This window comes from Lacticaseibacillus sp. YLM2-1, assembly GCF_056583465.1.
Map to the genome: position 1 here is coordinate 2,133,197 of NZ_CM152617.1, position 230,686 is coordinate 2,363,882.

Sequence of the window (230,686 nt, forward strand, 5' to 3'; positions counted from 1 at the left end):
TAGTTATGGCTGACTGCCGCTGACGACTAACAGTCGCAGGCGCGTGCTGCTCCGCCGATTGAGAATGTCGAATAAATGCTCCTATTAGCAAAAACATCAACACACCGAAACCAGCTAAGACCCATGCCTTACCGCGATGCACAGGTTAAGCCCCCACGATATACCAGCAACCAAGCACGCCTTGACTTTCCTTTATCTTTTTTCAAGTGCCTACCCCCAGGAACTGACGACAGTTGTGACCTACTTCTTAATCCTACAACACTGACGGCATTTACAGAACATCTTTTATTTTTTGATCGAAAACACCATCAGTCTCTCGGCAACAACCGGGCGGTGACGAACATAACCAACGCCGCGCCAATACCGACAGAAAACCCGATGCCGGGATTCAGCAAACCTTGAATTTGGTTGTTGGCACTGCTCATCAACGGCGCATAGGCAAAATATAAGGCCCCGTAGCCTAACAAACCTAACATGCCAGCAAACCGCATCATCCCGCGTGACCGAAAAAGTCCGAACAAAAGGCCTAACACTGGGCCTATCCCCGCTAAAATAAGTGCTAAGTATGGCAGATTGGTTTGAGGCGAAGCGACGCCAGTATTGGTTGCAGCAGTTTCCGCCAAGGTGACAGCACTGCGGACAAGATCATACAAACTGCCGCCAACATTGGCCGTGGCGACACTGCCAGCACCAAATGGCCAGGCATAGGCCGCTGTAAATGCCACTAGCGACGCGATTAAGTAAACCAGCCAAATGATGCCGCCTCTTCGTCTCGGTTGGCCTGCTGTGGTTCCAAGGTGCGACCACCAATGCGGCGAACGATTGCTCATTTTCTGTGCTTGCTGCGCCATCGGGCCATTGTCCGGCTGCGTCATATACGGATTAGGATACGGTGGCACCGATTGACCCGCTGCTGGCCGCGGCGCTGTCCAAATATCATCATCTGAGTCGCCTGAATCGTCATCGTTAAAGCGACTAGTATAAGACGCCACTGGTCGGCGATTTGCAACAACATAAATGGCGACAGCACAGCCAACTGCCAACACCCATCCAGCGATCGTTGAAAAACTAAAGACACAAAAAAGTACCATGACTCCGATCAGGGTATACACCATGTGAGTTGCCAACCAATCGATAAAATGATCGAAACTATCGTCAGTTAGGACCAGACTCTTTTTGATGCTGGTTGAACCACTTTGCCGCTGTCGGCGTGAGCGTTCTCCTCGTACCTGTTCACGAACCGGTTCAGATGCAGCTGGTTGTTGTGACTGCTCACGACCAAAGTCCGTCTCGCCAGCAACCCGAGCATTGAAGATTGTCAAATCTGCGCCGCAATTCGGACAGAATTTGGTCCCAGCCGGTATTTTGAAACCGCAATTTGGACAATAACGCATCGTCTCTGCCAAGCTAGTTCCCTCCATTTTCATGCTATTAGATTCATCTTGCATGGTTCGCGGCTAATAGTAAAGTTTCGGCGAAGTTTTTTAACGAAAACTCACTTAGTTGTCAGTATTGGCCAACTTTTTAGCAAAGATGCGCGATTGGATCATGGAAAAAGCTGCAGACTAAAAGTTCTTTGTCGTCCCAAATGTCACAACCTCTGGTCAGAGAGGGCTGACGACGCGGGGCTAGCGCGGTGCCGGTGCTTCGAGCCGCCTCATCTAGTCGTCGACTACTCTGCCTTGGCATTGTGATCTTTAAATCTCTCCAAAATATCCGCGAGAAAACAAAAGACGACTGATTTCCCTATGAATTGCGGAAAATCAGCCGTCCATATTGACAGCTGTCAATTAAATCGCAGCCTGTCCATTCAAGTCACTATTTAGAATCGATGGTCAAAGCCTCGTGGGCCGCCGCCGAAGCCACCTGGGTAGCCGCGACGTGGGCCATGCTCGTGATGACCGTGATGGAACCGTGCGGCCCATTCGCGCATGTCATCGAACTGTTTGCCTTCTGGCCAGCTAAGGTCATCCCTAGTTGCCAAATCGGCAGACAATTTTTCAATCAACGTCAGTAATTGCGCCTGCTCTTCTTCGGACAAACCACTGAAAATTTGATCAGGTAAATCCGTCTTCAGTTTACCCGTCGTTTCAATAAATTTTTTGCCGTCATCAGTGAGCGCAATTAGCTGAACGCGCTTATCGGTTTCGGACTCGCGGCGGCTGATCAACCCTAAATCCTCTAGTTTCTGAACTAAAGCGGAAACCGAACTTGGCCGAATGTCCAACGCCTCAACCAAATCTGAATTCGTCAGTTCACCTTTATTATCAAGCAGCCGCAAGAGTCTTAATTGATTGGGCTGGCGCTGTCGATCACCAAAACGCAAGCTGCTAGCCACGGCACCCATGAATGGACGCTTTTGAATTAAGCCGCCAAAGGCCTTCAATAAATCTTCTGATGTTTTTGTCATCGCTATTCTCCTTGTCTTTTAGTTAGTCTACTATCCCATGAACTAATAGCATGAGTATAATCCGTTAGTTAGTTTTTGCCAAGACTACCTACTTTTAACGTTTACGCGGCCTTTCCGAACTGATCTTTAACATACTCGCGATAAATTGGATGCGACTTGATCAGGTCCTCATGTGTGCCGCTTCCGCTCACCGTGCCATTTTCAATGAAGTAGATCCGATTAGCATTCATAATCGTGCTGAGTCGATGGGCAATCACAATCGTTGTACGACCATGCATTAATTTAGCTAATGCTTTTTGAACCATCATTTCTGATTCGGCATCAAGACTAGCAGTTGCTTCATCGAGCATTAAAATCTTGGGATCGCGAAGAAAGGCGCGGGCAATGGCGAGTCGCTGTCGCTGACCGCCGGAAACCTTGACACCACGTTCGCCGACTTCAGTATCGAGTCCCTGCGGCATGGCCTCAACAAAGGTTTTTGCGTACGCCATATCAAGCACATGCCATAACTCTTCATCTGTATAGTTGCGCGTTGCCCCATACGTCAAGTTATAACGAATGGTACCTGCCATAATTGTTGCATCTTGCCCAACCAGCCCAATCTGTTCACGCCAATCTTCAACATTCAGATTTGCGATGTCCTGATCCCCGATCAAAATGTGGCCGCTATCAGGCGAGTAGAAGCGTTCTAAAAGACTGATAATCGTTGACTTGCCACCACCAGACGGACCGGCAAAGGCAATGACCTGATTAGGTGCCGCTGTCACCGTGACATCTTTTAGCACCGGCGTTTCCTGATCATAACTAAAGCTGACATGCGACATTGTCAAAGCTTGACCACTGGCATCTTTTAGCGGGCGACCTGTACGACTTTCCTCAGGTTGTTGCAGTAACTCATCAATCCGCGCCGTTGACCCGCTCGCTTTTGCTGTCTCAGCAAAAAACTGTCCAAGCGTTGAAAAAGGCCCAATCAACTGGGTGAGATACATTAAGAAAGCAAACAAGGTCCCCATATTCATTGACCCACTTGCAACCCGACTGGCACCATATGCGAGCACGCCCACAATCATACCCATCATTAACGTCGTCATTACTGGCTGGGCAACCGCGTCATAAACTGCTTCCTTCAAGCCCAAGCGATACAAACGATCAATGCGGGCATCACCGGTTTTCTTTTCGACTGCTTCAGCATTGGAACTTTTGACCAAGCGCACAGCGCCCAACACATCCCCAGCCTCGCCACTAAAAGCTGCCAGATTCTCTTGTCGTGAAAAAGCAATCTTACGCGACTGAGTGGCAACTGGCAGGAAGATCAGAATAACAAGCGGCACAACGGCAAACATAATCGCCGTCATTTTCCAATCCATCATCAACATCAAAATCAGCGCACCGATCAGTTGCATCAAGGCTGTGACCATGCGCGGTACCGAGTTGGCGAGTAAATCCTTGACTTGAGTAGAATCATTCACCAGTCGCGACGTGATTTCGCCAGACTTGGTGGTGTCGAAATAACTGACTGGTAATACCAAAAGCTTGGCCCACAGCTTATTGCGTAATTTAGCAACGACATCTTCGCCAAAAAAGCCTAAAACGGCGCCTGAACCCGCGCTGATCAACGCTGAACCAATAAACAGCCCGACAACGCCAATCACCAAATTCATGTTGACCGCATGCCCCAACGCATTAATCAGCGACTTGGCAATGGTTGGCACAATTAATTGGCCGGCCGTCGCCACTAATCCCAAAAGCAGTCCAAGACCAAGCTGCCAATAATGTGGGTGAATGGTACTGATTAGTTTCATGAAACTACGGAAATCGAACTTTTTTGGTGTTGACTGCCTTTTTTCGGCTGCCAGCATCGTGGTTGAACGTTGCATATGCATGTGCCTCCAGTTATCAGCTATTTAAAATAGTTAGCTGCTTATATATCTAACTAACATTGTGCTAGCCTAATCCTTTTGTTAGTCTATGTCAACAACAACTAACAAAAAGAACTGAACAAATTTTGTCCAGTTCTTAAATCACCTTGAATTTCCATGTCCTCGGCTAGTGTGCTTGCTGCGTTTGCAGATATGCCTGAACGAAACTAATCATGTCGCGCGACTGTTGATTAAACAATGGCGGCAGTTGATCAAAGTCAAAGTATTGCAATGCCAACGTTTCTTTGGGATCCGCTTCAGCCAAACTGCCGCCGACTGGTTTGACGAGATAAAAACGGCAGATGATTTGGGCCTGATCACCATTGGGATAAGTTGTAAATCCTTGGTCGAAAGTATGCAGTGCCTTGACTGGTTCCACCAGTAAACCGGCATCCTCTTTCATCTCTCGTTGCAAGGTTTCGACAAAGGTCTCACCGTACTCCATCATCCCACCTGGCAAGCTCCAGTTACCGGCATCTGTCCGCTTTTGCAATAATATCTGCCCTTGCTCGTTCACCACCGCACCGGCAACGGCGTTTAAGAAAATCGGCATGTGTCCGACTTTGCTGCGAATCTCTTGAATATAATTTGCCACTTGACTACCTCTTTTCTCGAATCGGTTAATCTGATTATCAAGCAGTCAGTCAATTGGCGCAACTAGCTGCAAGACAATTCGAACACTTTGTCTAGACGCTGGTATGCTTAAAACAATAAGCTCACGGTAAATGGTCCAGTCAAACAACCCCAACCAAATTTGACCGCAAACAAATAGACGACCATCCTCGCAACTAAAAGTCGCAATGACAGCCGTCTTTTTCAATCACTTAAGCAATTGATTTTTGGATTAGTCCAGCTTGTTCTTGCTGTTGACGTTCAACTTTTCGTCGAAGTCATAAACAACAGGTTCGCCAGTCGCCATTTCCAAGTTCATGATGTCTGCATCGGAAATGTTTTCGATGTACTTGGTCAAGGCGCGCAGTGAGTTACCGTGGGCAGCGATGATAACATTCTTGCCAGCCAACAGATCCGGTGCAATATGATCTTCCCAGAATGGGATAACCCGTTCGAGGGTCACTTTCAGGTTTTCGCCGCCAGGAATGATCCGTGGGTCAAGATCAGCGTAACGACGATCCTTAGCAGCTGAACCTTCGTCAGTTGCCTTCAACAATGGTGGCAAAACGTCATACGAACGACGCCAGATGTGAACTTGATCGGCACCGTATTTATCAGCGGTTTCCTTCTTGTTCAAGCCTTGCAAAGCGCCATAGTGACGTTCGTTCAGGCGCCATGTCTTCATTTCTGGAATCCAAAGTTGATCGGATTCTTCCAAGACGTAATGCAGGGTCTTGATCGCGCGGGTCAAAACTGAGGTGTAAGCCTGATCGAATTCAAGACCAGCTTGCTTAACCAATTGGCCAGCATGCTTTGCTTCTTCGACACCCTTTTCACTCAGATCAACATCCACCCAGCCGGTAAATTGGTTGGACAAATTCCATTCACTTTGCCCGTGACGGATCAATACTAATTTCGCCATATCAGAGAATACCTCGCTTTTATGATTTGACAGTCTTCTGCCTGTTTACAGAATCTCATGTTACACCATTTTCAGTAAGTTCGCACCCGCTTTCTCTGGTATATTGGAAAGGGATTGTTGCCAAAAGAACATACGACGCAAATTAACTGCGGCTTGATTTGCTTTTGGCAACTTTTAGCACGCATCACAATCATAATTGTCACCTTTTACTGAAAATATTTCTGGAGGTTCATGTGAAAAAAATTTGGCTATCAATTGCTGGCGTTTGGCTCATCAGCGTCATTTACTTTATCGTCTATCTGACAGTTCCCGCCATGCAGGTTGCGGTTAATGCAAGCGGCCTGTTGTCATTGGTTCATGGTGTCATGGATCTAATCTTACTTGGCGGTGCGTTTGCCTTAATCGCAGGCGCGTTATATCGAATATTTCATCGTCGTTAATGATAAAGACAGTTTTTTGTTATACTCTTTTTGTACAACTTTAATTTCATTCTTTATATTCAGCACTCATACATATCTTTGGAGGGAACACTATGTTTAAGATTTGTCCAAATTGTGGTGCGCATAATACTGCCACCGCTAAATTTTGTACCCGATGCGGCACCAGTTTAGCCGGTGTCGTTGCAACAGCCGAAACGGCGGTTCAAAGTGCACAACCGACTTCTGAGAATGAAGCCTCAACCGCCAACACAGCAGCTGTTAGCGAACAATCTTCAGTGCCAAGCAGTCTAACTTCATCGTCAGCTCAGAATCAACCCGTAACGCCGCAACAAGCGCAAAGTCAGGTCACCCCGCCTGACAACAGTCAGCAGCAAGTGCCACCACAACCAGCTAGCACACAGACACAAAGTCAGCAAACGGCTCAAGGACCAGCACCGACAGCGCAGCCTTACCAGCAGGCTGATCAAACGCAGCAACAAGCACAAACACCGCCAGAGGAGCCGAATCCCACGGTGGAGGCTACCAAAAAGTATGCTGGCAGTTACTGGCGCTATCTGGTCGACAGCATTAAACATCCTGCGACTGTGACGCGACCATATCACCAGTATTTTGGACTAACCAGTTTAGCCATCACGATTGTTAGTTTGGCATTAACCATTGCCTTGATGACTGGTTCCGCAGTGTCGTCATTGCCAGGCGCAATTGCTAGTAATGTGTTGATAACCTTCCTAAAATTAGTCTTTCTAGTGGCGGTCCTGATGATTGCAGTGGTCGCCGTCTATTACTTAGTCGTCAACGGCATGCTTGGCGATCGGCGCCGATCTTTTCTGACATTTACCACCGAGTATGCCTTTCACTGCAACTGGATGGTCTTTTTCTCAGTGTTCACGCTGCTCATGCAAATGCTTGGTATGATTAACATCGGTTCAATCTTCCTGATTTGGTTGCTGCTATCGCTGGGCAGCGGGTTATTCGTCATCTCTGGCACGTATATGTTGTTCACCGCTCAGTCAACCAACCGTTTTGATAAAATCTACGCCTATCTAATCGTTGGTATTTTACTAGTCATCGTGTTCTTGATCATCATGACGTTCGGCCTTTCAAGTATTCTCGGCGGCATTGGTCAAGGTATCAATGATTTTGGCCGCAGCTTTAACTTTTAGACAAGTATCTACTGCTTAATCCAGCGGCTTTTTAGACAAAAATAGGCCTTAAGACCTGACACATGGGTAGTGTCGTGATCTTAAGGCCTATTTTTTTGGTCGTCACTCAATTGACCAATGCCTCTAGGTTCTGCGCAAGACTCACGGTATCAGTTGACATTGTATGATTGCCAAACAAGACCACACCGCTTTTCGCATCGGCTCGAAAATAGGCTAAGGTGCTGAAACTTTCCGGATTGTCGTTGTACATTCCCTGTAATAACCGCTGGTCGTCTAACCACATCACGCCACTGGCATATGGATTACCATCCCCATAATTGGCGTTAATCAGCTGATGATAGACTTTTAACGGCATGATTTTCCCAGTCTCTGCCGCAATGATGACTTTAGCCAAGTCCGTTGCGCTCATATACACACTGCCGCTGCCCAACAAAGTCGACAACAGGGCGTTGCTCAGCTCATCTGGTTGATAATCGTTATCACCGGCTGTTAAGTAGCCCTGCGCAACAGGCATCTGCGCCGTCAACGCCGTAAAGTTATGGGTGTGCGTCAGTTGTAGCGGGGTGATGATCGTTTGTTGTAAGACATTCGCAAAACTTTTACCCGTAACTTGACGCACAATCCCCGCTAGCACTGCATAGTTAGCATTAGCATAAATGAAGCTGTGGTCGCCAGTTGATCCCATCTGCTTGAATGTCCAGTCCAAAATAGCCTGCTCCGAGGTTAAGGTTTGATCAGGCGTTAGTTCGTCCATTTGAATACCAGAACGGTGATCTAATAACTGACGAATCGAGATGTCCTTACTATGATCAATTTTCGGGAAAAACTTGGCCAGTTTGGTATTAAATGACAGTTTGTGCTCGGCAATCAAATGACCGATCACCAGTGCCGTTAAGTATTTTTCAACCGACGCCAAAGGAAACATTGTCTCGCCGTTATTGGCTTCATGTTGACCATGATCCGCGTCACCGACGCCGCCAGTATAAACAATCTGACCGTTTTTAATCAAAGCCACACTACCCGTGAACGCCGTTTTCTTAATCAAGGCTTGGGCATGTTTGCCGACTTGCGCTTGCGGCACCGGACGCGCCACAATTTTACTAGCTTGGCGTTGATGATACACCCACGCCATCGTTAAGCCCGTTGCAGCCACCAACGCTACCGCCAATACAATCACAATCAGCCAACGGTGTTTATGCATCGTCATCGTGCTCCTTGGGCTGCGGCACACTCGCGTATGTTGATTGCTTGTGCGCCGTACCAGCAATTTTCTTGACGCCCAATACATCTAGGAAAAAGGTAAAGATCGGAATGCCGACAATCAATCCCCAAGTGCCAAATAACCGCTCTGCCACTAACAAAACGACAAAGGTAAAGAAAACTGGCAGCTGTGTCCGGCTGCTCATGAACTTCGGATTCAAGACATAAGCTTCTAGCACATGAATAGCTGCAATCATGATCAAAATGGTGAGAACATCTTGCCAACCGCCGACTGTATAACCAATAATCGTGAGCGGAATCAAGGAAATAATCGCTCCGGCAACTGGGATCAAGGAAAGTAAAAAGACCATAATCGCGAGACTAGGGGTGTTCGGCATTTTTAAGAATAGTAGCGTAATCGTTGTGATCACGGTATTCACAACTGCAATAAAAATTTGTGCTTCCATCACAACGCCAAAAGTATTGATAAACTTCATCGCGAAATATTGCAGATCTTTGAAATACCAGCCGAACGGTGAATCCAGAAACAGTTGGCCAAACGCAGGCAAGCTGTCAAGCTCAATCGTGAAAAAGAAACTAAGAATGAAAGAGACAAACAGCGTCAATCCCATGGCGCCGATATTGCCGGCGTATTGTAGCACCGTGGTCACGCCAGTCTTAAGTTGTTCCGTCAAGTTGAGACTCTTCGTGCTTTGCAGCACCCATTGCATGACCTGATTGTTGGCGAACGCCTCACTGTTATAAAAGTTTTGCACAGAATTAAACAAGCCAATCGTCTGATGAATAATCGCTGGCACGTAATGCACTGCAGCGTAGACTAGGCCTAGGATCACAAGTATGTAAACTGGCACCACAATCACAAATGGGCGAATATGAACATGCCGCTGAACAGCGTGGACTAAGCGGCTGACTAGGAACGCGAAAATGAAGGTCAACAAAATATCGCTCATAATGCTGCGAGCAAACCACAACAAGAGAAAGACTGAAAACAACACCACTGTGCGCCTAACCGGAAGATTATTGATGAACTTTTCGTAACCTGACATACTTTTCCCCACATTCTTAACGAGATACACTAAGCCTGCCGCAAAATCAAAAAAAGCGCAAGCATTCGCTCGCGCTTGCCGAAATTATAAGAAAACCTTCAAGTGTTGCTTCGTTGCCTTTTTAACTGACTGAAGCTGGCCTTGAATAATAATGCGATCCACTTCGCCTTCAGTTGGCGATGCACACGTCACCATTGTAATCAGTTTCTTACCGGCAACATCATCAATCCACTGAACTTGGGTTTCATTAACAACCTGTTTACTGGTCACTTTATACGAGTAAACTTTCTTCATATCGGTGATATAAATGATGTCGTCTTGCTTCACATTTTTGAGCGGTGAAAACAAAATACCTTGATTGGTCATGTAGTGACCAGCTAAAGCGTAATTACCTTCGCCCATTTTTTGATCGGCTTTCATCGTGCCTGCCCCTGCACTGAGATTCTCATTTGATAACCCTTTAAAAATAGGCAATTTCAAACCGACACTGCGAATGGCAACTTTGCCAATAGGATGCAGGTCACGGTTAAGCGCGGCATTGCCAACTGTATTGATATCAAGCGCTTTGACCCCTTTGAAATCAAAGGTTGCTTTGCGTTTTTCATTTTTGTTGACATTGTCACGGTCAACTTGTGCCATCGTCCACTGGCTAAGATGATCGACCACAAATAATTTAATGGGTTCATTGAAGATCAGCGCTAATCCCAGAAGGATACCGAGCGTAAAAATGGTTCGCCAAAGCCAACGATGTTTACGCGGTGGCTGTTTTTTATTAGATTGTGTCATCGTCATCCTCCTCGGGGAAATCATACCTTGAAACGTTGTGAGATTCAAGCAAGGGTGCTTGGGTGAACGGATCAATTGCGGTTTGTTGTTTTGATAAATAAGTTGTTTTTCTGTTCTGCTGTCGTTGGGATGTTCGCTGTAGTCCGAGCTGGCTACGCGGCGATTCGGGGTGGCGACCGCGAAGCTAGAGTGGTGGGCACGACTTCGAGCCCACGCGCAAAACCCGCGCGCAGTCTCGAAGCTCGGCCTCCTTGTAGGCGGTAAACCGCCAACAAGGATTTCACCACTGAGCCCATCGCCGCTCCGCCAGCTCTCCAGATTCTATTTTAATTTTAAAACGGTATTCTGATCTACTCATGCAAGAACGACCCACAATGGCCCCACAATTGAAGTTCTACATGCCCCACCTGCCATGGTATACTATTGAAAGTTTGCATAGGAGGCGCCTGTTTTGAAGAAGCTTTTTCAACTCTATAAGCGTTATGAAATGATCATCAATTACCTGTTTATCGGCGGTTTGACCACGTTGATTAACTTTGTCACGTTCTTCGCCATGCGGTATTTTGGTATTGGCTTAGTTTTGACCAATACAACGGCGAATATCGTCAGTGTCATTTTTGCTTTTTTTGCCAACAAAAGTGTCGTTTTCCACAGTGACTACTCAAGTAAGAAAAAGTTCTGGTTCGAGTTAATCAGCTTTCTTGTGTTGCGTGGGGTCTCCTTGTTGCTGGATAACTTGATCATGATCATCGGGGTCGATTGGCTGCATGGTAATGAGATTCTCGTCAAAATTTTAGATCAGGTCATCATCGTGATCGCCAATTATCTCTTCTCAAAATTGATTTTCTTACGCAAAAAATAACTTCATGAAGTGTGCTGACCCTTGTCTTTGTTGCAGGCGGCTAGCACGCTTTTTTAAGTTGGCAGCAAAAATAGTTGCTTGGTTTGATGCAGTGTCACCTGAATCGGGGTTGAATATTCTTCGCCGTCAATTTGAATCGGTACAGTCGCTGACGTGGCGAATTCAAATGTCTGACCTTGTGCGTGGTGCATGGCGCGGTGAACGGAACGGCCGCTGAGAATGGCGAACAGCACCTGAAGCAAAATGCCCAATTTTTCGCGATGCACCTGGACAAAAGACAAGGTGCTGCGATTATCTGCTTTATTTGGGAACAGTCGCAACCCGCCACCCAAGAATGGATGATTGGTAAAAACATTGAGATAAGCGTTGTCGATCGCCATGCCTTGACCGTCTACCTGCCAAGTCGCGGGAAATCTTTTCTGTTGCCGAAGTGCTTTCAGAATGCTGGCGGCATACGAAAGATGACCAAGCTTTAGGGCATTTAATGCCGCCTTGTGATCGGAATGGTTTGTTTGATACACGATTTGTGCATCCATGCCAATACCAAAGTTATTAATAAAATACTGAGTCCCGTACTTGGCCGAGTCTGCCACCCCGATTTTCAAGGCATGCGGCATTGCCGTTGTCAAAGCCGCCGCAGCTTTTTTCGGGTCCAGAGGAATATGGTTGGCGCGGGCAAAATCATCACCTGTTCCGGTTGGCACATAGCCAATGGCGACTTCTGGATGACCTTGTCGCTGCAACCCATTCACAACATCGTGTAGCGTCCCATCACCACCAATCACGATCAGTTGAAGATCGTCCATCTTGTGTTGATAAGCCTTGATGAGTCGTTCGGTCACCAACCTGGCATCACCAGCCTTGCGCGTCTGACTAATATGCAGTGGCGCAAAGTGGGACTCAATGATTGCAACTAACTCAGGTAATTGCTTTTTCCAGCGGGCATTCCCCGCACTGGGATTCATAATCACTTCAGCAAAAGGCATTTTTCTTACTCCGTCTCATTAGATAATTGGTCAAAAAGCGATGATATTCTTTATCGGCGATGACCACTTTTATCATATGATACCTTTTTCAAGGCGGCTAAACACGTATTGCGCTTGCCAAACTGACTCACTTAGCTTACTAGTAGCATGGTGATTAAAAACAGCACGGCCAGCGCCGTACTGTTGTTTAATCCATTTTTTAATCACTAGTTAAGCCACAGGCACCTTGTGTGTCTTCAAGAATTCACTCAGCGGTACCAATCTTTCCGCGTAGTAACGCTTCTTGAACGCAGCAATCGTGTCTGCGTCAAACTGGTTAGGATCCAATTGCAGATGCTCAACTGGAATTGGCCGTTCGTTGGTGATTTTGGCATCAATCAAGGTTGGTTTGCCGGCAGCCCGGTTGGCTTCAGCTGTTTCAAAAGCCGCTGGCAATTCGTCAACTTGGGTGACAGTAATGCCGGTCATACCCATGCCTTTCGCAACCGTCGCAAAATCAATCGCTGGCATGTCGATCCCGAACCACTCGTGACCATCGTCCTCCTGCTCATCTTCAATGTACCCTAGTGCATTATTTGAAAAGACCACATTGATGATTGGCAAATGATAACGGACTTCGGTATCCAAGTCCTGCATCACCATCGCCGCGGCACCATCCCCAGCCAGGTTAAAGACCTGTCGCTTTGGGAAGCTCAATTGACCGGCTAATGCGGCCGGCAATCCAGCGCCCATCGTGGCAAACAACCCACTGGTGGTCCACGCTTGGCGCCCATTGACTTTCAGTAACCGGACAGCATTTTGGGTAACATCCCCGACATCAATCGCAAAAATGGCATCATCAGTAGCAATGCGGTTAATTTGGCCGAAAACTGGTTCGAAGCGCATTTTCCCGGTTGTCCGGGTCATCATATCGTCATTATACTGATGCCAATTTTTCACGTTGTCGACATTGGCTTGATACCAGCCGCTGCGTGGTGCATCGTCACTACGATCAATCATTTTCTTCAAGGTTGCCGGAGCATCCGCCAAAATGGCAACATCTGTGTGATGGCGCTTGCCCAATGTCTTCGAATCTGCCTCGACCTGAATAAACTTGGCGTTCGGTGAGAACATGACTTCAGCAAACGGGTAATTTGAACCGACAAACATGATCAAGTCAGCAACTCGCAACGCTTCATTCGCTGGTTTTGAAGCCACCCGAGCTGCAGAACCAAGCAGTGATTCAAATTCGTAAGGGATAATCGGCTTGCCAAGTGCTGTCGTAATGACTGGCATCTGTAGCTTTCTGGCCAGCGTCATCACCGTATCAGCAGCCCCACGGACGCCTTGGCCAACGTACATCACGGGCCGTTGCGCTGCGCCAATTAAGCGCAACGCCGCATCTACTTGCTCGTCGCTGCCAGCTGGTAAAACTGGGGTGGCGTGGGTAGCTGCTGCACTGTAGTAGCCATCGGCTGGAATTTCTTCGGCTGCCAAATCATTGGGAATCACAACAATCGCAGCTCCACGGCCGGCATAAGCACGGCGAATAGCCTCGTCAATAATATGCGGCAGACTAGCCGCCGTGGTAACCGTCCGCGCATACAAAGCGGCATCTTGAAACATCGGATCTTCATCCAGCTCTTGGAAGAAATCGTAATTCATGAAGCGTTGTTCAACTTGACCCACAAGAAATAACGTCGGCACCTTATCCATTTTAGCGTCATACGCCCCTTGAAATAGATGGGTTGCACCGGGTCCCGCTGATCCAAATGCCACGCCAATATGCCCAGTCAATTTACCATCCGCCACTGCAGCTAGCGCACCGACCTCTTCATGTCGGACGTGAATATACTTTAAATTGTCTTTCTCTTCATCCAGCGCATACATCATATTGTTAAAAGTACCGCCGGGGATTCCGTAAACATGTGTCACACCCCAGCTCTCAAGTGTCTTCAACGCGGCGACACCAGCCTTAATGGTCTTTACCATAAGAATCCCTCCCAAAAAGTGATCGCGAACAGGCACGCTTAGAAGTCGGCACATATGTGGGCTTCTGCGACGACGAGCGCGTTATTCAGTATCTCTCGCGGTTATACTAGATTTGTTTTAGGCATAAAGCAATTATTTTGTTCAGAGCACGAGGTGAGGTTGGGACATCATTCACAGCCAACAACAAGGCGACAATTTCCATACAAAGCTGAAATAGTTGGCCTTATTCTCATGGATCATTTTTATTGAGATTTAAAGATACCAGTGCCAAGGCGGAGCAATCGTAGGCCAGATGGGGCTCAGCCGTGCAAACAACACAGCGACCGGGTTTCGTCACTGATGTTGTTAGGCGACTTCGAGACCGGGCTTTGGGCTCGAAGCGCCGTCACGCTCTAGCTCCGCGTCGCAAGCCACATCTGGCCGGAGATTGCGGAGTTTGGCACGGCAAAGAATGTTAGTCTTAAGCTTCCGCTCGATTAGCCGTCATCATCTAAACCGCCCAATCGCATAACAAAAAAACGGCGAACCCCCCATATCAAGGAAAGCATTCGCCGTCATCAAACTTATTTCAAATCTTCAATACTATTAATATTCTTCATATACTTCGGCACTGCCAAGCCGACCTTTGCACCATCTAAGTTCACGCCAAGATCAACAACTTGATTCTTATAATCAGAATAAAGTTTTGCTGACGTATTCGGTAACCAAGCAGAAACCTGAGCATCGGCAGCTTTAGTTGCAACTGAAGCCCAAACTGGTTGTGGTTCCATTGCCCGAATCGTCACGTTATACCCTATTTGCCGCAAAACAGTTGCAACAACATTGGTGGATGCGATTTCCGAATCCCACGCAATATAGGTCATCGTCAGTTTAGGCTTGCCGCTAACATGCGTCACACCCTTGGTCCACTGTGCGATTTGTTCTGGGTGCTTCTTAACGAAAGCTTTGGCTGCCTCGGCAGGATCTTTGCCGCCGTTGACCGCCAGCATCACACTGGACATTTCTTCAGGCGTCCAGTGGAACTGATCTAATACCTGATAAGCTTGCGGTGCATCCTGCTTAAGGCCCTTCCGCACGATTGTATGAATCTGTTCGGTTTTGCCGTAAACATTTTTAGGATCCTTGAGAAACTTTAGTGGAAACTTGGTGAACATCCAGTGCGGCGTCCAGCCAGTGACCACAATCGGACGTTTGTCGGCAATCGCCTTTTGCAACGTACTGGTCATAGCGGCGGTGGAACTTGGTTGCAACTGCCACTTTTTATCCACAAGACCATAAGCTTTCAGCGCTTTGTCTGTACTGGTCATGACCCCAGCGCCAGCATCAATCCCAGTAATGGTGTAATTGATTTGCGGTCCCAGCGGCTCTTTAGCGTCATACTTAGGCTGCGTGCTGCTGCAGGCGGCAAGTGCACCGACTGTGATCAACACCGCTAGCGCCGCGGCAATCTTTTTCAAAAAAGTCAAACGGCCACCTCCTAACGACTTCGATTGAGACTTTGCGTGATCCGGTCAAGAATGATGGCCAAAATCACGATGGCAAGCCCGGCGACAAAACCGCCGCCAGCATCATTACGGCCGACTGCAAAGTAAACCTTCGTACCTAAGCCCATCGCACCAATCATCGAAGCAATAACAACCATTGACAGGGCCAACATCATACTTTGGTTGATACCGGCCATAATGGTTCCGCGGGCAAACGGCAACTGCACCTTCAACAATTGTTGCCAACCAGTTGCCCCAAATGCGACCGCTGCTTCATTTAAATCCGCTGGTACTTGCGTAATGCCAAGCTGCGTCATACGAACTGTCGGTGGCATCGCGAAGATAACCGAGGCTACAACCCCGGGTACCATCCCGATACCAAAGAAAGCAACGGCTGGAATCAGGTAAACAAAGGCCGGCATCGTCTGCATGAAGTCCATCAATGGTTTCACCACTGCGGAAACTGACTTGCTTTCGGCCGCCCAAATTCCCAGCGGAACCCCGATGACAATCGCTAACAAACTTGCGGTCAACACTAAGGTTAACGTTTGGGTCATGTCACGCCAGAAACCAAGGTTCCAAATCAACAGTAAACCAAGTAATTCAAAAATCAGTAAGCTGCGATATTTCTGGTCGCGTTTCAGATACCAAGTTAACGCTAGTACCAGGATGATGAATAACCAGATGGGAATAAAATCAAAGACAGCTTGGAAAGCATTCACAATGCCGCCGATGAAGTTCGTTAAAACCCCGAAGAAGCCGGAAAACTGGGTTAACCACGCAACAAATGAATCGACCCAGTGGGCCAATGGTAATGTGGGAATGCTGATTAAAATGTTAGACATTGACATTGACCTCCTGTCCAGATAATGCACCTAAGACGGCACCGCGAATGATGATCCCGCGTAAGCGATCATGATCGTCTACCACTGCAAATGGTACCGGTGTGGTGGAAACGGCGTCTAGTAAGTCTGCCAACGGCGTATCCATTTTAGTCGTTGGCACATCGGACTTAACAATTGAGCGCAGATCCTTTTGACCGGCATCAATAGCTGACCGCACGTCGTCGGCGTCCAAAATGCCGACGAGTTTACGTTTAGTATCCACAACATACAAACTTGAAATTTCATTGTCCCGCATCCGCCGGGCAGCCAAACGAGGACCATCTCTATCAATATTGACTGTGTTGGCCCGAATCATCACATTGGCAGCCGTATAAACCTGGCTGCGATCAACACCTTCAATGAATTTCTCAACATAATCGTCAGCAGGCTGGCTCAAAATTTCTTCAGGCGTACCAATCTGAACGATTTCGCCATCTTTCATAATCATAATGTGATCGCCAATTCGGAGCGCTTCGTTGAGGTCATGCGAAATGAAGACAATGGTTTTTTGCATATCTTCTTGCAAGTCCAATAATTCATCTTGCATATCGCGACGATTCAGCGGATCAAGTGCTGAAAAAGCTTCGTCCATCAGCAGAATTTCGGCATCGCTAGCCAGCGCGCGGGCTAAACCAACACGTTGTTGCATGCCACCAGACAACTGATCTGGATATTGATCGGCAAAACCATTTAAGCCAACCAAATCGAGTGCTTTGTTGGCTTTCATCTCGCGTTCATCTTTCTCCATCCCTTGAATCTCAAGTCCAAAGGCAGCATTTTGCAGAACGGTCCGATTCGGCAGTAAGGCAAAGCCTTGGAAAACCATGCTGAGCTTTTGCCGTCTAACTTCACGCAATGCCTGCTTATCAAGTTTGGCAATGTCATCACCGTCAATCAGTACTTGCCCGTCTGTCGGTTCAATCAACCGGTTCAGCATCCGTAAGGTCGTTGATTTACCAGAACCGGAAAGTCCCATAATCACAAAAATCTCACCGGTTTTAATCGAAAAATCAGCACGATCAACACCAACCGTTGCGCCGGTTGCTTTTAAAATTTCAGGCTTGGTCTTGCCGGCCTTCAACATTTCTTTCGCGCGATTCACGCGCTTACCGAAAATCTTGGTTAGCCCGCGAACCTCAATTTTTGTCTCGGCATTACTTTCAACTTTGTGTTGCATCTACTCACTCCTTGTTTTGAAAAACGTTTGTCATCGAATTGAAACAATGCTATCCATTCTAGAGATAGTTTGTGTGTGATTCAAATCACGGAATTTCATTTTCATTTTCGCCGCCATTAAGCGTCACATGACGTTCTGCAATTGATGCGCACAAAAAAAGCCCGTATCCGCATGAGGTTATGGGCTAGGGACAATCAGCGACTCGAATTTTGAGAGCTTCTCTGAAAGTCAAGGATAGATGAAATTTAGATGGGATCTTTTTCATTATTCACAAGCTGTTAAGATTAATCTCTGAAAAAGGCAAGTGTTCGTCGAATGGTATTTCGTTGCCTAATGTGATTTGATCTGGGCCAGTCATGGTGTCATAAGCCAGCACGCGAACGCCATTTTGTTTAGCAGTCGTGATGGCAGTCACTAGTTCAGGAAAACGGTCCCGATAAATGGTCATTTGGCGAATATCCGGTAATTGCACGATGAACAATAAAAATGCCTGATACCCTTCTGCCTGCGCCATCGTCAGCGTATGAACATGCTTGACGGCGCGAGTTGTTGGCGCATCTGGGAAAGCTGCTAGGGTGCCATTAGCCAACGTGACGCCCTTCGTTTCAACAAACCACGACTGGCCATCAGCGGCTTTTCCAGCAAAGTCCAGTCGCGAATCGCGCCAAGTCGATTCTGGATGAACGGCGTATGGCAAAGCGAGTCCCGGCAATTTTAAGGTGCCAGCTTCTAAACATTCCTTGGCAACATGATTGGGTGCCAGACTGTCGATGTTGATCCAGCGATCTTGCCGTTGAACAGCCAGCAAGTCATAATGCGTTTTGCGATTTGGGTTATCAACATAGCGGACACTGGCTAATGATCCCGGAATCAAAATTTCTTTATTGCGTCCGGTATTATTCATGTGGACAGGTTCGACGGTGCCATTCAGGTCAATTTCAACGGTAAAGCGACTCACCCGTTTGATGAGCTGCCCGACGCTGACATTTTGGTAGTACATGCGTTACTTCCTCCCCTTGTTGGGTGTTGGCCGCCATGAAAATAGCAGTCGCAACGATCCATGAAGAATCGGTACGACTGCTCATTTTTGCTGCACTTGACCGAAATCAGCGAACGATAATCACCGAGACCGATGCATCGCGAGCAACTTCGCTCGCAACATGACCAAGACGTAACCGACCGCGGCGAACATGAGAACCCATAATCACCAAATCCGGTTTGAAGGCTGGGATCACTTCGTCAAGAATGGCAGCTGCTGGCCGCCCTTCTGCAACGATCGGTTGTGCGTTTTGAACGCCAAATGCCGTTGCTTTTTCGACGTAAGTGTTCAGATCCTTAGCCAGTGTTTCCCGGGCCGCATCAACATCATCAGGTGTCAATGATTGGAAAATATTGAGGTCGCCGGTTTCAAGTACCGACACGATCCCCAACGGAATGTCATAAATCTTGGCAACCGTGCAGGCGTAGTTCAATGCCTTGCGCGAGGAGTCGTCATCATCATCATCAACCGCCAATAACAACCGGTTATAATGCATGGATTCAATCGTCAAATCATCTTCAGTAACCAAAAGAAATGCCCCCTTGCAAGTTTAGGTATCCCTAACAATGCCATTTTATCACATGTCGCCCTTATTTTCCGCAAAATACTGCTTAAACCGACCAACATAATTATGGAACATATATTTCATCAATAACCAGCGCTTGAATGTCATGTCCGGTTTATAAAAGACCGTCGTACCATAGCGTTTCTCTTTAAGTAACTGCAAGGCTTCCTTTTTAGCTTCGTTATCTGCAGAATACTGCTTGAAAACACGCTCTGGAACCCCTAGCCACAATTTATACTTGCTGTGGTCATCATTACCATAAACCGTTGGCGCGTCCTTCAAATCTCCCACGATGTAATCGCGAACAGGCCAGCTGGCAAGATTATACCCATTTAAAGTGACGAAAAAGCTACTCCGGCCTTGACGAATATTAATTTCAAACAGCTTGAACGTCTTGTCACGATGATCATACTTCATATCAAAGTTAGCAAAACCGGTGAACTTAATTGCTTCGAGGAATGTTTTGATCTGATCGTACAAATCCTGATCGAAAGCTGGCATGATCGCGACATAGTTACCGATTGAAGAAGGCGTAGGATCCTCAAGTAGCGGATGACCTAAGCACATCATTTTAACGTGATGATATTGATCAACATAACAGTTCAAAGTCCGCATGTTACTGTCATCACCTGGTACAAAGTCCTGCAAGATGAGATCAGACGTATAGCCGTTATCATAGATTTTGGCAATCGTATTCGTCAGTTCAACTTGCGAGTGAATCGTAAACGCCTTTTTGCGGCCTTCAAAGCGAATGTTCAACCATTCAACGGAATCAGTCGGCTTGAGTGCTACTGGAAATTCAAACGGTGCCGTGATGGTTGCGTTGCTTTCATACATCGACTTGGTGACGATTTTGGTTGCCGGATATGGCAAATGATACTCTTCGCAAACTTGATAGAAGCTCTCCTTACTATTCAGGCGCTTCAACAATTCATAATCAACATATGGGCAGATGAACCACTGGCTCAACTCATCCTTATGCTTGGAAACAAGTTGGGCATAGGTGTCCCCGCAAGCGATTAACAACAGTTTGCCTGGAGCATCTGCATGTACCTTGGCTACCTGCCGCATATTTTCAATAAAAGTCGGATCGGAATCAAAATGCTCGATCAGATGGACATTCACGATCCGCGAAAAACGCGTTGGAGCAAGTTGTTCGCGCGCATAAACATCAATCGCCCCACCGATCATCTCGTGGAACGAACGCGCCATACCATACACATTCATGTCACTGCCAAGCAGGATGGGGGTAAAACTGGGTGCATCTTTCATCTGAATGATAATCTCCTCGTTCAATAAGACGCGAATTCGGTCAACTGTGCGTCTTGAAATTTTCATTTTAAAACCTTGTCTGCCGATTCAATTATTGACAGCAGTCATCGTTAGACTCGTTTTGTAAGACGCGAAGTTGATTTTATCAATCAGCTTCCGTCCTTTGCCCCCGAATTATACCATAATGCCCCACCACGTTCACTTGCGTCAGGATACCATAACACTTTTTCAATAATCATGAATCAAAAAATACTAGGTCATGGCTACCTAGTATTTTCTGAAACTCACTCAAACTGTTCAACTTGTACGCCTTGTTGACTTGGCGCCACCACCTGTACTTGCCACTTTTTCCAACTTTCTTGAGCTTGCGCTTGTATCTGTGCGGCTGCCGCAGATGAGGCTGTGATCGCTAGCATGGTCGAACCAGAACCAGAAATCAAAAGAACACCACCGGCCGTCTGCACCACTTGATGAGCCGCTGAATAGTCTGGTATTAATTCCGCGCGGTAAGGCTCCTGCATCCGATCAGTCGCAACTTGGCGTAATAACAACATGTCGCCATCAGCCAGTGCCCGGGTCATCAAGGTACAACGGCCCATTTGATAGGTAGCATCTGCATAAGTCATGGTTCGCGGTAAAATTCGGCGGGCATCAGCGGTACTGACAGCATAGTCAGGGATCAAGGTCACAAAATGCAACTTTGAGCTGACGGTATACTGCCGAACGACTGGTTCATTTTGCGCCATGATCGTGGCACATAGCTGCCCGTAAATCGCTGGTGCCGCATTATCTGGATGGCCTTCCATCTCAGTAGCAAATCGCAACAGCGCCGTATCATCCCAACCGGCTTGATACCACGCATTAGCTGCGGCGATACCACCAACCACACATATTGCTGAACTGCCCAAACCGCGGGCACTCGGCACCGCTGAATCAACCACAATCCGCAGATTAGGAACAGGCTGATCAATCGCCTCGGCAAATTTGCTAAACGCCTGATAAATCAAGTTCTCATTGTTGGCGAAAGCTGGGTCATCGCCAATGATCTCAAGCTTTTGGGTGCTCATTTCAAACGTAAAATGAGCTTTGAGATCTAAGGCAAGTCCCAGCACATCAAAGCCAACCGCTAAGTTAGCGCTCGTTGCCGGAACGGACACGCTGATCATCGTTGAATACCTCCTTCGCCGCCCCAATAATAGCTTGGCCCATATCGGTTGGTGCCACAACAACCTTTTCCTGCGGTCTTAGCTGTTGAAGGTGAGCAAGATTCGGCGGAATCGGCACACCGCTAACCTGTTGCAACATTTGCATCGCAGCAAAGTCATCATCCGGTACGTGCGATTGTAGTGCCTTTGCCACCACGCGTGGAAATTTATAAGGGCTTGCGGTGGCTAAAAGCACATTCGGGGTGTTATCCCCAGACGCCGCCCGGTACTGCTGTTGAACCGCATAACCAACAGCAGTGTGCGGATCCAGCAAATACCCATCCCGATGCCAAACCTCGCGAATGGCATCTGCCACCTCTTCATCAACAGCAAAACCGCCAGCAAAGTCCGCTTGAATCGCGGTCAACACATCCGGCCGAACTTGATAGCGACCAGTCGTCTCAAGTTCCTGCATTAAATGCGCAACATACGCGCTATCTTCGCCACTCTTATAATACAACAGGCGTTCCAGATTACTGGAAATTTGAATATCCATGCTAGGTGCCACTGTTTTCAAAAACGGTCGGTTGCGATCATACACACCGGTTGCCAGAAAATCAGCCAATTCGTTGTTGGCATTGGCGGCCGCGATTAGTTTATGAACAGGCAAGCCTAGACTCTTAGCATAGTAGCCCGCCAACACATCGCCAAAATTCCCGGTTGGAACAGTGAAATTAACCTCATCTCCCATTGAAATGGCCTGTGTTTTAACCAGTTGGCTATACGCTGCAAAATAATACACAACTTGCGGAATCAGTCGGCCAATGTTGATGGAATTGGCTGCTGACAGGGTTACTTGCTCTGCCTGCAACCGAGCAGCAAAGCTAGTGTCAGTGAACAATGTTTTCACTGCGCTTTGGGCCTGATCAAAATTGCCAGCAATTGGGAAAACTCGCGTGTTGTCACTGCCCACGGTCAACATTTGGCGCTCCTGAATTGGACTGACACCATGATTAGGATAGAAAACTGTGATCCCAGTCTGCGCGACATCTTTAAACCCTTGTAGAGCCGCCGTTCCCGTATCACCGCTGGTTGCCGCTAAAATCATGACCCGATCATCAGGATCAAGTGCCAACTGCATCAAGCGCGGAAGCAACTGCAAGCCGACATCCTTAAAGGCACTGGTTGGTCCATGAAATAACTCTAAGACATGAAAATCCCCGACAGAACGAACTGGCGTGATGCGATCATCGGAAAAATGCTGATGATAGGCAAAATGAATCGCTTTTTTTAGTGAGTCGGTGTTAAAATCAGGCAACAGGATCATGAGAACTCGCTGAGCAATCGTTTCATAATCTAAATCTAACAGTTCATGAATGTTCAGCGTCTGATCGGCCAAATGCGGCAGGACAAACAAACCGCCTTCTTCAGAAATACCTTGTTTGATTGCCTCTTTGCTGGTTTTGCTAACCTGATGATCCCGTGTGCTCGTATATCGCATTTGAAGAACTCCTATCTCATTCGGCTTGAATTAACGATATGGATATGATAATCTGTTCGCATTAGAAAAACAAGTGTCTATATTTTATAAACAAGGAGCTGAGAATTTATGAAAATTGCCATCTTAGGTTTTGGGACTGTCGGCAGCGGCGTTTACGATATTATTGCAAATGGTGATACCCGAATGCGCGTCACCGCTATTTTCATTCGGCCAACGCACCCTGCGACCATGCCTGAGATGACAACAGACCTTGACGCCATCTTAAACGATCCTACTATTGATGTGATCGTTGAAACAATGGGCGGTCTTCATCCAGCACATGATTATATTTTACAGGCTTTGCAGCACGGTAAGCACGTGGTTACCGCTAATAAAGCCGTTGTCGCTAAATATTTGCCGGAGTTTATCGCTGTTGCTGCCCAGCATCACGTGCAATTTTACTTCGAAGCCACTACTGGCGGCGGCATCCCGTGGATTCGCAACCTTGAACGCGCCGCACGCATTGATCAGATCGATACCATCGAAGGCATTTTTAATGGCACTAGCAATTATATTCTCGATCAGATGCAACGCGCCCACCTCGATTTTGACCCCGTGCTCCTAGCCGCTAAAGATATGGGCTATGCCGAAGCCGATCCCAGTGCTGATATTGATGGCGAGGATGTGGTCAACAAGCTGAAAATTTCGGCAGCACTTGCCTACAACATGGCCCCACCACGTGATGTCCCAACTTTTGGTATTCGCAACGTCAGCAAAGCCGACATTGACTTTTTCGCAAGTCAACATCAGGTTTTACGGTTGATTGGTAAAAGTAAACGTGACGGTGACCACTATAGTATGGTCGTGGAACCGCGCTTGTATTCAGAAACCGCCTTGGCGGCCAATACATTTGAAAACTTCAATCTAATTCGCCTGCATGGACAAACGATTGGCGACCTGCAATTTTATGGCCAAGGCGCCGGAAAATACCCGACAGCCAACGCTATCGTGCAAGATCTGTACGATATCCTTGAAAATGCCCCGCATCTGGACCGTAGCTTCGATCAGCCGCTGCATTTTGACGCCAACCTGAATGTCACCGATTACGTTTTGCGCGCCGATCCCATGACCTTCGCGATGTTCAATGATCGCGAAACCGAGATCGTCAATGACCGGCTGGTGATCAAGCAAATACCAACTGGCGACATGCACAAACTCATGCGCGGCGTTTTGGCCATTGATGCCGATGCTTTTATGGCAGCAATCGGAGACAGTGAGTTGGCTGCTAAGGACGTCCTTCACCAGCAAGATCAGGAGGTGATCGGATGAAGGTCGTCAAATTTGGCGGTAGTTCCGTGGCCGATGCCGGTCAATTCCAGAAAGTTAAAGCCATAATCGATCAGGATGTGAATCGGCAAATCGTCGTGATTAGCGCAGCTGGAAAATATGGTAATGCTACCCGAAAATTAACTGATACGCTCTATTTAATTGCTGACGGCATGGAAGCCGGTCGAGATGTCGAACCGCTGTTTAATCAGGTCTTGGCTCGGCTAGAGGCCATCAACATTGCGCTGCAGCTCAATGTGCCGCTCATCAAACTGTTGCATACAATTCGCCATCATCTGGCCATTCGCTATTCTCGAGACTATCTGGTCTCTCGCGGTGAGTTCTTGACAGCCCACTTAATGGCAGCCTACTTAGGCTATACTTTTGTGGACGCCGCCAATCTTTTGTTTTTCAATAAAGCAGGCGCCATTGATGAAGCCAAAACTCAGACTGCTTATCAACAACTAGCCAGCCATCATGGTATCGTCGTTCCCGGTTTTTATGGTCGCGACGCAGATGGACATGTCAAGCTGATGCCGCGCGGCGGTTCTGACATTTCTGGTGCATGGCTAGCACGCTTGGCCCACGCTGATCTCTATGAAAATTGGACCGATGTTTCAGGCATTAAAATGGCCGATCCGCGTATCATTAAAGATGCCGACAGTATTGATGTGATGAGTTACGACGAATTACGCGAACTCACCTACATGGGATTTAGTGTTTTCCAAGAAGAAGCGGTGCAACCGGTCCGTGAATGTGGCATCCCGACGCGTATTTTGAACACCAATGCGCCAGAAGACCCAGGCACGCTGATCATTCATGATGATGACCCCGCCAATGATCTCAAAACAATCACTGGTATTGCTGGCCGTAAACATTATTTGGTCATCACGGTCCGCAAGTACCAGCTGGCCTTGCACTTAGAAGTCATTCAACATGCGCTCGGGGTAGTTGCAGCGCACCATCTCGTTGTCGATTATCTGCCCACGGGCATTGACAGTTTCAGTCTGCTCATTCGTGAACCGCGTCGTCAAGTCTCGGTACAGGAGCTGACCGCTGAAATCGCCGCTGCCTGTCAACCAGACAAAATGGAAGTCACCGAAAATGTTGCGTTAATCGCCATGGTTTCTCGTAAACTTCGACAACGACCAGCCATTGCCGGAAAAGTCCTCGCTTATCTGGATGATAACCTGCTCAACGTACAACTCGTTAGTCAGACCAATGACGATATCAATTTGCTAATCGGCGTACATGATCTTGATTACGACAAAGCTGTTCGGGTCATTTATAGCAGTATTCATCAAAACTTTCAGCGTCCGGCGCCTTATATTGAGGGGATTGCCTAGCACGTTACAAGCCTTGAATCGCATTTAATAAAAAAGCATCCTTTCCGCAAAAATTTACCGGAAAGGATGCTTTTTTGTTAATCCAACCTTTTGTCACTAGCAAGTTAACAACTTATAGGTTACTTATTCTTTTCTGCCATCCGCGATGGTGTCGGTTTTGGGTCATCATCAGTGGTTCCCTTTTTAGGGGCCATTGTTGCTTCTGCTGGCGGCTTCGGTGCAGCTGCATGTTGATCCTTGATGGCATCGACAACGGGTTGATTTCCAGCTTGATGCATCAAGGCGCCGTTCAGCATCCCGCGAATATCAATTCCGGCAACTTCTTGCAACATGTCCAATTGTTTGACCAGACTGCCGCTGGTTTGACCGGTCAGATCACCGTCACCATAAAGCTTGATCGAATCGACATTGGCATATGGACTCATCGCGGCTTCGATAATCTTTGGCATTGCCTCAATGGTCATCTTAAACCGACCGGATTCGTCTAACTGACGGGCTGCTTCTGCTTGCTTGGCGATAGCTTCCGCCTGCGCCAGCCCAATTGCCCGCGTTTTGCCAGCTTCTGCTTCCCCGATGGCCTTAGTGGCATTAGCGTTGGCTTCAGCGGCTAATTCTACCTGCTTGGCTGATGCCTCAGCTGCCGCAATCTGCGTAGCTTTTTGCGCTTCAGCTGCGCGCTGCGCCTTATACAGATCGGCGTCGGCTTGCTTACGCACGCTGGCATTCAATTCTTGCTCTTGTAATTCAGCGTCTTTTTGGGCAAGTTCAATATCTTTTTCTTTTTGAACTTGCTTGGCCTTCATTTGCTCAACAATAGCAGCCTGATCTGCCTGCGCTTGGGCGATTTCTTGCTGTTTCTTGAAATCAGCCATTTTGACTTGCTGTTCGCGTTCGGCATCAGCCACCTGTGTCTGCCGCTCAATTTCTTGTTGCTTAGCTTCTTGATCCGCCTGCGCTTGCTGAATCCGGGTGTCACGACTGGCCGCCGCTTCAGCCACTGCTGCATTTTTCTTAACTTCAGCGATTTGCTTTTTACCCAGCGAATCCAGATAACCGTTTTTATCGGCAATATCCTTGATCGTGAATGAGATGATCTGCAAACCCATTTTTGCCAAGTCTGAACTAGCTACATCCTGAACCTTCTCCGCAAAGGCATCACGATTCTGGTACGTGTCTTCCACGGTTAAGGTGCCCAAAATAGCGCGCAGATGGCCTTCAAGGATTTCGGTTGCTTCCGAATTGATTTGTTCGTCATTCTTGCCCAGAAATTGTTCTGCCGCCGTCGCGACCTCTTCTTGACTGGAACCAATTTTCAAAATAACGGTTCCGTTGACGATGATTGGCACCCCTTGTTGTGTATACACTTCTGGGGTTGCGACTTCAATCGTGCGTGTATTCAGACTCAAAACATCCCAGCGCTGCAAGATTGGCAGAATGAACGAACCGCCATTCGTAATCAGCTTAACTCGATTGCCGTTAACATCTCTAAAACTGTGCTTGCCCGAAATCATGGCCCCAGAGATAATTAACACTTCGTTGGGCAGTGCGGTTTTGCGATGGGTCGCCAAGAAAATAAAAATCAAAATCAAGACGATGGCCGCAATGATCCACGGCATATAATCAGTGAGAATTTCCATAAGTCCCCTCCTCTAAATGTGATGGCTAACTACGCTAGTTCACGCTCTCCTAAATGCATCAACATATGCGATGCCTTGCTTGAGTTCGATGATGACGACCTTGGTGCCTTGAGCCAGTGTTTGATGCGTGCCGGACCACAATTTGGCGGGATAGGTTTGCCGCGCCAAACCACCGCCAGTCACCATCACTTCACCAGTGTGACCATCAGAAACGGCTAATGTAACAGTCCCCAACAAATAATCGCGATCACTGACGGATGTCGTGTTCTCAACGGGTGCCAGTAATCGTTGCAAGAACGCGATCAGCGGCAGTAAGACTAAAGAAAAAAGCATCCACAATAAGCCAATCGCCAAAAGCATGGCACCAATGATCACAAGAATTTGTAACCAAAAAACTTGTTGGGTCAGCCATGACACCATCGTCATCACCTCACTTTTTAATCACATTAAATCCCTTTCATTTTATCATGCAAGCCGTCCATAACCTATACCATTATCGACACAACGTGCGTTTTTTATTTTAACTTGGCGAATTCTTCATCCCGAACCAATTTAGTTATCAAAAAATAAATTTTCGCAAAAAATGTGCTTTTAGACGTTACAAATTTTACTGATAGCATTGAGCCGTTAAACCTACAGAACTTCTTTTGTTGATCCAAGATTATGTGCATTCACAACCAGGCTTTAGGCGGGATTGATAGAAACCTATCAGTTGTAATTCAAAGCATAGTCTTCAGGGTCTTGATAATGCAGCGTCTTGGTGAACAAGACATGACTCGCATAGGCCAACGCAATCGGCAAGATAAAGAATAACAAGGTCAATTCAAGGACATTGCCAACTGTGACACTGCCCATAGCATCAAGCGCTGCCAAGGGGCCGACTAAGCCAGAAAATCCAAAACCGGCACTGGCCGGGGTGCCTTGAATGTTCAACGCCGCCCCAATACCGCCTAGAATGCCAGCATTAATCGCCATCGGCAAAAAGAGCTTTGGCCGAGAAAGAATGTTAGCCATCTGCATTTTTGGCGAACCGAGGAAGTGAGCCAGCGACGTGCCAAAAGAGTTTGCCTTCCAGCCATAGGTCGCCAAGGCAAAACCTGCCCCCACAATCCCGAGGTTAGCAGAACCCGCACCGATACCGGTCAACGAGATTGCCGTGGCAATACCGACCGTACTGATCGGGCTCACAATCAACACGGCGAAAATGATCCCCATGAGCACACCCATCACGATTGGCTGCAAGGCCGTCACATCATGGACAACGACACCAATATACTTCGTGATGCTTGAAACCGGCCCAAGCGTTAACATGCCAATCCCGCCGGCAATGACCAGCACCAGTGATGGAATGAGCAAAATCGTATAAGCTTTCAAGGCGTCACCAAGCAGCACTATCAACAAATAACCAATGGCTAAGGTGATCGCAAGGTTAATGACATCGCCAGTACCAGCAACCGTCAATCCTGTTTTAGTCAGATGGTAGTTGCCCGCCCCAACGATCGCGGCCAAAGCTAACGAACTGGTTTGAATCGGCGTAAATTTGGCCAACATGCCGACACAGACAGCCGACAGTGCCGGCAACAAAGTCATTGCAGCCCCTGTCATGTAGGTAACCACCGCCAATTGCGGAAAGCTTGGCAGCAACAGTTTGACAATTGCGTTCAAAATAGCGCCGGGTACCAAGGCGACAATAATTCCCACGGATAATCCGTTCAAAATGTTCATAGTAATGGTTTTAGCATCTTGTTTCATTGACTTGTCCTCCAAGTTAGTTGACTTGATGCGCTGACTTGCCGCCTTCAAGAATGGTTTTAACATCGTCCAGTGAAATATCAATCATATTTTTGACCGCCGCATCCGTATAAAAACCGATATGTGGTGAAATTTCAACATTCGGCATAGCCTTCAAAGTTTCAAGTGCCTGATTATCAACGAACGTTTGACTGCGGTCTTCTCCGAAAATACCGGCTTCGCCTTCAATCGTATCCAAGGCTGCTCCGGCAATCGTGTGATCATTAAGTGCTTTTATCAGCGCTTCCGTATCCACAATTGGCCCGCGGGCCGCATTGATCAGATATGCGGTCGATTTCATTTTACGTAACGCATCCGCATCAATGAGATGGGTGGTCAAGCCGTCCAACGGTGTATGGACCGTCACGACATCAGATGTGGTGAGTAAGGTGTTTAGATCCACATAACTGACCGTATCCGCCAATTCAGGCCGCTTCACTGGATCACTGACGATCACAGTCGCTCCCAATGCCCGAAAAATACGGGTCACAGCACTGCCGATTTTACCAGCACCAATAATACCAACCGTCAAGTTATGAATTTCAGATGCTTCAAGGCCGGCCCAACTATAATCATCCTTCGCTTCGCGGGCGCTTGCTTCCCCTAAATGCCGAATCAACCGCATGACTTGGGCTAAAACCAGTTCGGAAACCGATCGTGGCGAATAGGCCGGTACATTGGTCACAACTAATCCGTTTGCAGTGGCGGCAGCAAGGTTCACAATATCGTAGCCGGTAATGCGCAATGTCAGCTGTTTGATGCCAAATGCCTTCAGTTTTTGGTAAACCATTTCGTCAGGAATCGCACCATGCTGTTGAATCACGACACCGTCATACCCCTTGGCTAAATCAACGGTGTCCGGTCCAAATTCAACCGTGTTGGTATCAACTTGAATATCATTAGCAGCGACCCAAGCATCAATCGCAGCCCGCTCATCAGGTCGGACGGTATACATTAGAATTTTTGTCATATTTGCCTCCAGATTGTTAGCCCAGCATTTTTCAATCGGCTCATTAATGCGTTGCCATATACTTGGCGATGCGCTCGGCCGCCAACTTGAGATCCGCCATTGAAGCTGCATAAGAAATCCGCACGTACCCTTCACCGCCGGGGCCAAAACTAGCGCCAGGAATTACCGCGACCTTCGCCTCTCGCGCCAAGGCATAGACGAACTTCCAACTATCATGCATTCGCTCCGGCAGCTTGGCAAAAATGTAGAAAGCCCCATCTGGGTTCGGCACAGTCAACCCTGCGGCAGTTAAGGCTTTGATCAAGAAGTCACGGCGTTTCATATAAGCTTCCTTCATTGGCTGCGTATCATCCATGCCGTTTTTCAAGGCTTCTTCAGCGGCGCGCTGCGCATTGGTGGTGACACTCGTGATCGTGAATTCACTTACTTTGCCAATCTGCTGAATCACATCAGCTGGTCCTGCGGTGATTCCGACCCGCCAACCGGTCATGGCATGGGACTTTGAGACCCCATTCAATACAACCGCTTGATCAGGTAAAATTTCACCCATCGACACATGTTTGCCTGTATACGTCAGCTCGGAGTATATTTCATCACTCAATACGAAGATTTCGTATTGCTTGATCACCGCTGCCAAGGCTTCCAAATCCGCGCGATCGTATGTCACACCTGTCGGATTCGTCGGATAGTTCAAAACAACGGCTTTTACCGTGTCTTTGTTTGCCTCAATTGCCTTCTGCAACTTCTCCGGTTTCAAAATGAAACCATCTTCTGACGTATCAATAAAAATCGGCTTGGCACCATTCAACAACACAATTGGAATATACAACGGAAAAATTGGCGTCGGGATAATGACGGTATCGCCTTTATTCAGCATTGCCGTCAAACTCGAATAGATGCCGCCTGTCGCGCCGGCAGTGATCAAAATTTGGCTTTCCGGGTCATATTTGGTGTTGTATTTCGTCGCCAGATAATGGCTGGCAGCAGCTCGCAATCCTGGAAGTCCTTTGCTTTGCGTGTAATGACTCTCATTGTTTTCAATCGATGCAATACCGGCCGCCTTCACATGTTCAGGTGTCGGAAAATCCGGCTCGCCAAGTGTCAGCTTGACAATACCTTCAATCCCGCTGATCGCAGCATTAAATTGCAAAATATCGCTGGGCTTGAGCTGCTTAACTTCCTGATTCATCCGATCAACTAATGCCATATTATTTTCCTCCAATATTTTTCCTTATAGTTCTATCATAACGTGTTTCATGGGGAAGACCTAGGCGTCCGAACTTTGCCGCCACGGTCAATTGTCCCCTTCTCGAGACCATTTTGATTAGCGAGTCACTCGTTCTGCTGCTTGAAATCAAACAAAACCCCACAGTCACAAGCCGACTGTGGGGTAAGATAATGGGAATGATTCTCCTGATCTCAGCCACACAGTCAATTGCTTGATCTGTGTGACCGCTCACTCAAAGGTAACTGGTCTCACAGATCGTGTCTGAAAAACCAGAAATAAAAGGACTGTTCGCTTTGAGTCAGCTTGTTGGTCATTATGAGAACCTCCTAAGAATTAGATTAGTTACAGGTTACTGGGTTGTGAAGCATTTGTCAAATGATTTATGAGGTATCATTAGCAATTCAGTTTTTTTTAACGACTTTTTGAGATCACTTTAAAAAAGGTTTATCCCAGAAAGTGCTAAGCCAGGCTGGAAATTTCGTTCAATGTCTAGTGCCTGACCTTCCATATCAAGAAGAACAGTTTGTTGCTCTGCCGTGAGTTGATAGTGATGTTCACGCATCTCATCTCTAATAAAGTAGCCGATCGACCGCACTTGCAGACCAATGTTCATCCCTTGTGTTCGTTTACTTGCTAGTTTATCAATTGCCTGTTTTATTTTTAAGACAATCGTTTGGGCGGTGACATCTGTTTGTTTTCCGAAAAGATGTTGTAGTTCTAACATCTTAACCATGATTGCTTGCTTTTCATCCATTCAGAATCGCTCCTTCATTCGGGCAACGAGTTGTTAAATCTTAACGATATACAAAATTTGCCTTTTAATTGCTTGCCGTCTTATTATCGCAGTATCCCTTCCAACATCTGCAAACTGCCAATTTTGGTTATCTTATCCAAAATATACGCCTGAGGAACAGTTCGGGATTCATTTAAATTTAAACGTCGGTATTTTCAGGTTTTTCGTCGTTCTTTCCTTTAATTCGTATAAGGACACCACGGAAAATGCAGTTTTGCCAAACGACAACAACCAACACTGACCCTTCAGAATAGGCTACAATGACCTTAATTAAGAGAGGAGCATTTAGTCATGAATTATTCAATCACACCCAACAGCACCTTCCCTGTTGTCAACATTACGATGGGCCAAGATGAAACGATTCAAATTGAATCCGGGTCCATGATTTATCACAATGGCTTGGTCGAACTCAGCGGTCATATGAATAGTAATGGTAAGAAGGGCCTTGGCGGTATCATGAGTGCTATCGGCCGCTCAGTCACCAGCGGCGAACGTTTTTTCATCACAACCGCCACTGGCACTGCCCCGGATGCTGAATTGGCCATCGCCCCCGGTAATCCTGGCGTTATCAAAGAGTTAACTCTTGACGACACCCATCAGTATCGTTTGAATACGAGTGCTTTTCTGGCCATGGACACCAGCGCCAGCTATCACATGGTGAGTCAAAAAGTCAGCGGTGCTTTGTTTGGCGGGACTGGCGGGTTCTTCATTATGGAAACTGCCGGAACTGGGACAATGCTCGTATCTGCTTATGGCGACATCATTCCGATCACCTTGGATGGCAGTCATGAATATGTGATTGATAACAGTCACGTTGTTGCATGGGACAGCCAACTAAATTACAACATTCAACCTGCCAGCGGTATCATTGGCTTCACAACTGGCGAAGGTTTGGTCAACCGCTTTAGTGGCTCTGGTACTGTGTATATTCAAACGCGGAACATTGAAGCTTTGGCAAATCTGGTTCAGCCATTTTTGCCAAGTAGCAAAGACTGATTGCATTGCCCTGATTTAAGGCAAGCCAATGCACATCAAAAACCCGTCAATTTTTGGCGGGTTTTTGATGTATGCAAGGAATATCAAGCAAAAATTGACGCCACTCGTGTCTTATTTGCCGAAAATACATGATTTGACTGTCTACATCTAAATTAGGCAAATTCTTGGCCATTCGGTAGCATTTTCCGAATACCGCCAGCAGGATTAGGATCATCCCCACGGTATCGCGGGATCAAATGCAGGTGGCAATGCATCACTGTTTGACCGCCATACAGGCCGACATTAGCGCCAACATTATAACCATCAGGATGATATTGCTGGTCAATCAACGTTTTGCCTGCATGAATGAGACGATTGATGGCTAACAGCTCCTCCTCGCTTAGGTCGAAGAAGTTGCTTCGATGCGTCCGCGGAATCACAAGCAAGTGACCCTGGCTCACAGGATGAATATCCCAAAAGGCCACTGCGAGATCATTTTCAAGAATGATACTGGCTTGAGGAAGATGGCAAAAGATACAGTCGGCTTGTGACATCATGGTGTCCTTTCTGATTAAGTCTCAAATCAAAAATAAGCACAAGGCGCTTGCAGCTCTGAACTGCTGCATTTGCCTTGTGCTTATTATTCAATACGATGGATTATGCTTCAAGTTTCTCTTTACTTGAATCTGCAATATAATGCGGCACTTCATCATCGATGAAATAGACCTTGTACCAAACAAGGAAGGTGTAAATCGTCCAAACTTTCCGACGATCATCGCTTTCCTGCCGATACGTACGATCCAAGATATCGAGAATGGCATCCTGATCGAAGAATTCCTTGACCCAGTCTTGTTCAAACATTTTGCGGACCGTCTTGTAGAACGGTTCGTCTTCCAACCACTGCTTGACCGGCACTGGGAAACCGAGCTTTTCACGACTCGCCCATTCTTCCGGTAAGTGACGGTTAGCAGCTTCACGCAATGCATACTTCGAGTTGTGCGAATTGATCAGATACTTGGTTGGGATACCAGCCGCGACCTTAGCCACTTCCTTATCAAGGAACGGTACCCGCAATTCCATCGAGTTGGCCATCGACAACTTGTCAGCTTTCAAAAGAATATCTTTTGGCATGAACTGGTGGATGTCGAGATACTGCATCTTCTTAACTTCATCATCGTAATGACGTACCTTTTTGTACGAAGCGGTCACGATGTCACGAACACTCTCACTTTGCCGAAATTCCGGTTGTAAGATCTTGTCAGCCTGGCCCTCATGAAAAACCAGTGCTTCGCCGATGAAGAATTCTTCGGCAGGGGCTGTTGATTCATAAAGATGCAAGCGGCCATGGAAATTCGGCATCTTTTTCAGGCCATGGGCGATCGTATACTTAACACCTTTTGGCAACTTGCGTAAACCGTCCGCAAAGACTCGAATGGCGTGGCTGCGCGTATGGAAGCCATAGTTCGCATAACCAGCAAAGAGTTCATCAGCACCTTCCCCAGACAAAATAACGGTCACGTCTTTGTGTGCCAGTTTCGTTAGGAAGTATAGCGGTACACAGGAAGGATTGGAATCTGGTTCATCCAAATGATATTGAATCAATGGGAAGTTATCTAACGCTTCTTTTTCAGTAACAATATCACTAGTGTTATCCAAACCGAGTTTGTCACTGAGTTCCTTAGCGGCAACGCCTTCGTGATACTTTTTGTTGTCAAAACCAATTGAGAAGGTATGCTCTGGCCGCAACAAGGCGGTGATATAAGAGGAATCGACCCCTGATGAAAGTAAAGACCCGACTTCGACATCGGAAATCCGGTGAGCATCAACTGACTCAGAAACACTCTTGTCAATAGCTGCAACAGTATCTTCAAAGCTCAAATTGTTCGCCTTGAAATCCATGTCCCAATACTTCTTAATGGTTAACTTGTTATCCTTCAAGGTAAAATAGTGCCCTTCAGGAATCCGGTAAACCCCTTTAAAGAAAGTCTCATCCAAAGCCGAATATTGGAAAGTCAAATAAGGCTTCAGTGCTTCCTTGTTCAATTGTTTCTTAAACTTAGGATGTTTCAAAAATGCTTTGATTTCACTACCCACAATAAAGGTATCGCCATCGTGATAGTAATACATCGGCTTGATCCCAAAGAAATCACGCGCGCCAAACATTTCCTTCTTATTATCATCCCAGATAAGGAAGGCGAACATCCCGCGAATCTTCTTGAGAAGTTCGTCCATCCCATATTCCTCATAACCGTGAAGCAGAACCTCGGTATCGGAATGGGTCTTGAACACATGCCCAGCAGCAATCAAATCCTTGCGAATGCTCTGGAAGTTATAAATTTCCCCATTAAAGATGATCGCAACTGTGCCATCCTCATTCAGGATCGGCTGCGAACCACCTTTTAAGTCAATGATCGACAACCGGCGGAATCCGAGGGCAACGTTATCATTGATATATTCGCCGCTGGAATTGGGACCCCGGTGTTTGATCATGTCCATCATGTTATTAATAACTGGCTTTTTATTTAAAATTGTCTTGTCCGCAAACGCGATGATTCCGCACATACAGTTAACCCCTTTTCGCGTGAATGACGATCATTACTTGTTTCAGTATAAAGATTTAGCGTCGCAAGTCAATTCAAGAGCGTGAGCCACCCCGGTTAGAAACCGGAGTGTAAGTGGCCTTGGCCGTGATGGCCTGGGTTTGGCTATTGCGGTCAAGGTCCTTACACGCAGGTTTCTGGGGTGGCGATCGCGTTTAAATCAGAGCGTGAGCAGGCCCGGTTAGAAACCGGAGCATAAGTGGCCTCGGGCATAAATGGCTGGGCTTTGGCCATTTATGTCCGAGGTCCTTATGTGCAGGTTTCTGGGCCTGCGAGCGCGTTTCGGAAAACAGCCGGAATCAGTGGTTCAGTTTGGCTGTATCACAGCCGCGATGATCATTCACCCTCCTACTTTCCAAAAAAACGCAAAAAAACAGAGATCCAAGTTCCTACAGGTGAACTTGGATCTCCTAAGTTAAGGATTTGACCGATGCAATAATCTCAAAACTTTTCTTGGTACTAATTGTAAAACCTTCTTCGATAACCTTAATACTGCGACACCTTCTAAAAAATACTTATTCACTTGTACGGAACGACGAGTGTTGAAATGATGTTGCCCTATAACTAGGCGTTGTTTGGTGGTCCTATTGACACACCCTATTGAACATCTATGGGAAGCTCATTGCCCCGCTTGGATTACTGAGTCTTTTTATTAGCCTCGTACCTCCATGTGTGTTCATCTTTGGTCAGTTGGAACATGAATCGTACGACTGGTGGCGCAGATACTTACTGCACCAACGCTCTATTTGTCTATTCGTGCTTTGCGACACACACATCACTTTCGAGCTGGTTCGTCTTGGTAATGCTAGACAAGGATCGTAATGCTCGGTTCCTGCATCGACCTTTTGGTTCTTCCTTAACTTCAATTAAAGTGTATCATGTAAGCGCTAACTTTGCAAGCTAATCACGTCATTTATTTAAAAAAATCGTTCCATCCGCGCTCAATACTGAAAACGCCGAACACGGCTCGCAGCACCATAGCCATATAAGCTAAGCAGCCGCTGTTGCGTATCCACACTCACCACATAACCGGCATATTCGCTCGGCAAACCAAAACGTCGATCATACCGGCGATTAAACTTGGTTGTTAGACCGTGATGACGGCCCATCAACGCGCTTGTATTCTGCAGGCTGTAATGAATGCCATTAACAATGTAATCTGCTTCTAAATGATAGTGCCCAGCTAAATAACCAACCACTCGGCCGCTTGACTGCCTAAAGTCAAACCGCAGACGACCGCCAAACGCTGGTGCCTCGCCAGTATGCAACACCCCGCTCGCGTGGAAGTTAAAGGCTCGCAATAACTCATGGACAGCGCGGCCATTAAATTTCAGTGCCGGCTGGCCATTTTCCTTCAGGGCTGGGGCATGGCTCAACAACAAGACATCTCGCTTACCAGCACCTTTTAATGCCAATGCAAAATTCCGGAGCTGAGCGAATGAGACCGCAAGTGTTTTCTTGACATCAAAAGCCTTGTGACCATCAATCAAAGGGACATCTGCCGTATTCAAAACAATGATCCGCAAGTTAGGAAAGTCTTGAACCATTAGCCCTTCTTGCGAAACAGCCACCCCTATCTGCTCAGCATTTGGTCTAAAAATCATCGTCTGGTTCACTTCTGGCAAAAAGCTGCCGCGATGCCCTGCCCGCTTTTCGGCAAACTTGTCATTATCGTCATGATTGCCTTTTGTCACCAGAAACGGGACAGAACCGCTTTGATAATCAGCCATGATGTTCCGTAATCGCAGTCGAGTCAGCCATGGTGCCTCGGACCCATCCACCAAGTCGCCAAGATGGACCCGGAGTGCCAGTGGTAATTGGTCACTTAACCATTGCTGTTCGCGTACATGCCAGTATCCAGTAGGTCCATAATAAGTGGTGGCAAATTTTGCCTTATCGTGGGTATCCGTGATCAACGCAAAGTTTACGGCTGAAGGCGACAGCAATGGCGAGATTGCGGAAACAAATCTGGTCAGATCTTTTTTGACAAATGGTCGGATTGCAATGCTCATGAAAACCTCCATCGTGATATTCGGGTCAGATATTCAAGAAGACGCCTAATGCGAGAAAGACAACCTGGGCCAACGTCGTGATAAAAAGATTCTTGATGGCATTCGGAAAAGTCAGTTTTTTAACCGGATTGGCGGCAAAACCGCGCGCGTTCTTCACCACAATGGGCACGGTAATCAGCGTTAGCAAGGTTAATTTTGGCAGTAACCCCAGCACAACCGCGGCAATCAGCATCAAAAAGCCAACCGTATATAATCCATAGAAGAAGATGATGCTACGCGACCGACCCAGATAATGCACAATCGTTCGGCGCTTGAGTGTTTCGTCCTCTTCTTGATCGGCAATATTATTGGCCAGCAACAAGGCCGCAATCGTACATTGTGCCAATCCGCTGGCAAGATAAACCGCTCCGATCAACGGCCATGAAAAGGCGGTAACATTGAAGACGTTGACATAAACGGCAATTAGGAAAATCACGAAACCCATCGTAAATCCTGAGAAAAATTCCCCATACGGCGTGGCCGAAATTGGTCGCGGACCGCCAGCATAACCATAGCCGACTGCAAAGCTAAACAATCCCATCACCAGCAAGGGCCACCCCGTGCGGCTCACCATCCAGAGGCCCAACACACCGCTGGTTACCATCATACCAACAACCATCCACCCAATCATGCTCGGGTTGAGATGATGAACCCCAATAATGTTAGTCTTCTCGCGAAAACGCAACGCTTCTGTGCGCTCTGATCGTTTGTAATCTTGATAATTATCGTTCGCGTCCACCGCCATGTTAAACAGCAACATGGCCACAAAGAAAACCAGTAATTCAGCGATATGTAACGTATGATAATGATACCAGGCAAACAATGTGCCTAATAAAAACGGAAAAACTGAAGCCGTTTTGGCCTTGATCTCAACCAACTCAAGAAAAACAGATAAAGACATGACAACCTCCAACAATTGACTTTTAAGAATCACATACAGTAGAGTGAATATGTCTATAGGAAAGAGAGAAAATGCATGATTCATCCACTGTGGCACCGATTCCCCATGGTCTATCAACAACTCGAACAGATTCAGCAACGGCTTGAACACGTCGCTGTTTTGCGTGAGCCGCAAGTCCACGCATTGATCCAGCAACAGATCAACGCTGGCGGCAAAATGCTGCGCAGCGGGCTAATGCTTATGCTAGCGCGTTTAGGCAACCCTGACAACGACGATCTCATAACCGCCGGCGCTGCGATTGAGGCCTTACATCTCGCGACCTTGGTTCACGATGATGTACTTGACCACGCCGACCTGCGCCGCGGTTCCGATACCGTCTCAGCTAAATCAGGCAATCGTGAGGCAATCTATGCTGGCGATTTCCTCTTTGCCATCTATTTTCAATTATTAAGCGAACAAAATCCAGCAACAACCGATTTAGCGACCAATGCGCGCGTCATGAAGCACATCTTTATGGGAGAAGTTGACCAAAATGGTCCCAGCGCGCCACTCATTCCAAGTGTTTCCGAATACTTGAAAGCCATCGCCGGCAAAACGGCAGCACTTTTTGCTTTGGCAACTTACACTGGTGCGACAATCGGTCAACTAGACTTTACCGAAAAAAAAGCCGCGTATCGTTTTGGCCGCCAACTAGGCATGGCCTTTCAGATGATTGATGACTTGTTGGATTACACCCAAACAACTGATACGCTGAATAAACCGGTGCTCGAAGATTTACATAATGGCATTGTCACACTTCCGTTAATTTATGCCTATCAAAACGTCCCCGAACAACTCGCCCCACTGGTCGGGACCGCAGCAAAAATCGCTGCCAATAGCGACCGAATTGCGGCAATTGTCAGTGAACACGGCTTGCCCCAAGCCCGTCAACTCGCCACTCGCTACACTGATAAGGCTATCAACGCCCTCGCGCCATTGCCTGATGCGCGCATTAAGCAAGAGCTACGCAAGCTCACTCAGCAATTATTGCGACGAGATCATTGATCGTCTGGACTTCATATATGCCTATCCTTTTTGATAGAAAAGTAAGTACCGGCGGATAAAGTTCAGCTAACAATAGAACCAGCAAATCTAGACTCAGTCGGCTTTCTTTGTGATCTTCCTAACGAAAAATTAAGTATTAAATAGCCCGCCACACTTGTTACATCCGGATTCTGCATCATACCAACTTTTTAAAAATTGAAATTGTAATATTTCAGCCCGACGTTTTCACAAACATTGGGCTTTTTCAGTGGTATGATGTATGTAAAGCAAAAGTGAAAGAGTGATCAAACATGGCAAAAGTTCTCTCCATCAACGCTGGCAGCTCCTCACTCAAATGGAAGCTGTTCGAGATGCCAAGTGAGCGCCAGCTTGCAGAAGGCGCGACTGACATCCTGAAACAATCAACCGTCAAGATCAAGTATGGTACTGATCAAGCTTACGAAAGCGCTACCCCAATTTGCAATTATCGTGACGCTGTTGCCAACCTGCTCTCTAACCTGCAAACACTCGGACTCGTACAAAATTTGGATGAAATTACCGGCATTGGCCATCGCGTGGTAGCTGGCGGGGAATTATTTTCCGCCCCAATTGTCATTGATGATCGTGTTCTGGCGCAGATTCGTGCTCTGCGTGATTATGCTCCGCTCCACAATCCGGTTGAAGCCGACTGTATCGCCATCTTTCGCAAAATGATGCCTTGGGCACTTGAAGTCGCAGTATTTGATACCGCATTTCATCAAACCATGAAACCAGTCAATTATCTTTACAGTATTCCGTATGAGTATTATCAAAAGTATGGTGTCCGTAAATACGGTGCGCATGGAACCAGCGTTCGCTATGTGAGTGCTCACGCCGCCAAAATGCTTCGCAAACCATTGGCACAAATGCGAATGATTGTGATGCATCTTGGGGCGGGGTCAAGCATCACGGCCATCCAAAACGGGCAATCGGTTGACACATCGATGGGCTTTACCCCTTTGTCCGGTGTCACGATGGGCACGCGTTCAGGCGATGTTGATGTGTCACTCATCGGCTATCTGATGAAGAAACTTGCCATCACCGATGTCGATCAAATGATTGATATCTTAAACACAGAGTCAGGCTTACGCGGGATCTCCGGCATTAGTCATGATGTTCGCGACCTTGAAGCCGCTGCGCCGACTAACCCGCGAGCCAAACTGGCGCTTGATATCTTTGTGAACCGCATTGTTAAATATGTCGGTGCTTATGCCGCCTTGATGGACGGTGTCGATGTCCTAGTCTTCACAGCTGGCATCGGCGAACACAGCAGTGACATTCGGGCACGCGTCATGCAATCTTTAGATTATCTCGGCGCGCGGATTGATGCGAGCTTAAACACTCAAATCCACGATAACGCAGGTGACATTACTGCAGCTGATTCAAAGGTCAAAACACTGGTCATCCCCACAAATGAAGAATTGATGATCGTCCGCGACGTCATGTCCTTAAGCCAAGCAGTGGCGCAAGCGGAATAGTGGTAGGCGTTCGCTAGCCCAGAAACAGAACTGGCGAACGCGCTACGATCGAGCATGAGCAAGCCCGGTTAGAAATCGACGCGTTATAGGCTTCCCTGCTGGCGCCAACAGCAGGAACAGGTGAGAACATCATTCACAGTCGTCAAATAAAGCGAACAGTTTTCCTGCACAAGGGAAACTGTTCGTTTTTTTATCATGGATAATTTTTATTGGGATTTAAAGATCCTAGTGCCAAGGCGGAGCAATCGTAGGCCAGATGGGGCTCAGCCGTGCAAACAACACAGCGACCGGGCTTTGTCGCTGATGTTGTTAGGCGACTTCGAGACCGCGGGCTTTGCGGTCTCGAAGCGCCGTCTCCGCTCTAGCTCCGCGTCGCCACCCCATCTGGCCGGAGATTGCGGAGTTTGGCATGGCAAGAAAGTTTTAGCCTGAATTCATTCCTACGATTATTTGGCACTAAACAAATCATAAGTCCCAGGAGGAAATTGGGTTTTTTCCTCAAAAATAACCGACATCAACTACTTGCCTTTTCTTCATCCGCTGTCTATACTGTGTATATATTACATATACAGTATAGACACATCAAAGGAGATGTTCGCCATGCTCACTGTCACAGGCTTAACGAAACGATTTGGTTCAGCAACTGCTGTTCACGATGTTTCCTTCACGATCCAACCCGGTGAAATTCTTGGCTTGATCGGTCAAAACGGCGCTGGTAAAACGACCACTTTTCGCATGCTACTCAATTTGCTTCAAGCTGATCACGGTAATATGACTTGGAACGATCAACCGCTATCTTTGCTCAGCCGTGAGACGATTGGTTATCTCCCCGAAGAACGTGGTCTTTATCCCAAAATGACCGTTGTTGATCAGATTTGTTTTTTCGGAGAATTACATGGCATGAAACGCGCTGCGGTGATGGCTGTTCTGGATCAATGGCTAGATCAATTTCAGGTCAAAGGTAAGCCAACCGATTTGGTCAAAGATCTCTCTAAAGGTAATCAGCAAAAAGTTCAACTCATTGCGGCCATGATTCACAACCCGCAGTTCATCATTTTAGATGAGCCCTTTTCCGGCTTAGATCCGGTGAATGCTGGCTTGCTTGAAGCTGGTATTCGGCGGTTGCGGGATGCTGGAAGTGCCATTATTTATTCTAGCCACGACATGGGCAATGTTGAGGCCATTTCCGATAAATTGGTGATGTTGAAAAATGGCGAAGTCGTTTTATCAGGTGCTCTCAATGATATTCGCGATCAATTCGGCCAAACTCGCCTCTACATTCAATCTCCTCTCACCCAAGAACAATTGCTATCCTTCCCCGGCGTGGTCGGTGTCGCCCAACGCTCCCGAGGGTTTCTCGTTAAATTGGCTGAGCCACAAGCCGGTCATGACATTTTCACAGCGGCCACCCAACAAGGTTATATTCCTGAATTCAGTCAGCAAGCACCTTCCCTAGATGAAATCTTCCGAATGAAAGTTGAGGCCTAGTCATGAAAAAAATGGATGTGATTTTCCGCCAAGTCTTCTTCAAGAATCTTAAAAGTAAAACCTGGTTGTGGATCGTGATCGGTCCGTTGGTGCTGGCCGCTGTTTTCGGCGGGGTTTTTTGGCTGATGAATCAAACTAATCAAACTAGCAAAATCGGTGTCGTGACGTCCAGCACAGCATTGACCAGCACGCTGAAAGCAAGCAGTGATGATGATCAACGCTACATCAGCTATTCGTCAACGGCAGCGGCCAAGCGCGCGATGGCTGACGAAGATCTTGATGGGGTCTTGACCATCAGTACGCAACCAACCACCCATGCCAGCCTCATTGAACGAACTGATGGCAATGGTATCAACCAAACCCAGCTGCAAAGCGTCTTAGCACAGGCACATACTAAAGAAGTTGCGGCTCAGTTGAAATTATCGACCACGCAACTGCAAAGTCTTTTCGCGACACCCCAGCTGGCCACCAGCAGTGTCTCCGTTGATAAAGGAAAACTTGTCAGCCGGTCTGCCAAGACTCAAAAATCAGGCGCTATGGTCGGGTTTATTCTCGGCATGCTGATATATACCTTTGTCATTAGCTACGCTTCCATGATGGCACAGGAAATCGGCACTGAAAAAGGCTCCCGCATTGAGGAATCCATCCTCACTGCCATCACGCCGCAAGCACAGTTTTTTGGTAAACTGCTGGGTATTTTAGCCTTGATGGCCGTCCAAATGGCGATCTACGGCGTTGTGACGCTTGCCGGTGGTCTCTTACTGCAACGTTTACCGAAGAATCCGCTATCCAGTTTGATGACGAACATTGATCTCAGCGGTATCAGCTTAAATATGCTGATTTTCAGTCTCGCTTTCTTTTTTGTCGGCACGCTCACTTACACCGTTTTAGCTGCTTTAACTGGCTCACTGGTTGCTAATCAAGAACAAATCGGCCAAGCCACGACCCCAATCGTTATGCTGGGAATGCTAGGCTATTTCGGCGCTTTGATTGTTGCTGGCGGAACCTCACCGATCCTTAACATCGCCAGCTACATCCCCTTCCTATCGACCATGATGATGCCGGTTCGCCTAGGCGCAGGACAGGTCACTGCTGTTGCCGGGTGGTCAGCATTAGGCATCAATCTCGTTTTCCTAATCTTATTCACTTGGCTCACCGTCAAATTTTACCAGACCAATGTGTTAAGCTATTCAGATGGCGGCATGTTGAAAGCTTTCAAACGCTCATGGCAACTACAACGCGCCGCCCGCAAACCTAAACCTGTTAAATCATGAAACGAGGTTAACCATGCGGATCGTTATTTCGAATCAATCCGGCAAACCGATTTATGAGCAAATTGAAGACCAGATCAAGACTGCAATTCTTTCTGGTCAATTAAAGGTGAATGAACAACTGCCATCAATTCGCAGTCTGGCAAAAGATTTACGGATCAGTGTGATCACCACCACCCGCGCTTATCACGAACTCGAAGCAGCTGGATTCATTACGAATGTGCAAGGCAAAGGCGCCTATGTTTTGGGTCAAGACAGTGCACTTGTGAAGGAAAACGCTTTGCGTGAAATTGAGACCTATCTGAATCAAGCCATCGATACTGCCAAAATGGCGCGCATTGCACCTGAAGAACTACACACGATGTTGGATACATTGATGCACACGGAGGGAGACACTGACAATGACAACTGATCTGCTAACCGTTACGAACTTGACCAAACGCTATGCCGATTATCAACTTGCTAATGTCAGTTTTAGTTTACCCGCTGGCTACATCATGGGCTTCATTGGTCCCAATGGTGCAGGCAAAACGACCACAATCAAAGCCATTTTGGATATGATCAAACCAGACTCAGGTAACATTTCGGTACTTGGTCAAACGACGCCACAAGCCCGCGAAGCGATTCGCGATCAACTTGGGATTGTTTTAGATGGCGCGGTTTATCCTGACTCATGGCCAGCAGAAGCTGTCAATCGTTATGTTGGACCGTTTTTTCCTAATTGGGACACGGCTTATTTCCAGCAACTGCTGCGTGACTTTGATATTCCAACCAAGCCTAAGTATCACGATTTGTCGATGGGCACCAAAATCAAGTTACAGTTAGCGGCCGCTTTGGCACATCATCCTAAGCTCTTGATCCTAGATGAACCCACTTCTGGCTTAGATCCGATTGCGCGTGATGAATTGATTGCCATTCTGCAAGATTTTATTCGCGATGAGCAACACAGCGTTCTTATTTCGACACACAGCATCATGGAGCTCGCTAAAGTGGCGGATTATGTCACTTATCTGTTGGCTGGTAAAATCACGTTCACTGGTCCACTCAGCGATCTCCTTGACCGCTATCTTTTGATTAAAGGCGGACCGAACGATTTGACTGCTGCAATCAAAGCCACCTTAATTGGGTTGCAGGAAAGTCCGGTCGGTTTCTCCGGTGTATGGCCAGCTGACCAAGCAGCAATGTTGCCCGACAACATGATTCAGGAACCTGTCGATTTAGAAACATTGATGATCGCGTTTGGTAAAGGAGGGCATCCCCATGCGTAATGTTACCAAACTTGTCGCCTTAGACATGGGTGCGCTTTACTCCGGCACGCATAAATACCGCTGGTGGTCATATCTGGTTGCTTTTCTGATCGTGCTCATTGCCTTCTTGAATGGTGATGCCGCCACACCACTTGCTGGCGCTATCACCGGTACTAGCGTTGGTATCTTGATGATGCCGTTTGCCAGTGTTGATCGACATGGCTTGGAACAGTTGTACACGATGCTGCCTATCCGCCGCCGAGAGATTGTCGCCAGTCACTACCTATTTGGCTTGCTCGTCATGCTGATGATTGATCTTTATGCCGCATTCATCGTTGCAGTCGGCATGATCGCTCGTTTCAACCCGATACATGACTACCATGCCATTATCTGGATGCTATTTTTCGCAACCGGCCTTGTCTTATTACAAATGACATTGTCGTTTCCTCTAATGATTGGGCTTGGCTTCCAACGTGCCCCGTTAGCTGCTTATTTACCGATTGGCATTGTGTTACTCGCCGTTTTTATTGAAGCCGGCTTAGACCTTGACTTAGCAGTCTTGCGGCCCTGGCTCACGGCGTTCTCCATACTTTTGATCGTCGCCTTTGCGTTTTCTTGGTGGCTGAGTACCTATCTATATAAAAGGCGAGAATTTTAACCTTTAAAAACCAAAAAGCCGTCACCTTGCTGCTTAGAGCAAGATGACGGCTTTTTGGTTGCTTTATTCAGTTGGCAAACAAGCAAGGCTCGTGCATGAATCACGCCTCAACCTTGACCATCTTTAAATGCCGGATATAAAGTCATCCCGCCATCAATGAATAAGGTAATGCCAGTCACATAACTGGATTCGCTGGATGCCAGCCATGCTGCACCAGCTGACACATCTTCAGGTTTGCCAATTCGATTCATCGGTACCATTGAAACTGTCTGGTCATACTGCGCCTTGTCAGCAAATTTCTCGGCGTTAATCGGCGTTTCAATCGCACCAGGGCCAATTGCATTGACCCGAATCCCTTGCTTAGCATATTCCATCGCAATCGTCTGGGTAAAAAGTTTGACTGCACCTTTGGCCGCCGCATAACTCGCGAAGGTTGGCCACGGAATTTGTTCATGCACCGAAGTGATATTAATAATGTTGCCTGCCTGATGGTGTTCAAGAAAATAGTTCAGTGCGGCCCGCGCTCCTAAAAAGACGCCGGTTTGATTAATGGCAATGACTTTGTTCCAGTCCTCCAAAGAGACTTGATGCGTTGGTTCCTTGATTTCCATGCCAGCGTTATTCACCCAGACATCAAGTCCGCCAAAATGCGCCGTTGCTGTTTCAACTAAGCTAGCAATGCCATCTTCTGTAGAAACATCAGCATGGATGCTCACCGCCTGCCCGCCGTTTTTGATCACGGTGTCGGCGACTTGCTTTGCACCTTCATGATCACCTAAATAATTGATCACGACTGACATGTGCTCTTTGCCAAATCGTTCTGCAATGGCAGCGCCGATGCCTTTTGAACCACCCGTCACAATTGCAATCTTTCCGTTCAAGTCTTGATACATGCTCGCTCTTCCTCTCATGCGTGTGGTCACGCAGCGGTCACCTAGAAGGTAGGCCCTAAATTCAGTGTAGGGGTATGGTATTAGATTGTAAAACATTGTGCTGCACTAGGATGCCTTTTCAAAAGAAATCTCAAATTCCGTCTAAAAAAACCAAAAAAAAGCCAAAATAAATCAAAAACGATTTATGAGAATCATCCATCATTTGTAAACACGTGTCTTTTAGGCATTTGGGATTAAATACGCGCAAATATTATTTAGAAACAATAAAAAAGGCTCTGTATCTTTCTCTTCTCAAAAAAACCTTATCAAGACCGATTAAAGTTCCCCCGAATTATTGAGATTTTAGTACTTAGAATTAAAGAGTTCTAAAATCATTATCCAAAGTTCACTTGGTCACAAGTCTTTTATGCCTCTTTTGCGTCAACAATATTTGATATTTAAGACCAATATTCTTCTTTATACATGTTCTTTAACTGCCGGCGTATAGAGTATGAATTAAATATCCGGTGAGAAATAATCGGTAAAACTGTAAGCGGGTACATTTTATATGTGAGAAATATCACACAGTTGTTGTGCTACTTGTTGTGAAGGCCTTAACATTGCTGGTGGAAAGAAAGGACTGATTGTTGTGAAAGTTGGCGTTGTGAAAGAGCAAAAAGCTGGCGAAGGTCGTGTGGCTGTCACACCAGAAAATGTTAAAAAGCTGGTTGATGCAGGAGCGACTGTTTTGGTTGAAGAATCAGCTGGAGTCGGTGCAGGTTTTCCTGATGCAGATTACGCTGCGGCTGGCGGCACTATCGTCAGTCACGCTCAGAGTTGGGATAGTGATCTCGTTGTCAAAGTCAAAGAACCTGACGAGGAAGAATATCAGTATTTCAAACCAGGTCAGGTCGTTTGGGGATTCCAACATTTGGCCTCCTCACCTGCCACTGTGAAAGCCATGCAAGCTGCCGGCACGACAGCTATCGGCGGTGAAACCATCGTTGAAAATGGCGAGTTGGCATTGCTAAAACCGATGAGCGCTATCGCAGGTCGCCGGTCCGTCATCATGGGCGCTTATTATCTTGAAGCACAGCATGGCGGTGAAGGCATTTTATTGCCAGGCACACCGGAAGTTGCTTCAGGCACGGTGATTATTTTCGGTGGTGGGAACGCTGCTTTTAACGCCGCCAGTTTGGCATTAGCCATGGGCTGTCGCGTCACAATCATCGAACTTAAAAAAGACCGCCGTGACTGGTTAGCGAAGCAATTTACAGGTGAAGCCTTGACGCTGCTGCCATCGACGCCAGAGAATCTCGCCGCGGCTATCAAGACCGCCGATGTCTTCATCTCAACCATTCTGATTCCGGGCGCAAAGCCGCCGAAGTTAGTCACAACAGCGATGGTGCAGTCGATGAAACCGGGCAGTGTCCTTGTAGATGTAGCCATTGATCAAGGCGGCACGGTTGAAACTATTGATGCACCAACCTCTATTGATGATCCCGTTTTCACCAAATACGGCGTCATCCATTACGCCGTGCCAAATCAACCAGGCGCGGTACCGCGCACAGCGACGATGGCACTGGCAGTTGGCAACATCAAATATCTTTTGGCAATCGCAAAATCTGGGATTGATGGCGCCATTAAAAATAATCCTGCGCTGGCTTCTGGCGTCAATCTTTATCACGGCCAAGTTACCAACAAAGGCCTTGCCGAATCTTTAAACTTGCCGGTTGTTTCATTAGAAGCAGCTCTTAAGCCGCAACATTAGGAGGTGGCCAATATGATGACCGCAACGCAAACCGTGAGCATAAAAGATGTTCAAGAGGCCAGCCATCTCATTCATGAGGTTGGCCGCGTCACCCCGCTCATTCAATCCATGTTTCTTAGCCGCACCGTTACTCACGGCGATGTGTATCTCAAACTGGAAAACATGCAGCTCACCGGTTCATTTAAGTTTCGCGGTGCTTATAACAAAATCCGCCATCTCAGTGACACCGAAAAAGCTCGTGGTGTCATCACGGCCAGTGCTGGCAATCATGCCCAAGGCGTTGCATTGACAGCTCACTTACTCAACATTGATGCGACAGTTGTGATGCCTAAAACAGCGCCATTAGCCAAACAACAAGCCACGAGCGGCTATGGTGCAAAAGTTGTCCTTGCTGGTGATACTTTTGACGAATCGCGCGCCTTCATGGAACAAAAAGCCAAGGAAGATGGCTTAACCATCGTTGACCCCTACAATGATCCATTGGTCATTGCCGGACAAGGCTCCATCGGCTTGGAGATTTTAGATCAGCTGTGGGATGTTGATACCGTCATCGTACCAGTTGGCGGTGGCGGCCTGATTACGGGGATTGCCACGGTTTTGAAGCATTTTGATCCCTATATTCACATCGTTGGCGTCCAATCAGAAAATGTCCACGGCATGACGGCTTCCTTGCAAGCAGGCAAGTTGACGCGGCAATGTACTGGTCCAACCCTAGCTGACGGCACAGCGGTCGCCATGCCCGGCAATATCACCTTTGGCCTAGCTGAGGAATTAGTCGATGAGATGGTACTCGTCTCAGAAGAAGAAATTGCTGAAGCGATGAAAGACCTTCTCCAACGCACCAAAACCGTGGCAGAAGGCGCCGGTGCATTACCAACAGCAGCCCTCGAGGCTCACAAAATCGCACCGCAATGGCTAGCAGGCAAGAAAGTCGTTGCCCTTGTCTCTGGTGGCAACGTCGATTTGGAACGGGTAGCGGATAACATTGATCATTTCTTTAAAAGTGATCCGACTGGGCACTTCATCGGATAAAAACAGAGCGTGAGCTAGCGCGGTTTCTGGGCTAGCTCATGCTCTCACCATAACGCGATAACGCGCTCGCCAGCGCTGGCTCGCGCTCACTTTCAAAAGGGGGGAAGCACCATGGAAAAGACGTTTTCGAAGCATACCATTGCCAAGACACATTATGTGCCATACGCAACGGATGGTGCCAAGGAAAATAGCGGCGGCAGCACAGCGATCATGATCATGGGCGCCATTTTGGCAACGATCTTCGCAGCATCTACCGCCTATTCAGGCATGAAAGCCGGCCTAACTGTTGCTGCTGGGATTCCCGGTTCGATTATCGGTTCCGGCATGGTCGGTGTCTTTGCCAAAAAGAAAGGTATTTTTGGCAAAAATCTTTTGCAAGGCATGAGCTCAGGTGGTGAATCCATCGCCAGCGGCATGATCTATGTCTTGCCAGCCATTATCATTATTGGCGGAAAAGTCAACTTCTTCGCAGGCATCGCAGTTGGCGCTTTGGCCGTATTGTTTGCTGTCGGTGTTGCGAGTTTAGTTGAAAACTACTTACTTGTCGAAGAAAACGGCAAGCTGATGTACCCAGAATCGACGGCTATCTCCGAAGCCTTAGATGCCAGTGAAGCAGGCGGCGATTCGCTTAAACATATGGGCATCGGCTTTGGCATCGGCGGTATCATCACTTTGCTGACCACTCAGGTTTTCGGCTGGGTGAACAGTGTGATGACCTTCGTCGGCAACTCGTCGTATCGCTGGAAAATTTCAACTGAGGTCAATCCCATGCTAGCCGGCATCGGCTTTGTCGTTGGCTTGGATGTTTCGCTCACCATGTTCGCCGGCTCCATTTTAGCGAACTTCGGGATCACTCCGCTCATCGCTTATTTCACTCAAATGGCTGGTGGCGGTGCCCATGTTTGGAATGACACCCATATGTTGATGTCTCAAATGAACATCGACATGGTCGCTGGCTCCTATACCAAGTACATCGGCGCCGGCATGATGCTCTGCGGTGGGATCATTGGCGCCATTAAATTGATTCCCGTCATTGTCACTTCCATTAAAAAAACATTGAATGCACGCAATGATGTCGGCGAAGAAAAGAATTCGCTCGGTGTGGTTTCCCTACTTGTTGCTGCCATCGCAATCTTCATCGTCGGTGCTTTCTTAGCTGGCAACATCGTGATCGCTATCATCGCCGGTATTTTGTCACTCGTTTTAGCTTTGCTGTTTGTCATCGTTTCGGCGCGACTGGCTGGCACAATTGGTTGTTCCAATGCACCTGTATCGGGGATGACCATTGCAAGTCTCGTGGTCATGACCCTCGTGTTTGCCTTAATGGGCTGGACCGCCAACGCGCATAATGAAATCCTTTTGCTCTTTGGTGTCTTCATTGTCACCGCCATTTCAGTCGGCGGGGCCTATACCCAAACGCAAAAAGTTAATTATTTGGTCGGTGGCCGCCGCTCCGAAATGATGAAGTATTTCATGATTGCTGCCTTGATCGGTGTTGTTGTTGTCGTTGGTACAACCGTCATCCTCGCACCGCAACTGGCCATTAAGAGTGCTAACCCGCCATTCGGTTTACCACAAGCTAACCTGATTGCGACCCTAACCACTGGGATTCTCTCCGGTAATCTACCGTGGATCATGATCATCGTCGGTATCATCATTGCGATTGTCTGCTGGATGCTTGGTCTCTCCATCATGACCGTTGCCTTAGGTTTCTACCTGCCAATCTCCACGACATCCATTATCCTCGTGGGGGCCTTGCTCAAATTATTGATCGAAAAACTGACGAAAGACAAGGCCTTACGCGAAACCCGGTTATCCTCCGGTGTCTCGCTTTCCAGCGGTTTAATCGCGGGCGGTTCCATCATTGGTCTGATCGGGATTATCCTACATGTCACTGGTGTGTTATCCAATCGTGTTCCTGCAGGCTTTGCTGGCAGTAATGGCATGGCTGTCATCTTGCTCATCATCATGGCGGCAACCATCGTCATCCCACTGATGCGAATCAAACAACCAGCTCGCAAGGCTCAAAAACAATAAAGAGGTGTGACACATGACTGCGACTGACACATTACAACATTTGATTTATGAAAAAAATCCAGCAATTCAGTACACTAAAAAAGGCGGAAAAATCACGATCATCCGTCCGCAGAATCACCCAATCCAAAAATTCTGTCGGCATTATCTGCACATGAAGATTCCTGCCGTCAGTTACCTACACTTAGATGCATACGGTAGTTTTGTATTCAGCAAGATCAATGGTCATCGCAGCGCCACCGTTATTGGCAAAGAACTAGCCAAGAAATTCCCCGAAGCAGACGATCACCGCGATGACCGCCTGATGATCTATTTGAACCAAATTGCCAAAAATGACCACCTTATTCAGCGTCTCAACGCAAATACACGATAACGCGCTCGCAGTCGCAGAAACCTATGCATAAGGAACTTGAATCCAATAACCAAGTTTAGGCCATTTGGATTCAAGCCCGCTTATGCTCCGGTTTCTAAACGCTCCTGCTCGCGCTCAACTATTGGAGGAAATCAACATGATTGATCGTATTGAAATTTCAGCTTGCACATCCATGATGGTCGGTAAAAAAGCATCCCTTGACGGCGCGACCTACATCTCCCGCAACGAGGATCGCTTAGTCGCAATCTATCCAAAACGTTTTGTGGTTCAACCAGCTGTGACTGGCCGCAAGGAAACTTATGTATCGCCATATAACAACCTGACTGTGCCACTCCCCGAATCCGGGTATCGTTACACATCCACGCCCGATGCTGACCAAAGCGCAGGGCCAAATGAAGAAGACGGTTTTAATGAAAAGAATGTCGGCGAAAGTGCTACCGAAAGTGTTTATGCCAACGAACGGGTACTTGCTTATGATCCCTTCATCAAAAATGGACTCGCGGAAGACTCCATGACAACTTTAGTGTTACCGTTTATCAACAGTGCCCGCGATGGCGTCCGATATCTCGGCGAACTGGTCAAAAAGTACGGTTCAGCTGAAGGCAATGGTGTCCAATTTAACGATCAAGACGAAGTTTGGTATATGGAAATTGTCACCGGTCATCAATGGGTTGCGGTTCGCATTCCTGACGATTGTTACGCAGTTGCTGCCAACCAAATCGCGATTCAGGACATTGATTTCAATGATCCGGACAACTATATGTGGGCAGATGGCATTCAAGATTTCGTCAAAGATCACAACTTGAATCCTGACGCCGATCACTGGAACTTCCGGCACATTTTTGGCACCGACACTGAAAAGGATCACCACTACAATACACCACGGGTTTGGTTCGCCCAACGCTACCTTAATCCAGAAATTGAGCAGGATCCGGAATCAGCTGAATTGCCGTTCATTCGCAAGGCCAACCGCAAAATTTCTGTTGAAGATATTCAGTACATTATGAAATCCCACTTCAATGAAACCAAGTTTGATCCGTTGGGTCACGGCAATGAACACGACCGCAAGACTTATCGCGCTATCTCACTTTCGCGCACGGCCAACTCGCATATTCTGCAAATGCGTGATGCCAATCAAAATGGCGCAGCCGGCGTCCAATGGGTCGGCTTCGGTATCCCGGCCTTTTGCCCGCACGTACCGTTTTTCACCAATGCAACCGATACGGATAAGAGTTATAGCGAGTTCCCAAAGAAGATGGATCTGAGCTCAGCTTATTGGCTCTATGAAGCGCTCGCGATGGTTGTCGAATCGCATTATGCTGAGTTCATCGAAGACGACTTAGCTTATCAAAAAGATCTCAATGAATGGGCACGTCGTAAAATTGCTGAAGTTGATCAAGCTGCCGCCGGGATGAGTGGCGATGACTTAACCACGTATCTGACTGAACAAAATCATGCCATTGCCAAGCACTACAATGACACAACCCGTGATTTCCTGTTCAAGCTCATCACAATGGGCACTAACTTATCGAAGCTCACCTTCAAGATAGATCCAAATCTATAGTCAAATTTACCAACATTCAAAAAGACATCGCCGCAGCAGTTCCTGCTAAAGCGATGTCTTTTTGAATGCCGCTTATTTGTTAAAAAATTGCCGCTACAGCCTCACCGAATTTTATGCCAAGCCGCAGCACTTTCAGAAGGGAAAATATGGGCCATTTGCCACATTTGTTGCTTACTGAAGTGGAAGACAATTGCTGGTAATAAGGTGTTGATCGCATCTTCCGCTTGGGCACTGAATTCAGTTGCGCCAACCAAATGATGATCCCGATCAAAGATGAGGATGCTATCCCCCATCGTTTCCTGATCGGTTTGATGGTACCAGTCATCGGGAATATGATTGCGAACAACTTGGTAATCGCCATCAGCAGCTTCTTCTGGCGTCACGCCAACTTTCGCAATTCGCGGAGTTGTGTACACAGTCGATGGTATCGCTGGATAGTCAATGGGGTCGGTTGTCTGGCCGCTGAGCAACTGAAACAAGTAATAGGATTCGAAAGTGGCCGTTGGGGTCAACTTGGGTTGCGGCTTGTCGAGCACATCCCCGGACGCGAAAATGTTCGGCACATTCGTCCGCAAATGATCGTCAACCGCGATGCCGCGTTGACTAAAGGTGACACCTGCAGCTTCTAACCCAATTTGATCATCATTAGGAATTCGACCAGTTGCATCTAACACCCAGTCAACTTGTTGTTCCTGATGATCGCCATATTGGATCGCAATGCCTTGCGCCGTCTGTTTCAATGCCTGCACGTCTGCACTGGGGATAAACTTGACGCCTCTTTTGGTCATGTCTGCCATCACCGCTTTAACAAATGGCTGGTGAAATTCGCGCAACGCTTTGTCTGCATGCATGAAGACGCTGACTTCAGCTCCGGCAGCATTGGCAATCGTCGCAAATTCCATACTGATGTAACCTGATCCCAAAATGCCGATTCGTTTTGGCAATGTTTTCAAGTCCATGAACGCGCGGCTATCATGTGCTAATTCAGTTCCGGGGATGTCGAGGTGATGCGGACGGCGCCCAGTAGCGATGACCATGTTTTCGGCCGTATAAGTTTTGCCAGCAACTGTGATGCTATGCGGATCAATGAATTTCCCATGCCCGTGAATGATCGTCACGCCGGTTTGTTTGAGGTTACTGCCGATATTTGTCGGCAGCGGTTTGATCACTGCTTGTTTATGTGCCACTAGCTCCGACCAGTTGATCGTGATGCTGCCGGACACGATGCCTTGCATGCGTTCGGCCATACGTTGCAACACGACTGGTGTATCCAGCGTGATTTTTGCGTTACACCCATAATTAGGGCAAGTGCCGCCAATCATGTCGCTTTCAATCACGCCAACTTTCTTTCCTGAAGCCGCTAACGGTCCAGCACCATCGAACGCGCCGTGACCACTACCTAAGTACAAGACATCAAAATCGTATTCACTCATATTGATCCTCCTTGTGCAGTGCGTCTGTGACAACGGCTTAAGCATAACAGATTGACGACGACTCGGTCACGGACAATGAATTTTATTTTCCGATAAACTGCTCCTAGCTCATAAACCAAAAAGACCAACAATTTTCCGCTGTACAGGGAAATTATTGGCTTGGTTGATGGCTATTAATGAAGTCCCGTTCTGTTTCTGATACTAATTAAAGGTCGCGACTTGCCTGTGGTTTTTTGACTTGGAAGGCAACGATGAGTCCGATAATGGCTAGGATCAAGACGAACATAAAGCCAAAATGCGAACCAATTGTCAGGCCAGTTTGTCCAGCGGCTTTGGCCGAACCGAGCGCGAGCATACTTGTGGCAACAGCAGTTGAAACGGCGCCGACAATTTGCTGCAGTGTGTTCAGCAAGGCACTGCCGTCTGCGCTTTCGGCACCGCTCAAACTATTCAGCCCATATGTCTGGGCAGGTGACATCGCTAACGGCGCGCCGATCATTAAGACAACATGCCCTAAAATAATCCACCATAACGGACTTTGTGCACCACTGTTAAGCAATATCAGCACGCCTAGGATAGCAATGACAAAACCACCGCGGGATAACCATTTAGCACCGTGGCTGTCATACATCCGACCTGCAATCGCAGAAACAGCAGCGTTCACAATCCCGCCTGGTAACATGACAAGTCCGGTCATGGCAACTGGCAGGCCCATCACCCGTTGCAGATACATCGGCAGTAAATACATCGAGGCCAGAATCACCCCAAAATCAAGCATGACGAGTAACGTTCCGACAGTAAACTGTTTATTAGCAAAAACGCGTAAATTCAGCATCGGGTTTGTTAACGATAATTGCCGCCGGGCATAAAGAACTAAACCGATAACCCCAACGAGCAAAGCAAGTCCGACTTCCAGCGAAAGCCAGCCAGCATCACTCGCCATCGTTGTTCCAACCACAATCCCAGCAAAGCCAATCGACGATTCAACAATTGACAACCAGTCGACTGGTGTTTGCGTTTGATGATAAACATTTTCCATCGAAGTTAATGTGAAAATGAAAGCCAAAACCAAGAATGGCACGAATAGCCAAAAAATGTAGTGCCAAGTGAATTTGGCAAGCACCAGCCCGGTAATCGTTGGGCCAATAGCAGGCGCAAACATAATCACCAAAGCAGCCATCCCCATGACTGTCCCTAATTTATATGGCGGGAAAATCTGCATAGCGACTGAAAACATCAGCGGCAAAATCAGCCCCGTGCCAATGCCTTGAATCAATCGCCCAATAAGCACAACCGGAAAAACTGCGCCCATCGCAGACACAACCGAGCCCAGAATAAAGGCGCCAAGTGCAAAAAGAATGATCTTTTTAGTGTTATACCATTTTGATAAAAGGCTGGATAACGGCATGCAGATCCCGATAACCAACATATAACCTGTGACTAGCCACTGAATAGTGCCCTGTGACACATTCAACGCCGTCATTAAACTAGGCAACGCAATATTAAGCGACGTCTCTGAAAACATACCGACAAACGCCCCAATCATCAAGCCGATCATGGCCATTGCTGGATGGGCAACGTGAACGCGAGCTTGCGGCATTTCTTTTGTTTGTGATAATTGCATGATAACTTCCTTTTTAGTGAGCGCGAGCAGGAGCGTTTAGAAACCGGAGCATAAGCGGGCTTAAGATTAACTGGCTGGTCTTTGGCCAGTTAATCTTAAGGTCCTTATGTGTAGGTTTCTGCGACTGCGAGCGCGTTATAGTGAGCGCGAGCCAGCGCGGTTAGCAACCGGAGTGTAAGTGGCCTTGGGCGTGATGGTCGTACTTTGACCATTGCGACCAAGGTCCTTACATGCAGGTTGCTGCGCTGGCGAACGCGTTAAATGATAAAAACAAACAACTGGCATTGGCTTTATGCGGCCAATGCCAGCTTGATCAAGCGGGTCAGTTGATCCGCGGTCTGTCGCAACAAGTCAGGATTGTCTTTGGTTGCGGCAAGAATAATGGCGCCCTCAATGCTGGCTTGAATAAATTGGCCAAGTGGCTGGGCACGGTCAGGCGGAATACCGGCTGACGTGAGCTTTTTGATGTACAGCGTTTCTAACTGGGTAAAAACAGCGCTGCAAGCGGCCTGCAACTCAGGATCATCGCCTGTTTCTAAGGCTATCAAGCTAATTGAATTGCCACCAAGATGCCCCTTTTCCTGCATTTCGGTCGCCATACTTTCTAGTTGTCCAGCCAGCGCAGCGTCAGGCGCCTTGTACCGATCAAGGTCCCGTTGCACATGCTCAAGAATGTGCTGGCCAGCATAAGTAATCGCGGCTTCAATCAATTGCGCTTTACCGTTTGGAAAATAATAATAAAGTGAGCCCTTTGGTGTACCACTGACCGTTAAAATCTGCGTCAAACCAGTAGCTCTGACCCCTTCTTTTTGAAAGAGACTGGCAGCCGTTGCCACCAGTTTTTCGCGTGTATCCATTTGCTACCTCCACTATTATAACAACCGGTCTATATAATACTGCTTATTTTCTGAAAATGTCAATTTTATTTTTTTATGCATGAAAAAATGACCTTCTCATCCGAAGGTCACTTTGCAAAACGATTATTAACCTAAATCCGTTCCATTGGAAGCAATCACCCGCTGATACCAGTTAAACGATTGCTTTTTGTAACGGTTTAAACTGCCTTGCCCAGCATCGTCCAGATCGACATAGATGAAGCCGTAACGTTTCGACATTTGGCCTGAATAAGCACTGACCAGATCAATGCAGCCCCATGGCGTATAGCCCATCAGATCCACGCCATCATGAATGGCCGCACCCATTTGTTCAATATGCTGCTTCAAGTAATCAATCCGATAATCATCCTTGATTTTGCCATCAGCATCCGGTTTGTCAACGGCGCCAAGTCCATTTTCAACAATGAAAAGTGGTTTACGGTAACGTTCATATAATTGATTTAACGCGATGCGCAGGCCAATCGGATCAATCTGCCAGCCCCATTCACTCGCCCTCAAAAACGGATTTTTGATGCCACTAAGCAGGTTGCCCCCGACTTCAGCATGTTCTTTTTCAACTGTTTCGACTACGGCGGACATATAGTAGCTAAAACCAATGTAGTCAACCGGATGATTTTTCAGCAGTGTTAATTCCTCGGCTGAAAAATCAAGATCTGTGAATTTAAACCCGTTGTCCGCCATCAACGCGTCGGTATAGGCTGGGTACTCGCCGCGAACCTGCACATCGCCGCAAAAGAAATTAAATGCCTGATTTTGCTGCAAGGTCGCCAATTGATTCACTGGGTTGGCATCATAGCTGTAAGTGGTGGCATAAAGCAACATGCAGCCAACTTGAAGTTTAGGATCAAGCGCATGTCCGATTTTCACGGCCCAAGCGCTGGCAACAAACTGATTGTGCCATGCTTGAAAAATTGTTTGCTTGTCATTGCCGCCATTATTGGCAACTAATCCTTGGCTCATCACCGGAAATGCCCATGCACTGTTAATTTCGTTAAACGTCATCCAATACTTTACTTGCTTAAAGTAGCGAGTCAAAACTGTTTCCGCAAAATGCTTATAAAACTCGATAAGACGTTTATTTTTCCAGCCGCCATATTTGGTTACCAGATGCAACGGCATCTCGTAATGTGAAATCGTGACAACTGGTTCGATATCGTATTTCAAGCATGTCGCAATAACCTCATCATAAAATTTCAAGCCCGAGGCATTTGGTGTTTTCTCATCACCTTCTGGGAAAATCCGTGACCACGCAATCGAAAAACGATAGCATTTAAATCCCATCTCGCTGAAAAGTTTGATGTCTTCTTTAAACCGATGATAATGATCAATGCCTTGATGGTTTGGGTAGCGATACTTGCTTTTGTCGATGGTCCAGTTGAAATCTGGCCGATTCACAATCGTAAAACGATCCTTGCCTTGTGGTAGCACATCGGCGATTGAAAGACCCTTGCCATCTTCTTGATAAGCCCCTTCAAGTTGATTGGCTGCCGTAGCACCGCCCCATAAAAAATTCTTTGGAAAATTTAGGTATGTCATTGGTCTGCTCTCCTTAAACGCGCTCCCAGCCGCAGAAACCGCGTCTGCTCACGCTCTTTTAAAACGCCTTCACTGGCGCAGCGCGGCTATGCGAAGAACATTAAAGGCAACAGCCGGTCACCCTTAATGCCGCTTCGCTACGCCGCGCTTACCGCGCCAGTTCACGCTCTTTACGCTAATGTCATGACCGGCCGATCATCGGTGGCTCCCTGTCCAAGCGTCGCGATTTGATACTGGTCGGAATTGGTCACAATCATCATCACGGTACTTTCATACCCTTCTTTTTCAATGGCTTCGTGATCGAATTGCACCAATGGCGTTCCAATTTCAACGTGCTGTCCTTGTGCCACAAGTGGTTGAAAATGTTTGCCTTTTAGATTAACCGTATCGATACCGATATGAATCAAAATTTCCGAGCCTTTGTCCGACTGAATCCCAATCGCATGACCGGTTGGATAAAGCAGTCTAATCACGCCAGCAACAGGTGCCTTCACCATGCCGTTTTCAGGAACGATTGCCACACCTTTGCCCATGGTCTCAGATGCAAAGACCTCATCTGCCAAGCCGGTTAACGGCACAAGCACCCCTTTGACTGGTGCTGCTAACGCTTCGCCTAGTTCGCTGTTGGCAGAAGGCGATGTTTTGGCTTTTGCGCCTGCGTTGATACCGCCAAAAAAGTAAGTGAGCACCGTCCCGAGCGCAAACGCAACCACATCGCCAACCACAGAAAGTCCAAAGCCTTTGCCAATAAAAGTTGGCAGTGAAAGCACACTGGCCAAAGCAGCGGCATTTGCCCCGGCACCGGAAATCGCAACGATCATACCGCCGACTGCTCCTGCCACACAAGCAAGATAAAATGGCTTTTTCAACTTCAATGTAATCCCATAAATTGTCGGTTCTGTGATCCCGAATAGTGCGGTAATGGTACTGGAACCGGCAAGACTTTTCATTTTGGCATCACGCGTTCTAAGAAATACCGCCAGTGCTGCACCAGCTTGAGACAGCACTGCTGGCAGCAGAATCGGCATCATCAAATCGGTTCCATTCTGAGCAATATTGTTCATCATCACCGGTACCAGTGCCCAGTGAACGCCGAAAATCACGATCACTTGCCAGAAACCGCCTAGCACTAAACCAGCCAAAATTGGCACACTCTTGTTCAACGACACAATCGCTGTTGCCAACCAACTGCTGACCGTCGCACTGATGGGTCCAACCACAATCAGCGTCAATGGCACAATGACAACCAAAAGACAAACTGGCGCCAAAATGTTACGAACGGATTCGTGCCACAACTTGTTGAAAACTGGTTCTAAGAATTTCTGAACAACAACAACCAGCAGAATTGGCAAGACTGTCGCGGTATAATTCGCCGGCACGACTGGAATACCGAAAAAGTCAATAGTTGTTGCCTTTGCGCCCAACGCGACAATGCCCGGCGACACCATCGCCGCCGCAATCGCCATGGATACAAATTGATTAACCTTGAGTTGTTTAGCAGCGGTAAATGCTAAGGCAATTGGTAGGAAATAGAAAATACCATCTGCTGCGGCCCACCAAATTTGATACGCGCCGCTTTTCGCTGTTAACCAGCCCATGACCACGGCCAAAGATAGCAAGCCTTTCAAAATCCCGGCGCCGGCCATCGCGCCCAAGAATGGCGTAAATACACCGGAAATGAACGTTAGCAAGCTGTTGAAAGCGCTTTTGAACGTCATTTTTCCTTGTGCGGCTGTTTCACCGCTAGTTTTGCCTTCGCTTAAAGATGGTTCCAGTTTCACGACTTCATGGTAAACATCCCCGACATTGTTACCAATCACGACTTGAAACTGACCACTGGCTTCAACCACGGTAATCACACCATCCAACGCCTCGATTTTATCTTTGGGTACTTTTGCACGATCCTTCAATGTAAAACGCAGACGAGTGGCACAGTGCCAGACCTGATTGATGTTTTGTTTGCCACCAATCAGATTTAATAATTGCTGAGCTAATCCTGATTCATTCATTCGGCCTTCCCCCTTTAGCTACACATAGCTACACTTGCGATTCCCACAGCGAGTGATATGGTTCAGTATCTTGCATCACGATGACTGCACTTCGCTGTCTGGTGTTGCATTCTTTCTTAAACGCGATCGCTAGCCTACTTACACTCCGGTTTCTAGCCGGGCTAGCTCACGCTCTTTCTCAAAACGCGTTCGCTGGCGCAGAAACCTGCACATAAGGACCTGAAGCCTAAATGGTCCAAGCCCAACCATTTAGGCTTCAGGCCGCTTATGCTCCGGTTTCTAACCGCGCCAGCTCACGCTCCACAAAAAAAGCCAGAAAGACCGGACTTGTGGTGTACAAGTCGTGTCTTTCTGGTTTTGCCTAATCCAATAGTTACAAGCCAGATGGTTCTGTATTCGCTTTCAACGACACCATCTTATCGTACGCATTAGCACGCGTCAACAACTTTTTTCACTCCGCCAAACTTTTTGCTAAGCGCGCAATATGCATGGTGAGATAGATTTGCTCGTTTTTAGGAATCGCAATCGCTAACTTCTGTTGCATGAATCGGTCAACGTCTTCCATACAGTGATAAGCACGGGCATAATCTTGTTGAAGATGTTTCAACAAGACATAGTCATAGTTTTCCATCTTTAACGACAAAGGCGACGGCGCAGCAGCATACATGCGTTGTAAGAAAAATTTGAGGTGAATAACTAGTCGCTGATAATCAGGTGTTTTGACGTTCATGTCCAGCCCTAGATTGTAAAAGATTATTTTCGTGAGACTCGCAAGGGTTTGAGTAAAGGCAAGTGAGTTAACAGTTTGCTGATGATTCAGATCGTTACTCACAAACTTTAACGCGATGAATCCCGCCTCATCTTCCGGCAATTGTTCATGCAATTGCGCGGCGATTTGATGCAATGCCCATTCGCCCATCTCGTATTCTTGGGTGTAGGCAACCTGAATCTCCCATAGCAATTTGTTGTGCAATACAATCTTCTCATACAGCCGTTGCACCGCAAAATGAACATGATCGGCTAGCTCAATCAACAAATAACTTTTGAACGTGGTTTGCAATCGCTTTTCTGCCTCCTGAATGATTCCAGCGGCCAAATCCAAATAAGCACTGGGCAGACTGGCAATCGTCGCCGTCGCGATTTTCAGCTTTGCTTGATCCTCTGGCACATAGACTTTCATACTGTCGCGCAAGGCCATCTTGGCGTCTTTTTTAGCGCGGAAACCGATCCCACGCTCGACCACGATCACCTCGCGTTGTTGATGTCTGGCCACGACAGCATTGTTGTTCAGCACGTTTTGAATAATCATGGCGACCCTCCCCCAAAGGTATTCGAATCTTCGCTTTGTCGTATTCTCAAAATAGCGTAACAATGATTTTAAAAATTGACAACGTGAACGACTCAGCCGCCGAAAATATCGACATTCAGGGGAGATCTTTATGCCTGTTATTTAGGCTCGGTGCTGGCAGCTGAAACCTGATGATCCGCAAATCGATACAGCCGATCAGCATAAGCCGCCGACTCTGCACGATGCGAAATCATGATCACGATGCCGTGATAGTAAGCCTTGATAGCGTCCAAAATTAATCGTTCGTTTTCAGTATCAAGATTGCTCGTTGGTTCATCCAGCACCAAAACGCTGCTTGGGTGTAACAAGGCTCTGGCCAATTCCAGCCGTTGTTGTTCCCCACTAGAAAATTGCAGTTGTCCTGATACGACATTTTCATCAAGCCCCTTTTCGGCCTGACGCAACCGCGACGTCAGCTTGACTTGATTAAGCACGGTCCAGATTTGCGCATCTGTGATCGTCGCATCGTGCAACGTGAGATTGTCACGCACCGACTCAGAGAAAAAAACTGGCGTTTGTGGCAGATAATTCACCTGCGCGCGCAGTGATGCTGGATCAATTTTGGTCAGGTCAATGCCATCAATTAAAATTCGGCCTTGGGTGAGCGGATACCAACCCATGATCAATTTGGCCAATGTACTTTTCCCAGATCCACTGGCGCCAACAAAACCGACAATCTCGCCGGCATGCAAGGACAACGACACTTGTCGCAAAACGGTCTCGTCACGGCTAGGATACTTAAAGGTGACGTGATCAACTTGAATGATCGCGATTTGATTCAGTGTTCGGGTAGCGTCAATCGCCGCTGATGTTGCTGGCACCTCTTGCAAAAGATTCAATAAATTACGAGCAGCCGCAAAACCATTCAATAGCGAGGCTGGCAAATTGGTTAAAGCTAATAGCGGTCCGAACGTGAGCGGAAACACGGCCAATAATGCTTGTTGCAAGGGTTGCGGCTGGGTCCAACCGCTCAACCACACAATGAATAGCCACGCTACCAGCATTACCAACGTAGCACTCATATTTTTCAATAATTGACCAAACTGGGATTGTTGAAAGGCGGTCGCCTCATGATCAAATCCCTCATTACCGGTTTTCATGCGCGCATCAGCAACCTCTAACTGACGCAAAACCGCCATGCCGCGAACGGATTCAAGCAGGTACTGCTGATTAACCGCTTTTTGACGATCCGCAGCCTGAGCCTTCGCCGTCATCTGCTCGTGCCAATAATAAGGAATTAACAGCCCGACAGCCGCATAGCTCACCAACACAACGGCCGCCGCCGGACCATTTAAGCTGCTATAAACGGCAACCATCAGGACACCATAAATAAGGCCAATCGCAACCGGAACAATCGTATGTGCGTAGAAAATTTCCATTGCCTCAATGTCACTGCCAATCAGTTTAAGCAACTTGCCGCTGCCTTGGCTATCAAGTTTAGCAGGCGCCAACTGCACCAATTTTCGATAAACCGCACCGCGCAATTCGGCCAAGACGTGAAACGCCACAAAATGGCCAGCATATTGTTCACCAAAACTACCCAGACCAACAATCACCACCGCGATGATGCCGGGGATTAAAAGGTGTGAGGCATTCTGGGGATCGAACAACATCATCGCAGCCAAAACTAAAACGACGACTTTTGTTAATTCGGCAACCAAGCCAATCAGAAAACTGATGATAATAGCCCCCGTTAAGTGGTGGGTGTAACGCAGTAAACTTCTGATCATGATGGCTGACCTTCTTTCAACATTGCCTCGGGATTATCAACTAAGTGACGATACGCTGGCTGATCGCGGTAAAGCTGTGCATGATCCGCGCTGATTAACTGATGATCGTGAATAAACCAAACAACGTCAGCTTCGGCCATCGCTGACAGATCATGGGAAATAAACAGCACAATTTTCTGACGGCTCAGTCGCTTGATCGCCGCTAAAATAATGGCAGCATTCGCAGCATCAATACTTGATGTCATTTCATCGAGCAAATACACCGTTTTGTCTGCCAGTAACATGCGCGCAAAGGCCAACTGCTGCCGTTGTCCCGGCGACAGCAACCGCCCACCTTCTCCAACTTCAGTGGCATAGCCATCTTGCAAATCAGTCACAAAGTGCATCAATCCCAATTCATCAAGATGTTGCTGCCACTGATCACCAAATTGATTGCCTAAAAGCAGATTTTCCTTGATAGTGCCGGAAAAAATATAGTCATTAGCAGCCACATACCCAAACACCGCCGCGCGTTGTGCGTTGCTCAACGCAGTGACGGGCGTGTTGTCAGCCATAATCGTCCCGGATAATGGTGTCAGTTGCCCCAACAATGCCTGTGTCAACGTACTTTTTCCTGTACCATTTTCGCCTGCTAACCCATATAACTTACCCGGAACAAGGGTCGCATTAATGTCGGATACAAGCGGTGCGTCCGCTTCGTAACCGATAGCAACATCTTGCAAAACCAACTGCTTCAGCGGTCGATTATCCGTGATTTTGACTGTTGCAGGTGTCGTCTTAGACTTCGCAATGGTTGCCAAAATACCGGCTAGTGCCGGACCATTCGACTTAACCACATGGAAAAAGTAGCCAAGTTGACGGGCATTCACCATCATCATGGCCAATGCAAACCAAGTGGCAAATGCCCCGGCAGCAGGCAGTTGACCCGCAGCAAGTTGCAGTGCCGTCACAAATCCGCCAGCAAACACTGTCAAATAAACAAAACCATTGATAACAAACAATACTTGCAATTGCGTGCGCAGCAAATTCATGGTTGCCTGCCGAAAATACTCACTATCATCGGCGAACTTTTTAGCATACCGATCCGCTGCATTGTACATCACCAGTGTGTTCATGCCGCTCAAATCATTCATAAAGCGACCACCCATCCGCAGAAAGCCGGCAAGATGCGCCTTGTTTTGCGCTGACATCTTTTTCCCCAAAAACATCATCGCAAAGCCGATTAAAAAAACGCAGGCAAGTGGCAAAAAAGCCAGCCATGAACCATACCAAACCGACAAGCCAATCAACAGCAAAAAGGTAAGACCTGCTTGGATTAAGGTTGGAAATAAGGTGCTATAAAACATATCTAAATTATTCAAGCCGCCAAGATCGCGCTGAATCACCGCATTATCTGCAGCCGTTGCATCCCCTGCATTGTTACGCTGATACAGCGCCTCGAAATAGTGATCTCGCAACTCACGCTTAGCACTCATAGCCCATGCATGACGATGATGGCGCTCATAGCCAATCACATATCCCAGCCAAATCAACACTAGGATCACTGTGATGATCAGGGCATTCCCCGGTCGCTTTGCCGCAAAGTTCAACGCTATCATGATTGGCAACAGTGTTGGCAACCAGTCAAAAACAGTTTCAATCACCCCGGCCCAACGCTGGTCACGGCCATACTTTAGTAATCCTAACAATGATCTGCCTCTTTCTTCCTTGCCTCGACACATGTTGACTTTCATCCGCAAATACGGCAATAATCTTTAAAAATTTAAATTGTTTTTTTAGTTTACCACGAGAACTCAATCGTCTTGCAAACATTTTTCGACAACCTTCATCACATAAAAGACCGTCACCAGCTGACAACAGGCTAGTGACGGCCCGGGACTCTCATTATGGGTGAACCAAGCCACCAGTGTCACCGCTCGTTCCCGTACCTGCTTGTGCTGGCTTGATCTCAATCAGCAGTTTATGCGGCAGACAAATACTTTGCTGACCAACCTGACTGATCCATCCTGTATGAACAGCGATTTGATCAGGTGAATTGTCTTCCTTATCCCGAATGCGCGCCCCTTGCACTTCAATGATGTTGTATTGGCCCTTTGCCGGATACAACGTGAACTGCTGATGACGCGTATGAGTAGTGAGTTGAATACGCCGTTTAACATGACCGTTGATCGAAATTACAGCCACTTTTTGATTTGTATTCACGTTCGCTTCCGTCAACGAAAAAATGCCAACCGGAAGAAAACATGCCACAAATAAGACGATGACAATCACATAATCAAACGGTCGAACATACTTTTTCAACCAGCGCACTCGAATCCCCCCTTGTCGCCGTCTATTTTACACGTCATCAACATGCATCGTATGCACAGGTGTTGCTATTTTTTCGGCTAATAAAAAGCAAAAAAGCTACGAATCTCATAGGACTCGTAGCCTTTTTGAGGTTATCTTCATCAACCTGACTTACTTAGCGGCTTTTGCGGCACTGATAATCGCGGTCAAATAACCCGACGTATCAGTAAACGTTGCACCAGAAACGACATCGCTGACTTTCTTTTTGCCCTTCAAGTCACTAACAGCTGTTTCAAGTTCAGCAATCGTCTTTCCTTTAGCAAATTCGTCAATCGCATTTGAGTTTTCTTGCCAAGTCTGGGTTGCCTTGCCTTTTGACTTCATAATTGCTGAATAAGCTTCGGAATTGGCCCGCTTGGAAGCTAACACGGTGCCAGATTTGATTCCCTTGCCAAAATCGGCATTGGAATTAGGCACACCGCCAAAATCTTTACTTGGCATATACTGGAATTCATCCAAGAAGACATTCGCGATCTTATCCCCTTGCATGGCGACCGTCACGATTCCAAATGATTGGGTACCATGCGGCGCAGCAAGCACTTGCCCTTCCGTGATCGTGTTGTCTGTTGTCTGAATCCCTTCAGCTACCATCCCGGTTGTTGCGGCGTCATAGATAGCCTGTAAGTAACCAGCCGTGTCAGCAAAAGTTGCACCAGAAACTACATCGCTAACCTTCTTAGTATCTTTAACCTTGGCAACATCCGCCTTCAAATCTTCAATCTTTTTACCTTTTACAAAATTCGTGATGGCTGTTTCGTTTTCCTCCCAAGTATGGGTCGCCTTGGCCTCTTTCTTCATCAACGCAGAGTACGGCTTGCTATTTTCCGCCTTGGCAATCAAAAACTGGCCTTTAGGATAACTCTTGCCAAAGTCCTTGTTTGAATTCGGGACACCAGTCCAATCAGAACTCTTTTTGACATACTGGAATTCATCAATTTTGGCTGAAACAATCGTGTCGCCATTCAGCGTCACATTCACAGCCGCAAAGGATTGCTTGCCGTGCGGTGCAGCATAAAGCTGACGCATCACTAAGGTACCGGCTGCCGGCACCTTGGCACTCGCATCAGCGCCGGTATTGATCTTCACCTTAGCGTTACTCGTCTGACTGGTCGTACTACTGCTCTTGCTCGAACTAGAGCTCGATCCACTACTACATGCGGCCAACCCCATGCTGACCAAAAGTGTGGCACTGAGCACTATTAGTTTTTTCATGTCGTTCTTCCTCCTCGTTGTGTAAGCGATTTCATATATAATGAATTCTATCACAAGGTATTCAACTTAGCACCCAATTTCTATTGGGTCAGTTCCTCTGATACGTCTCTCAACTCAGGTTGCGACTGACACAGAAGAACTTCGTTAATTAAGCACTGATCGAAAAAAGTTTAGACAGGTATGCCTGCTGTTTCACAATAATCGATGATGTTCGCAGTCATCAAACATTTTGAAGGACATGAGCACTCGCATATGTTTTCCCTTGAAGAAACTTGAATGTTAAATCATATTGTTACAGGCGTCACTGCCTATATTCCCACTACAGAGGCAGTTGTGTAGTCAGCAAATCGGCAATATTAATTGAGTAGCAGATGTCATAGTCAACACCAGCAGGTACGTTAAAGACATCCCTAACTTTGAAGCATGGCTGACGGCATAATAAAGATGTTAGCGGTCCACGAAAACCGCACCGGCAATTACCTGAGTTGCTAGAGCCATCAATATTGCGAACGCTAACCAGACCGAAGACGTTAAAGTTGCGGAATTGGTTATTTCTAGCATGAGATTGACTCTAAAATCCGCCAATTCATTTTCTCGGAATTATGGGTCATTTAAATGATTGATTCGACATCTACCTGAGACCGCATATCACTGAGCATGTGCGAGATCGTCGCTCTTGAACTGATTGATTCGACATCTACCTGAGACGGACTGTGCGGCATGGTGTACGTTTAACGTGCTCTTGAACTGATTGATTCGACATCTACCTGAGACCCGTGCGCAAAGAGAAACGATACAAAGTTCGCTCTTGAACTGATTGATTCGACATCTACCTGAGACCCAGTTTCGTGAGACAGAGCGGTCAACGTTGCTCTTGAACTGATTGATTCGACATCTACCTGAGACTTTCTAGAAGGACATGAGATACTTGACAGCGCTCTTGAACTGATTGATTCGACATCTACCTGAGACCAAGACTTGGCGACTAATTACAATAACACGGCTCTTGAACTGATTGATTCGACATCTACCTGAGACAAGGGGCGTCTTTCTTTATATCATCGGCTTGCTCTTGAACTGATTGATTCGACATCTACCTGAGACAAATCGATTAAGGAATTCAAGCCAGATAGCGCTCTTGAACTGATTGATTCGACATCTACCTGAGACCGGGGCAACATCCACATCTAAGTCTAACACGCTCTTGAACTGATTGATTCGACATCTACCTGAGACAGAGTAGCAGACATTGACCGACTAACTAAAGCTCTTGAACTGATTGATTCGACATCTACCTGAGACGGGCCACTGTCGATCAAATGCATCATCCATGCTCTTGAACTGATTGATTCGACATCTACCTGAGACTTAGCTTGAATGAGGTTCGCGAACGTTTAGGCTCTTGAACTGATTGATTCGACATCTACCTGAGACGTGATGCAGGCTGTATGATTTTTTTTGTATGCTCTTGAACTGATTGATTCGACATCTACCTGAGACTGGTGTTTTCACACAATCTCCTAATCAATCTAGTTCGCGACTATCAACGAAGTCCTCGTCAATATAGATATACTGGCATTTCTCAAAGTATTTCCTTCGGTTCACTTTTGAGAACTCAATGAGAACAACCTGAAGTTCTGTATCGCCGATCTGTTCAGTCACCGCAAAGAAATCTCTGGCACTTAAATAATGACTGACATTTGTAAGAATGACAAGTTTCATTTCCTCCAATTTAGTTAACGTCTGAATAAGCGCCTCAATCTTCGAGGTTGACTCTGTCGTGACAGTCTCATCAAAATGAACGTTGCAGTATTTCATGATTTGTTCGAGCTTACCGCCTGGTTCAACCGTGACTGGCAAGTCGCTCAAGAATGGATCTTGAATTAAATCCATCGCCATTTGTTGCGATTGATCGATCAGTTCGACAAGCCGCTGATTCTCAATCAGCAACTCCATCCTCTTATAGATTAGACGTTGAAAAAGTTTATCTAGATCAAGCTCTAGCCTTGGATCGCCTATCCACAAACTAGCTTTGCGAATCTCTTGTGGCTCAAGTTGATCATTGCTAAGCACAACTTTATCAAGATCATTGCGCAGCGCTTCAATTAAATCCGTCAACACCTTGGGCGATGCTGTGTCGATAACAGTTACTTCAGAAGGTTTTGTTGTTATCAGTTGGAACGGATAGTAGGCAAGATTCAAATAATCACCGTCCTATCTGCCGAATTGCGAATGTCTTGTTTTGCTTCACCAACCAAGAAGTGCATCGCCTGATATTGAGCCTCTGTTACCATTAGCGTCTGCACAGTCCCAATCGGCGGTTTCATGGCAGCTATTCGATGTTCCAAAAATTCTGCTGATTTTTTTGTCGAACACACTCTAACGTAGATTGAATACTGCATCATCAAAAATCCTTCGTTGATCAACGCTTTTCGAAATTTTCGGTAATTTCGTCGATTCTCAGAAGTCAAAACTGGCAGATCAAACATGATCATTAAACGCATCACTCGATACCTCATTCGGAAATTCCACCTCAATTCGACAATTGTTACGCTTGCCGTCTAAATAGGCTAGACAGTTTTCAACGTGCTCGTCCAATGCGTTTTGAAGAAGGGCTTTCTTGCCATTAAATGTCACTTCTAGATTCAGAAGTGCTATCAAACCATACTTAATGTTTGGCGTCAGGTCAGTGAACTTTTGATTAGCAACCCAGTAATCAATTGCTGGTCTAAATGGTTCCATTAGATCTGAGCCAAGGTTATATTGATTGGCAACGCTGCTATGGTGCATCCCTATTTCTGTGATATGGCCAGCACTTACGATTGCTCGATTCGTTGTAGAAAGCAAGATCGAATACCCGTAATTAAGAGCAGCATTTGTTGCACAGATATCAGAGCGTGAAAAGTCATCTCCGAATATGAGTTTGAAATACTTTCGAGCTGCAGTCGCTTCACGATTTGAATGATCATTGATTTCTAACGTATCAAGGTCATCTAACAATGATTGGTTGTCGTAACCACACAGTTTTGTCACTTGAGCTTGAATGCTCACCTTGGCCGCAACAATCTTCGTCCACAAATTTTCGACCAAGCTTTTTGGCCAATTGACTTGTAAGCGAACCAAGTCAGCTTTTCTTCGATCAGAATACAGATTCGTTGTTTCCGTCACCGGCTGACCATCTCTTCCAGAAAAGATAACCTTAGCATTAGCTTCTGCTAGTGTTGTGATCGCATCAGCTGATAGTAGCGCTCGAGTTGTTGTGAAAACAACCTGATTGATATCTTCAATCGGCACATTATTCACTTCACTATCAGTTTGAACAACCAGCGTTCGGTTTTTGGTCGTCACCTTACAATGCTGCGTCACGATCAATGATCGCCATCCCATTCTGCATGCCCCCTTGTAATCGCTTCCCCAATATGATTTAATACAGGTGTTGGGACGACATCCCCAACGTTTTGAACTGATTGATTCGACATCTACACGTTGAGATCAAACAAAGCCTCGGCTGAGTTTCAATTTCTGAGCCCATGTTGGGCCATACATACCGCCATCCGGGAAAACCCGGATGGTTTTTTTACAGGTCAGTTAGGCGAACAGACCGTTCAAAAAGCCCTGTTGGTGACTGATAGATGATGGAACTATCTTTTGTAAGAACACCACTTTTATCTTGCGTAAATCCAAATGGGGTACTTATCTTTAAAACTTTTAGGCTTCCCGTCATGCCATTAGCTTGTGCTCCCTTTAACAATTCATTAATGACCGTTATCTTACCTACACTCTGGTCAGTATCATCAACCGCCAAATCATTGAAAGTATTTTGACTTTGACTGATTTTCTCTTTAAACCCTGCAATAGAATACAAATCAAAATATTTGACAATTTGATCGGCTAAATTGTGAAAAAGATTGTCTAAATCTTGATCAACATTAGGATAGTCAATCTTGGCTTTTCTAATTTGTTGAAGAATTTTTTGGTCTGAACGAGACACCCAAATTTCTTGGAAATTGTGAAACATGGTATCTGAGTTAACCATAAAGAAACCATACTTTGCATTATAGAAAAGTTGTTCACGCGGAACTCGCGGAAGCACAACCTCGAATGGTGTATCAGTGATCTTACCATTTTTCCCGACCTTGCTAAATTTTGGCTTTAGGAGTTCAGTAAGTACTGAAAGCTCCTCAGCAGTTGACCGTGATCTTGCTTTATTCAAAGCTGCAACCTGGGAAGTTGCAATTTTGACAACTTTAAAGATTGTCTCTGTCTTTTTGGTCACTTTCACAACGGCAAGATAGGCCGTGTTCTCTCTGAAATAGCCCCCATAAATATCAACTGGATATCCTTTTTTCTTTGGAATGAGCTGCTTCGACCCGCCAGCCTCCTTCGAATCCCTGGCCCCATAAACCGTCTGCTTAAACAAATCCGCCGTTTCAAAGCGGACTTCATGCGTAATTAACATCCGCTTAAAGTTATAGATTCGATCCAGCTCATCAACATCCCGTTGTTTGTCCCATACAACCTCGCCGGTATCCTTTGCCACAATTTTATCTTCAGCATGTGTGATATCACGGATAAAGTTGAACCCGCGAAGCTTTTTGACGTCGGCTTTTGTAAACTTGCCGTACGTGAAGAAAGCCTGTAAATTAGGGAATCGCTTGAGTAAATAGGTACCAATCCGAGCGGCTAGGAAGGCATCAAAAGCATGGTGGTAGTGATTAACATCACGATTCTTAGGGAATTCGAGTTCTTCCCGCAATTGATGTGAAAGACCTGCTTTAACGGCGATAATTTTGGTATCAGGGTACTGCGCTGCTACAATTTGTTCCGTCAGCTTGATGATTTGTCGAGTTTCCACCAATTGTCGGGCAACAAAGCCGCTCGCGTACTTATCGATTTGATCTGGACGCATTTGCAGATTACGCAGTTTGCGACCGCTAATCAGCCCTGCCTCATGCCATTGACGCCATGTCGCGTTCATCTTTTGAGCATAGATGGTTGATGCAAATGTTGCGTTTTTCTCTCGGTTGATAATAGCGTGCACTAATACACGATTATCTAAAGAGTTATCTTTGATTAGCGATTGTGGCAGAATATGGTCGATATCATAACTACTTAGTTGATCAATATTTAGTGGCGCACCAGTGTAGATATCACGCCCACCTTGCATGAAATACAGCACTAGTCGATCATTGAAATCGGCCTTATCTGAAATCTTATCTTCCAATTCACCGCGGACTGCCGTATCAATCAGCTCGTGGGCCGCATTCGCGTATATTTCCTGAAGTTGATGTTGACGCGCACGAGTGCGCTTGCCTGGTGTACCACCGCCATCCGCGGTTTCAACGTACAACCAACTAGGATCTTGACCATCCGCAGCGCGTTTAATATCATCAACAACCCGAAGAACCTGACGCAATGCCTTTTTATTGCTTGGTGATGTATACGCATTATCAATCGCATCATTGATATTCGCTGTTTTCAATTTATCAGCGTTCAGCTCGGTCATTTTCTTTTGTAGCGTTTCATCTGTTAGTATCTGCATCAAGTTGTTAGTGGACAGGAGCAATTCTTGAATGATAGTATGCCCGTTGCCAAGGGTCAGACCATTTAAAAACTTGCGCGAAAACTGGCCCCACCCCCGATATCGAATGTTGCTTAGTTTCGTGATGGCTTCGCTGCCGAGCCAACTGATCTCTTTCAATTTCGTTTTAAAGATCGCTGCGTCTTCAAAAACGGTCGACCACGCAATGATATTTTCAATATCGGCTTGTTTGGCTGGATCATCAATTGCCTCGGGTAAAAGACTTTTCAGTTGACGGTACGTAGAAAGTGAACTTAAAAAACGTTTCTCATCAGCTAAACCACGAATTTCAGGAATGTGGGCGTAATCACCATGCGCTCGCAGATTTTCGGCAAATTGTTTAATTGTCACACTATTATGCCGTTCAAACAGTTCTCGAATAACTTGTTGTTTTTGTTCGATGCTAAGCTTCTCGTTATTAACACGAACATTATTCAGTTCATTCAACACCTCATAGCGTTGATACAGCAAACTTTGCTTAGGCAACACGTCTTCACCAATCAAGTAAGTGTCGGTCGTCTTCATCCGCTGAATAAAGGTATTAGCCGAAGCTTCGCGATCTACCTTTTCGTCAAAATTATAAGGCGTGATATTACCTTCAGGATCTTTCCGAACCATCCAAGCAAAAACCCCGCCTTGTGCTGCTTTTTGCTCTTTAGCCGTCACCAATGGTCCAACATAATATGGAATTCGAAAATTCAGCAATTCATCCAACTGATAAGGCATACTTTTCCGATGCTTTTCCACCGGATTTGGCGCAGCCAGCCAGTCGTAATAAACAGCTTGATTTTTGATGATCTGATCCAATTCCCGCTGTTGCATTTGGACTGGAATAGCCCCGTTCGCTTTGTTGCGCTGCTTGAGCATGAAGTCCGGTTGCGCCAAACGTTCAAGCAGTTCAGGAGACTTGGTGTTTGGATGAGCCGTCACGTCTTTAGTTAACGCTTTAACAAAATTTTCTCGCAAAAATGGCGCAGCATCGTCACCGTCTATATAGCGATCGTAAAGCTGTCGGATTGCTTTAGCCGTTCCATCATCTTCAAGTTGTTTTAAATAGGCTTTAAACAACTGGAGATCTTCATGATGTTGTGTATAATCATCAACCTTAGCTTGAGAAAGCGTCTTTCCTGTGGGCACAATACCATTAAGGAGCCGGGCTCGATACAGATCCCGAATCTGGTCCAGAATTTCCGTTCCTTCATCGGTCATAGCCGATTCAATGCCAGCCCATTTATCGTCAAGCTGCCCTAATGAAAAGTTCCAAGCAGTGGCTTCAGAACTATCAACTTCAGTTCCTAACGCTAGATTAAGTTTGGTTTTCAACCCGACCACAGCTTTAGCAAACTCGGTTAAAACCTGCTTCTGCTGCTTCAAGATGTCCTTGTCGTCTTCTTCAGCCAGTAACAGTTTGACTAAAGCTCGTTGCGTATCAATTGACGTTGCTATTTCATTCAGCAAAATTGTTTTAAACTCATTCGCTTTGTCCTCATCAAAAGTAATGCCAAGATCTGGGTAAACTTGGGCGTAGGCATCCTGCAATGCAGGAAAAATCTCGTCTAACGCCACATCGTTTGTATTGAAATCCTTGGCATCTCCCGGCGTCAAAAAATGCCCGCGACTTTTCAAAATATGATGAATGGCAAAATAAATCTCGCGAACATCCGCTCTGCTTGGATCAGTCATAAGCCGATTGCGCAAATGATACATTGTCGAATATTGCTGATAAAACTCAGCATCCGTCCGATCATTAAAAAGCCGCTTCTCATACTTGTAACGGGCCTTATCCTTCGGCGAGATTTCCGAGTACTTTTGCCGCATAAAGAAATTCGGGTCAGTAGGCGTAATATGCGATTCAAAAAAATCACGCAAAAAACTGAGTCGCCAACGATTTCGGCTCAAACGACGGCGAGTGGTACGACCTGCTCGGCGTTTCGCTGCTGCTTTTCCTTCTTCAAACAGTCTTGCCCCAATAACCGTTTTTCCCTTCAATCGAATAAGATGACTGTTCTCATCCACAGCCGCAAATCCAATCGAGTTTGAGCCGATATCGACTCCAATGCCATATGGTTTACCTAACTTTGTCATGCTTAGACCTCCAGTCAATAGTTGAAACATCTTTAGTATGGCGATTGTTGTAATCGTTTTCAATTCATAAGTTCTAATAATCACCTATTTATCATAAAAATCAGTCAAAAAAACCGTCATCACCAGTCAATACCGGTCGATAACATCACTACCCTAACATCACTGCCAACCCTATCATGACGTGCATCAAAATAAATGCACTCAGCGTCACCACCAAAATGTTACGCGAACGTCGATAGACCCAGTATAGTGGCAGCTGTGCGACCAATCCGCTGGCGATATTGACAAAGACATGCGGTGCAAGCGGTGTAGTTGTCACAACAGCCGTTACGGCCAGCGCCAAGAGATAAGTTAAAAACAATGCCCAACGCCGATGTTTAATCGCCAATCGACTAAATAACTGTTGACTAGCTAGGAAAATCATCACCGCCGTTAATTGCGTTGCAAGCGTCATGAAAAAGGCACGGAAACTAATGAGGCTAAAAGCACCTAAGTTACCAAACTGGGCGGCCTCCAGCGTATTGACAAAATCAACGCCAAACCGAATTGGCACCAAGTCGCCAAGAATCCTGCCAAGTGTGGACGCAATCAGGTACAAAACGCCATAAGCGAAAACATACCAGATATCCCGCCAACGAAAACTTGCAAAAAGCTGACTCAAGCCATCCCAGCCGGCTGCCCATACAGCGCCAGCAAAAATGATGGCACAGTAAAGAACGCCGCCGAACACGACAACGGCTCGAGTCCAGCCATTAGCAACATTCAAAAAAGTGGTGCCGGACATGTTGAAAAATCCGCCAATCGGATTGCGTGTATAAAAGAGCAGATAGGTAACCTAGATTGCATAATTAAAGTTACCACCCAGAAAATGTGAAAAAAGACCTGTCCGTTCTTGCTAAAATGGTGTTTGCATAACATACCATCTAGAGAGAAGGACAGGTCCCATGGCCATTATAACCTTAATTGAACGATCTCAGATAGAACTGATGCAACACCACACGATTCAATACATCGCCGCGACCTTAGGCCGCTCTCGTATTTCTATTAGGCATGAGCTTCACCGTTGCCCTGAAGGTGATTACTGCGCCATTATAGCTCAGGATCATGCCGATACTTGTCGGCATCGTTGTGGTCGGCACTCGATTTTAACGCCTAAGTTGAAGCGGATGGTAACTGAGAAGCTAAACCTAGGTTGGTCCCCTGAAATGGTCGGTTATGCCGTTCACTGTGCGCCACACACGATTTACCACTGGATTTATCAAAGACAAGTCGATTTTCAGCCAAGCCAACTCTTTGATCACGGTAAACGTCATAAAAGAAGACAAGACCTTCGGTCGCGCTATAACCAAGCAGTAGGCACCTCAATTGAGATTCGCAGTGAGTCAGCTAATCGGCGAACCGAAAAAGGACATTTAGAGATGGATACAGTTCGCGGTGGTCGCGGGTCAAAGGCTGCTGTTTTGACCATTGTCGATCGGGTGACACGTTTAATGGCGACAACTAAGCTTGAAAACTTATCACAAAATGCTGTTCTCAAGGGATTTGCAAGACTGATGGTGGACTTTCCGGGTCCGGTTCGATCAGTGACGGTTGATCACGGTAAAGAGTTTTCCTGCGATCAGGCGCTTACAAAGCGCTATCGGATACCGGTTTACTTTTGCCACGCCTATCACCCGAATGAACGGGGCACAAATGAACGGTTCAATCGAGAACTTCGCTACTATTTCCCGAAGGGAACACAGTTTGATCAGGTTTCAGAGACCGATATTCAACAAGCCACAGCGCTTATCAATAACAAACCTAGAAAATGTCTCCGTTGGCAAACCCCAGTTCAAGCAGTGAGCAAGCCTCTTTCTAGGTGGTAACTTTATTATTGCAATCTAGGTAAACAAAACAACCGAGAAGAACTTCAGCCAGTTATTGAACGTAAAATGTGGTTCAGTTTGACTAAAAGGAACTGGCCATTGTTTGCGTTTAGCTAATTTTGTTGCTTCCAATTATTTCTCCTCCTTTAACACAAGTTGAACGAAGCCTTCCAAGTTCATTGAGAGGACCCGGTCTAATTGATTGGTACTGCGATGACGATAAGCATACGCCGCCGATTCAAACATCATGTACATCCGCCCATCATGCGTGCTGATCTGTTCTAAGTGCGAAGGCATATCAAACGTGTCAATCGCATCACTAGCGCGGAAGATGGTCTTCTTAGGATCGGTTTTAAAGATATATAACGTCGAGTTGCCACCACCATAAGATTGCGACAGAATCGTATAATCCCCATAAAAGGCCATCCCTTGGATTTTCGATAAAATGTCTTGATGCAAAACGGATTGTGTTAACACGTCAAATTGATTCGAGATGCTGGAGGTGAGGCTTTTCCCAACAACCTGCCCCTTATCATTTAAAGGATAGCGTTGAATGTTACCTTTTCCAGTTGGATTAAAGAAGCCGACGAACAGCGCATTTTCGTAATAAGTGACAAAAGAAGCTCGGCTAATATTGCCAAGTTGGGCGCGCTGCGAATAAGCCACAGCCTTGGCTTTCTTATCAACATTGTAAGTCAAGGCTGTTTTTAGCTTGATTGCAAAAACTTCAGCCGCATTGTTCCGGCGTCCGCAGATCCAAATGTTATCGTTCTTGGCATCATAAGTTAACCCACCAACATGGGGACGGCCATTCAATACCACTGTGTTAAGCAACTTACCGGTTTTCAAATCCTGAATATACATCACTGAGTTATGAAAACCGTCATGATCATATGCTGTGGTTAATAAGTAATCACCGGCCACCGTAACGCCTTGTGGGGTCATGGTTGTACAAACTTCAACTTCGCCGGTTTCAGCATTGAGTGTTTTCGTTGCCTTTAGACCAGATACTATCGGCTGACTGCTATATTTAACATTGAATTCGTCTGGCGTATAGTTAAATGTTTTAGCGTCTTTAACCGGGCCTAATCGAACCATTAAATCCAAGCGTTTAAACTTTTGCAGCGTTTTTTCGAAGCGACTTTCTGAATATAAGCTGTCAGTGTTGGTCTCTGTCCGTGACGTGTTCGGCTCAACTTGGTAACGTTTAACCGTCCCAATCCCCCAGCCAAAGCCGCCAATAAAAATGATAATGAGTACCAAATCGACAATCAAAATCATGAGATTTTGGCGACTCAATTTTTTCTTCCCATCCCTATTCAAAATACGTTCACCCTTCACGTTCTATAATCGTTATATCAATGTCATCATTATAGCAAACCTTGCTTCTGATCCGCATCACATGACCTTTTGTTTAACAAGGTTTCCTTATAAGGTAATCGAGTCATTTTAATGTTCGAATGAATGATATTATTGTTATAATTTATACAATAAGTTGCATATACACCGTTTGGGAGGGGATATGAATATGAAAAAAATCTTGATTGGTATTGGCATCTTCATTGGCCTCGTCATTCTTGGCGGTGCAGGGTTTTACGCTTGGTATACTCAAAGCACCCCTTATTACACCCAGATTACGACGACAGGCAAGAAGTTTGATGTTATCGATGATGAGACCGGTGCTGCGCGGGATATTGATTATGCCTATACTCAGATGGCCTATGATGAAAAAGGCCACGGTACAGAGGTTGATTTCAACGGTCACAAATCTCGGCCTTTGAAAATGCAAGCTTATCTCCGCCTCGATTACAGCACGCGTCGAAACCAAGTGATTAGTTGGGAAGTCGTTCCAAAGGAAAAGGTTCCTAAAGCAGCTTTAGCAAAATTAAATCGCTAATTAAAAAAGGTGCGCTGGCGCAGTTTGAAACCTGCGCCAGCGAACACATTTACAAACAGAGTATGAGCTGGAGCGGTTAGAAACCGGAGCATAAGCGGGCGCAAGTGCGATGACCCGGTTTTGGTCATTGTGCTTGTGGCCCTTATGTGCAGATTTCTGCGCCAGCGAACACATTTACAAGGAGATGTCTATTATGACGAATGAACACAAAGTTTTACGCGGGTTGTCTTATATTTCGGTCATTTTTGCCCCCATTCTCTTTCCAATTCTCGTTTGGATTTTCACCCCGCAAGGTTCCGTCACACGGGACACAGCTAAACACGCACTTTGGCTGCATATTATTCCCACCCTATTGAGCATCTTTATCTTTATGATCATTGGCGGTGTCGGTTTCTTCACGAACAGCATCAACGCAACATCCGCCGTTTCACTTATCTTGCTACTTGTTGCCATGGTCGTTGACATTGGGATGGTAGTCTACAACATCTACACAGGCATCAAAATTATCACCTCCTGATTAACCACTCAATATCGCCAAAAAAGGGCGCCTCTCGTCATGAGAAGCACCCTTTTTGGTTTATCAAAATTTCACCGTAGCCCCGCATCCAAAGCATACAAGTTCTGATACCGCTCGTCGTTCTTAGCCAAGTGACTAGGGGTATCATTCATCGTCAAACGGCCATCTTCAAGAAAAATGACGCGATCAGTTTGATTGACGCCTTGCAAATGATGCGTCACCCAAAGAATGGTTTTGCCTTGCAATACTGTGAACATCGTCTCCAGCAAAGCCTGTTCCGTAATTGGATCAAGGCCGACTGTCGGTTCATCCAACAGCACAATCGGCGCATCCTGTAAAAGAATTCGAGCTAGCGACAAACGTTGCCGTTCACCACCTGAAAAGCCGAAACCTGCTTCCTCGACACTGCTGTTAATACCATTCGGCAATTGGGCTACGAGCTGGTCTAGCTTGACTGCCTTAAGAGCAGCGGCAACATCAGCATCGCTGGCCTGCTCATTGCCTAAGCGGACATTGTTGACAATCGACGTGTTGAATAAAAACGGACTTTGATCCAACACCGCAAAAAGATTGGTGCGATGCTGCTGATAAGTCAGGACATCTTGACCGTCGACCAACACGTTTCCAGTTGTCGGCGTTAGGTCACCAAGTACAAGTTGCAACAACGTGGTTTTGCCCATGCCACTAGGTCCGAGAATCGCAATTTTCTCGCCGCTGTGAACGGTTAGATCAATATCGGTAATCAATTCAGGATCTTTTGGCGTGTATTGAAAACTGAGATGCTGCAATGTCATCTCTTTGAACTGAGTCGGTACTGCTTGTTGTTGCGGTAATTGTCGCGTGACCGGCTGCAAATCGTTGAGATGACGAATCGCATCTCGGTATGTCGGCCATTCGCCAACCCCTTGTGCGATGCCGGAGAACGCCTGATCGAGTGGGAAAACAACCAGTACAAACGCCCCAACCCAGTTAGCACTCGCTTGATTACCGGTCCACTCAAGGTTTGTCCAGATCAACATACTAATGACAATTAAGACAAACAGCAGTTGGCCGACAAAGTCTCGGCGCCATTGAAATCGCTTGGACTTCACCGTCGATGCGGCTAATTTTTTAGGGGCCGCCAGACTTTGAGACATAAAATCCTTTTCACGATGAGTAATAACCCAATCGGACAAACCGAGCACTGAATCCGTCAATGAGACATAGGCATCATGATTCAATTGCTTTTGTTCTGCCTTTCGAAAACGCTCAACTACCAGTCCCCACCAAGGCAGAATCAATACTTGAAACAACAGCAACAACATAATCCATAGTGCAAAGCCCCAGTTGAACCAGCCTAGCAACAAAGTGGCAATAACCGTTAGACCAGCGCCGACCACAGTTGGGAAAATCATCCGCAAGTATAGATTCTGAATGTGACCAATGTCATCGGCGAGCAAGCCTAGAATATCGCCGGTTTGATGATGTTCGGACACAAAGGCAGCATCAGTTTCCAACACTTTGTACAATTTTCGCCGCATGTGGCTAGTAATGCGCAACACCCAGTTGTGACTGGTCAACCGTTCAATGTATTGAAACACCGGTCGCCCAATCCCAAAAGCGCGGGTCAAGACAACCGTGACATAAATAGCTGCAAACAATGGCTTCGTGGCACTTTTATCAATCAGAAAACCTGACGTGAACATCAAGGCACCAGCAAAGACAAAGGTCATAACCCCCAGAATTAACGACCAGACGAGTAAGCCGCGATAGCGTTTCAAGTCTGGGCGAACCCAGTGCTCATTTTTCAACCAATGCATTGAATTCACCTCGCATTTCGTGCACAAGGGCCTGATACGGCTTGGAATGTGCCGCCAGCTCACTTGGGGTCCCTTCAGCAATGATCTTGCCGCCATCAACCACAATCACGCGATCCATTTGATTGAGCCAGTGTAGCCGATGGGTCGCAAAAATCACGAGCCGGTTTTTGAACAGCGGCACAAGCGTTTCTTTTAACTCGGCTTCAGTTTCAATATCCAAATGGGCAGTTGGTTCGTCAAACAACCAAATCGAGCGATTCGTATCAATCAAAGTCCGCGCCAACGCAATTCGCTGGGCCTGACCGCCGGAAATACCACGACCGCCTTCCCCGATTCTCGTTGCATAGCCGTCTGCCAAAGTTTCGATCCAATGACTCAACCCCGCCGCCTCAGCTGCCTGTTTCACATCTTCATCTGACGCATCCGGCCGATAAAACCGGATATTGGCAGCGATCGTATCAGCAAATAGATACGGATCTTGTGGGATATAGCTCAAATGATCTTGCCAAGCTGCTTGGGTCATATGCGGTACCTTCGTTCCTCGAACCGTCATGGCAGCTTTTTGCGGCTGCAAGAAACCGCCAATCAAATTGAGTAATGTTGATTTACCTGACCCGCTAGCACCGATAATCGCTACTTTTTCCGTGCCGGTAAACTGCAGATTAGCATCTTGAATGCCCGCGCGTTCATTTGGATAGGTGAAATCGAGGTGGTTAATGGTTACCGTGTCCTGAGCCTGCCACCTTGAAAAAGCCGGTAACACATTGGTATCAGTAGGTAATGGCTGATCAATCACTTGCCAAATCGCCTTCATCGCATTTTTGCCATTCAAGGTGGCATGGTAGTCAGTCCCAAAATCACGAATCGGCATGAAATATTCCGGTGCCAAGATCAGCGCAACCATTGCTGGATAGAGTGGAATCGCGCCATCCATCAACTTGATCCCGAGGAAAACCGCAACAACTGCAATCGACAAGGTGGTGAAGAAGTCTAGCGCAAACGTTGAGAGCATCGCGATGCGCAAGACGCCCATGGTTTGTTTTCGATAGTCTTCCGACACATCGTACACATTATTCGCGTATTGCCGACTAATCCCCATCAACTGCAAAGTTTTTAAACCACGCAAGGAGTCAATGAAATGATTGCTCATCTTTTGAAACCCAGCATATTGGCTTTCAGATTTATCCTGTGCTGCCAAGCCAAGAATCACCATGAACAAAATGATAATTGGAAACATGATCAGCAAGGTGAAGCCAGTTAGCCAGTTTTCGTACCAAATATAGGCAACTAAAACCCACGGAATAATACTCATGTTCAGGATTTTGTTCAAAATCAGTTCAATATAATTTTCGGCTTCGGGAATGCCATCCAGCGCCATCGTGACCAAATTACCGGTTCCTTCCTTGGCAACGGCAGCCGGCCCCAAGGCATACAAGTGCTTGAGCAATTGGGCTTGTAGCCAGGCCGAACTAGTCATGGCAAATCTTGCCCCGATGCGATTGCGCACCCAAACAATGAGCTGACGAATCACAAAGGCAGTCGCAAAAAGTCCTAACGGAAGCCATAAGCCAGCTAAACTTTGCCGGTTCCAAGAATGAACGATCCCTTCAGCAAGAAATTTTCCTTGTAATAAAATAACAAAAGCTTGCACGAGCGCAAACCCGGCAAGCATTGTCATAATTCGTTTCATTCCCGAAAGGCGCATGAGCGTCTTATCGATCATTCACTAACCGCTCCTTTTGCTTGAATTCGCTTGTGGAAGACCACATAGCTCCAGATGAAGTATGCCAAGGCAATTGGCAGCAGAATCACAGCGACAATCGTCATAATGGTCAGCGTCAACGGACTAGCACTGGCGTCTTTTGCCAAAATGGACATAGCCGCATCTTGGCCAATCATAACGCGTGGGAACAAGCCGTTGAAAATCACACCGACAACCCCGACAAGCCCTAGGGCACTGCCAACAAATGACAACACTTCATTATCTTTAAGCACGCCAACATGAGCGGCAACTGTCGAGCCGACAATCACAACCAAAATCAACAAAGTGCTGATTGGGCGTTCTTTGAAGAAGTCGGTCATAAAGAATAGAAGGACAGCGAAGACAACTTCACCAGCATACAACAAGTAGTACAACTTGCTGTTCCAGTCACGCGCACGCTTGCGCAAGTCGCCAGTCGTTTTCAGACGAATAAAGTTTAAACCGTGCATGAGCATCATCAAAGTGACCGCAACTCCGCCGACAATTGTCAAAAGGTTGATTTGATTACCTAAAGTAGGATAAACATCGCCAGCCTTGGTAATTGGTAACGGTTGAATGATCGCGGTAAAAATCATCCCTAAGATGAACGGTGGGATTAAACTGCCGCAAGCTAAAGCCCAACGCCAGATATTCCGACCTCTTTTGGTCTCGGCATGTGCAGCAAATTCAAACGACACGCCGCGAACAATCAAACCGAACAACACAAGGAAGAACATGATGTAAAACCCCGAGAAGAGGCTGGCATACCACATTGGATAAGAGGCAAACATCGCGCCACCAGCTGTGATCAGCCAAACTTCGTTCCCATCCCAATGTGGGCCGATTGTGGCAACGAGTTGATCTTCTTCGTCAGAGTTACGCGCCAATAGCTTGGTTGACATACCAACCCCGAAGTCAAAGCCTTCAAGGACGAAGAAGCCGCTGAAAAGGACAAACAATAAGAAGAACCACAAAATCTGTAACCAGCTCATTTTGCGAACGCCTCCTTAGCAAACGGATCACTGTTGACCCCGTAGTCAGTGTTCAGATCGCCTTCAGGACCCTTCTTAAGCACGCGATGTGAGTAATAAATCATGACACCGCCGAGCAAGGTGAAGATCAAGAAGTAGCAAATGTTAGTGAACAGTAACTGTCCAGCTGTCGTTGTCGGCGAAACCGCATCGGCAATTGAATACAGGCCGTAAACAACCCATGGATACCGACCAAGTTCAGTGATAAACCAACCAGCCGTATTAATGATGAATGGGAGCCACAGCGCAAAGCCGAGAATATACAATAGCCAACGCTGATTAAGCAAGGTATCTTTCTTCTTCCGGCTAAACCAGAGACCTAGAACGCCTAGCAGGAACAGAAGAACGCCACCACCAGCCATGACCCGGAAGCTCCAGAACAAGGTTTTAACCGGCACATAATAGTCCCTGTCTTTGCCATATTTAGCTTGAAGCTCCTTATTAGCTGTCTCCATGCCTTTGACTGCGCCGTTCATTTTATGATACGACAGCAAACTTAATAGATATGGCACTTCAATATTGCCACTGGTCGTATGATCTTTAGTATTGATTAATTCGACAAGCGTCCATGGTGCTGGATCACTAGTATCTTTATAAATTCCTTCAGTTGCCGCAAACTTCATCGGCTGATCTTTAATGATGAATTGTGTCTGCAAATCACCAAAACCGATTGCGCATGCAGAAGCGATGGTGCCAACAATCAAGCCAACTCTAAGAGACTTCTTGTAAAAGTCAACTTGATCTTTTTTAAGCAAACGCCATGCGGCCATGCCGGCTACAGCAAAGCCAGCCGTCGTAAAGGCACCGAAAATAACATGCGGAAATTCAACCCACAGTTGCGGATTCGTGATCACGGCCCCAAAGTCGACTAACTTAACCCGACCCGTTGCCTGATTAATTGCAAAACCGGTTGGATGCTGCATGAAGGCATTCGCCGACAGAATCCAAATGGCTGATAGCGTGGTACCTAGCCATGTCATCCAAATAAAGATAGCGTGAACAGCCGGTTTGAAACGATCCCATGTGAACATCCACAGACCAATGAAAGTCGATTCCATGAAGAATGCCAGTAACGCTTCAATCGCCAGTGGCACCCCAAAGATGTCACCCATGAACCGTGAATAATTAGACCAGTTCATGCCAAACTGAAATTCTTGAATAATACCTGTAACGACCCCAACCGCAAAGCTGAGTAAGAAGATCTTGCCCCAGAACTTGGCCATCTTCTTATATGTTTCATTCTTTTTGCGCACATACATTGTTTCCATAATGGCGGTAACAAGCCCCATACCAATTGAAAACGGCACAAAGAAGAAATGGAAAACGGTCGTCATCGCGAACTGAAAACGAGCTAGCGATAATACGTCCATTGCCAATAGCATATGTTTTTCCTCCCTTACTAGATTGATTCCAATCTAAGTATACCCCTGTGTTTTATTTTTTAAAAACCAAAAACCCAAAAAATAGCATTGAAATAATGCTTTTCAGCATCAACATCAAATCAAAACTGTTATGATATGCAGCTGTATGCTTAATTGACGGCGTTTCGGCCACCAAACAAATATTAGCTAAAACCATTTTGAAAACATCTTTGAAAACGATGGAAGAATGAAAACGTATTTAGGGGCGAATCACTTCTTGAATCAGCGGCGTTTTTTTCGGCACTTTATCGCCAATATGATAAGCGCTTCTGACCATGTTGCTGATAGCGTCAACGTTTTCGGTGTCGGCATGCAGCGTAACCAACGTATCGCCTTTGGTCACAGGTGTCCCCAGTTTTTTATGCAGGACAAGCCCTACTGCCAAGTCTAAAATATCATCTTTTTTCGCTCGACCGCCACCAAGTTGCATCGCTGCCAAACCGAGAGCATTTGTGTCAATTTGGTCAACAATGCCAGATTCGGCAGCTTTCACAGCAATTCGATACTTAGCTTGTGGCAGTTTGCGTGGATCATCCACTACTGAAGCATCCCCGCCTTGTGCTGTGATCAATTGCTTGAAGGCATTCAACGCACGCCCGTCACGCAGCGCATCTTCGGCTAAGCCGCTGGCAATCTCCAGACTTGCCGCCTTGCCGCCAAGCACCAGCATCTGTGCTGCCAACGCCACGGTGAGATCATGGACGTCTTTCGGACCGCGATTTTTAAGAATGGCAATAGATTCCGCAATTTCTAGACTATTACCAATCGTAATGCCCAGCGGCTGGCTCATGTCTGTCAACAAAGCCACACTTTTAACCCCAGCGGTTTTGCTGATACCCACCAAGGCTTTGGCCAACGCCCGCGCATCTTCGGTGGTCTTCATAAATGCGCCATTGCCGACTTTTACATCAAAGACCAAGGCATTCGTACCACTGGCTAACTTTTTACTCATGATCGACCCCGCAATCAACGGAATCGATTCAACCGTACCTGTGACATCGCGCAAAGCGTAAATCAGTCGATCTGCTGGCGCAACCTCGCCGCTCGCACTGATAATGGCTTCATTGATTTGCTGTACTTGCTGCTTGAATTGGGTTTCGCTTTCCGCAACATTGAAGCCAGGAATGCTCTCAAGTTTGTCCAATGTACCGCCCGTGTGCCCAAGACCGCGTCCGGAAATCATCGGCACCGGCACACCTAGACACGCAACCAGCGGCGCCAACGGAATACTAATTTTGTCACCGACACCGCCAGTACTGTGTTTATCGACTTTAATACCCGGAATATCGCTCAAATCAAGTACGTCACCGGAATGCAGCATTGCAAAAGCAAAATGGCTGCGTTCCTCTGGCGTCATACCATTAAAATAAACCGCCATCAGAAAAGCACTCATCTGATAATCCGGAATTGCTTTTGCCGTATACTGTTCAATCATCCAAGTGAGCTCTTCATTGGTTAAAGCTTTGTGATCACGTTTTTTCGTGATTAAATCGACCATGCGCATCTCTCATCACCCTTTTCCCAGTTATTCATTCCATTGTACCGCGTCACGCGCCGCCTATGTTAAACTCTAAACAATCAGAGCGTGAACCAGCCCGGTCAGAAATCGGAGTGTAAGCGGGCCTGAACGTGATGACCGGGTTTGGGTCATTGCGTTCAGGGTCCTTACACGCAGGTTTCTGGGCTGGTGAACGCATTTAAAAGAGCGTGAACTGGCGCGTTTAGAAACCGAAGCATAAGTGGCCTCAAGCCTAAATAGCTGGGCTTTGGCTATTTAGGCTTGAGGTCCTTATGTGCAGGTTTCTGCGCCAGTGAACGCGTTTAAAAAGACGCGAACCAATCACCCCTCGGTCATGCCGACCACTCTTTATTGCCTGCGAACTTGTTTAGGAGGAAAACTTGATGGACTTTCAAACATTACATCAACTAAGCAAAACCGAACTACATTGTCATTTGGACGGCTCATTGTCGTTAAGTTGCATTCGTCAGCTCGCGAAAATGATCGACCGAAAATTACCGGCGACTGACGACGAACTGCGGCGACTGGTTCAGGCACCAGCAGATTCCGAGAATTTAGGTGATTATCTCAAAGCCTTCGACTTCGTGGCCCCCTTGCTGCAAACCAAAAAGGCCTTGCAACTCGCGGCCTACGATGTCGTTGAACAAGCGGCTGAAGAAAACGTCCGCTATATCGAAATTCGCTTCGCGCCCGTATTTTCCCTAGCAGGCGGATTATCGCTGGTCGAAGCAACGCAAGCCGTCATCGAAGGCTTGCACCAAGGCATGGCAACATATGACATCATGGCGAAGGCCTTAGTCTGTGGCATGCGACAGTTGCCCAACACCGATAACCAAACAATGTTTAAAACCACCGCCCCGCTACTTGGTTCAACACTCGTCGGCGGTGACTTTGCCGGCAACGAGGCTGATTTTCCAACGAACGTGTGCGCGCCGGCCATTAAAACTGCTCAATCCCTTGGCGTGCCGCTTACGTTTCATGCCGGCGAATGTCATTGCCCGCAAAACATTGCTGAAGCGGTACGACTCGGCATTCCGCGGATTGGCCATGCCACCGCTTGTTTTGATCAACCGGCACTCATTGAGAAAATTGTTGAAACTGGCACCACAGTTGAACTTTGCCTCACGAGCAACCTCCAAACGAAAGCCGCTCGTACACTCGCTGAGTTTCCGTATCAGGCGCTTAAAAAAGCTGGTGCCAAAATCACCATTAACACTGATAATCGAACAGTCTCGAATACCACGTTAACCCAGGAATATCAGCGTTATCAGCAAGCTTTTGGTACAACAGCAGCTGACTTTTTAGCATTCAATTTAAACGCCATTGATGCAGCTTTCATTCCTGATGCCGATAAGAAATCATTACGCGATCGGTTACATCAAGATTACGCAACTTATTGTTAATTTTCCCCAATTAAAAGACAAGCCATGATCACGACTATTGCTTGTCTTTTTTAATGCAGTTAACCAAGGCCTTGCTGATCAGGCGCTTAATCATTGCTTAATGAAAGCGCCACAACTTCGTCACGAATAAAGCCCAAATTCACCGCACATTCATCCCGCCAACGCCACAGCCCCTTGTTATGCTGGTTTTATCAACAAACGAAAGAAGGATGATGCATATGTTGATTAATCAAACCGATGTCATCGCAACCCAATTACAACAAATTGCTTACCCATATATTAACGCCATTACTGAAACCGGCGTCCCGATCACAATTACAACCAATCAAAAACAGCGCGATGACCCCGCCTTTTGGCAGAGCATCAGCGCTATCCTGAAAGCTCGTTTATGGGTACCCGTTTCAAAGAAGTACCATGAGTTAACCGACCATGACTGGCTGGCGACACCAGAAATGCCCTAACTAAGCTTGATAACTTGAAAAGGCCGTCGCAGCAAGCACCAAGGTCAACACAGCATCTGGTGAAAGTGCCGCACTGACTGTCTCAATATGGCCGCTGGTTGCGACTGCGCCAATCACTTCAAGCCCGTACTTAACAATATTCAAGTCACGCTGCGGGGTATACCCACCGTCAAAAACGGGTTCATGATTGTATGTAAAATTCAACTGATCATTTTTGATCGAGCCATCCACATGGTTGACCATGATACGGTCATGGGTGGCGGTCAATGGCGCATTGTCATCTGGCAAGTTTAACTTGTGATCAGATTCAGTTGTATAATAATCGGCCTGCTTCATATGCAAGTATTTCTCAGCTGGCTTCTTGAGCACCTTCAAATAATCCACAATTGCGTATACTTTGTTGGGGTCAAGCTGGGTTTTCTTGGCCATCAGGTCATCATTATGCGCCTCAAGCCAGTCTGCTAAATTACTGATACTAAATTGATCCATGTTGTGCCTCCATATTCGTTGCTAATTCTTACGCCAGTATAGCATGGACTTCAAGTCTGGCGAAGCGGGATTGTCATAAATTTGTTACACATACTGTTATATAATAGTAGTGGGAGATGAGGATGATGCTGAGCAATCGCGAGCCATATCCAATTATCGATTATTTAGGCCGACCTATCAAGCTGTCACTGTTTGTGACCTATCGATTACGCATTAAAAACGGCTATATCCTTGCACTGCGCCGAAATCAACATCAGCAAGTGATCCCGAACCTCATGGCCAAGAATGCGAGCTGATTCGGTTGCTGCAACAGCCACTGATGAACGGTTACTAATTGGCTAGGATGGTGTGTATCAATACACCATCCTTTTTTGATGGCGCCAGATGCGGCATGATCGCTCAGTCCGGGGAGCGATCTTCCAGCTTCGGTCCATGCGGCGTCGCCATTGCCATCATGGCGACTGTCAAAATAATAATAACGCCACCCAAGATTTCCGCAAATCCCATATGCATGTGTAAGAAAACGACTGAAACAACCGTTGCACCCAACGGCTCAAAGGCGTCTAGCAACGTGGCTGCCGTCGGAGAAATGAACTGCAAGCTCGCAAGGTAAACCGAATAAGCAATGATGGTGCCAAAAATCACAATGAACCAGTAACCAGCCCAACCTGCGTGATCTAAATGCGGTATTTCCTTCCAAAAAGGATCAAATACGTCAATCAACAAACCACCAATCAGTTGCGCCCATGCCGTGACGACAATCGGCGAGTGGCGGTGCAACAAGCCTGCAGGCAATAAGGTATACGCCGCTGCCGCCAATGCTGCCATGATACCCCAGAAAAAAGCATTCGGCGAAATGGCCAGATGAGTAAAATGCCCTTTGGTAACAACCAAAGCCGTCCCCATCATGGCAAAGCAAATCGTCACAATATCAATTCGTCGCGGCTTTTCGCGCAAACGCAGCGCTAAAAATATCAACACAACCACCGGTGACAAATATTGCAAAATCGTGGCAGTTGCAGCATTGGCTACTGCAACTGCCTTAAAGTAAATATACTGCATCCCGATCATGCCAAACAGAATAAATAGAATTAGCTGCAAGGCATCACGAGTATTCCGCCAAGGTGCTAGAATCGCTTTACGCTCTTTCCAAAAAGCCACGAGCATCAAAACAATTCCGGCGATAATCATCTTCGAACTAATCAGCCATGAAACTTTAATGCCTTGATCAAATAAGGCCTCGCTAATTGGGCCAGAGATTCCCCAAAAGCTTGACCCTAAAATTGCTAGAAAAATTCCCCACAGTCGGACGCGCTTCACCAGTCTTGCTCCCTCTTGGGCCGATTCGGATCAGTCCTGCATCACAACATGATCATCAATTAATCCGGCGCCTTGCAAATAATTATACACGATTACCGGCCCTACGAACGCAAAGCCGTTATTTTTCAAATCCTTGGCGATTTTGACCGATAAGGCACTTTTGGTCGGAATTTCCGCACGCGACTTAGGTCGATTGACCAACGGCTTGCCGTTCACAAAATGCCATAAATAGTGATCAAGGCTGCCATACTTTGCCTGAATTTTTAACACAGCTCTGGCATTGGTAATTGTTGCCTCAAGTTTCTTACGATTGCGAATGATGTCTTGCCGCTGCAATAACTGCTCGACGTCTTCTTCATCCATAGCAGCTACTTGTTTAATCGCAAAATTATGAAAAGCATCGTTAAAAGGAGCGCGCTTGCCAATGACTAGTTCCCAATTCAACCCAGCTTGGAAAATCTCAAGGGATAACAACTCAAATAACTTTTGATCATCATGAACCGGCACGCCCCATTCATGATCGTGGTACGCGCGCATAGCTGGTGACATTTTGGCAACCCAATCCGTATAACGCTTACGTTCCTGATACCGCTGCAATGCTGCTTCTGTCTTGGCTTCTTCAGCGTGATCATTTGATTTTACCATTGTCCAGCACCTCCATAGACTTGCATAGGCTTCTCTTTTACGGATACATTACGCCGCGCTGGCAGGGATTGCCAGTGAAGATGCTTGCAAGGCAAGATCATGCGTTCACCTGTGCAACGCTGGACAGGATTGCATTCATTTTAACGCGTTCGCAGCCACAGATGCCTACATATAAGGGCCTTGAACCGAACTGGCCACTTACACTCTGTTTTCTAGCCGCTCCTGTTCGCGCTTAACAAAAAAACCGATAACAAGTTTTGTCATCGGCTCACAAACAATCACTTACCTATTTAGTTTTAACGATCAGGACATCGCAAGGTGCCGTGCGGTTGACATATTCCGTGACAGATCCGACAAGGACGCGTTCTACAGCGTTCAAGCCAGTTGCACCGATCACAATGAGATCATTGTGATGGTCGTGCGGAAAATCAGTTGCAATTACCGTCTTGGGATTGCCAAACCGAATGTGAATATCAAGATCATCCAGACCTGCACTTTTGGCTTGATCTTTCAAATTATCTAAGTATTCCTGTGCATCTTGCGTCAACTGATAAACCGCATCGCCGGAAATCATGCCGCCGTAACTGCCAATAAACTGTTTGGTATCAAGCACATTCAAAACATCCAAGTGGGCTCGGTTGGCCAGTGCAACCTTAATGGCCTTGTTAAAAGCTAATTCTGCTTCCTTCGAGCCATCCACCGGTACGAGCAAGCGATCATATTCTTGATCCATTCCGCTCACATCCTTACTTTCTGATTAACTTAAGCATAGAACGCCGAGGAAACGAATACAAGAAATAAATTTGAACACTTAACATAGTAATCTATCCCAAGACCCTGTAAAATAAGACTCAACGGCAGGCTTTACTGATGCGCGTACTGAATCTGATCGAACCCGGTTATTATTTATTAAAATATGTTTTATTTCCGTGGGTTTATGATTGATTTAATACGCATTAATGCTATATTAAAGTTAGTGAGCTTGCATTCTTGAATTTAAGGATTCGGCGCCAAAAAAAATTGAAAGAAATGTGGTGGAAATATGATTACAAATGGTGTTGGCAGCGTGCTGCGACAGATCCGAAAGGGTCGCGGCGAATCAATCGTCGAAGTTGCAAAAGCAACCCATACTTCCCCAGCTAGTTTTACTAAGTGGGAAAACGATCAAACAATTCCGAGTGAACGGAGTATTCGCAAACTTGCGGAATACTATAATACAGATCCGCTCGAATTATTGAGTGTGGCTTATCCGGATAAATATGCTCAGAAGCAAGAAAACGAACAACCGGTCGGTGATGGTCCATCAATCCGTGTTGAGGACTTGTTAGGCAACAACTCAGTTCTGACATACAATGGTGTTCCGCTTGCGGCGGGCACCAAGTCGCTGGTAGCGGCTTTCATTGCCGGATTAATTATCGCTCAGCCTGAGTAAAGTTATTCTTCAAAAAAAGCCGTTATTTGACGGCTTTTTTTGTCCCTTCTGATACGCTCAGTCGACATGCCTTATACACGTATAACCCTTGAAAGCAATGCATTCTCGCTCACTCATAAAAGCACAGCCTAATGCCCAACTAGCTGGAAAACTTAAGGATGCATTGCCGGTACCAACAACTTTCGCGTATACTGGAGTCAAACGTTTTCACGATGGAGGAATTAAATTTGGAACCCAATGTTCTTGACATTAAAAATGGACTTAACTTTCGCGACCTCGGCGGCTATAAGACAAAATCCGGACAATTAGTCAAACCTAAGAAAGTCATTCGCTCTGCTAAGTTGAGCGAGTTATCTGACCAGGATTTGCAATACCTTTCCGATTACGGGCTCATCGCCGATGTCGACTTTCGCTCACCCGAAGAACAAGCAGCTGAACCCGATCGATACCCAGAACACGCGACCTACCATTTTGTGCCGGTTTTCCCAACAGACGAAACCAAGAGTAGTGAACAGGCGGATGCCTTGCAAAAGAGCTTCTCACGTGATCCGCACGCAGGTTTTGAAAACATGGTTAAAACCTACGCCGACATCGTCAAAATGCCTTCTGCACAAAAGGCTTATCGTCAATTCTTCGACATCCTCTTAAGTAACGATGACGAAAATGGTGCTGTTCTTTTCCATTGCACAGCCGGTAAAGATCGAACCGGGATGGGCGCGGTATATCTACTTTCAGCCCTCGGTGTTGATGGTCATACCATTCGCCAAGACTACCTCGCGACAAACGATCTCATTCAGCCGATGGTCGAAAAGAATTTGGCAGCTGCTCGTAAGCATGGCGCAACTGATGCTCTTCTTGCCAACATTCAAGATCTCGGCACGGTTTCGGGTGCCTTTCTTGACAGCGCCTTAGCCACGATCGATGCTGAATATGGTAGCATGCGCGACTATTTGCAAGATGAATTAAAGCTGACCCCCGCTGAAAAACGGGATCTCCGCGAACTTTATCTACAGTAAAAAGCTACGCGAATGAGTTACAACAGTTGATGGCTCAATCAGACAATATCTTTGAGCACATCTATTAAGAAACTGGGAAAACACCTCTGTTGAGTCCCGCAAGCGCGGTGTTCTTTGACAGGCGATGTTTCAGTCCCGGTTTCTTTTTTAATTATGCGTGATCACTTTCTGCGTTCTTAACGATACTGATAACAACAAAAAATAGCTAAATTTAATCGGCATCTTTGCGTTCCTACTCTAACTTGGCTAGAATAATGACATCAATGACGTTAAGAGGTGACCGGGATGGATTTAAAAATGATGATTAAAGCTCATGCTAAAGAGTTGGGAATCGACAAAATCGGCTTTACGACCGCTGATAATTTTGCCGCGCTTAAACCTAGCTTGCTCGCACAAAAAGCGGCCGGTCACACGACTGGCTTTGAACATCAAAATATCGATGAACGCCTATATCCTGATAAAATTTTTGACCAGCCACAAAGTATAATCGCAATTGCGTTAGCGTATCCGGCTAAAATCCATGAACGACCGCCGCGAACAGGACCCAAACGTGGCCGATTTGCGCGGGCCAGCTGGGGCATTGATTATCACACTGTGCTTGATCGAAAAATGGCGTCACTTATCAAGTTTATTAAACGAACGGCAGAAAATGATCCTAACTTGCGTTTCAAACCCATGGTCGATACAGGTGAATTAATCGATGTTGTCGTTGCGCAACGCGCCGGCGTCGGCTTTATCGGCAAAAACGGTCTACTCATCACCCCTGAATTTGGTTCGTATGTGTACCTCGGTGAGATCATTACCAATATTAAGTTTGCCCCTGACGAACCGATGACCTCACAGTGCGGTGATTGTACTCGCTGTATTGATTTTTGCCCGCCAAAAGCCTTGCTTGGTGACGGTCGCATGAATGGCCAACGCTGTCTTTCCTATCAAACCCAGACTAAAGGCTACATGGATCCAGAATTTCGGCCCATGATTCGCAACGTCCTATACGGCTGCGATATCTGCCAGCAGGTTTGTCCGTTTAATAAAGGCAAGGATTTTCATATCCATCCAGAAATGGAACCCGACCCGGAAACGGTATTACCGGAACTGATTCCAATGTTAACGCTGACCAACAAGGACTTTAAAACGCGCTTTGGCAAACTGGCTGGTGCTTGGCGCGGCAAAAAACCACTGCAACGTAATGCCATTATCGCACTGGTCAACCTGCATGACCGCAGCGCCATTCCTCACTTGCTCGAGGTCATTGAGCATGATCCGCGACCAATGATTCGAGCAACTGCAGCTTGGGCCGTTGGTAAATTACAGTCATCGTCTAATCCTGAAATCGAGACTTTTCTTAAAACGGCCTTGGCAAAAGAAACGACGCCAGAAGCGCAAGTCGCCTTTCAGGATGCACTTGATCACCTAACCCAACATTGAGCATGTTATAATGACTCTTAAGAATACGAGGTGCCTATATTGAAACTATATCAAGGACTCACTCAGGTGCAGGTCAATGAAGAAATGGCCGATGATACACCTGACTTCACCATTACCACCGATCTAACCAAACCGTTGCACTACTCACCATCGGAACTTTACCACTACTTGGATGCGGTCTTAAAACCCGGTAGCCGGCACGATCAGAATAATCTGAAGTATGTCACGGATGCCGCCTTCATCGGCGAAAATTTTGATTTCAACTCAATCCCTTACACTGCTAAGTTAAAGGATTTTGAAGAAAAAATGGCATTTGCTCGCAACCTTGTCAGTGATCTCAATCGTCACGTCAGCGTCAATCTGAATACAAAAAATCATACGTTTGAACTTTTATTCGTTGATTAAGAAAAAATAAAAACCGTTGTTCGGGAAGTTTTCCCCGACAGCGGTTTTTTGTACTTTCAATTTAAGCAGGAATCTGCTATCTAGCGCAAGGCCGGGATCACAGCTGTCAATTGTTGAACAACCAACACACTGAGCGCCATCTTGAGCAAGTCACCAGGAATATAAATCAAGACACTCGCAAGCGCTGGGACAAAGCCCAAACTGGTAGTCGCAGCTAACCACGCGGCACCCAGAAATTCCGTCAAAAGGACCCCACCAAATGTCATCCCCAGTACTTTGGTTAACCAAAAATCAGGTTTCAGATAGTGCGTTATGGCCGCATATGCTATCGGTGTCAACAACCAGCCGTACATGAAACCAGCAGTCGGTCCTAAGAAAATAGCAATACCGCCTCGACCGCCTGTCAATACTGGCAAGCCTAATGCTGCCAATGCCAATAACATACCAATTGTGATCGTTGCTGGCCGCGTTGGTAACAACATTGCAACCAACATAACACCCATGTTCTGCAAGACAATCGGCACACCAAGAAAGCCAACAGTGATCGGTGGCGCAAAGGCCAAGCCAATCAAAACTGCCAACAATAGTCCCATCCGTGTCAAAGTTTTTGTTTGCATGAAGTCACCATTCCCATCTTATGTTTCACTTAGGATACCATATCGTGACGCCATGCAGTACCAAAAATCGTTCAGGGCATGTCTCTTTTGTGTTCTTTTGCCGAAAAATCGCCTTTTTGTGGCTAAAATACCCGATTTTTACTTTTCTTCGGTCAATTTACCTTCATAGGCCAGTTTCTCGTTTTCGTAGCCCAGCATGTGATCTTCAAAATGATCAATTTTATAGTCTAGGTAGCGAAGGGTCTTGTTAATATTATCGCGCCGTTCAATCAAAGCATCGCGTTGTTCAATAAACAAAGACTTTCGGGCTGCAATTGTTTGATCGCCTTCCCGTAAAAGCTTAACAAACTCGGAAAGCGATTCAATCGACATCCCAGCCTTACGGAGAACCATGATGTAATAAACCCAGTTGACCGCATGTTCATCGTAGTCACGATAACCACTCTGATTCCGTTGAATTTCAGGCAATAACCCAATTCTTTCCCAGTAACGTAATGTATCCTTTGTCAGATTAAACTTTTTACTAACTTCATCAATTGTCACGCTTATCGCTCCTTCAACAGTCTCAGCAGATCAACGACATGATTATCTGGCATTCACCCGCAAACTAAGTTCAGTGGTCTAATACCGATCACAACGGATTTCTGACTCAGATAGTCAAATGATCCTTTGCATGATGTGACTCACCATGAGCTCCAATCAATACCTGATAAACCTTTGTCCAAGCATCTCAAAATTTTTAGCACACCAAGACGTTTCTACAACGTTGTCAGCCATGCAGAGATTTCGGCCTTCTTTTGGGCGACATTGTCACCCGCCATACCAAATCCTTGTTTGACTTGCAGTTGCCCAGCTGCCTGTTTAAACGCCTGTTCATAGGCGCCGGGTGTGCAAGCATCGGTATAAAAAGGCCTGAATACAGCTCGACTGCCTTGCTCCTGTTTTAGAAAACTCAAAACTGGTGTTGATGGCGCTGCCGACCAAACCGGACCACCAACCAAGATCGTTTCATAACCGGTCAGATCAGGAATAACCGTTGTCAGATGCGGTAAATTTCCGGACGCTACTTGGTGTTTTGCCCGACCAGAGGTGTCATACATATCTGACGAAAAAGTTTGCTCAGGAACACGTAGAGCTAACAGGTCTGCATCTGTCGCCTGTTGTAAATATTTCGCCAATGTAGCAGTATGCCCTGACCATGAATAATACACAATCAGTACTTTACTTGCCATGACAGTCTCCTTTAACCTTCAACCACGATTAGTGACTTAATGGCCTTCCGCTGATCCATCGCATCATAAGCGTCTTGAATATGTTCAAGATCAAAGCGTTGCGTGAAGACTTTGCCTGGGTGAATCTCGCCATTCAAGACGGCTTTGAGTAGCAATTGTTTGTCATCTGTCGTGACCGAAGCGATCCCCCCACGCAGACCAATATTTCGCCAGAACAGATTATTCGTGTTCATCTCTGGCTTTTGAGGTACGCCGACACGACCCACAACTGCGCCTGGACGACCTACTTTAGTGGCAGTATCGACTGACTATTCAGTGCCAACACATTCAAGCACAGCATCAGCACCTGCGCCGTTCGTCATTGCTAAGACTTTCTGAACCGCTTCATCCCCACGTTCGGGTACAATATCAGTTGCGCCAAAAGCAATCGCCATTTTTTGCCGGTCTTCATGCCGACTCATCGCAATGATGCGCTTAGCACCGCGTAACTTGGCAGCAATGACGCCGCAAAGGCCAACTGCCCCGTCGCCCATGACAACAACTGTATCGCCTTGTTTAACCTCGGCGCTTGCAGCAGCATGATAACCTGTCGCCATGACATCAGCCAGTGTGACAAATGAATTCAACATCTCATCTGAATAATCGCTCGGCTGACCCGGAATTTTAACCAAGGCCCAGTTTGCATTCGTGAAACGTAAATACTGCCCCTGATAGCCACCATTGCCGCCTGCTTCCTGATTCATGCAATCACCATCAAAACCGGCAAGACAAGCCGCACAGTGACCGCAACCATGTGTAAACGGCGCAATGACAAAATCACCGACATGAATATCATGAACTTCAGCACCAACTTCTTCCACAATGCCAATCGCCTCATGACCAACAAGACTATTAGCGTCTCGATGTGAGATGCCGCGGAACCACCATAAGTCTGATCCGCACACACTGGCTCGAACAATCTTGATGATTGCATCAGTTGGCTTTTGAAGCTGCGGTTTTGGTACATCTTGTGTTTCGACTTTACCTGGTCCTAAAAAAACAGCTGCTTTCATTTGAAATACCTCCTAAATGTGAGCACGAGCCAGCACGATTACCAACCGGCGTGTAAGTGACCTTGGGCGCGATGGTCGCACTTTGACCATTACAACCAAGGTCCTTACACGCAGATTGCTGCGCTGGCGAGCGCGTTATCGTGAGCGCTTTTCCCCAGTTAATAAACCGGTCGATCTGATCCGGCCGTATCAGGATCGGCAATCCCGACACTGTCGTTTTTCAAATAATCAGGATCCGCAATGATCTTAAGCACCACGTCGGCCACACTCTTGCGTGAGCCCGAAACTCCGACATAAGTTTCATCTCTATGCGTCAGTTGATACTTAACGTCACGATCATTTAGCCAAGGTAGGCGTAAGGTTGTGTAGTCGAGACCCGACTGTTCAAGAAGTTGATCCGACTTCAGAGCTGATGGTAACCCATTGCCGATAGTCGCCTTGTTCCACTTGCCAAAGGTGCCTGGAACTTCGTCATAGATCCCGAGAACATTCGTATAAATCACCCGCTGCACGTGACCAGCCTTCATCCCCGCAATGACATTTTGGGTTTGTTGGCTGCCTTTGCTATGATCAACCACGCCGACAAATACAAGATCCTGGTCAACCATTGCTTTTTTGACATCATCCAACCGATCAAGACTGCCCTCAACCAGTGTGACCCGCGGATTTTTCGCCAACTGCGCCAAGCGTGATTGATGGCGTAAGAACAAGGTTAAATGTACATTGGCGAATTGATCATCGTTGAGAATTTGATTTTCAATCAGTCGTGAAATCTGGCCGTTTGCAGCCATTATCAAAATATTCTTTATCAAAACATCGCCTCCATGTAGATGTGCATCGCTTGCTTGAGTTTTCCCCGTAAACTGATATCGCAGTCATCACTGCTGAATCAGCTATAGGGGGGATCACCCCAGTCAAGAAAAACGTTATCTGTATCTAATTCGTTTATGGCTGAATCAATAAAGATGCCATGATCGTGGACAAGTTGCGTTATCTAAACCTTACTTCTTACGAACAAAGGCTATATTAAACCTTTGTGTGCACTCCAACGCAACCACAATCGTCATCTTTTCTTTTGTCGGCAAACAAACCCCGCTCTGGTCCTAAAAACAGAACGCGTATAATGAATAGCAAATTCAGTCATGAAGTGGCGGCATACTTATGGGAAAAGAACGGCCGGTGGCTTTTGAAGATGCAGTTTTGGCCATCATTATGACAATTCTAGTATTGGAATTGAAAAAACCTGAAACTATGAACTGGTCCGGCTTATGGGCATTAAGGGCAAACTTTTTTGCTTACGCCCTATCTTTCTTCTGGATCGGTCTAATGTGGGCATCACATCACAATAACTGGCACCTCGTCAAAAAATTGATAGACAAACAGTTGGTCTAACCTTGCTGCTGCTATTTTTCTCGTCACTGTTTCCATATACCACCAGCCTAGTTGCGGAGCACTTCAACAATGCAACAGCGCAGGTTTTGTATGGATCAATCATCATCATTATTTCGCTAATGAATGTGTTGTTGTCGCTCAATTTACGCAAACTCAATCCAGAGGCTAACTTTGGCCTGTTGTATGGCACACGTACCGTAATCGTCGCCCTTGATTTATTGTTCAAGCTAGTCGGTCTCCTTATTTCTATGACCATTTTCCCAGCCGCAATGGTGCTGTCAATCTGATTGGCCAGCCTTCTATTGATTTTCTTTCCAAAATCAGCATGAAACAACATGGCATTTTATGAAAATTTGCAAAAAAATAGCTGTGAACGAAATTTCGTTCACAGCTTTCGACTGCCCAGGCTGGATTCGAACCAGCGACCCTTTGATTAACAGTCAAGCATTCTACCACTGAACTACTGGGCAATGAGTATGTATAGTATATTCTCATGTTTCTTAGAAAAATGCAATATTTTTCGTCTTTCTTTTTTGCCATTTCCCTTTAAAAATTTAAAAATAGTTTTGACGTGCGCAGTATGACCACAAAAACGCTGACAGTCTTTGGTTATCGCTCGATGAACCTGCATAGTGCCCGTGAAATGGCCGCACGCTGACAAGCAGTTTCATCTATAATAAAGGTGAAAGGTCGTGAACCTATGGATGCTCCTTACCCGAATATGCAAGATCTGCCTGATTTGCCGTCTGAATCCGGCAACGATCAACCAATATGGCAAGCACTTGCCAAAAAAATACCTTCAGTTGCTGATCGCCGTGTTCTCGTCATTCATTGCGGCGATGGTTGGTTTTGTCGTCATGCCCTCAACGGCGGTGCCACCGCGGTTCTCGGTATTGACACCGATGCGGTTGCCATTCAAGATGCCCGCGCTGTTGCCAGCTCCGATCGCTTACGTTATCGCATCATGCCGGATAAATGGCTAAAACTGTTAACTGGACCATATGATCTCATCGTCGGCTCATTTGATCAATCACCAGAGGAGCTACGTGCCATGACTCATGTTTTAAGTGCGCTGCTTAGTCCTAAAGGCCAACTTATCGCCGCTGTTGCACCATCAAAGCAGCCCATTGGCGATGATCTCGCAGTTGATGAACTGATCAGCTCACAACTTGTGATCAATCGTTGGTACCAAGTGACGGATAAGCGGCTCACCCAAACGGAACAATTATATCTGTTGCTTAGCTCGCGGGTTTCGCACTGACATCTCAAGGTGAGCAACGGTCATTGACCACTACAATTAAAATGAGCACAAAAAAAGCCGAAGCACTTGCTCCGACTTTTTTGATGCATTCATTTAATTACTGAAGTACTTCAACGGTTGCAGACAGAATCCCTGCTGCAGGAATCTGGCCACTCGGCATTGCAACATCTAACTGATTAGGATTGCCTGCAGCAAAACTACCAGTATCATTAACTGTCCGAGTCAATGTTTGACCATTGGACATGGTGATGCGTAATACGGTGCCTTTAGGGAAGACGCTCAAGTTAGCAGCAACGCCACTGTAGCCCATGTTGCTACCTAGAACAGCCGGATCATAGAAGCTGATCTTGAAGGTGCCTTTGTTAGTTGCACTTTGGGTTGGTTGTGTCGTCTGAGTTGTCTGAGCAACTGGCTGGCTAACCGCCTGCTGTTGTACTTGTTGTTGCTGCTTTTGTTGCGCAGCTGCCTGCTGAGCCTGTTGCTGTTGAACTTGTTGCTGTTGAACTTGTTGCTGTTGTGCTTGCTGAGCTTGTTGCGCCTGTTCAGCAGCCTGTTGTTGTGCTTGCTGGTTAGCGGCCGATTCAGCAGCAGCTTGAACTGACGCAGCTGATTCAGCGGCAGCACTTTGCGCGGCAGCACTTTCAGCGGCGCTTTGCGCTGCTGCGGACGCAGCGGCACTCTGAGCAGCAGCGCTTGATGCTGCTTGCGCATTAGCTGACGCAGTTGCGGCCTGAGCAGCTTGTTCGGCTGGTGACGTTGTCTGAGTCGGTGCGGCAGCCGCATCAGCCTTTTTCGTCAATGGTGCCAACTGCTGCAAAGTATTAATACTCAGATAGCGTTCTGGAATCCAGCCGTGGTCTTCAGTTTCATACCAAATTTCTGCGAAGACTTTTTTACTATTCACAAATTTAACGTGTTCACCAGTTGTCACATAACGCTTAACTTGTTGACCCGCTGTCGGTGAGGTCCAAACAGTCGTAGCACCACCGTTGTAGGTAACATCAGCTTCGGTTTTGTCGCTAGCTGGTGCACTGACGGTCGCGGTTTCAGTATTCTTCGTATCAGCGCTGACGTGACTTGGCTTGGACAATGCCACGGCAGACAGTGCAACTGCTGAGAATAATACTGTACTTAAAAGCTTTTTCATGTTCGTATTCCTCCTGGGTTTGTGTGGTGATTTAACTAACTGAGACTTAGTATAGCTATCCAGTGTTACGAACATGTATTCTGTGTGTTGCGATTGGGTTAAGTTCTATGACAAAAGATTACATTAGATGACATCCTTAACAAACTGACACTGTCTTTTTGTTAAACCAAACTAAAACGGCATCTCTGTCAAACAGATGCCGTTTCACTTCTATAGGAAGAGTCGATCCAATGTTGCCGCCAAAACCTGATGTCCGTGATCCAGTATCCCCGGATTGACGGGGCCTTGCGGTTTGCCTGCTGCCGCACCAATTTCAGCAATCATGTCTGGGGTCACTTCCAGATGGAACTGGAAGCCAACGATATGGTCATGATAAGCGAAGCCTTGCACCGCATGCTCATTTTCGTAAAGTAATGTACTTCCTGGTAAGCGGCTCATCGCTTCCCCATGCCAGTGGAAAACATTGAGTAACGTGCCATCGGTACCGCGCACGGTGCCGATGCCTTCTTCTGGTTGCGGCATTCGATAAACATTGGCACCAAATGCTTTGGTAATCTGCTGGGCACCTAGACAAATCCCCAACACCGGGCGGCCCAATTTATTGAGGCTGCGGATCAAAATTCGTTCTACGGCGAGCCAATCAAAGTCATCATTGACGCTCATGGGTCCACCTAGCAAAATCAACCCATCCATCTCTGCTGGGTTCAGTTGTGCAATTGGATCCCCTTGATCAGGGCGGTAAGTGACCATGTTAACTTGCTTGTCTGCGGCCCAGTCTTTAATCGTGCCAAGATCCTCTGTATCAGTATGCTGCATGACTGTCAGCTTCATGCTGTCGTGCTCCTTTCGTGGCCGCTTAATCTTGGCCTTTCAACGCTGCTGCAAATGGCTTGATTGTGGTCATTGCGGGATCATAAATCGCAAAGTAAACCCGCTTAAACGCCCCTTCAAATTCGGGCAATAATAACGCTTTTCGAAACAACTTGGCGACTGGTGCAACTGGATTGCCAAATACGCCGGTTCCAAACGCGCCTAAAATGACCTGATCGACATCATGCGCCTTAAACGCCCGAAGCGTCTGCAGAATTTTAAACGCGATATCGTTCATGGCAGTGGCATCATCTAGCGTTGCATCAATTCGGCGATTAGGTGCTGCGACGGTGACAATGTCGACATATTTGTCTGTTAATCGCCGCCCTTGATCATCGAAAAGCTGGCGAACATGTTCTGCATAGATCAACTTCTGACTAAAAAGCCCGCGATTTGGCTTGCGACGATTAAGCTCATAATAATCTGCCATGTGCTGCTCAAGGGCTGGAACCAAATAAGTCCCCTTGGCAATGGCTTCTTCCTGCGCACGTGCGCCAACTGCAACCCCGCCGCCTGGATCGACCGGACTTGCAAAATTCATGACGCCGATTTTGCCCGTCAGTTCACTCATCAATTGGAAAACATCAACATTACGCAAGGCAATTTGCGGCGGTTCTGTCCCTTTCGCTGGCGTTTGCGGCAATGGTTCGCTAATGACCTGTGTTTTGGGCATTTCTGGTCGTGCCTTAAATGCTGCCATTGTCTCTTGGTACATCTTGACTTGTTCCATTCCTGCCACCTTCAATTAAATATTTTCGATTGACCCAAGCATAACATAGAAGCAAAGTGATGGAATTATCGGTCATCTTTGTCATTCAATGTTAAAATTAACTTTGTACGATACATGAAATGAGGAATGGAATACATGGAAAGTGGCCAAATCGTCCCCAATTTATTGGTGATGCTCGTCACCTTTTTATTCGCGGCATTTTTTGTCGCGTGTGAATTTGCTCTGGTGCAAAGTCGTCCAAGTGCCTTGGAAGAAATGATTGATAATGGTACTGGCCGTAAAGCTAAAGTCGAGCGGGCTTTACGAATGGTGCATAATCTAAACGAGTATCTCTCAACGACACAGGTTGGTGTTTCGCTGGCTGGCATTATCCTTGGTTGGATCGGGGAAACAACCGTTGAGTTTTTGTTGGTTGATCTTTTTGGCTTGACCCACCTGAGCTTGCCTAATGGTAGTCTGCACGCGGTTGGCGCGATTTTAGGCGTGATTATTTTAACCTATTTAGAAGTCGTGTTAACCGAAATTGTTCCAAAGAACATCTCGATTGATTATCCGATCAAAACCTTAATGCTGGTTGTAACACCGCTACATTATTTCCATATTTTGTTCTATCCTTTTGTTTGGCTGCTGAATGTCAGTGCCACCGGGATTGTCAAAATGATGGGGATGAAGCCCGCAGACGAAGGCAACGAAGCCTTTTCGCAAGCTGAGATTCTGAGTCTGAGTAAAAATGCCGTCACAACTGGTGACATGGAACAAAATGATGTTATCTACATGCAGCGGGCATTTGAACTGAATGACAAGACCGCCAAAGACATCATGGTGGATCGAACCAGCTTGTTTGTCATTGATATCACCACCACCGTCAAAGAAGCTTTGCGGGATTACTTAACGCAAGGTTACAGCCGATTCCCGGTTGTTGCGAATGGCGATAAGGATAAGATTCTCGGGTATGTTTACATCTATGACTTGGTCAAGCAAGGTCAAGTCGACCCGTCTGTGAAAGTCTCTAAGCTGTTACGTTCCATCATTAATGTGCCTGAAGTAACACCGATTCATAGTATTCTGGCACAAATGATCAAGAAACAGACGCCAATTGTTGTGGTCGTTGACGAATATGGTGGTACTAGTGGGATTGTCACCGACAAGGATATTTACGAAGAACTATTTGGTACCGTCAAGGATGAAATTGATGATGTCTCTGATGAATACATTCGGCAAACGGATGATCCAAAGGTCTTCCGAGTCAGTGGCAAAACAACCTTGTGGGATTTTGAACGTTACTTCCACACCAATATTAAAGCCTTCACTGATTCAGAAATCATCACCATTGCTGGCTTTATCATGGAAGATCATCCCGATTTGAAACTGCACGATAAGGTCAAGATTGATCATTTCAACTTCACCGTTGCAGATTTTTCCCGCGGCTTTGCTAACTGGTTTGATGTCACACAAGATCCAAAACCAGTTAAACAAACGGTTGCTGAAGAGGTTAAAGAAGCTAAAAACGACGATAACAAGCATTAATCAGGATCAAGCTAAACTTTCAAAAACGTGGTACTCGTTGAGGGGATCACGTTTTTTTATCGTAATCTATTTTTGTGCAATACCGCTAGGCGCACCTACCAGCCGATAAACTAAACCCTAATGACAGCAACGATTTCATTATTTACCCAAAGCCGTTGAGGACGTGCTAGACTGGATTATAACGATTTTAAGAAAGGACACGATATTGTTGACAACAACAGACGTTAATGGTCATCCATATAATCGCTTGCTGCTTGTGATTACCTTGTTGATCGGTACTTTTACAACATTCTTGACGCAAACGATTTTGACCACGGCTTACCCGACGCTGATGGCGGATTTTCACATCAGCGCGAGTGCAGTCCAATGGCTGACCACTGGCTTCATGCTGATTATGGGTATTATGATCCCGGTTTCCGCATGGCTGCTGGATAAATTCAATGTTAAGTATCTCTACTTAACAGCTATGACAATCTTTTTCCTTGGTTCCTTGATTTGTTGGTTAGCACCAGATTTTCAAGTTCTGCTGGCTGGTCGGCTCACGCAGGCGATTGGCGTTGGTATGTCAATGCCGACTTTCCAAACAGTCATGTTCACGATTTTCCCACCTGGCAAACGTGGTAGTGCCATGGGCCTAGCTGGGATTGTTATTGGCCTAGCTCCTGCCATCGGCCCGACGCTTTCTGGTTGGATTCTGCTTAATCATACTTGGCGGGCTTTATTTGCCGTTATTATGCCAATTGCTGCTGGGGTCGTGCTGCTGGCCATCTATAGCATGCGAAAAGTTTTGCCGACCTCGAATCCAAAAATTGATATTCCTTCCATTATTGCTTCGACTTTGGGTTTTGGCGGCTTGCTTTATGGCTTCTCCACAGTTGGTGATGCTGGTTGGACCGATTTCCAAGTACTGATTAGCTTAGCCATCGGCATTATTTTCGTTGCCTTATTCTGCGTGCGCCAGTTACGCCTCGAAACGCCTCTGCTAGAACTGCGCGTTTTCAAATCACGCACGTATACATTGAGCGTCATTTTAACAGCGGTGGCGTTTATGTCGATGGTTGGTGTAGAAATGGTCTTGCCAATGTACATCCAAACGATCCGTGGTGAATCTGCCTTTCACTCTGGGATGATCCTTTTTCCCGGAGCCATCATGATGGGGATTATGAGTCCAATTACCGGCCGGATTTTCGACAAAATTGGGGCCAAGCGGCTGGCTGTTGCCGGTCTGTTCTTGCTAGTTGCCGGATCGCTGCCGCTGGTCACCCTAACTGCTAACACGCCGATTATCTATATTACGACCATTTACACAGTGCGCATGTTCGGCATTACCATGGTCACGATGCCGGTCACCACTGCTGGTATGAACGCCTTGCCAACACACCTGATCAATCACGGGACGGCGGTCAATAACACGGTTCGGCAAGTCGCCGCCTCAATTGGCACCGCAATACTGGTGTCAGTATTATCAGTAGTCACTAAAGATGCAACGCCAGCCGCTAGTGGTCGACTGCTTGACCCGATCCATTACACCAACGCTATGAACAATGCAGTCATTGCCGGTTATCGCGCGGCTTTTGCCGTCTCACTAGTCATGGCAGCGCTTGGTCTCGTTCTCAGCTTATTTTTGAAAACAGACGTCATTGATCGGAGGGACGCCTCATGATTATCTTGTTATTGATCGTCGGTGCGCTTGCCTTTTTCTGGGCTGTTGTGTTAATGCAACCAAGTCGGCGCCGTCAATTAACGATCTGGGTAAGCGCGGGACTTGTCTTGGCCCCCATCCTATTGTTAAGCGTGAATGACCTTTATCACGTTGGCTTCAACATTGACGAAACCACTGAACTGCAGCCATTAGCACCGATGGACGACCAGTTGCAAATTTCGCGGCGGCCCATTGGCACAGCAAAAAAGCATTTCAGCTATCGTTACCTTATCATTTCCGATGCAACCGTTCATACCGCTACACCTAGTACCACGGTCTCAACTCGCATCGAACATGGCACCATTCCGCAAGTTGCAGTGACAACTCAGAAGCTGACTTATAGCAATGCGCTGACCGCTATTTTGTTTGCTGGATCAGGCGAACAAGGTAAAGCAATTGGCAAAATTTACACCTTCACACTGCCAGCAAATTGGCAGATTGTTGATCAGTAAACGCCATCTTGCACTCGCAGAAACCGATTCACGTTCCGTCATCACGCACTCGCCAGCACAAAAATTTGAAGCTGAGCCATACACTTATGATTTGTTAGATCTCAATTGATCTGAGTAATGGGTCTGGCAAAAAGTTTCTTACCGTGCCAAACTCCGCAATCTCCGGCCAGCTGGGGTGGCGACGCGAAGCTAGAGCGGAGACGGCGCTTCGAGCCCAAAGACCGGTCTCGAAGTCGCCTAACAACATCAGCGCCAAAGCCCGTCGCTGTGCTGTTTGCACGGCTGAGCCCCATCTGGCCTACGATTGCTACGCTTTGGCACTGAAATCTTTAAAGCCCACCCTGCGCTTTCTATCAAACTACTTAGCGCTAAAAAAAGTCTGACGTTCAGCGAAACACTTCATCTCGCTGAGGATCGTCAGACTTTTTTGATTGCCCGTATTTATTGCGGTTCGGCCAACAGCATGCGGTACAAGGTGCTGATGGGCAGGCCCATGACATTGTAGAAATCACCCTGAATTGACTTGACCAGTAGTGCTCCAGCATCCTGAATGCCATAGGCGCCTGCCTTGTCTTGGTAGGCGTCTTCCGCCAGATACGATTCAACATCCGCTTCACTTAGCGGCCAGAAGGTAACATCAGTCGTCACGACCTGCTGCCGTACGCTACCATTGTCCAAGCGCACCCACAAACCGGTATAAACCTGATGTGTCTGACCACCCAATGCCGTGATCATCTGTTTGGCTTCGGCGCGGTCATGTGGTTTGCCTAATAACTTGCCTTGAAACGCCACCATGGTATCGGCGGCGATAATCGTTGCCCCGGGGTAACTTGGTACAAGTGATTGTCCCTTAGCTGTCGCCAAGCTCTGAACATATGCTGGCGGATCCAACACTGGCAAAGCGCGTTCATTGATACTGGCAGGATGGCTTTCAAAGTCAGGCACAATCCGCTTTAACAATTCCTGTCGCCGTGGTGAATGACTGGCCAAAATGATCATGCTTGCATTTCCCCGCTTTCGTGACTGTCTTGAATCCGTTTGAACATTTTCTCAAGATCGGTGTTTGAAAAGTGAACCAAAACCGGCCGACCATGCGGGCAATTGAAGGGATTCTCACATTCCGGCAACTTCTGCAATAATGCTCGAGCCTGTCTGTCGTCCAAATGGTGATTGGCCTTAATGGCACGCTTACAGCTCATCATGATAGCAGTTTTCTCCCGAAACGCTGCGACTGTCATGCGACCATCACGCAAAACCCAATCCACCATTTCTTTAATGGTATCTTCTTCCTGCCCAGCTTTAAACCAAGTCGGATGATGTTCAACAACAAAGCTGTTTTGGCCAAAATCTTCCAGATATAGTCCAACCGACTCAAGCACGTCCCGATGATCACGAATGCTAATGGCATCAGCCGCGGAATAGTCTAACACAATCGGTACGAGTAAATGTTGTTGGTCGTTGCTGACTTCGCCAATAGCTTGCCGATAATACTCATAGTTCACCCGTTCTTGTGCAGCATGCTGGTCCAAAATATATAACCCATCGCCTGATTCCGCTAGCAAATAAGTGCCGTGGACTTGCGCCAAGTACGTGAGATTTGGAAAACGCTCAGCTGATTCGACATGCGAAATATCAGGTTCCGGCTCATCTGCCATCAAGGTTGGGACCACATTCGAAGCTAGCCGCTGATACCGCTGATCCCATGCAGCCAGACGTTGCGGTTCGTTAAAAATCGGCTGATCATCCAAATCGCCAATCTCAAGATCTGGTGAAGTTGGTGCCGGTGTCGGCTCCTCAGCAGCCGTGTCTGCCAAGTTAGTAGTTGTGTTTTCGCGCAACTGCTGCCCTTGCTGCGGCTGAACTGAGGGCACCGTCTTGGGGCTGATCTTATTCAATGTCAGTTCCAGTTGATCCAGATCATACCGTTCTCTTTTTGGCAGATTATCGAGCGCATCGGGAATCAGGTTTTCCTTCGCCAATCGTGTTCGAATCGCCTCGCTGAGCAAATGACTAAGCTGATCTTCCTTGCTCAGACGCACCTCGGCCTTTGTCGGGTGAACGTTGACATCGACCAACGCAGCATCCATCTCAATGTTGATGACGCCCATTGGATAACGCCCCACCATTAACTTCGAGCCGTAACCGGCAATAACCGCCTTAGTCAGTTGGAAGTTCTTAATATAACGGCCATTGACAACTAAACTCAAGTAATTACGCGAAGCTCGGGTCGTTTCAGGCAAACTTGTTAACCCGCTAACCCGAAAATCAAGATCTTGTGCTTTGAAGTCAACCATTGAGCGCGCCACAGACAAGCCATAAATTCCGGCCAGCGTCTGGCGCAAATCGCCTTGACCAGCTGTGCGCACCACCATATTGCCATCATGTGAAACCGTGAAGGCAATATCAGGATTTGCCATCGCCAATCGGCTGACGATATCCACAATTTTTCCCAGTTCAGTTTGCTGCGACTTCATATACTTCAGCCGCGCCGGTGTGTTGAAGAATAAATCATTCACTTCAACATCCGTACCGCGTCGGTGAGCCGCTGTCGACTGCGCTTCAACCTCACCGCCTTTGACGTGAATCTGGGTGCCAATCCCTGAATCCGTTGCCGTTGTCAACTTTACGTCGGCAACCGCGGCAATACTTGCCAACGCTTCGCCACGGAAGCCCAATGAATGCACATTAAATAAATCACGCGTCGTCAGAATTTTACTGGTGGCGTGCCGCAAAAACGCTGTTGCAACGTCATCCGGGGCAATCCCGATGCCGTTATCGCTAACCCGAATCTCCTGCAAACCAGCCGCGGAAATCAGGACGTCAATTTGCGTTGCTTGTGCATCGATACTATTTTCAACCAGTTCTTTGACAACACTGGCAGGGCGTTCAATGACCTCCCCAGCAGCGATCTGGTTGCTTAATGTTGCCGATAGTTGGTGAATCTTTGGCATAAAATCACTTCTTCTTTAAATGCTTCTGCAGGTCAAATATGAAATTCATCGCGTCCATCGGTGTGGCCGCCATCAAGTCAAATTTCGCAAGTTTCGTCAGAATCGGACTATTCTTTGGCGTCGGTTTTGGTTCTTCAAACAACGACAATTGTTGCTCTTCAACTTGCGGCGCTGGTGCTGGCGCCGTTTTATTGGGTGCATCGGCTTCAAGCTGTTTCAAAATCGTATCAGCACGCGCTAACAAATCTGCCGGTAAACCGGCGAGCTTGGCGACGTGAATCCCATAACTCTTGTCGGCAGGGCCAGGCATCATTTTGTGCAAGAAAACCAGATTGCCATGCTCCTCAACGGCACCAACATGGACATTCTTTAACTTCGCCAAGGAATCTGACAAACTAGTTAGCTCATGATAATGCGTTGAGAACAGCGTTTTGGCGTGGACATGATCATGCAAAAACTCAATAATTGCCTGTGCCAGCGCCATCCCATCATACGTTGCCGTGCCGCGGCCGATCTCATCAAAAAGAATCAGGCTGGAAGCCGTCGCGTGGCTTAATGCAGCATTGGCCTCCAGCATTTCAACCATGAAAGTACTTTCGCCATTGGCAAGATCATCAGCTGCTCCGATTCGGGTAAAGATCTGATCAAAAATCGGTAAGTCAGCTACATCTGCCGGGACAAACGAACCCGCTTGCGCCATGATAACAATCAAGGCTAATTGGCGCATGTAGGTACTTTTCCCTGACATGTTAGGCCCGGTGATCAGCAACATATCGGTGTCGTGATTCATGATGACATCGTTAGGAATATAACTGTCTCGGCCAAGTACATGTTCCACGACTGGGTGGCGACCACCCTTAACATTGATATCATGAGTCCCGGCATGCATCGTTGGTCGGACATAATGACTGTTTTCAGCCACTGTTGCAAAGCTTTGCAACACGTCCAAAGATGAAATTTGGGCGGCTAAAGCTTGTAGTCGTTTGATCTGGGCTTTGACCTTGTCGCGAATGTCTTGGAAAAGATCATACTCGAGCGCTGTTGAGCTTTCCTGCGCTTCAAGAATCAAGGTCTCCTTTTCTTTCAGCTCTGGGGTGATAAACCGTTCAGCGTTTGTCAGTGTCTGTTTGCGTTCATAGCGCCCTTCCGGTATTTTGTCCAAATTGGACTTAGTCACTTCGATAAAGTAACCAAAAACCTTGTTGTAACGAATTTTAAGTGTGTGAATGCCAGTTGCTTTGCGTTCCGATGCTTCTAGTTCAGCGATCCATTGTTTGGAATTCTTCATGGCATCACGATAGCTGTCCAGTTTTTGATTGTACCCTCGGAGGATCAAGCCACCGTCTGTCACTGAAATCGGCGGTTCGGGTTCAATCGCACGGCGAATCAATCCGGCGACATCGCTGACTGGGTCCATTTTACTGCGAAGTGCCTTAAAACTGCCATCATCAAGCTTACCCAGCACATCCTGAATAGCCGGGATCTGATCCAAAGAGGTTTGCAACTGAATTAAATCACGACCATTAACGGTACCAAAAGCAACTCGGCCAGCTAACCGCTCAAGATCATAGACTTTAGTCAGTCGTTCCTGCAACTCACTGCGTTCAAAAAAGTGATCCAATAAATCCTGAACCTGATTTTGCCGCACACTGATCGCATCAATATCCAGTAATGGTCGATCCAGCCATTGTTTCAATAAGCGGCCACCCATCGCTGTTTTGGTCGAATCAAGCAACGACAACAAAGTGTCACCTTTGCGTCCCGTTCTGCTGTTTTGCAAAATGTCGAGGTTACTACGGGCGTCCTGATCCATTTCCAGATAGGCGGAAGGTTGATAAGCAACCGCTTTTTGAATATGGGCCAAGCTGCGTTTCTGCGTGTTCAATAAATAGGCCATTAGCATCTGCACAACGGCAGCCTCTGCAGGATCAGTTAGCGCCTGTGACACATAACTGCCTTCACTCGTCGGCTCGGCATCAGGTTGGACTGACAGAAGCCGTTCCCCTTGCTTGAGCATTCCCGCGTCGTCATCGGTCAATTCCTCAGGCACAACGATTTCTTTGGTGGCCAGCGCACTCAGTTCGTTTTGCAGAGCAAATTTGCTTTTTAGATCCGTCACTTTGAGCTCACCGGTCGATACATCGGCATACGCAAACGCATAACCTGCTGCATGCGGCATCACAGCGGTAATATAGTTATTCGACTTGGCTGCACCGGCTTTGATGTCAACATTTGTCCCTGGCGTTACCAACTGAATGACGGCTCGTTTAACCATCCCGACAGCTTTTTTAGGGTCCTCCATCTGTTCACAGATCGCAACTTTGTAACCGTGGTCAATTAAAATATCAACGTAACTTTGGACAGCGTGGTGCGGGACACCAGCCATTGGGATAGGATCGTCAGCACTCTTGTTTCGTGCAGTTAATGTTAGTTCGAGCAACTGAGCACCTTTGATGGCATCATCATTGAATAATTCATAAAAATCTCCGATGCGGTAAAACAAAAACGCATCCGGATATTGCGCCTTGATTTCGTTGTACTGCTGCATCATAGGCGTTTCACTGGTTTTTTGCGGCACGAAATTCACCCTTCGTCCTTTGACTTTCTTTGACGTTCTATATGATCCATTTTAACAGGTGCGTCAACTTTGAGCGACCCCCTGGCAAGTGCAAAGAGTGAGTTGTTGCGGTTAGAAATCGAAGCATCGGTAAACTTGAAGTTAAATGGCTGGTTTTGAGCCATTTAGCTTCAAGTTTCTTATGTACAGATTTCCGCGGCTACGTATACGTTCAAACCAAAAAACGATCAGATCATCATGATCTAACCGTTTTGCAAGTAGTCTCCCTACTTCTTCAAATGATAACTGTAAGTGGCAATGATGACATTCTCGCGGCTTGCAAAGGCGGCGCGCAGGCGGAAGTTGGTTTGGTTGTGAAGAATATTCTGCCATTTTTTACGTGGTACGAACTGCGGAATGAGTACCGTGGTTGTAAAGTTCCGTTTGGCGGCGTTGCGCGCGACGATGTCAACGAAGCGAATAGTTGGGGCTTCGATGGAACGGTATGATGAGTGGATATCAACAAATCGCACCTCTGGAAAATCCGCGCGGAATTCGCTTTGGGTTTCTTTTTCCTTATTGGGATTCTCGTCCATCGAAACGTGCATAGCAATGACATAGTCGCCAATTGACTGAGCATAATTTAAGGCCGCGCGCGTAACCCGAGTGACATTACCGACCAAAACAATGACGGTGCTGCCATCGTAATCATGTTGTGCCACTTCGACCGGCAAGCGTAATTGCTCAGCAACTTTGTCATAATGATCGCGAATTTTATAAAACATGAAAATGGCGAGTGGCATCACAATAAAGAATGGCCAGATATCAAGCAATCGGTAAGCAAACAGGATGACGAGAATTGCAAAGGAAATCAACGCGCCAGAGAAGTTAGCAATCGTTTTGCCAATCCAACCTTTTCCGCGATGACGGAACCAATGGATAATCATCCCACTTTGCGACAAGGTAAATGGAATGAACACACCAACCGCGTACAACGGAATCAGCCGTTCAGTTGATCCTTGGAAAATCGTAATCAGCGCCGCGGCTCCTAACGCCAGTGTCAAAATCCCGTTAGAGTAACCCAAGCGATCGCCACGATCCAGATACATATGCGGCATAAACTTATCTTTGGCCAAGTTAAAAGCCAAAACTGGAAAAGCTGAAAATCCGGTATTAGCTGCCACAGCCAAGATCAAGGCGGTCGCAAATTGAACAACGTAGTACATGATACCTGCTCCGCCAAAGGTCTCTTTGGCCACCTGCGAAAGCACCGTCACTTTGGCCACCGGCACAATACCGTACCAATAGTTCAAAAATGTAATACCAGCAAAGAAGAAGCCAAGGATGGCAGCCATGATGGCCAACGTTTTAGCCGCATTCTTTTCTTTAGGTATTTTAAAGAACGGCACCGCATTACTAATTGCTTCAACCCCAGTCAGTGAACTGGACCCACTGGAAAATGCCCGGAAGATCAAGGCCATCGAGACTCCCGGAATCGCTGCACCGACAAAGGAAGTTGCCTTGTACGGAATAGCGCCTGTTGCCACTTGGTAAAGTCCCCAGATGATCATACCCGTCATGACGACAACGAATAAGTAAACCGGGACCATCAAAAAATTGGCCGATTCACTCATGCCACGTAAATTCATGCTCATCAAGATGAAAATGATGATCAGTGAAATGATCACCTGCTTGCCATAAAGCGCAGGAATTGCACTGGTAATCGCTTCAGCACCCGCGGAAACTGAGACTGAAACCGTTAGCATATAATCAATCAGTAATGAAGCGCCTGCGGTTAGACCGGCATTTTTACCTAGATTTTCGCTAGCGACAACATACGCGCCGCCGCCACTAGGATAGGCGTGAATAATCTGGCGATAGGATAGTGTCAATGAAATCAAGAGCACTAAAACAAAGGCAGCGATCGGCAATGAGTACCAAATCGCAGCCGCTGACAATGTCGTCAGAACTAAGACAATTTGTTCAGTCCCGTAAGCCACACTTGAAAGCGCATCTGACGATAACATCGCCAGTGCCTTGAAAATGTTAAGCTTTTGACCGCCTTCCTCAGAAGATTTCAGTGGTCGCCCAATAAACAGGCGCTTTAAATGCATCATTTTCATTACTCCTATATGAACCGAATGTATCGGGAAAATTTAACCAAAACACAAACAATCATCAGTGTAACCTAAATAGACGCTCAAGCCTACCTTATCTAACGCAACATGACAACTTGGTGAGATTCCCTGACGAAAAGCCCCAACAATATCGTCCTAACTAGCATGATGTGCAAAAAAGCAAAAACGGCCACCTTCTCGGTGATGCCCGGGAAAGTGGTCGTTTTCGTTACGCCTTTTCGATAATCACAACATCATGGACCTTCAACTTGCGATGAACCTCGTGCTCGATCTCGCTTTTAGCAGCGTGGTCAATTTTAAGGTCAGCTTTAGGCGTATCAGGCAACAGTTTTTCCAAGACAAAATCAATCTCAGCATCTTTAATGGTGCGTTTGTCGTGGGTCAAGACGACATCGACTTGGTCAAATCCTTCAACGTAATAAACATGAACAGATCCTAACGTATATAATTCAAAAAACTTAACCGGCTTTCGATTATAAAGATACCGCATTGTGTTCGGTAACATTTTGTGCAAGCTGGCGTTAAGCCGAATGGGATTTTGAATCAGCTTCATCAAATCGCCCCTTTTTTTTGTGTGAGCGTGAGCCAGCGCGCTTAGCGACCGGAGTGTAAGTGGACCTGAATGTGATGGCCGGGTTTGGGCCATTGCATTCAGGGTCCTTACACGCAGGTCGCTGCGCTGGCGAACGCGTTATGACTGAGCGTGAGCCAGCGCGCTTAGTGACAGAAGTGTAAGTGGCCTTGGACGTGATGGTCGGTCTTTGACCATTGCGTTCAAGGTCCTTACACGCAGGTTGCTGCGCTGGCGAACGCGTTATGACCGCGACATCGCTTTGATGTCCACGGCTGATGATCTTACTAATTAACCATCATACAACATGAAACTATCTTTATTTTACCAATGAATGCCCCTTAGTGACTAATGATTAGGCACAGAAATGTTAATTAACTTCATAAAGTGACCTTGAAAACTTGAAAAGCACACTATGTAAACAACAAAAGCACCGGCGCATAAGCCAGTGCTTTTGTTGAACGAATAGGCAGAAATTACATCATACCGCCCATGCCTGCTGCTGGGTTAGCACCAGCGGCAGCATTATTATTTGCATTTGGATCTGGCTTGTCAGCAACAACGGCTTCAGTCGTCAGCATCAAAGCAGCAACGGAAGCGGCGTTTTGCAATGCAGAACGGGTCACTTTGGTTGGGTCAATAATACCTGACTTAGCCATATCTTCCCATTCATCAGTAGCGGCATTGTAACCAACGCCTTGCTTTTCCTTCTTCAGCTGTTCAACGATGACAGAACCTTCTTTGCCGGCGTTCTCAGCAATCTGGCGAACAGGTTCCTCAAGCGCACGTAGCACGATGTTGATCCCGGTTTGAACGTCGCCTTCTTCTTTCAAAGCAGCAACTGCAGGCAAAACATCTACCAGAGCTGTACCGCCGCCAGCAACATAACCTTCTTCAACCGCGGCACGGGTCGCATTCAAAGCATCTTCGATCCGATACTTGCGTTCCTTCAATTCAGTTTCAGTAGCGGCACCAACCTTGACAACCGCAACACCGCCAGCTAACTTAGCCAAACGCTCTTGCAACTTTTCACGGTCAAAGTCACTGGTCGTGTCATCAATTTGCTTCTTGATGATATTAACCCGTTCAGCAATGGCATCCTTAGAGCCAGCGCCATCAACAATCGTGGTGTTGTCCTTGGTAACCGTTACCTTGCCGGCACGACCCAATTGTTCAAGCTTGGTGTCTTTAAGATCCAAGCCAAGGTCAGAACTGATCACGGTACCACCAGTCAAGGTAGCGATATCTTCAAGTTGAGCCTTACGCCGATCACCAAAGCCAGGGGCCTTAACCGCAACAACATTGAAGGTACCACGAATCTTGTTCAGAACTAAGGTTGGCAATGCTTCACCAGCAACGTCATCAGCAATGATCAACAGTGCCTTACCTTGTTGAACGATTTCTTGTAACAGCGGCAAAATGTCCTGAATATTGGAAATCTTTTTGTCGGTGATCAAGATATAAGGATCGTCAAGGTCAGCTTCCATCTTATCATTATCGGTGACCATGTATTGGCTCAGATAGCCGCGATCAAACTGCATCCCTTCAACAACAGAGAGTTCAGTGTCAATCCCTTTGCTTTCTTCAATGGTAATCACACCATCGTGGCCAACTTTTTCCATGGCGTCAGCAATCAGACTACCAACTTCTGTATTTGAGGAAGAAACGGACGCAACCTGCGCGATTTCTTTCTTACCATTAACTTTGTGGCTAATCTTGTGCAATTCGTCAACGGCAGCCTTAGTTGCTTTTTCAATCCCTGTGCGAATGCCAACAGGATTAGCACCGGCTGTAACGTTCTTCATGCCTTCGCGGATAATACTTTGTGCCAAAACCGTTGCGGTTGTGGTACCATCACCAGCAATGTCATTTGTCTTGGAAGCAACTTCGGCAACCAACTTGGCGCCCATGTTTTCGTAGTGATCTTCCAAGTCAATGGACTTCGCAATTGTGACACCGTCATTGGTAATTTCCGGTGAGCCATAGCTCTTGTCCAAAACAACGTTGCGGCCTTTTGGTCCTAAGGTTGTCTTAACTGTGTTTGCCAACTGATCAACGCCGCGCAGCATTGCAGCACGTGCGTCTTCAGAGAATTTAATTTCTTTTGCCATTGTTTTTATTCACCTCAAAATTGATCGATTATTTAGTTACGCAATTGCCATGATGTCTTTTTCATGCAATACAAGGTAGTCTTGACCTTCATACTTCACTTCAGAGCCGGCGTATTTGTCGTATAATACAGTATCGCCAACTTTGACGGCCATTGGCAAACGCTTGCCTTCTGGTGTCAAAGCGCCTTCACCTACTGCAACAACTTTGCCGGTTTGCGGCTTTTGTTTTGCGTTGTTGGCTAAAACGATGCCGCCAACTGTCTGCTCCTCTTCTTCAACGACCTCGACAATCACGCGATCTCCTAATGGTTTTAACAAGGCAATCCCTCCACATTACATTTTTTGATTTAGCACTCGTTATGTCTAAGTGCTAACTACAGAAGTAACTATAACGAGTTTTGCGGTTGAATGCAACCCCAAACCGTGGAATGTTATACTTATTCCAGACATTTTTTTAAAGGAGCTCTTTATGTCACTACAAAAACATGGACTTTCCATTATTGGTGCCTATTTAGTGGCGCTGATTGGTAACTTGCTGATTTTCCAAATCTTACCCGTTGGCCGACTCAGCTTAGGTCTTGCTACTGTGATCAGTGTGCTGGCGATGATTGCCGCTGGTTTCAGTGAGCGACAGTTAGTCATTGCCAACGCCATCGAAGAACCTGGGGTTGCCGCCCCACAACAGCGGGTTTTCTGGGGACCAATCGGTATCGTTGGCGTTTTGGTCGCTCAGCTTGTGGGTTCATGGCTAGAAACATTTTTATTCAAAATACCGCAAACTAGCAGCCTAATTCATCAGCAGCTGTCCAGTATGGCAACTAATCCGTGGTATTTCCTAGTGATCGGATTGGCTATTCCTGTGTTGGAAGAGCTAACCTATCGCAAAGTTCTATTCGGTAATCTTGTGAATGTCACCGGTATCTTTGGCGGTGCCTTGATCACTAGTCTCCTGTTTGCTTTAACGCAACCGGGCGGACACTGGTTAAGCGCCACATTGGTTGGACTTGTTCTTGCATATGATTATCGACACACTGGCGCAGTCAGCACGGCTATTATCGCCCGCCTTGGATCTTTGTGGGTGGTTTGGCTTTACTATCTCGCCCACACCCTATAATCGTAATCGAATATTAACCTTGACCCCTGCTTTCATCTCTTATAATAGAAATAATGATTTTGTGAAGGAGCAGTTCAAACATGGAGACCCGTTCTAATCGCCGCCAACAACAACAGAAGCCGAGGCGTTTTCGCTGGGGCAAATTGATCAGCCTAATCGTTGTGGTTGGTCTGTTCACAACAGGTGCGTATGCCTTGCGGTTATACAGTCAGGCAAAATATGCCATCAATAATACATATCATGCGACCAAACATGTCAGTACCGACATTGCTAACAAGAAGCCGTTCGCCGTTTTGCTACTAGGCGTCGATACTGGTGCTGATGGTCGGATTGAAAAAGGCAACTCTGATACCATGATTGTTGCTGTCGTTAATCCTAAAACCAAGAAAACAACCATGGTCAGTATCCCGCGTGACACCGCTGCAGAGTTAATTGGCACAAAGGAATTCAACATGCAGAAGATCAATGCCGCGTACAACGTTGGCGGTTCGGACATGGCGATCAACACTGTTTCCAAGCTGGTCAATGTCCCGATTTCTTACTACCTAACAATCAACATGGGGGCGCTTGAAAAAGTCGTCAATGCTGTCGGCGGTATTGATGTCGTCGTACCGTTTTCCTTTCAGGATCCATACACTGGCAACCAGAAGTTCACGAAAGGCCCCATGCATCTCAATGGCAATATGGCGTTGGCATATTCACGGATGCGTCACTCTGACCCAGAGGGCGATTATGGCCGACAGAAGCGGCAGCAACAAGTCATCAAGGCCATTCTCAAAAAAGCAATTTCTGTTGGATCACTTGGCAATTTTACCAAGCTCATGGACACTATCTCAAAAAATATTGCCACGAATATGAGTTTTGATGATATGCAAAGTATTTTCTTGAATTACCGTGACGCCGCAAAAACAGTTTCGACTGATCATTTGCAAGGTGTCAACGCATGGGTCGGCGATGGTGCTTACCAGATTGCTTCCGACGCTGAGATGCAACGAATCTCCAACAAACTTCGGACAGCTCTGGGGCTGCAAACCGAAACCATCAGCAATGAAGAGACAAAACAAAATGCGAAGAACACGCAGTTTGACTTTAAGGCAACCACGGACCAAAACTACATTATCTTTACCCCGTATGATTGATCATTCAAAAACACCCGCAGATTTCACTGTCTGCGGGTGTTTTTGCGCTTAAATTCAAGCCTCAAGCAAGTTTCTTCTGGGGTCGTTCCCGATACCACCACCAGAAACCAAGAGCAAGAATGGCTATGATTGAAACGGTATAAGAAAGCAGCTCATTGTTTAACAGCCACTGACCAAGCCCGTATGGTATGACAGCCAATGCATATATCATGACCACCCAGCGTAATTTTGGCAGTAAGAGAACATTGCCCGCATTTTCCAGCGAAATGTGGTCAAATAACCACCTCGTCGCAAAATAGCCGATAATACTGATAACCATCGCGGCAATAAAGTAGGCAAAAAATAAGTTGTTGCCTGATAACCGGACTGGATTCGAACGCATCGTTGAATAGATCAGTCGATCTGCTGCAGTTGCCCCAAACCACGTACCGAACAGCCCGAAGACCCCCATCCAAAACGGTGACGCGAAAATCGTACCAATGGCGGTGCCGATTGTATACATGAAACTAACGACCGCTATATTCATGAGCAAAACACCTAAAAGATTCATCCCACTCAATCCGACATACATAGCAGGAATGGCAACATAATAACCTATGATGGTGATCCCTGAGCCAAGCATCATCACACCAAGAAGACTCAGAAAACCATACCAATAACGTGTTGCAAATACCCTTCTTCGGCGAAACCCACTACTGAAAATGGCTGCATTAAAACCACTCGCTTGGTCAATACTGGCTATTGCTAAACCGACTATTAGCGGAATCAAATACGAGACAACCGTGAAAAAGCGACCACTAATAAGGTCAGACAAAAGTTGCCCTTTTTGATTTGGAATAAAAAGATGACGCTGGTCTTCCCGATACTCTTCATAACTTTTATTGTTATAAAAAGTAAGGTGATTTTTCTTGGCCTCTTGTTTACTTTCTTCAAACTGCGCTAAGTCCATGACGTATTTTTGCTCGTTATGATAGTTTTGTATGCTTTGACCCAAATTCACCGCTGACAGCAACAGTGCAAAGACTACGATCACCCGCAACAAAACTTTATGTCGCGATCTTACCAGTTTCAATAAACGATCTTCACCCATTTATTTCACCTCCGCGTTTTTGGCGCGAAACTCAACTTTAAATAAATCAGATAGCGATAACGGCAAGCTCTCATTCAGCACGGGTTCTTCGGCGGCAATCGCGGCCTTGACTTCAGGTGTGAAATGCGGGAAAACCGCTTCGATCACGCGTCCACGAATGGTCAGAATCCGACCTTGTTCCCTGATCACATCAGGAATCGCCTTGGTTTTGAAAACTAACTGCAGCTTGATCGCCTGCTGTCTGACGTCCTCTAGCGTCAAGTCCTGACTGATCCGACCGGCTTTAACGAACAAAACGCGATCTGACAAGCCGTCTAATTCGACTAGATTATGTGAGGCGATGAGAAAGGTTCGTTTACCATCAGCAACAGCATCTACCACCAAATTGACAATCCGCTCGCGAATCAGCAAATCCAACCCATCAAATGGTTCATCCAGAAAAACATACGGTGCCCCGCTCGCCAGCGCCAACGCCACCATCACCAATGCCTGGAAACCTTTTGAAAGGCTCTGAAAACGTTGTGATCCTTGCAGGCCGAACTTTTTGATCAGCGCCATAAACCGCGCTTGATCAAACGTCGCATAGAGCAATTGATAATCGCCGGCGATTTTATCCAACCGGTATTTACGGAAGAAGAGATGTTGATTATCAAGGTAAAAAAGGTTTTCGCGTTGTTCCGGATGGTCGGTCAAGTCCTGTTCATCCAACTCAATGGTGCCCCCGTCCGCACGATATTGATGCGTCACTGTTCGGAAGATGGTCGTTTTCCCAATACCGTTAGGCCCGACAAGCCCGACCACCTGCCCTAGTGATAAGGAAAATGTGATGTTATTCAGTACAGCCTGATCGGCAATCTTTTTTTGCAATTTTGTGATCGTTAAACTCATGCTTGTCCCTCCTTCTCATTGAGCCATGCCTGCAGAATGGGAATGCTGATCCCCAAACTCTGCGCTTCAACCACTAAGGCATCAAATTTAGGCCGAAATGCCGCAATATCTTTTGTATTGGCCTGCCTTAACGGTTCGGCAATGAACGAGCCGCGTCCTGGTTCAACATAGATCACGCCATCTGCTTCAAGCTGCTTATAGGCCTTTGCAATCGTGTTGGGATTGAGCTGCTCTTGTTTTGCCATCTCTCGCACCGATGGCAATTTGTCACCTGGCAGCAACACGCCTTGCACCACTTGTGCTTTAATTTGCAACACAAGGCGCTCGTAGTAAGCCAAATGGGCATACGGATCGGTCGCCATGACCACGCCCCCTTTCGTATTATGTGTACTATTATACGTAGTACACTTAAAAAGGCAAGCGAAAAGAGCAAGTCTTATCGAACGACTTGCTCTCACGTTTTTTCCAAACAAAAAACGCCGACTAGTGGCGTTTTCGACAAATTATGCTTCTGGTTCTTTTAAAGTCGGCCCGTAATGTTCCAAGAAATAAATGAGCGTCTGTAATTCTGTTGCTAGGTCAACGTTTTGCACGCGAACATAACTTGGTACAGAGATGCGAATCGGGGTGAAGTTCATGATGCCCTTGATCCCTGCTTTAACCAAATCATCCGTAATGTGTTGCGCAGCATCAATCGGCACCGTCAAAATCACAATTTCGATTTGCTGATCCTTGATCTGTTTGATCATTTCATCCATGGGATAGATTGGGACACCGCTTTGGATGGTACCAGCTAATTCGGGATTAATATCAAAGCCAGCACTAATCCGAATGTTGTTTGCCTGCCGAAAGTTGTAATTCAACAGCGCGTGACCAAGATTGCCGACACCGACTAACCCGACATTGGTTAACCGATCCTGATTCAGAATCTTTTTAAAGAAATTAAGTAGATCGACGACATCATAGCCGTAACCGCGTTTACCCAATGCACCAAAGTATGAAAAATCACGCCGAATAGTTGCCGAATCAACCTTCACTGCGTCCGACAATTCAGTCGAACTGATCTTGGTTGTTCCGGAATTGGCTAGAAAATTCAGATAACGGTAGTACACGGGCAGGCGTTTTGCCGTTGCTTTGGGGATGATTGTTTCCGCCATATAAGCAAGCCTCCTGTAGAAGTATTCCCACGCAGAACATGTGAACTGTCCAACATAGTATCTCTTGCTTATATTAGCTGGTTTATAGTGTGAAGGCAAGCGGATACATCTTCACAAGCAAATTTTTTATTATCCAGGGACCATCGGGGAACGCGCGCCGATGAACGAAACTATGGTATATTAGGTTCTAACGATTATTGTGAAAGAAGGTATCCCTGTGATCATTTTGCAGGCGCAACAAGTTGGCCGCAGTTTTAACGGCAATGAATTATTTGCTAACGTCAACTTAGAAATTCAAAACGGCGCGCGCATTGGCTTAGTCGGGCCCAACGGCATTGGCAAGACGACCCTGCTGGAGATCCTGACTGGTATTGCCCCACCCGATGCTGGTCAGGTCACAACCATGAAGAACCTGTCAATTGGTTATTTAGCACAAAACTCAGGACTTGATTCTGACAAAACGATTTTTAAAGAAATGCTGACGGTCTTTGCACCATTACAAGCGATGGCTCGGCAAATACATGACTTAGAAGTTAAACTCGGTGATCCGCAACTCATCGCCGACAAAGAAGCTTTTGCGGCAACGATGAAACAATACGATCAATTGCAACATGACTTTAACGAACAAAATGGTTATGGCTATGAAGCCGAAATTCGTTCCGTTTTACATGGTTTTCAGTTCGGCGAAACGACTTATGACAAGCCGGTTGGCACTTTATCTGGCGGTGAGCGGTCTCGATTGGCGCTGGCGAAGCTGCTACTCGAAAAACACGACTTGATCATCCTTGACGAACCCACCAACCATCTTGACATTGAAACCTTGAGTTGGCTTGAAGGGTACTTAAAAACCTATCCGGGCGCTATTTTAACTGTCAGTCATGACCAATATTTCCTCGATCACGTGGTCACTGAGATCTATGAATTAGATCATCACCACGCGACACATTACAAAACTAACTATAGCGGCTATCTCAAGCAAAAAGCTGATCGTCAAGCTCAAGCTTGGAAGGCTTACAATAAGCAGCAGGAAGAAATTGCCAAGCTGCAGGATTTTGTCGACAAGAATATTGTCCGCGCTAGCACCACCAAACAGGCTCAAGCTCGACGTAAACAATTAGAAAAAATGGATGTGCTTGAAAAACCTGCTGGCGATAATAAAACGGTGCATTTTAACTTTACCCCAACGCGACCAAGCGGTAATGAAGTTTTAAAAGTCGAGCAGGCGACAGTTGGTTATGAGCCGGACAAACCCATGGCTGGCCCGATTGACTTTCAAGTGAATAAGTTTGACCGAATTGCGATCATCGGACCAAATGGTGTCGGTAAATCTACTTTACTGAAAAGTGTTTTGGGAAAAATTCCTTTTCTTAAAGGAGATGCCAAGTTTGGCGCCAATGTCGACGTAGGCTATTACGATCAGGAAATTCAACAGCTTAACCCTAAAAACACTGTCATTGACGAAATCTGGGACGATCACCCGATGATGCCTGAAAAGGATGTCCGATCCGTGCTCGCGGCCTTCCTTTTTTTGGCGGACGACATTCAAAAACCGGTCAGTGCCTTATCTGGCGGCCAAAAAGCGCGGCTGGAACTCACTAAATTAGCGTTGAAACACGATAATTTCTTAGTGCTTGATGAACCGACCAACCATTTGGACATCAACAGCAAAGAAGTCCTAGAACAGGCCTTAAAAGACTTCAGCGGGACTGTCTTATTTGTTTCGCATGACCGGTACTTCATCAACGAGTTGGCAACAAATGTGGTCGCTATTGCCCCGACCGGCAGCACTACTTATCTGGGCAACTGGGATTACTATCAAGAAAAACTCACCGAAACTCAGGCAGAAGCAGCCGCCGCAGCCGCTGCTCAGCCAACGGCAAAAACTGAAACTGCTGGTGCGACCTCTTACCAGCAGTCCAAAGAAGACGCCCGCGCTGAACGCAAACTTCAGCGGGAAGTGGATGATTTAGAGCAGCAACTTCAAGATCTTAGCCAACAAGAGGCCAAAATTCAAAAAGCGATGACTGCACCAGACGTCCTCAGTGATTATGTCAAAATGCAAACATTGCAGACAGAACTCGAAACAGTTCAAAAACAAACAGCTAAAGTTGAAGACGCTTGGGAAGAAAAGGGCATTCAACTGGAAGATATGCATGCTGATAACAATTAAAACTGCTGTTCTTTAAATTCAAAATAGGCACGGCCAAAGATGGTCCTTGGTCGTGCCAAACTCCGCAATCTCCGGCCAGATGGGGTGGCGACGCGTAGCTAGAGCTGTGACGGCGCTTCGAGCCCATCTGGCCTACGATTGCTCCTTGGCACTGGTATCTTTGAGCCTTAAAAAATATCTCCGAGAAAATAATAGGCGAATGATTTTCCTTTTACGGAAAAATCATTCGCCTATTGTTAACTGTCAATGATGTTCCAACACCATTTTTGTTGTCTACTTACTCGAAGCCTTCTCATCAATCAACGCCAAGGCTTGCCGCAAAACCTTTTCACCGTCCATCATCCCATAGGCTCGCATGTCGATAACGGCCATAGGAATATTAGTACCAGCAACTTTAGCGGCAAACTGACTTTCCATAAAGCGTACTTGCGGTCCGAGCATCAGAACAGATACGGGTTCAGATGCAAGTTTATTATCAGCATCTGCTGCTGCCGTTGCGAAAACATCAACATCAAGGCCATCTGCCTCTGCTGCTTTTTTCATCCGTTGTACCAGCATTGAGGTTGACATACCGGCGGAACAGACCAACATAATCGTTTTTTCAGCCATGGGAATCATCCTTTCGTTAACAAACTTATCTATAAGATAAGTCTAACCAAAACAGTTAGGCGGCGTCAACGAAATCGCTGTCGGCCTTGCATTTATTATGAAGCGTGGGTAAAGCTCAATCCTGGATCAGCATTCAAGCTTTCTGAAGCAAGATGCTGCTTCGCCCATTCAATATGAGCAGCTGCGCCAATCATTGCGCCATTATCACCCGTCAAGCGAAGTGGCGGCACAATCACATCGACATCTGGAAAATTCACAGCCAAGCTTTCGTTCATGGCTTCTTTAAGCCCTTGATTGGCTGCAACACCACCGGCCACAATGAGTTGTTTAACCGGATACTGATGCAGTGCCTTTTGCGTTTTGTGAACCAAAACATCGACAACCGCCGCTTGAAAACTAGCGGCTAGATCTTCTCGACTGAGCTCTTGGCCTAACTGATGGGCGTGATGAACCGTGTTGATAACAGCCGATTTCAAGCCACTGAAGCTAAAGTCAAGATTGTCTTCTTTATCCATCGCCCGTGGAAAATGGAAAGTGTCTTGACCAAGATGTGCCAACCGATCAACTTCTTTACCGGCCGGATATGGAATGCCCAGAATCCGACCAACTTTATCGTAAGCCTCACCGGCGGCATCATCACGTGTATCGCCAATGATTTCGAATTCCCCAGCTGATTGCATATAAACCAACTCAGTATGACCGCCTGAAACCGCCAGTGCCAGTAATGGATACGCAAGCGGCTTCACAAAACGGGCGGCATAAATGTGGCCTGCCATGTGATTAACCGGAATTAATGGTAAATGATGAGCGTAGGCAATGGTTTTGGCAGCCGTCACCCCAATTAACAATGCGCCTACTAGCCCTGGGCCGTATGTGACTGCCACCGCAGTCAAATCATCATAAGTGACGCCCGCTTCTTTCAACGCTGCATCTGTAACCAACGTAATTTGTTCCACATGATGACGACTGGCTACCTCCGGAACAACACCGCCAAATCGTTGATGACTTTTAATTTGTGTGGCGATGATGTTCGATAAGATTGTGTCACCATTTTCAACGACAGCCACACTGGTTTCGTCGCAGCTGCTTTCAAACGCTAAAATTAATTCCCTTGCTGCCACATTGTTCTCCTCTACAACGACGATAATGATCGATTACGGCAATGGCCGATACATATCGAGTGCATCATCGTGATTGCTGACATAATAACCTTTTTTAATTTTCCCGTCCTGAAAACCGAGCGACCGATACAGATGCTTAGCAATGTCGTTATTCGTCCGCACTTCAAGCGTCATTTTTTGACTGCCATAATCAATCGCCCGGCCAATCATGAACTGCATCAAAAAACGTCCCAGACCCATGTGCTGGTATGCTGGGTCCACCGCGATGTTGGTCACATGGGCCTCACTTAAGGTAAACCAGGTGCCAATTAATGCGACTAACTGACCAGCATCTTCAACAGCCAAATACAACGAATGCCGAACTTTACGCAACTCAGAGAAAAAAGCGTAACGATCCCACGGTGTATCATGATAAATCCGTCGCTCAATCGCTAATGCTGCATCGACATCGTCTTCTGTCATACGCCGCAGTAAATACTCTTTATTGCGAACCGTGATCGTTTGTGGCTTAAAGCTCAATTCATCAGGTGTCGTGCGATCGAACCACGATTTAAACTTTCTCAACATAAACATCATGTCCTCTGCCGGGGTGTGCTTCCAACCAGTTGTGTTCCGCCTCGGTCAGCCGCAGATAACGCGGCACAAAATCATAAACAGACACAGGCGGCAGATCTTTCCCTAATTGTCCTAAACGTAATGCTTGTGGCAAGTTTAGCCAACTCGGTGCAAATTGCGCTAATCCGCCCAAGGTCTCAATAATCTGAGCCCGAAACATAGCCGCATCACTGCCCACAAAGATCACCGGCTGGTGCAAAGTGGCTAATTCAGTGAGCAGTAGTTTTAATGGCACGTGCCGATCTGTAACCACATTGATCAGCCGGCCCTTGTTCCATTGGTAGACACCTGTAAACACATTGTTGCGGCGCGCATTCATAATTGGCACAATCATCGCTTTTGTATCTGTGATGTTGGCGGCAAGCACCGCCAGACTGGAAACGCCAGCTAGGGCAATGTTTAATGTGTAAGCTAATGTTTTCCCTGTCGTCACGGCAATTCGAATGCCAGTATAGGATCCCGGTCCATCTGCGACAATAATCTTATCCAAGTCCTCCGGCTGCAGGCCACTAGCAGCCACTAAATCATCAATCGCTGGCAGTAGTTGCTCACTATGCGTCCGTTTTCGATTAATCGTCGTCTGCGCCAACAACTTATCATTATCTAACACAGCAACTGACATCGCTTCGTTTGAAGTATCAAGCGCTAATAATCGCATCAATAGACCCTCCCTTCTCATGGCATAATCATGGCAATATTCTATCACAAATAAGAGCAGAGCGTGAGCTGGCGCGTTTAGAAACCGGAACATAAGCGGCCTAAAGCCTAAATGGTCGGGTTTGGACCATTTAGGCTTTAGGTCCTTATGTGCAGGTTGCTGCGCCAGCGAACGCGTTTCAGTCAAGAGCGTGAGCCAGACCGCTCAGAAACCGGAGTGTAAGTGGGCCTGAACGTGATGGCCGCGCTTTGGCCATTGCGTTCAGGGTCCTTACACGCAAGTTGCTGGTCTGGCGAACGCGTTTATGCCCGCGCTTCAGATCCAAGCCTCTCCCGGATTAGGTAACGCACCTGTCATGGCCGCAATGAGTAAAAGCACACCACCAACAACGAGTAAGCCTTGCAAGGTGATTTTTAACCATAACCGTTGATGGATGATCTCGTCTGGCGTCCAGTAGAGATCGGTGGCGCTTTGAACACCAGTTGTTTTATTTGCCGCCAGCAAAGCATCATGGAGCCACTTGGCTAGCCATGACCAAGCAACACCTGCAATCATGGTAGCCACGGCCAGCACCCATAGTGCATGATCACGTTCAGTTAAATAGTCTGTCGGAAAGACGTAGAAGTTGCCGATGATGGGTAATTGACCAAATTCGCTATAAAACTGATTGCCAATGGCATATGCAAGCGTCAAGCCACCAACAATACTGCCTATCAGTCCCAATCGCCGCACCCATTTTGCAATTGTATTCTCACGATACAAATTACGAATGTAAGTCTTGCGTCCGCTGCGCACCTGGTTCGGAAACATCATCTTGTGTGTTGCTAATTGCATCGTCACGATTCGCCGTTCCAGTTGCAGTGCCCAAATTCCTGTCCCTACCAACGCCAACACAACCACAATGATTAATCCAGCAAACATAGCAGCCAGCCCTTCTGTTTTTTTTGAGTTTTCTTATTCTATCAGTTAGGTTTCATGTTGACCACTTTGGGGCACATACTCGATATGGCAGATTGCCAACAATTAAAAACCCCAGACAAGCCGACCATCGTGAAAGCATTCAGAAGGTCAATCTGTCTGGGGCTATTTTTAATGTAAAAATACGATCTATGACTGGCTTGTTCAAAGCGCTTGCTTTTATAGCAAATCAATCAAAGGTGGGGACGAATTCGCTCAATGGCTTTTAACGTTCCATAAGACAGTGCCGTTTGGATTGGCAACATGACCACGTTCTTGATCGTTCGCGGCCAGATAATGCCTTGCCATGGCGTACCCATGATGTTTAACCATAGTGTTGTCAAAATGATATTGCTAATCAACAAAACCATGCCGACAGCGAGCAATGTCCGAAGAACCGTTACCTTCTTGCCGTGGAAAAACATGCCGTAAAGCATTGCCGCAATGGCTGCACTGATGGTAAAACCCGGGAAGTTGGCTCCCGGACTGAAGATCATAATTGACAACTGATCGTTCAGCGCAGCAGCGCCGGCCGCCAACCATGGGCCAAAATAATATCCCATGAGGATCGTGGCAAAGAACGCTGGACTAATCTTGAGCCAAGGGGTTCCGAACGAGAAACGGCCCAGAACGATTTGCATCGCCATCAACATGGCCATATACACCATGTTCCGGGTGGAAAGCTTGGGACTACTAAACGATAATACTTGCATAAGCTGCAATCTCCTTTTTTCGGAGACGCCTAAATATCAGGCGAATGCGGCACCTGCACCGCGACACTTGTCTTCGTCTGCCGTTCACATTCCGTTCCGGCAGCACTTAACGCGCAGGTTCCTACTCCTAGATTTTGTCACGAGACATATCGTACACCGAAAATTGTAGAAAGGGAACCCCCGAAATGTTCGCATTCGCATTTTTTGTGATCACACGTGAAAAATATCTCACGATTTTCTCGGTATTTTCTTGGTTTTTACCAAGTTAGCTGCCAGATTGATTCGCTAAAATAGATTCTCGTAATCATATCTTTCTGGTTGCTCATACTCCCTGAAAGGGGATTCCCTCAACACTTCATTTTAGAAGTGTTTTTTTACACCTAATTATGGGTGTTCGCGCCATTGACTTTAGCTGTTCGCGGCTGCATAAAGAGCCGTATAATGAAATGCGACAACGTTTGAAAGGAAGATATGACCGTGACTAAACATATTCTCGTTTTGCATACGGGTGGTACCATTTCGATGACTGAAAATAGCGAAGGTGACATTATGCCCAGCCAACATAACCCGTTACTTGGTGCTGACAGTTTTGTCCCTGCTGACGTCGAACTCACCACTGAAGAAATTTTCAACCTCCCATCCCCGCACATGACCCCAGAACGGATGCTAGAACTCGTTAAACGCATCCGCCAAGCGGAAAAAGAAGGCAGCGATGGCGTCGTGATCACTCACGGGACGGATACGCTGGAAGAAACCGCCTATTTTCTTGATCTGACCCTTGATTCGGCGATGCCAGTGGTCGTGACAGGCGCTATGCGCTCTAGTAACGAAATCGGCAGCGATGGTCTGGAGAACCTTCAAAGCGCCATTAAAACGGCTGCCAGCGACGACTCACGCAATAAGGGAACGCTCGTTGTCATGAATGACGAAATTCATACCGCTCGGTTCGTGACCAAGACGCACACGACCAATGTGGCTACTTTCCGAACACCAACATTCGGTCCAGTCGGTTTGGTCACCAAAGATGGCGTCCGATTCTTTCAAGAACTGATTAATCAAGAAATCTGTGCGATTGATCACCTCGTCGACAAGGTCTTCCTCATCAAAGCATATGCTGGCATGGATGGCACCTTGTTCGATGCACTGCCTGAAGATACCCACGGCTTGACGATTGAAGCGCTCGGTGCCGGCAATCTACCGCCGACCACCTTACCTGCCATTCAACGGCTGCTGGATCGCAACATCCCGATTGTTCTCGTTTCCCGCTGTTTTAATGGTGTTGCGCAAGCCGTTTACAATTACGAAGGCGGTGGTGTGCAACTTAAGAAAATGGGCATCATTTTCTGTCAAGGCTTGAATGGCCAAAAGGCACGAATTAAGTTGCAAGTCGGCCTCAGTGACGGCAAACAGGGGCAGGATCTAGCCGACTTCGTGGATAATGCTGTTAGCTGACAATTAACAAATAGCTGGGATTATCCTCGATTTCGAAGACCGCAACGCAAAAACGGCACTAAGCAAACGTCTCTTTTTTGCTTAGTGCCGCTTTACTATGCTTTAAAATCCTGCCAAATCATCTGCGCTTCTGCGTTGACCTGCTCGCCGGTTACGACGCGGTGCAAGGTTTTGGTGGGATCATCCGGATCATGCTGATATTGGGCAACAGGCGTCGTGCCATACGCGACTTCACGTTCATACCGAATATCCGCCCCGCGTAACGTATGGGTACTCAAAAAATCATAGCCAAGACTATTTTCCATCCATTCCAAGTAATGAGCATTGTTGACGTGTCCGTTACTGTCAATATCAAAATAGCGGACATGAAAATCTTCTTGACCATCTGGGGTGGTGATCTTTTTAAGCCGCGGAAATCGCTTGATTTTGCGATCACTGACCGCGCCGACACGCTCCACCAGTTCCGGAATCACGTCCACAATTTTGCGTGTGCGCAGATCCATGATGACCCAGTTGCTATTCACTGTTACCAAGCGCTGCCCTTGCGCATCGTCAATCCAATAATCCCGGTAAGTAAAGAATTTATTGTAAGTCGTCGCCTCGGTCCCCACGCGCAATGGTTCCTCAATTCGCGGCATCCGCTGAATATCCATATGATACTGCGTGATCACCCAACCAGCCTGAAATTCATTAATTGCATCCATCCCGGCATGCAACGTCTCTAACTGGCGCTCCGAAATTTCTAACATGACATTCATCATATTTGCCAATCCGGCGCGACCATACCGATCACCCGCAAAACCGGGAATCCGGTAATCATCTTCGTAGACCTTTCCCATTAGGATGACTCCTCCTTAAATCACACTTGCTGGCACAGAATCCGGTTGGCTTCGCATAAGCCTGTTTCTAAACGCACCAGATCTCACGCTTTGCTTATTTTTCCAACTCATGATAAGCATCATACACCACTTGCTTCGCTAAGCCATTTTGTTTGGCGACTAATTTAATCGCTGCATTTGGTTTGGCACCAGTGGCCACAATTGCCTCAACTTGCATTTTTAAAGGCACCGTCACATCAACTGCTGGCTTATCAGCCGCACCTTCTACCATAATCACAAATTCGCCTTTTAGGTCACCAGCGGCATAAGTTTGTAATGCCGACAATGAACCGCGAATGAAGGTTTCGAATTTTTTCGTCAACTCACGGGCCAAAGCCGCCTGTCGATCACCAAAAGCAGTCTGCATTGCTGCCAGCGTTTTGCCAACCCGATGTGGGCTTTCATAAAAAAGCAAGGTGGCTGATTCATGGGCTAACTTCTCCAATTCGCGATTTTTCTCCCCAGCTTTACGCGGTAAAAAGCCGTAGAACAAAAACGGCTGCGGCGGCAAGCCGGAAGCAATCAGCGCAGTTGTCGCGGCGTTGGCTCCTGGTAATGGCACCACTGGCACACCGGAATCAATGGCTGTGCGTACCAATTCCTTGCCTGGATCAGAAATCGACGGCATACCGGCATCGCTGACTTGAGCAATTGTCTCGCCGTTTGCCAACTTAGCCAACAACTCAGGAATGCGCATCTGTGTGTTATGCTCATGAAACGAAATCGTTTTAGTTTTAATCTCAAAATGATTTAGTAACATTTGCGTGTGCCGCGTGTCTTCTGCTGCAATCAAATCGACTGTTTTCAGAATTTCAATCGCACGAATTGTCATATCGCCCAAGTTGCCAATCGGCGTTGGCACCAGATAAAGTGTGCCTGTTGTATGTGAACCGAAGCTTCGTTGTTGCTCCAAGTCAATTCTCCCCGTAAATAATCTCAGTACAAAAAGCGCATGGCTCATCATTGACCCGGCGCTGGCCATAGAACACCGGGCAAACATGGAAGCCTTCATTATACAGACTTTCAAGATTTTGCTTCGACTTAGACAATTCAACCCCACCATCACTGGTTTTATTGTCATCTTTTTCTAATTCTGCCAAATGTTGACGCAAATGTTTGTTTTCGATCTCAAGTTCAGCATTGCGTTCAAGCGTTTCTGCCATATCGTCCTTCATAGCGGCGATTTCTCTGAGCATCTGCTGGGCATGTTTTTCAAGGGTCAAGAAGCCATCATATAATTCTTTCTTTTCCACAAGATCACCCTTCTAATAGTTTAAGCATTAACTGTTCTGTTGCGGATTGAAACGTAACATTCTGGCTCAATCGCACCTGCGCCGTTAAAATAGCCTGCAGCGCCGTGGTTAGTTGCGCACTTGATCGCTGAGCCAAGACGCCGATCGCCGGCAAGTCAAGTTGTTGCATTGATGTTACCTGAAAATGTTGATTCAATGCATCAGCATAGGCCAAGCCGATCAGCGCCAACACTTGACGCTGACTATCAGCATCTTTAGCAATCGGCAGCAGTTGCGTCTGCACCCGAACAAAACTTTCCGGATCGTGATCCGCCAAACGCTCCAGTAACTGGAAAACCTTCGTCACCCGGTCTTGAAATGTTGCAGACGCCAACAAGGCCTGCGCATCAGCCACATTGCCAGTCAATCGGCCTGCGACTCGTGCCATTTGCGAGGTTGCTCCGCCTTCTTCTAGCTTTGCAATCACGGCTGAGCGATCAGGGCTTTGGAATGTAATAACCTGCGCCCGCGACAAAATGGTCGGTAAAAGTTGATTTTTCGAGGTTGCAGTCAAAATCACGGTCATCCCAGGCACTGGTTCCTCAAAAAATTTCAATAAGGAGTTTGCCGCGCCTGCTGTCATTTTATCAGCATCTTCAACAACAAACACACGTTGATTGCCTTCGACCCCGGTTTTGCTCATTTCTTGCTTCAACCCGCGAATATCGTCAACCTTGATGCTTTGCGTTTCTGTTTTGACCACCATCACATCCGGGTGATTATGATTCAAAATTCGCTCGCACTCAGGACACTGGCCACATGGCGCACCATCCTGCACATTTTGGCAAAATAGGCGCAAGGCGATCCACTCAGCCAAGGCCAGCTTGCCAGCCCCTTTTGGCCCCACAAACAAATACGACTGTGCCAATTGCTTGCGGTCAATGATTCGCGCAAACTGAGCCACGAGTTTAGGCTGAAGCGAATCAATTAAAAATTTGGTCATCAGAAGCGATGAAAGGCTTCGATCGGTAGGACAAAGACGGTGGCACCGCCGACTTGAACCTCAACCGGATAGGCCATCGAACTGTCAGACGTAGCGTCAAGATTGACTGGCGGTGTCATGAATTGTTGGCGGGTTTGCGAAGTCTCTTTGATAATCTTCAGAACTTCATCGACCCGATCATCAGCAATCCCGATAATGAAGGTTGTATTACCGGCTTTCAAAAAGCCACCAGTCGTTGATAATTTAGTTGCCTGGATATTAGCATCAATAAATTGACTGCTAAGCAAGTTGCTATCTTTATCTTGAACAATTGCGAGAATTAATTTCATGCGTGCCCTCCTTGACCGCGATGACGGTTATCACTTAGTTAAATAGTTCCGGAAAACGACGAGTAATGGTCTGAAAACAAGCGGCAACAACCTTTTCCAGTGGCTCAGTTGCATCAATCGACACGATTCGCTGAGGATTATCCACTATCAGTGTCATGTATGCATCATGAACGCGTTCATGAAAAGCCAGACTTTCCTGATCAAGTCGATCATATTGACGCTCGTTTTGATGGGACTTGATACGGTCAAGTCCCATCTGAACTGGCACATCTAGATACAATGTCAAAGCCGGCTCCAGTCCTGCAGTGGCAAATTGGTTCATTTTCAAAACGGCATCTGGCCCAATTTCTCGACCACCACCTTGATAGGCAACTGAACTGTCGACAAATCGATCACAGACAACAATGTCGCCTTGTGCTAGCGCTGGTTGAATCACTTCAACCAAGTGCTGTCGACGCGACGCCGCGTATAAAAGTGCTTCAGTCCGCGCATCCATAGCAGTGTTGGCAGGGTCGAGAATGACCTCGCGAATGGTCTCGGAAATCTTTGCGCCGCCTGGTTCTCTGGTCAAATGCAATGGCACCCGCACGTGCTGTTCGAGTTGCGGGATCAACGTCTTCAAAACGCTGGTCTTGCCTGCACCGTCTGGACCTTCGAATGTGATAAATGTGCCTGTCACTATATGCCGCTCCTTCTCTAAACGCGTTCTCTGGTGCAGAAGCCTACACATAAGGACCTTGGCCGCAATAACCAAAGTGCGGCCATCACGCCCAAGCCTGCTTATGTTCCGGTTTCTAACCGCACCAGTTCACGCTCTTTTTGGAATTAAGTCCATTTTACTTGATATGTTTCACAATTAAAAACTTATCTGCAAATTCACGAGACTAATAAGTCGTTATACATAGGCAAAAAAGCGGCAAATGCCATGATCCTGAAATGGCAGTCATGGGCATTTGCCGCTTTAGTGAATGTTGATTGGTATCGGGTAGCTGCACGATGCCCTAATGGTGAATGAGTTATGCTTGGCATTGAGGTTTTTGCATGCCTCCTAGGAAGGCGAAAAAAGATGCCACTCGGCGTAGCAAATGATTGGCGCGTTGAACGTTCTCTTGTTGGTACGTGGAAAAGCTCTGTTACCGCTTCACGACTCTCTGAACCGCGCAAAAAAGCGCAGAAACCTCCGTGTAAGGACTTTGAACCAAAAGAGCCACGCCCAGCCCTTTTGGTTCAAGGCCACTTACATTCCGGTTTCTAACCGCGCTTTTTTGCGCTCTATAAATCTCTATACTCCGCAATTTGCTCCGCAGCCACTCGGGCCACAAGTTCGCCCTTGATTTGGCGGGTGCGCGCTTCGCGGTAGAGAAAGTCGAATAGGCCTGTCTGTAAGGCTACTTGCGCTTTGGTTTGTTCGTCGACTTCTCGAAAAGTAGCAACGAGCTTGCGTTGTGCCGACATCTGGTCGCGGACGCGATAGACGAGCATCATTAATTCTTCGTCTTTTTCTTCCTTGACCTTTACCTGTTTGCGTCCAAACATTACAGCTCAGTCCTTCCTTCAACCGCCTTCATCAAGGTCATTTCATCAGCATACTCAATATCACTGCCGACCGACAGCCCATGGGCTAAGCGAGTGACCTTAATACCAGCTGGTTTAATCAGCCGAGCCAGGTATTGGGCGGTGGCTTCACCTTCAGGCGTGGCATTAGTGGCGATAATGACTTCTTTGACTGCCTTATTTGCCTTAAGCCGTTTTAACAAACTCTCAATATTCAGATCTTCAGGACCGCGGCCTTCGATTGGTGATAAAACGCCATGTAATACATGATACAAGCCATGATAATCCTGAGCCCGATCAATGCTCATGACGTCTTTAGGTTGTTCAACGACCAATATCGTGCTTTGGTCGCGACTTTTATCGCGACAAATAGCACACGGATCCTCATCGGTAATGTTGCCACAAATGGAACAATAATGCAGATCCTCTTTTGCCGCGACAAGACTTTTAGCGAACGCCGTCACATCGTCCTTATTCATATCAATGGTGTAAAAAGCCAGCCGTGTTGCGGTTTTTGCCCCGATACCCGGGAGGCGCATATAACTGTCGATCAATTTACTGATCGGTTCTGGATATTGCATAGTGTCCCCTCTTGTTGTGAAAACGTACTGAGTGATGATCTTTGCTGTCATGAGAACAGCTTTGGTTTCAAAATGATGCTTATTTGCTTATGTTGCTGAAACTTTGGGTGCGAACTTGGGTTGTTGTAAAAGTTCGGTTTATGCGGTGAAGACTTCTTGATGATACTTGTGGTCCATTGTTGTTCTCCGAAACGCGCAAAAAGGCGCAGAAACCTCCATGTAAGGACCTTGAACCAAAAGGGCCAAAGCCCCAGCCCTTTTGGTTCAAGGCCGCTTACACTCCGGTTTCTAACCGCGCCTTTTTGCGCTCTGTTGTTACATTGGCAATCCGCGTGTATACTTGCCCATCTTATCTTGAGTTTCCTTATCAATGGTTCCCATGGCTTGATTAACCGCTTCGATAATCAAGTCTTGGAGCATGTCCGGATCGTCTGGATCGATGGCTTCTGGTTTGATTTGAATGTCTTTCATGATCTTTTCACCAGTAAACTTAACGGTGACCATATCGGAAGCTGACTTGCCTTCAAATTCCGTTGCATACAGTTCCTTTTGTGCTGCCTGCATTTCCTTTTGCATTTTCTGCATCTGCTTCATCATGCCTTGCATATTACCCATTCCACGCATGTTTCATCATCCTTTTCTAGTCATTTTTGATTGTTACGTTAGGTGCATCTTTACCAAATAGTTCTGTTAATTTGCTAACAACTGGCGGTATCTGCGGTTTAGTGTCAGCTTTCTGTTCCTTGTTTTCAGGGGCCTTCAATTCTTGAATATAATCTTGTCGAATGGTTGGCCAGACATCACTTTGAACCAAAACAATTTTTGGCTGCTTGCCGGTTAATTTTTGCAGACCACTTTCCAATTCCGTCATCAGCGCGGCATCATTCATGGCGCGTTCAACGTAGATATCATAATCGAAACTCACGATCACACCGTTAGGACTGGCAGCAACCGGTTCACTGACTTTCATCATGGCGCGTTTCGTGATACTAAGCAGACCCAGCAGATTCGGCCAAACATCCTTTAAATTGGTCAGGTCCTGTTTGGTTGCGGCACCTAAAATCGGATAAATAGCTTTACGATTGACATGGTTGGCTTTGGCCTTCACATGTTTCCGGGTTCTGGTTGGTGGCGGAATGGTGCCGCCGTTCGCCTCGACCCGTTTCAGTTGATCACTCAGCTGTTTGACTTTTGCCGTCAATTTTTCAAATTGCGGATTTTCTGCCTGTGCTGGTGCTGCCGTAACCTGTGGCGTTGTCGTTTCGCTTAATCGAACCGTTGCCACTTCTAGATAAATTTCCGGATGATTGGTCATCCGCAGTTGTTGCTGCGTGCTATTCAACACGTCAATCATGTGGTAGATCTGCTCTGGCTTGAAGTTCTCGCTCAGAATTTTGAATTGATCATCAAGTAAGCTTTTTTCTAAATCACCCAAGAGTGTCGGTGCTTGTTGATTAACCAACAGATCCCGCAAGTATTCAATCAGATCTTCGATTAACCGCCCAGGATCTTTACCTGACGCTAACAAATCCTCGATCATTTTCAATGCCTGCGCATGATCCTTGGCGAGGACCGCGGCTAAATACTTGCCCAAAACAGCAGTGGTCACACCGCCTGTGACATCAAGTGCATCTTCCGTTGTGACGTGATTATCGCCAAAACTCAACACTTGATCAAGAATCGATAAGGCATCCCGCATGCCGCCTTCAGCTGCTTTGGCAATCACTTTCAACGCAGCATCGTCGTATGTGATTTGCTTATCATCCAAAATAAAACGCATTCGCTTAACGATATCTTCCGGCGTGATCCGGCGAAAATCAAATCGTTGTGTTCGCGAAATAATCGTTGCTGGGATTTTATGTGGCTCCGTCGTGGCTAAAATAAACACCACATGCGCCGGCGGTTCTTCCAGCGTTTTCAACAGAGCATTGAAGGCCCCGCTCGATAACATATGCACTTCATCGATGATATACACTTTGACGCGAGCTTGTGTTGGCGCATATTTTGCCTTGTCCCGAATGTCACGAATCTCATCCACGCCGTTGTTAGAAGCGGCATCAATTTCGATAACATCGGTCAAACTGCCATTATTAATAGCCTGACAAATTTCACAAGTATTATCTGGCTCACCATCCTCCAAGTGTAGACAGTTCAGTGCCTTGGCCAGAATCTTGGCGACCGATGTTTTACCGGTACCGCGGGGGCCGGTAAAAAGATAGGCGTGGCTTGTCTGGCCAGTAATCAGCGCATTTTTCAGCGTCTTGGTGATGGCTTCTTGGCCAATCACATCTTTAAATTGCTGCGGGCGCCACACCCGATATAACGCTTGATAACTCACCATGCCGCCTCCTTTAAACGCACCCGTTCACGCTCTTCTTAGTGAAATATTCGCTGTGTTCTAGTTTACCATAGCTGCCTCATGAGTAGACAGAATCTGCGACAACAAAAACGGCCGCTCCAATTACAAGCGACCGGTCAATTTCTCAATAACAAAAGGCACATGACGAACCTACCTTAGTGCTGCTTCCTTCCGGACCTGACACGATTCGGAAAGCCATCATTGCCTTAAGGCCTTTCGGCAGTTTTCATTATAACTGATTTTCACTGGTTTGACCAGCCCGCTTGGCGGCTTTTCTTTTGGCTCGGATCGTTCGGAAAAACGTTTGCAGCAACGTGGCGCTTTCATCGGCTTTGATGCCGCTGACCACAACAACTTGATGATTAAAGCGGGTGTCCGCCAATAAATTATAAAAAGTGCCAGCAACGCCTGCTTTAGGATCAGTGGCACCAAAGTAACACGTCGCCACGCGCGCATTGATCATAGCGCCGGCACACATTGGACATGGTTCTAACGTGACAAATAAGCTGCAATCTTCCAGCCGCCATGTACCAAGCGTTTTGCATGCAGCCTGAATCGCCAGCATCTCGGCATGATGCGTCGCGTCTTGAGTTGTTTCACGCAGATTATAACCACGACCGATAATCTCGCCTTGATGGACGATCACTGCGCCAATCGGCACTTCGCCGATTGCAGCGGCTTTTTTGGCCTCGGTTAGAGCCGCATCCATAAATTGATTGATGTCGTGTTCGTCCATGATTGCCAAGCACTCCTTGTTTTATCATTCTGATGCCAATAAATAGCCGTCCATCAGGAAAATCCTCATGGACGGCTATTTTGATCACGCAGCCAGTTTATTTACCTGACGTGTGATAAGCCACTTGTCGCTAAACTAACGGCTAGTGACTCAGTGCTGCCTTTAAGCGATCAATGGCTGCCATGCCTTGGTCGCGAGCCGATCCGGCATATTCGCTAGCACTGTCTTTTAGACTGCGCAGCTTATCGCTAACCCGGAGCAGACTGGCAACATCATCATCGCTCAATTTATCTAAAACGGTTTGAACCCGATCACTGTAGCCAAAAATCTTTTTCACGAAGCCTTCAACCTGACGCCGCTGGTGCTGCCGTTCAAAATATTCAGTCAAACTTTTGGCACACACAAATGCCCCTGCTGCGATTGCGGCAGCGGCCACTGCACCACCTAATGCGAGATATTTCGATTTTGTCATGTCATATTGCTCCTTTCTGTCCTGACCTGAGTGTACCACGCCTAGTATAAAAACACTTATTTTGTCGCTTTAAGAATATAGTACCCGTGTTCCTTTTTTACAATGCTGGCATCTGGATAAATTGTTTTCATCAGTTTCAATGCAGATGGCGCACCTTGTTTCTTTTGAATCACCGCATATAACTGACCATGCGGCAACAAATGCTCGGCAGCGCCGGCAAGAATACCGGAAACGATGGTTTTACCAGCACGAATCGGCGGATTCGTCACAATCACGCCAAATTGGCCATCTATCTGATCATACATGGAACTTTCGACAATCGTGACATTGCTGATAGCGTTATCCGTTGCATTGCGCTGTGCCAAAGCAAGTGCACGTTCATTCACATCACTCATCGTTACTTGGCGATCAGGAAAGTGCTTCGCCAAAGCAAGCCCAATCGGCCCGTAACCCGTTCCAACATCAAGTATCGGTCCCGTTGGCAATTCTTCTGCCAGTATGGTTGCGATCAAAACCCGACTGCCAAAATCCACTGTGTGTTTCGAAAACACGCCATTATCGCTGGTAAAGCGGAGCGAATGCCCACCTAACTCAAAGTCAAAGCTGTGCTCATCATGGGCCAAATCAGGATCATTCGTATAATAGTGATTCAATATTGGTGCCTCCTTGTTTTGCGCAGCGCTAAAAATTATCTGCTAGCCCTCAGCCATGAAAAAGGACTGTCAAAGACCATACTCTAATAACACCTAACATCCGGTTATTTGTCAATGCCTTGACCGAGTCGGCTCACCCAGGCTAACCGCTTTGGCCACCACTTGTTCGGCGTTGCAAAAGTGACCTTCTGATTCACGACCATCATGATCTGCAGCAACGTGAATAGCAATGACGTCCGTTTACGATAAGCAACGTACTTCGGTACCCACTCAGTCACATATTTATTTTTATACGAGCGCAATCCTTGGAATCCATAAAACCGATAACCGTATTCATACACAAGGTGAGCAATCTTTTCTTCAATAAAAGAATAACTAGACGTACCGACATTCGCCAGCGGGGCCATCCCCATATTGAAATACTTAAAGCCACGATCCTTGGCCAATTCAAACAGATGAATAAACACTTCATCCATAATACCAGAAGGCGCATCGGCACTGGAACGCATCAAATCAATGCTAGTGACTTCATTATTACCCGTCGGCATATCGGTCGCAAACGCCACAATCTTGCCATCCGGCGCTCGCACAACCGCAATCGGTGCCTGATTCAGGTAATGGCGATCAAAGAACCCCAAGCTGAACCCTTTCTCACTGCGCCCGTCCAACCATGAATCAGACACGGTTTGAAGGTCGTCTAGCAAAGCATCATCAAACGGCGGCTTGAGCAGCTCGACACTGTAGCCTTCACGCTCAAACTTGTGCATAAGCGCCCGCTCACCTTTTCGCTTCGTGCCAGCCAATGTAAAGGTTGTCACATCCACATAACCTTCTTCACCAAACTTCATGAAGTCAAAGCCAAATTCATGCAACTTCATCGTCAGGCTTTCATTAATTTCATAAAAGACTAACGACATATCCTGATCGTCTGCCTGTTTCATAAAGTCAGCAATCGCGGCTGGAATTTGGGTCTCATCTCCAACCGGTTCACCCATGACAATGAGTTTATCGGCCTTCTTTTTAAACAGGAAGAACACGCGATCTTCACCGTCCACTTGATAAAAATGCAGCGATTTATCACGCATCAGTCCCAGATGGCTCACTTCATTCCCGCCAAATTTAGCCACAACCGCCTTCAAACGCGCCTCATCGTAAGGATCGGCCAGCGATTTTGTCGGCGCCGACAAATATCGGAAGATGAGATACACCGTCAGCGCGGCCAGCATGACCCCGATCAAGGTAGTGAAGAACATCCGCTCAGACGGGAAAAGGAAAACATCTGGCACATGCCGGTGATGAATGGCAGGCGCATTATAGAACACAGCAAATGCATAAAAGATAAATGTCAAGCCAAAGACGGCACCATCAATCAGCTTGTTGCCCCACGACAGCGCCAACCGGTCTCTGGTCAATTCACGACGCGTCAAGATAAGCGCAATGACGACCAAAATAAGAAACACGATAAAGCGCAGATGATTATCCTCGCGCAATGACGCCACCATCGCCACAATCAACACAATCACAGTCGGCCAGTAAGCGCGCTTCACGCGGCTGGCAATGCCACGGCCAAAGCCAAGAATTAAGAAAGCCACAATGACATTTGTGACCCGATCAAGGAATAGGAAGGTGTAGGGATAAAGGCGCTGATACAAGGTGTTTTGAAAAGCAAGATCAGGCGCAACACCGCGCAAGAGCAACATAATCCCAGAAAAATACAGGAAAACCACTAGAAAGCCGAATGCTGCTTTGCGAATCAATTGCACTGGTAAGCCTTCAAGGTAAGCATTCAATCGTTTGCCAGCATCTTGCGCAAACAAACCGGCACCAATCAGGAACGGAATGACATAGTAGAAAAGCCGATAGAAAAGCAACCAAACAACGGCGGCACTACTGTCCAGACCCAACTGGCCGAGTTCAACAATCATTAACACATCAAAAGAACCCAAGCCGCCGGGCACCATTGAAATAACCCCGATGACATTCGCCACCATGAACAACGGCAAGACAGACGATAGCGGAATGGGCGCCTCAAGAAAATAACCAATCAAAAGAAAGAAAGCAGCACAACCGCCCCACTCAAGAAATGATCCCAGCGTCAGGCGCAACTGGCGTTTGAGTGGCATATCGGCAAAAAATTCACTATCACGCACATGGGAGATGATCATGAGCAATGGGAAATAAGCCGCACCGCCCACAAGCCAGACCCAATAGTTAGCAAACTCCGCCCCAATACCAAAAACAAAAATGACGACAATCCCGATCATGGACCAAAGCGACAACCCAGCCAACAAAAACATCGCGATTTTTGAAATCGCAAATAGCACCTGCTTTTGAGACGCTTTTTCATGGTAAAAGTTTGCCCGCAAACTAGCACCCAGTAACCCCCCAAAGCCGGCAATATTGGTGAAGGTGTTGACAATCCAGCCTGATTTAATGACATAAGCCGGTTTGTAGTGCCCTGGTAACAATTCAGTAATCACAAAATCATAAGTTAGCATCGGTGTAACGGCGATCAGCCCCACAACTAACAAAATCAAGAGCGAAACAGGGCTTTGCGTGGCGAGGCTCGCCCGCATTTGTTCCCCATTCAAATCTTGGCTGATCCGGCCAACCTCAAAAATCACAAACACTAGGACTGCTAGCACAAACAGTACTTTAAGTGTGGTGAGATGTTTCTTTAAAAACGATCCGGTTTCTCGGAATAGTTTTTTCATTGCTGCGTCCTCCGTGTCTATATTCCTATTCATTATAGGAAATCTACAAGCCCCTCGCACCCTTTCTGACCTTTTTGTAAGGTGATGTAAGTTTGCGAGATGATTGAAAAAATTTTTTAACTTTTTTAGTTGAAAACGCTTGACCTGAAACGCGTTACAGAAATTACACTCAGTCTAGAGTCAAGAGCGTGAACAGGAGCGCTTAGAAACCACATTTAGGTAATGATCTCAATCAAGTCAGCAGTTATTTTCAATCAACTCATAGGAGGTAAACATCATGTTAATGCAAACACATCTTTATCAGGAACTTCCTGTTTATCAGGATACGCAAATTGGCGCCTTGAAGGCCATCGCTCTAAAGTTGACCAATGATTTCAATTTTGATTATCAAGAGGTTCTAAGTTCCTTGTTAGCCAGCGCGGGTGAGCAAACGCAAACCATCAACGATCAGGCAATCTTAACGTATGGTCATGTCACCAGTTTGACAGAACCTGTTGTTATTGGCTTTGATTTTGGCAAGGCTTTACCTTGGGCCGCTGGTCACCAAATCAGTCAGGCGATTGTCTTGTTAGTCCCTGTCGACACAGCTGAGGCAACCATTCAGGATCGGCTTCAGACAATCTCCGCGGCAATTGCACAAGATCAGGATTTGAAAACAATGACCCAAACGGCAACAGCTGCAATCGCTTAGTCATGCTCACAATGAGCTACTGCATTAAGATCAACGTTTATGTCACAAAAGTCGGCATATCAGGGTCTAAAACAAAATGACCACTGACACGTCGGCTTTTTGTACGCTTGGCTTTAACTGCTTGTTATACTGGAACTGGAGGTGCTTTTATGGCGAATATTCATGACATTGCTCGACTATCCGGTTTCTCAACGGCAACGGTTTCGCGCGTCATCAATCAGCAACATTATGTAGCGCCTTCAACCCGCGCAGCGATTCAAGCAGTGATCGATCAACTTGATTACGTACCAAGCACAATGGCACAAAACCTTAGCGCAGGCAAAACGCGGACAATCGGGGTCATCTTGCCGCACACTGATCATCCCTATTTTGAACAGCTTGTGACCGGCATTTTGAATGCAGCAATGGCCGGCAATTATCATGCGGTGATCCTGCCATCTCGCTATGATCAGTCACTCGAACAAGACTATTTAGAAGACTTACGCCGTCATGCATATGATGGCTTGATCTTCACGTCTCATGGTCTTGGCCTGCGCACAATTGCTAAGTATCAAAAATATGGCCCTATTGTGGTTTGCGAAAATCCGGGAAAAATCAAACTCGCCGCCGCTTACGCCGACCGAACACCTGCTTATCAAGAGGCATTCCAGTGGATGGGTAACCAAGGCTACAGCAAAATCGCCTTGCTGCTAAGTCGGCCCTATGCCCAAAGTGCGACTAGTAAACTTACCATCAACAGCTATGTGGATGTGTTCGGTAAACGTCCTGCTGACGAAATGATTGTCTATCACATGCGAACCTTCGAAGATGGCTATCAAGCTGGTGCGCGGTTAGTCAATGAGCATCCAGACTTTATCCTCGGCAATGGGGACGATATCACGGCCGGTCTTCGCCAGTATTTCGTCGACCATCACCTGCCCATCCCTCCTTTAATGGGTCAAGAGAATCAGCTTTCCAGTCGATTACTGCAAATGAGTACGATCGATCATCATGTTACAGCCATCGGTGCAGCAGCGTTAAAACTGGCCTTGCGCGATGACATTGCTCAGACGGTGATTCAATCCGATTTGATTTTACGGTAAGTATATGACAATAAAAAAGCAGCAACCTGCCATGGCTTCAAAGCCATGATAGGTTGCTGCTTTACTTTTTGCCGATACGCTGCTGCCCTAAACGTAACGCATGGACAGGCTATTCTTCACGTTGTTTCCGTTTCAATCCTAATACCCCCATCAGACTGACCACAATGACACCCAAGAAGCCAAACGCTGGCCGCTCAGTTGTCTCTGCTGTCTTGGGTAATGCTCCCTTACCGGATGTATGTTGACCATTACGATCAGTCGTATCATCCGTGCTCGTTGACGTCGTTGTGGCTGGCTTTGTTGGGATATTACCGCCAGAACTAGGCTGGCTGCCCTCATCGCCTTTGTTCTTACCTGTGTCGCCTGGAGCGGGCGCCGGGGTACCTTGACCGCCGCCTTTGTCGCTAGTACCGCTTGTATCGTCGCCTTTACCAGCTGTCTTGGCCGCTTCAACGGCAGCTGCCACCTTCGTTTTCAGACTTTGCAAAGCTTGTAAATGTGCAAGCTTGTCAGACGCATCAGCACTGGCTTGACCAGACGTCAATGTGTCAGCAATGTCGGCATACCAAGTTTTGCCAGTTGCAGCATCTTTAGCATTGCCAACCTCAGCCGGTGTTGCCGCTTTAATACCCTCCGCAAGTTTTGCTAATACTGCATCAAGTACCTTGGCAAGACTCGCTTGAAGCTGGTCGGCCGTTTGCGTGCCTGCTTGAGCTTGTGCCACTAGGTCGTCTAACGCTGCCGTAAATGTTTTGCCAGTGCTTGGATCAGTTTGATTGCCCAAGTCCGTTCCCAGCGCAGCCTTCACAGATTGCAACTGGTTAAGCAGCGAAGTCTTCTTATCTGCAGGTAATTTGGCAGCTAATTGATTGATCGCAGTTTGCAGGTCTCGATTGGCACCAGTAAGTGAATCAACTGAGGCGTCCGTCTGATCAAGCGCCATTTGTGCCTTCTGCGTTGCCGCTGCTAAAGCAGTCGTTGTGGCATCATCATACTTACCGCTGGCACTTAGCGTTTTGGCGGAAGCAATCAGATTAGTCAGTGCCTGCTTAGCTGCCTGCAATTGTGCAGGATCATCAGTCTTGATATTGGTCACAACATAGTCGACGGCTGGTGATTCATTACCGTATAAATCAGTCGACTTAAACTTGAAGGTGCCATTTGCCGTGACCGTGACACCGGCTGCCGGCACATCCTGATATGTCTTGCCACCATCAGCACTATACTGAACCGTTTCACCCGTTGCGGCAGCGTTTGTCGTCAGAGTCACCGTTTTGGCTGGTTCAGTAGTACTTGGCGTCACAGTTGGTGCTGCCAGTGTTTTCTTTGGTTCGTAGTAAACTGTGATCTTCTTGGTCGTGGTGTTGTTTTCGCTATCTGTAACAGCAACAGTCAGCACGTTTTTGCCTTCGAGCAATTTAACGGGCTGATCAATAGCCATATGACCCGGTTTGCCGCTATTGATGTTGATGTCTGCGTATTGGCTGGCGACATGACTGCCGTTAATTGCCAGACTCAGATATTGTGCATTGTCAGTGGCCGTTCCGGTAATCTGGAAGTTCGGATCGTTGGTATAAACCGGTGCATCTGTCGAGCTGTCCAATGACAATGTTGGCGCCACTGCATCCAAAATGAAGGTCAACGCTTCTTGGAAGGTCTTGTTTTGAGTGGTGTCACCCACAACAACCCCAAACGGTTTTTGTCCAAGAGTACCTAAATCTAAAGTGAAACTGAAAGTCAGATCATCCTTGATTGGAATTTGCTTACCATCAACCTGCAACGTTGTCGTTGGGTGCTTGACCTTACCAGTAATCGTCGCAATCCCGGTCTTAGGGTCATAGAACTTAGCCGAGGTGGCATTGAATTCATTGGCACCAAATGTCACACCTTGATCGAACGTCACAGCATTCTTCAACACATCAGGATCATAAGACGAAGTAATCGTCTTTTGTTCCGTCGTGGTGTTGCCGTCTTCATCGGTGGCGGTCACCTTGGTGGTATTGTCACCATAATTAACCGGTACATCAACACTAAAGTGATGTTGTGCATCAAGTGCTGCTACGGTGTCGCCAACATTAACTGTCTTGGTGTCAGCACTAACCGTCCCTGTAACCTTGATGGTCGCTTCGGAGGTCTGATCCGAGCCATTGTTGAATTTCAAATCAGTAAAGGTTGGCGCCGTCAGCCGAACTTTGGTGTCAAAATGTTTAAGCAACTGGGTGTGCGCCTTATCGGCATATAGATCCACTTGCGCGGCGTAATCAGCATTCGTGACCGCCATTGAGGCAGTGAAACTGTTAGTCGCAGCATCGTAGGTTGTGTTCAAATCATGTTTCTTTCCTTGTGCATCAGTGTAAGTACCGTCAACCGCTGCTGGATACGTCCCACTAAACGTATACGTCCCGCCACCTTGAGTATTGGCTTCGTAGCCAGTTGTGGTGCTTGAGATCTTGTCTGGGATACCGCCGCCGTTCACAATTAAATCAAACGATGTAGACCCCGGCTTCTGAACGCTGGCATCTTGATCAGTGGCATTGGATGCATTATCAGTCAAGTACAGCTCAGCCGAATTGTCGCCATTGCCAAGTGCTTGGGCCTGTTCATCAGATAATGGCGTTTCAATTTTGGTGTACCCATCAGCCGTTGTCCCAGCATCGGTAAAGGTAGCATCAAGATTCGTCACTTCATTAATTGCAGTTTTAACGCTCTTGGTGGCATCAAGACCACTCAAATCATCCTTGGCTTCAGCTGTCAAATAATACTGGGTTTTCCCATTTTCCGTTTTGGCTGACAAAGCGACATGACGAACTGTCGGCGCCTTAGAGTCGAGCTTGAAAGGCACATCAAACACTTGACGTTTGTCGCCGCCTTCCGGTACACCGGAAATACGATAAGTATAACTGCCATCATCAGCCGTCTTGATGTTGCCATCACGTTGATCATAATAGGTGCCATCCCACGCTGGAGCATTGTAGTAGATGTACTGCTGCGAATGAGCATCATAATAGGTCTTCGTCTGATTGGTGGAACTGCTGAGAGTCGTAACTTTATTGCCCTGACCATCAAGAATATCAACTTGGACGTTGCTGATATTGCGCAATAGATAATACTGCATGCTGATGTCATTATATAAGGCATTCTTGTCACTCGAAAAAGCAATCGCCTGATCGTCAACTGTCTGGTTGCCATCAGCGTCTGTGACCATGCCGCCATAATATTGATTGCCTGTATTTTTGTTCGTCAATAGTGGCACGGTGCCATAATTACCACCAGCAGGACTATAAGTGATCCCATTGAGACTATCGACAATCTTACCGTCATTCCAGTCACCAAAAAAGCCCATGTATGGCAAGTTCAAGCGCGAACCATCGCTACCCTTAAAGTTCAGAAAACCTTCAACAAATTGCTGTTGGTCAAAAGACCTCGGCAAAGATAGTGTGAATTCAATCTGCGCCGTTTTCCCAGCAGGCACAGTTATGTCACTGCCGGCTTTAATGGCTGCTCCATCAATCTTCTTATCATACAAAACCCCAGAATTAGGGTCAGTCGCTGATGTATAAACGGCATTAGTATCCGTATTACTGTCCATTTGATAGGTTAGTTCATGGGTCGTGCGGTTCGTGAAGGTCAGTTTAAAAGTCTTGTCCGTACTCGTGAAGTCTTTCAATTCAACTGCCGGGTAGCCGTTTTCGGCGACAACCGTTGACGGATTCTTTTCTAATGCATCAATGGCTGCCTTCACATCAACAAGACCGGCCCCTTGCCGCCGCGGCGATACGATAACATTATTGTAGTTAATATCGTTGATTGGCTGGGCAGTATTCATCTCAACTGTCTTAAGAAAATCGGTGAGCGCTGTCCCTTTAAGTTGTTTGTAGTCAGCATAAAATGGGTTGTTTTTGTTATTCAATGCTTGTTTCAACAATGCTTGTGAACCGGCAATAAATGGCGAGGCCATTGACGTACCAGACATATTTGTGTAGCCATTGTTGTTTTGCGTTGACCAGATGTTGCCGCCTGGTGCGGTAATATCTGGTTTGAAGGAAAGATTGGAAACTGGCCCATAGGATGTGAAGTCAGACATCTTGTCTTCAGTATATTTCTGATTTGGTAACAGCGTCAGGGCAATCTTGACACCGAGACTATCATCCGGGTGTGCTGTGACCCAGTCAACCAGCTTTTGACCGGTTACACTGGAGAGCCCAAATGTTGGGAAGGTGGTGGTTAACGCAATAGAAGTCAACGGTGTTGCTGTGCCATCGTTGTTGACAATGATCAAGCCAGCAGCACCAGCGGCTTGGGCGTATTTTTGTTTGTCAGCAAAGGTAAGTTCGCCACGTTTAACGATGGCAATTTTGCCTTTAGCGTCAGCAGTATAGTCGGCTGCTGCCCCTTTGCTGAGGTTGCCACTAGCATCTTTGACAACATAAAACTTCTTTTGGTCAAAGCTACCAGTGAAATCGTTGCTTGAAAGCTGAATGGTTTCCGGTCCAAGCTGTAAACCTGTACCATCTGTAATGGTCACTGCCTGACTGATGACATCCGTGTTCTCAGCGGAAGCAACTGTGGTCGCTCCTCGTGATGTCCCTGGCGTTCCCACCATTTCATTGTCTTGCAAACCGTAATAATCTTTGTTGACACCTTCAGTTGCTGAACCGGATGTTCCTGAGTTCCCAGCAGAAATGACGGCGGCTGTTCCTGATTCGTTGGCATTTTGCACCGCAGCAATTTCTGGATCCTCCAAGGTTTGGTTGCCTGAATCAGATCCTAAGGACATGTTGAGGACATCGGCACCGATTTTTGCCGAGTCTTCAATGGCAGAAACCAAGGTAGCTGACCCAGTTGTTGCAGAAGTGTCAGAGTTGGTGAAAACTTTCATTGCCAGTAGCTGTGCTTCTGGCGCAACTCCGACAACAGACTTGGTTGGATCGTCACCTGTCCCGTTAGCACCGATGATCCCAGCAACATGCATGCCGTGTTGTTCGTCAACCGTATCATCTGTAATGGTGTCGTTATTATCAGCGTAATTAAACCCATATGGCACTTTTGAAGTAAAATAGCGGCCATGCTTGGCGGTATCAGTGAATTTTTCAACATCAGATTTGGTTAGTTTAACGTCTTTATCATCGCTTAGCCGCATGTCTTTATGTGTTGGATCAATGCCAGTGTCAATAACCGAGACCACTGTGCCTTCACCTTTATATTTGTAATTGGACCATACGGCTTGCACATTCGCCATCGAGTTTGCCCTAGCATCAGTCGGATAATAAACTTTCGCCAATGTGACTGTTTTAACTCCGGCAATTTGTTTCAGTTTAGGGATATCAACAACCCTAACTTTAGTTGAAAAGCCGTTAACGACATAGCCATAACTTTCACCGGCAGTTTGTTGGGTGACTTGTTCAACAGCTGCCTTAACGCTTGCCTGAGCCGCGATCACTTTATTGGTCTCCTGCTGAATCTCCGCCGTGCTGGAGTAATCAGTTCTTAAAGTGCCGTTTTCAGAGGCAGGCGCTGCGCTCATTTGAACAATGACGTCAACATAAATATCTTGCTGCTGAACTTTATTCAGCTTATTGTAATCAATACCTTTAGCCGCCAACTGTGTAGCAATCGCTTGATTCGTTGTCGCTGCGGTTGTGTCAGTGGCCGCTTGCTTAGCAGTCGCGGCCTTAACCGTATTTGCGAGTGATGATCCCTTAGTTTGCTGCGAGATAGCCGCCTTTGCTTGGATTTCGCCGACTGGCAAGACAGCCAGCGCCCCTAAAGCGACTGTACCGGCTAACAAGATCGATAGCCCTTTCTTTTTCCTTTGCATCCAATACCCTCCACTTCCCAAAAGTTTCAGAACCAAATCAAACCCTACGCTTGATGTAGTTAAGATTATATACTCTCGAAGAACAGATTCAACGAAAATTTTAATCTTTTATTAATTTTCCTATCTGTAAATTAGCTTTTAGCGTTATTATTTAGCCGTTTACAGACTATAGATGTTTTGAAATTTTTAGTATTATTAGAAAATGAGTATTTGCATTGAAATTCTCAATTGCCAACGCTAGAATAAATACACAACGTTTACTGTAAGCATTTCAGAGGAGACCGAGTCGATGAAGAAAAAAATGCGCCTTAAAGTATTATTGGCAAGTACCGCAACTGCTTTTCTGCTGCTAAGCGGTTGTCAGTCAAATCAGGCCGACCAAACAGTTGCGACCTATTCAGGTGGCAAGGTGACTGAAAGTAGCTTTTACAAGGAACTCAAACAGTCACCAACGACAAAGACCATGCTTGCTAACATGCTCATTTATCGTGCATTGAATCGTGCCTATGGAAAATCGGTTAGCACTAAAACAGTTAATGACGCCTATGATAGCTACAAACAACAATACGGCGAAAATTTCGATGCTTTCTTAAGTCAAAACGGTTTCAGTCGCAGTAGCTTCAAGGAAAGCCTACGAACCAACTTTTTAAGTGAAGTTGCACTGAAAAAGTTAAAAAAGGTTTCTGAAAGCCAGCTCAAGGCCGCTTGGAAGACCTATCAGCCCAAAGTGACTGTCCAACATATTCTAACTAGCGACGAGGACACTGCTAAGCAAGTTATCAGTGATTTAGCAGCTGGCAAGGATTTTGCCACGCTTGCGAAAACTGATTCCATTGATACTGCGACTAAAGATAACGGCGGGAAGATTAGTTTTGAATCAAACAATAAAACGCTCGATGCCACATTTAAGGATGCTGCCTACAAATTAAAAAATGGTGACTACACGCAGACCCCAGTCAAAGTGACAGACGGGTATGAAGTTATTAAAATGATTAACCATCCCGCCAAAGGCACCTTTACTAGCAGTAAAAAGGCGCTAACTGCCAGCGTTTACGCTAAATGGTCTCGCGATTCAAGCATCATGCAACGCGTTATCAGTCAGGTATTGAAGAACCAGCATGTGACGATTAAAGACAAGGATCTTGCGGATGCGCTAGATAATTATAAGAAGCTTGCGACAACGAATTAAGGCTTAACCGAGTAAGATGAAATAACAGCCAGTTCTTTTAGAAATTGGATATCAACGCCCCGAAAGTCATAGCAACATGACTTTCGGGCGTTTTATGTATAAAAAAAGCATCTCGCCTTTCGCGGTATCACCACGATTGAGCGAGATGCTTTTATTTGAAGATGGGGCTAGGTTATTTGAGGGTAACCGTTGCGCCAACGCCTTCAAGTTGTTCCTTAAGCTTGTTAGCGTCGTCTTCGGAAAGGCCTTCCTTGATAACCTTAGGTGCGGCGTCAACCATACCCTTAGCATCCTTCAAGCCAAGACCAGTGATTTCACGAACAGCCTTGATAACCTTAACTTTTTCTTGGCCAGCTTCGGTCAATTCAACGTCGTAGGTATCCTTAGCAGCTGCAGCGTCTGCACCAGCAGCGGCGCCAGCAGCAACAGGGGCAGCTGCCTTAACACCGAATTCATCTTCGATCGACTTAACTAAGTCGTTCAGTTCCAAAATGGAAGCATCTTTAAGTTGTGCAATGATGCCATCTACATCTAAAGCCATGTTTGTTTCCTCCGTTTATTAGGTAGTTTGTAACGTATCATTATGCAGCAGGTTCTTCGTCTTTGGCTTCTGCAACGGCCTTGACAACCAATGCAAAATCGCGGACAGGTGCCTGCAGAACAGAAGCAAGTTGCGACAACAGACCTTCGCGATCTGGCATTTTGGACATTTCCATAATGGTATCCAAAGAAGCAACCTTGTTTTCGATGATGCCGCCCTTAATCTTCAAAGCATCAAATTGGTCAGCATACTTGGCCATGATGCGAGCTGGGGCAACAGGATCGTCATTGGAGAAGGCAACGGCTGTAGGGCCCTTGAAAACATCGTCCAATGCTTCATAACCGTTAGCGTCAGCGGCACGACGCAGGTAAGTGTTCTTCAGGACTTCCATCTTAACACCGGCCTCACGCAATTCCTTACGCAGTGCGGTTACTTGTTCAACCGTTAAGCCCAGATAGTCGACAACGACAGCACTGGTAGCACTCTTGAATTGTTCAGAAATGCTTTTAACGATTTCAGCTTTTTTTGCGATAGCTTGTTCACTCATGTTTTTTTCACCTCCATTAGTTTGGTTGAAGTTTTTAAATATAAAAAAACTCCATGTCTACCAAGACATAGAGGTATCTAGTGTTTCCGATACCACCTCGGCAGGATAATTAAGGCTTACGCCCCCTGAGTCTTAGGCAGAGTGAATGATCACAAAGAGTAGAATACCATGGTCACCGACCTGTGTCAAAATGTTTTGAGAAAAAGAAACTTTGCAGGCCGGCCAATCCCATGCAAGGTCTTAAACGCTCGCAAAACAGGGCGTGGTTTTTTAGATAACAGACGCCATTGTAGATTGCACTTTGTTATTCGTCCAAATTTGTTATCCATTTCTGACTAATAGGCTCCTTGCTATCGAATTGTAAGCCCCCTCTGATTGAGGTATATTAATTAGGTAACTATTTTCTGAAAGGAAGTTGGCGCTCTTGCCAAGTAAACTTAAAAGCCTCGAGCCATGGCAGCAAAATCTGGCTGTGTTATGGCTCGGAACCTTCATTGCCGGCATGGGCTTCAGTGAAGTTTCGCCATTTATTTCATTATATGTTGATCAACTTGGCGATTTTACCAAGGGGCAACTGAGTATTTACTCAGGGATCACGTTTGGGGTCACCTTCATGGTCGTTGCGATCGTGAGTCCGCTCTGGGGCCGACTCGCTGATCGCCGCGGTCGAAAATTGATGTTGCTGCGTTCCAGTTTCGGAATGGCCATCATCATCGGAGCGTGTGGCTTTGTCCACAATGTCTACGCCTTAATTGTCTTACGTTTTCTGCAAGGGCTGGCAGCAGGTTACATTCCAAACGCCAGTGCCTTGATTGCAACCGAAACACCAAAGGCAAAAAGCGGCACTGCGATTGGGATTCTCACAACCGGCTACGTTTCCGGTAACTTGATCGGTCCAATTCTCGGCGGCTTTCTTGCCCAGACCTTTTCAATCCGGCTGACTTTCATCATCACCGGCGTTTTGCTGCTGATTGTGTTTGTCTTGAGCCTAACGATGGTCCATGAGCATTACACACCGGATCCACGCTTGCTCAACAAGGAAAAACGCCCGAGTTTATTGTCTCAAGTCAATAATCCAAAAGCTATCATGGTGCTATTAGTCTCCACCGCGGTGATTCAGCTAGGTAATATGTCCATTTATCCAATTATCAGCCTTTATGTCAAAGAGTTGATGCACAATGTTGGTCCAATTACCGTTGTTGCAGGCGTCATTGCAGCTTTGCCAGGGATTTCCAACCTCATCGCGGCACCGCGCCTAGGTCAGCTTGGAGATCGCATCGGCTCAGGCAAGATTCTGGTCAGTGGCTTGATTTTCGCGGTCATTATGTACATTCCTCAAGGCATTGTCGGCAGCATTTGGGCGCTCGGTTTCTTGCGTCTCATGATCGGCGTTTCGGATGGCGCGCTGTTTCCAACAATTCAAACGCTTCTGTCTAAGTTGACACCGGTGAGCTATACCGGCACCGTCTTCAGTTGGAATCAAAGTGCCCAAGCCTTTGGTTCCATGGCAGGCTCGCTAGCTGGCGGCTTCATCTCAAATATTTTTAATTATAATGGTGTTTTTATTTTCACAGCCCTCTGTTTAGCGCTTAACCTAGTGATGGTGCTCGTCTTTATTCCACACATCTGGTCGAGCCGACCAAAACAACAAGCATAACGCATCAAAAAAACCGACCTGCGTGGGCAGATCGGTTTTTTTATTGTCTAAATTAAATCACTGCATCCGCGTGGCATCAAGCAATAGCTGCCAACTGATCAATGGTTTTGGGTCTGGGAGAGCTAACTGTTGATACACAGTCCACGCATGAATATCTGTATCATCAAATTCACCATTCACCACTGAATAGCGCGCCTGAACTTGAAACAATGCCGTTTGCAATAAGCGACGAATGTCAGCAAACTGTTGGCCGCCTAACCATGCACTGGTTAATGCTCCCGGTTCATCTTCAAACCAAAAGACATATGCCTGCACTTGCTGGTTTTCGACTAAGAAACTTGGTTGAGTGTCCTCAGCTTCAGCCAATTGTTGTTCAAAGGTTGCATGGTTAAAGGTCACCGGATTATCTGCATGAGCAGCAACATAGTTTGCAAAACTCATTTGCACTACGTCATGCCACTGTGCCGACGTCAACTGGGACCGTGACCGAACATCGGCCTCTGGGGTAGCGACAACTTTCCGATAGTCACTCATTGCCGTACGACGAAAGACCCTGAAATGCTTCGCCTGCAGTTGCGTGATAACTGCTGATTGGGCAGCATAACTGCTGTACTGCAGCCGATCATGATGATCGGCCAATTGCCGCAAATCTTCAAGCAATTGCGGCAACCACGCAACATCACCCACCACATCAAAATACAGCGCATTGGCATGAAATGAATTCTCCCATACTGCTGCAGCAAACGTCACAGCACTGCTTTGCGGATATTTTAGTAAAATCGCATGACGATTAGCAAAATGTTGCTGTGTGAACGTATCAGCTGATGCCAAGAAAGGTTGAAGCATCGTCAGTGTCACCTTGCGACCAGTAAGCGTCCTGTCCTCACGCATCCTTCTTGCCTTGCCATGTGCCATGCAGTCGGGTTAACGAATAAGCATAACGACTGGCACCGTAGACGATTGGGAAAATGAATCCGATCCACAAATGATTGGCAAAATAATATTGCGGTAATGGATTCATATCCATGGCCGCTTCGTAAGCCATCTCAAAAGCAAAAATAAACACGCCCATTAACACCGCTGAGAGCACACCACGCACCACCGCCAGCCATTCATACCGGCGATATTCCTCCGGCGTATCTGCTTCAATCACATGCAGTCGATAATGCCGCAGCGTGATTTCATTCATCAGGTTAATCACGATCGTCACAATTAACAAAATCCATGTCCCGGCACTAATCATTTTCAGACTATTAGCGTCAATAAAAATAGCGATTATCGTTGCAATCAGCAACATCAATTCAGCGGTCAGCATATTGCGCCCCATGATAGCGTCATAGGTGCGTTGTTTAAATCGATCTTTGAGTGAAATGCCATAATACCATTCTGTGATTTTCTTCATAGGAACCCTCTTCTATTTATTAATTAAACAATGTTCCAATCTTAACACGGATCGCCAATGCCTTTTTCATGAATCACGCGCCTTTAAAAAATTTTTCCGTGACAATAAACTACGATTCATCAAGGAAAAATCTCTGTGTCTGTTCCAGTTGTCAAAATATTGAAATTTTCATTGACATCACGGTTTGTTTTTGGTGAAATAGTAAACAAGCCTAGGGTGTCAAGACACCCCAGGCTCCATTAAAGGAGGCGCGAAAATGTCAAAAAAACCGTCCGGCCATACGCGGCTGATAATTGGCATCGGCGTTGCATGGCTGTTTGATGCCATGGATGTTGGCATGTTAAGTTTCGTCATTGCAGCCTTACATAGCGAATGGCAATTAAGTACGGTGCAAATGGGCTGGATTGGTAGTGTCAGTTCAATCGGGATGGCCGTTGGTGCCATTTTGTTCGGGATGATGGCCGACCGTTTTGGCCGTAAAGCGATCTTGATTCTTACTTTGCTAGTTTTTTCAATTGGCAGCGGCATTTCTGCCTTCGCCACAAGTTACGGCATTTTTCTTGGTTTGCGATTCATCATCGGCGCAGGCCTCGGTGGCGAGCTGCCAGTGGCATCAACCTTGGTTTCAGAAAGTGTGCCAGTTGAAAAACGTGGTCGTAGTGTTGTCCTGTTGGAAAGTTTCTGGGCTGCTGGTTGGCTGTTAGCAGCCATTATTTCTTACTTCATTATGCCAATCTGGGGCTGGCGCGTGGCCGTCTTTGCCACTGGTTTAGCCGGACTCTATGCGTTTTATTTTCGTGAAGGCATCAACGAATCGCATGTCTTTAAAAAAGTGGCGCGGCCCGGCTTGCTCAAAACCCTCAGAACCCTTTGGCGCCCGCCTTATGTTCGCGCAACCTTGATGCTGTGGATCGTCTGGTTCATGGTAGTCTTCTCTTACTATGGCATGTTTCTTTGGCTGCCAAGTGTCATGGTACTCAAAGGATTTAGTCTGATTAATAGTTTTGGTTACGTCTTAATCATGACGCTTGCGCAGTTGCCTGGCTATTTCGTCGCTGCTTGGTTAATTGAAAAATGGGGACGGAAAATGGTGCTGAGTCTGTTTCTGCTAGGCACAGCCGCCAGCGCATTAGGCTTTGGCCTAGCCACCGGTTTGCCAATGCTACTGACTGCCGGCATGCTGCTCTCCTTCTTCAATCTCGGAGCTTGGGGCGCGTTATACGCGTATTCTCCTGAACAATACCCAACTGTTGTCCGCAGCAGTGGTTCCGGTATGGCCGCCGGTATCGGCCGCATCGGTGGTGTGGTTGGACCGTTGTTGGTCGGTCATCTTTTGGGATCACACTGGTCAGTTGGCGGCATCTTTAGCATTTTCACCGCCGCCATCCTCATAGCAGTCCTAGCAATTGTCTTCCTCGGCCAAGAAACCATGGGCGTGAAACTTGCCGACACGCTTGAATAGTCTCAACAGACAACAAAAAAGCCTTGTAATTTGCGAGAATTCCCGCAGACTGCAAGGCTTTTTTACTGAAGTTAACGCCGTAATGCGCGCGTAACCGTTTGTTCATTAACAAACGTGAATAACCCGAGATCGCCAAGTTCACGTCCATAGCCGGAGTTCTTCACACCGCCGAATGGCAATTCAGCATTATAGTTTTGGCTTTGATTGGCACCAACCATGCCGGTTTCAATCCGCGCTGCGACTTCTGCTGCGTGATTAGTGTCACCCGCAAAGACTGCGCCACCCAAGCCATAAGGCACATCATTGGCCAGTTCAACCGCTTCATCTTCACTGTGAACCTTGTAAACGCAGGCAACTGGTCCAAACAACTCGGTACGATAAGCCGGATTGTCCTGATCAATGTCAGTCAAAATAGTTGGCTGGAAGAAAGCGCCTGGCAAATCAACCGGGGTATTGCCATAAACCACTTTAGCACCGTGAGCAATAGCTTCGTCAACTTGCTTCTGCAACTTGTCCTTCGCCTTTTGGCTGGTCATCGGGCCAACATTAACTGTGGGATCACTCGGATCGCCAATTTTAAGATTCTCAAAGCCTTTCTTCAAACCGGCCACAAAATCATCGTAATATTTATCTAAAACAATGAACCGTTTCGAACTGGTGCAGACTTGGCCGCAATTCATTAACCGCGTCTTGATAGCTTCAGGAATCACAGTATCAAGATCGGCCCCGTCAAGTACCAAGAAGGCATCCATTCCGCCAAGTTCCAGCAACGACTTCTTCAGATATTTGCCAGCAAGTGCTGCCACTTGCGAACCTGCTCGCTCTGAACCAGTCAGGCAGACCCCAGCAACCCGCGGATCTTTAATGAATGTTTCACTATCCGCATGGCCAATCAAGGCAATTTGGAAGGCGCCCTTATCAGCACCGCCACCCAGTACAGCCTTTTCAAATTCAAGCCCACTAGCTGGCACATTGCTCGATGGTTTGATGATGACTGCATTACCAACCATAAAGTTCGGTGCAAACACGCGCATCAATTGATAATAAGGGAAATTCCATGGTTCAACCCCAAAAACAATCCCGCTTGCAAGATGGTTAATCACAACAGCACCAGCAGTACTGTTGATCGGTTGCGGCTGCAACAAAGCCGGCGCCCGATCAGCATACATGTCCGCAATCTCAGCACAGAGTTCCACTTCAAAAAGTGCTTCTTCCGTGCGCTTACCCATTTCTCGCGTAATAATCGCTGCCATTTCGTCAGCGTTATTGCGGAAATAGGCAGCAACTGCATGTAATGTTGCTGCACGCGTTGCTGGATTGACGTTCCGCTCCTGCTTGTAAAAAGCGTGCCCAGTTGCCAACATCTCGCTAATTTGCGTCGGTGTGGTATTTGAGTATGTTTTTTCTAAGGTATTCGTGTTCGGATCAATGGTCTGATAAGCCATAATTGAAAACGCTCCCTTCATATACTTACTTAATCATAGCTTATTCACGCCTCATATGCCAACTTTAGCAAATTAATTTACTGGCTTTTAATAACGTCCACACAGCAATTGGTCTATATCTTTTGATACATCGGATCAAAAAAAGACCCGCAGTGAGTGCGGATCTTCATGTCGTGCTAGATTCAGATTAGAAGTCTGAAGGGTTAACCTTGATGCCGGGTGCCATGGTAGCAGTCAGCGCCAAGCTCTTGATGTAAATCCCCTTCGTGCTTGCTGGACGAGCTTTCAAGACAATATCATTCATTGCTTTGAAGTTCTCAAGCAGCTTGTCAGCATCGAAGCTCTTCTTACCGATTGGGGCATGGATGATACCAGCCTTGTCAACACGGTAAGCAACCTGCCCAGCCTTGATGTCCTTAACTGCTTTAGCAGTGTCCATCGTAACTGTGCCAGTCTTAGGGTTTGGCATTAAGCCTTTTGGCCCAAGGACACGGCCTAAACGACCAACTTGAGCCATCATTGGCGGTGTTGCAACGGCAACGTCAAAGTCCAACCAGCCGTCTTGGATCTTCTGAACTAAGTCTTCAGCACCAACGATGTCAGCGCCTGCGTCTTCAGCAGCCTTGGCTTGGTCGCCTTGTGCAAAAACGATCACCTTAGCAGTTTTACCAGTTCCGTTTGGCAGCACAACGGCGCCACGAATCTGCTGATCAGCCTGCTTTGGATCAACGTTCAAGCGATAAGCAACTTCAACGGTTTCATCGAACTTAGCAAAGTCGATTTTCTTAAGCAAGTCCACCGCTTCTTCAGGGGTGTACTGCTTGGTCGGGTCAACGGCCTTAGCAGCCTCTAAATACTTTTTACCTTTTTTAGCCATTCTGGGTTTTCCTCCTTGCAAATGTGGTCACTGGGAGATAAGTTTTTCTCCCTTCCACCTGATTCGCTCAGCTTTCACTGAGAATCCGAACAGTGCGTCTTAGCCTTCGACTTCGAAGCCCATGGAACGAGCTGTTCCTTCAACCATGCGCATAGCCGCTTCAACATCGGCAGCGTTAAGGTCTTGCATCTTTGTTTCGGCGATTTCCTTGACCTGATCCTTGGTTACCTTAGCAACCTTTTTGGTGTTTGGTTCGCCGGAACCGTGTTCAACACCAGCAGCCTTCTTCAAAAGAACAGCAGCCGGTGGGGTCTTGGTGACGAAATCGAATGAACGATCTTCGTACACAGTGATCACAACTGGGATAATCATGCCGGCCTGATCAGCCGTACGTGCATTGAAATCCTTAGTGAACCCCATAATATTGATACCGGCTTGCCCAAGAGCAGGGCCAACCGGAGGAGCTGGGGTTGCTTTCCCAGCAGGAATTTGGAGTTTGACAATGTTTGCTACTTTTTTAGCCACGAGACATACCTCCTTAAGTCCGTGATGTGGTTATGATGGCCAGAAGTTTTGGCCTCCCACGCGTATGCTGAAAACATACTTGAATAGATTATCATTTTACGGGGTAAAACACAAGTTAAACTCGTAAAAGCACGTGAACCAGTAGGACTCACATTCCAACGATAACAAACACATTCTTGTTAATAATTCTATTTTGTGCGGTTTGTTTCTGACATTCCGAGCGGCCACATAGCGGCGAGGACTGGCGACCGCGAAGCTAGAGCTGTAGGCACAGTTTTGAACTCGCGCACGTTCACAGCCATGGCCGTCCACGTTTGAGGTAACCCGCTTTTGTCCATTCGACCATCCCCAGATAGACTAAGACAATGATGACGGCGCCTGGCCAGTAAGCTGCTGGGAGGATGCTGAAGTCGAAGGCTTTGTGGAGCGGGGATAGGATCAGGAAGAGGCCGACTAATAGCGCCATCATAGTGGAGAGAATCACGATAGCTGAGGCTGGGGCGCGCCAGAATGGTACTTTACGGGTACGCAGGACATGAATGACCAATGATTGTGTGCAGAGTCCAACCACAAACCAACCTGCCTGAAACATGTGTTCTGCAGGTAAACTCGCGGCATGTGCGCCAACGCCCAGTCCGAACCATAAGAACAGGAAGGTGGTAATATCGAAAATCGAGCTTAGTGGTCCAAACGTCAGGGCATAGCGCAGTAGACCATCGGCCCGCCATGGTGTCGGCTTCGCGAGCGTGTCATCATCGACATTGTCCCAAGGAATGGTCATTTGCGAGGTGTCATAAATCAGGTTTTGAAGCAACAGTTGGATGGACAGCATAGGTAAAAATGGCAAGAAAATGCTGGCAATAAGTACGGAAAACGCGTTCCCAAAGTTAGAGGCGATCGTCATTTTAATGTACTTCATGGCATTAGCATAAACGCGACGACCCTCAACAATACCGTCTTCCAACACCAGCAGACTCTTTTCAAGCAAAATAATGCCACTGACATCCTTGGTAATATCCGCCGCGGTATCGACGCTGATACCGACATCGGCTTCACGCAAAGCGGCGGTGTCATTGATGCCGTCACCCATATACCCTACCGTATGCCCAGCCCCTTGAGTTGTTTTGATGATGCGGGCTTTCTGCATCGGACTCAGTTTCACGAAAAGATCAGTGGTTTCAACAGCTTCGAGCAAATCATTATCGGTCATGGCATCCACTTCATTGCCGCTGATCACTGCTTGCTCAGGAATCCCGACTTCTTCGGCTACGTGTTGCGTGATGATCGCATTGTCACCTGTCAGCACTTTCACCCGAACACCATGGGCATGCAGCAAGCTGACCGCTTCTTTGGCGTCTGGCTTGGCGGGATCGAGAAAGCCTAAAAAGCCTGCCATGACCATATGTTGCTCATCATCAGTCGTGTAAATGCGTTGTTCATGGACATCCGTACGATAGGCAACCACAATCATGCGCATGCCTTGCCCACTCATCATGGCATTGGTTTGCTCAAGCTGACGTTTGCGTTCGTCAGTTAACGGTAGGATCTCACCATGAAGCTGAACCTGATCACAGACCGCCAACATTTCTTCAAAGGCACCTTTTGTGATCATCCATTGGTGGTCGTGATTGGCTACCACCACTGTCAGTCGCCGGCGTTCAAAATCAAACGGAATTTCATCAATTTTTTCTAATCCCGCTGGCAAGTCCACAATTTCGTCGTGATGTTCTTTCACATAATCAACCACGGCTGTATCCATGAGATTGTGCCAACCGGTTTGATAATTAGCATTCATATAAGCCAACCGCAGCACTGCTGGATCGGTTTTGCCGGTGGCATCCACATACCGCATCACCACAACCCGGTCCTCAGTGATCGTGCCAGTTTTATCGGTAAAAAGCGTATCAATGGCGCCCAAATTTTGAATGGCATGTAGTCTTTTAACGATTACTTTCCGCTTCGACATCGCCAAGGCGCCTTTTGCTAAGTTGCTGTTGACAATCATTGGCAACATTTCCGGCGTGAGTCCAACGGCCACTGCTATTGCGAAGTAGAAAGCTTGTGACCAATCCTGCTTCGTCACGCCATTGATGACAAATACGACTGGTACGAGCACGAGCATCATCCCGATCAACAACCGACTGATGGCTCGCATACCGCGCTCAAAACTGGTCGGATCCGTTTTGCCGCTAATCTGACTGGCCATATCACCAAAGTACGTCGCATCCCCAGTCTTCAAAATAACCGCAGTCCCAGAACCGGAAATAACGTCTGTGCCCATAAAAACTAAATTAGGATAGTCAAAGACACTAATATCAGCATCCTGTTCGTAGACTTCAGCGCGCTTTTCCACTGGCATCGCTTCGCCGGTGAACGAAGACTGGTTAATAAATAGATCGTGGGTGGCCACTAAATAGGCATCGGCCGGGATCATATCCCCAGTGGCAAGCTGAACGACATCCCCTGGCACGACGTCATCCATCGGCCGTTCCTGCGTCTGACCATCACGCGTCACCGCTGTTGTGTTCGCAATCAAGGCAGCCAAGGCATGGCTAGCTTTTTGAGAGCGGTATTCTTGCCAAAAATGAATCGTCACCGACAGCACAATCATCAGACTCATCATCATCGCGCCATCATAGTCAGCTGTCGCAGTCGATACTGCCACCAAAAAGACCAACACCCAGACAAAAGGTTCATTAAAAGCCGAAAGTAAAATCAAATACCATGGGCGCGGATGTTGGGTCACAACAGTATTCGCGCCGACTGCTTCTAAGCGATCCGCAGCTTCGGTACTGCTCAAACCATCTGGATTGGTTTTCAATGCTTGGTAGACTGCTTGATCGCTCATTTGACTGTAGCGCGTCAATGCTGCCGTTTTTTCTTGGGTCGAGGCGCCATGCCCCGACATCGTCTTCTTTAGCATGCTTATTCTCCTATAAGATACGCTGGCAGGCCAAGAAACCGCCACCATGAGGACAATAGAAAAATGAGCTTGATACACCCATTCTTTCCGTGATCATGTATGATGAGGTTGTTGAACGTGCTAGCATATGCGCTTAAGTATCCCCCAAACGTGTAAGCGTGCGGGCAATTAACTTTAACAAAAGGTTACCGTGAATGTAAGATAGTTGTCAAAGATAACCATAGTAAGGAAAGCCTAAAAATTTTTAAAGGGGAGGTTCACGATGCAAAAATCTGCACTTGATCAAGCCGCTGCTATTCGCGCCGGGGTGCTGTCTCCAGAAGAATTGATTGATAGTACTCGTGAGAAAATGACGGCATTAAACCCAGCGCTCAATGCCATTACCTGGACCCGTTTTGAAGCAGCCAAGCAGGACGCCAATCAACTGGAAGATCACGGTCAACCGTTTTTCGGCGTGCCGTTGATCCTGAAAGGCTTGGGTCAAGACTTTGCTGGCGCTCCAGCAACTTTTGGCAGTCGCTTCTTCGCCAAAGCCAAGTCCGAACACACCAATAACTTTGTTAAGGCCTTGCAACGGCTAGGCTTCATCATCGTTGGTCAAAGTAATGTACCGGAATTTGGTTTTAAAAACATCACAGACGCAGAACTTTATGGCCCCGCCCGTAATCCGTGGAACCGCGACTATTCGCCAGGTGGCTCTTCCGGTGGCGCAGCAGCAGTTGTGGCTTCAGGTATTAGTCCGCTGGCAACCGGTTCTGATGGTGGCGGTTCGATCCGCATTCCCGCTTCTTTTTCCGGCTTGATCGGTTTGAAGCCAACCCGTGGCCGCGTGCCAACCGGACCTGGTGAGTGGCGTGGCTGGCAAGGAGCATCCATCAACTTCGCCTTGACGAAAACCATGGCCGATACAGCAGCGCTACTTCGTGGGCTTGCCACAACCCAGCTAGCTGCTCCTTTCATCGCGCCCCCATTACGCTTAGATCTCGTTGGCGATACACGACCACTGAAGATTGCTTACACCACAACATCGCCTGTTGGCACCCCTGTCAGTGACACCGCTGTTAAAGCCGTCGAAACCGCGGCGGATGCGTTGCGAGCAGCAGGACACCAAGTCGTTGCGGCTGCCCCTGATGTTGACGGTACTGCTTTAATGAAGGCGTACTACATGATGAACGGCGGCGAAACTGCGGCCATGTTTCAGGCATTTGCCGCCCAAACTGGCAAGCAGGCCACCGCTGCCGACATGGAGTTGATAACTTGGGTGATCTATCAGGCCGGCTTGCACACCTCTGCAGCAGACTACAGTCTCTCACTTGGTGCGTGGGATCGCGCCGCAGAAGCATACAACCATTTTCATGAGAGCTACGACTTGCTGCTGAGTCCAACAACAGCCAAAACAGCGCCCCGCATCGATGCCGTTTTACAATCGCCGGCCATCGTTGCTAAAATGCAACACGCCGCTGAGCTGGCACCGCAGGAACAACAAGCGCTGATTTGGGATCTTTTTGAACCCAGTCTTGAATATTCGCCATTCACGCAGCAAGCCAATCTAACCGGTGCGCCCGCAATCAGCTTGCCGACCGCCATCTCACCTGAAGGCTTACCACTGGGCATCCAATTCACCGCCGCCAAAGGCCGTGAAGATCAGCTCCTGCGCATCGGCTACTGGTTTGAACAACAAGGCTTGTTGAAATTGTTACCTGCATCGCTAAAGGAGAAGATCTAATGGGCTCACTTGCTGAATGGTACCAACGCATCCCCACGCCTGATGATTTAACCCGAGTCGAATCACTTTTTGCTAACATTCAGGCACAATTCCCGCAACTCAAGCTCGAATTCAAGTGGAATCAGCCCATGTTCACTGACCATGGTACGTTTATTATGGGCTTTAATCCGTCCAAAAAGCACCTTGCTGTGGCCATCGAACCACAAACCATGACGCGTTTCATCCCGCAAATCGACAAAGCCGGTTACGACCATAGCCAAATCATTCGCTTTCCATGGCACAAACCACTAGACGACCAGTTGATCCGCGACCTCATCGCCTACACGATTGACCAAAAGAAAGATGCGACTACTTTTTGGCAGCGATAGGCGTGACATTTTTCGGAAAACAAAAAGCCTTGAATCCGATAGTATCTAACGTTTGCTATCCTCGAATCAAGGCTTTTTATTTTGCACCTCACTTGCTTTTTACCTCATCCACTCCGGCTCTATAGTTCACGTACCGCGCCAGTGCGAACAGATAGTCGGACAAGCGATTGCTGTATTGTAAGATCACGGAATCAAGCGGTTGACTCTCAGCATCCAGCTGATCCAATGATCGCTCGGCGCGGCGGGCTACTGCTCGACCATATTGTAAGGCTGCCGCCAGCGGATGGCCGCCAGGTAGTACAAATGCTGTGATCTTCGGAACCACTGCCATCATTTTATCAATCGCGGCTTCCAATCCCTGTACGTGATCAGCGGTAATCGTTTGGTGTCGGGGCACCGCAACATCGGCCAATAGCTCGTACAACTCGCGCTGCCGAGCTTCGAGATCTTCGGCCAACCAGTCAAAACCAGGCGTGGCTTTGGCCTGCGAGGCAACATAGCCCAGCCATGAATCAAGCTCGTCTAAATCACCCCTAGATTGCATAATTAAAGTTACCACCCAGAAAATGTGAAAAAAGACCTGTCCGTTCTTGCTAAAATGGTGTTTGCATAACATACCATCTAGAGAGAAGGACAGGTCCCATGGCCATTATAACCTTAATTGAACGATCTCAGATAGAACTGATGCAACACCACACGATTCAATACATCGCCGCGACCTTAGGCCGCTCTCGTATTTCTATTAGGCATGAGCTTCACCGTTGCCCTGAAGGTGATTACTGCGCCATTATAGCTCAGGATCATGCCGATACTTGTCGGCATCGTTGTGGTCGGCACTCGATTTTAACGCCTAAGTTGAAGCGGATGGTAACTGAGAAGCTAAACCTAGGTTGGTCCCCTGAAATGGTCGGTTATGCCGTTCACTGTGCGCCACACACGATTTACCACTGGATTTATCAAAGACAAGTCGATTTTCAGCCAAGCCAACTCTTTGATCACGGTAAACGTCATAAAAGAAGACAAGACCTTCGGTCGCGCTATAACCAAGCAGTAGGCACCTCAATTGAGATTCGCAGTGAGTCAGCTAATCGGCGAACCGAAAAAGGACATTTAGAGATGGATACAGTTCGCGGTGGTCGCGGGTCAAAGGCTGCTGTTTTGACCATTGTCGATCGGGTGACACGTTTAATGGCGACAACTAAGCTTGAAAACTTATCACAAAATGCTGTTCTCAAGGGATTTGCAAGACTGATGGTGGACTTTCCGGGTCCGGTTCGATCAGTGACGGTTGATCACGGTAAAGAGTTTTCCTGCGATCAGGCGCTTACAAAGCGCTATCGGATACCGGTTTACTTTTGCCACGCCTATCACCCGAATGAACGGGGCACAAATGAACGGTTCAATCGAGAACTTCGCTACTATTTCCCGAAGGGAACACAGTTTGATCAGGTTTCAGAGACCGATATTCAACAAGCCACAGCGCTTATCAATAACAAACCTAGAAAATGTCTCCGTTGGCAAACCCCAGTTCAAGCAGTGAGCAAGCCTCTTTCTAGGTGGTAACTTTATTATTGCAATCTAGGCACCTAATGCAACAATCTGCGGAGAAAACTTCGGTACCTTTTTCCCGTTAATCTGTTTAGTGGCACCATGGTCACCGACTTTTGTGTAAAGTTTCAAAATGTGCGCCTCCTCGATCAAAACGTTGCAAGCCCTGCCGTAAAATGGCGAGTACGATCGGGTAAAAAACTAGATTACCGATGGCATGATACGTGTCAAACGGTAACCCACTCACATAGTACGCCCAAAAGCCGAGACCATTCAAACTGCCAATCACCGCCATGCCTAAACTGACAATGAAGCCGTATAGATACCCTAGCAAGCCGGCAAGACCGATTTGCAGCCAAATTCGGCGACGAATAACTGGCAAAATAGTTACCATAACAATCACAATTACCATGCAGCACGCATAAGCGACAATCTGCGGCAGTGTCCAGAGTCCAAAGCCAAGAAATAAATTGGACACGATCAAGGTGCTCATGGTCAAACTGAAGCCCCAGCGAAAGCCGAGCAACAGCGTAACAATCATTAAAATATCAGTGACAGGCTGCACATTCGGAATAGGGACTTTAACAATCCGCAAAACCGTACATAAAGCGGTCAATAGACCAAGCAAAGCCACCGCCCGAACAGGCGATGGCTTTGTTACTGATGGCTGCGGCTTCATTTGGTGACACTCAGGTCAAACACCACTTTATCGTGATTCTTGACCGGTTGTTCTGTCGCTCCTTTTTGGGGCATCTTGCCATTAATCGTGTAGAGCCAGTAAGTCTTTTTGGCAACATTTTGCTTTTTGCCAGCAATTTCGGTAATAAAACCTTTAGAAGCCTTCACTGTCCAGCCTTTTTTCAAGCCAGTCATGACAACCGACTTTTTAGGCTGCTCAATCGTTTTCTTGGCAAAAGCCTTGCCATTTTGTTTCAACTGATAAGTCACTACAATCTGGTTAGACTTGCTGCTGCTTTTGGCCGCATTTCCAGAACTGCTGCACCCTGCCAGCACAAACATTGCAACGAAAAAGACCACTAATGAACGTAAAACTTTTTTCAAAATAAACTCCTCCACACTTTTTTATTTAATTGGGCAAGCGCCACCGGCACAATCGGTTTGATCAACGAGCTCAAGGTCCTTTTGATCATGATCCGCGTTTTGAACCGCAAAGACAGCTGCAACGGAACCATGAATTGCGGCACATTTTTGCTTGTAAGTTTTGACATCAATGGGTTCCTTAGGTGCCTGTTTGAAACCAGCACCTACGTAGGGCAACATCGACGTCGACTTAATGACATGGCGAAACTGAAAAAGCAAACCAGCAATTTGATCGGCTTCTTTTGGTTGGAAGGTGACCGTGCAACTGACCGCGTTGTCAGACCAGTACGTCTGCAAAAATGCTTGCGTGGCAATCTGTTCAGCAATTGACACCGTTCCGGCTGAGGCAAAGGCAGGATCATCAGCGTGGGCGGCGCGAATTGGGAATTCAACCACCATCGTGCCTTTCGTGTAAACATCTGGTTCAATGTGATAACCGCATGCCTGCAGAGCTGGCAACAACGGATCGTTGCCTTGGAACCGAATGCGCTGAATCAGATAACCAGCATAATGGAAATGCATCCCTTCTGAAACGCCGGCAAGTTTCGCCACCGTCCCTGAAGGTTTAACCGTTGTATGTTTTCGCGACGGTTCGCAGCCCAAAGCATCTGAGTAAGCCTGATCGGCATTGACCACAGTGTGATACAAGCCATCAACGGCTTGTTTAATTTCCGGATCGTAAATCGGTTTCTGGACCATTTTGCCAGTTTGCGGATCAACGACTGACTCAAACCCGCTCACAACCCGCCGGCCAAAGTCATTCAGGAACCAGTCTTGAATACCAGACATGGAAACACCGATACGCCGATTCTTCTTGATGATATCACGCGAAACCTGCCAGTCATAATGACTAAAGGTCACCCGCTTGGCGAATCGTGCTGCCAATGTGAAGGCCTGTTTCAGCTTCCATCCTTGCTCAACTGCAACAACTGGAAAGACTTCAAACAGATTGCAAGGTTCTCCATTGGCCAAGGAAATCTCACCACAAGGGTTGGTACCCTCAACATCAGGATCATTTTCCGCATTTTCGCCATCAGCAATCCGACCAAACCGCCGTGACAGTTCAAGATTCACAATCCCCGGTTCGCCATTTTTGGCAATGGCGTGGGCAATCGGCGAGTAAGCATCGAATTGTGTATTGATCGCAACACTATTGTTCGACGCCCAACGATGATGATAAAGCTGCTTTTGATCCTGCTTCATCGTGATAAAATCGTCATCGTCTGCTGAGCCGAGTGACATTTCAGCGGAGCGCCGAACATTGCCAGCAACGACTGTTTTACCGATCAAATTACCAATATCAGTCGCATCCACCGCCGTCAAGTGTTGGCCAACGCGAGCATTGAGCAACTTATTGATATCCAATAACATCTCAATCAATGGCATCGGTCCAGAGGCAGTACCGCCAAAACCGTGAATTCGTGCACCCTTTGGCCGAATGTTGGTGATATCTAAAACCAGTTTTGTCTGACCGCTTGGATTAGTCGCGGCAAAATGATGGTCGATCACTTTCGCGTTGGCTAACACCCAACCTTCTCGCGTATCTGGCAAGGCACAATGATCAGCCTGTTCACCGGCATGTGCTTTTTCCCACTCGTCACGGTCAACCGCACCCATTTTCAAAGAATCAGCATAACTCGCGCTATTGCGGCCAATCACAACCGTCAACTCAAGCTTGGTCGCAACAGGTGGCAGCTTTGCAATATTATCCTTTGTCACCGAAAACCCAACGCCGCCGCCCTTCATCAGTTCATCAAACATGAAGGAGTATGGCATCGACACAGCCGGCTGCGAGGCGGGATAATCTTCAGGCACAATGTGTGATTGGCCATAAGGTTGCGGGCGAATGGCGATGAACCAGCAATTGTTCAAGGCATCGCCATTGCGCTTTTGATAATCTGTTCCGGAAATCCACAAATTACGGCCTGAAGGTGTGCCCGCCAAACCATAAATCAGTTTAAAAAGATTCCGTGCTTCTTTTTGCAATGTTTCAACGACCTTGGGATCAGGATTCGCTGTATGTAGGCGCGGATCAAGGTTAATGTTACCTTCAACCACGCGCTTGACGGTTTCGTCCCAGTTTTCAGTGCGTTGAGCATCTGGCAGCCACCGAGCATAAGTACGTTTATAAGTGACCCAGCCAAGTTCACCCCAATGTGGTTTTATTTCTTTTTTAACCTCGGCAATAAAAGCTGGTGCCAAGGTGATTGGTTTCGTCATAACTTGCATATCCGTACCTCCTGTATACAAGATATGGTATATCCTCATGAAGCTTATATCAAGATATAGATTTAACAATAACAACTGGTTAGATGACGGTAACTGGTGGCCGACAGTGCGTTCGCCTTTTCCAGAAAATCCTGAGCAAATTAAAAAATCGTCAGAGCAAAAACGTCTCCGACGATTCCTATGTGTTCAAGTTAGAAAACCGGACCAACATATGGTCGAACCAGCACATGTGCTAAATCTAGCGTCTTGAGCTCGGCAATTTCTTGAACGAAACAAGTGATCGAGCCAGCTAACATCAGGTTCATTGGCATCTTGCCAACTTGAACGGCGACGATCGGCATATGATGCGCATAGGCGTACCCGATTTCAAAAGCCGTGCCAGGATCAGGCGTATCGCCAACATAATCTAGGATAGCCACCATGGTTGTCGCCTGATGCAAGCCTTGAATGTCTTCACCAAAGACCTGACGCTGCCAGCCTGGTGAATTTTCTTCCAATTTAGCTTTATTAGTATCATCGCGGGGTGAGAAAACACCGGTCACCGACTTGTTGACCTGCAATGCTGCCAAGACTTGATCAAGTCGCTTTGTTTGAGCCGCATCAAAGAATGGTGCGGCGACATAGATTTGTGCCATTTAGTTTCCTCCCACTTTTGTGACGTGACCAGCAGCACTAAAAATCACGCTGCCGCTGCCATAAATATTCAACAATGTCGTGATCGACAAGCCGATTTTCATGCAACAGGCTGTGTGCAGCCCGCGGGCCGCGGATCACGACCTCGGTATAATCTTTGATGCGGTCTTTGACCAAATAGCGAATTGCAAAACTGCTATTGATCGCCACTTCACCATCATGGCGGCCGCCAATTAGTAAATCGCCAGCGATATTCAGCCACCGCAGATTTGCCGGTAAATTACCAATTGTCTTTTGAAACTGTTGATAAATCGGTGCAGCATGTTCCGGCCCGGTGCGGGTCAACCGCCAATTTAAGATTGGTGATCGTTGCGCCACCTCTAAATCATTCATCGGCGCAGCAATCGTGACTAGATTGGCGACAGGCACTGTCGGCTTGCTCAAAAGATATAGGACAGCTGTGACACCACCCATCGAATGGCCGACAATGTTCACCTCTGCAAACGCCTGTTGCGTTTGCAACGCTGTGATCACCTTTTCCAAGCCATGCAACTGAGCTGCTGGACGCACCGCCTTATCTGTGAACAACACTTGAACTGCTGCATGATGATTTAGGTTAAGCTGCCCACGCAAATGCACCTTGCCATCTGGCGCAACAATCGCTACAACATCTTTGCTGAGTCCATAACGGCGCTGGAGCCGCCAGAGCATATGCCCAAACGAATAGCGTGTGCCAAGGTGCCCAGGAATAAACAAAGTAGGTACCGGATCCATCACCAGCGGAACCGGTTGATACCCCGGCCGTGCCAGCAACAAATAATCTGCCAGACCGCCTACAACCACGACAAGACCAATGGCCGCAACGATCCAGAACCAGCCGCTCATGAGCTAAGCCTACAGCTTGTCGACTTGATCGAAATCCAGTTCCGCGGTAACTTCGCGGTCGAACATTTCGGTGACAACTTTCAACTTCATCTTTTCCTTATCAACTGCCGTGACTTTACCGTGCATACCGGTGAAGGCACCATCAATAATCGTCACTGGTTCGCCAACATCGAATTCAACGTCATTGTGACGGGTACTCATACCCATAGAATGCAAAACATTGGCAACTTCTTCAGGCAATAGTGGTGCAGGCTTAGAGCCAGCGCCGTGAGAACCGACAAAGCCGGTCACACCCGGTGTGTTACGAACAACGAACCATGATTGATCAGTCATCACCATTTCAACCAACACGTAACCAGGGAAGGTCTTTTTCATTTCGATCTTCTCTTTACCATTCTTTTGTTCATGTTCTTCTTCTTCAGGCACAACCACACGGAAAATATAATCGTCCATGTTCATACTGCTAGTCCGCTGTTCAAGGTTGGTCTTCACCTTATTCTCGTAACCGGAATAAGTATGCAACACGTACCAGCGTTTTTCTGCCGATGTAACTGTTTCAGCCATAATGCGTCTCCTTTAAGTGTTTTGAGTCAAAATAAAAAACCGTCATCGAAGGCGGTTTTTGCACTGACAAGAGTATACCAAAAAATTGGCGGTTTGTCAGGCATCAGTATAGGAAAGCCTGAAAGATCATGTTAATGACCCAATCAACTGCCGCAAAATAAATGGCAAAGATAATGGAAGTCATGATGACGGTGAAGGTATCACGCCGCGTTTGCCGAGCAGTCGGCCAAGTGACGGCTTTCATTTCTGCGAAAACACTTTTGATAAATTTCATCATTCTGCTCCTTCCATGTTTACTTTGTCTCTTGATGGACCGTTACCCGGCCACAGTGTTTACAAAATTTTTTTAAGGTTAATCGTTCTGTTCGTTTTGGGTTTTCGGGAACAAAATAATTCCGTTGCCCACAAACCGAGCAAGCAAGTGCTACTTTCTTAGCTGTCATCATGTTCCCTCCAGTCACGTCCAATATCTTACCAAGATTATGGGGAGATGGCAAGCAGTGAGGGTGAGCCATAATTTCTTCGTAGAACTTGGGCTTCATTCAATCCCGAATAATCGTAGGAAGATCCTAGGCGAAAAGTTTTCTTGCCGTGCCAAACTCCGCAATCTTCGGCCAGCTGGGGTGGCGACGCGTAGCTAGAGCGGAGACAGCGCTTCGAGCCCACAAAGCCCGCGGTCTCGACGTCGCCTAACAACATCAGCTCCAAAGCCCGGTCGCTGTGTTGTTTGCACGGCTGAGCCCCATCTGGCCTACGATTGCTTCGCCTTGGCACTATGGTCTTTAAAATCGCAATCAATAATCCATGAGAAGTCAAAAAAGAATACCCAACCACAGCGTCAGCAACAACGTACCACCAACAGTTAATAATGATTGAATCGTGAAAATAAAGGTTTTATCTTTACTTGGCTTGCTTGTGTAACGGCGAGTATTATTGCGTACTAGCGGCCAAGTTGCTAGCACTAGCAGGCTCCAAAATGGTAACGCGCGGGTTAGGACACCTAGAATCAGCGCAGCGAAAGTGATGAACGGGATGAGGCGGTACCATTGCAAGGCGCGTTTGCGGCCTAGGAAGTATGGCAAGGTGAAGCGCTGATTTTTGATATCTTGATCCATGTCGGCAATGTTGTCAGCAAACATCACGGCGGCATTTAGAATGATAACTGGCAAAGCCGCGAGTAAAAGTTGCAGGAGCCAGCCTAGATCAAATGAAAAGGTGAAGGTGCGCCGTCCCAACATCAAATTAAGCGGACTTGGGGCGGGCATGTTGATCAGCACAGCAATGATGAAAGTACCATAACCTTCCACAAAACCGGCTAACAACTCACCCAGGGGCAGGCGGGACAAAGGAACCGGTCCAAAGGTATACAGAATAGCCACACCAACACCAATCGCGCCGATCACGAGCAGACTAAGGTTGGTGCGCATGACCAAAATGATGCCTAATATGACACTCACCAGCAAAATCACGATGGTCAAGGCGAGCATCCCCCACGGTGACAGGTGCTCACGGCCAATAATATTTTGCCGTTGCTGATAGCTTTGATCTTTGGCTTTAAAATAATCCTGAACATTGTTAAAACCAGTCACAAACAAGGCAATCGCTAACTGCGCAAGCCCATAGATCAGGCTGTTGACCCATGAAAATTGCTGAAATGCCCAGCCTGCATAGCTAATGCCCAGCACAAATGGCAACATGCTAGCCGCCTTAGCGGGTAATCGAATAAATTCCAGAAAAAGTGGCCAAGTTAACCGATGATATGGTTCGCTCATAGGATCGCCCCCATTCCCAAGCCCAAGACCAGTAAACCATTTTCAATAACGAGATTGATGACCGCAGTATGAAAAGTACGCTGTTTGCTGGGGTCACGAATGAATCGGTGGACATTTTTGATCACAAGCGGCCAAGCAAGTTCTATCACCAACGTCCAAGCTGGCAATGCACCAAAAATGACGCCAAAAATAATGGCTAAAAACCCAACATACGCCAGCAGCGCATACACGCGTGGCGACCACCAGCTACCCAAATACATCGGCAAAGTGTGCCGGTGATTACGCTGGTCCTCATCAAGATCCGACATGTTATTGGCTAACATAATATTAGCAATGGTTGCCATAGGCGTCACGCAAGCCAGCCCTAATGCAATGATGGCAATAAAGTCCCCGCGCAAGACAACATTCGGCCACCCAAGATCCAGTGCCAGCAATCGACCCGGTGCAATATTGACATACGTGGCAATCACTGGAATGCCCAGTCCCATAACGATACCAGAGAAGATTTCACCAAGCGGCAGCCGTGACAACGGTAACGGTCCCCATGTATACAAAATGCCAATGGCAAAACAGGCCATGCCCATCAATAATAGTAGCCAATCTGTCCGCCAAACCAGCACCAAGCCGATCAATGAGGCGACAATCAGCATACCGATAATCATTTTTTCTACCAGCTTGGGCGCTAAATTTGCCCGACCAATGATATTGGTGGTTGTTTGATAATGTGTATCTTTAGCCTTACGATAATCCATCAAATTGTTAAGTGCAGTGGTCATCATGTCAAAAAGCAGCATCGCCATAAAAAACAGGATCGTATTCACGGCATTAAAAGTGTGAAAATACGTCACCGCAAATAAAGTGCCAATCGCAAACGGCAAGATACTCGCAAGTTTCGTGCGAATTTCAACGAGCTCAAAAAATACCGACAACGGCATAAACTACCCCCTTATTTTTTTAACGTCGCAAGTGTATAGCCTGAATCCTTCAAAAGCTTAAACTTGTCCTTCAACCCTGAGCTGACATAAACCTTTTTATCTTTCGTAATAAAAATAGCATCGGCATACTTCAGCTTTTCAATATAGGCCATCCCACCAGCTAAGCCCTTGTCAAATGTTGCGGTTGACAAGGCATCGCCATCGACACTCTTTTTGGTCACAATGGAAACGCCCATTAAGTTATTGTCGAACGGATAGCCGGTTTTAGGATTCATCAAATGCATATAGATTTTCCCATCGACCTTGAGATACCGTTCATAAATACCAGAGGTCACGACCGTCATGTTGCTAGCTGGCAGTGTGCCGATAGCTGTCCCGCGCGGCTTCTTCGGATCTTGAATGCCGACGTTCCAATCTTTTTTCACATTCTTTGGGCTCTTGCCCATCACATAAATATTACCGCCCAAGTCGATGATCGCGGTGGTCACTTTCTTGGCCTTGAGGGTTTTAACAACTTCATCCGTAATAAACCCTTTTGCAATCCCGCCGAGATCAATCGCCATGCCCTTTTTCTTGAGATAAACGGTTTGCTTCTTGGCATTCAAAACCACATCCGGATAATGCACCAAAGGCAGACGCTCATCAATTTCACTTTGTGCTGGCTTTCGAGCATCCGCAAAGCCTATGTGCCAGAGACTGGTAATCGGACCGATTGCCAAATCAAAAGCACCCTCGGAATTTTCGCTGTAATGTTTGGCAGCAGCGATGACACGATAAACACTGGGGGTCACGTGCACAGGTTTGATGCCAGCATTTTTGTTAACCGCATCCACCTCTGATCCTTTTTGATTGACCGTCAACTCATCAGCCAATTGTTGGACGCGGGCAAACGCCGCATCCAAAGCACCTTGCTTGTCCTTGTCATAGATTTTCACCGTCACCACGGTTCCCATTAGAAACTGGGTATCCGAATACGGATCGCCTTCGACTAACGTGCGCTTTGCTGCCGTTTTGCCGGCACAGGCCGTTGCGACTAATGCCAGTAACATCAGCAGAACGACTACAAATCGTTTCTTCATCATTTTCCTCCAAACGTCCGCAGACTTTGAAACCTGCTCGCGCTCTGTCATTATATAGGGACTTTGCGGCATAAGAAAAGAACCTGTTCAAAAAAGTTCTGAACAAGTTCTTACTTGGTTGAGCAATCGTACTAGACCGATTGCATCACCGAACGTCACAAAAGTGTGACATCACATTAGTTGTTATAAACAATATTGTCGACTTCAATCTTGTTAGTGTTGCCATTTTGAGCAGCATTGACAAGTTGGTCAGCATACAAGATGAAGGTATCGGAACTGTGGGTCGCACCGGAAACAACATCAACCTTGGCTGGTGACTGTTTAGCAACCAGTGACTTATTCAGTTCAGGAATGTATTCCTTAGGGCCGACTTTGTTGACCTTCTTCATATTTGCTTCGTACTTCGTATCAAGCGTCTTGGACTTGCCATCTTTGTTGATGTTGTCGTAGTTGCTCTCTGTGATCTTGCCATCCTTAACTGTGATGGAGAAGGTGACACGATAACCGTTGAAGTAGTTCTTTTCTTCAAGTGTGTAGGTCCCGTCCTGCATCTTGCCGGTGTTGTTAACTTCGATTGTCTTTGTATCGCCAGCTTGTGCAGCTTGGATCAATTGCTGTGCATAGTTCTTAAAGGTCATACTGGAATCAGTCGCACCAGAGATAACATCAATAGCGCCAACGTTGGTTCCATTCTTTTGGAAGGACTTGTTCAATTCTGGGATGTATTCCTTCGGGCCAACTTTAACCTTGGCCTTCATTGCCTTTTCATAAGCGGCATCCTTTGTCTTGGACTTGCCGTCTTTGTCGACGTAATCATATTTAGTAGAAGTAATCTTGCCATCTTTAACGGTCATCGCCATTTGTACTTTATAGCCATGATCATAGCCGGTTTCATCCAACTTATAGGTGCCATCTTTCAGTGCACCGCCAGCAACCTGTTTCTGTGATGATGATTTCTTAACCACTTTGCTGCTAGATGCTTTACTGCTTGTTGAATTTTTACTGCTGGAACTACTGCTGCCACATGCACTTAAAACTAAAGCAGACAGTGCAACAACGGCTGTCCCCGTCACAACTTTACTTAACTTCATGACATTTACCCCTTTTGCAGTTAGTTACTGCGATATTGTGTTTTCAATCACATAATTAGTTTAGCTAGTCACTTAGAAAAAATCAACTTATTACGGGTATTATAAGCGCTTTCTCATTTTCTAATATCGCGACGTAGACCGGATTTCTGTGTTTTTTTACACAAAAATGTTCGGATTTAGAAAAAGACGTCCGGAACGTTAGACATTAAGTAAAATTAAAGGCTATAATGGCTTAGACACATACTTGTGAATAGTATGGTAAAGCAAATGGTAAGGAGTGTTATGCATGGCGAAAACCAATATCGTCGTGGTTGGCGCGGGGTTTGCCGGGGTATATGCGACAAAGCACCTGGCCAAGCACTACAAACGCAATAAAGACGTGACGATCACGCTGATCGATCGCCACTCGTACTTCACCTATGTCACTGAGCTGCATGAAATCGCAGCGGATCGTGTTCCGGAAGATGCGATTCAATATGATTTGCAGCGCCTGTTCAACCGGCGTAAGAACGTCAAGGTTGTGACAGATAACGTGACAGGCATTGATCGTGATAAGAAAGAAGTTGTCACGGAAAATGGCAGCTTCCCTTATGATTACGTGATCTTAGGCATCGGTTCGCAGCCAAATGACTTTGGCACACCGGGCGTTGCCGAACACGGTTTCACTTTGGGTAAGTGGGAAGACGCGATTCGGCTGAAGCGGCACATTGAAGATGTCGTTCGCCGCGGTTCTGAGGAACACGATCCAGCAAAACGCAAGGCATTGTTGTCCATTGTGATTGTTGGTTCCGGTTTTACTGGGACAGAAACAATCGGTGAACTGCGTGACTGGCGCGACACACTGGCAAAACAGTACAAACTTGATCCAAATGAAATCCAATTCAGCTTGATGGAAATGGCTCCGACCATTATGAACATGCTGGATCGTTCAGATGCCGATAAAGCTGAACGTTATATGGAAAAGCGTGGCATCAAGGTCATGAAGAACACTGGCGTTGTCGGTGTGCATGAAGACCATGTTGATTTGAAAGACGGCTCAACTTTCCCAACCTGCACCTTGGTATGGACGGCTGGGGTTAAGGCAACTGACCAAGCGAAGGACTTCGGTTTGAAGCAAGGCCGGGCTGGCCGGATCTTAGTAAAGAACAACATGGAATCCCAAGACGATCCAAGCATTTATGTTGTTGGGGATGTTTCCTTAGTTGATCAAGACGGTACTGGCAAAGGCCAACCGCAAATTGTTCAAGGTGCTGAAGCCACTGCGCTGACTGCTTTGACCAATATTGAAGCTAAGCTTGAAAACAAACAACAAGTTGAATACAAAGCGAACTATTCTGGCTTCATGGTCAGTCTCGGTTCTAAGTATGGCGTTGCTAACATCATGGGGTGGCTCCATCTTTCCGGCTTCTTTGCGATGTTGATGAAGCATTTGGTCAACATGCTCTACTTCATCCAAGTTTATTCCGGTTATTATTTATTCCAGTACTTCATGCACGAATTCTTCCGGACACGTAACGGCCGTAACATGTTCCGCGGCCATCTGTCTCGGCAAGGTAACGTTTTGTGGACACTTCCTGCCCGCCTCACGTTGGGTGCCATGTGGTTGATTGATTGCTGGCCAAAGATTCAAGGCAAGGAATCATGGTTCATTGATAAACTGCGTCTGCCGTTCACGTGGCTGCAGCCAGCCGCAACCAGTGGTGCTTCTGCTGCTGGTGCCGACGCAACCAGTGCAGCAACCGGCGCTGCTGCCGGTGCAGCAAAGGCAACGAAGACTGTCTTCTCACTGTCCTATCAGTATGGAAACGATCCAATGATGGTCTTTGAAAAGATGCCAAACTGGTACTACAGTATCACCAAGGCATTGATTCCAAATCAGCAAGTCGCCTTCTTTATGCAAAAAGCCATGACCATCATGGAAATCTTGATTGGCCTTGCATTGGTTGCCGGCCTGTTCACATGGTTGACCTCTGCAGCGACTATCGCCTTTGTCGGTGTCTTCTGCTTAAGCGGTATGTTCTACTGGGTTAACATCTGGATGATTCCAATGGCGTTCGCCTGCATGAATGGTTCTGGCCGGGCATTTGGGCTTGATAAGTGGGTTGTCCCTTATCTCCAGAAAGTCTTCGGTAAATGGCGTTACGGCACACCGCGATCCTTGTACGGTACCGACACGCTTAAATAACTGTCTACACAAAAGGCTCTGGGTGGACTTACCTAGAGTCTTTTTTCAAGAGCGGGAAGCTGTTGTGACCATCTTTTCCGGCCATAGCTGCTCCCCGTCCTTCGTGTTCAGGCGTAGCATAAACTGCATGCCATGAACATGAACTTATCCAGCGGTTTAGATTGGAGCACCAGCATGAAACAGCCCAGCACATTCAAACGTTATCTCAAAATGATTCGGCCTTTCGATTGGATCATCGTTGGCGGTCTGTTCCTTGCGGCCTTCATTCCTTATGTCATCTTTGCGGTACACGAGAATCAGCAGCAACAAGCTGAACCACAACGTGTGCTCACAGCTGTCGTCACGCATAACGGCCATGAGGTTTACCGCAAACGACTGACTGGCCATACCGGCACCAGTCGTTTCACCTACCGCGCTAAAGACGGCGATTGGAACAAAATCGAAGTTAAAGATGCAAGTGTCGCAATCACAGAAGCTAACTGTCAAGATCAGGTCTGTGTCCGGCGCGGACGCATCACCAAGCCTGGGCAAACCATCGTCTGCTTGCCGCATAAACTGCTCATCGAAATTAAAGCAAACAAAGGCGGCGGAAGTACAGGGGGTATGGTGACTGAATGAGCACGTATAAAGCTGACCGTACCCGACAATATATTTATATTGCCCTACTCTGCGCCCAAGGGGTCATTATTGGCCTCCTTGAACGCATGATTCCGTTCCCGTTCGCCTTTGCACCTGGGGCCAAACTAGGCTTAGCAAACCTGATTACCATCATTTCTCTGTTTACGATGTCGATCCCCGACAGTTTTATCCTAATGTGTCTACGTCTCTTGCTCACCACCCTACTTGGCGGCACGCTTTCAACATTCCTTTACAGCGGCGCTGGTGCCGTCTTGTCTTGGTTTGGCATGCTGCTCATCAAACAATTAGGTGAAAAACGCGTCAGCATGATCGGCATCTCGGCAGCCGGCGGCATTTTGCACAATGTTGGCCAGCTTTTAGTGGCATCGTTGATCGCCCAAAGCTGGACTGTCATGCTTTATCTGCCGGTACTTGCTTTTATGGGCATCCTTGCTGGCATCGCAGTCGGCATCGCAGCCAACTTTCTTTTTGAACACATCGATATCTTGCGGCGACTGCGCTACGACCGAACCAAGCGCCGCAAAAAAGGAGCTACACATGAAAATTCATCCCATGTGGCATGAATACCCAACGTTAGCGCCGGAGCTGGCTTCAGCGCTAGCCATGATCGAAAAACAGATCACGACCAACAACACACCGGTCGCCAAGGCAATCATGGAGATGATCAATGGCGGCGGCAAACTGTTGCGTCCCGCTTACTGTCTGCTTTTTTCACGGTTTCAAGACGTTGATCGCGAGAAGATGATCGCCTTGGCAGCGGCCATTGAAACCCTGCACACAGCGACCTTGATTCACGATGACATCATTGACAAATCGCCCACCCGCCGCAATCAGGTCACCATCCAGAAGCAATTCGGGCCAGACACAGCGGTCTATGCCGGCGACTACCTTTTCGTTGTCTGCTTCAAGTTACTGTCGCATTATGCGTCAAGCTTACGCAGCATTCAGCAAGACAGCGGCAGCATGGAAAAGATTCTTAAAGGTGAACTGGATCAAATGGCCACTCGCTACCAAACCAAGATTACCATCGACGACTATCTTAAACAGGTTTCCGGTAAGACTGGACAACTTTTCGCCCTCAGTTGCTTCATCGGTGCCTACGAAAGCGGCAGCAGTCCCACCTTTGCTAAAAACGCTGAAAAAATCGGCATGAACATTGGGATTGCTTTCCAACTACTAGATGACATCCTCGATTACACCAGTGATGACGACACTCTCGGTAAACCAGTGTGCGAAGATGTTCGCAGTGGCGTCTACTCTGCACCCTTGATCCTGGCCATGCAACGCAATCGGCAAGCTTTCTTGCCACTGCTAGCAAAAAAAGATCAGATCACCGATGCGGAAATGAATGAACTGCGCCAGCTCGTCATCCACCATCAAGGCGTTGAGCAAGCTTACGCCATGGCTCAGAAACGAACTGAACAGGCCATCGCCGGTTTGCAAAAACTACCAGCAGGCGCTGCGCAGGATGATTTGATTCGCTTGACGCAGAGCTTGTTGAATCGGAAAGCTTAATTGAACTGGCGTGATTGTAGCTGACGGATCGTAATTCCTGTACTGGACTCGTAACTCATTAGAATCCGCGTAATCTAGTAAAGGTCTAAACTATAGAATCCTTTGCCGTGCCAAACTCCGCAATCTCCGGCCAGATGGGTGGCGACGCGAAGCTAGAGCGGTGACGGCGCTTCGAGCCCAAAGCCCGGTCTCGAAGTCGCCTAACAACATCAGCTCCAAGCCCGGTCGCTGTGTTGTTTGCACGGCTGAGCCCCATCTGGCCTACGATTGCTCCGCCTTGGCACTGACGTCTTTAAAGCTGTCTTAGTAATTTAAATTTATCCATGCAGAAACAAAAAAGGCACAGCCAAAAATAGTTGCTCTTTGCTAGCAGCATACTTTTGACTGTGCCTTTTTAATTTTGTTGGATGAATGGCTTGCCGTCAGCCATTTTCCCCATACTTAAGATAAAGCCCTTCGCCATTGGTCACTTATCCAAACGGTGGCTGGCAGCGCGACCACATACACGACCAAATCAAATGAGGTAAAGTGCGTGTCATAGAGCTTAAAAAGATAAACGCTCGTTACCCCAAGTAATATTAGTTTGTGCTGCCAAAACCATCGAAGGGTTTTTCTTCATGAGTGAACCTCATTTTGACTGTCTGACTCGCTTTGGTTATCTATGAAACCGATAACCATCACCGTTTGACATTATTGATTGTCGCCGTCGTGCTTTTCTCGTTGTGCCATAAAATAGGTGTAAGCAACCTGCAACGCCCAGATAATAGTTAGAAATACAGCCAAGATCACCGTTATGAAAACACTGCCTGATGTCCATGCAATCAATGCAATGGCCAGCACCCCAAAAGGAAACATCCACAAGGTCCGACGAAGCTTGCCACGATAACTCATCGCCAAGTAATTGAAGCCTCGATCCTTATTTTTATTTTCCACTAGTGAACCCCCTCTCGCTGAAAAGATCGGTTACAAATAAGAGCTTTTGCTAAAATTGGCTCTCAGCATAGCATGATTGATTTTTACAGACAACTTTTGATTTACACTAGTAGCAAAAAGACAAGACGCCTCAGCCTTCAATAGGCCGTACGCCTTGCCTTTATAACAATTCCATCACTTATGGGTCTGCGCTGCGACTTCTTTGCCAAACTCGGTTTGATCAAAATGATCGATGATGTCCTTAAGCTCAGCGTATCGCAGACTGGCGCCGAACAATGGACTACCTGGTTCAGTCATGATGCCGTCTGCTAAGTTATTGTGCACAACGGTATCAAATCCCATATGATCGACAAAAGCCGCCACAGTGGCAACCGCGTCGGGATCGTTGCCGGTCACAAACAGTGCTTTGCGTTTAGGATCGCCTTTGGGCCGCGCCTCTTCTTGCAAATTGTGATAGCCCATATGATTGAATGCCTTGACGATCTTGGCATCTTTGAAATAGGTCTGAACTTGTTCACTGGAAGTCGTACTTGGGTCTAAGACTTCTTCGCGAATGCCATCTGTTTCCCACCAGTAGTTCATCGCATCAATCACCAACTTGCCCTTCAGCAAGTCGGCATCAATGTTCTTGTAACGACTGAGTGGAATTGCTAACAAGATAATGTCACTGTTAGCAACAACATCAGCATTTTCGGACGCAATTGCGCCAGGAACGAGTGTTTTAATGGTTAAGGCAATTTTTTTGACTGATCCCGAACCGGAAATACGTACTGTATAGCCGGCATCTAAAGCTAGACCGGCAAGGACAATACCGACTTTTCCGGCACCGATGATACCGACGCGTTGAATAGCCATCATTTCACCGCCGCCTTTTCTGCCAGAATTTCCTTGACCCGCGGGATGACTTTCGTGCCATATAGCTCAATCATTCGTTCACGTTGTGCCGCCGTTTGATTACCAGCCCCGTAAACAAGATCAAACCGGCCGAGATCAAGCAAGTCAATGGTCGCCGCCATGCGTCGGGCCACGGTCTCTGGATCGCCCACGTAGAAAGAGCCGACCTTGGTTTCGCCTTCAAACTGTTCACGACTCATCGGCGCCCACCCACGCGTTAAGCCAATGCGATCAAAATTGGCTTTGATATTTTTAAACGCAACTTCAACGGCTTCGTCTTCGTCATCGGCAATGAAGCCGTGGGAATGGACGGCAATCGGAAATTCCGGTTTGCCGAGTTCCTTGGCCGCCGCGTGATATAACTCGATATACGGCTTGAACCGGCTCGCCTGACCACCGATGATTGCGATGATCACTTTGTAGCCAAAATTGACAGCACGAATCACCGATTCCGGCGAACCGCCGATGCCAATGTAAGTTTCGAGTTTGCCGTTTTCGGTTTTAGGATAGACTTCCTGATTTTTCAAAGCAGCTCGGAATTTGCCCGACCAAGTAACCGCCTTTTCATTGCGCAAAGCATCATACAACCCCAGTTTCTCGTTGAACAAGTCGTCATAATCGGTTAAATCATAGCCAAATAACGGGAAGGATTCAGTAAATGAACCCCGGCCCAACATGACTTGTGCTCGCCCATTGGACAGTGCATCCAAGGTCGCAAATCGCTCATAAACTCGTACAGGATCATCGGAACTCAGCACAGTCACTGCTGTTGCAAGTTTAACCTGTTTGGTGACCGCCGAAATAGCCGCCAAAACCGTTTCCGGGCTTGACACACTATAATCTGGTCGATGATGCTCACCAACACCAAAAACATCAATGCCCAAGTCGTCGGCCAGCTTCCCCTCGTGCACAATTTGCCGAATAGAAGCTGCTGCAGTTTGCAAGCTGCCGTCTTCATTTGCCACGATGTCACCAAAAGTTTCCAGTCCAAATTGTAAATGCTCAATATCTACCATCGAAAAGCCTCCCAACCGATAATGCTTACTTTTTGTAAGTTGATGATATTATCATAGGCTTTTTTAAGATGCATGGCAACCTTTTGGAGGGTGACCAGTCACACGATCAAATATAGGATTAAGCCGGCTATAGAAAAGTGACTTCCAAGTTGAGGAGAAGCCTGCAGTCACCAAAGCAATGCGAACCAATACATCCCATTAATACCGGCATTTTCTCATTTGATAAATCTCACCTGCGATACTGCTGTTAGCGTCTTGTCATCAACAAGAAGGCAACAACCCTAAACACGAATATACCGGCCTACTGGTTACGTTTCTGGCTCCCCAAATGATATTAAGAGCGCGCTCACAAGACACACTTACCGTCTCTCTGCGGTATGCGTTTCGAATGCTTCAGATATCGGTAAAAACAAGTTTGACTCTATCTTCACAAGTCGTTCATTTCGTGATAGCTTATTGATTAACCAAGCAGTCTTCCATTGATCACAACGAAGGAGCAAATTCATGAATCTACCTCAACGGCAACATGAATTTTTGTTGACCCCCAATGCTAATCTGCACATGCGTCCCTTAACATACTGTCTTTTAAGTACACTTCTATTCGGGCTTCCCTTTAGTGCCTTCATGAGTATGCTCATCTCCTACAGAAGACTTTGGGCAGTTCTTTCAGTTGTCGTCATATGTCTCATGATCTTCCTTGCCAGCATTATTACAGTCATTTCAAACGCCAAAAAAGAGACTTTGCCAAGCCTCTTTAAAACAAAACGGCGATGGTTAATCCAATTACTAGGAGCCCTTGTAGAAGCTGCTTTGTTTCTTTTCATAAAATTTTTAACTAGCCAATGAAGCATCCCCTTGTACAAGATCAATATTGAATGGCTGAAATTGCTGGACCTTGATCCCGAAAGTTTGTTGGCTACTAATGTTTGATTGCAAAAAAAGACCCAGTAACTTCTCTTGTTCTGCTCATCCTGGCAGGACAAAATTGAAGTCCACTGTGCCTTTTTTAATGTCATCAAATTTGAGAAGGCTGGGTCATCCCCATAACTACTCTTTCGGCTTCGGCCGCCGCTCCAAATGCCGGCGCATTTTGTCTAGCAAGAATAGCTGGTCGTTATTCCACGGACTGTTGCGGCGGGCGAGATGGGCGGCGTAATTTGCTGTGTCGTGGTTGAATTCTCGATCAGAGCGCTGGACTTCTTTGAGAAAATCGCGCGAGCTGATCCGCAAGGCGCCGCGGGAGAAGACGGTCCATTGTTCAGCTTGGTCGCTAGTAACGACGACAAGCTGAACCAGCGGCGAGTTCATGTCCTGTGCGAGGCGTTCAATGTAACTATCAGCGGTTTCATCTTCTTTGGTGAAGACGACTTGCAGATCCCATTTTGCATAACTTTTACCAATACCGGGCACATACATCGCATCGAAGACCACAATCATTTTAGCGTTTTCGTGGCTGCGATATTCTGCCAGAATGTCCAACAAGCGATCACGGGCCACATCAAAATGATCCTCAGCTTTGAGTTTTGCAAGTTCCGGCCAGTTGCCGATGACGTTATATCCGTCGACGATCATGATGTGTTCGCGCATTTATTTTTCCTCATGCCGACTGGCGAATGCCTGATACATCAGGATGCCCGCGGCCACACTTGCATTTAGACTTTGAACGTGGCCGACCATCGGAATCGCAATCGTCGCATCCATTAACTTCGCAACGCCAGGCGAGATGCCCTTGCCTTCATTGCCGATCACCAACGCAGTACTGCCTTTTGCATCCCATTTTCGATAATCCTGACCGTCCATGGCAGTGCCAAAGACCCACATGCCGCGTTCTTTCAGCGTCTTAATGGTCTGGGCGAGATTCGTCACCCGCGCCACCGGGACATACTCAATCGCCCCTGTGCTGACTTTGGCAACGGCACTTGTCAGGCCCACAGCGCGATGCTTCGGAATGATCACCCCGTGCACCCCGCTTGCATCTGCTGTCCGTAAAATGGAGCCCAAGTTGTGTGGATCTTCCAAGTTATCCAGCAACAGGAAAAATGGATCTTCGCCTTTATCAGCGGCATTTTTGAAAAGATCATCTAAGGTTGCATAGGCGTAAGGCGTCATTGCCAATAAGACCCCTTGGTGATTGCCTTGGTCACTCATCAAATCTAATTTTTGCTTAGGTGCCGTGCTCACTAAAATTTTCTTCTTTTGCGCCATGCCGACCAAATGCTGAATCGGTTCACTTTTCAGGTCGGTTTGGACGAACAATTTGTTGATGGTGGCAGCGGTGCCAGCTTTCAGCGCCGCCTCAACGGCATGGCGGCCAAAGATAAACTCATCTGGATCATGTTCAGTTGTTGCTTGCGGCTTTTTTGCCATGTCCCGTCTTCCCTTCTTCAACGTATTGGATACACCATGCTGCTAATTCAGCAACACGGTCATCGCGGCCGATCAAATGTAAGTAGCCGAACAGTGCCTCGAATCCTGTTGAAACTCGATAAGTCACCACATCGGTATTTTTCGCGTGCGTGTAGCTTTTGGCATTGCGCCCGTGCTTGAAAATGTCGGTTTCGTCGCTATCCAGCAGGTTGGCTTCCTCCATCCCAGCAATCAGCGCCGCTTGTGCCTTTGCGGACACAAAATCCTTGGCTGCCCGTTGCAGTGATGCCGGTCGAACTAAACCGCGCTTGAGTAAGTGTTCCCGAATATAAACTTCATAAACCGCGTCGCCCATGTAGGCTAGCGCGATACCGTTCAATTGTTTTGGATCAAATGTCATTGTCTGCGCCACCGTGTTCCTTGAGGAGTGTCTTCCAAAATAATGCCTTGTGCGGCCAACTGATCACGAATTTGGTCGCTCTTAGCAAAGTCTTTCGCTGCCCGTGCCGCATCTCGAGCCTTCACCAAGGCATCAATGTCTGCATCCAGGCTCTTCTGATCAGCAAACACCACACCGAAGATTTGCAGCCAAGCATCGTATTCATTCAAAAGGTCATTGATACTTTCACTTTTGACCGTCTCTTCATTAGCATATTCATTAAGCAACTTTGCCAGATCGAATAAAACGGTGAGGCCATTTTGGACGTTGATATCATCATCCATGGCAGTCACGAAGCGATCCTTCAAGGTTTGCAGTTGCTTGGTAATTTGTGGATCAACGCCGGTTTCGGCCCCGCGACGACGATAGGTCAAATTCTCACGAGCAATTTTTAACCGATTGAGACTGTTGGCCGCATTTTTGAGATTAGTTTCAGAATAGCGAATCGGCATCCGATATTGGGTACCCGCCATGAAAAAACGTAGAACTTGCGGATCAACTGTTTTGCGAATATCGTGCACAGTGATGAAGTTGCCAAGCGATTTGCTCATTTTCTCGTCGTCTTCACCAATCGTCACGAAGCCGTTATGCATCCAATACCGAACGAACTGCTTGTCGGTTTTAGCTTCGCTTTGGGCGATTTCATTCTCATGATGCGGAAATTCCAGATCCTGGCCGCCACCGTGAATGTCAAAAGTATCACCTAACAGCTTGGTGCTCATGACTGAGCATTCAATGTGCCATCCTGGCCGTCCTTTGCCCCATGGTGACTCCCAACTGATCTCACCGGGTTTGGCGGCTTTCCACAAAGCAAAATCAATCGGATCTTCTTTTTTAGCTAATTCGTCTTGGGTAATATGTTGACTGGCACCTTCTTCAAGTTCATCCACATTCTGATGAGATAACTCCCCATAATGTTTAAACTTGCGGGCCCGGTAATAAACATCGCCGTCAACAGCATAAGCGTATTCTTTGTCGATCAAATCCTGCACAAATTCAATAATATCCGGGATCATTTGACTGGCGCGAGGATGAGCCGTTGCCGGTTCGATCCCCAGCGCCGTCGTGTCTTCCATGAACGCATCAATAAACCGTTGCGCCAAGTCCAGCGGAGCTTCACCGGTTTTATGAGCAGCATTGATAATCTTGTCATCAACATCGGTGAAGTTCGAAACATAGGTCACTTTATATCCGCGATATTCAAAATACCGGCGGATGGTATCAAACGCGATAGCACTGCGCGCGTTACCGATGTGGATGTAATTGTAAACAGTCGGGCCGCAGACATACATCCGGATTTCTCCCGGGTGCAATGGCGTGAATGTCTCTTTTTTCCGGGACATTGTATTGTATAACGTTAACATCGGCTCATTTCCTTCCTGTAGCGTCTTAACTGCATTTTACAGGAAACGACCGTGATTATAAAGGAACGGGGCGGGCGATTGCAACATTCTGTGCCGTGCCAAACGCCGCAATCTCCGCCTTGGCACTACGACCTTAATGCTTAGCAGACTATCTATCAAAAAATAAAAAGGAATGATTTTCCTAAATACGGCAATCATTCCTTTTGGAGCTGCGCATGACGTTCCTGTTTTTCAGCAGCCTTAATCAATTTTCCGCTTCGGATTCAGAATCCCCAACGGATCAAACAATCCTTTAATTTGATGCTGAATCTCATCAACATCAAAGCCTAATTCTTCATTGTTCCATTGGTTCTTGCTCATTCCCAACGCATGTTCACCGGAAATGGTGCCGCCGAGTGCCAATGCTTTGCGGAACATCAGACGAATGGCTTGGAGCGCTTCTTTGGGCGGTTCTTCCTCATCAGCCGGCCAGATGACGGTTGGATGCACATTACCATCGCCCGCATGACCTGCCGTGTAAATTTCGACATTTAAGTCCTGTGCGACTGACGCAATATAGTCCATCATTTCGGGCAGTTTAGACAACGGCACCGCCATGTCTTCCATAATATGTTGGCCGTTAGCGAAAACCGCCGGCAACATGTCCTGGCGTAACTTGATAATCGCCGCTGCTTCTTTGGGATCACTGGTGACCTTGATGTTTTTGGCATGATCGTCATTTAAAATCTGCTCCGCCATTTTCAGACTAGCTTCACCGCCAGCATCTAACCGGAACAGGAGCATTGCCTCGGCGCCTTCAGCATAGTGGGTGCCTTCATAACGATCCAACGCAGCAACTGTCAGGCCATCAAGTGCTTCAAGCATGACCGGATAGATACCGGAAAGTCGCAAATCCTCCACCCCTTTAGCCAATGCTGTCATGTTGTCAAAATAGGCAATTCCCACAACCGGCGTGCCAATTGGAATCGGGTTCAGTTTGACAGTGACTTCAGTGATGATGCCCAATGTGCCTTCCGAGCCGACGAATAAGTGCGTCAAATCGTAACTAAACGCATGCTTGTAAGTTCGGCCGCCAAGTTTGATTTCACGGCCGTCTGCCAAAACAACTTTAAGGCCAAGTACATTGTCGGTTGTCGCCCCATACTTCACGGTACTCATCCCACCAGCATTGGTTGCCGCATTGCCACCAATGCTTGAAATTGGCTTAGATCCAGGATCAGGTGCGTAAAAAAGACCTTGCGCACGTGCTGCCTTATCCAGGTCCCCGTTGATCACACCAGGCTCAACCACTGCCAACAGATCGCCTTTGCTAATCTCTTTAATCCGATTCATTCGCGCTGTCGACAAAATAAGACTGCCGTTTATGCCGTCAGAACCGATCACGGTGCTCGTATCTGCGCTTTGGGGAACCACTTGCATATGATATTGACGCGCGATTTTTAACACACCTTGAATATCTGCAACATCTCTGACTGCAACATATGCCAGAATTTTCCCGGCGATCTCACGCTGGGCATTGCCATTGGCGCTATGTTCGCGCGCGATTTTATCATCAATGTGGATTTCGGCATGCGGGGCCGCGTCTTGCAAGGCTGCCAGAATTTCCGAGTTATCATAAGCTGTAAAAATTGCCATCACAAAAACCTCCTCAACACCTCTAAAGGCAGGTGGCAGCGTTGGCCATTCGCCTCTGAAGCGTCGACTTTATTATGGACTATTTTGGTAAAGATGGCTTAGTAAGACGCTCGGTGGTGTGCCTATTAAGACGCCGATTGACCCTGCGATGAGATTGACTGTCTTGCCTTTGTCTCACCAGCAATGGTTTCCTTGGGATGAACGGTAATAACAGCCTCTCCTAGCCAAGTCGTTTCTGGTGCCATGGCTGCCAAGCGATAAGGTTGACGTGGTTGGCCGCTGCCTGTTATTGGCGTTGGTGTGGCAACACAAATCGTCAAGACATCTGTGTCCACACCAGCGTCTGCTAGATGGCGAAAGCGGACCAAATTAATGGTCTGTTCTTGTGGCACCACTAGTGGTTCGCAGTTGCCGCGATAATCGAGTCGAACGACATGCCGGCCATGTGTGTCAAAACCAGATAAAACGGCCACCTCTGGACGACCAAGTACTTGAGTTCGCGGATCAAAACCGTCAAAGCTGGCGAAACGCGGCAATATGTAATAGAAGATCGGTGACGCCAGGGCCACAGGTTCCTTGCTTAGTAAATGCAGGCCGACTTTCCCGCCAAAACAGCCGGCTGCTGCTGATCCCGGCAAATATTGCAAGGCAAAAGTTGGTTTTGCGGTCAATGTGTCTAACGGTTCCTTGTCGTTATTGCGATTGTCACGCATCAGTGGTCACTCCTGTCAAAATTATGCTTGATATAATTAAAATGATACTCGCTTGATCCATAAAAACGCACGTTATAAGATTTACCGAATTTTTGCTGACGATTCAATCCGAGCCATTGGGCCAGATTCTCCAAGTAAGCCTGAAAAAGCGCGACTGTGTTGCGGTTATCAAAAAACAGGTGTTTGTTCACTGACCATCGTCGGTCCTGAACAAACACCTGCAGTTGTGAAAAATCACAACATGAACTCAACATTAGGAAGACAACGACGAAAACCAGAAAAACATGCGCTGTCCATTAATCATGCCGGGGATTGGCTTATCAGGTCAATGAAAAAGCCAGGCATAAATGATATGAAAAATCGCTGCCGTCACCAGTCCTGTCATCATACCCAGAACAAAATATAAAAGTAAGTGCTGCCGCTTACCTTTCATTTTTCATTCCTACCCTTCCTACGTTGCAAGGAGCTATTCTCCCTGTCATTTAGGGTAACCGATGTCGACAAGTTCTGGGGAAAATAAATATAAACGTTAGGAAATCACCGATTAACGTCGTCCTTTAGGCACACTCACTCATTTATTAACAACAAGCGTTGCCCTTCGCGTTCCACCAAAACCTATTGTTTGCATGCAAAAACCCGCACATCTGCGCGGGCTTCTTGCATCAATTAAAGTTGGCCGGTGACAAGATCAACGTTTTTAAGGACTTGATCGCGACCCATCAGTTCAATGGTTTCAGCAAGTTGCGGACCATGCATCCGCAATGTTGCAGCGATTCGAATTGGCATGTAAAGCTTGCGGCCCTTGACCTTGGTTTCCTGCTTGACTTCATTGACAATACCGCCAATGGAATAAGCGTCAAACGTGTCGAGTGCCCGAATCTTTTTGGCGAAGGCTTCGATGACTGGCTTAGCATTGTCATCTGCCAGTTCTTTGCGTTCGTCATCTGTTAGGTCAGTGGCTTTGTCGAAGAAAATATCGGCAAGCTTGCTGATCTGAGCGGTGTAACTCATTTGATCGGTGTAAAGACTAATAAGCTGGCGCGCCCACTCGATGGTCTTCGGATCTGGATCACTATGAATTTTGCCATCTTCAATCAAGTTAGCTAAGGACAAACTCATCAATTCATTCGGGTTCGTCTTTTGCTTGGCCTTGATGTATTGGTTGTTCACCCATTCCAATTTCTTCTGGTCAAAACGGGCTGGGCTCTTAGATAGCCGCTTTGGATCGAATTGCTTGATGAATTCCTTTTTGGTGAAAATTTCATCTTCACCAACTGGGGACCAGCCAAGGAGCGTAATGAAGTTGAACATCGCGTCTGGCAAGTAGCCGAGTTCACGATATTGTTCAATGAACTGTAACACGGTTTCATCACGCTTCGACAACTTCTTACCGGTGGCGCCGTTGATGATCAAGGTCATATGGCCAAAAATTGGTGGTTCCCAGCCAAATGCATCGTAAATGGCCAATTGCTTCGGTGTGTTGGCAATATGATCATCCCCACGCAGCACGTGGCTGATTTGCATCATATGATCGTCTACTACCACCGCAAAATTGTACGTTGGCATGCCATCACGCTTCTGAATGACAAAATCGCCGCCCAGTGTGTTGGCATCAATCGAGATTTTCCCCTTAACGATGTCGTCCCACTCGTAGGTCTTGTCCATTGGAATGTGGAACCGAATCACAGGCTCCAAGCCCTTCGCTTTGGCCGCGGCAATCGCGTCAGCTTTTTCAGCGTCCGTCATGCCCTCATATTCATATTCGTAATGCGGCATCTCGTGACGAGCCTTTTGGGCTTCACGATCGGCTTTCAGTTCCTCTTCGGTCCGATAAGACTCGTAGGCAAAGCCTTTATCAACAAGTTGCTTGATCAGCTTGTCATAGATGTCCTTACGTTCAGACTGCCGGTATGGGCCAAAGTCGCCGCCTTTGTCGGGGCCTTCATCCCAGTCAATCCCGAGCCAGTGAAGGTTCTCCATCTGACTCTTTTCGCCGTCTGCAACATTCCGCTTTGTATCGGTGTCTTCGATCCGCAGCACCAACGTTCCGTTGTTGTGCCGTGCGAACAAATAATTGAACAACGCCGTCCGCGCATTGCCGATATGCAAATGCCCGGTCGGACTTGGTGCATAACGCACCCGAATTGGTCGATCTGCCAATGTCTTAGCCTCCATTTTTCTGTAAACATGCACTGATAGTGTACCACAGAAGGGACGTTCATTGGGCTGATGTGGGAGATTGAATCTATGTCAGTTGGCTTCTGATCGTTCTACTAAACGACGCAACCTTTGCAATCTATCATTGCCTTAATCAAACGGGAATCTCATGCCCCATGCATTTCGCACACTGTCCATGATATGGCTGACATCGTGAGATAGTAGCAACTGACCGTCATCGTGACCTTCATCAATGTAGCGCTGAAAATCACGGACTTCATAAACTAAGGCATCGGCCTGATCGCCTGCGCTTAATACCTCGCTGGTCGTGGTATGGGCATCAGGGGTGTAGGTTACTTTGGCGGTTGTGGCACGCGGATAGTCATCAATTTCAACGTAGCCTTTTGTGCCTGAGATCACGCCGCGTTTTGGCTGCTTAGCGCGTAATGACAGTGCCATGACGGCCAACTGCTGATCAGTATTTTTTAAAATGATCCCTGATTGTTCATCAACACCGGTTTCAAAGTACTTGACGGTGGTGAGCGTTACATTCGGCTGAGCATCTAAGAACGTACGAGCAAAGGCAGTTGCGTATCCGCCGATATCAAGCAACGCGCCGCCAGCCAGATCCTTATTGAAGAAACGATTCTTTGGATCAAAGTCTTTCAAGCTACCGAAGTTAACTTGAACAAGATGAATGTCACCTAACTTGCCACTTGCAATCAGCTGCTTGACTTGTTGATAAACCGGCATATGGTACAAGGTTAACCCTTCAGATAAAATCAGGCCCTTGTGCTTGGCCAACTGCTGGACATCATCAAATTGCTTAGCATTGACCGTAATCGCTTTTTCGGCAAGAACGTGTTTGCCGGCATTCAAAGCTTTTTTGATGTATGGGTAATGATAGGTATGCGGCGTTGCAATATAAATCACATCAACGTTTGGGTCGGCAATCAAGGCATCTGGATCTGTATATGTTTTGGCAATATGTTTTTCAAGAGCGAACTTCTTAAGCATGTCGGCATTGACATCAGCGACGGCGTAGATGCTACCGTTTTCCCGGTTTAAAGCGTCGGCCATTTCATGTGCGATCCAACCAGTTCCGATCATACCCCAGTTATAGTTTGTCATATGACTCATCCTTTCTTTTAAACGCATTCTTCAGCCCAGAAGCCTGCGTGTAAGAACCTTGGTCGCAATAGTCAGAGTCCGACCATCACGCCTAAGGCCGCTTACACTCCGGTTTCTAACCGGGCTGGTTCACGCTCTGCTTAATTTCATGTACCTGACCATCTGGTGTTTCTATTAAGAGTAATGTCGCTAAGTGAGCAAAGTATGACGTCGCAACAACTCCCGGTAATGAGGCTAGCAAATGATCAACTTTTGCGATATCCGTCCATTCCGCCATCGTACAATCAATTAATTCATTGCCGTCGCGCGTTCGCGTGTAGCCCATGTAAGTGGTAGCCATTCGTCGTTTTGCCTGCAAGCCTAGCAGCTTGGCAGATGCCATCACCTGTTCACTTGCCGCGCTAACAACTTCCAATGTCAGCGGTACCGCGGCATTCAGTTGAGCGTTGACATTTTTCTGAGCAGTGAGAATCACATAAGCATGGCTCGCCTGCGCGTGCAACTTTTCATAAAAATGAATGCCGCCATTACTTTTAAGTAAATTCAAGTCCTTATCGGCACTGTCACAGCCATCAAAGGCAATATCACTAGCTATCTGTGTTGTTGTTGGTAACCCCAGTGTCTGACAATAAGCCAGCGTTACTTCAGAGGGACTGCAAATCTGAATACCCGGCAATGCCCGCGCGACAATGCCATCAGCAAGAGCCTGCATGTGCCGACCACCGCCAAGACTCACTACCTGATGCGGCTGAATAAGTGCTAGAGCAGCGGCGATTTGTTCTGTCATGAAAGTTGCTTCCTCTCTTTTGTTTTTGATGAAATTATATTTCGCGTATAATGTAAGACTGAAATTTAGTTTTGTCAACAGCTAGTTGTGAGGATTGTCTTTTGAAATTAATCGCGTAGAATAAAGGCCGGAGAGTTTCATAAAACAGATTATTCAGAAATTTAATTGAAGAGGAGCTGTGTTATGAGTATTATTGACCGTCTTTATAGCATGCTGCCAACACTGACCGCGACTGACCGTAAGATTGCGCAGGTTGTTCTGACGAATCCCGGTGCTGTCGTGAATACCACCATCGCCGCCCTCGCAAAAGAAAGTAACGTTAGCGAAGCCTCAATTTCTCGTTTTTGCCGGACAATTGGTGTTGAAGGCTTTCATCAACTCAAGATTGAGCTTGCTAAGGTTGCTGAAAACCGTAGTGCGTATTATCAGGAAATTAACGCCGACAATCTTCAGCAAGCCTTAAGCAATATCAGTGCCAACAAAGTCGCCGAAATCGAAGGCACACTAAAAAACGCCAGCTCACATGATATTCGAAAAATTTTGGATTTGTTAAAACAAGCTAGTGTAATTTTAGTAGCCGCTGCTGGCGACACGCAGCCGGTTGCCGATGACGCCGTCTATAAATTCAATCAACTCGGTCTACTAGCCATCACAGACAGTTCTTGGGAAACGGCGCTCGCCCAAACCATGAATGCACCTGCAGATGCTTTGTTGCTGGTTATCTCAAATTCTGGCGAAACGCGGAATCTCATCACCCAAATCAAAACCGCTCAACAACGTGGTATTGCTGTGGTCGCGATTACCAATCGCAAGGATTCACCTATTGGCTTGGCCGCCGATTATCAGCTTTTGACCGCGGTTCGGCAGCAAATTTTCGAGTCCGAATATTTCTTCTCACGCGTAGCGGCCATGACGGCGGTGGAAGCCTTATTCTTGTTGCTTCTAGCTGAGGATAAAACTTTCATGGCACATATTAAGGCTCATGAAGCATTGATTGCGGAGACTAAGATTTAAGTGTTCGTCTTAGGCCGACTCTTATCATTTAAAAATGCCATTTCTTCTAAAAAAGAGGGATGATTTTTCCGTAACACAGAAAAATCATCCCTCTTTATTTGCAAGTATCAATTATGTTTCAACCTTAACTAGGAAAAGTCAGCAACTATGCCGTCTTCGCCGTTCTCGTCATCACCTGACGATTTTGACGCCAGAACCAATACGTAAAGGCCAAGACTAAAATTGTCTGAACAACTAGTAGGACTTCTTCAACCGCACCGTTCAGCACACCAACCTGCGTCAGTGCCGCCGGAAAGTCGATAAAGGCATGTAAGCCGATTGGCAACAATAGCCAGAACCAGCGCATGCGTTTCATAATGATGATCCACACAACCACGGATAATGCGATCTGAACCGCCAAGGCGAGTAGTCGTTCCATCAAGGATAACGAAATCGTCCAGCCCGTAGTTGCCATCAATTGTTTCACTTGCGTATTGAGCACCGAACGCGAGCTAGCGGGTACCTTTTCAAGCATTTCGTTTACTTTGCCGCCATTAATTAGCATTGCAAACATAAAGTTACTGAACATGGTCAGGCTGCCAATCAGAATCATTTCAAGCCCGCCATGACCTAATCCGTATAGGAATGGTGTTTCGGGTGTCACTGACTTGGTTGGTATGCGTTTATTAATAAACTTAAGTCCTAGATAACGGCCAACCTCTTCAAAAACACCAGCTAACAGCGCGCCATACAACGCATATAGAAACGGCACATGTTGGAAATCTTTAGCGATGCCGCGGAAGGGTCCTTCCAATACACCAGCGAATAGGAAAAAAACGCCCATGCCAATAAAGAAAACCTTAACAGCACCTTTTTTGGGCTTGCTGTAACGCAGAATCACCCAGATTAACAAAATAATCGGTAAGGCAAAACAAAGTAGCATCTCAACGCCCATCATGTTAACCGTGAGTTGGCTGACAGGGCTGTTATTCACAACTTTATCCATTCTGAACACCCCTCAATCAAGTATAAAAGAAATGATGACAATACCCGCGACGATCAATAGAAAACCGACAAGGATCACCCAACTCATCGTTTTGGCCATATTGAGCGTGAACCCAATCCCCAACCGTTTTTCAACAAAGAGCGCCGGATCAGTTGGATTATAGTAAAACATCCCCCAGACCCAATGCTGATTATCATTCAACACAGATCCTTTGGCCGCAAGTCGGCGAGTCCCCAGAATATACACCAACGGCAAGAAGCTGACGGAGAGCAGTGTCAGGGTTAGTGTGATGATCACAAACCACCATTGACCTTCAGCTGACATATTCGGCAGCATGAGTTGGAGAACCAGTAAGCTTTGACTCAGAAAACCCGTGAACAGCAGATAATACAAAACGGAATTGCGCACCTTACCAGCTCGCGGTTCAGCATCCGGATTGCCGCGAACTGCCCCGCGCGCTCTGCGGGAAAGATAAAAAGCACCCAGCACAGTTAGCGTTTCAACCGCCAGCGCCAAAATCATGACCCATGAATCTGCTGATGTTTGCTGAAAACCAAGTACAAGGGCTAAAAAGAACTGCGGCACCAAGACGAGCCCATAGGCTGCCGGAACCAGCGTTTGGGGCTTGAGTTTATTCAGGTCAACAGTCACCTTGCTTTGGGTAAGCTCCTGCTGATTCCCCATCTCTTTAAGGAGTTGCAAACTTTTCCGATGTGCCGCCACAATCAAGGCATAATTCAGACAGATCGAAAGCAAAAAGGCAGCAATTTGAATCCAAGCAAGCGCAGTCGCCGCAAAGTGCATGGTGGCCGCAATCCCAATGCCAATCACTGAAAGGATTGCCGCCCCTGTTAATGAAAAGGCGAGATAACAACGGCGTAATTTTTTAGCTGCTGGCGTTGTCCAAATGCTGTTACGGGCATATACAACGCCGAATAAAACATTTCGCCGCGACAGCCATGGTGTGACAGCCTGAATCGCAACCAATATCAACCACGTAACAACTAAAATCACCATTTCTGCTTGCATGTTTAATCACTCCTTCAGATCATCATAAAGTTCATCAATCATGGTGTGCAGTGCATCCCGATCTAAATGCCGGGCCACTGCCTCCGCGACAACCTTTTCTAAGGCAGGTCGCAGCACCTCTGCCACTGCTTGATTCGGGGAGCCATGCGCGTGAACAACGACGCCACGGCCTCGCTGGATCTCAACAAAGCCTTCCCTTTGTAGTTCCTTATAGGCTTTATTCACCGTATGCAGGTTAACCCCAAGTTCATTGCCCAGCGCCCGGATAGACGGCAAAATAGTGCCATTCGTCAAGTCCCCAGTGGCAATGCCATTCACGATAGCATCGCGAATCTGCGTATACAGCGGAATCTTAGAATCGAAATCGATTGTCAGTTGCACGTCTTCACCTTCTAACTGTTCTAGTTGTTATAGTTAGTATATAACACCGAACGCTCACTTAGTCAACAATTCACAACTCAAAAGGCGATAAGAGCACAAAAAAAGTCCCACGCAAGAAATGTCATCGTGAGACTCTTTACAAACTCTTTTTTACAGATCAATAACTACTTTTCCCGACGACGCAGTCCAAATGATCCAAAACTGATCAAGGCAAGCAGCAAAGCCACCCCGATCGCAATTAAGCTGGTCCGTTGGTTATCACCGGTATTCGGCAAGTAACGGCTTATTTGCTTGGTTGGGATAATAACTTCGATTGGCGCGGTGTCATTATCGGATAGCGGTGCCGATTCTGTCGGCGTATCCGACATACTTGGCAAAACTTGAGTTGACGGTGTTGTTGGTGTTGATGGCGTGACTGGCGTTGATGGGGTCACAGGTGTCGCTTGCTTTGCGTAAACGAACGTCACGGTTAGACTGCCTGTTGCAAAAGCACCATTTTCCGCGATGCTGCCAGATGCTAATCGTAAGTAGTGATAATTCGCGATCATCGTTGGTGTAACTGCATACGGATCGCCGACATGACCGGTCAGAATCTTATCAGGCGCAATCTGCTTGCCATTGTCATCGACATATTTCACGTCAACAGTTCCTTGAGCAACTGGATTCTTAGTGTAGATGAAGGTGACGGTTTGCGTACCGTCCGTAAATGAACCATCTTCCGGCGCACTGCCTGTCGCCAAACGAGCAAATTGGTAATTCGTCATATCAATTGGTCTTGCTTCGTAAGGATCACCGGCTTGACCAGTGAGTATTTTATCAGATGCCAACCGTTTGCCGTCTACGTCAACAAATTTCACGTTGACACTGCCACGCGGAATTGGTGTCTTCGTATAAACAAAGGTGACCGTCTGTACGTCATTGGTGAAAGTCCCGTTTGCTGGTGCGCTGTCTGTGGCTAATTGGGGATTTTCATAATAGTCAAAGGCAGGTGCTGTCATCGTATAAGGATCACCGACTTTGCCAGTGATCACCTTATCAGGTGCCAACATATTCCCCTCTATATCAACACACCTAACGACGACGGCATTGCCAGTTATGGGTAAACTACGATTCTGATAAACATCGGTGTCTGGCACAGCGCTCGTTGTGTCATCGCCAGCGTCTGTGACACCCTTAGTCGAATATTGACCGGTTTGATGACCGGCAATGATCTGGGCATTCATGCCAGTTTCTTGCTGTTTCAATACCGTTGCTTGATTAGTCGGCGTTGTTCCAGTCGCGTTGGTGACCACTGAATGAATATGCGATGTCGATGCTACAACTGACTGGATTTGACTACCACCCACACAAATCCCCACACAAATCAACGCTGCCACCCATAGCGTACCCGCTTTATACATCTTATGCTGAGACTTTTCGTTACTAAATGCCTGCAATGATTTTGCCCCCTTCTCATGACCCAAGCCGAGACGCGCTCAACCGAAAAAAACAAAGTAAATATTACATATTGGTGACAAGTATAACACTTGACATTTTTCTATGTAGCTCCAGCACAAAAAGCCTCTTTCAATTGCCATATTGCAATTCAAAAAAAGACTTCATAGAACCAAGTCTAAAAGTCTTTATCAATTAACTAATATTTTGAGTGTTTAAAAACCGTCTACGTGCCACAAAGCAATGTTCTTTAGATTGTTTAAAACCCAAACCTGAAGTCATGACCAGTCCACATCCGCAATCCAAATGCTTCTTTTATTTAGCGTTCATTACGATACTTGAAAACCACTAGACTTAAAGCCAAAAAAGCTGCTGCATAAATTAGATAACCAAGACTAATTTGACTAAGGGGCAGCCGCGTCAACTTCGTTAGTTCAGCGTTCTGCAATTGATTGCCTAAATTCATCATGTTAACCGGATTCCATTTTATCCATTCATGTTGTTTGATCATCATAAACATCAACTGATTAAAAATTGAAACAATGAAGTATGTACTGAGGCCAATGATGATAGCAGGCGTTGAGTTTTCAAACAGCGTTGCGAGCAGACAAACAAAACTCAATATGAATATCAGCGTTAAGAATGAGGAAAGATTGTTCATTAACCATATTTGCCAAACTTGCTGTCCTTTTATGCCCTTTGCGACTAAATCAATCTTGCCATTAAAAACTGTTATTGCGAGACATAAGCTCATTATTAAGCTACTGGCATATAAAACGAGCGTGCATAGCAATAGCGTCACCCACTTGCTTGCCAAGATTTTGCTTGACGAATATCGACGATAAAGTAAGGATTTTAAAGTGCCGTATTGGATTTCTGACGATAACTGCGTACTTGTTAACGCAAGCATATAGAAAACAATCAAAACCGGCGCATAAAAACTGTTGATGAATAATGAACTAGGGTTAGAAGCATTGGGGTGGGTTAATAAGTACACGGCAATTGCAACTTGGAAAAGGGTCAGACCGAACCAGAAAACGAATAATGAAGGCCTTTTGACTAGTTTGTAACTTTCTTGCTTAACTAAGGTGACCAAAAAATGACGCCTCCTTTTTATTTTGTTGATGCCAAAACATCCAGTAGAGATTTTTCTAAGTCTCCTTGCGTTTCTTTTATATCTTTAATGACAATATCTTTGCGCCATAATAGTTTTAACAGGTCATTAATGCTAGAAATGGACGATCGGCTAATTTTTAAACCTTGCTCTTCATTACTAACCACGTAGCCCTGTTCCGCTAACAGTTTCTGAGCCATCTCATCTTGATCAGTCGCTATCCAAAAGTATGTTTGACTTTTCTTCAATAACTCACTCATAGTCGCATCAATAATTAAACGACCTTGATCAATAATAATGACATCATCAGCAACTTTTTGCAGTTCACTCAAAATATGGCTTGAAATGAGAAAGGTGGTCCCCTCATCACGTTTACGGATAATCAACTGACGAAGCGCCATGGTCGCTTTAGGATCCAGCCCATTCATCGGCTCATCTAAAATCACCAGTTCTGGACGATTGACGAATGCAAGTGCGATTTCAAGCTTTTGGCGCATACCCAGCGAATATTTTTTGGTTTTAACATCCGCATATGCTGCAAGATGCAACTCCTCAATCGTTTGGTTGACGCGTTCATGCCGCTGAGGACCATTGGCAAAAAGAAGCAATTGTTCTCGGCCTGTCAGATAAGGATACAAACCTGGATATTCAATAAGTGCGCCCACATGCTCTAAAGCACTATGATTATCCACGGTGATTTTTTGATCATCCAATTGAATATCCCCATCAAACGCCGTGATTCCCAAAATGGTCTTCATGATCGTGGTTTTTCCGGCACCGTTTGCACCAATTAAACCAACAATATGACCGCGTTTTATCTCAAAGGAAATCTGATGTAATACTTGCTTCTTTCCAAAGAACTTATCGAGCTGATTTATTTTCAACATACCTTGCTGTCACTGCCCTTCCAATGCGCTCAGGCATTTTAGACTTTAAAAATGCTCTATTTGGCATCTTTATTATCCTAAATGTAACATGTCCAAGTTAGATAACTGTTGTTTTTGACAAAACAGAAAATTAACTTATATAATTGGTTGCTGTTTGATTATAGGAAAATAGAGGTGTGGCACATGTCTGAGATGACAACAGGTTATCTGTACAAGAGGATCCGGCTTGAACGCGGTTTAAGAATTGCAGATGTCGCAGGTGAAATCAGCGTCAGTACAGTTTCTAAGTTTGAAAATGGCCATTCCGAGATCTCTGCCGAAAAGCTCATGCAACTGCTTAATAAATTAGGCATGGATGCTACCGAATTTTTTGAAATTCTTGACTATTCTCAACATCAAAAACACATTTCGACAAACTTATCGCAAAAAGGTTTTATAAAAACACTAAACCAGTTAGGCCTTGAACAAGATATTGACGGCCTTAAAAAATTCCGTTTACGGTTCACTAAACAATTCAATAAAACGCAAAGTAGGCTTTGCAAGTTACAAGAAATTATCGTTTCGTCAATTCTTCTCGACGCTCAAAACTCCCGAGAATTGCTACCATCCTCAGATTCAAAGTTCGTCAATGACTATCTGATGGAAAGAGATGTCTGGTACACACTTGAATATATGCTCTACGGTGACTGTATTTCGTTTGTTCAGCCACAAGACTTCCAACGACTATATACAAAGTTTTTAACAATTCATTTTTCTTTCATGCAGCGAAGCGATTATATAAATCTTTTTTTTCAGTCCTTTTACAATACTGCTGTTGCATTATACTATCGTGATAAATTTTCAGAAGCCATCCAAACGCTCGATCATCTAAAGGAACAACAGTTGCCGGATAATCTTTTTTTTATTCGATTACAGCTACGTTTATTACGAACCTTATGTTTATACAAACTGACTAAAAGCCAAGAAACAGCAATTGAATTGGCTTCATTACTGAAAGTCATTTTCAAAATTAGTCCTGCCTTTGGTCGTCGCTGGAAAGATGAATTCCATTTCTACGAACCAACAGCTGATAGTTTCTAGATCAATTGGTATTGATTCAGGAACTTGCACGAGATCATGAAAGACAGCAAAAGAAGGCAGCTTCAGTTCCCGATAAGGGATCTGAAGCCGCCTTCTTTCATGACTTAACAGATTATCTCTCTTTATCCCGAATTGCCTTTTGCTGATGCGCTGGCTTTGCGAAGATCATGCGCCCTGCAGCCGTTTGTAAGGCACTGGTGACAATCACTTCTAACGGTTTGTTCATGTAGAACTTGCCGTCTTCAACAACGACCATGGTGCCGTCTTCCAGATACGCGACCCCTTGCTGGCGCTCAGAGCCGGATTTGATGACGGTGACCGTCATGCCTTCACCGGGAATGACATCTGGTTTCAGCGCATTGGCTAAAGCGTTGATGTTGAGCACTGGCACATTTTGGAACTGGGCTACTTTGTTAAGGTTAAAATCATTCGTCATGACGATGCCATCTAGCAATTTAGCGAGCTTAAGCAGCTTGCTGTCGACTTCGGTCATATCTTCGAAATCGCCTTCATACATCTCAATATGAATGTCTTTATCCTTTTGCATGGCATTGAGAATATCCAATCCTCGGCGACCACGCATTCTTTTCATGGAATCTGCGGAGTCGGAGATTAGCTGAAGCTCATGCAAAACAAAATTGGGCACGAGCATGGTGCCTTCGATAAAACCGGTTTTGGCGATGGCCTGAACACGACCATCAATGATCACACTGGTATCCAGCAACTTGTACTTGCGGAAATGATCGCCGACCTTACGTTCTAACACCTGATCATTTTCCGTATCTGCAGTTCGGCGGTTACGGAAGCTCAAAAGCCGCCGCCACTCTTCGCTGCGTGTCGTACCCACCCGAAAACCCAAGTAACCGAATAATAGCATGATGATGAGTGGTAGGAAGATATTCAGCGGTGCAACGAAGCCATAGAACGGAATTGAAATAATTGCTGCCAAGATCAAGCCGATTATCGTGGACAAGCTGCCAAACAACAAGTAGCTTGGCGACTTTGTGTTCAGTGTCTTCTCCAACACTTTCAACCGACCTAGAATCCAACCAACGCTGAGGCTTGCCAACAGCAGGAAAACAACGCCGCCAATCAAGCCGTCAATTAACAGATTGTTCAGAAAATGGTTGTCTGCCCAGCCGATCAAATCCCAAAACGGCGGCAAGGTGCCCATCCCGACCCCAATGCCAATCAGGCCGAAGATGATATAGATAATTCGTTTCTTCATAAAATGACCCCCTTTCTTAGTTTAATTAAAGACCTTATGCAGCGCTTCGGCAATGCTTGTAACACCAATGACTTGAATATCTTTTGGCGCATGCCAGCCTTGCAAGTTGTTACGTGGTACAAAAATCCGCTTGAAACCCAGTTTGGCCGCCTCTTTGACACGTTCTTCGATCCGATTGACGCGGCGCACTTCCCCCGTCAATCCGATTTCACCGACAAAACAATCTGTCGGTGAAATCTCCTTATCTCGATAAGATGACGCAATTGCCACAGCCATGGCGAGGTCAATCGCCGGCTCATCGAGTTTCACACCGCCTGTTGCCTTGAGATAGGCGTCCTGATTTTGCAACATCAAGTTAGCCCGCTTCTCAAGAACGGCCATGATCAAGCTCACGCGATTGTGATCCAACCCACTGCTCGTCCGTTTAGCATTGCCATACATCGTTGGACTGATTAAGGCTTGAATCTCGACTAAGATTGGTCGGGTGCCTTCCATCGAAACAACCACCGCAGAACCGGTTGCCCCCGCCAAGCGTTCTTCCAAGAAGATTTCCGAGGGATTGGCGACTTCCTGTAACCCGTCTTGATGCATTTCAAAAATGCCGATTTCATTGGTCGATCCAAATCGATTTTTGACGGATCTTAAGATTCGATACGTGTGGTGCATGTCGCCTTCAAAATAGAGCACCGTGTCGACCATATGCTCAAGAATCTTCGGCCCGGCAATCGCCCCTTCCTTAGTGACATGGCCAACGATGAAAATGGTCACGCCTTTGGACTTGGCAATGCGCATCAGTTCTGCCGTCACTTCGCGAATCTGTGCCACAGAACCGACCGCTGAATTCATTTCTGGCACATTCATAGTTTGAACGGAGTCGATCACAACGTAATCCGGCTGCATTTGGTTGATGACGTCTTCAATACTCGGCATGTCGGTTTCGGGATACAAGTACATCCCCGAATTTGCCACGCCAAGCCGGCCAGCCCGCATTTTGATCTGACTGGCACTTTCTTCGCCAGAGACATACAAAACGGTTCCGCCGGTATTAGCCAACTGCCCTGATACTTGTAATAGCAAGGTTGATTTACCAATCCCCGGATCCCCGCCGATCAGCACCAGTGACCCTGGCACCACTCCGCCGCCAAGCACCCGGTTCAGTTCATCTAAGCCAGTCTTGACGCGCGTTTCTTTGGTGATCGTCACATCGTTCATCCGCGTCGGCTTTACCTTACTGCCGGCTGCTGTTTGTCGCGGCACAGACTTGCTTGAACTGACGGTTTCTTCCACTAAGGTGTTCCAGCCGCCGCAATTTGGACACCGGCCTAGATAAGTGGCTGAAATATAGCCACAGTTTTGGCAAACATATTGTGTTTTTGCTTTCGCCATATTATCCCTTCAATAGTTACGCTTTATCGGTTGAACCGAACCCGCTTTGTCGCTTGGCTAGGCCGCCTTCATCGCCGTCTGCCAATAGGAATGGCATGAAAATACCTTGACCGATGCGATCGCCTTTTTTAATCACGACATCGCGCGGGAAAAAATTAAGTAGCTGAATAAAGATTTCGCCTTCATTGGCTGGATTGTTATAGTAATCCGCATCAATCACGCCAATCCCGTTCGGCAACACCAAGCCATGCTTCAATGGACTGCTCGAACGATTCGCTAGCACTAAAACTTCATTGGGCTGCATATAGGCTTTGATCCCAGTCGGCACCAAGTAAGGTTTCAACACCTTCTTAGCGCGCTCAAAGTCTTTATTGGTCAGTGGGTGCTCATTTTTAATCAAGCGGAAAAGCCGGATAAAGTCGTACCGCCAAATACTTCTTAAGACGAAGTCCTCACGTGCATAAAAGTCGTAACCAGCGGCCTGCTTCGTCTGCCGGGTCGGCAAAGTTAAATCTTCATCTTGATACTTTGAAACAATCTCAAAACCTCGGGTCTTCATAGCTGCCTCCATTTAAATAGTGTCCAAAGTATCATACCATGCGGGCACATGGCACGGCCATGGTGAAAGGGCTTCCCTTCTTGTAATTATACCGCGTTCCTGATAGATTTGGGGTAGTAGACAGGTTATTAAACAGGCAAACATGTAAGCGTCTGAAGCTGCTTAAGAATCCTCTAAAAGTTTACCTGTACCATCACGAATTGACCCAAGGAGGTGCCCCATGGAATTCCAACGAGAACCAGGTCGTTTTTTTAACACGGACTGGGACGGCCGCTTAATGGCCGAAGTCACTTTTCAAGACATTGATGACGGTCACGCGTGGGCGGTTGACCATACGTTTGTTGACGAAAGCTTGCGCGGTCAAGGGATTGCCGGCCAGCTGATTGAAACAGTCGTGGCTGCAGCTCGCAAGGAAAACAAAACGATTGAACCGCTTTGTTCATACGCCGTCCATGCTTTCCACAATCACCCCGAATATGCCGATGTCTTGCGGCCAACAAAAGAAGCTTAATCGTCCGCCGTACCGACATCATCACAGCAACAAAAAAAGCCGCTATGAGCGGCTTTTTTGGTGAGCGCAAGCAGACTCCCTTAGAAACCTGCAACCGGGTAATAGGCGACAATCGTCTATGCTAGCCGATCATTCCAGCGATTCTTCTTAGTTGGCAACAGGAAGTAAATCAATAACCAGATTTGACCGATGATTGGCACATACCAAAGCAAAACCCACCAACCACGGCGATCCGTGTCATGCAAACGCCGAACTGACAGCGACCAATTGGCAATAAAAATAATGAAATTAATCAGTGATGCAAGAAAGGTTTCTTTTCCAGGCTGAAAATTCAAAACACGCGTGACGTTCATGCCAAAAATATTAAATAAAATCGTCATGATGACATAGCCAACGATAACATTAAGCAACCACGGCCACCAAAATTCACGCCGCGACGCCGTGCCAGAAAAGTTGCCTAAATGCTTAAAATAGTTCTGATATGCCTTAACCATAAGCTTAAAACCACCTAACTAGATAATTGTATGTCCAAATAATACTGGACATAGTCTAAATTATACTTTTAGTAAGTGTTTATTAAAAGTAAAATACCCCGAAACTTCTTATTCTGAGAATCTGCAGCATTTTGTTGAATAGATTAACGAGCTTGTGCCACTCAATGATCCATTGATTTTCCATCTTTAAATTCAAATTAAAATGAGGTAAGGTTTCTTTAATGCAATAAAAAGGAGATCGCCTATGTCAGAAATTACATTTGATCAAATTAAAGACTTTCAAGCCCAACTAGCCAAACAGCCGGCTGCCGGCGCCACAGCTCGTGCGGTGCAAAACGTTGGCCCACAAGCTGCAAGTCGCGAACCCATTGACGGCGAAGATATGAAACCGGTCTTTTCTCTTGATCTTGATACCGGTACCGTTGCTAACCAAAAGAAAAGTGGCCGCTGTTGGCTCTTTGCCACCCTCAATACCGTTCGCCACGGCATTGCTGATGAATTCGGCATTAAGGACTTCGAGTTTTCACAAAACTACAACGCCTTCTTTGATCGTTTGGAAAAAGCTAATTTATTTTATGAAAACATTTTAGCAACGGCCGATAAACCGCTTGATGACCGCGAAGTTGCCGATTATCTGAGTGGCCCGGATCAGGATGGCGGTCACTATGATCAGGCTGAAGCACTGATCGAAAAATACGGTCTAGTCCCTAAGTCAATCATGCCAGAAACCTACAACAGCGAAAAAACGGTTGAACTCAACAGCGTTTTGAATGAGAAGCTGCGCAAAGATGCCAAAGTCTTGCGTGAGTTGAAACAGGCCAACGCTGGCGATGACGCCATTGCCGCTAAAAAACGCGAATTTCTCAGCGTTGTTTACCGCATTCTCGCATACACTTTTGGCAACCCGCCAACCCAATTTGACTTTGAATATCGCGATGATAAGAAGCAGTACCACCGCGACACCAACCTGACCCCGCAGTCTTTCTTCAAAAAATATGTGAAGTGGCATTTTGACGATTACGTTGTGGTTGCGAGTGATCCGGAGCCGAACAAAAAATATCATCAGCTGTATACCATCGCTTCAGCGAACACCGTTGTCGGCGGTCATCCCCTGACCATTCTGAATCTACCACCTGACCAGTTGAAAAAACTGGCTTTAACCCAGCTACAGGCCGGTGAAGCCGTTTGGTTCGGCAATGATGTGCTCGCTGATATGGATCGCAAATCTGGCACGCTTAAAGGCGGGCTGTATAACTATAGTGACTTATTCGATCTTGATCTTCATTTCGACAAAACTGATCGAATTGTGACCACCGAAGCAGAAATGTCACATGCTATGACGCTGACCGGCGCTGATGTTGTTGACGGCGAGGTCACCAAATGGAAAGTCGAAAATTCTTGGGGCAAAGATAACGGTCACGATGGCTATTTTGTTGCTGATGCATCTTGGTTCGACCAATATGTTTATGAAGTGGTCGTTCGCAAAGATCTGCTCGATCCAGCTGATCAAGCAGCACTTAAAGCAACACCAATTAACGTACCAGTCTGGGATTTCCTGAATTAAATTAGACTTGTATGCTAGACTAATGATGTTCGACAAAGGCAGTGCACCTACATGCTAGCTCATGCTTTCATGAACGCGCTTGTCTTCGTCTTCATAACGCGCTTGCAGTCGCAGAAGCCTGCACATCAGGACCTTGAGTTCAAATGGCCAAGTTCGGTCCATTTGAGTTCAAGCCCGCTTATGCTCCGGCTTCTAAGCGCTTCTGCTCGCGCTTAACTTTAACGCGCTCGCCAGCCCAGAAACCTGCGTGTAAGGACCCCAGATGCAATGGCCAAAACCGGGCAATCACATCTGGCGCCGCTTACACTCCTGTTTCTAACCGGGCTGGCTCGCGCTCACAAAAAAGGAGTGTCTTTTAATGTCTGCAGAAATTACCACTGGCGATCTGGCTCAATTCAAACAAGATCTCCAAGCCACACCCGGTGCATCCGCTCTTCAAAAAGCGGTCATGAACAACGGTATCAACGCAACTGCTGAGAACACCGACAGCAAAGTTGCCATGACCCCGACTTTTTCTATTGAACTTGATACCGGCAGCGTTGCCAACCAAAAGCAAAGTGGCCGTTGCTGGATGTTTGCCGCCCTCAACACGATGCGTCACGGCATTCAAGCACAATTTAAAATTAAAGACTTCGAACTTTCTCAGAATTACACCTTCTTCTGGGACAAATTTGAAAAATCCAATTATTTTTATGAAAATGTTCTGAAAACCGCCGATCAACCACTCGACAGCCGTAAAGTTGCCTTTTTGATGACCACACCACAACAGGATGGTGGTCAGTGGGATATGTTGTCTGCTTTGATCGAAAAATACGGGATCGTTCCTAAGTCCGTGATGCCGGAAACTTACAGCTCAAGTAAAAGTAGCGAGTTGAACGGTTTGTTGAACTTAAAGTTGCGCAAGGACGCCGTTGCGCTTCGCAAACTGGTTGCTGATAAAGCAAGCGATGCTGATATTGAAGCAGCTAAGCAGAAAATGTTAGCTGAAGATTATCGGATTTTGGCTTACACCTTAGGCAACCCGCCGACGAAGTTCGACTTCGAATATCGCGATGATGATAAGCAGTATCATATTGACCGCGAACTCACCCCGCAGACCTTCTTCAAGAAGTACGTTGCATGGAACCTTGATGATTACCAAAGTATCATCAATGCGCCAACTGACGACAAGCCATACAACCATTTATACACGGTTGAAATGCTCGGCAACGTTGTCGGTGGCCGCGAAGTTCGGCACTTGAACCTCGATATCGATACTTTCAAAGCCTTGGCCGTTAAGCAACTCAAGGCAGGCGAATCAGTTTGGTTCGGTTCTGATGTTGGTCAGAGTTCTGATCGGCAATTGGGCATCATGGATACCAACATCTATAAGAAGGATGATCTTTTCAACACCGACTTCACCATGACCAAGGCGGAACGCCTCGATTACGGCGAAAGCCTCATGACTCACGCAATGGTCCTCACCGGCGTTGACATTGTCGACGGCAAGCCAACCAAGTGGAAGGTTGAAAACTCTTGGGGCGACAAGGTCGGTGACAAAGGCTATTTTGTGGCCAGTGATTCTTGGTTTGACGAGTTCGTTTACCAAGTTGTCATCTCCAAAAAGTACCTGTCAGCTGACTTGCAAGACGTCATCAAGAACGAATACGACAAACCAACCGTTCTGGCCCCATGGGATCCAATGGGTGCTTTAGCTTCCAAATAAGTCCATACGAATTGGTAAGCTGTCATATTGCAAAGCCTCACGGTCAATGATCGTGAGGCTTTTTGCTGTTCGCAACCCCCTTGCGAAACCATCAAAAAATGTTTTGCTAGTTGACGTATCGAACTTTTTTGATTAAAGAAAAATGTGGTATTCTGGTGACACATCGTAACCACGCGTTTTTTGATACCGGAGTCATCTCAGAAAACGCTCACTTTGGAGGGCAATGTATGGGGACACAATTCGCCTTTGACTGGCGCCAAATCATTCATTCACGAAAAAACATGGCCGTACTCGGGTTGTTCATGGCCGCTTTTATCGTGGCGTTTTTCGCTTTAAGTTGGACCAAACGGCTCGATGTCACTCAAACATCACAAGCAACAGCCAACGCTGCGTTGGCCAACTATGCTGAATATAATCTGGATACGTTGAGTCAAGCACAAAAACCATTATTGGCTAATCTTGACGCCCAAAATTCAGCAACCGGCGTCATTGGCTTGGGCCTGCAGCTTGATGAGCCTGACACTACCCGTAATGGGCTGCTTAGTTTACGTACGGCGCAGCTAGCCATGCGCCAACATCATTACAAAGCGCTCAACACGATGCCGCTGCCACCGTTGCATCAGCTTACTGGCGATGTGCGGAGCCTGAACGTTTTAAAATCTGAAGGCCGGCCGGCTGCAACAAGCGTTAGCACAAGTGCTTCTTATATTGTTTTGGTGTTACCTTATCTCGGCTGGATCACTGGCGCTGCTGCGATATTGCTCAGTTGCGACAGTTGGATCGAGCGGCGGCGACACCGGACACTCATCACTGCTCGTCCTTTGACAGCTGGCCTTGCGGGGAGCAGCCGCCTACTAATGCTTACCGGGTTTTACATCTTAACGCTGCTTGCCGGTTTTGCTTTGATGGTTGCGACACCAGCCCTGATAGCTGGCCTAGGTGACTTCAATTATCCGATCGCCGTCATGGGTACAGCCATACTGCCATTGTGGCAATACATACTTTTGTTTGGCGGCCTGACAATCTTAGCCGGTATTTGGCTCATCAGTTTTAGTATGCTAGTCAATACTTGGATCACCAACGTTTATCTGACCGCCTTTATCGTCATGGCAGCCGGATTATTGCCAGTCATGCTGCCACAGCTCTTCCATTTTCTGTGGTTCCTGCCAATGCCATATCTAGACAGTTACGCGACATTAAGCGGCACCTTAGTGGATCGCTTGAACCAGCCACTTGCTAGCGTCGTCATTGGCACTGGTTTGCTGTTTCTCTGGACCTTTGTTAATCTCTTTATCTTTGGCCTACGTGTCAAAAAGGAGGCAGCATGATGGCTTATTTTCGTTTTCAGTTCCACCAGCTGCTGACTAACCGGAAAAATCTAGCGGTAATTGGTATCGCCTTAGTTGCCCTGATCTGCCAATTTGTCTTTTTCCCACCGAACACCACACCGGTCGAGTTACCGACAGCAACTGTTTTAACCCGTGATCGCGATAAAAATATTGCCTTTGTCAACGAATCGCACGGGCCTAATACCGCTGTGTGGGTGCCATCAACACGCGAATTTGCTAAGATTGAAACCCAGATGTTAACAGCGCAAAAGCAAGGAAAAAATAAAGCTTACGTTCGCGCAACTATCAACTATCTCGGCTTTTTGCGAAGATATGCTGCTAATCCCGATGCCCAAAGCAGTCCGTTCCATTACCCGCTCACCTATTATTACGAAAATCGTCAATATCCCGATGCTGATGCTGCTTACGCTAATGTTGTTTTAACGCAATCACTAATACCTTTGGCAAAACAAGCACATCCAGATGTATCGACAATTCATCAGCAAACATTCTGGCAGACACTTTTCCGCGGCGCACTGGGTGGCTGGCTGACAGCGTTGTTGCTCATCACCATTCTGCTTGCGAATGATCTGCTGACCAGCGAGCAACGTCATCGCAGTATTGCGCGTTCTTTGCCGCTTAGTCCGTGGCATGCCATCAATACCAAAACGCTGACGGTACTTGGTACCCTCGCCGGGGCAGTCACCCTGCTGATTGGTGTGACTGCTGTATGTGTCATCCCCTTCCATGGTCTTGGTTCACTAACCACAGCCATCAGTAACTTTGCCAAAAACGGGTCTTACGCTTATGTCCAGCCACTGGCACTTGGTTCTGCTTTACTCATGATGCTTGGTTTGACTGTACTGCTCATGTGGCTGTTCATTCGACTTAACTTGCTTTGCCAGTTGCTCTTTCACAACGAATTGATCGGACTGGTTCTCAGCGCCCTACTGCTCTTTGGCGAACCGCTCTATTTCATGCAAGGTCTAGCCTTCTCCGTACCCCAAACAGCCTACTATCTGCCTAGTTACATGAATCCAGCAGCCATCGTCAACGGCCTACAAAATTTCAGATACGATACCGGCCAAATGACACCGTTATCTGGGGTCATCGTGATTGGCAGTGTCATTGTCCTGCTAGAAATCATGCTGTTCATCGTGACACATCGCCGACATGCTGCGACGGTTAAATAGAGCGCGAGCTGGCGCGGTTAGAAACCAGCGTGATGCGTACGCATTTTACAGGAGGGTACATCATGGAATTGCAACTGCAAAATCTTGCATTAAGTTTTAAAAACAAACCCAACGTCATTCACGACATCAGCCTCACCATGAATGGCGGATCAATCGTCGGAATTGTCGCCCCCAATGGTACCGGCAAAACTACCTTGCTGCGCTTGATTCTCAATGATCTAAAACCACAAGCAGGCAAAGTGCTGGTAGATGGTAAAAGTTATGGTAGTCAAAAACAAAGCCTTGCGCTGCACCGGCAGATGTGCCTTTTCCCAGTTCAAGATGATCTTTATCCAGATTTATCCGGCAAAGCGCACCTCGAGTATTATGCCAAGCTGTGGCACAATCGTTCGAAGAGCGTGAAACAGATTATCAATGTGCTTGACATGCGGGACTACATCAATCAACCGGTGCGTACCTATTCAATGGGCATGAAACAGCGATTATGTTTTGGCATGGTCATGGCGGCCAACACCCCAATCATGCTGTTGGATGAATTTATGAACGGACTTGACACGATCAATGTTGCGCGAATGTCTCGCATTTTGCGCGGCTTACGCGCAGAAGGCAAACTGATTATCACGGTCTCCCACTTGCTGAACAATCTGCAAGGGTACGCCGACCTCATCTACTTCATGCGTGACGGGAAGATCATCAAAACCATCGACCAACACGAACAGCAGCCTTTATATGTGCAGGTTGCTGAAGAAAATGCCAGCCGTTTACCACGTATGCCGTGGGAACATTATCCCAACGGTATGTTGGTGCTGCCAATCCAAAAATTGCCAGGTGAGCATTTCAATCAACTACTGTTGGGTTTAGCAGCCCACCATATTCCCTTCAAACTTGGGCCACTCGATCTTGATACTTATTTCAACGAATTTTACGAAACTGATCAATGAAATAAAAACAACATAACGTAACTCATGCCGCTGTTTCTTATTCATTAGTGGCCGACAATACAACTAAATTTATTATTCAGGCGAACGAATGCCGCAAGTTCGCCTTACAATATGTCGTGATTCTGCTACAATGACGGTATTACTTTTCAGGAGGCTCAAAAATGGCGTCAGGCTTGACTGCTAATAAGAAACTGCGACATAAAATTACTGCCGCGGCTTTACTGGTAACCCTCGGTGTCGTCTATGGCGATATCGGGACGTCACCACTATACGTAATGAAATCAATCGTTGCTGGCAACGGCGGCATGGGACATTTTGATACTGACTTTTTGGTCGGCTCAGTGTCCTTGATTTTCTGGACCCTGCTCATTATCACCACGGTTAAATATGTCTTGATTGCATTACGGGCTGATAACAATGGTGAAGGCGGGATCTTTGCGCTGTATACGCTTGTTCGCCAGCGTGCTCGTTGGTTGGTACTGCCCGCCATGGTTGGCGGTGCTGCTCTGCTGGCAGATGGGATGCTGACACCGGCTGTGACCGTCACAACCGCGATTGAAGGTTTGAAGGGTGTCCATATTAACGGCAACATCTTAATCGACAATCAGCAACAGGTGATTTGGGTCACCATTTTGATCATTACCTTCCTGTTCTTCATTCAGCGATTTGGTACCGATCTGATTGGTAAGGCGTTTGGTCCGATCATGTTTGTCTGGTTTACATTCTTAGGCGTTGCTGGCTTTATTGCCTTGTCAAAGGACTGGTCCATGTTGCGCGCCTTGAACCCTTATTACGCACTCCATTTACTGGTCAGTCCAGACAATAAAATGGGGCTCTTCATTCTTGGCAGTATTTTCCTAGCAACCACCGGTGCTGAGGCATTGTATTCTGACATGGGCCATGTTGGTCGCGGTAACATCTATCTCAGCTGGCCATATGTCAATATCTGTTTGGTGCTCAACTATTTTGGCCAAGCTGTCTGGTTGGATCAAAATTCAAAAGTAACGGCGTTCAACAAGATTACCGACTTCAACCCGTTCTTTCAGATGTTGCCAGAAAGCATCCGGTTAGGCGCAATTATTTTAGCAACCTTGGCGGCGATCATCGCGTCACAAGCATTGATTTCCGGCTCTTATACACTGGTTTCCGAAGCTATTAAACTGCGCTTCTTGCCACGACTGCACATCATTTACCCAACAAGGTTAAAGGGGCAGCTTTATATTCCAGTCGTCAACACCATTTTATGGTTGGCTTGCTTAGCGATCATTGGCTACTTCAAAACCAGTGCTGAAATGGAAGGCGCTTATGGCTTGGCCATCACCATTACTATGCTGATGACCACCCTACTGTTGTACCAATACCTGCGTTCGCGTCATGCGCCTGCTGTGATTGCGATCGGGACATTGATCTTCTTTAGTGCCATTGAAACAGTCTTCTTCATCTCCAGCGCGGTTAAGTTCTTGCACGGTGGTTATGTCACCGCCATGATCGCGTTTATCATTTTGGCCGTGATGTATGTTTGGCAATACGGTGGCAGAATTCGCGACGACAACACTTATCGAGCCGAAATGGCTTCGCTTTTTTCCTATAAAAATCAACTGTCTGAACTTCGCAACGATCCAGATTATCCAACATACACCACCAACTTAGTTTACATGACCCAAATTGCGAATGACCATTACATCAAAAAGGAAATTCTCTACTCAATTTTGGACAAACGGCCAAAACGCGCACGGGTTTACTGGTTTGTTACTGTCAATGTTACGGATGAACCGTATACCGCCGAATATACAACGGATACGTATGGGACCGATTATATGGTCAACGTCCAACTCTATCTCGGCTTCCGGATGGAACAACAGGTCAACGTGTTCTTACGGCAAATTGTCAATGACATGATGCGTGAAGGTGAATTACCAACGCAACCGCAAAAATACACAACCATTCCGGATCGACAAGTTGGCGACTGGACTTTTGTCTTGCTGCACGAAGAGCTTTCACCGCAGACCCAGATCAAAGGTTTCCAGAAGGCCATCATTCAGGCGCGGCTACGACTCCAGCACATCGCAGTTTCACCCGCGCAATGGTTCGGCCTGGAATATGCGGATACCATCGATGAAACCGTGCCACTAGTTCTTGGTAAAATTCCGATTACCAAACTCAATCGGCTAACGCGTTCCCAAGCAGAAGCTCAACCCGAAGACGAAGACGATTAAGTCGCGTCACTAAAAAGAAGCTATATCTGATGCACAGCATTCTGCTGGGCGCGATATAGCTTCTTTTTTATCCATCAAGTCGGTTTTCGTTTTTTATAAACTTGTCATGTGGACCAGAAAATCGAACTTTTTCGAAACTTTTTACTGCAAGCGGCTTTATGAAGGCTGCTTCGTCTGTTTTTCTGCACGCAACGTTGCCTGAGCAGCAGCGAGACGAGCAACCGGCACCCGATATGGCGAGCACGAAACGTAGCTGACGCCAATTTGGTTAAAGAAGGTCACAGAGTCAGGATCGCCACCGACTTCACCACAGACGCCAATGGTCAGCTGCGGCTTTGTCGCCCGGCCTTTCTCGACAGCCATCTGCATGAAGGCCCCAACGCCTTCCGTATCAACGGTTTGGAATGGATCTGCTGGTAAAATGCCTTTACTCAAATAGTCCGGCAAGAACGAGCCAACATCATCACGGGAATAGCCAAAGGTCAACTGCGTCAGGTCATTAGTCCCAAAACTGAAGAAATCGGCAGCATTCGCAATCTTATCGGCCGTGATGCAAGCACGTGGGGTTTCGATCATGGTGCCGACTTCGTAATCGACTTTGATCCCTTTTGTTGCGACTAGTTGCTTGATTTGATCTGTCACCAATTTCCGAACCCAGATCAATTCAGTCTCGGAGTTGGTCAGTGGAATCATGATGTGCGGGGTGACCTTCATGCCTTCGTCGGCAAGCCGGAATACCGCATGCATCATGGCCCGAACCTGCATCTCATAAATATCCGGGAAGGTCACAGCTAATCGATCACCACGATGCCCCAACATTGGATTGACTTCCTTGAGGGCAGCCATCCGTTCGCGTAGCTGATTTTGCTCTAGGCCAAGATCTTGCGCAACTTCACTGATTTCTCGGCTGTCATGTGGCAAGAACTCATGCAGCGGCGGATCCAAGAGGCGAATCGTCACTGCTTTACCATTCGCAAGCCGGTATAGCTCGTAAAAATCCTGCTCCTGCATTTTTTCTAGCGCTTGTAGCGGCGTCTTGCGACCAGCCGCATCTTTGGCCAAAATCAATCGGCGCATCTGCAACAGTCGTTCTGGTTGGAAAAACATGTGTTCAGTCCGGGTTAAGCCGATGCCATCAGCACCAAATGCCAGTGCTTGCTCCAAATCCTTAGGAGTATCTGCATTGGTAAACACGGCCATGCGACTTGCATCTTTTGCCCATGTCAATAAAGTGGCTAAGCTTTCCTTGACCATCGCCGCCGTTGTGGTGATTTGACCACGATACAAATTGCCAGTGGTACCGTCAACCGATACCCAATCGCCTTCGTGGAGAACGGTTGACCCAACCGTAGCGGTTTTGGCGTGTTCATCAACGCTTAGTGCGTGCATACCGACAACCCCAGTCGCACCCATGCCGCGAGCTACAACCGCTGCATGGGACGTCATCCCACCACGCGCCGTCACAATTGCCTGACTGACAATCATACCTTCAATATCTTCAGGCGAGGTATCTTGTCGCATCAAAATAACTTGATGGCCGGCATCATGCGCCGTTTTGGCATCAGCGGCAGTGAAGTAGACTTCACCAGAAGCCGCTCCTGGTGAAGCTGGCAAACCAGTTGCCAAAACAGTATGCGCGGCCAGCACTTCAGGATCAAATTCCGGATGCAGCATGTCACTGATCGATTTAGGTGCCACCCGCAGAATAGCCTCATGCTGATTGATCAGTCCTTCATTAACTAAATCAACCGCGATTTTCACCGCTGCGGCTGGCGTTCTTTTCCCATTACGCGCCTGTAACAGATAAAAATGGCCGTGTTCAATCGTGAACTCCAAATCCTGCATATCACGATAATGTTGCTCCAGTTTCGTAGCGATGGTTGCCAGCTGATCATAAACTGCTGGCATTTGTGCCTGCAAAACGGCGACCGGCTGCGGCGTCCGCACACCGGAAACCACATCCTCACCTTGTGCGTTCAATAGATATTCGCCGAACAAGGCGCGTTCGCCAGTTGCCGGATCACGTGTAAAGGCAACCCCGGTCCCAGAATCTTCACCAGCATTCCCGAAAACCATGGTCTGAATGTTCACCGCAGTCCCAAGATCTTCAGGGATTTGATTTTCCCGACGATAAATCACGGCTCTGTGGTTATTCCATGACTCAAAGACGGCTGCAATCGCCGCTAACATCTGATCCTTAGGCGCCTGTGGGAACGTTTTGCCTGCCTGCTCATACAGTTGCTTAAATGATGCAATGATTGCTTGCAAATCAGTCGTTGTCAGATCCAAATCTGAAGCATAGCCCTTATCACGTTTCATGGTCGTTAGAACGTCATCAAACGCTTTTTCCGAAAGACCGTAGACCACATTGCCGAACATCGCAAGCAAGCGACGATAACTGTCATACGCAAATCGCGGATCATTCGTGAGTTTTGCCAAAGCCACAACGGTTTGATCATTCAAGCCGATATTTAGGATTGTATCCATCATCCCCGGCATTGAAATCGACGCGCCGGAACGAACCGACACGAGCAACGGGGATGTCTGATCATCGAACTGCTTGCCAGTTGCCTGCTCCAAGGCCGTCAAGTGCGTATCTAATTCTTGCAACAAATCATCTGAGAGACCGTGATTGGTTTGATAGCTGTGGCATGCAGCGGTGGTAATCGTGAATCCCGGCGGCACCGGCAGGCCAAGATTCGTCATTTCGGCCAAATTAGCACCTTTGCCACCTAAAAGTGCGCGCATCTCCATGTTGCCTTCAGCAAATGCATAAATCTGTTTCATCATAAAGTCTTCCTTTCGCTTAATGTGACGTGATATATGTTCGATTTATAATGTATTATTTTTGAAGATAAAACGCAAGCGTTTACACCTAAAATTGGCCTAATTATTTTTTGAATCATTAATGACAACAAAAAAGGGGTCTACACTTTCTGGTGTTGAGAAATAATCAACACTGAACGTGTAGGCCCTTTTTGGATAACGCAAAAAGACACCTACTCAGTGTCCATGCTATGCTTGTTAGCGTCGAAACCAAAAGCAAGCGAGGTTATGAGTAAATGTCCCAATACGATCCTACACTGTCCGTCCTTGGAATACCAGACCATAATATCAAAGTTGCCTTTGTTCGTCATGAATATCGCGGCAACGGGGTACGTCGCCGCCAGTATCATGTGATTGATGCCGAGCTGACTTACCGGTTAACCCGGTGCCCACTGTGTGGCTTTGAGGCCTTGCACCCTAACGGGTTTTATACGGCCCACGTGCGCGTCCTCAATGGGGTTGAAATGCCGACAGTCATTGACTTGCACAAGCAACGATGGCGCTGTCATAACTGTTACCACACAGTCAGTGCCAAGACGCCACTCGTGCAACCCAACCACACGATCGCCGCTCACATGACAGAGCGAATCATGAAGTTAGCGCATGAACGGTTGCCAGTCAAAACCATCGCCCGTATTATCGGAATCTCAGCCTCCTCGGTTCAACGGATCATTGACCAAAATCTCAAACTCCGACCGGCTCGCCGGCTACCCACGCGACTCTGCTTTGATGAGTTCCGTTCCACTCATGGCATGATGTCGTTTATCTGTCTTGATGCCGATTCACATCGTCTGATTGCCTTGCTTGGTGACCGATTCAACCGCACGATTAAAAACTTCTTCATCGCTCATTATTCACTCGCTGAACGCACTCGGGTCCAGACGGTCACCATGGACATGAATGCAGCTTATCAGACGATTATTCATGAGGTTTTCCCCAAGGCCCAAGTCGTCATTGATCGGTTCCATATCATTCAACTTGCGGCTCGTGCCCTTGATCAGGTACGCGTCCAAGCGCTCAAACAGCTTGATGACAAACACAGCCGTCCTTATAAGATCATGAAGACAAACTGGCGGCTTTTTCATCAAACTGCGCCTGACGCTAAACACAAACAGTTCCTGTTTGGTTTGAATGAATACGTCACGCAACAGGAGGCCATCGATATCGCACTTGATACTGAGCCCAAGCTCAAGCAAACCTACGAGACCTACTTAGCGCTTCATGATGCTTTGATGGTGAAGAAACATCCCGCGGAACTGGCAAACCTGTTAGCTACTTACGAGCCAAACGGTACGGCAATGGACATGACGATCGCGACGCTTAAGCGACACAAAGTCGCTGTTCTCGCCGCTGTCACCAGCCCTTATTCCAACGGTCCGATCGAAGGCGTTAACCGCCTCATCAAGTCACTCAAACGATCCTGTTTTGGCTTCAAGAATCAGCTGAACTTCTTCAAACGAATCTACCAAATCACGGCATAACATGACAAAGACGGCTCCCCAAATGGAGAACCGCCTCAAATGATAAATTTATTCTTCAACACCAGTTGACGTAGAGCCCAAAAAAGCCGCTCGCAACAATGTACGAACAGCTTATGGGACAAGGGTTTCAATGAGATATTTAAAAATTCGGTTTTTTGTAATTTTTCCAATCACATGGGTATCGCCAGCATTTTGGACTACCGGCAGCGAATCAACATTGTGTTTAAGGAGCAGTTTGCTGGCCGCGATGATCGATGTATCAGCGGTGACGGTAATCACATTCGGCATGCGGGTCATAACGATGCTCGCTGGTAACGTTGTATCGCGATTAGTAAAGCTTGCTCGTAACAAATCTTTACGCGAGATGAGGCCAACTAAAGCACCATCATCATCTAATACGTACAATGAACCAACGTCGGCTAAAAACAGTTTGGTGACGGCTTCTTCCATCGATGTCGTCAATTTAATCTCCGTCGGCGGCAGTAAGATAGCAGCAATAGTGGTCTGAAAGAACTTTTGGCTATCCATTTGCAACAGATTCTCGCCTTGATACGCATAGCCGACTTTAGGTCGCGCATCTAAGATTCCAATTGTTGTCAACAGCCGTAAATCAGCGCGAATTGTCGCCAAACTAATGTTGAGCTTAGTCGCCAACGTTTCCCCTGTCATCGGACTTTCCGCTTTCAGTAGCTGAATGATTTTATTTTGGCGCTGGGTCAGTTGCGTGACGGCCACCTCCTATTCATTAATGTTAATTATAACATTTTTGCGATATATGACGTGATATTTCGTCGCGAAAAGTTTGGCAACTTATTTGGAGAGGCTGAATACTAGCAAAATAAAGTGGCTGGATCATAATTCTTAGTCAGCTATTAAAAACGAACGGTTTTCAGTTATTGGAAAACCGTTCGTTTTTGACTTCTCATGGATTATTTATTGCGATTTTAAAGACCGTAGTGCCAAGGCGGAGCAATCGTAGGCCAGATGGGGCTCAGCCGTGCAAACAACACAGCGACCGGGCTTTGTCGCTGATGTTGTTAGGCGACTTCGAGACCGCGGGCTTTGCGGGCTCGAAGCGCCGTCTCCGCTCTAGCTACGCGTCGCCACCCCAGCTGGCCGGAGATTGCGTAGTTTGGCACGGCAAAAAAGTTTTAGCCCAGCGACTTTCTACGATTATTCGGAATTTAATGAATCACAAGTCTTGCAAGGGAATTATGGCTCAGCCTCCATAATTTTATAAAGTTTGCTTATCCAGAATGGTTAGCTTGTCATCCAAGGTGTAAACAATTGGTTGGGCATTTCCAATTTCGACCTTGTTGATGCCAGCATTGCTGATGTCTTCCATAAACTTCACCAAGGCGCGCAAAGTAGAGCCGTGAGCGACAATGAGCTGATTTTTCTCGGACAAAAGGCGCGGTGCCAGTTCAGCTGTCCAATACGGTAACAATCGTTGACTCGCATCGGCAAGGCTCTCGCCGCGCGGGATGATCGTGGCTGGATAACGGTGGTAACGCCGGGTTCGACTAGGATTAGCAAGTAATGGCGGGTGTGCGGAAAAACTTCGCCGCCAACTTGCAACCTGATCCGGGCCGAACAGCTTGCGCGTCAAGTCCTTGTTAATACCACGTAAGGCACCGTAATGCCGCTCATTAAGCCGCCAACTTTTCGTGATCGGCAGGTAGTTCTGACCGATCTTATCTTGCACGATGTATGCCGTCATGATTGCCCGCGATAGCACGCTCGTATGAACATGATCAAACAAGATCCCCGTGGACGCAATTTTTTCCCCAGCTGTCTCAGCCTGTGCCTTACCCTCTGCGGTTAAACCCACATCCGACCAGCCGGTATAAGTATTCTTCTGATTGGCGATGCTCTCGCCATGCCTTAACAGGACTAATTTAACCACAAAACGGCCTCCTTAACCCAACTAGTATACCAGACTGCGCGGGCGAGTGGTAAACGCATCAAATAGTGCTGCTTTGCTTAGTTTCATGTTTGTCATTCTACTTCATTGATGAAACCAGCGGAATAGCAATGGACTCAATGGTCAAAGCGAAGCAGTTTTCTTCGCTTAGATCAAGTCCTAGTGGCGAGACGGCGTTGGCCTTGCGCATTAGCTCGAAGTCGTGCCCCACCACTCTAACCAGCTCGGGCTTCCGGAACAAACTCATTAGAAGAGAACTAAAACCCGAACCATCCACATTTTCTCGCTGAACCACGCGAACAGGCCCAGAAGCCTCCACCTAAGGGCGCCTCCCAAAGCCCAGCCATTTAGGCTTGAGGTCGCTTACGTTCCAGCTTCTAACTGGGCCTTTTCCCGCTCTGCATTTTTGCCGGAAAAGCTGGAAAATGATAGGCTACTATATATACGAGATCGGCGAAGGCTTGTCTCTTTGCCTTTAGAAAGAAGGATGCTCATGACCCAGTCGCATAAATCGGTTACGATGGTCGAGCTGTTCTATGATTTAATTTTTGCCTATGCCGTTGGCCGTATGGCGCAAGCGCTTGCACTGCCGACACATGGTTTCATTGCTCCGCGTATGCTTGGTGAGTTTTTGATGATGCTACTTGTTTTCTGGGTGATTTGGACTTACCAAACTGTCTTAGCCAACCGGTACTTTAACAACCAACTAGCCCAAAGTCTCTTTACTCTTTTTAATATGTTCTGGGTCATCGTCTTGAGTACCGCCATCAACGTTGATTTCGTTAAAACAAAATGGTCCTTTCAATTGAGCACCGCCATTTTGTTTTTGAGTGTTGCGATTCAATATGGCCTGATCTGGCGGCAAAAACATGCTGCTTTACCCAAAATTTTTGGTCTGACCTTAACAATTGCTGGCGCGCTGGCACTTGTATCGCCTTTCCTAACCCCATACTCGCTGTCATTCACGGTCTTCTTTTTGGGCGTTGTGGGGGCCAGTTTTGTCCCGCTGCTTTTCTGGCGAACGATCAATGCTGCCCCGGTGGATTTTAGTCATTTGAGTGAGCGTTACTCGCTACTGGTCCTGCTGATTTTCGGAGAAGCGGTTATTGGCGTGGCCGATACGGTTTATAGCGGCTTATCACTGCAGGCCGGTTTGTTTTTCTTTGTGGTTATATTGCTTTTTGTGGCTTATCAGCTAGTTTATGATAACGGCCTTAACCGCCAGATAAAAACAGGCGGTTTGGCAGCTATTCATCTTCATTACCCGTTATTAGCGGCCATCCTTAGCATCAGCACGTTTATCCACCTGTGGTTGACTCAGGAATTAGATCCGCGTTGGTTTGCCGCGGCGATTACCTTGGCTTTAGCTGTTTACTATTTTAGCCTGATTGGCTACTTGCGCGCCTATCCAACCAACAAGATCGACATCGGCTTCAAGCGTTGGTTTTATTTAGGATTTTCACTCATGATTTTTGGGGTATACAGCTTCATGACGGCGGCTATGCCATTGCCGTTTATGCTAGGCTTAACTGCGTATTTGCTGGCCAATACCTTATATCTTTGGCAATTCATTCTCCATCCCAACGACCCGTTGTATAATGAAAGTGATCAATGAAGGGAGAATTCATATGACAACATATGATGTCACATTCAACACCGTCGATGGCAAGTCGCTGATTAAGCGCAACGTGGAAAGCGACCACGAAAACGCCCGGGTCTGGGAGGACGCGGTTGAGCGATTTGACGCCGATCACCTCTACATCAAAATGAACGACAAGACAATGGTCAGCCTTTTGCGGCGCGCCGTTGTTCGTATCGACATGACTGAATTACCTAGTGATGTCGAAAAAAAGGCTAATCGCCGAGATGAATTTCGTAATGCTATGTACACACTAAGTCAAATCGGGCTGTGACCTGATTGCCGCTAAGCCTTGTTGCCATTTCAAATGGCAGCGGGGCTTTTTTGATGGGATCGTTAGCAGATAAAGCTGACTGTGATTGCCTTTAAAAGCAATTGAAATGGCACAAAGACAAAAAATCCTCCGCAACAGCAAAGTCGCGGAGGTCATGATTTTATATTTTTAAAGCACGCTTCTGGCTGAATTAGTCAGCATAGTTGAAGTGTGTTAATGGTGCGTGCTTCACATCAGCAATCGTCTTAGTGCCAGCAAGTTGCATGATGATTTCAAGTTCGTGATCGATCTGCTCGAACACGCTTTGAACACCTTCTGCACCACCCAAAGCCAAGCCATAGATCACTGGCCGACCAAAGGCAACTAGATCAGCACCGGCTGCTAACGCTTTGAAGGCGTGACTGCCGCGCCGAACACCGGAATCAAAGATGATTGGAACGCGCTTGTTAACTGCCTTTGCGATCGCTGGCAAAACGTCGAAGGATGCCGGACCACCGTTCAACTGACGGCCGCCATGGTTGGAAACATAAATCGCGGCTGCACCGGCACCAATTGCGCGCAAAGCATCTTCAGGAGACTGAACCCCTTTGACGATGACTGGCAGATCAGTGTATTCGGCAATTCGACGAACATCGTCTTCACTGATCTTTTGAGCAGCAGAGGCATAAATCTCGCCAATTCCTTTGCCTTTACCGTCACCGGCTGAATACTTTTCCAAGTTCGGCATTGGAATTGGGAACTGGAAGTTGTTAATGATATCTTCTTCACGATAACCATCAACAGTGGCATCAACCGTCAAAATGATGCCCTTCACACCGGCCTTCTTAGCCTCATCGAGCAAGCTCTTGTTGAAATCCCAATCCTTACTCATGTACAGTTGGAACAACTGCGGTGCGCCATTGCCGGCCGCGGCTGTATCAGCGATGGATGTTGAGCTGTAGGTACTCTGAGCCATCAACCCGCCAACGGCTGCAACGCCCCGCGCAGTATCTTTTTCGCCTTGGCTATGAGCCAAACCTTGCGCAGCAGTCGGTGCCATCATAATTGGTGTCTTGAGATCAATGCCCAAGAAGTTGGTGGACAGATCTGGAGAATCAATGTTGGACAATGCCTTAGGAACAATCTGAGCGTGATTAAACGCCTTTGTATTTTCGGCCAAGGTCCACTCATCTTCAGAACCCCCGACGATATAACCATAACCGCCAGTAGGAATAATCTTCTTTGCTTCATCTGCCAATGACGGCAAGTTCAAAATGTTCAATTTCTTTTCTGCATCGCTTTGTTCGTAACCATTAACAACTGTCATGTGTAAAAAGCCTCCCAAAATTGCTTACTTATCAGAACACAGATAAGTGTATCACTTATAATTAGTAAGTAAAGGGATTTTGCTAATTTTTTGTAAGTGGTTATAGTGCGGCTTTGTTCCTACAAAAAAAGAACGCCATCTGTCGGCGTTCTCTCTGGTTTGACCAATCGGAGCCACATCCCCCGATTTAGTCCTCTTTTTTCTTAGTCTTATCTACAACGTCATTGAACTTCTCGGCTACTTTATCTTTTGCTTCGCCAAGTTTTTCTTTCACGTCGCCAGCAATCTGTTGGGCCTTACCCTTAGCTTCGGTTGATTCATCACCAGTTAATTTACCAGCGGTTTCTTTAACCTTGCCGCTAACCTTGTCTTTTGCTGCATCATAATCTGTCATATGATTTCCTCCTTCTTTGCTTAATTTAAGGATACCAAGTTGACATTATGCCATGCCACTTTGGGGCTCACGCAACCTCTAAGGAAAATAAAAAAGTCTGTACAATCGGCGTACAGTCCTTTTCATTACACGCTAGTGACGTGCACCCGGTCGTTTTTCTTCAGGCGCTGGCGGGATAACCGCTTTGCCGCCTTTTTTAATATGCTTGTAGTTCACGACCGTCTTATTCTTCATATCTTCAACCAGTGAGGCATCATCAGGCGAAAAACTGTCGATTGTCAGCATTGCCGCGTTGGCATAGAGCTTTTCAACCGTGCCTTTGAAACTCAATGGCACATCTTTTGCTTTACGAACTGATACTTTATCACCAATAACGATTTCTTGTGACACAGAAAAACCTCCTTAAAGGCATTCGCCAGCAAATTCGCCGTGCGGGCTTAACTTACTGGCGGGTAAGTGCTTACTTGGTGGCCTGCACTTTCACTTTGATCGGTGCATCCAAGTCAACCGAATCACTGAAATGTTGCAACAAATAGCGCTGCATAGCGTCGCGCGCTTCTCGCTTAGTCATCTGATGACAGACCCGGGAAGAATCGTGCCGATGCCCCCATTTATCCGTATACTGACCAACGACTTCATAATCACGAAGATGTGCTGCAAATAACATGATTCCTCTTGACCACCTTTATTAATTGTACCATGAGTCGGCACACGTTTTTGTATCACAAGAAGCATTTATACACCCTAGAGGCATCAGTTTCAACTATTCTAAGAAAAAAGTTTATAAACTGCTATTGACAACGCTGGTGGCCTTGATCTTGCGGCTTTTTACGGCAGCACTCGATGCTGTAATCCTCATTTTAGAGGCCATGCAACTAACATCGTCGTTAGCTACCCGACACTTTCTTTAACTTGATTTTGTGTTGTTGGTAACTGCGTCGTTTGACTGCGTTTCATGCGATTGAATGCAATGACTGTGCGACCAATTAAATCCTGTACGTTTACTTGATCCTGCGGCTCATAATCAAGAATTTCGACCAATGCAAAATTTTCATAGCATTTCTGAATGCGACCAACAAAATCATGTTCCATATTGCCATTCGCACGACATAAAACGACCATGCCTTCTTTTGCCTGCTTCATGATTAAGTTCCCCCTTGTTATGTGTTGAGCTAAGGTTAACAGGCCGAAAGTTTTATCGTCAACATAAATGATCAATTATATATAAATTTTCATAATTTCGTCACAATCCCGCCAAAAGGCAGTTGAATGCGCTTTTATTTTTTGACTTTAATTAAAAAAGTTCTCAAAATATTGACAAGCCAACCGCCTCTTTTTACTGAAAAGTGTTGCTTTCATCGATTGAAAAGACGACACCACTTGCAAAAGACGCCCTGCTTCAGTATTGACATCTTCACTGAAAAAGCCAACGATAAGAAACAATAGACTCCAAACAAGGCGATGATTTTCGTGGATAGGCACATTTTTGGTGCAACTTTCTCTTCACTGCGGTCAACCAATTTCCGCCGCTTCTGGATTGGCCAATGTATCTCTGTCATGGGAACTTGGATCCAACGAACAACGCAAACATGGTTGGTCTATCAAATGACCAAATCTGCATTTCTGGTTGGCTTGCTCGCAGCGGCTCAATTTGTTCCTATCATGGCACTCACCTTAATCGCCGGTACGCTCATTGATCGCTACCCCAAACGACGGATTCTTTTGATGACCCAATTTGGTTTTCTAATCTTGGGTGCTGCCATGACGATCATCACTTTTCTAAAAATTGTTCAATACTGGCAAATTCTGGTAATTGCCTTAGGCTATGGCATTCTTCAAAGTTTTGATACGCCAACTCGACAATCCTATGTTATTGAACTTGTTGGCAAAAAAGACCTCATGAACGGGATTTCATTGAACTCTTCCATTTTCAATTTGGCAAAAATTGCGGGTCCTTCCATAGCCGGGGTGCTCATGGTCACCATAGGAGTGGCGCCGTGTTTTCTAGTTGACACCTTGAGTTACATTGCCATTATTATTGGTTTATTGATGATTCATCAGCAGCATCCTGTTGCCAGTCACACACCGCGCCACATCATTGCTGATGTCAAAGAAGGGCTTGCTTACATCGTCCACCATGACAACGTTAAATTAAGTGCCGAATTAATGATGATTATTTGCACACTGAACTTTAACAATAATGTCATCATCCCCATCTATGCGCAGGAAGTTTTAGGCCGTGGTGCACAAGGCTATGCCAATCTGCTATCAGCAACAGGGATTGGCTCACTGATTGCAGCGTTCCTCATGAGTTATCTGGCTCGGTTTGGCCTACGCCGCGATTTATACCTTCTAGTGGCATTAGGGACGGCCTTGGTTCAATCGCTGATGATTTTTGTTCACGTTTATTGGTTGGCGATGATTTTTATGGTTGTCATTGGATTTTGCAACATGGTTTTCTTGAATCAATCCAATGCTGCTTTTCAGTTCTCTATCCCCAATGAGTTGCGTGGCCGGATCATGAGCGTCTACGTTCTGCTCAACCAAGGTTCTACGCCCATTGGCAGTTTATACGTCGGTGGTTTAATGGACATGGCTGGCGGCCTGTGGGGGTTTCCTTCCTGTGGTTTGTTGGCGTTGCTGTTAACCATACCGATCCTGCTTAGCCATCAAACAACAGTTAAGCATTGGCTCCATGCTTAGACCGTAAAAAATGGCGTTGACACAAACTATCTGTGATCGATAGATTGTGCCAACGCCATTGCTATTCAAAATAAACTTTCAATTTTTCCGGATCTGCCCATTGCCCAAAACCTGATACTTAATCGTGGTCAGTGCGGCTAATCCCATTGGCCCACGAGCATGCAATTTTTGTGTGCTGATGCCGATTTCGGCGCCAAAACCAAATTCATAGCCATCCGTGAAGCGGGTCGAGGCATTCACGTAAACCACGGCGGCATCCACCTGCTGTAAGAACTGCTGACTATTTTGGTAATTGTCTGTGATAATCGCCTCACTGTGCTTTGTATTATGCGCATTGATGTGTTGAATGGCTTCTTCTTCTGAGTCAACGACCTTAACGGCCATAATCAGGTCATTGTATTCCGTATCCCAGTCTTCAGCGGTAGCAGCGTGCATACTCGGCACGATGGCGCGGGCACGTTCATCGCCGCGTAATTCAACGCCATGATCTTGCAAGGCTTTAGCAATGACTGGCAACTGTTCATTTGCCACATCAGCGTGAATCAAAAGCTTCTCGGCTGCATTGCAGACAGATGGCCGTTGCACCTTGGCATTGACAACAATCGCCACCGCCATTTGCAATTGGGCATGGGCATCAACATAAATGTGACAATTGCCAGCTCCGGTTTCGATCACCG

210 protein-coding genes, 1 tRNA gene, 1 other RNA gene, 6 pseudogenes, 1 CRISPR repeat array, 1 riboswitch and 1 other annotated feature (2 of these 221 cut by a window edge) are annotated in these 230,686 nt (G+C 46.8%); of the genes and pseudogenes, 65 read left to right on the forward strand and 153 right to left on the reverse strand.

Features of this window, described 5'->3' with window-relative positions; all coding sequences use genetic code 11:
* The 6 genes from AC07KQ_RS10295 to AC07KQ_RS10320 form a co-directional block, all read right to left on the reverse strand.
* Nucleotides 1-142, reverse strand: the beginning of a protein-coding gene (locus AC07KQ_RS10295; RefSeq protein ID WP_003580374.1) for an alpha/beta hydrolase. It extends 866 nt beyond the left edge of the window; only the first 142 of its 1,008 coding nucleotides appear in the window; it begins with the start codon at nucleotides 140-142; the stop codon falls past the left edge of the window.
* Nucleotides 143-308: 166 nt separating this feature from the next.
* Complete coding sequence (locus tag AC07KQ_RS10300) at nucleotides 309-1,406, reverse strand: zinc ribbon domain-containing protein (protein ID WP_003580377.1); 1,098 nt, start codon at nucleotides 1,404-1,406, stop codon at nucleotides 309-311.
* Between the two features lie 416 nt (nucleotides 1,407-1,822).
* Entirely contained in the window at nucleotides 1,823-2,410 is a 588-nt protein-coding gene (locus AC07KQ_RS10305; RefSeq protein WP_003566788.1) for a MarR family winged helix-turn-helix transcriptional regulator, read from the reverse strand.
* A gap of 101 nt (nucleotides 2,411-2,511) precedes the next feature.
* Nucleotides 2,512-4,287, reverse strand: coding sequence for an ABC transporter ATP-binding protein (locus AC07KQ_RS10310; protein ID WP_003580380.1), 1,776 nt, complete (start codon nucleotides 4,285-4,287; stop codon nucleotides 2,512-2,514).
* Between the two features lie 169 nt (nucleotides 4,288-4,456).
* Nucleotides 4,457-4,924, reverse strand: a complete 468-nt coding sequence (locus AC07KQ_RS10315; protein WP_003585393.1) for an NUDIX hydrolase — start codon at nucleotides 4,922-4,924, stop codon at nucleotides 4,457-4,459.
* A 249-nt stretch (nucleotides 4,925-5,173) separates the two neighbouring features.
* Complete coding sequence (locus tag AC07KQ_RS10320) at nucleotides 5,174-5,863, reverse strand: 2,3-diphosphoglycerate-dependent phosphoglycerate mutase (protein ID WP_003566791.1); 690 nt, start codon at nucleotides 5,861-5,863, stop codon at nucleotides 5,174-5,176.
* A gap of 233 nt (nucleotides 5,864-6,096) precedes the next feature.
* Between AC07KQ_RS10320 and AC07KQ_RS10325 the strand changes: the two genes are divergently transcribed.
* Entirely contained in the window at nucleotides 6,097-6,303 is a 207-nt protein-coding gene (locus AC07KQ_RS10325; protein ID WP_003566793.1) for a hypothetical protein, read from the forward strand.
* A 92-nt stretch (nucleotides 6,304-6,395) separates the two neighbouring features.
* Nucleotides 6,396-7,466 carry a zinc ribbon domain-containing protein gene (locus AC07KQ_RS10330; RefSeq protein ID WP_003575963.1) on the forward strand — a complete coding sequence of 357 codons (1,071 nt, stop codon included), beginning with the start codon at nucleotides 6,396-6,398 and terminating at the stop codon, nucleotides 7,464-7,466.
* A 106-nt stretch (nucleotides 7,467-7,572) separates the two neighbouring features.
* Here the strand turns inward: AC07KQ_RS10330 and AC07KQ_RS10335 are convergent, their stop codons facing one another.
* The 3 genes from AC07KQ_RS10335 to AC07KQ_RS10345 form a co-directional block, all read right to left on the reverse strand.
* Nucleotides 7,573-8,667: a serine hydrolase domain-containing protein gene (locus tag AC07KQ_RS10335; protein ID WP_003580388.1), complete on the reverse strand. Its 1,095-nt coding sequence runs from the start codon at nucleotides 8,665-8,667 to the stop codon at nucleotides 7,573-7,575.
* Nucleotides 8,660-9,733 (reverse strand): AI-2E family transporter, encoded by a 1,074-nt coding sequence (locus AC07KQ_RS10340; RefSeq protein ID WP_003571106.1) that lies wholly within the window; start codon nucleotides 9,731-9,733, stop codon nucleotides 8,660-8,662. The genes AC07KQ_RS10335 and AC07KQ_RS10340 overlap by 8 nt, the downstream gene beginning before the upstream one ends.
* An 84-nt stretch (nucleotides 9,734-9,817) precedes the next feature.
* The gene (locus tag AC07KQ_RS10345; protein WP_003566834.1) at nucleotides 9,818-10,519 is read right to left on the reverse strand and encodes a class A sortase; all 702 of its coding nucleotides are present in this window, start codon (nucleotides 10,517-10,519) and stop codon (nucleotides 9,818-9,820) included.
* A gap of 451 nt (nucleotides 10,520-10,970) precedes the next feature.
* Here AC07KQ_RS10345 and AC07KQ_RS10350 point away from each other — a divergent pair, with 451 nt between their 5' ends.
* The gene (locus AC07KQ_RS10350; RefSeq protein WP_003566836.1) at nucleotides 10,971-11,381 is read left to right on the forward strand and encodes a GtrA family protein; all 411 of its coding nucleotides are present in this window, start codon (nucleotides 10,971-10,973) and stop codon (nucleotides 11,379-11,381) included.
* Nucleotides 11,382-11,434: 53 nt separating this feature from the next.
* On the opposite strand, the gene AC07KQ_RS10355 is transcribed toward AC07KQ_RS10350, so the two are convergent.
* The 10 genes from AC07KQ_RS10355 to thrC form a co-directional block, all read right to left on the reverse strand.
* Nucleotides 11,435-12,367 (reverse strand): diacylglycerol/lipid kinase family protein, encoded by a 933-nt coding sequence (locus AC07KQ_RS10355; protein WP_003571110.1) that lies wholly within the window; start codon nucleotides 12,365-12,367, stop codon nucleotides 11,435-11,437.
* Nucleotides 12,368-12,577: 210 nt separating this feature from the next.
* The gene (spxB, locus tag AC07KQ_RS10360) at nucleotides 12,578-14,338 is read right to left on the reverse strand and encodes a pyruvate oxidase (protein ID WP_003580404.1); all 1,761 of its coding nucleotides are present in this window, start codon (nucleotides 14,336-14,338) and stop codon (nucleotides 12,578-12,580) included.
* 563 nt (nucleotides 14,339-14,901) lie between these two features.
* Complete coding sequence (locus AC07KQ_RS10365) at nucleotides 14,902-15,804, reverse strand: glycine betaine ABC transporter substrate-binding protein (RefSeq protein ID WP_003566843.1); 903 nt, start codon at nucleotides 15,802-15,804, stop codon at nucleotides 14,902-14,904.
* Between the two features lie 11 nt (nucleotides 15,805-15,815).
* Nucleotides 15,816-16,667: an ABC transporter permease gene (locus AC07KQ_RS10370; protein ID WP_003566845.1), complete on the reverse strand. Its 852-nt coding sequence runs from the start codon at nucleotides 16,665-16,667 to the stop codon at nucleotides 15,816-15,818.
* Nucleotides 16,660-17,883: a quaternary amine ABC transporter ATP-binding protein gene (locus AC07KQ_RS10375; protein WP_003571116.1), complete on the reverse strand. Its 1,224-nt coding sequence runs from the start codon at nucleotides 17,881-17,883 to the stop codon at nucleotides 16,660-16,662. Before AC07KQ_RS10375 ends, AC07KQ_RS10370 begins: the two co-directional genes overlap by 8 nt.
* Nucleotides 17,884-18,151: 268 nt before the next feature.
* A complete protein-coding gene (sfsA, locus tag AC07KQ_RS10380) occupies nucleotides 18,152-18,883 on the reverse strand; it encodes a DNA/RNA nuclease SfsA (RefSeq protein WP_003580410.1) in 732 nt (243 codons plus the stop codon).
* Nucleotides 18,884-18,989: 106 nt separating this feature from the next.
* A complete protein-coding gene (locus AC07KQ_RS10385; protein ID WP_003566853.1) occupies nucleotides 18,990-19,451 on the reverse strand; it encodes a universal stress protein in 462 nt (153 codons plus the stop codon).
* 48 nt (nucleotides 19,452-19,499) lie between these two features.
* A complete protein-coding gene (locus AC07KQ_RS10390; RefSeq protein WP_003580413.1) occupies nucleotides 19,500-20,759 on the reverse strand; it encodes a carboxylate--amine ligase in 1,260 nt (419 codons plus the stop codon).
* A gap of 284 nt (nucleotides 20,760-21,043) precedes the next feature.
* Nucleotides 21,044-21,925 carry a homoserine kinase gene (gene thrB / locus AC07KQ_RS10395; protein ID WP_003585404.1) on the reverse strand — a complete coding sequence of 294 codons (882 nt, stop codon included), beginning with the start codon at nucleotides 21,923-21,925 and terminating at the stop codon, nucleotides 21,044-21,046.
* Nucleotides 21,891-23,405 carry a threonine synthase gene (gene thrC, locus AC07KQ_RS10400; protein WP_003585406.1) on the reverse strand — a complete coding sequence of 505 codons (1,515 nt, stop codon included), beginning with the start codon at nucleotides 23,403-23,405 and terminating at the stop codon, nucleotides 21,891-21,893. Before thrC ends, thrB begins: the two co-directional genes overlap by 35 nt.
* A 108-nt stretch (nucleotides 23,406-23,513) precedes the next feature.
* Here thrC and AC07KQ_RS10405 point away from each other — a divergent pair, with 108 nt between their 5' ends.
* Both AC07KQ_RS10405 and AC07KQ_RS10410 read left to right on the forward strand, forming a co-directional pair.
* Nucleotides 23,514-24,713, forward strand: coding sequence for a homoserine dehydrogenase (locus AC07KQ_RS10405; protein WP_003580423.1), 1,200 nt, complete (start codon nucleotides 23,514-23,516; stop codon nucleotides 24,711-24,713).
* A complete protein-coding gene (locus AC07KQ_RS10410; protein WP_003566864.1) occupies nucleotides 24,710-26,056 on the forward strand; it encodes an aspartate kinase in 1,347 nt (448 codons plus the stop codon). The genes AC07KQ_RS10405 and AC07KQ_RS10410 overlap by 4 nt, the downstream gene beginning before the upstream one ends.
* Nucleotides 26,057-26,175: 119 nt before the next feature.
* Here AC07KQ_RS10410 and AC07KQ_RS10415 read toward each other — a convergent pair whose 3' ends face one another.
* The 6 genes from AC07KQ_RS10415 to AC07KQ_RS10440 all read right to left on the reverse strand — a co-directional run bounded on the left by AC07KQ_RS10415 (nucleotide 26,176) and on the right by AC07KQ_RS10440 (nucleotide 32,436).
* The gene (locus AC07KQ_RS10415; protein WP_016381906.1) at nucleotides 26,176-27,693 is read right to left on the reverse strand and encodes a flotillin family protein; all 1,518 of its coding nucleotides are present in this window, start codon (nucleotides 27,691-27,693) and stop codon (nucleotides 26,176-26,178) included.
* 39 nt (nucleotides 27,694-27,732) lie between these two features.
* Entirely contained in the window at nucleotides 27,733-28,113 is a 381-nt protein-coding gene (locus AC07KQ_RS10420) for a hypothetical protein (protein ID WP_003566868.1), read from the reverse strand.
* Nucleotides 28,114-28,401: 288 nt separating this feature from the next.
* The gene (locus tag AC07KQ_RS10425) at nucleotides 28,402-29,445 is read right to left on the reverse strand and encodes a PTS sugar transporter subunit IIC (protein ID WP_003576070.1); all 1,044 of its coding nucleotides are present in this window, start codon (nucleotides 29,443-29,445) and stop codon (nucleotides 28,402-28,404) included.
* Between the two features lie 16 nt (nucleotides 29,446-29,461).
* Entirely contained in the window at nucleotides 29,462-30,454 is a 993-nt protein-coding gene (locus AC07KQ_RS10430) for a D-2-hydroxyacid dehydrogenase (protein ID WP_003580431.1), read from the reverse strand.
* A 43-nt stretch (nucleotides 30,455-30,497) separates the two neighbouring features.
* Nucleotides 30,498-31,661: an aminotransferase class I/II-fold pyridoxal phosphate-dependent enzyme gene (locus AC07KQ_RS10435; RefSeq protein ID WP_003571143.1), complete on the reverse strand. Its 1,164-nt coding sequence runs from the start codon at nucleotides 31,659-31,661 to the stop codon at nucleotides 30,498-30,500.
* Nucleotides 31,662-32,115: 454 nt separating this feature from the next.
* The gene (locus tag AC07KQ_RS10440; protein ID WP_003580436.1) at nucleotides 32,116-32,436 is read right to left on the reverse strand and encodes a hypothetical protein; all 321 of its coding nucleotides are present in this window, start codon (nucleotides 32,434-32,436) and stop codon (nucleotides 32,116-32,118) included.
* A gap of 330 nt (nucleotides 32,437-32,766) precedes the next feature.
* Here AC07KQ_RS10440 and AC07KQ_RS10445 point away from each other — a divergent pair, with 330 nt between their 5' ends.
* Entirely contained in the window at nucleotides 32,767-33,471 is a 705-nt protein-coding gene (locus AC07KQ_RS10445) for a TIGR00266 family protein (protein ID WP_019895939.1), read from the forward strand.
* 152 nt (nucleotides 33,472-33,623) lie between these two features.
* On the opposite strand, the gene AC07KQ_RS10450 is transcribed toward AC07KQ_RS10445, so the two are convergent.
* The 4 genes from AC07KQ_RS10450 to AC07KQ_RS10465 form a co-directional block, all read right to left on the reverse strand.
* Nucleotides 33,624-34,004: an HIT family protein gene (locus AC07KQ_RS10450; RefSeq protein ID WP_003580439.1), complete on the reverse strand. Its 381-nt coding sequence runs from the start codon at nucleotides 34,002-34,004 to the stop codon at nucleotides 33,624-33,626.
* A gap of 103 nt (nucleotides 34,005-34,107) precedes the next feature.
* The gene (asnB, locus tag AC07KQ_RS10455; protein WP_003566883.1) at nucleotides 34,108-36,012 is read right to left on the reverse strand and encodes an asparagine synthase (glutamine-hydrolyzing); all 1,905 of its coding nucleotides are present in this window, start codon (nucleotides 36,010-36,012) and stop codon (nucleotides 34,108-34,110) included.
* A 979-nt stretch (nucleotides 36,013-36,991) separates the two neighbouring features.
* The gene (locus AC07KQ_RS10460) at nucleotides 36,992-38,062 is read right to left on the reverse strand and encodes a metallophosphoesterase family protein (RefSeq protein ID WP_003585415.1); all 1,071 of its coding nucleotides are present in this window, start codon (nucleotides 38,060-38,062) and stop codon (nucleotides 36,992-36,994) included.
* 25 nt (nucleotides 38,063-38,087) lie between these two features.
* A complete protein-coding gene (locus AC07KQ_RS10465; RefSeq protein ID WP_003580444.1) occupies nucleotides 38,088-39,002 on the reverse strand; it encodes a 1,4-dihydroxy-2-naphthoate polyprenyltransferase in 915 nt (304 codons plus the stop codon).
* A gap of 75 nt (nucleotides 39,003-39,077) precedes the next feature.
* Between AC07KQ_RS10465 and AC07KQ_RS10470 the strand changes: the two genes are divergently transcribed.
* The 8 genes and pseudogenes from AC07KQ_RS10470 to AC07KQ_RS10505 all read left to right on the forward strand — a co-directional run bounded on the left by AC07KQ_RS10470 (nucleotide 39,078) and on the right by AC07KQ_RS10505 (nucleotide 46,206).
* Nucleotides 39,078-40,046, forward strand: coding sequence for a polyprenyl synthetase family protein (locus tag AC07KQ_RS10470; protein ID WP_016367266.1), 969 nt, complete (start codon nucleotides 39,078-39,080; stop codon nucleotides 40,044-40,046).
* Between the two features lie 290 nt (nucleotides 40,047-40,336).
* A complete protein-coding gene (locus AC07KQ_RS10475; protein ID WP_003566891.1) occupies nucleotides 40,337-41,542 on the forward strand; it encodes an acetate kinase in 1,206 nt (401 codons plus the stop codon).
* A gap of 228 nt (nucleotides 41,543-41,770) precedes the next feature.
* Nucleotides 41,771-41,969 (forward strand): annotated as a pseudogene (locus tag AC07KQ_RS10480) (hypothetical protein).
* 173 nt (nucleotides 41,970-42,142) lie between these two features.
* A complete protein-coding gene (locus AC07KQ_RS10485; RefSeq protein WP_003566893.1) occupies nucleotides 42,143-43,030 on the forward strand; it encodes an ABC transporter ATP-binding protein in 888 nt (295 codons plus the stop codon).
* 2 nt (nucleotides 43,031-43,032) lie between these two features.
* Entirely contained in the window at nucleotides 43,033-44,304 is a 1,272-nt protein-coding gene (locus AC07KQ_RS10490; RefSeq protein WP_480156556.1) for an ABC transporter permease, read from the forward strand.
* Between the two features lie 13 nt (nucleotides 44,305-44,317).
* Nucleotides 44,318-44,713: a GntR family transcriptional regulator gene (locus tag AC07KQ_RS10495; protein ID WP_003566897.1), complete on the forward strand. Its 396-nt coding sequence runs from the start codon at nucleotides 44,318-44,320 to the stop codon at nucleotides 44,711-44,713.
* Nucleotides 44,703-45,569, forward strand: a complete 867-nt coding sequence (locus AC07KQ_RS10500) for an ABC transporter ATP-binding protein (protein ID WP_003576081.1) — start codon at nucleotides 44,703-44,705, stop codon at nucleotides 45,567-45,569. The genes AC07KQ_RS10495 and AC07KQ_RS10500 overlap by 11 nt, the downstream gene beginning before the upstream one ends.
* On the forward strand, nucleotides 45,562-46,206 hold the full coding sequence (locus AC07KQ_RS10505) for an ABC-2 transporter permease (RefSeq protein ID WP_003580448.1): 645 nt from the start codon (nucleotides 45,562-45,564) through the stop codon (nucleotides 46,204-46,206). Before AC07KQ_RS10500 ends, AC07KQ_RS10505 begins: the two co-directional genes overlap by 8 nt.
* 107 nt (nucleotides 46,207-46,313) lie before the next feature.
* On the opposite strand, the gene AC07KQ_RS10510 is transcribed toward AC07KQ_RS10505, so the two are convergent.
* Complete coding sequence (locus tag AC07KQ_RS10510; protein ID WP_003571168.1) at nucleotides 46,314-47,099, reverse strand: glucose 1-dehydrogenase; 786 nt, start codon at nucleotides 47,097-47,099, stop codon at nucleotides 46,314-46,316.
* A gap of 628 nt (nucleotides 47,100-47,727) precedes the next feature.
* Between AC07KQ_RS10510 and AC07KQ_RS10515 the strand changes: the two genes are divergently transcribed.
* From AC07KQ_RS10515 to AC07KQ_RS10535, 5 genes are all read left to right on the forward strand, one after another.
* Nucleotides 47,728-48,849 carry an alanine dehydrogenase gene (locus AC07KQ_RS10515; protein ID WP_003580461.1) on the forward strand — a complete coding sequence of 374 codons (1,122 nt, stop codon included), beginning with the start codon at nucleotides 47,728-47,730 and terminating at the stop codon, nucleotides 48,847-48,849.
* A gap of 12 nt (nucleotides 48,850-48,861) precedes the next feature.
* Entirely contained in the window at nucleotides 48,862-49,881 is a 1,020-nt protein-coding gene (gene tdcB / locus AC07KQ_RS10520) for a bifunctional threonine ammonia-lyase/L-serine ammonia-lyase TdcB (protein ID WP_003580463.1), read from the forward strand.
* Between the two features lie 111 nt (nucleotides 49,882-49,992).
* Nucleotides 49,993-51,918 carry an OPT/YSL family transporter gene (locus tag AC07KQ_RS10525; RefSeq protein ID WP_016382147.1) on the forward strand — a complete coding sequence of 642 codons (1,926 nt, stop codon included), beginning with the start codon at nucleotides 49,993-49,995 and terminating at the stop codon, nucleotides 51,916-51,918.
* A gap of 13 nt (nucleotides 51,919-51,931) precedes the next feature.
* Nucleotides 51,932-52,288, forward strand: coding sequence for a PqqD family peptide modification chaperone (locus AC07KQ_RS10530; RefSeq protein WP_480156557.1), 357 nt, complete (start codon nucleotides 51,932-51,934; stop codon nucleotides 52,286-52,288).
* Between the two features lie 136 nt (nucleotides 52,289-52,424).
* Entirely contained in the window at nucleotides 52,425-53,852 is a 1,428-nt protein-coding gene (locus AC07KQ_RS10535; protein ID WP_480156558.1) for a C69 family dipeptidase, read from the forward strand.
* A 101-nt stretch (nucleotides 53,853-53,953) separates the two neighbouring features.
* Here AC07KQ_RS10535 and AC07KQ_RS10540 read toward each other — a convergent pair whose 3' ends face one another.
* The 15 genes and pseudogenes from AC07KQ_RS10540 to AC07KQ_RS10610 all read right to left on the reverse strand — a co-directional run.
* Nucleotides 53,954-55,285, reverse strand: a complete 1,332-nt coding sequence (locus tag AC07KQ_RS10540) for a dihydrolipoyl dehydrogenase family protein (RefSeq protein WP_003580470.1) — start codon at nucleotides 55,283-55,285, stop codon at nucleotides 53,954-53,956.
* 205 nt (nucleotides 55,286-55,490) lie between these two features.
* Nucleotides 55,491-56,909: a DHA2 family efflux MFS transporter permease subunit gene (locus tag AC07KQ_RS10545; RefSeq protein WP_003580472.1), complete on the reverse strand. Its 1,419-nt coding sequence runs from the start codon at nucleotides 56,907-56,909 to the stop codon at nucleotides 55,491-55,493.
* A 290-nt stretch (nucleotides 56,910-57,199) separates the two neighbouring features.
* Nucleotides 57,200-57,766: a TetR/AcrR family transcriptional regulator gene (locus AC07KQ_RS10550; RefSeq protein WP_003580474.1), complete on the reverse strand. Its 567-nt coding sequence runs from the start codon at nucleotides 57,764-57,766 to the stop codon at nucleotides 57,200-57,202.
* 126 nt (nucleotides 57,767-57,892) lie between these two features.
* Nucleotides 57,893-59,341, reverse strand: coding sequence for a glycoside hydrolase family 1 protein (locus AC07KQ_RS10555; RefSeq protein ID WP_480156559.1), 1,449 nt, complete (start codon nucleotides 59,339-59,341; stop codon nucleotides 57,893-57,895).
* A 170-nt stretch (nucleotides 59,342-59,511) separates the two neighbouring features.
* Nucleotides 59,512-61,350 (reverse strand): beta-glucoside-specific PTS transporter subunit IIABC, encoded by a 1,839-nt coding sequence (locus tag AC07KQ_RS10560; protein WP_480156560.1) that lies wholly within the window; start codon nucleotides 61,348-61,350, stop codon nucleotides 59,512-59,514.
* Nucleotides 61,351-61,801: 451 nt separating this feature from the next.
* Nucleotides 61,802-62,659: a PRD domain-containing protein gene (locus tag AC07KQ_RS10565; RefSeq protein WP_003580480.1), complete on the reverse strand. Its 858-nt coding sequence runs from the start codon at nucleotides 62,657-62,659 to the stop codon at nucleotides 61,802-61,804.
* A 137-nt stretch (nucleotides 62,660-62,796) separates the two neighbouring features.
* Nucleotides 62,797-64,428: an amino acid ABC transporter ATP-binding/permease protein gene (locus tag AC07KQ_RS10570; RefSeq protein ID WP_480156561.1), complete on the reverse strand. Its 1,632-nt coding sequence runs from the start codon at nucleotides 64,426-64,428 to the stop codon at nucleotides 62,797-62,799.
* Nucleotides 64,425-66,116, reverse strand: coding sequence for an ABC transporter ATP-binding protein/permease (locus tag AC07KQ_RS10575; RefSeq protein WP_003571196.1), 1,692 nt, complete (start codon nucleotides 66,114-66,116; stop codon nucleotides 64,425-64,427). The genes AC07KQ_RS10570 and AC07KQ_RS10575 overlap by 4 nt, the downstream gene beginning before the upstream one ends.
* Nucleotides 66,117-66,312: 196 nt before the next feature.
* Nucleotides 66,313-66,738: a NusG domain II-containing protein gene (locus tag AC07KQ_RS10580; RefSeq protein WP_003571199.1), complete on the reverse strand. Its 426-nt coding sequence runs from the start codon at nucleotides 66,736-66,738 to the stop codon at nucleotides 66,313-66,315.
* 150 nt (nucleotides 66,739-66,888) lie between these two features.
* Nucleotides 66,889-67,989 carry a hypothetical protein gene (locus AC07KQ_RS10585; RefSeq protein ID WP_003566934.1) on the reverse strand — a complete coding sequence of 367 codons (1,101 nt, stop codon included), beginning with the start codon at nucleotides 67,987-67,989 and terminating at the stop codon, nucleotides 66,889-66,891.
* 606 nt (nucleotides 67,990-68,595) lie between these two features.
* Nucleotides 68,596-69,489: a CRISPR direct-repeat array (repeat unit 36 nt; unit sequence GCTCTTGAACTGATTGATTCGACATCTACCTGAGAC).
* A 24-nt stretch (nucleotides 69,490-69,513) separates the two neighbouring features.
* Nucleotides 69,514-70,191 (reverse strand): type II-A CRISPR-associated protein Csn2, encoded by a 678-nt coding sequence (gene csn2 / locus AC07KQ_RS10590; protein WP_003571210.1) that lies wholly within the window; start codon nucleotides 70,189-70,191, stop codon nucleotides 69,514-69,516.
* On the reverse strand, nucleotides 70,188-70,493 hold the full coding sequence (cas2, locus tag AC07KQ_RS10595) for a CRISPR-associated endonuclease Cas2 (protein ID WP_003586314.1): 306 nt from the start codon (nucleotides 70,491-70,493) through the stop codon (nucleotides 70,188-70,190). The genes csn2 and cas2 overlap by 4 nt, the downstream gene beginning before the upstream one ends.
* Entirely contained in the window at nucleotides 70,471-71,376 is a 906-nt protein-coding gene (cas1, locus tag AC07KQ_RS10600) for a type II CRISPR-associated endonuclease Cas1 (protein ID WP_003571214.1), read from the reverse strand. Before cas1 ends, cas2 begins: the two co-directional genes overlap by 23 nt.
* A gap of 190 nt (nucleotides 71,377-71,566) precedes the next feature.
* Nucleotides 71,567-75,655, reverse strand: coding sequence for a type II CRISPR RNA-guided endonuclease Cas9 (cas9, locus tag AC07KQ_RS10605; protein WP_003659473.1), 4,089 nt, complete (start codon nucleotides 75,653-75,655; stop codon nucleotides 71,567-71,569).
* Nucleotides 75,656-75,803: 148 nt separating this feature from the next.
* Nucleotides 75,804-76,487 (reverse strand): annotated as a pseudogene (locus AC07KQ_RS10610) (hypothetical protein); the annotation flags it as partial.
* Nucleotides 76,488-76,599: 112 nt separating this feature from the next.
* Between AC07KQ_RS10610 and AC07KQ_RS10615 the strand changes: the two are divergent.
* Entirely contained in the window at nucleotides 76,600-77,520 is a 921-nt protein-coding gene (locus AC07KQ_RS10615; RefSeq protein ID WP_003574021.1) for an IS30 family transposase, read from the forward strand.
* A gap of 132 nt (nucleotides 77,521-77,652) precedes the next feature.
* Here the strand turns inward: AC07KQ_RS10615 and AC07KQ_RS10620 are convergent, their stop codons facing one another.
* A complete protein-coding gene (locus AC07KQ_RS10620) occupies nucleotides 77,653-78,819 on the reverse strand; it encodes a YncE family protein (protein WP_003571221.1) in 1,167 nt (388 codons plus the stop codon).
* 223 nt (nucleotides 78,820-79,042) lie between these two features.
* Between AC07KQ_RS10620 and AC07KQ_RS10625 the strand changes: the two genes are divergently transcribed.
* Together AC07KQ_RS10625 and AC07KQ_RS10630 are read left to right on the forward strand one after the other, a co-directional pair.
* A complete protein-coding gene (locus AC07KQ_RS10625; protein WP_003571223.1) occupies nucleotides 79,043-79,417 on the forward strand; it encodes a YxeA family protein in 375 nt (124 codons plus the stop codon).
* Nucleotides 79,418-79,610: 193 nt separating this feature from the next.
* The gene (locus AC07KQ_RS10630) at nucleotides 79,611-79,934 is read left to right on the forward strand and encodes a magnetosome magnetite crystal formation protein family (protein WP_003566944.1); all 324 of its coding nucleotides are present in this window, start codon (nucleotides 79,611-79,613) and stop codon (nucleotides 79,932-79,934) included.
* A 71-nt stretch (nucleotides 79,935-80,005) separates the two neighbouring features.
* On the opposite strand, the gene cydC is transcribed toward AC07KQ_RS10630, so the two are convergent.
* The 5 genes from cydC to AC07KQ_RS10655 form a co-directional block, all read right to left on the reverse strand.
* Nucleotides 80,006-81,733 (reverse strand): thiol reductant ABC exporter subunit CydC, encoded by a 1,728-nt coding sequence (gene cydC / locus AC07KQ_RS10635; protein WP_003571225.1) that lies wholly within the window; start codon nucleotides 81,731-81,733, stop codon nucleotides 80,006-80,008.
* Nucleotides 81,714-83,456, reverse strand: a complete 1,743-nt coding sequence (gene cydD / locus AC07KQ_RS10640) for a thiol reductant ABC exporter subunit CydD (RefSeq protein ID WP_003571227.1) — start codon at nucleotides 83,454-83,456, stop codon at nucleotides 81,714-81,716. The genes cydC and cydD overlap by 20 nt, the downstream gene beginning before the upstream one ends.
* Nucleotides 83,453-84,466 (reverse strand): cytochrome d ubiquinol oxidase subunit II, encoded by a 1,014-nt coding sequence (cydB, locus tag AC07KQ_RS10645; RefSeq protein ID WP_003571229.1) that lies wholly within the window; start codon nucleotides 84,464-84,466, stop codon nucleotides 83,453-83,455. The genes cydD and cydB overlap by 4 nt, the downstream gene beginning before the upstream one ends.
* Nucleotides 84,463-85,887: a cytochrome ubiquinol oxidase subunit I gene (locus AC07KQ_RS10650; RefSeq protein ID WP_003571231.1), complete on the reverse strand. Its 1,425-nt coding sequence runs from the start codon at nucleotides 85,885-85,887 to the stop codon at nucleotides 84,463-84,465. Before AC07KQ_RS10650 ends, cydB begins: the two co-directional genes overlap by 4 nt.
* A gap of 238 nt (nucleotides 85,888-86,125) precedes the next feature.
* Nucleotides 86,126-87,430 carry a pyrimidine-nucleoside phosphorylase gene (locus AC07KQ_RS10655; protein ID WP_274991004.1) on the reverse strand — a complete coding sequence of 435 codons (1,305 nt, stop codon included), beginning with the start codon at nucleotides 87,428-87,430 and terminating at the stop codon, nucleotides 86,126-86,128.
* 398 nt (nucleotides 87,431-87,828) lie between these two features.
* Between AC07KQ_RS10655 and add the strand changes: the two genes are divergently transcribed.
* Nucleotides 87,829-88,848 (forward strand): adenosine deaminase, encoded by a 1,020-nt coding sequence (gene add, locus AC07KQ_RS10660; RefSeq protein ID WP_003571237.1) that lies wholly within the window; start codon nucleotides 87,829-87,831, stop codon nucleotides 88,846-88,848.
* A 218-nt stretch (nucleotides 88,849-89,066) separates the two neighbouring features.
* The gene (locus AC07KQ_RS10665; protein WP_003566960.1) at nucleotides 89,067-89,309 is read left to right on the forward strand and encodes a hypothetical protein; all 243 of its coding nucleotides are present in this window, start codon (nucleotides 89,067-89,069) and stop codon (nucleotides 89,307-89,309) included.
* Here the strand turns inward: AC07KQ_RS10665 and AC07KQ_RS10670 are convergent, their stop codons facing one another.
* Nucleotides 89,310-89,798, reverse strand: a complete 489-nt coding sequence (locus AC07KQ_RS10670) for a hypothetical protein (RefSeq protein ID WP_003566962.1) — start codon at nucleotides 89,796-89,798, stop codon at nucleotides 89,310-89,312.
* A gap of 125 nt (nucleotides 89,799-89,923) precedes the next feature.
* Here AC07KQ_RS10670 and AC07KQ_RS10675 point away from each other — a divergent pair, with 125 nt between their 5' ends.
* The gene (locus tag AC07KQ_RS10675) at nucleotides 89,924-90,094 is read left to right on the forward strand and encodes a hypothetical protein (protein WP_003566964.1); all 171 of its coding nucleotides are present in this window, start codon (nucleotides 89,924-89,926) and stop codon (nucleotides 90,092-90,094) included.
* Nucleotides 90,095-90,197: 103 nt separating this feature from the next.
* Here AC07KQ_RS10675 and AC07KQ_RS10680 read toward each other — a convergent pair whose 3' ends face one another.
* The 3 genes from AC07KQ_RS10680 to AC07KQ_RS10690 form a co-directional block, all read right to left on the reverse strand.
* Nucleotides 90,198-91,118, reverse strand: a complete 921-nt coding sequence (locus AC07KQ_RS10680) for a DMT family transporter (protein WP_003566966.1) — start codon at nucleotides 91,116-91,118, stop codon at nucleotides 90,198-90,200.
* A 30-nt stretch (nucleotides 91,119-91,148) separates the two neighbouring features.
* Entirely contained in the window at nucleotides 91,149-91,763 is a 615-nt protein-coding gene (locus AC07KQ_RS10685; protein WP_003571242.1) for a DNA-3-methyladenine glycosylase I, read from the reverse strand.
* 286 nt (nucleotides 91,764-92,049) lie between these two features.
* On the reverse strand, nucleotides 92,050-92,496 hold the full coding sequence (locus AC07KQ_RS10690) for a universal stress protein (RefSeq protein WP_003566971.1): 447 nt from the start codon (nucleotides 92,494-92,496) through the stop codon (nucleotides 92,050-92,052).
* Between the two features lie 309 nt (nucleotides 92,497-92,805).
* Between AC07KQ_RS10690 and AC07KQ_RS10695 the strand changes: the two genes are divergently transcribed.
* The 4 genes from AC07KQ_RS10695 to AC07KQ_RS10710 all read left to right on the forward strand — a co-directional run bounded on the left by AC07KQ_RS10695 (nucleotide 92,806) and on the right by AC07KQ_RS10710 (nucleotide 96,044).
* A complete protein-coding gene (locus AC07KQ_RS10695) occupies nucleotides 92,806-93,195 on the forward strand; it encodes a helix-turn-helix domain-containing protein (protein ID WP_003566973.1) in 390 nt (129 codons plus the stop codon).
* Nucleotides 93,196-93,422: 227 nt separating this feature from the next.
* Nucleotides 93,423-94,211 (forward strand): tyrosine-protein phosphatase, encoded by a 789-nt coding sequence (locus AC07KQ_RS10700; RefSeq protein ID WP_003571245.1) that lies wholly within the window; start codon nucleotides 93,423-93,425, stop codon nucleotides 94,209-94,211.
* A 285-nt stretch (nucleotides 94,212-94,496) separates the two neighbouring features.
* A complete protein-coding gene (gene queG, locus AC07KQ_RS10705; RefSeq protein ID WP_003571247.1) occupies nucleotides 94,497-95,639 on the forward strand; it encodes a tRNA epoxyqueuosine(34) reductase QueG in 1,143 nt (380 codons plus the stop codon).
* A 39-nt stretch (nucleotides 95,640-95,678) separates the two neighbouring features.
* Nucleotides 95,679-96,044, forward strand: coding sequence for a hypothetical protein (locus AC07KQ_RS10710; RefSeq protein WP_003566980.1), 366 nt, complete (start codon nucleotides 95,679-95,681; stop codon nucleotides 96,042-96,044).
* 80 nt (nucleotides 96,045-96,124) lie between these two features.
* Here AC07KQ_RS10710 and AC07KQ_RS10715 read toward each other — a convergent pair whose 3' ends face one another.
* The 5 genes and pseudogenes from AC07KQ_RS10715 to AC07KQ_RS10735 all read right to left on the reverse strand — a co-directional run bounded on the left by AC07KQ_RS10715 (nucleotide 96,125) and on the right by AC07KQ_RS10735 (nucleotide 99,757).
* On the reverse strand, nucleotides 96,125-96,661 hold the full coding sequence (locus tag AC07KQ_RS10715; protein ID WP_003571251.1) for a biotin transporter BioY: 537 nt from the start codon (nucleotides 96,659-96,661) through the stop codon (nucleotides 96,125-96,127).
* A 138-nt stretch (nucleotides 96,662-96,799) separates the two neighbouring features.
* Entirely contained in the window at nucleotides 96,800-97,204 is a 405-nt protein-coding gene (locus AC07KQ_RS10720; protein ID WP_003566985.1) for a MerR family transcriptional regulator, read from the reverse strand.
* A gap of 215 nt (nucleotides 97,205-97,419) precedes the next feature.
* Complete coding sequence (locus tag AC07KQ_RS10725) at nucleotides 97,420-97,893, reverse strand: flavodoxin (RefSeq protein ID WP_003571252.1); 474 nt, start codon at nucleotides 97,891-97,893, stop codon at nucleotides 97,420-97,422.
* 11 nt (nucleotides 97,894-97,904) lie between these two features.
* A pseudogene (locus AC07KQ_RS10730) lies at nucleotides 97,905-98,945 on the reverse strand (zinc-binding dehydrogenase).
* Between the two features lie 158 nt (nucleotides 98,946-99,103).
* The gene (locus AC07KQ_RS10735) at nucleotides 99,104-99,757 is read right to left on the reverse strand and encodes an SDR family oxidoreductase (RefSeq protein WP_003571256.1); all 654 of its coding nucleotides are present in this window, start codon (nucleotides 99,755-99,757) and stop codon (nucleotides 99,104-99,106) included.
* 349 nt (nucleotides 99,758-100,106) lie between these two features.
* Here AC07KQ_RS10735 and AC07KQ_RS10740 point away from each other — a divergent pair, with 349 nt between their 5' ends.
* Both AC07KQ_RS10740 and AC07KQ_RS10745 read left to right on the forward strand, forming a co-directional pair.
* Nucleotides 100,107-100,337 (forward strand): TMEM175 family protein, encoded by a 231-nt coding sequence (locus AC07KQ_RS10740; RefSeq protein ID WP_003659495.1) that lies wholly within the window; start codon nucleotides 100,107-100,109, stop codon nucleotides 100,335-100,337.
* A 2-nt stretch (nucleotides 100,338-100,339) separates the two neighbouring features.
* On the forward strand, nucleotides 100,340-100,624 hold the full coding sequence (locus AC07KQ_RS10745) for a hypothetical protein (protein ID WP_274991012.1): 285 nt from the start codon (nucleotides 100,340-100,342) through the stop codon (nucleotides 100,622-100,624).
* A 111-nt stretch (nucleotides 100,625-100,735) separates the two neighbouring features.
* Here the strand turns inward: AC07KQ_RS10745 and AC07KQ_RS10750 are convergent.
* Nucleotides 100,736-100,807: transfer RNA gene (locus tag AC07KQ_RS10750), tRNA-Asn, on the reverse strand.
* Nucleotides 100,808-101,037: 230 nt separating this feature from the next.
* Between AC07KQ_RS10750 and AC07KQ_RS10755 the strand changes: the two genes are divergently transcribed.
* On the forward strand, nucleotides 101,038-101,598 hold the full coding sequence (locus tag AC07KQ_RS10755) for a class I SAM-dependent methyltransferase (RefSeq protein WP_003566993.1): 561 nt from the start codon (nucleotides 101,038-101,040) through the stop codon (nucleotides 101,596-101,598).
* A 97-nt stretch (nucleotides 101,599-101,695) separates the two neighbouring features.
* On the opposite strand, the gene AC07KQ_RS10760 is transcribed toward AC07KQ_RS10755, so the two are convergent.
* The 3 genes from AC07KQ_RS10760 to AC07KQ_RS10770 all read right to left on the reverse strand — a co-directional run bounded on the left by AC07KQ_RS10760 (nucleotide 101,696) and on the right by AC07KQ_RS10770 (nucleotide 104,345).
* Nucleotides 101,696-102,745, reverse strand: coding sequence for an RlpA-like double-psi beta-barrel domain-containing protein (locus AC07KQ_RS10760; RefSeq protein ID WP_016386696.1), 1,050 nt, complete (start codon nucleotides 102,743-102,745; stop codon nucleotides 101,696-101,698).
* A gap of 210 nt (nucleotides 102,746-102,955) precedes the next feature.
* Entirely contained in the window at nucleotides 102,956-103,576 is a 621-nt protein-coding gene (locus AC07KQ_RS10765; RefSeq protein ID WP_003571260.1) for a type 1 glutamine amidotransferase, read from the reverse strand.
* Between the two features lie 25 nt (nucleotides 103,577-103,601).
* On the reverse strand, nucleotides 103,602-104,345 hold the full coding sequence (locus AC07KQ_RS10770; protein ID WP_003571262.1) for a TIGR02452 family protein: 744 nt from the start codon (nucleotides 104,343-104,345) through the stop codon (nucleotides 103,602-103,604).
* A 135-nt stretch (nucleotides 104,346-104,480) separates the two neighbouring features.
* Here AC07KQ_RS10770 and AC07KQ_RS10775 point away from each other — a divergent pair, with 135 nt between their 5' ends.
* The 3 genes from AC07KQ_RS10775 to AC07KQ_RS10785 all read left to right on the forward strand — a co-directional run bounded on the left by AC07KQ_RS10775 (nucleotide 104,481) and on the right by AC07KQ_RS10785 (nucleotide 108,026).
* The gene (locus AC07KQ_RS10775) at nucleotides 104,481-105,872 is read left to right on the forward strand and encodes a hemolysin family protein (protein WP_003567003.1); all 1,392 of its coding nucleotides are present in this window, start codon (nucleotides 104,481-104,483) and stop codon (nucleotides 105,870-105,872) included.
* Between the two features lie 205 nt (nucleotides 105,873-106,077).
* Nucleotides 106,078-107,535 (forward strand): MDR family MFS transporter, encoded by a 1,458-nt coding sequence (locus AC07KQ_RS10780; RefSeq protein ID WP_003571264.1) that lies wholly within the window; start codon nucleotides 106,078-106,080, stop codon nucleotides 107,533-107,535.
* Complete coding sequence (locus AC07KQ_RS10785; protein ID WP_003571266.1) at nucleotides 107,532-108,026, forward strand: DUF4811 domain-containing protein; 495 nt, start codon at nucleotides 107,532-107,534, stop codon at nucleotides 108,024-108,026. The genes AC07KQ_RS10780 and AC07KQ_RS10785 overlap by 4 nt, the downstream gene beginning before the upstream one ends.
* A gap of 441 nt (nucleotides 108,027-108,467) precedes the next feature.
* Here AC07KQ_RS10785 and AC07KQ_RS10790 read toward each other — a convergent pair whose 3' ends face one another.
* The 7 genes from AC07KQ_RS10790 to groES form a co-directional block, all read right to left on the reverse strand.
* Nucleotides 108,468-109,025 carry a Maf family protein gene (locus AC07KQ_RS10790; RefSeq protein WP_003571268.1) on the reverse strand — a complete coding sequence of 186 codons (558 nt, stop codon included), beginning with the start codon at nucleotides 109,023-109,025 and terminating at the stop codon, nucleotides 108,468-108,470.
* Nucleotides 109,022-110,977, reverse strand: coding sequence for a DNA mismatch repair endonuclease MutL (mutL, locus tag AC07KQ_RS10795; RefSeq protein ID WP_274991003.1), 1,956 nt, complete (start codon nucleotides 110,975-110,977; stop codon nucleotides 109,022-109,024). The genes AC07KQ_RS10790 and mutL overlap by 4 nt, the downstream gene beginning before the upstream one ends.
* A gap of 4 nt (nucleotides 110,978-110,981) precedes the next feature.
* Entirely contained in the window at nucleotides 110,982-113,555 is a 2,574-nt protein-coding gene (mutS, locus tag AC07KQ_RS10800; protein WP_011674831.1) for a DNA mismatch repair protein MutS, read from the reverse strand.
* A gap of 266 nt (nucleotides 113,556-113,821) precedes the next feature.
* Nucleotides 113,822-115,651 (reverse strand): APC family permease, encoded by a 1,830-nt coding sequence (locus AC07KQ_RS10805; protein WP_003571271.1) that lies wholly within the window; start codon nucleotides 115,649-115,651, stop codon nucleotides 113,822-113,824.
* 229 nt (nucleotides 115,652-115,880) lie between these two features.
* Nucleotides 115,881-116,225 (reverse strand): DUF1827 family protein, encoded by a 345-nt coding sequence (locus AC07KQ_RS10810; protein ID WP_003567020.1) that lies wholly within the window; start codon nucleotides 116,223-116,225, stop codon nucleotides 115,881-115,883.
* A 494-nt stretch (nucleotides 116,226-116,719) separates the two neighbouring features.
* Nucleotides 116,720-118,354: a chaperonin GroEL gene (gene groL, locus AC07KQ_RS10815; protein WP_003567042.1), complete on the reverse strand. Its 1,635-nt coding sequence runs from the start codon at nucleotides 118,352-118,354 to the stop codon at nucleotides 116,720-116,722.
* A 36-nt stretch (nucleotides 118,355-118,390) separates the two neighbouring features.
* Nucleotides 118,391-118,672: a co-chaperone GroES gene (gene groES, locus AC07KQ_RS10820; protein ID WP_003567052.1), complete on the reverse strand. Its 282-nt coding sequence runs from the start codon at nucleotides 118,670-118,672 to the stop codon at nucleotides 118,391-118,393.
* A 151-nt stretch (nucleotides 118,673-118,823) separates the two neighbouring features.
* On the opposite strand from groES, the gene AC07KQ_RS10825 reads away from it, so the two are divergent.
* Nucleotides 118,824-119,468, forward strand: coding sequence for a CPBP family intramembrane glutamic endopeptidase (locus AC07KQ_RS10825; protein ID WP_274991002.1), 645 nt, complete (start codon nucleotides 118,824-118,826; stop codon nucleotides 119,466-119,468).
* An 80-nt stretch (nucleotides 119,469-119,548) separates the two neighbouring features.
* Nucleotides 119,549-120,607 (forward strand): LCP family protein, encoded by a 1,059-nt coding sequence (locus AC07KQ_RS10830; RefSeq protein ID WP_003571272.1) that lies wholly within the window; start codon nucleotides 119,549-119,551, stop codon nucleotides 120,605-120,607.
* A 61-nt stretch (nucleotides 120,608-120,668) separates the two neighbouring features.
* Here the strand turns inward: AC07KQ_RS10830 and AC07KQ_RS10835 are convergent, their stop codons facing one another.
* The 4 genes from AC07KQ_RS10835 to AC07KQ_RS10850 form a co-directional block, all read right to left on the reverse strand.
* Nucleotides 120,669-121,697, reverse strand: a complete 1,029-nt coding sequence (locus AC07KQ_RS10835; protein ID WP_003571273.1) for a hypothetical protein — start codon at nucleotides 121,695-121,697, stop codon at nucleotides 120,669-120,671.
* Nucleotides 121,698-122,585: an ATP-binding cassette domain-containing protein gene (locus AC07KQ_RS10840; protein ID WP_003571274.1), complete on the reverse strand. Its 888-nt coding sequence runs from the start codon at nucleotides 122,583-122,585 to the stop codon at nucleotides 121,698-121,700.
* Complete coding sequence (locus AC07KQ_RS10845) at nucleotides 122,582-122,947, reverse strand: GntR family transcriptional regulator (RefSeq protein ID WP_003567064.1); 366 nt, start codon at nucleotides 122,945-122,947, stop codon at nucleotides 122,582-122,584. The genes AC07KQ_RS10840 and AC07KQ_RS10845 overlap by 4 nt, the downstream gene beginning before the upstream one ends.
* 141 nt (nucleotides 122,948-123,088) lie before the next feature.
* Nucleotides 123,089-123,742 carry a redox-sensing transcriptional repressor Rex gene (locus AC07KQ_RS10850; RefSeq protein WP_003567066.1) on the reverse strand — a complete coding sequence of 218 codons (654 nt, stop codon included), beginning with the start codon at nucleotides 123,740-123,742 and terminating at the stop codon, nucleotides 123,089-123,091.
* Between the two features lie 217 nt (nucleotides 123,743-123,959).
* Here AC07KQ_RS10850 and AC07KQ_RS10855 point away from each other — a divergent pair, with 217 nt between their 5' ends.
* Nucleotides 123,960-125,912 (forward strand): ABC-F family ATP-binding cassette domain-containing protein, encoded by a 1,953-nt coding sequence (locus tag AC07KQ_RS10855; protein ID WP_003580616.1) that lies wholly within the window; start codon nucleotides 123,960-123,962, stop codon nucleotides 125,910-125,912.
* A gap of 273 nt (nucleotides 125,913-126,185) precedes the next feature.
* Here AC07KQ_RS10855 and AC07KQ_RS10860 read toward each other — a convergent pair whose 3' ends face one another.
* From AC07KQ_RS10860 to AC07KQ_RS10885, 6 genes are all read right to left on the reverse strand, one after another.
* Entirely contained in the window at nucleotides 126,186-126,521 is a 336-nt protein-coding gene (locus AC07KQ_RS10860; RefSeq protein ID WP_003567071.1) for a PTS sugar transporter subunit IIB, read from the reverse strand.
* Between the two features lie 95 nt (nucleotides 126,522-126,616).
* A complete protein-coding gene (tsaD, locus tag AC07KQ_RS10865) occupies nucleotides 126,617-127,642 on the reverse strand; it encodes a tRNA (adenosine(37)-N6)-threonylcarbamoyltransferase complex transferase subunit TsaD (RefSeq protein WP_003571278.1) in 1,026 nt (341 codons plus the stop codon).
* Nucleotides 127,643-127,675: 33 nt separating this feature from the next.
* Complete coding sequence (gene rimI, locus AC07KQ_RS10870; RefSeq protein ID WP_003567075.1) at nucleotides 127,676-128,209, reverse strand: ribosomal protein S18-alanine N-acetyltransferase; 534 nt, start codon at nucleotides 128,207-128,209, stop codon at nucleotides 127,676-127,678.
* On the reverse strand, nucleotides 128,193-128,915 hold the full coding sequence (tsaB, locus tag AC07KQ_RS10875) for a tRNA (adenosine(37)-N6)-threonylcarbamoyltransferase complex dimerization subunit type 1 TsaB (RefSeq protein ID WP_003567077.1): 723 nt from the start codon (nucleotides 128,913-128,915) through the stop codon (nucleotides 128,193-128,195). The genes rimI and tsaB overlap by 17 nt, the downstream gene beginning before the upstream one ends.
* A 315-nt stretch (nucleotides 128,916-129,230) precedes the next feature.
* Entirely contained in the window at nucleotides 129,231-129,836 is a 606-nt protein-coding gene (locus AC07KQ_RS10880; RefSeq protein WP_003571280.1) for a hypothetical protein, read from the reverse strand.
* A gap of 230 nt (nucleotides 129,837-130,066) precedes the next feature.
* Nucleotides 130,067-130,585, reverse strand: a complete 519-nt coding sequence (locus AC07KQ_RS10885) for a folate family ECF transporter S component (protein WP_003567081.1) — start codon at nucleotides 130,583-130,585, stop codon at nucleotides 130,067-130,069.
* A gap of 36 nt (nucleotides 130,586-130,621) precedes the next feature.
* Nucleotides 130,622-130,716, reverse strand: a riboswitch (THF riboswitch).
* A 340-nt stretch (nucleotides 130,717-131,056) separates the two neighbouring features.
* Here AC07KQ_RS10885 and AC07KQ_RS10890 point away from each other — a divergent pair.
* Complete coding sequence (locus AC07KQ_RS10890; protein ID WP_003567083.1) at nucleotides 131,057-132,037, forward strand: asparaginase; 981 nt, start codon at nucleotides 131,057-131,059, stop codon at nucleotides 132,035-132,037.
* 95 nt (nucleotides 132,038-132,132) lie between these two features.
* Here AC07KQ_RS10890 and AC07KQ_RS10895 read toward each other — a convergent pair whose 3' ends face one another.
* The 15 genes from AC07KQ_RS10895 to mprF all read right to left on the reverse strand — a co-directional run bounded on the left by AC07KQ_RS10895 (nucleotide 132,133) and on the right by mprF (nucleotide 144,548).
* On the reverse strand, nucleotides 132,133-132,876 hold the full coding sequence (locus tag AC07KQ_RS10895) for an acyl-[acyl-carrier-protein] thioesterase (protein ID WP_003567089.1): 744 nt from the start codon (nucleotides 132,874-132,876) through the stop codon (nucleotides 132,133-132,135).
* A gap of 94 nt (nucleotides 132,877-132,970) precedes the next feature.
* Nucleotides 132,971-133,828: a 16S rRNA (cytidine(1402)-2'-O)-methyltransferase gene (gene rsmI, locus AC07KQ_RS10900; RefSeq protein WP_274991017.1), complete on the reverse strand. Its 858-nt coding sequence runs from the start codon at nucleotides 133,826-133,828 to the stop codon at nucleotides 132,971-132,973.
* A gap of 1 nt (nucleotide 133,829) precedes the next feature.
* Complete coding sequence (locus AC07KQ_RS10905) at nucleotides 133,830-134,168, reverse strand: DNA replication initiation control protein YabA (protein WP_274991018.1); 339 nt, start codon at nucleotides 134,166-134,168, stop codon at nucleotides 133,830-133,832.
* A gap of 4 nt (nucleotides 134,169-134,172) precedes the next feature.
* Entirely contained in the window at nucleotides 134,173-135,150 is a 978-nt protein-coding gene (holB, locus tag AC07KQ_RS10910; RefSeq protein WP_003567093.1) for a DNA polymerase III subunit delta', read from the reverse strand.
* The gene (locus tag AC07KQ_RS10915; protein WP_003567098.1) at nucleotides 135,150-135,479 is read right to left on the reverse strand and encodes a cyclic-di-AMP receptor; all 330 of its coding nucleotides are present in this window, start codon (nucleotides 135,477-135,479) and stop codon (nucleotides 135,150-135,152) included. The genes holB and AC07KQ_RS10915 overlap by 1 nt, the downstream gene beginning before the upstream one ends.
* A 34-nt stretch (nucleotides 135,480-135,513) precedes the next feature.
* On the reverse strand, nucleotides 135,514-136,158 hold the full coding sequence (gene tmk / locus AC07KQ_RS10920; protein ID WP_003567099.1) for a dTMP kinase: 645 nt from the start codon (nucleotides 136,156-136,158) through the stop codon (nucleotides 135,514-135,516).
* 593 nt (nucleotides 136,159-136,751) lie between these two features.
* Nucleotides 136,752-137,015 (reverse strand): YaaL family protein, encoded by a 264-nt coding sequence (locus tag AC07KQ_RS10925; protein WP_003571289.1) that lies wholly within the window; start codon nucleotides 137,013-137,015, stop codon nucleotides 136,752-136,754.
* Nucleotides 137,015-137,614: a recombination mediator RecR gene (gene recR / locus AC07KQ_RS10930; RefSeq protein WP_003567101.1), complete on the reverse strand. Its 600-nt coding sequence runs from the start codon at nucleotides 137,612-137,614 to the stop codon at nucleotides 137,015-137,017. Before recR ends, AC07KQ_RS10925 begins: the two co-directional genes overlap by 1 nt.
* Before the next feature lie 315 nt (nucleotides 137,615-137,929).
* Nucleotides 137,930-138,238, reverse strand: coding sequence for a YbaB/EbfC family nucleoid-associated protein (locus AC07KQ_RS10935; RefSeq protein ID WP_003567105.1), 309 nt, complete (start codon nucleotides 138,236-138,238; stop codon nucleotides 137,930-137,932).
* A 16-nt stretch (nucleotides 138,239-138,254) separates the two neighbouring features.
* Complete coding sequence (gene dnaX, locus AC07KQ_RS10940; protein WP_003571293.1) at nucleotides 138,255-139,952, reverse strand: DNA polymerase III subunit gamma/tau; 1,698 nt, start codon at nucleotides 139,950-139,952, stop codon at nucleotides 138,255-138,257.
* Nucleotides 139,953-140,099: 147 nt separating this feature from the next.
* Nucleotides 140,100-140,186: signal recognition particle sRNA small type (ffs, locus tag AC07KQ_RS10945), an RNA gene on the reverse strand.
* 16 nt (nucleotides 140,187-140,202) lie between these two features.
* Nucleotides 140,203-140,709, reverse strand: coding sequence for a tRNA adenosine(34) deaminase TadA (gene tadA, locus AC07KQ_RS10950; protein ID WP_003659520.1), 507 nt, complete (start codon nucleotides 140,707-140,709; stop codon nucleotides 140,203-140,205).
* A 142-nt stretch (nucleotides 140,710-140,851) separates the two neighbouring features.
* Nucleotides 140,852-141,181 (reverse strand): hypothetical protein, encoded by a 330-nt coding sequence (locus AC07KQ_RS10955; protein ID WP_274991019.1) that lies wholly within the window; start codon nucleotides 141,179-141,181, stop codon nucleotides 140,852-140,854.
* 56 nt (nucleotides 141,182-141,237) lie between these two features.
* A complete protein-coding gene (locus AC07KQ_RS10960) occupies nucleotides 141,238-141,834 on the reverse strand; it encodes a class I SAM-dependent methyltransferase (RefSeq protein ID WP_003567112.1) in 597 nt (198 codons plus the stop codon).
* Nucleotides 141,835-141,938: 104 nt separating this feature from the next.
* Nucleotides 141,939-144,548, reverse strand: a complete 2,610-nt coding sequence (gene mprF / locus AC07KQ_RS10965) for a bifunctional lysylphosphatidylglycerol flippase/synthetase MprF (RefSeq protein ID WP_003571315.1) — start codon at nucleotides 144,546-144,548, stop codon at nucleotides 141,939-141,941.
* Between the two features lie 277 nt (nucleotides 144,549-144,825).
* On the opposite strand from mprF, the gene AC07KQ_RS10970 reads away from it, so the two are divergent.
* Both AC07KQ_RS10970 and AC07KQ_RS10975 read left to right on the forward strand, forming a co-directional pair.
* Nucleotides 144,826-145,239, forward strand: a complete 414-nt coding sequence (locus AC07KQ_RS10970) for a hypothetical protein (protein ID WP_003571317.1) — start codon at nucleotides 144,826-144,828, stop codon at nucleotides 145,237-145,239.
* A 149-nt stretch (nucleotides 145,240-145,388) separates the two neighbouring features.
* Nucleotides 145,389-146,321 carry a LacI family DNA-binding transcriptional regulator gene (locus AC07KQ_RS10975; RefSeq protein WP_003567118.1) on the forward strand — a complete coding sequence of 311 codons (933 nt, stop codon included), beginning with the start codon at nucleotides 145,389-145,391 and terminating at the stop codon, nucleotides 146,319-146,321.
* A gap of 109 nt (nucleotides 146,322-146,430) precedes the next feature.
* Here AC07KQ_RS10975 and prtP read toward each other — a convergent pair whose 3' ends face one another.
* Nucleotides 146,431-152,139 carry a PII-type proteinase gene (prtP, locus tag AC07KQ_RS10980; protein ID WP_289420603.1) on the reverse strand — a complete coding sequence of 1,903 codons (5,709 nt, stop codon included), beginning with the start codon at nucleotides 152,137-152,139 and terminating at the stop codon, nucleotides 146,431-146,433.
* A 289-nt stretch (nucleotides 152,140-152,428) separates the two neighbouring features.
* Between prtP and AC07KQ_RS10985 the strand changes: the two genes are divergently transcribed.
* Nucleotides 152,429-153,328 (forward strand): peptidylprolyl isomerase PrsA, encoded by a 900-nt coding sequence (locus tag AC07KQ_RS10985; protein WP_274991021.1) that lies wholly within the window; start codon nucleotides 152,429-152,431, stop codon nucleotides 153,326-153,328.
* Nucleotides 153,329-153,500: 172 nt separating this feature from the next.
* Here AC07KQ_RS10985 and rplL read toward each other — a convergent pair whose 3' ends face one another.
* The gene (gene rplL, locus AC07KQ_RS10990) at nucleotides 153,501-153,869 is read right to left on the reverse strand and encodes a 50S ribosomal protein L7/L12 (protein ID WP_003567138.1); all 369 of its coding nucleotides are present in this window, start codon (nucleotides 153,867-153,869) and stop codon (nucleotides 153,501-153,503) included.
* A 40-nt stretch (nucleotides 153,870-153,909) separates the two neighbouring features.
* Complete coding sequence (gene rplJ / locus AC07KQ_RS10995) at nucleotides 153,910-154,416, reverse strand: 50S ribosomal protein L10 (protein ID WP_003567140.1); 507 nt, start codon at nucleotides 154,414-154,416, stop codon at nucleotides 153,910-153,912.
* 34 nt (nucleotides 154,417-154,450) lie between these two features.
* Nucleotides 154,451-154,571, reverse strand: a sequence feature (ribosomal protein L10 leader region).
* Nucleotides 154,572-154,840: 269 nt separating this feature from the next.
* Between rplJ and AC07KQ_RS11000 the strand changes: the two genes are divergently transcribed.
* Nucleotides 154,841-156,073: an MFS transporter gene (locus AC07KQ_RS11000; protein WP_274991022.1), complete on the forward strand. Its 1,233-nt coding sequence runs from the start codon at nucleotides 154,841-154,843 to the stop codon at nucleotides 156,071-156,073.
* 57 nt (nucleotides 156,074-156,130) lie between these two features.
* Here the strand turns inward: AC07KQ_RS11000 and AC07KQ_RS11005 are convergent, their stop codons facing one another.
* On the reverse strand, nucleotides 156,131-156,964 hold the full coding sequence (locus AC07KQ_RS11005) for a hypothetical protein (RefSeq protein ID WP_020967576.1): 834 nt from the start codon (nucleotides 156,962-156,964) through the stop codon (nucleotides 156,131-156,133).
* Nucleotides 156,957-157,475 (reverse strand): DUF3278 domain-containing protein, encoded by a 519-nt coding sequence (locus tag AC07KQ_RS11010; RefSeq protein WP_003571326.1) that lies wholly within the window; start codon nucleotides 157,473-157,475, stop codon nucleotides 156,957-156,959. The genes AC07KQ_RS11005 and AC07KQ_RS11010 overlap by 8 nt, the downstream gene beginning before the upstream one ends.
* Before the next feature lie 256 nt (nucleotides 157,476-157,731).
* On the opposite strand from AC07KQ_RS11010, the gene AC07KQ_RS11015 reads away from it, so the two are divergent.
* Nucleotides 157,732-158,937: an MFS transporter gene (locus AC07KQ_RS11015; RefSeq protein ID WP_003571329.1), complete on the forward strand. Its 1,206-nt coding sequence runs from the start codon at nucleotides 157,732-157,734 to the stop codon at nucleotides 158,935-158,937.
* A 71-nt stretch (nucleotides 158,938-159,008) separates the two neighbouring features.
* Here AC07KQ_RS11015 and AC07KQ_RS11020 read toward each other — a convergent pair whose 3' ends face one another.
* The 4 genes from AC07KQ_RS11020 to mgtA all read right to left on the reverse strand — a co-directional run bounded on the left by AC07KQ_RS11020 (nucleotide 159,009) and on the right by mgtA (nucleotide 164,707).
* A complete protein-coding gene (locus AC07KQ_RS11020) occupies nucleotides 159,009-160,382 on the reverse strand; it encodes an NAD-dependent succinate-semialdehyde dehydrogenase (RefSeq protein WP_003591597.1) in 1,374 nt (457 codons plus the stop codon).
* 187 nt (nucleotides 160,383-160,569) lie between these two features.
* Nucleotides 160,570-161,259 carry a 50S ribosomal protein L1 gene (gene rplA / locus AC07KQ_RS11025; protein WP_003567153.1) on the reverse strand — a complete coding sequence of 230 codons (690 nt, stop codon included), beginning with the start codon at nucleotides 161,257-161,259 and terminating at the stop codon, nucleotides 160,570-160,572.
* Nucleotides 161,260-161,358: 99 nt separating this feature from the next.
* Entirely contained in the window at nucleotides 161,359-161,784 is a 426-nt protein-coding gene (rplK, locus tag AC07KQ_RS11030) for a 50S ribosomal protein L11 (protein ID WP_003567155.1), read from the reverse strand.
* A 292-nt stretch (nucleotides 161,785-162,076) separates the two neighbouring features.
* Nucleotides 162,077-164,707: a magnesium-translocating P-type ATPase gene (gene mgtA / locus AC07KQ_RS11035; RefSeq protein ID WP_274991023.1), complete on the reverse strand. Its 2,631-nt coding sequence runs from the start codon at nucleotides 164,705-164,707 to the stop codon at nucleotides 162,077-162,079.
* A 262-nt stretch (nucleotides 164,708-164,969) separates the two neighbouring features.
* On the opposite strand from mgtA, the gene AC07KQ_RS11040 reads away from it, so the two are divergent.
* Nucleotides 164,970-166,433, forward strand: a complete 1,464-nt coding sequence (locus AC07KQ_RS11040; protein ID WP_003571340.1) for an amidase — start codon at nucleotides 164,970-164,972, stop codon at nucleotides 166,431-166,433.
* Entirely contained in the window at nucleotides 166,433-166,801 is a 369-nt protein-coding gene (locus tag AC07KQ_RS11045) for an iron chaperone (RefSeq protein ID WP_274991024.1), read from the forward strand. The genes AC07KQ_RS11040 and AC07KQ_RS11045 overlap by 1 nt, the downstream gene beginning before the upstream one ends.
* Before the next feature lie 88 nt (nucleotides 166,802-166,889).
* On the opposite strand, the pseudogene AC07KQ_RS11050 reads toward AC07KQ_RS11045, so the two are convergent.
* Nucleotides 166,890-167,333 (reverse strand): annotated as a pseudogene (locus tag AC07KQ_RS11050) (cob(I)yrinic acid a,c-diamide adenosyltransferase); the annotation flags it as partial.
* A 110-nt stretch (nucleotides 167,334-167,443) separates the two neighbouring features.
* On the opposite strand from AC07KQ_RS11050, the gene AC07KQ_RS11055 reads away from it, so the two are divergent.
* The gene (locus tag AC07KQ_RS11055) at nucleotides 167,444-168,364 is read left to right on the forward strand and encodes an IS30 family transposase (RefSeq protein WP_003574021.1); all 921 of its coding nucleotides are present in this window, start codon (nucleotides 167,444-167,446) and stop codon (nucleotides 168,362-168,364) included.
* Nucleotides 168,365-168,385: 21 nt separating this feature from the next.
* Here AC07KQ_RS11055 and AC07KQ_RS11060 read toward each other — a convergent pair.
* The 14 genes and pseudogenes from AC07KQ_RS11060 to pplA all read right to left on the reverse strand — a co-directional run.
* Nucleotides 168,386-168,481, reverse strand: a pseudogene (locus AC07KQ_RS11060) (cob(I)yrinic acid a,c-diamide adenosyltransferase); the annotation flags it as partial.
* Entirely contained in the window at nucleotides 168,456-169,028 is a 573-nt protein-coding gene (locus tag AC07KQ_RS11065; protein WP_003571346.1) for an ECF transporter S component, read from the reverse strand. The pseudogene AC07KQ_RS11060 and the gene AC07KQ_RS11065, both read right to left, overlap by 26 nt.
* Nucleotides 169,025-169,411, reverse strand: coding sequence for a DUF4430 domain-containing protein (locus AC07KQ_RS11070; RefSeq protein WP_013245994.1), 387 nt, complete (start codon nucleotides 169,409-169,411; stop codon nucleotides 169,025-169,027). Before AC07KQ_RS11070 ends, AC07KQ_RS11065 begins: the two co-directional genes overlap by 4 nt.
* Nucleotides 169,412-169,432: 21 nt before the next feature.
* On the reverse strand, nucleotides 169,433-171,679 hold the full coding sequence (nrdJ, locus tag AC07KQ_RS11075) for a ribonucleoside-triphosphate reductase, adenosylcobalamin-dependent (RefSeq protein ID WP_013245995.1): 2,247 nt from the start codon (nucleotides 171,677-171,679) through the stop codon (nucleotides 169,433-169,435).
* Nucleotides 171,680-171,870: 191 nt separating this feature from the next.
* Nucleotides 171,871-172,314, reverse strand: coding sequence for a nucleoside 2-deoxyribosyltransferase (locus AC07KQ_RS11080; RefSeq protein ID WP_003580735.1), 444 nt, complete (start codon nucleotides 172,312-172,314; stop codon nucleotides 171,871-171,873).
* 37 nt (nucleotides 172,315-172,351) lie between these two features.
* Nucleotides 172,352-173,197: an alpha/beta fold hydrolase gene (locus AC07KQ_RS11085; protein WP_003580738.1), complete on the reverse strand. Its 846-nt coding sequence runs from the start codon at nucleotides 173,195-173,197 to the stop codon at nucleotides 172,352-172,354.
* A gap of 9 nt (nucleotides 173,198-173,206) precedes the next feature.
* A complete protein-coding gene (gene nusG / locus AC07KQ_RS11090; protein WP_003567176.1) occupies nucleotides 173,207-173,761 on the reverse strand; it encodes a transcription termination/antitermination protein NusG in 555 nt (184 codons plus the stop codon).
* Nucleotides 173,762-173,864: 103 nt separating this feature from the next.
* The gene (secE, locus tag AC07KQ_RS11095) at nucleotides 173,865-174,035 is read right to left on the reverse strand and encodes a preprotein translocase subunit SecE (protein WP_003567177.1); all 171 of its coding nucleotides are present in this window, start codon (nucleotides 174,033-174,035) and stop codon (nucleotides 173,865-173,867) included.
* Between the two features lie 19 nt (nucleotides 174,036-174,054).
* Entirely contained in the window at nucleotides 174,055-174,204 is a 150-nt protein-coding gene (gene rpmG, locus AC07KQ_RS11100) for a 50S ribosomal protein L33 (RefSeq protein WP_003571356.1), read from the reverse strand.
* Between the two features lie 126 nt (nucleotides 174,205-174,330).
* Nucleotides 174,331-174,535: pseudogene (locus AC07KQ_RS11105) on the reverse strand (hypothetical protein).
* A 38-nt stretch (nucleotides 174,536-174,573) separates the two neighbouring features.
* A complete protein-coding gene (locus AC07KQ_RS11110; protein WP_003580741.1) occupies nucleotides 174,574-175,533 on the reverse strand; it encodes a UbiA family prenyltransferase in 960 nt (319 codons plus the stop codon).
* On the reverse strand, nucleotides 175,530-176,468 hold the full coding sequence (locus AC07KQ_RS11115; RefSeq protein WP_003580744.1) for a 1,4-dihydroxy-2-naphthoate polyprenyltransferase: 939 nt from the start codon (nucleotides 176,466-176,468) through the stop codon (nucleotides 175,530-175,532). The genes AC07KQ_RS11110 and AC07KQ_RS11115 overlap by 4 nt, the downstream gene beginning before the upstream one ends.
* An 11-nt stretch (nucleotides 176,469-176,479) precedes the next feature.
* A complete protein-coding gene (locus AC07KQ_RS11120; RefSeq protein WP_003580746.1) occupies nucleotides 176,480-177,547 on the reverse strand; it encodes an FAD:protein FMN transferase in 1,068 nt (355 codons plus the stop codon).
* A 176-nt stretch (nucleotides 177,548-177,723) separates the two neighbouring features.
* Nucleotides 177,724-178,638: an extracellular electron transfer flavoprotein PplA gene (gene pplA / locus AC07KQ_RS11125; protein WP_003567187.1), complete on the reverse strand. Its 915-nt coding sequence runs from the start codon at nucleotides 178,636-178,638 to the stop codon at nucleotides 177,724-177,726.
* Between the two features lie 286 nt (nucleotides 178,639-178,924).
* Here pplA and AC07KQ_RS11130 point away from each other — a divergent pair, with 286 nt between their 5' ends.
* The 4 genes from AC07KQ_RS11130 (at nucleotide 178,925) to AC07KQ_RS11145 (ending at nucleotide 182,977) form a co-directional block, all read left to right on the forward strand.
* The gene (locus AC07KQ_RS11130; RefSeq protein ID WP_003567189.1) at nucleotides 178,925-180,823 is read left to right on the forward strand and encodes an NAD(P)/FAD-dependent oxidoreductase; all 1,899 of its coding nucleotides are present in this window, start codon (nucleotides 178,925-178,927) and stop codon (nucleotides 180,821-180,823) included.
* Between the two features lie 174 nt (nucleotides 180,824-180,997).
* On the forward strand, nucleotides 180,998-181,441 hold the full coding sequence (locus AC07KQ_RS11135; RefSeq protein ID WP_480156562.1) for a NusG domain II-containing protein: 444 nt from the start codon (nucleotides 180,998-181,000) through the stop codon (nucleotides 181,439-181,441).
* The gene (locus tag AC07KQ_RS11140) at nucleotides 181,438-182,025 is read left to right on the forward strand and encodes a Gx transporter family protein (protein ID WP_003567195.1); all 588 of its coding nucleotides are present in this window, start codon (nucleotides 181,438-181,440) and stop codon (nucleotides 182,023-182,025) included. The genes AC07KQ_RS11135 and AC07KQ_RS11140 overlap by 4 nt, the downstream gene beginning before the upstream one ends.
* The gene (locus tag AC07KQ_RS11145; RefSeq protein WP_003571366.1) at nucleotides 182,000-182,977 is read left to right on the forward strand and encodes a polyprenyl synthetase family protein; all 978 of its coding nucleotides are present in this window, start codon (nucleotides 182,000-182,002) and stop codon (nucleotides 182,975-182,977) included. The genes AC07KQ_RS11140 and AC07KQ_RS11145 overlap by 26 nt, the downstream gene beginning before the upstream one ends.
* A 690-nt stretch (nucleotides 182,978-183,667) precedes the next feature.
* Here AC07KQ_RS11145 and AC07KQ_RS11150 read toward each other — a convergent pair.
* From AC07KQ_RS11150 to AC07KQ_RS11160, 3 genes are all read right to left on the reverse strand, one after another.
* Nucleotides 183,668-183,910, reverse strand: a complete 243-nt coding sequence (locus AC07KQ_RS11150; RefSeq protein ID WP_003571368.1) for a hypothetical protein — start codon at nucleotides 183,908-183,910, stop codon at nucleotides 183,668-183,670.
* A gap of 174 nt (nucleotides 183,911-184,084) precedes the next feature.
* Nucleotides 184,085-184,768, reverse strand: a complete 684-nt coding sequence (locus AC07KQ_RS11155; protein ID WP_003607189.1) for an NADPH-dependent F420 reductase — start codon at nucleotides 184,766-184,768, stop codon at nucleotides 184,085-184,087.
* Nucleotides 184,765-185,820, reverse strand: coding sequence for an LLM class flavin-dependent oxidoreductase (locus AC07KQ_RS11160; protein ID WP_016386663.1), 1,056 nt, complete (start codon nucleotides 185,818-185,820; stop codon nucleotides 184,765-184,767). The genes AC07KQ_RS11155 and AC07KQ_RS11160 overlap by 4 nt, the downstream gene beginning before the upstream one ends.
* Before the next feature lie 504 nt (nucleotides 185,821-186,324).
* On the opposite strand from AC07KQ_RS11160, the gene AC07KQ_RS11165 reads away from it, so the two are divergent.
* Nucleotides 186,325-186,666: a hypothetical protein gene (locus tag AC07KQ_RS11165; protein WP_013246000.1), complete on the forward strand. Its 342-nt coding sequence runs from the start codon at nucleotides 186,325-186,327 to the stop codon at nucleotides 186,664-186,666.
* Between the two features lie 201 nt (nucleotides 186,667-186,867).
* Here the strand turns inward: AC07KQ_RS11165 and AC07KQ_RS11170 are convergent, their stop codons facing one another.
* The 10 genes from AC07KQ_RS11170 to AC07KQ_RS11215 all read right to left on the reverse strand — a co-directional run bounded on the left by AC07KQ_RS11170 (nucleotide 186,868) and on the right by AC07KQ_RS11215 (nucleotide 196,413).
* Nucleotides 186,868-187,407 carry an NYN domain-containing protein gene (locus AC07KQ_RS11170; RefSeq protein WP_003576196.1) on the reverse strand — a complete coding sequence of 180 codons (540 nt, stop codon included), beginning with the start codon at nucleotides 187,405-187,407 and terminating at the stop codon, nucleotides 186,868-186,870.
* Complete coding sequence (gene rlmB / locus AC07KQ_RS11175) at nucleotides 187,408-188,187, reverse strand: 23S rRNA (guanosine(2251)-2'-O)-methyltransferase RlmB (RefSeq protein ID WP_013246001.1); 780 nt, start codon at nucleotides 188,185-188,187, stop codon at nucleotides 187,408-187,410.
* Complete coding sequence (locus AC07KQ_RS11180; protein ID WP_003567219.1) at nucleotides 188,159-188,587, reverse strand: Mini-ribonuclease 3; 429 nt, start codon at nucleotides 188,585-188,587, stop codon at nucleotides 188,159-188,161. The genes rlmB and AC07KQ_RS11180 overlap by 29 nt, the downstream gene beginning before the upstream one ends.
* Nucleotides 188,584-189,990: a cysteine--tRNA ligase gene (cysS, locus tag AC07KQ_RS11185; RefSeq protein ID WP_003659543.1), complete on the reverse strand. Its 1,407-nt coding sequence runs from the start codon at nucleotides 189,988-189,990 to the stop codon at nucleotides 188,584-188,586. The genes AC07KQ_RS11180 and cysS overlap by 4 nt, the downstream gene beginning before the upstream one ends.
* Nucleotides 189,991-190,230: 240 nt before the next feature.
* Nucleotides 190,231-191,625, reverse strand: a complete 1,395-nt coding sequence (locus AC07KQ_RS11190; RefSeq protein ID WP_013246002.1) for an FAD-binding oxidoreductase — start codon at nucleotides 191,623-191,625, stop codon at nucleotides 190,231-190,233.
* Nucleotides 191,626-191,750: 125 nt separating this feature from the next.
* Complete coding sequence (locus tag AC07KQ_RS11195; RefSeq protein WP_013246003.1) at nucleotides 191,751-192,338, reverse strand: hypothetical protein; 588 nt, start codon at nucleotides 192,336-192,338, stop codon at nucleotides 191,751-191,753.
* Nucleotides 192,338-192,529 carry a hypothetical protein gene (locus tag AC07KQ_RS11200; protein ID WP_003567227.1) on the reverse strand — a complete coding sequence of 64 codons (192 nt, stop codon included), beginning with the start codon at nucleotides 192,527-192,529 and terminating at the stop codon, nucleotides 192,338-192,340. Before AC07KQ_RS11200 ends, AC07KQ_RS11195 begins: the two co-directional genes overlap by 1 nt.
* A gap of 475 nt (nucleotides 192,530-193,004) precedes the next feature.
* Entirely contained in the window at nucleotides 193,005-194,498 is a 1,494-nt protein-coding gene (gene gltX, locus AC07KQ_RS11205; RefSeq protein ID WP_003576207.1) for a glutamate--tRNA ligase, read from the reverse strand.
* Nucleotides 194,499-194,645: 147 nt separating this feature from the next.
* Nucleotides 194,646-195,626, reverse strand: a complete 981-nt coding sequence (locus AC07KQ_RS11210; protein WP_013246004.1) for a Gfo/Idh/MocA family protein — start codon at nucleotides 195,624-195,626, stop codon at nucleotides 194,646-194,648.
* A 115-nt stretch (nucleotides 195,627-195,741) separates the two neighbouring features.
* Nucleotides 195,742-196,413, reverse strand: a complete 672-nt coding sequence (locus AC07KQ_RS11215) for a ribose-5-phosphate isomerase A (RefSeq protein WP_016386662.1) — start codon at nucleotides 196,411-196,413, stop codon at nucleotides 195,742-195,744.
* A 183-nt stretch (nucleotides 196,414-196,596) separates the two neighbouring features.
* On the opposite strand from AC07KQ_RS11215, the gene AC07KQ_RS11220 reads away from it, so the two are divergent.
* Nucleotides 196,597-197,427 carry a MurR/RpiR family transcriptional regulator gene (locus AC07KQ_RS11220; protein ID WP_013246006.1) on the forward strand — a complete coding sequence of 277 codons (831 nt, stop codon included), beginning with the start codon at nucleotides 196,597-196,599 and terminating at the stop codon, nucleotides 197,425-197,427.
* A 145-nt stretch (nucleotides 197,428-197,572) separates the two neighbouring features.
* On the opposite strand, the gene AC07KQ_RS11225 is transcribed toward AC07KQ_RS11220, so the two are convergent.
* The 6 genes from AC07KQ_RS11225 to AC07KQ_RS11250 form a co-directional block, all read right to left on the reverse strand.
* Nucleotides 197,573-198,412, reverse strand: a complete 840-nt coding sequence (locus AC07KQ_RS11225; protein ID WP_013246007.1) for a YhfC family intramembrane metalloprotease — start codon at nucleotides 198,410-198,412, stop codon at nucleotides 197,573-197,575.
* A gap of 12 nt (nucleotides 198,413-198,424) precedes the next feature.
* Complete coding sequence (locus tag AC07KQ_RS11230; RefSeq protein ID WP_274991027.1) at nucleotides 198,425-199,441, reverse strand: DUF5808 domain-containing protein; 1,017 nt, start codon at nucleotides 199,439-199,441, stop codon at nucleotides 198,425-198,427.
* Between the two features lie 6 nt (nucleotides 199,442-199,447).
* Nucleotides 199,448-199,822, reverse strand: coding sequence for a GntR family transcriptional regulator (locus AC07KQ_RS11235; RefSeq protein WP_013246009.1), 375 nt, complete (start codon nucleotides 199,820-199,822; stop codon nucleotides 199,448-199,450).
* A gap of 164 nt (nucleotides 199,823-199,986) precedes the next feature.
* Nucleotides 199,987-201,258 (reverse strand): MucBP domain-containing protein, encoded by a 1,272-nt coding sequence (locus AC07KQ_RS11240; RefSeq protein WP_013246010.1) that lies wholly within the window; start codon nucleotides 201,256-201,258, stop codon nucleotides 199,987-199,989.
* Nucleotides 201,259-201,575: 317 nt separating this feature from the next.
* The gene (locus tag AC07KQ_RS11245) at nucleotides 201,576-202,352 is read right to left on the reverse strand and encodes an ABC transporter permease (protein ID WP_003591638.1); all 777 of its coding nucleotides are present in this window, start codon (nucleotides 202,350-202,352) and stop codon (nucleotides 201,576-201,578) included.
* Between the two features lie 17 nt (nucleotides 202,353-202,369).
* Complete coding sequence (locus tag AC07KQ_RS11250) at nucleotides 202,370-203,257, reverse strand: ABC transporter ATP-binding protein (protein WP_013246011.1); 888 nt, start codon at nucleotides 203,255-203,257, stop codon at nucleotides 202,370-202,372.
* A gap of 183 nt (nucleotides 203,258-203,440) precedes the next feature.
* On the opposite strand from AC07KQ_RS11250, the gene AC07KQ_RS11255 reads away from it, so the two are divergent.
* Nucleotides 203,441-204,337 (forward strand): helix-turn-helix domain-containing protein, encoded by an 897-nt coding sequence (locus tag AC07KQ_RS11255; protein ID WP_071252432.1) that lies wholly within the window; start codon nucleotides 203,441-203,443, stop codon nucleotides 204,335-204,337.
* 112 nt (nucleotides 204,338-204,449) lie between these two features.
* Here the strand turns inward: AC07KQ_RS11255 and AC07KQ_RS11260 are convergent, their stop codons facing one another.
* The 3 genes from AC07KQ_RS11260 to AC07KQ_RS11270 are packed head-to-tail and all read right to left on the reverse strand — an operon-like array spanning nucleotide 204,450 to nucleotide 207,510.
* Entirely contained in the window at nucleotides 204,450-205,565 is a 1,116-nt protein-coding gene (locus AC07KQ_RS11260) for a PIN/TRAM domain-containing protein (RefSeq protein WP_013246013.1), read from the reverse strand.
* Nucleotides 205,566-205,586: 21 nt separating this feature from the next.
* The gene (radA, locus tag AC07KQ_RS11265) at nucleotides 205,587-206,951 is read right to left on the reverse strand and encodes a DNA repair protein RadA (protein WP_003567254.1); all 1,365 of its coding nucleotides are present in this window, start codon (nucleotides 206,949-206,951) and stop codon (nucleotides 205,587-205,589) included.
* 16 nt (nucleotides 206,952-206,967) lie between these two features.
* Nucleotides 206,968-207,510 carry a dCTP deaminase/dUTPase family protein gene (locus AC07KQ_RS11270; RefSeq protein ID WP_003567256.1) on the reverse strand — a complete coding sequence of 181 codons (543 nt, stop codon included), beginning with the start codon at nucleotides 207,508-207,510 and terminating at the stop codon, nucleotides 206,968-206,970.
* 220 nt (nucleotides 207,511-207,730) lie between these two features.
* On the opposite strand from AC07KQ_RS11270, the gene AC07KQ_RS11275 reads away from it, so the two are divergent.
* A complete protein-coding gene (locus tag AC07KQ_RS11275) occupies nucleotides 207,731-208,021 on the forward strand; it encodes a GNAT family N-acetyltransferase (RefSeq protein WP_003595964.1) in 291 nt (96 codons plus the stop codon).
* 116 nt (nucleotides 208,022-208,137) lie between these two features.
* Here AC07KQ_RS11275 and AC07KQ_RS11280 read toward each other — a convergent pair whose 3' ends face one another.
* Entirely contained in the window at nucleotides 208,138-208,515 is a 378-nt protein-coding gene (locus tag AC07KQ_RS11280) for a DUF805 domain-containing protein (RefSeq protein ID WP_003567260.1), read from the reverse strand.
* Nucleotides 208,516-208,759: 244 nt separating this feature from the next.
* On the opposite strand from AC07KQ_RS11280, the gene AC07KQ_RS11285 reads away from it, so the two are divergent.
* From AC07KQ_RS11285 to AC07KQ_RS11310, 6 genes are all read left to right on the forward strand, one after another.
* Complete coding sequence (locus AC07KQ_RS11285) at nucleotides 208,760-210,079, forward strand: C1 family peptidase (RefSeq protein ID WP_003571381.1); 1,320 nt, start codon at nucleotides 208,760-208,762, stop codon at nucleotides 210,077-210,079.
* A gap of 358 nt (nucleotides 210,080-210,437) precedes the next feature.
* A complete protein-coding gene (locus tag AC07KQ_RS11290) occupies nucleotides 210,438-211,784 on the forward strand; it encodes a C1 family peptidase (RefSeq protein WP_003576225.1) in 1,347 nt (448 codons plus the stop codon).
* A gap of 227 nt (nucleotides 211,785-212,011) precedes the next feature.
* On the forward strand, nucleotides 212,012-213,112 hold the full coding sequence (locus AC07KQ_RS11295; protein ID WP_003588720.1) for a hypothetical protein: 1,101 nt from the start codon (nucleotides 212,012-212,014) through the stop codon (nucleotides 213,110-213,112).
* Nucleotides 213,109-214,305, forward strand: coding sequence for a hypothetical protein (locus tag AC07KQ_RS11300; protein WP_016386658.1), 1,197 nt, complete (start codon nucleotides 213,109-213,111; stop codon nucleotides 214,303-214,305). Before AC07KQ_RS11295 ends, AC07KQ_RS11300 begins: the two co-directional genes overlap by 4 nt.
* Before the next feature lie 62 nt (nucleotides 214,306-214,367).
* Nucleotides 214,368-215,246: an ATP-binding cassette domain-containing protein gene (locus AC07KQ_RS11305; protein ID WP_003567269.1), complete on the forward strand. Its 879-nt coding sequence runs from the start codon at nucleotides 214,368-214,370 to the stop codon at nucleotides 215,244-215,246.
* A 161-nt stretch (nucleotides 215,247-215,407) separates the two neighbouring features.
* A complete protein-coding gene (locus tag AC07KQ_RS11310; protein ID WP_013246017.1) occupies nucleotides 215,408-217,462 on the forward strand; it encodes a KUP/HAK/KT family potassium transporter in 2,055 nt (684 codons plus the stop codon).
* 156 nt (nucleotides 217,463-217,618) lie between these two features.
* Here AC07KQ_RS11310 and ppdK read toward each other — a convergent pair whose 3' ends face one another.
* Nucleotides 217,619-220,249: a pyruvate, phosphate dikinase gene (gene ppdK / locus AC07KQ_RS11315; RefSeq protein ID WP_480156640.1), complete on the reverse strand. Its 2,631-nt coding sequence runs from the start codon at nucleotides 220,247-220,249 to the stop codon at nucleotides 217,619-217,621.
* A 275-nt stretch (nucleotides 220,250-220,524) separates the two neighbouring features.
* On the opposite strand from ppdK, the gene AC07KQ_RS11320 reads away from it, so the two are divergent.
* Nucleotides 220,525-221,769: an ISL3 family transposase gene (locus tag AC07KQ_RS11320; protein ID WP_013245703.1), complete on the forward strand. Its 1,245-nt coding sequence runs from the start codon at nucleotides 220,525-220,527 to the stop codon at nucleotides 221,767-221,769.
* A gap of 111 nt (nucleotides 221,770-221,880) precedes the next feature.
* On the opposite strand, the gene AC07KQ_RS11325 is transcribed toward AC07KQ_RS11320, so the two are convergent.
* The 3 genes from AC07KQ_RS11325 to AC07KQ_RS11335 form a co-directional block, all read right to left on the reverse strand.
* Nucleotides 221,881-222,504, reverse strand: coding sequence for a CBS domain-containing protein (locus tag AC07KQ_RS11325; RefSeq protein ID WP_003576237.1), 624 nt, complete (start codon nucleotides 222,502-222,504; stop codon nucleotides 221,881-221,883).
* Nucleotides 222,505-223,003: 499 nt separating this feature from the next.
* Nucleotides 223,004-223,675: a 2,3-bisphosphoglycerate-dependent phosphoglycerate mutase gene (locus tag AC07KQ_RS11330; RefSeq protein ID WP_013246019.1), complete on the reverse strand. Its 672-nt coding sequence runs from the start codon at nucleotides 223,673-223,675 to the stop codon at nucleotides 223,004-223,006.
* 97 nt (nucleotides 223,676-223,772) lie between these two features.
* Nucleotides 223,773-224,012, reverse strand: a complete 240-nt coding sequence (locus AC07KQ_RS11335; RefSeq protein WP_013246020.1) for a hypothetical protein — start codon at nucleotides 224,010-224,012, stop codon at nucleotides 223,773-223,775.
* 174 nt (nucleotides 224,013-224,186) lie between these two features.
* Here AC07KQ_RS11335 and AC07KQ_RS11340 point away from each other — a divergent pair, with 174 nt between their 5' ends.
* Together AC07KQ_RS11340 and AC07KQ_RS11345 are read left to right on the forward strand one after the other, a co-directional pair.
* Nucleotides 224,187-225,308 carry a low temperature requirement protein A gene (locus tag AC07KQ_RS11340; protein WP_003599717.1) on the forward strand — a complete coding sequence of 374 codons (1,122 nt, stop codon included), beginning with the start codon at nucleotides 224,187-224,189 and terminating at the stop codon, nucleotides 225,306-225,308.
* Nucleotides 225,309-225,321: 13 nt separating this feature from the next.
* A complete protein-coding gene (locus tag AC07KQ_RS11345; RefSeq protein ID WP_003567280.1) occupies nucleotides 225,322-225,606 on the forward strand; it encodes a chromosome partitioning protein ParB in 285 nt (94 codons plus the stop codon).
* 190 nt (nucleotides 225,607-225,796) lie between these two features.
* Here AC07KQ_RS11345 and AC07KQ_RS11350 read toward each other — a convergent pair whose 3' ends face one another.
* The 5 genes from AC07KQ_RS11350 to AC07KQ_RS11370 form a co-directional block, all read right to left on the reverse strand.
* Nucleotides 225,797-226,912, reverse strand: a complete 1,116-nt coding sequence (locus AC07KQ_RS11350) for a lactate oxidase (RefSeq protein WP_003588738.1) — start codon at nucleotides 226,910-226,912, stop codon at nucleotides 225,797-225,799.
* A 187-nt stretch (nucleotides 226,913-227,099) separates the two neighbouring features.
* A complete protein-coding gene (locus AC07KQ_RS11355; RefSeq protein ID WP_003567284.1) occupies nucleotides 227,100-227,306 on the reverse strand; it encodes a CsbD family protein in 207 nt (68 codons plus the stop codon).
* Nucleotides 227,307-227,438: 132 nt separating this feature from the next.
* Nucleotides 227,439-227,696, reverse strand: a complete 258-nt coding sequence (locus AC07KQ_RS11360) for a hypothetical protein (protein WP_003567286.1) — start codon at nucleotides 227,694-227,696, stop codon at nucleotides 227,439-227,441.
* A 70-nt stretch (nucleotides 227,697-227,766) separates the two neighbouring features.
* Nucleotides 227,767-227,973, reverse strand: a complete 207-nt coding sequence (locus tag AC07KQ_RS11365) for a hypothetical protein (protein ID WP_003567288.1) — start codon at nucleotides 227,971-227,973, stop codon at nucleotides 227,767-227,769.
* 224 nt (nucleotides 227,974-228,197) lie between these two features.
* Entirely contained in the window at nucleotides 228,198-228,449 is a 252-nt protein-coding gene (locus AC07KQ_RS11370) for a hypothetical protein (RefSeq protein ID WP_480156563.1), read from the reverse strand.
* 327 nt (nucleotides 228,450-228,776) lie between these two features.
* On the opposite strand from AC07KQ_RS11370, the gene AC07KQ_RS11375 reads away from it, so the two are divergent.
* Nucleotides 228,777-230,009 (forward strand): MFS transporter, encoded by a 1,233-nt coding sequence (locus AC07KQ_RS11375; RefSeq protein WP_013246023.1) that lies wholly within the window; start codon nucleotides 228,777-228,779, stop codon nucleotides 230,007-230,009.
* A 78-nt stretch (nucleotides 230,010-230,087) separates the two neighbouring features.
* Here the strand turns inward: AC07KQ_RS11375 and AC07KQ_RS11380 are convergent, their stop codons facing one another.
* Nucleotides 230,088-230,686 carry the 3' portion of a glutamate-5-semialdehyde dehydrogenase gene (locus tag AC07KQ_RS11380; RefSeq protein ID WP_003576247.1) on the reverse strand. Its footprint extends 658 nt past the window's final position, so only the last 599 of its 1,257 coding nucleotides appear in the window; its start codon lies off the right edge, out of view — the gene reads right to left on this strand; its stop codon occupies nucleotides 230,088-230,090.

What these genes read in the sequence shown, in the direction of transcription:
- AC07KQ_RS10305 (WP_003566788.1), bottom strand. Translation starts at nt 2,410, where the DNA reads ATGACAAAAACATCAGAAGATTTATTGAAGGCCTTTGGCGGCTTAATT.
- AC07KQ_RS10310 (WP_003580380.1), bottom strand. Translation starts at nt 4,287, where the DNA reads ATGCAACGTTCAACCACGATGCTGGCAGCCGAAAAAAGGCAGTCAACA.
- AC07KQ_RS10320 (WP_003566791.1), bottom strand. Translation starts at nt 5,863, where the DNA reads ATGGCGAAATTAGTATTGATCCGTCACGGGCAAAGTGAATGGAATTTG.
- AC07KQ_RS10330 (WP_003575963.1), top strand. Translation starts at nt 6,396, where the DNA reads ATGTTTAAGATTTGTCCAAATTGTGGTGCGCATAATACTGCCACCGCT.
- AC07KQ_RS10335 (WP_003580388.1), bottom strand. Translation starts at nt 8,667, where the DNA reads ATGCATAAACACCGTTGGCTGATTGTGATTGTATTGGCGGTAGCGTTG.
- AC07KQ_RS10340 (WP_003571106.1), bottom strand. Translation starts at nt 9,733, where the DNA reads ATGTCAGGTTACGAAAAGTTCATCAATAATCTTCCGGTTAGGCGCACA.
- AC07KQ_RS10345 (WP_003566834.1), bottom strand. Translation starts at nt 10,519, where the DNA reads ATGACACAATCTAATAAAAAACAGCCACCGCGTAAACATCGTTGGCTT.
- AC07KQ_RS10355 (WP_003571110.1), bottom strand. Translation starts at nt 12,367, where the DNA reads ATGCCTTTTGCTGAAGTGATTATGAATCCCAGTGCGGGGAATGCCCGC.
- spxB (WP_003580404.1), bottom strand. Translation starts at nt 14,338, where the DNA reads ATGGTAAAGACCATTAAGGCTGGTGTCGCCGCGTTGAAGACACTTGAG.
- AC07KQ_RS10370 (WP_003566845.1), bottom strand. Translation starts at nt 16,667, where the DNA reads ATGTCTAACATTTTAATCAGCATTCCCACATTACCATTGGCCCACTGG.
- AC07KQ_RS10375 (WP_003571116.1), bottom strand. Translation starts at nt 17,883, where the DNA reads ATGCAACACAAAGTTGAAAGTAATGCCGAGACAAAAATTGAGGTTCGC.
- sfsA (WP_003580410.1), bottom strand. Translation starts at nt 18,883, where the DNA reads ATGTACTACCAAAATGTCAGCGTCGGGCAGCTCATCAAACGGGTGAGT.
- AC07KQ_RS10390 (WP_003580413.1), bottom strand. Translation starts at nt 20,759, where the DNA reads ATGAAAGATGCACCCAGTTTTACCCCCATCCTGCTTGGCAGTGACATG.
- thrB (WP_003585404.1), bottom strand. Translation starts at nt 21,925, where the DNA reads ATGATCAGCGTGTCCGTTCCGGCAACGAGCGCTAACTTAGCGGTTGGC.
- thrC (WP_003585406.1), bottom strand. Translation starts at nt 23,405, where the DNA reads ATGCGATATACGAGCACACGGGATCATCAGGTTAGCAAAACCAGCAAA.
- AC07KQ_RS10405 (WP_003580423.1), top strand. Translation starts at nt 23,514, where the DNA reads ATGAAAATTGCCATCTTAGGTTTTGGGACTGTCGGCAGCGGCGTTTAC.
- AC07KQ_RS10410 (WP_003566864.1), top strand. Translation starts at nt 24,710, where the DNA reads ATGAAGGTCGTCAAATTTGGCGGTAGTTCCGTGGCCGATGCCGGTCAA.
- AC07KQ_RS10415 (WP_016381906.1), bottom strand. Translation starts at nt 27,693, where the DNA reads ATGGAAATTCTCACTGATTATATGCCGTGGATCATTGCGGCCATCGTC.
- AC07KQ_RS10420 (WP_003566868.1), bottom strand. Translation starts at nt 28,113, where the DNA reads ATGGTGTCATGGCTGACCCAACAAGTTTTTTGGTTACAAATTCTTGTG.
- AC07KQ_RS10425 (WP_003576070.1), bottom strand. Translation starts at nt 29,445, where the DNA reads ATGAAACAAGATGCTAAAACCATTACTATGAACATTTTGAACGGATTA.
- AC07KQ_RS10430 (WP_003580431.1), bottom strand. Translation starts at nt 30,454, where the DNA reads ATGACAAAAATTCTAATGTATACCGTCCGACCTGATGAGCGGGCTGCG.
- AC07KQ_RS10435 (WP_003571143.1), bottom strand. Translation starts at nt 31,661, where the DNA reads ATGGCATTAGTTGATCGGATGAATCAGGAAGTTAAGCAGCTCAAGCCC.
- AC07KQ_RS10440 (WP_003580436.1), bottom strand. Translation starts at nt 32,436, where the DNA reads ATGGATGAAAAGCAAGCAATCATGGTTAAGATGTTAGAACTACAACAT.
- AC07KQ_RS10445 (WP_019895939.1), top strand. Translation starts at nt 32,767, where the DNA reads ATGAATTATTCAATCACACCCAACAGCACCTTCCCTGTTGTCAACATT.
- AC07KQ_RS10450 (WP_003580439.1), bottom strand. Translation starts at nt 34,004, where the DNA reads ATGTCACAAGCCGACTGTATCTTTTGCCATCTTCCTCAAGCCAGTATC.
- asnB (WP_003566883.1), bottom strand. Translation starts at nt 36,012, where the DNA reads ATGTGCGGAATCATCGCGTTTGCGGACAAGACAATTTTAAATAAAAAG.
- AC07KQ_RS10460 (WP_003585415.1), bottom strand. Translation starts at nt 38,062, where the DNA reads ATGAGCATTGCAATCCGACCATTTGTCAAAAAAGATCTGACCAGATTT.
- AC07KQ_RS10465 (WP_003580444.1), bottom strand. Translation starts at nt 39,002, where the DNA reads ATGTCTTTATCTGTTTTTCTTGAGTTGGTTGAGATCAAGGCCAAAACG.
- AC07KQ_RS10470 (WP_016367266.1), top strand. Translation starts at nt 39,078, where the DNA reads ATGATTCATCCACTGTGGCACCGATTCCCCATGGTCTATCAACAACTC.
- AC07KQ_RS10475 (WP_003566891.1), top strand. Translation starts at nt 40,337, where the DNA reads ATGGCAAAAGTTCTCTCCATCAACGCTGGCAGCTCCTCACTCAAATGG.
- AC07KQ_RS10485 (WP_003566893.1), top strand. Translation starts at nt 42,143, where the DNA reads ATGCTCACTGTCACAGGCTTAACGAAACGATTTGGTTCAGCAACTGCT.
- AC07KQ_RS10490 (WP_480156556.1), top strand. Translation starts at nt 43,033, where the DNA reads ATGAAAAAAATGGATGTGATTTTCCGCCAAGTCTTCTTCAAGAATCTT.
- AC07KQ_RS10495 (WP_003566897.1), top strand. Translation starts at nt 44,318, where the DNA reads ATGCGGATCGTTATTTCGAATCAATCCGGCAAACCGATTTATGAGCAA.
- AC07KQ_RS10500 (WP_003576081.1), top strand. Translation starts at nt 44,703, where the DNA reads ATGACAACTGATCTGCTAACCGTTACGAACTTGACCAAACGCTATGCC.
- AC07KQ_RS10505 (WP_003580448.1), top strand. Translation starts at nt 45,562, where the DNA reads ATGCGTAATGTTACCAAACTTGTCGCCTTAGACATGGGTGCGCTTTAC.
- AC07KQ_RS10510 (WP_003571168.1), bottom strand. Translation starts at nt 47,099, where the DNA reads ATGTATCAAGACTTGAACGGAAAGATTGCAATTGTGACGGGTGGTTCA.
- tdcB (WP_003580463.1), top strand. Translation starts at nt 48,862, where the DNA reads ATGATGACCGCAACGCAAACCGTGAGCATAAAAGATGTTCAAGAGGCC.
- AC07KQ_RS10525 (WP_016382147.1), top strand. Translation starts at nt 49,993, where the DNA reads ATGGAAAAGACGTTTTCGAAGCATACCATTGCCAAGACACATTATGTG.
- AC07KQ_RS10530 (WP_480156557.1), top strand. Translation starts at nt 51,932, where the DNA reads ATGACTGCGACTGACACATTACAACATTTGATTTATGAAAAAAATCCA.
- AC07KQ_RS10535 (WP_480156558.1), top strand. Translation starts at nt 52,425, where the DNA reads ATGATTGATCGTATTGAAATTTCAGCTTGCACATCCATGATGGTCGGT.
- AC07KQ_RS10540 (WP_003580470.1), bottom strand. Translation starts at nt 55,285, where the DNA reads ATGAGTGAATACGATTTTGATGTCTTGTACTTAGGTAGTGGTCACGGC.
- AC07KQ_RS10545 (WP_003580472.1), bottom strand. Translation starts at nt 56,909, where the DNA reads ATGCAATTATCACAAACAAAAGAAATGCCGCAAGCTCGCGTTCACGTT.
- AC07KQ_RS10550 (WP_003580474.1), bottom strand. Translation starts at nt 57,766, where the DNA reads ATGGATACACGCGAAAAACTGGTGGCAACGGCTGCCAGTCTCTTTCAA.
- AC07KQ_RS10555 (WP_480156559.1), bottom strand. Translation starts at nt 59,341, where the DNA reads ATGACATACCTAAATTTTCCAAAGAATTTTTTATGGGGCGGTGCTACG.
- AC07KQ_RS10560 (WP_480156560.1), bottom strand. Translation starts at nt 61,350, where the DNA reads ATGAATGAATCAGGATTAGCTCAGCAATTATTAAATCTGATTGGTGGC.
- AC07KQ_RS10565 (WP_003580480.1), bottom strand. Translation starts at nt 62,659, where the DNA reads ATGATTATTCAAAACGTGCTGAACAACAATGCTGTCGTGGCCAGACAT.
- AC07KQ_RS10570 (WP_480156561.1), bottom strand. Translation starts at nt 64,428, where the DNA reads ATGATCAGAAGTTTACTGCGTTACACCCACCACTTAACGGGGGCTATT.
- AC07KQ_RS10585 (WP_003566934.1), bottom strand. Translation starts at nt 67,989, where the DNA reads ATGAAAAAACTAATAGTGCTCAGTGCCACACTTTTGGTCAGCATGGGG.
- cas2 (WP_003586314.1), bottom strand. Translation starts at nt 70,493, where the DNA reads ATGCGTTTAATGATCATGTTTGATCTGCCAGTTTTGACTTCTGAGAAT.
- cas1 (WP_003571214.1), bottom strand. Translation starts at nt 71,376, where the DNA reads ATGGGATGGCGATCATTGATCGTGACGCAGCATTGTAAGGTGACGACC.
- cas9 (WP_003659473.1), bottom strand. Translation starts at nt 75,655, where the DNA reads ATGACAAAGTTAGGTAAACCATATGGCATTGGAGTCGATATCGGCTCA.
- AC07KQ_RS10615 (WP_003574021.1), top strand. Translation starts at nt 76,600, where the DNA reads ATGGCCATTATAACCTTAATTGAACGATCTCAGATAGAACTGATGCAA.
- AC07KQ_RS10625 (WP_003571223.1), top strand. Translation starts at nt 79,043, where the DNA reads ATGAATATGAAAAAAATCTTGATTGGTATTGGCATCTTCATTGGCCTC.
- AC07KQ_RS10630 (WP_003566944.1), top strand. Translation starts at nt 79,611, where the DNA reads ATGACGAATGAACACAAAGTTTTACGCGGGTTGTCTTATATTTCGGTC.
- cydC (WP_003571225.1), bottom strand. Translation starts at nt 81,733, where the DNA reads ATGCATTGGTTGAAAAATGAGCACTGGGTTCGCCCAGACTTGAAACGC.
- cydD (WP_003571227.1), bottom strand. Translation starts at nt 83,456, where the DNA reads ATGATCGATAAGACGCTCATGCGCCTTTCGGGAATGAAACGAATTATG.
- cydB (WP_003571229.1), bottom strand. Translation starts at nt 84,466, where the DNA reads ATGAGCTGGTTACAGATTTTGTGGTTCTTCTTATTGTTTGTCCTTTTC.
- AC07KQ_RS10650 (WP_003571231.1), bottom strand. Translation starts at nt 85,887, where the DNA reads ATGCTATTGGCAATGGACGTATTATCGCTAGCTCGTTTTCAGTTCGCG.
- AC07KQ_RS10655 (WP_274991004.1), bottom strand. Translation starts at nt 87,430, where the DNA reads ATGCGCATGGTCGATTTAATCACGAAAAAACGTGATCACAAAGCTTTA.
- add (WP_003571237.1), top strand. Translation starts at nt 87,829, where the DNA reads ATGGACTTTCAAACATTACATCAACTAAGCAAAACCGAACTACATTGT.
- AC07KQ_RS10665 (WP_003566960.1), top strand. Translation starts at nt 89,067, where the DNA reads ATGTTGATTAATCAAACCGATGTCATCGCAACCCAATTACAACAAATT.
- AC07KQ_RS10670 (WP_003566962.1), bottom strand. Translation starts at nt 89,798, where the DNA reads ATGGATCAATTTAGTATCAGTAATTTAGCAGACTGGCTTGAGGCGCAT.
- AC07KQ_RS10675 (WP_003566964.1), top strand. Translation starts at nt 89,924, where the DNA reads ATGCTGAGCAATCGCGAGCCATATCCAATTATCGATTATTTAGGCCGA.
- AC07KQ_RS10685 (WP_003571242.1), bottom strand. Translation starts at nt 91,763, where the DNA reads ATGGTAAAATCAAATGATCACGCTGAAGAAGCCAAGACAGAAGCAGCA.
- AC07KQ_RS10690 (WP_003566971.1), bottom strand. Translation starts at nt 92,496, where the DNA reads ATGGATCAAGAATATGATCGCTTGCTCGTACCGGTGGATGGCTCGAAG.
- AC07KQ_RS10695 (WP_003566973.1), top strand. Translation starts at nt 92,806, where the DNA reads ATGATTACAAATGGTGTTGGCAGCGTGCTGCGACAGATCCGAAAGGGT.
- queG (WP_003571247.1), top strand. Translation starts at nt 94,497, where the DNA reads ATGGATTTAAAAATGATGATTAAAGCTCATGCTAAAGAGTTGGGAATC.
- AC07KQ_RS10715 (WP_003571251.1), bottom strand. Translation starts at nt 96,661, where the DNA reads ATGCAAACAAAAACTTTGACACGGATGGGACTATTGTTGGCAGTTTTG.
- AC07KQ_RS10725 (WP_003571252.1), bottom strand. Translation starts at nt 97,893, where the DNA reads ATGGCAAGTAAAGTACTGATTGTGTATTATTCATGGTCAGGGCATACT.
- AC07KQ_RS10740 (WP_003659495.1), top strand. Translation starts at nt 100,107, where the DNA reads ATGGGAAAAGAACGGCCGGTGGCTTTTGAAGATGCAGTTTTGGCCATC.
- AC07KQ_RS10755 (WP_003566993.1), top strand. Translation starts at nt 101,038, where the DNA reads ATGGATGCTCCTTACCCGAATATGCAAGATCTGCCTGATTTGCCGTCT.
- AC07KQ_RS10760 (WP_016386696.1), bottom strand. Translation starts at nt 102,745, where the DNA reads ATGAAAAAGCTTTTAAGTACAGTATTATTCTCAGCAGTTGCACTGTCT.
- AC07KQ_RS10765 (WP_003571260.1), bottom strand. Translation starts at nt 103,576, where the DNA reads ATGAAGCTGACAGTCATGCAGCATACTGATACAGAGGATCTTGGCACG.
- AC07KQ_RS10770 (WP_003571262.1), bottom strand. Translation starts at nt 104,345, where the DNA reads ATGGAACAAGTCAAGATGTACCAAGAGACAATGGCAGCATTTAAGGCA.
- AC07KQ_RS10775 (WP_003567003.1), top strand. Translation starts at nt 104,481, where the DNA reads ATGGAAAGTGGCCAAATCGTCCCCAATTTATTGGTGATGCTCGTCACC.
- AC07KQ_RS10785 (WP_003571266.1), top strand. Translation starts at nt 107,532, where the DNA reads ATGATTATCTTGTTATTGATCGTCGGTGCGCTTGCCTTTTTCTGGGCT.
- AC07KQ_RS10790 (WP_003571268.1), bottom strand. Translation starts at nt 109,025, where the DNA reads ATGATCATTTTGGCCAGTCATTCACCACGGCGACAGGAATTGTTAAAG.
- mutL (WP_274991003.1), bottom strand. Translation starts at nt 110,977, where the DNA reads ATGCCAAAGATTCACCAACTATCGGCAACATTAAGCAACCAGATCGCT.
- AC07KQ_RS10805 (WP_003571271.1), bottom strand. Translation starts at nt 115,651, where the DNA reads ATGATGCATTTAAAGCGCCTGTTTATTGGGCGACCACTGAAATCTTCT.
- AC07KQ_RS10810 (WP_003567020.1), bottom strand. Translation starts at nt 116,225, where the DNA reads ATGAAGCTGATTCAAAATCCCATTCGGCTTAACGCCAGCTTGCACAAA.
- groL (WP_003567042.1), bottom strand. Translation starts at nt 118,354, where the DNA reads ATGGCAAAAGAAATTAAATTCTCTGAAGACGCACGTGCTGCAATGCTG.
- AC07KQ_RS10825 (WP_274991002.1), top strand. Translation starts at nt 118,824, where the DNA reads ATGTCACTACAAAAACATGGACTTTCCATTATTGGTGCCTATTTAGTG.
- AC07KQ_RS10830 (WP_003571272.1), top strand. Translation starts at nt 119,549, where the DNA reads ATGGAGACCCGTTCTAATCGCCGCCAACAACAACAGAAGCCGAGGCGT.
- AC07KQ_RS10835 (WP_003571273.1), bottom strand. Translation starts at nt 121,697, where the DNA reads ATGGGTGAAGATCGTTTATTGAAACTGGTAAGATCGCGACATAAAGTT.
- AC07KQ_RS10840 (WP_003571274.1), bottom strand. Translation starts at nt 122,585, where the DNA reads ATGAGTTTAACGATCACAAAATTGCAAAAAAAGATTGCCGATCAGGCT.
- AC07KQ_RS10845 (WP_003567064.1), bottom strand. Translation starts at nt 122,947, where the DNA reads ATGGCGACCGATCCGTATGCCCATTTGGCTTACTACGAGCGCCTTGTG.
- AC07KQ_RS10850 (WP_003567066.1), bottom strand. Translation starts at nt 123,742, where the DNA reads ATGGCGGAAACAATCATCCCCAAAGCAACGGCAAAACGCCTGCCCGTG.
- AC07KQ_RS10860 (WP_003567071.1), bottom strand. Translation starts at nt 126,521, where the DNA reads ATGGCTGAAAAAACGATTATGTTGGTCTGTTCCGCCGGTATGTCAACC.
- rimI (WP_003567075.1), bottom strand. Translation starts at nt 128,209, where the DNA reads ATGTTGAGAAAGTTTAAATCGTGGTTCGATCGCACGACACCTGATGAA.
- tsaB (WP_003567077.1), bottom strand. Translation starts at nt 128,915, where the DNA reads ATGCGATTATTAGCGCTTGATACTTCAAACGAAGCGATGTCAGTTGCT.
- AC07KQ_RS10880 (WP_003571280.1), bottom strand. Translation starts at nt 129,836, where the DNA reads ATGTTTGCTGGATTAATCATTGTGGTTGTGTTGGCGTTGGTAGGGACA.
- AC07KQ_RS10885 (WP_003567081.1), bottom strand. Translation starts at nt 130,585, where the DNA reads ATGCAAGTATTATCGTTTAGTAGTCCCAAGCTTTCCACCCGGAACATG.
- AC07KQ_RS10890 (WP_003567083.1), top strand. Translation starts at nt 131,057, where the DNA reads ATGACCGTGACTAAACATATTCTCGTTTTGCATACGGGTGGTACCATT.
- AC07KQ_RS10895 (WP_003567089.1), bottom strand. Translation starts at nt 132,876, where the DNA reads ATGGGAAAGGTCTACGAAGATGATTACCGGATTCCCGGTTTTGCGGGT.
- holB (WP_003567093.1), bottom strand. Translation starts at nt 135,150, where the DNA reads ATGACCAAATTTTTAATTGATTCGCTTCAGCCTAAACTCGTGGCTCAG.
- AC07KQ_RS10915 (WP_003567098.1), bottom strand. Translation starts at nt 135,479, where the DNA reads ATGAAATTAATTCTCGCAATTGTTCAAGATAAAGATAGCAACTTGCTT.
- AC07KQ_RS10925 (WP_003571289.1), bottom strand. Translation starts at nt 137,015, where the DNA reads ATGTTTGGACGCAAACAGGTAAAGGTCAAGGAAGAAAAAGACGAAGAA.
- recR (WP_003567101.1), bottom strand. Translation starts at nt 137,614, where the DNA reads ATGCAATATCCAGAACCGATCAGTAAATTGATCGACAGTTATATGCGC.
- AC07KQ_RS10935 (WP_003567105.1), bottom strand. Translation starts at nt 138,238, where the DNA reads ATGCGTGGAATGGGTAATATGCAAGGCATGATGAAGCAGATGCAGAAA.
- tadA (WP_003659520.1), bottom strand. Translation starts at nt 140,709, where the DNA reads ATGGACGAACACGACATCAATCAATTTATGGATGCGGCTCTAACCGAG.
- AC07KQ_RS10955 (WP_274991019.1), bottom strand. Translation starts at nt 141,181, where the DNA reads ATGACAAAATCGAAATATCTCGCATTAGGTGGTGCAGTGGCCGCTGCC.
- mprF (WP_003571315.1), bottom strand. Translation starts at nt 144,548, where the DNA reads ATGAAAAAACTATTCCGAGAAACCGGATCGTTTTTAAAGAAACATCTC.
- AC07KQ_RS10970 (WP_003571317.1), top strand. Translation starts at nt 144,826, where the DNA reads ATGTTAATGCAAACACATCTTTATCAGGAACTTCCTGTTTATCAGGAT.
- AC07KQ_RS10975 (WP_003567118.1), top strand. Translation starts at nt 145,389, where the DNA reads ATGGCGAATATTCATGACATTGCTCGACTATCCGGTTTCTCAACGGCA.
- prtP (WP_289420603.1), bottom strand. Translation starts at nt 152,139, where the DNA reads ATGCAAAGGAAAAAGAAAGGGCTATCGATCTTGTTAGCCGGTACAGTC.
- AC07KQ_RS10985 (WP_274991021.1), top strand. Translation starts at nt 152,429, where the DNA reads ATGAAGAAAAAAATGCGCCTTAAAGTATTATTGGCAAGTACCGCAACT.
- rplL (WP_003567138.1), bottom strand. Translation starts at nt 153,869, where the DNA reads ATGGCTTTAGATGTAGATGGCATCATTGCACAACTTAAAGATGCTTCC.
- rplJ (WP_003567140.1), bottom strand. Translation starts at nt 154,416, where the DNA reads ATGAGTGAACAAGCTATCGCAAAAAAAGCTGAAATCGTTAAAAGCATT.
- AC07KQ_RS11005 (WP_020967576.1), bottom strand. Translation starts at nt 156,964, where the DNA reads ATGCGTGAGGACAGGACGCTTACTGGTCGCAAGGTGACACTGACGATG.
- AC07KQ_RS11010 (WP_003571326.1), bottom strand. Translation starts at nt 157,475, where the DNA reads ATGAAGAAAATCACAGAATGGTATTATGGCATTTCACTCAAAGATCGA.
- AC07KQ_RS11015 (WP_003571329.1), top strand. Translation starts at nt 157,732, where the DNA reads ATGTCAAAAAAACCGTCCGGCCATACGCGGCTGATAATTGGCATCGGC.
- AC07KQ_RS11020 (WP_003591597.1), bottom strand. Translation starts at nt 160,382, where the DNA reads ATGGCTTATCAGACCATTGATCCGAACACGAATACCTTAGAAAAAACA.
- rplA (WP_003567153.1), bottom strand. Translation starts at nt 161,259, where the DNA reads ATGGCTAAAAAAGGTAAAAAGTATTTAGAGGCTGCTAAGGCCGTTGAC.
- mgtA (WP_274991023.1), bottom strand. Translation starts at nt 164,707, where the DNA reads ATGCTAAAGAAGACGATGTCGGGGCATGGCGCCTCGACCCAAGAAAAA.
- AC07KQ_RS11040 (WP_003571340.1), top strand. Translation starts at nt 164,970, where the DNA reads ATGCAAAAATCTGCACTTGATCAAGCCGCTGCTATTCGCGCCGGGGTG.
- AC07KQ_RS11045 (WP_274991024.1), top strand. Translation starts at nt 166,433, where the DNA reads ATGGGCTCACTTGCTGAATGGTACCAACGCATCCCCACGCCTGATGAT.
- AC07KQ_RS11055 (WP_003574021.1), top strand. Translation starts at nt 167,444, where the DNA reads ATGGCCATTATAACCTTAATTGAACGATCTCAGATAGAACTGATGCAA.
- AC07KQ_RS11065 (WP_003571346.1), bottom strand. Translation starts at nt 169,028, where the DNA reads ATGAAGCCGCAGCCATCAGTAACAAAGCCATCGCCTGTTCGGGCGGTG.
- nrdJ (WP_013245995.1), bottom strand. Translation starts at nt 171,679, where the DNA reads ATGCAAGTTATGACGAAACCAATCACCTTGGCACCAGCTTTTATTGCC.
- AC07KQ_RS11080 (WP_003580735.1), bottom strand. Translation starts at nt 172,314, where the DNA reads ATGGCACAAATCTATGTCGCCGCACCATTCTTTGATGCGGCTCAAACA.
- AC07KQ_RS11085 (WP_003580738.1), bottom strand. Translation starts at nt 173,197, where the DNA reads ATGAGCGGCTGGTTCTGGATCGTTGCGGCCATTGGTCTTGTCGTGGTT.
- nusG (WP_003567176.1), bottom strand. Translation starts at nt 173,761, where the DNA reads ATGGCTGAAACAGTTACATCGGCAGAAAAACGCTGGTACGTGTTGCAT.
- secE (WP_003567177.1), bottom strand. Translation starts at nt 174,035, where the DNA reads ATGAAATTTATCAAAAGTGTTTTCGCAGAAATGAAAGCCGTCACTTGG.
- rpmG (WP_003571356.1), bottom strand. Translation starts at nt 174,204, where the DNA reads ATGACAGCTAAGAAAGTAGCACTTGCTTGCTCGGTTTGTGGGCAACGG.
- AC07KQ_RS11110 (WP_003580741.1), bottom strand. Translation starts at nt 175,533, where the DNA reads ATGAGCGAACCATATCATCGGTTAACTTGGCCACTTTTTCTGGAATTT.
- AC07KQ_RS11115 (WP_003580744.1), bottom strand. Translation starts at nt 176,468, where the DNA reads ATGCCGTTGTCGGTATTTTTTGAGCTCGTTGAAATTCGCACGAAACTT.
- AC07KQ_RS11120 (WP_003580746.1), bottom strand. Translation starts at nt 177,547, where the DNA reads ATGAAGAAACGATTTGTAGTCGTTCTGCTGATGTTACTGGCATTAGTC.
- pplA (WP_003567187.1), bottom strand. Translation starts at nt 178,638, where the DNA reads ATGAAGTTAAGTAAAGTTGTGACGGGGACAGCCGTTGTTGCACTGTCT.
- AC07KQ_RS11130 (WP_003567189.1), top strand. Translation starts at nt 178,925, where the DNA reads ATGGCGAAAACCAATATCGTCGTGGTTGGCGCGGGGTTTGCCGGGGTA.
- AC07KQ_RS11135 (WP_480156562.1), top strand. Translation starts at nt 180,998, where the DNA reads ATGAAACAGCCCAGCACATTCAAACGTTATCTCAAAATGATTCGGCCT.
- AC07KQ_RS11140 (WP_003567195.1), top strand. Translation starts at nt 181,438, where the DNA reads ATGAGCACGTATAAAGCTGACCGTACCCGACAATATATTTATATTGCC.
- AC07KQ_RS11145 (WP_003571366.1), top strand. Translation starts at nt 182,000, where the DNA reads ATGAAAATTCATCCCATGTGGCATGAATACCCAACGTTAGCGCCGGAG.
- AC07KQ_RS11155 (WP_003607189.1), bottom strand. Translation starts at nt 184,768, where the DNA reads ATGATGGCTATTCAACGCGTCGGTATCATCGGTGCCGGAAAAGTCGGT.
- AC07KQ_RS11160 (WP_016386663.1), bottom strand. Translation starts at nt 185,820, where the DNA reads ATGGTAGATATTGAGCATTTACAATTTGGACTGGAAACTTTTGGTGAC.
- AC07KQ_RS11165 (WP_013246000.1), top strand. Translation starts at nt 186,325, where the DNA reads ATGAATCTACCTCAACGGCAACATGAATTTTTGTTGACCCCCAATGCT.
- AC07KQ_RS11170 (WP_003576196.1), bottom strand. Translation starts at nt 187,407, where the DNA reads ATGCGCGAACACATCATGATCGTCGACGGATATAACGTCATCGGCAAC.
- rlmB (WP_013246001.1), bottom strand. Translation starts at nt 188,187, where the DNA reads ATGGCAAAAAAGCCGCAAGCAACAACTGAACATGATCCAGATGAGTTT.
- AC07KQ_RS11180 (WP_003567219.1), bottom strand. Translation starts at nt 188,587, where the DNA reads ATGACATTTGATCCAAAACAATTGAACGGTATCGCGCTAGCCTACATG.
- cysS (WP_003659543.1), bottom strand. Translation starts at nt 189,990, where the DNA reads ATGTTAACGTTATACAATACAATGTCCCGGAAAAAAGAGACATTCACG.
- AC07KQ_RS11190 (WP_013246002.1), bottom strand. Translation starts at nt 191,625, where the DNA reads ATGGCAATTTTTACAGCTTATGATAACTCGGAAATTCTGGCAGCCTTG.
- AC07KQ_RS11195 (WP_013246003.1), bottom strand. Translation starts at nt 192,338, where the DNA reads ATGCGTGACAATCGCAATAACGACAAGGAACCGTTAGACACATTGACC.
- AC07KQ_RS11210 (WP_013246004.1), bottom strand. Translation starts at nt 195,626, where the DNA reads ATGACAAACTATAACTGGGGTATGATCGGAACTGGTTGGATCGCACAT.
- AC07KQ_RS11215 (WP_016386662.1), bottom strand. Translation starts at nt 196,413, where the DNA reads ATGACAGAACAAATCGCCGCTGCTCTAGCACTTATTCAGCCGCATCAG.
- AC07KQ_RS11220 (WP_013246006.1), top strand. Translation starts at nt 196,597, where the DNA reads ATGAGTATTATTGACCGTCTTTATAGCATGCTGCCAACACTGACCGCG.
- AC07KQ_RS11225 (WP_013246007.1), bottom strand. Translation starts at nt 198,412, where the DNA reads ATGGATAAAGTTGTGAATAACAGCCCTGTCAGCCAACTCACGGTTAAC.
- AC07KQ_RS11230 (WP_274991027.1), bottom strand. Translation starts at nt 199,441, where the DNA reads ATGCAAGCAGAAATGGTGATTTTAGTTGTTACGTGGTTGATATTGGTT.
- AC07KQ_RS11250 (WP_013246011.1), bottom strand. Translation starts at nt 203,257, where the DNA reads ATGTTGAAAATAAATCAGCTCGATAAGTTCTTTGGAAAGAAGCAAGTA.
- AC07KQ_RS11255 (WP_071252432.1), top strand. Translation starts at nt 203,441, where the DNA reads ATGTCTGAGATGACAACAGGTTATCTGTACAAGAGGATCCGGCTTGAA.
- AC07KQ_RS11260 (WP_013246013.1), bottom strand. Translation starts at nt 205,565, where the DNA reads ATGAAGAAACGAATTATCTATATCATCTTCGGCCTGATTGGCATTGGG.
- radA (WP_003567254.1), bottom strand. Translation starts at nt 206,951, where the DNA reads ATGGCGAAAGCAAAAACACAATATGTTTGCCAAAACTGTGGCTATATT.
- AC07KQ_RS11270 (WP_003567256.1), bottom strand. Translation starts at nt 207,510, where the DNA reads ATGAAGACCCGAGGTTTTGAGATTGTTTCAAAGTATCAAGATGAAGAT.
- AC07KQ_RS11275 (WP_003595964.1), top strand. Translation starts at nt 207,731, where the DNA reads ATGGAATTCCAACGAGAACCAGGTCGTTTTTTTAACACGGACTGGGAC.
- AC07KQ_RS11280 (WP_003567260.1), bottom strand. Translation starts at nt 208,515, where the DNA reads ATGGTTAAGGCATATCAGAACTATTTTAAGCATTTAGGCAACTTTTCT.
- AC07KQ_RS11285 (WP_003571381.1), top strand. Translation starts at nt 208,760, where the DNA reads ATGTCAGAAATTACATTTGATCAAATTAAAGACTTTCAAGCCCAACTA.
- AC07KQ_RS11290 (WP_003576225.1), top strand. Translation starts at nt 210,438, where the DNA reads ATGTCTGCAGAAATTACCACTGGCGATCTGGCTCAATTCAAACAAGAT.
- AC07KQ_RS11295 (WP_003588720.1), top strand. Translation starts at nt 212,012, where the DNA reads ATGGGGACACAATTCGCCTTTGACTGGCGCCAAATCATTCATTCACGA.
- AC07KQ_RS11300 (WP_016386658.1), top strand. Translation starts at nt 213,109, where the DNA reads ATGATGGCTTATTTTCGTTTTCAGTTCCACCAGCTGCTGACTAACCGG.
- AC07KQ_RS11305 (WP_003567269.1), top strand. Translation starts at nt 214,368, where the DNA reads ATGGAATTGCAACTGCAAAATCTTGCATTAAGTTTTAAAAACAAACCC.
- AC07KQ_RS11310 (WP_013246017.1), top strand. Translation starts at nt 215,408, where the DNA reads ATGGCGTCAGGCTTGACTGCTAATAAGAAACTGCGACATAAAATTACT.
- ppdK (WP_480156640.1), bottom strand. Translation starts at nt 220,249, where the DNA reads ATGAAACAGATTTATGCATTTGCTGAAGGCAACATGGAGATGCGCGCA.
- AC07KQ_RS11320 (WP_013245703.1), top strand. Translation starts at nt 220,525, where the DNA reads ATGTCCCAATACGATCCTACACTGTCCGTCCTTGGAATACCAGACCAT.
- AC07KQ_RS11340 (WP_003599717.1), top strand. Translation starts at nt 224,187, where the DNA reads ATGACCCAGTCGCATAAATCGGTTACGATGGTCGAGCTGTTCTATGAT.
- AC07KQ_RS11345 (WP_003567280.1), top strand. Translation starts at nt 225,322, where the DNA reads ATGACAACATATGATGTCACATTCAACACCGTCGATGGCAAGTCGCTG.
- AC07KQ_RS11350 (WP_003588738.1), bottom strand. Translation starts at nt 226,912, where the DNA reads ATGACAGTTGTTAATGGTTACGAACAAAGCGATGCAGAAAAGAAATTG.
- AC07KQ_RS11355 (WP_003567284.1), bottom strand. Translation starts at nt 227,306, where the DNA reads ATGACAGATTATGATGCAGCAAAAGACAAGGTTAGCGGCAAGGTTAAA.
- AC07KQ_RS11365 (WP_003567288.1), bottom strand. Translation starts at nt 227,973, where the DNA reads ATGTTATTTGCAGCACATCTTCGTGATTATGAAGTCGTTGGTCAGTAT.
- AC07KQ_RS11370 (WP_480156563.1), bottom strand. Translation starts at nt 228,449, where the DNA reads ATGAAGCAGGCAAAAGAAGGCATGGTCGTTTTATGTCGTGCGAATGGC.